General features: G+C 64.3%; 226 protein-coding genes, 2 tRNA genes and 10 pseudogenes (2 of these 238 running past the window's edge). 87 read left to right on the forward strand and 151 right to left on the reverse strand.

Annotation, left to right across the window (positions count from 1 at the left end; translation table 11 throughout):
• Positions 1 to 230 carry the start of a TetR/AcrR family transcriptional regulator gene (locus IVA80_RS24270; protein WP_247436325.1) on the reverse strand. Its footprint begins 376 nt before the window's first position, so the window shows 230 of its 606 coding nt (coding positions 1–230); its start codon is at positions 228 to 230; the stop codon falls past the left edge of the window.
• A 201-nt stretch (positions 231 to 431) separates the two neighbouring features.
• Here IVA80_RS24270 and IVA80_RS24275 point away from each other — a divergent pair, with 201 nt between their 5' ends.
• Together IVA80_RS24275 and IVA80_RS24280 are read left to right on the forward strand one after the other, a co-directional pair.
• Positions 432 to 1,688 (forward strand): efflux RND transporter periplasmic adaptor subunit, encoded by a 1,257-nt coding sequence (locus IVA80_RS24275; RefSeq protein WP_247436327.1) that lies wholly within the window; start codon positions 432 to 434, stop codon positions 1,686 to 1,688.
• 155 nt (positions 1,689 to 1,843) lie between these two features.
• Positions 1,844 to 5,032: a multidrug efflux RND transporter permease subunit gene (locus IVA80_RS24280; RefSeq protein WP_247436329.1), complete on the forward strand. Its 3,189-nt coding sequence runs from the start codon at positions 1,844 to 1,846 to the stop codon at positions 5,030 to 5,032.
• Positions 5,033 to 5,186: 154 nt separating this feature from the next.
• Here IVA80_RS24280 and IVA80_RS24285 read toward each other — a convergent pair.
• The 6 genes and pseudogenes from IVA80_RS24285 to IVA80_RS24310 form a co-directional block, all read right to left on the reverse strand.
• Positions 5,187 to 5,447 (reverse strand): annotated as a pseudogene (locus IVA80_RS24285) (hypothetical protein); the annotation flags it as partial.
• A 62-nt stretch (positions 5,448 to 5,509) separates the two neighbouring features.
• Positions 5,510 to 5,956, reverse strand: a complete 447-nt coding sequence (locus IVA80_RS24290; protein ID WP_247437071.1) for a MaoC family dehydratase — start codon at positions 5,954 to 5,956, stop codon at positions 5,510 to 5,512.
• A 657-nt stretch (positions 5,957 to 6,613) separates the two neighbouring features.
• A complete protein-coding gene (locus IVA80_RS24295; RefSeq protein WP_247436333.1) occupies positions 6,614 to 7,036 on the reverse strand; it encodes a hypothetical protein in 423 nt (140 codons plus the stop codon).
• Positions 7,037 to 7,048: 12 nt separating this feature from the next.
• On the reverse strand, positions 7,049 to 7,270 hold the full coding sequence (locus IVA80_RS24300) for a hypothetical protein (RefSeq protein WP_247436335.1): 222 nt from the start codon (positions 7,268 to 7,270) through the stop codon (positions 7,049 to 7,051).
• A 105-nt stretch (positions 7,271 to 7,375) separates the two neighbouring features.
• Positions 7,376 to 8,194, reverse strand: a complete 819-nt coding sequence (locus IVA80_RS24305) for a lytic murein transglycosylase (RefSeq protein ID WP_247436338.1) — start codon at positions 8,192 to 8,194, stop codon at positions 7,376 to 7,378.
• Positions 8,195 to 8,232: 38 nt separating this feature from the next.
• Positions 8,233 to 10,086 (reverse strand): NAD(P)/FAD-dependent oxidoreductase, encoded by a 1,854-nt coding sequence (locus tag IVA80_RS24310; RefSeq protein WP_247436340.1) that lies wholly within the window; start codon positions 10,084 to 10,086, stop codon positions 8,233 to 8,235.
• Positions 10,087 to 10,263: 177 nt separating this feature from the next.
• Between IVA80_RS24310 and IVA80_RS24315 the strand changes: the two genes are divergently transcribed.
• Both IVA80_RS24315 and IVA80_RS24320 read left to right on the forward strand, forming a co-directional pair.
• Complete coding sequence (locus IVA80_RS24315; protein WP_247436342.1) at positions 10,264 to 11,889, forward strand: long-chain fatty acid--CoA ligase; 1,626 nt, start codon at positions 10,264 to 10,266, stop codon at positions 11,887 to 11,889.
• Between the two features lie 97 nt (positions 11,890 to 11,986).
• Positions 11,987 to 12,085 carry a DUF2961 domain-containing protein gene (locus IVA80_RS24320; protein WP_247436344.1) on the forward strand — a complete coding sequence of 33 codons (99 nt, stop codon included), beginning with the start codon at positions 11,987 to 11,989 and terminating at the stop codon, positions 12,083 to 12,085.
• A gap of 91 nt (positions 12,086 to 12,176) precedes the next feature.
• On the opposite strand, the gene IVA80_RS38410 is transcribed toward IVA80_RS24320, so the two are convergent.
• The 4 genes from IVA80_RS38410 to IVA80_RS24340 are packed head-to-tail and all read right to left on the reverse strand — an operon-like array spanning position 12,177 to position 14,858.
• Entirely contained in the window at positions 12,177 to 12,698 is a 522-nt protein-coding gene (locus IVA80_RS38410) for a porin (protein ID WP_256467521.1), read from the reverse strand.
• 43 nt (positions 12,699 to 12,741) lie between these two features.
• Complete coding sequence (locus IVA80_RS24330; protein WP_247436346.1) at positions 12,742 to 13,497, reverse strand: outer membrane protein; 756 nt, start codon at positions 13,495 to 13,497, stop codon at positions 12,742 to 12,744.
• A gap of 53 nt (positions 13,498 to 13,550) precedes the next feature.
• Positions 13,551 to 14,078 (reverse strand): porin, encoded by a 528-nt coding sequence (locus IVA80_RS24335; RefSeq protein WP_247436348.1) that lies wholly within the window; start codon positions 14,076 to 14,078, stop codon positions 13,551 to 13,553.
• Positions 14,079 to 14,129: 51 nt separating this feature from the next.
• Positions 14,130 to 14,858, reverse strand: coding sequence for an outer membrane beta-barrel protein (locus IVA80_RS24340; RefSeq protein WP_247436351.1), 729 nt, complete (start codon positions 14,856 to 14,858; stop codon positions 14,130 to 14,132).
• A 577-nt stretch (positions 14,859 to 15,435) separates the two neighbouring features.
• Here IVA80_RS24340 and IVA80_RS24345 point away from each other — a divergent pair.
• Positions 15,436 to 16,647, forward strand: coding sequence for an acyl-CoA dehydrogenase family protein (locus IVA80_RS24345; protein ID WP_247437072.1), 1,212 nt, complete (start codon positions 15,436 to 15,438; stop codon positions 16,645 to 16,647).
• A 21-nt stretch (positions 16,648 to 16,668) separates the two neighbouring features.
• Here IVA80_RS24345 and IVA80_RS24350 read toward each other — a convergent pair whose 3' ends face one another.
• The 6 genes from IVA80_RS24350 to IVA80_RS24375 form a co-directional block, all read right to left on the reverse strand.
• Complete coding sequence (locus tag IVA80_RS24350) at positions 16,669 to 17,535, reverse strand: HlyD family secretion protein (protein WP_247436353.1); 867 nt, start codon at positions 17,533 to 17,535, stop codon at positions 16,669 to 16,671.
• On the reverse strand, positions 17,532 to 17,738 hold the full coding sequence (locus IVA80_RS24355; protein WP_247436355.1) for a DUF1656 domain-containing protein: 207 nt from the start codon (positions 17,736 to 17,738) through the stop codon (positions 17,532 to 17,534). The genes IVA80_RS24350 and IVA80_RS24355 overlap by 4 nt, the downstream gene beginning before the upstream one ends.
• Positions 17,735 to 19,786: an FUSC family protein gene (locus tag IVA80_RS24360; RefSeq protein WP_247436358.1), complete on the reverse strand. Its 2,052-nt coding sequence runs from the start codon at positions 19,784 to 19,786 to the stop codon at positions 17,735 to 17,737. Before IVA80_RS24360 ends, IVA80_RS24355 begins: the two co-directional genes overlap by 4 nt.
• A 1-nt stretch (position 19,787) precedes the next feature.
• Positions 19,788 to 20,261 carry a MarR family transcriptional regulator gene (locus IVA80_RS24365; protein ID WP_247436360.1) on the reverse strand — a complete coding sequence of 158 codons (474 nt, stop codon included), beginning with the start codon at positions 20,259 to 20,261 and terminating at the stop codon, positions 19,788 to 19,790.
• A 158-nt stretch (positions 20,262 to 20,419) separates the two neighbouring features.
• Positions 20,420 to 21,328: an amino acid ABC transporter substrate-binding protein gene (locus tag IVA80_RS24370; protein ID WP_247436362.1), complete on the reverse strand. Its 909-nt coding sequence runs from the start codon at positions 21,326 to 21,328 to the stop codon at positions 20,420 to 20,422.
• Between the two features lie 187 nt (positions 21,329 to 21,515).
• Positions 21,516 to 21,935, reverse strand: coding sequence for a nuclear transport factor 2 family protein (locus tag IVA80_RS24375; protein ID WP_247436374.1), 420 nt, complete (start codon positions 21,933 to 21,935; stop codon positions 21,516 to 21,518).
• Positions 21,936 to 22,080: 145 nt separating this feature from the next.
• On the opposite strand from IVA80_RS24375, the gene IVA80_RS24380 reads away from it, so the two are divergent.
• The 3 genes from IVA80_RS24380 (at position 22,081) to IVA80_RS24390 (ending at position 25,027) form a co-directional block, all read left to right on the forward strand.
• Positions 22,081 to 23,322 carry an amidohydrolase family protein gene (locus tag IVA80_RS24380; protein WP_247436376.1) on the forward strand — a complete coding sequence of 414 codons (1,242 nt, stop codon included), beginning with the start codon at positions 22,081 to 22,083 and terminating at the stop codon, positions 23,320 to 23,322.
• A gap of 30 nt (positions 23,323 to 23,352) precedes the next feature.
• Positions 23,353 to 24,558 (forward strand): amidohydrolase family protein, encoded by a 1,206-nt coding sequence (locus tag IVA80_RS24385; protein WP_247436378.1) that lies wholly within the window; start codon positions 23,353 to 23,355, stop codon positions 24,556 to 24,558.
• A gap of 154 nt (positions 24,559 to 24,712) precedes the next feature.
• Positions 24,713 to 25,027: a hypothetical protein gene (locus IVA80_RS24390; protein ID WP_247436380.1), complete on the forward strand. Its 315-nt coding sequence runs from the start codon at positions 24,713 to 24,715 to the stop codon at positions 25,025 to 25,027.
• Positions 25,028 to 25,036: 9 nt separating this feature from the next.
• Here IVA80_RS24390 and IVA80_RS24395 read toward each other — a convergent pair.
• The 6 genes and pseudogenes from IVA80_RS24395 to IVA80_RS24420 all read right to left on the reverse strand — a co-directional run bounded on the left by IVA80_RS24395 (position 25,037) and on the right by IVA80_RS24420 (position 29,921).
• A pseudogene (locus tag IVA80_RS24395) lies at positions 25,037 to 25,959 on the reverse strand (DUF1932 domain-containing protein).
• Entirely contained in the window at positions 25,956 to 26,825 is an 870-nt protein-coding gene (locus IVA80_RS24400) for a hypothetical protein (protein WP_247436382.1), read from the reverse strand. Before IVA80_RS24400 ends, IVA80_RS24395 begins: the two are co-directional and overlap by 4 nt.
• Positions 26,826 to 26,851: 26 nt before the next feature.
• A complete protein-coding gene (locus IVA80_RS24405) occupies positions 26,852 to 27,535 on the reverse strand; it encodes a 4-carboxy-4-hydroxy-2-oxoadipate aldolase/oxaloacetate decarboxylase (protein ID WP_247436384.1) in 684 nt (227 codons plus the stop codon).
• The gene (locus tag IVA80_RS24410; protein WP_247436397.1) at positions 27,532 to 28,245 is read right to left on the reverse strand and encodes a PIG-L deacetylase family protein; all 714 of its coding nucleotides are present in this window, start codon (positions 28,243 to 28,245) and stop codon (positions 27,532 to 27,534) included. The genes IVA80_RS24405 and IVA80_RS24410 overlap by 4 nt, the downstream gene beginning before the upstream one ends.
• A gap of 51 nt (positions 28,246 to 28,296) precedes the next feature.
• On the reverse strand, positions 28,297 to 29,181 hold the full coding sequence (locus IVA80_RS24415; RefSeq protein ID WP_247436402.1) for an amidohydrolase family protein: 885 nt from the start codon (positions 29,179 to 29,181) through the stop codon (positions 28,297 to 28,299).
• A 29-nt stretch (positions 29,182 to 29,210) separates the two neighbouring features.
• Positions 29,211 to 29,921: a TetR family transcriptional regulator gene (locus IVA80_RS24420; RefSeq protein WP_247436404.1), complete on the reverse strand. Its 711-nt coding sequence runs from the start codon at positions 29,919 to 29,921 to the stop codon at positions 29,211 to 29,213.
• Positions 29,922 to 30,037: 116 nt separating this feature from the next.
• Here IVA80_RS24420 and IVA80_RS24425 point away from each other — a divergent pair, with 116 nt between their 5' ends.
• On the forward strand, positions 30,038 to 31,018 hold the full coding sequence (locus tag IVA80_RS24425) for a tripartite tricarboxylate transporter substrate binding protein (RefSeq protein ID WP_247436407.1): 981 nt from the start codon (positions 30,038 to 30,040) through the stop codon (positions 31,016 to 31,018).
• Between the two features lie 191 nt (positions 31,019 to 31,209).
• Here the strand turns inward: IVA80_RS24425 and IVA80_RS24430 are convergent, their stop codons facing one another.
• Positions 31,210 to 32,352: a mechanosensitive ion channel domain-containing protein gene (locus tag IVA80_RS24430; protein WP_247436410.1), complete on the reverse strand. Its 1,143-nt coding sequence runs from the start codon at positions 32,350 to 32,352 to the stop codon at positions 31,210 to 31,212.
• Positions 32,353 to 32,477: 125 nt separating this feature from the next.
• On the opposite strand from IVA80_RS24430, the gene IVA80_RS24435 reads away from it, so the two are divergent.
• Complete coding sequence (locus IVA80_RS24435) at positions 32,478 to 33,782, forward strand: DUF763 domain-containing protein (RefSeq protein ID WP_247436413.1); 1,305 nt, start codon at positions 32,478 to 32,480, stop codon at positions 33,780 to 33,782.
• 54 nt (positions 33,783 to 33,836) lie between these two features.
• On the opposite strand, the gene IVA80_RS24440 is transcribed toward IVA80_RS24435, so the two are convergent.
• The 10 genes from IVA80_RS24440 to IVA80_RS24485 all read right to left on the reverse strand — a co-directional run bounded on the left by IVA80_RS24440 (position 33,837) and on the right by IVA80_RS24485 (position 38,755).
• Positions 33,837 to 34,082, reverse strand: coding sequence for a hypothetical protein (locus IVA80_RS24440; RefSeq protein ID WP_247436416.1), 246 nt, complete (start codon positions 34,080 to 34,082; stop codon positions 33,837 to 33,839).
• A 49-nt stretch (positions 34,083 to 34,131) separates the two neighbouring features.
• Positions 34,132 to 34,389 carry a hypothetical protein gene (locus tag IVA80_RS24445; RefSeq protein WP_247436418.1) on the reverse strand — a complete coding sequence of 86 codons (258 nt, stop codon included), beginning with the start codon at positions 34,387 to 34,389 and terminating at the stop codon, positions 34,132 to 34,134.
• 16 nt (positions 34,390 to 34,405) lie between these two features.
• Positions 34,406 to 34,633, reverse strand: a complete 228-nt coding sequence (locus IVA80_RS24450) for a hypothetical protein (RefSeq protein ID WP_247436468.1) — start codon at positions 34,631 to 34,633, stop codon at positions 34,406 to 34,408.
• Positions 34,634 to 34,635: 2 nt separating this feature from the next.
• The gene (locus IVA80_RS24455) at positions 34,636 to 34,836 is read right to left on the reverse strand and encodes a hypothetical protein (protein ID WP_247436473.1); all 201 of its coding nucleotides are present in this window, start codon (positions 34,834 to 34,836) and stop codon (positions 34,636 to 34,638) included.
• Positions 34,837 to 34,851: 15 nt separating this feature from the next.
• Entirely contained in the window at positions 34,852 to 35,037 is a 186-nt protein-coding gene (locus tag IVA80_RS24460) for a hypothetical protein (RefSeq protein ID WP_247436476.1), read from the reverse strand.
• A 49-nt stretch (positions 35,038 to 35,086) separates the two neighbouring features.
• Positions 35,087 to 35,515 carry a CBS domain-containing protein gene (locus IVA80_RS24465; RefSeq protein WP_247436479.1) on the reverse strand — a complete coding sequence of 143 codons (429 nt, stop codon included), beginning with the start codon at positions 35,513 to 35,515 and terminating at the stop codon, positions 35,087 to 35,089.
• A gap of 73 nt (positions 35,516 to 35,588) precedes the next feature.
• Positions 35,589 to 36,083, reverse strand: a complete 495-nt coding sequence (locus IVA80_RS24470; protein WP_247436482.1) for a DUF2267 domain-containing protein — start codon at positions 36,081 to 36,083, stop codon at positions 35,589 to 35,591.
• Positions 36,084 to 36,217: 134 nt separating this feature from the next.
• Positions 36,218 to 37,456: a cytochrome P450 gene (locus IVA80_RS24475; RefSeq protein WP_247436485.1), complete on the reverse strand. Its 1,239-nt coding sequence runs from the start codon at positions 37,454 to 37,456 to the stop codon at positions 36,218 to 36,220.
• Between the two features lie 95 nt (positions 37,457 to 37,551).
• Positions 37,552 to 37,875 (reverse strand): hypothetical protein, encoded by a 324-nt coding sequence (locus IVA80_RS24480; protein WP_247436488.1) that lies wholly within the window; start codon positions 37,873 to 37,875, stop codon positions 37,552 to 37,554.
• Between the two features lie 106 nt (positions 37,876 to 37,981).
• Positions 37,982 to 38,755, reverse strand: a complete 774-nt coding sequence (locus IVA80_RS24485; RefSeq protein ID WP_247436490.1) for a ferredoxin--NADP reductase — start codon at positions 38,753 to 38,755, stop codon at positions 37,982 to 37,984.
• A gap of 156 nt (positions 38,756 to 38,911) precedes the next feature.
• Between IVA80_RS24485 and IVA80_RS24490 the strand changes: the two genes are divergently transcribed.
• On the forward strand, positions 38,912 to 40,111 hold the full coding sequence (locus tag IVA80_RS24490; RefSeq protein ID WP_247436492.1) for an amidohydrolase family protein: 1,200 nt from the start codon (positions 38,912 to 38,914) through the stop codon (positions 40,109 to 40,111).
• Positions 40,112 to 40,229: 118 nt separating this feature from the next.
• Here the strand turns inward: IVA80_RS24490 and IVA80_RS24495 are convergent, their stop codons facing one another.
• From IVA80_RS24495 to IVA80_RS24530, 8 genes are all read right to left on the reverse strand, one after another.
• Entirely contained in the window at positions 40,230 to 40,685 is a 456-nt protein-coding gene (locus IVA80_RS24495) for a MarR family transcriptional regulator (RefSeq protein ID WP_247436495.1), read from the reverse strand.
• A 14-nt stretch (positions 40,686 to 40,699) separates the two neighbouring features.
• Complete coding sequence (locus IVA80_RS24500) at positions 40,700 to 41,404, reverse strand: ABC transporter ATP-binding protein (RefSeq protein WP_247436497.1); 705 nt, start codon at positions 41,402 to 41,404, stop codon at positions 40,700 to 40,702.
• Positions 41,401 to 42,192, reverse strand: coding sequence for an ABC transporter ATP-binding protein (locus IVA80_RS24505; protein WP_247436499.1), 792 nt, complete (start codon positions 42,190 to 42,192; stop codon positions 41,401 to 41,403). Before IVA80_RS24505 ends, IVA80_RS24500 begins: the two co-directional genes overlap by 4 nt.
• Positions 42,189 to 44,078 carry an ABC transporter permease gene (locus IVA80_RS24510; protein ID WP_247436501.1) on the reverse strand — a complete coding sequence of 630 codons (1,890 nt, stop codon included), beginning with the start codon at positions 44,076 to 44,078 and terminating at the stop codon, positions 42,189 to 42,191. Before IVA80_RS24510 ends, IVA80_RS24505 begins: the two co-directional genes overlap by 4 nt.
• A 179-nt stretch (positions 44,079 to 44,257) precedes the next feature.
• On the reverse strand, positions 44,258 to 45,460 hold the full coding sequence (locus IVA80_RS24515) for an ABC transporter substrate-binding protein (protein WP_247436503.1): 1,203 nt from the start codon (positions 45,458 to 45,460) through the stop codon (positions 44,258 to 44,260).
• A gap of 20 nt (positions 45,461 to 45,480) precedes the next feature.
• On the reverse strand, positions 45,481 to 46,065 hold the full coding sequence (locus IVA80_RS24520) for an amino acid synthesis family protein (RefSeq protein WP_247436505.1): 585 nt from the start codon (positions 46,063 to 46,065) through the stop codon (positions 45,481 to 45,483).
• 27 nt (positions 46,066 to 46,092) lie between these two features.
• Complete coding sequence (locus tag IVA80_RS24525) at positions 46,093 to 46,992, reverse strand: UPF0280 family protein (protein ID WP_247436507.1); 900 nt, start codon at positions 46,990 to 46,992, stop codon at positions 46,093 to 46,095.
• On the reverse strand, positions 46,989 to 48,446 hold the full coding sequence (locus tag IVA80_RS24530) for a 6-hydroxynicotinate reductase (RefSeq protein WP_247437074.1): 1,458 nt from the start codon (positions 48,444 to 48,446) through the stop codon (positions 46,989 to 46,991). The genes IVA80_RS24525 and IVA80_RS24530 overlap by 4 nt, the downstream gene beginning before the upstream one ends.
• A 250-nt stretch (positions 48,447 to 48,696) precedes the next feature.
• Between IVA80_RS24530 and IVA80_RS24535 the strand changes: the two genes are divergently transcribed.
• Together IVA80_RS24535 and IVA80_RS24540 are read left to right on the forward strand one after the other, a co-directional pair.
• On the forward strand, positions 48,697 to 49,179 hold the full coding sequence (locus IVA80_RS24535) for a (2Fe-2S)-binding protein (RefSeq protein ID WP_247436510.1): 483 nt from the start codon (positions 48,697 to 48,699) through the stop codon (positions 49,177 to 49,179).
• Positions 49,179 to 52,703, forward strand: coding sequence for a molybdopterin cofactor-binding domain-containing protein (locus IVA80_RS24540; RefSeq protein ID WP_247436512.1), 3,525 nt, complete (start codon positions 49,179 to 49,181; stop codon positions 52,701 to 52,703). Before IVA80_RS24535 ends, IVA80_RS24540 begins: the two co-directional genes overlap by 1 nt.
• Here the strand turns inward: IVA80_RS24540 and IVA80_RS24545 are convergent.
• Complete coding sequence (locus IVA80_RS24545) at positions 52,700 to 53,668, reverse strand: catechol 2,3-dioxygenase (RefSeq protein ID WP_247436514.1); 969 nt, start codon at positions 53,666 to 53,668, stop codon at positions 52,700 to 52,702. The two genes, IVA80_RS24540 and IVA80_RS24545, sit on opposite strands and share 4 nt — an antisense overlap.
• A gap of 499 nt (positions 53,669 to 54,167) precedes the next feature.
• Between IVA80_RS24545 and IVA80_RS24550 the strand changes: the two genes are divergently transcribed.
• The 4 genes from IVA80_RS24550 (at position 54,168) to IVA80_RS24565 (ending at position 59,019) form a co-directional block, all read left to right on the forward strand.
• Positions 54,168 to 55,847 carry a DUF87 domain-containing protein gene (locus IVA80_RS24550; RefSeq protein ID WP_247436516.1) on the forward strand — a complete coding sequence of 560 codons (1,680 nt, stop codon included), beginning with the start codon at positions 54,168 to 54,170 and terminating at the stop codon, positions 55,845 to 55,847.
• 217 nt (positions 55,848 to 56,064) lie between these two features.
• Positions 56,065 to 56,646 (forward strand): peroxidase-related enzyme, encoded by a 582-nt coding sequence (locus IVA80_RS24555; RefSeq protein ID WP_247436518.1) that lies wholly within the window; start codon positions 56,065 to 56,067, stop codon positions 56,644 to 56,646.
• Between the two features lie 24 nt (positions 56,647 to 56,670).
• A complete protein-coding gene (locus IVA80_RS24560) occupies positions 56,671 to 57,159 on the forward strand; it encodes an MgtC/SapB family protein (protein ID WP_247436520.1) in 489 nt (162 codons plus the stop codon).
• A gap of 603 nt (positions 57,160 to 57,762) precedes the next feature.
• Positions 57,763 to 59,019: a peptidoglycan-binding protein gene (locus tag IVA80_RS24565; protein ID WP_247436522.1), complete on the forward strand. Its 1,257-nt coding sequence runs from the start codon at positions 57,763 to 57,765 to the stop codon at positions 59,017 to 59,019.
• 106 nt (positions 59,020 to 59,125) lie between these two features.
• On the opposite strand, the gene IVA80_RS24570 is transcribed toward IVA80_RS24565, so the two are convergent.
• Positions 59,126 to 59,269, reverse strand: coding sequence for a hypothetical protein (locus IVA80_RS24570; protein ID WP_247436524.1), 144 nt, complete (start codon positions 59,267 to 59,269; stop codon positions 59,126 to 59,128).
• A gap of 151 nt (positions 59,270 to 59,420) precedes the next feature.
• Positions 59,421 to 60,047, reverse strand: coding sequence for a ParB-like protein (locus tag IVA80_RS24575; RefSeq protein ID WP_247436526.1), 627 nt, complete (start codon positions 60,045 to 60,047; stop codon positions 59,421 to 59,423).
• Between the two features lie 338 nt (positions 60,048 to 60,385).
• Here IVA80_RS24575 and IVA80_RS24580 point away from each other — a divergent pair, with 338 nt between their 5' ends.
• The 6 genes from IVA80_RS24580 (at position 60,386) to IVA80_RS24605 (ending at position 65,225) form a co-directional block, all read left to right on the forward strand.
• Positions 60,386 to 60,727: a hypothetical protein gene (locus IVA80_RS24580; protein WP_247437076.1), complete on the forward strand. Its 342-nt coding sequence runs from the start codon at positions 60,386 to 60,388 to the stop codon at positions 60,725 to 60,727.
• Between the two features lie 207 nt (positions 60,728 to 60,934).
• Positions 60,935 to 61,222, forward strand: coding sequence for an acyl carrier protein (locus IVA80_RS24585; RefSeq protein ID WP_007592476.1), 288 nt, complete (start codon positions 60,935 to 60,937; stop codon positions 61,220 to 61,222).
• A 10-nt stretch (positions 61,223 to 61,232) separates the two neighbouring features.
• Positions 61,233 to 61,706, forward strand: a complete 474-nt coding sequence (locus IVA80_RS24590; RefSeq protein WP_247436528.1) for a 3-hydroxyacyl-ACP dehydratase FabZ family protein — start codon at positions 61,233 to 61,235, stop codon at positions 61,704 to 61,706.
• Entirely contained in the window at positions 61,699 to 62,904 is a 1,206-nt protein-coding gene (locus IVA80_RS24595; RefSeq protein WP_247436530.1) for a beta-ketoacyl-ACP synthase, read from the forward strand. The genes IVA80_RS24590 and IVA80_RS24595 overlap by 8 nt, the downstream gene beginning before the upstream one ends.
• Before the next feature lie 102 nt (positions 62,905 to 63,006).
• Positions 63,007 to 64,284: a beta-ketoacyl-ACP synthase gene (locus tag IVA80_RS24600; protein WP_247436532.1), complete on the forward strand. Its 1,278-nt coding sequence runs from the start codon at positions 63,007 to 63,009 to the stop codon at positions 64,282 to 64,284.
• A gap of 8 nt (positions 64,285 to 64,292) precedes the next feature.
• Positions 64,293 to 65,225, forward strand: coding sequence for a lipid A biosynthesis lauroyl acyltransferase (locus IVA80_RS24605; RefSeq protein ID WP_247436534.1), 933 nt, complete (start codon positions 64,293 to 64,295; stop codon positions 65,223 to 65,225).
• 283 nt (positions 65,226 to 65,508) lie between these two features.
• On the opposite strand, the gene IVA80_RS24610 is transcribed toward IVA80_RS24605, so the two are convergent.
• Both IVA80_RS24610 and IVA80_RS38660 read right to left on the reverse strand, forming a co-directional pair.
• Positions 65,509 to 65,817, reverse strand: a complete 309-nt coding sequence (locus IVA80_RS24610; RefSeq protein WP_247436536.1) for a GIY-YIG nuclease family protein — start codon at positions 65,815 to 65,817, stop codon at positions 65,509 to 65,511.
• 308 nt (positions 65,818 to 66,125) lie between these two features.
• A pseudogene (locus tag IVA80_RS38660) lies at positions 66,126 to 66,280 on the reverse strand (MFS transporter); the annotation flags it as partial.
• A 133-nt stretch (positions 66,281 to 66,413) separates the two neighbouring features.
• Between IVA80_RS38660 and IVA80_RS24615 the strand changes: the two are divergent.
• The gene (locus IVA80_RS24615) at positions 66,414 to 67,685 is read left to right on the forward strand and encodes an SDR family oxidoreductase (RefSeq protein WP_247436538.1); all 1,272 of its coding nucleotides are present in this window, start codon (positions 66,414 to 66,416) and stop codon (positions 67,683 to 67,685) included.
• Positions 67,685 to 68,164, forward strand: a complete 480-nt coding sequence (locus tag IVA80_RS24620) for a DUF2269 domain-containing protein (RefSeq protein ID WP_247436540.1) — start codon at positions 67,685 to 67,687, stop codon at positions 68,162 to 68,164. The genes IVA80_RS24615 and IVA80_RS24620 overlap by 1 nt, the downstream gene beginning before the upstream one ends.
• Positions 68,165 to 68,207: 43 nt before the next feature.
• Here the strand turns inward: IVA80_RS24620 and IVA80_RS24625 are convergent, their stop codons facing one another.
• Positions 68,208 to 69,440, reverse strand: a complete 1,233-nt coding sequence (locus tag IVA80_RS24625) for an MFS transporter (protein WP_247436543.1) — start codon at positions 69,438 to 69,440, stop codon at positions 68,208 to 68,210.
• 133 nt (positions 69,441 to 69,573) lie between these two features.
• Here IVA80_RS24625 and IVA80_RS24630 point away from each other — a divergent pair, with 133 nt between their 5' ends.
• Positions 69,574 to 70,179 (forward strand): TetR/AcrR family transcriptional regulator, encoded by a 606-nt coding sequence (locus tag IVA80_RS24630; RefSeq protein WP_247436546.1) that lies wholly within the window; start codon positions 69,574 to 69,576, stop codon positions 70,177 to 70,179.
• 321 nt (positions 70,180 to 70,500) lie between these two features.
• Here IVA80_RS24630 and IVA80_RS24635 read toward each other — a convergent pair whose 3' ends face one another.
• The gene (locus IVA80_RS24635; RefSeq protein ID WP_247436549.1) at positions 70,501 to 71,874 is read right to left on the reverse strand and encodes a PleD family two-component system response regulator; all 1,374 of its coding nucleotides are present in this window, start codon (positions 71,872 to 71,874) and stop codon (positions 70,501 to 70,503) included.
• Between the two features lie 14 nt (positions 71,875 to 71,888).
• Positions 71,889 to 72,254 carry a response regulator gene (locus tag IVA80_RS24640; protein ID WP_247436552.1) on the reverse strand — a complete coding sequence of 122 codons (366 nt, stop codon included), beginning with the start codon at positions 72,252 to 72,254 and terminating at the stop codon, positions 71,889 to 71,891.
• A 241-nt stretch (positions 72,255 to 72,495) separates the two neighbouring features.
• On the opposite strand from IVA80_RS24640, the gene IVA80_RS24645 reads away from it, so the two are divergent.
• Both IVA80_RS24645 and IVA80_RS24650 read left to right on the forward strand, forming a co-directional pair.
• Entirely contained in the window at positions 72,496 to 72,807 is a 312-nt protein-coding gene (locus tag IVA80_RS24645) for a DUF3572 domain-containing protein (protein WP_247436556.1), read from the forward strand.
• Positions 72,804 to 74,093, forward strand: coding sequence for a DNA polymerase IV (locus IVA80_RS24650; RefSeq protein WP_247436559.1), 1,290 nt, complete (start codon positions 72,804 to 72,806; stop codon positions 74,091 to 74,093). The genes IVA80_RS24645 and IVA80_RS24650 overlap by 4 nt, the downstream gene beginning before the upstream one ends.
• A 166-nt stretch (positions 74,094 to 74,259) precedes the next feature.
• Here IVA80_RS24650 and IVA80_RS24655 read toward each other — a convergent pair whose 3' ends face one another.
• A complete protein-coding gene (locus IVA80_RS24655) occupies positions 74,260 to 74,661 on the reverse strand; it encodes a RidA family protein (protein ID WP_247436561.1) in 402 nt (133 codons plus the stop codon).
• An 80-nt stretch (positions 74,662 to 74,741) separates the two neighbouring features.
• Entirely contained in the window at positions 74,742 to 75,587 is an 846-nt protein-coding gene (locus tag IVA80_RS24660; RefSeq protein ID WP_247436564.1) for a cell envelope integrity EipB family protein, read from the reverse strand.
• A gap of 234 nt (positions 75,588 to 75,821) precedes the next feature.
• Here IVA80_RS24660 and IVA80_RS24665 point away from each other — a divergent pair, with 234 nt between their 5' ends.
• Genes IVA80_RS24665 through IVA80_RS24680 form a run of 4 tightly spaced genes read left to right on the forward strand, consistent with a single transcriptional unit; the run spans position 75,822 to position 78,814 of the window.
• Positions 75,822 to 76,289, forward strand: a complete 468-nt coding sequence (locus tag IVA80_RS24665) for a RidA family protein (RefSeq protein ID WP_247436567.1) — start codon at positions 75,822 to 75,824, stop codon at positions 76,287 to 76,289.
• Positions 76,290 to 76,294: 5 nt separating this feature from the next.
• A complete protein-coding gene (locus IVA80_RS24670) occupies positions 76,295 to 77,041 on the forward strand; it encodes a glycerophosphodiester phosphodiesterase (protein ID WP_247436571.1) in 747 nt (248 codons plus the stop codon).
• 53 nt (positions 77,042 to 77,094) lie between these two features.
• Positions 77,095 to 78,336 (forward strand): GNAT family N-acetyltransferase, encoded by a 1,242-nt coding sequence (locus IVA80_RS24675; RefSeq protein ID WP_247436574.1) that lies wholly within the window; start codon positions 77,095 to 77,097, stop codon positions 78,334 to 78,336.
• Between the two features lie 49 nt (positions 78,337 to 78,385).
• Entirely contained in the window at positions 78,386 to 78,814 is a 429-nt protein-coding gene (locus tag IVA80_RS24680; RefSeq protein WP_247436576.1) for an HIT family protein, read from the forward strand.
• Between the two features lie 78 nt (positions 78,815 to 78,892).
• Here IVA80_RS24680 and tsaA read toward each other — a convergent pair whose 3' ends face one another.
• From tsaA to IVA80_RS24700, 4 genes are all read right to left on the reverse strand, one after another.
• A complete protein-coding gene (gene tsaA, locus IVA80_RS24685; RefSeq protein ID WP_247436578.1) occupies positions 78,893 to 79,384 on the reverse strand; it encodes a tRNA (N6-threonylcarbamoyladenosine(37)-N6)-methyltransferase TrmO in 492 nt (163 codons plus the stop codon).
• A 31-nt stretch (positions 79,385 to 79,415) separates the two neighbouring features.
• On the reverse strand, positions 79,416 to 79,766 hold the full coding sequence (locus tag IVA80_RS24690) for an AzlD domain-containing protein (protein ID WP_247436580.1): 351 nt from the start codon (positions 79,764 to 79,766) through the stop codon (positions 79,416 to 79,418).
• Complete coding sequence (locus tag IVA80_RS24695; protein ID WP_247436582.1) at positions 79,763 to 80,503, reverse strand: AzlC family ABC transporter permease; 741 nt, start codon at positions 80,501 to 80,503, stop codon at positions 79,763 to 79,765. Before IVA80_RS24695 ends, IVA80_RS24690 begins: the two co-directional genes overlap by 4 nt.
• A 258-nt stretch (positions 80,504 to 80,761) precedes the next feature.
• On the reverse strand, positions 80,762 to 81,721 hold the full coding sequence (locus tag IVA80_RS24700) for a lytic transglycosylase domain-containing protein (RefSeq protein ID WP_247436584.1): 960 nt from the start codon (positions 81,719 to 81,721) through the stop codon (positions 80,762 to 80,764).
• Positions 81,722 to 81,821: 100 nt separating this feature from the next.
• On the opposite strand from IVA80_RS24700, the gene IVA80_RS24705 reads away from it, so the two are divergent.
• Positions 81,822 to 82,898 (forward strand): TRAP transporter substrate-binding protein, encoded by a 1,077-nt coding sequence (locus IVA80_RS24705; protein ID WP_247436586.1) that lies wholly within the window; start codon positions 81,822 to 81,824, stop codon positions 82,896 to 82,898.
• Between the two features lie 69 nt (positions 82,899 to 82,967).
• On the forward strand, positions 82,968 to 83,606 hold the full coding sequence (locus IVA80_RS24710) for an HAD family hydrolase (RefSeq protein WP_247436588.1): 639 nt from the start codon (positions 82,968 to 82,970) through the stop codon (positions 83,604 to 83,606).
• A 1-nt stretch (position 83,607) separates the two neighbouring features.
• Here the strand turns inward: IVA80_RS24710 and IVA80_RS24715 are convergent, their stop codons facing one another.
• Both IVA80_RS24715 and IVA80_RS24720 read right to left on the reverse strand, forming a co-directional pair.
• Entirely contained in the window at positions 83,608 to 84,651 is a 1,044-nt protein-coding gene (locus IVA80_RS24715; RefSeq protein ID WP_247437078.1) for a phenylacetaldoxime dehydratase family protein, read from the reverse strand.
• A gap of 28 nt (positions 84,652 to 84,679) precedes the next feature.
• The gene (locus tag IVA80_RS24720; RefSeq protein WP_247436590.1) at positions 84,680 to 85,696 is read right to left on the reverse strand and encodes a carbon-nitrogen hydrolase family protein; all 1,017 of its coding nucleotides are present in this window, start codon (positions 85,694 to 85,696) and stop codon (positions 84,680 to 84,682) included.
• A 194-nt stretch (positions 85,697 to 85,890) separates the two neighbouring features.
• Here IVA80_RS24720 and IVA80_RS24725 point away from each other — a divergent pair, with 194 nt between their 5' ends.
• From IVA80_RS24725 to IVA80_RS24740, 4 genes and pseudogenes are all read left to right on the forward strand, one after another.
• Positions 85,891 to 86,847, forward strand: a complete 957-nt coding sequence (locus tag IVA80_RS24725) for a helix-turn-helix domain-containing protein (RefSeq protein ID WP_247436592.1) — start codon at positions 85,891 to 85,893, stop codon at positions 86,845 to 86,847.
• A 50-nt stretch (positions 86,848 to 86,897) separates the two neighbouring features.
• Positions 86,898 to 87,188, forward strand: coding sequence for a hypothetical protein (locus IVA80_RS24730; RefSeq protein WP_247436594.1), 291 nt, complete (start codon positions 86,898 to 86,900; stop codon positions 87,186 to 87,188).
• 112 nt (positions 87,189 to 87,300) lie between these two features.
• A pseudogene (locus IVA80_RS24735) lies at positions 87,301 to 88,325 on the forward strand (aldo/keto reductase).
• 178 nt (positions 88,326 to 88,503) lie between these two features.
• Positions 88,504 to 89,910: an MFS transporter gene (locus IVA80_RS24740; protein ID WP_247437080.1), complete on the forward strand. Its 1,407-nt coding sequence runs from the start codon at positions 88,504 to 88,506 to the stop codon at positions 89,908 to 89,910.
• Positions 89,911 to 89,984: 74 nt separating this feature from the next.
• On the opposite strand, the gene clpA is transcribed toward IVA80_RS24740, so the two are convergent.
• On the reverse strand, positions 89,985 to 92,396 hold the full coding sequence (clpA, locus tag IVA80_RS24745) for an ATP-dependent Clp protease ATP-binding subunit ClpA (RefSeq protein ID WP_247436597.1): 2,412 nt from the start codon (positions 92,394 to 92,396) through the stop codon (positions 89,985 to 89,987).
• A gap of 287 nt (positions 92,397 to 92,683) precedes the next feature.
• Positions 92,684 to 93,016 (reverse strand): ATP-dependent Clp protease adapter ClpS, encoded by a 333-nt coding sequence (clpS, locus tag IVA80_RS24750; protein WP_014494655.1) that lies wholly within the window; start codon positions 93,014 to 93,016, stop codon positions 92,684 to 92,686.
• 474 nt (positions 93,017 to 93,490) lie between these two features.
• Between clpS and IVA80_RS24755 the strand changes: the two genes are divergently transcribed.
• Positions 93,491 to 95,164: a TadE/TadG family type IV pilus assembly protein gene (locus IVA80_RS24755; protein WP_247436600.1), complete on the forward strand. Its 1,674-nt coding sequence runs from the start codon at positions 93,491 to 93,493 to the stop codon at positions 95,162 to 95,164.
• 75 nt (positions 95,165 to 95,239) lie between these two features.
• Here IVA80_RS24755 and IVA80_RS24760 read toward each other — a convergent pair whose 3' ends face one another.
• A complete protein-coding gene (locus tag IVA80_RS24760) occupies positions 95,240 to 95,578 on the reverse strand; it encodes a phasin family protein (RefSeq protein ID WP_247436603.1) in 339 nt (112 codons plus the stop codon).
• A gap of 387 nt (positions 95,579 to 95,965) precedes the next feature.
• Here IVA80_RS24760 and IVA80_RS24765 point away from each other — a divergent pair, with 387 nt between their 5' ends.
• The gene (locus IVA80_RS24765) at positions 95,966 to 97,804 is read left to right on the forward strand and encodes a D-alanyl-D-alanine carboxypeptidase (protein ID WP_247436605.1); all 1,839 of its coding nucleotides are present in this window, start codon (positions 95,966 to 95,968) and stop codon (positions 97,802 to 97,804) included.
• A gap of 217 nt (positions 97,805 to 98,021) precedes the next feature.
• Here IVA80_RS24765 and IVA80_RS24770 read toward each other — a convergent pair whose 3' ends face one another.
• The 4 genes from IVA80_RS24770 to IVA80_RS24785 form a co-directional block, all read right to left on the reverse strand.
• Positions 98,022 to 98,747 carry a DnaJ domain-containing protein gene (locus IVA80_RS24770; RefSeq protein WP_247436607.1) on the reverse strand — a complete coding sequence of 242 codons (726 nt, stop codon included), beginning with the start codon at positions 98,745 to 98,747 and terminating at the stop codon, positions 98,022 to 98,024.
• Positions 98,748 to 98,815: 68 nt separating this feature from the next.
• Positions 98,816 to 99,559 (reverse strand): VWA domain-containing protein, encoded by a 744-nt coding sequence (locus IVA80_RS24775; protein WP_247436609.1) that lies wholly within the window; start codon positions 99,557 to 99,559, stop codon positions 98,816 to 98,818.
• A gap of 129 nt (positions 99,560 to 99,688) precedes the next feature.
• Positions 99,689 to 100,549: an alpha/beta fold hydrolase gene (locus IVA80_RS24780; protein ID WP_247436611.1), complete on the reverse strand. Its 861-nt coding sequence runs from the start codon at positions 100,547 to 100,549 to the stop codon at positions 99,689 to 99,691.
• Positions 100,550 to 100,891: 342 nt separating this feature from the next.
• On the reverse strand, positions 100,892 to 101,812 hold the full coding sequence (locus IVA80_RS24785) for a division plane positioning ATPase MipZ (RefSeq protein ID WP_247436614.1): 921 nt from the start codon (positions 101,810 to 101,812) through the stop codon (positions 100,892 to 100,894).
• A 283-nt stretch (positions 101,813 to 102,095) separates the two neighbouring features.
• On the opposite strand from IVA80_RS24785, the gene panC reads away from it, so the two are divergent.
• Complete coding sequence (gene panC / locus IVA80_RS24790) at positions 102,096 to 102,947, forward strand: pantoate--beta-alanine ligase (RefSeq protein ID WP_247436616.1); 852 nt, start codon at positions 102,096 to 102,098, stop codon at positions 102,945 to 102,947.
• 2 nt (positions 102,948 to 102,949) lie between these two features.
• Here the strand turns inward: panC and IVA80_RS24795 are convergent, their stop codons facing one another.
• The 5 genes and pseudogenes from IVA80_RS24795 to IVA80_RS24815 form a co-directional block, all read right to left on the reverse strand.
• Positions 102,950 to 103,390, reverse strand: a complete 441-nt coding sequence (locus IVA80_RS24795; protein ID WP_247436618.1) for a DUF1489 domain-containing protein — start codon at positions 103,388 to 103,390, stop codon at positions 102,950 to 102,952.
• Between the two features lie 42 nt (positions 103,391 to 103,432).
• Positions 103,433 to 104,410 carry a hypothetical protein gene (locus IVA80_RS24800; RefSeq protein WP_247436621.1) on the reverse strand — a complete coding sequence of 326 codons (978 nt, stop codon included), beginning with the start codon at positions 104,408 to 104,410 and terminating at the stop codon, positions 103,433 to 103,435.
• 155 nt (positions 104,411 to 104,565) lie between these two features.
• Complete coding sequence (locus tag IVA80_RS24805) at positions 104,566 to 104,769, reverse strand: hypothetical protein (RefSeq protein WP_084292202.1); 204 nt, start codon at positions 104,767 to 104,769, stop codon at positions 104,566 to 104,568.
• A 190-nt stretch (positions 104,770 to 104,959) separates the two neighbouring features.
• Positions 104,960 to 105,233, reverse strand: a pseudogene (locus tag IVA80_RS24810) (YidB family protein).
• Positions 105,205 to 105,867 carry a glutathione S-transferase family protein gene (locus IVA80_RS24815; protein WP_247436625.1) on the reverse strand — a complete coding sequence of 221 codons (663 nt, stop codon included), beginning with the start codon at positions 105,865 to 105,867 and terminating at the stop codon, positions 105,205 to 105,207. Before IVA80_RS24815 ends, IVA80_RS24810 begins: the two are co-directional and overlap by 29 nt.
• Before the next feature lie 123 nt (positions 105,868 to 105,990).
• On the opposite strand from IVA80_RS24815, the gene IVA80_RS24820 reads away from it, so the two are divergent.
• Positions 105,991 to 106,710: a DUF599 domain-containing protein gene (locus IVA80_RS24820; protein WP_247436628.1), complete on the forward strand. Its 720-nt coding sequence runs from the start codon at positions 105,991 to 105,993 to the stop codon at positions 106,708 to 106,710.
• Between the two features lie 866 nt (positions 106,711 to 107,576).
• On the opposite strand, the gene IVA80_RS24825 is transcribed toward IVA80_RS24820, so the two are convergent.
• From IVA80_RS24825 to mgtE, 4 genes are all read right to left on the reverse strand, one after another.
• Positions 107,577 to 108,578, reverse strand: a complete 1,002-nt coding sequence (locus tag IVA80_RS24825) for a hypothetical protein (protein WP_247436631.1) — start codon at positions 108,576 to 108,578, stop codon at positions 107,577 to 107,579.
• Positions 108,579 to 108,627: 49 nt separating this feature from the next.
• On the reverse strand, positions 108,628 to 109,446 hold the full coding sequence (locus IVA80_RS24830) for an aldo/keto reductase (RefSeq protein WP_247436634.1): 819 nt from the start codon (positions 109,444 to 109,446) through the stop codon (positions 108,628 to 108,630).
• Positions 109,447 to 109,593: 147 nt separating this feature from the next.
• A complete protein-coding gene (locus IVA80_RS24835) occupies positions 109,594 to 109,896 on the reverse strand; it encodes a helix-turn-helix domain-containing protein (protein WP_247436636.1) in 303 nt (100 codons plus the stop codon).
• 180 nt (positions 109,897 to 110,076) lie between these two features.
• Positions 110,077 to 111,498 (reverse strand): magnesium transporter, encoded by a 1,422-nt coding sequence (mgtE, locus tag IVA80_RS24840; protein WP_247436639.1) that lies wholly within the window; start codon positions 111,496 to 111,498, stop codon positions 110,077 to 110,079.
• Between the two features lie 82 nt (positions 111,499 to 111,580).
• On the opposite strand from mgtE, the gene IVA80_RS24845 reads away from it, so the two are divergent.
• Complete coding sequence (locus IVA80_RS24845; protein ID WP_247436642.1) at positions 111,581 to 112,387, forward strand: polysaccharide deacetylase family protein; 807 nt, start codon at positions 111,581 to 111,583, stop codon at positions 112,385 to 112,387.
• A gap of 160 nt (positions 112,388 to 112,547) precedes the next feature.
• The gene (locus IVA80_RS24850) at positions 112,548 to 113,846 is read left to right on the forward strand and encodes a polysaccharide deacetylase family protein (protein ID WP_247436644.1); all 1,299 of its coding nucleotides are present in this window, start codon (positions 112,548 to 112,550) and stop codon (positions 113,844 to 113,846) included.
• 3 nt (positions 113,847 to 113,849) lie between these two features.
• Here the strand turns inward: IVA80_RS24850 and IVA80_RS24855 are convergent, their stop codons facing one another.
• Entirely contained in the window at positions 113,850 to 114,224 is a 375-nt protein-coding gene (locus IVA80_RS24855) for a hypothetical protein (RefSeq protein ID WP_247436647.1), read from the reverse strand.
• 280 nt (positions 114,225 to 114,504) lie between these two features.
• On the opposite strand from IVA80_RS24855, the gene IVA80_RS24860 reads away from it, so the two are divergent.
• Positions 114,505 to 114,762, forward strand: coding sequence for a hypothetical protein (locus tag IVA80_RS24860; protein ID WP_247436650.1), 258 nt, complete (start codon positions 114,505 to 114,507; stop codon positions 114,760 to 114,762).
• Positions 114,763 to 114,846: 84 nt separating this feature from the next.
• Here the strand turns inward: IVA80_RS24860 and IVA80_RS24865 are convergent, their stop codons facing one another.
• The 7 genes and pseudogenes from IVA80_RS24865 to IVA80_RS24895 form a co-directional block, all read right to left on the reverse strand.
• Positions 114,847 to 115,050, reverse strand: a complete 204-nt coding sequence (locus IVA80_RS24865) for a hypothetical protein (RefSeq protein ID WP_247436652.1) — start codon at positions 115,048 to 115,050, stop codon at positions 114,847 to 114,849.
• A 61-nt stretch (positions 115,051 to 115,111) separates the two neighbouring features.
• A pseudogene (locus IVA80_RS38665) lies at positions 115,112 to 115,390 on the reverse strand (hypothetical protein); the annotation flags it as partial.
• 28 nt (positions 115,391 to 115,418) lie between these two features.
• Positions 115,419 to 115,772 carry a hypothetical protein gene (locus tag IVA80_RS24875; protein ID WP_247436655.1) on the reverse strand — a complete coding sequence of 118 codons (354 nt, stop codon included), beginning with the start codon at positions 115,770 to 115,772 and terminating at the stop codon, positions 115,419 to 115,421.
• 248 nt (positions 115,773 to 116,020) lie between these two features.
• Positions 116,021 to 116,314 (reverse strand): hypothetical protein, encoded by a 294-nt coding sequence (locus tag IVA80_RS24880; RefSeq protein ID WP_247436658.1) that lies wholly within the window; start codon positions 116,312 to 116,314, stop codon positions 116,021 to 116,023.
• A gap of 363 nt (positions 116,315 to 116,677) precedes the next feature.
• A complete protein-coding gene (locus IVA80_RS24885) occupies positions 116,678 to 117,844 on the reverse strand; it encodes a TAXI family TRAP transporter solute-binding subunit (protein ID WP_247436661.1) in 1,167 nt (388 codons plus the stop codon).
• Between the two features lie 364 nt (positions 117,845 to 118,208).
• Positions 118,209 to 118,293 (reverse strand) — tRNA-Leu (locus IVA80_RS24890).
• Positions 118,294 to 118,454: 161 nt separating this feature from the next.
• Positions 118,455 to 118,697, reverse strand: a complete 243-nt coding sequence (locus IVA80_RS24895; RefSeq protein ID WP_035714832.1) for a FliM/FliN family flagellar motor switch protein — start codon at positions 118,695 to 118,697, stop codon at positions 118,455 to 118,457.
• Positions 118,698 to 118,778: 81 nt separating this feature from the next.
• Between IVA80_RS24895 and lipB the strand changes: the two genes are divergently transcribed.
• Both lipB and IVA80_RS24905 read left to right on the forward strand, forming a co-directional pair.
• Positions 118,779 to 119,516: a lipoyl(octanoyl) transferase LipB gene (gene lipB / locus IVA80_RS24900; protein ID WP_247436664.1), complete on the forward strand. Its 738-nt coding sequence runs from the start codon at positions 118,779 to 118,781 to the stop codon at positions 119,514 to 119,516.
• 191 nt (positions 119,517 to 119,707) lie between these two features.
• Positions 119,708 to 120,421: a DNA helicase gene (locus IVA80_RS24905; protein WP_247436667.1), complete on the forward strand. Its 714-nt coding sequence runs from the start codon at positions 119,708 to 119,710 to the stop codon at positions 120,419 to 120,421.
• 58 nt (positions 120,422 to 120,479) lie between these two features.
• Here IVA80_RS24905 and IVA80_RS24910 read toward each other — a convergent pair whose 3' ends face one another.
• A complete protein-coding gene (locus IVA80_RS24910) occupies positions 120,480 to 120,902 on the reverse strand; it encodes a 4-oxalocrotonate tautomerase family protein (protein ID WP_247436670.1) in 423 nt (140 codons plus the stop codon).
• Positions 120,903 to 121,015: 113 nt separating this feature from the next.
• Between IVA80_RS24910 and IVA80_RS24915 the strand changes: the two genes are divergently transcribed.
• On the forward strand, positions 121,016 to 121,867 hold the full coding sequence (locus tag IVA80_RS24915) for a LysR substrate-binding domain-containing protein (RefSeq protein ID WP_247436673.1): 852 nt from the start codon (positions 121,016 to 121,018) through the stop codon (positions 121,865 to 121,867).
• Positions 121,868 to 121,882: 15 nt separating this feature from the next.
• Here the strand turns inward: IVA80_RS24915 and IVA80_RS24920 are convergent.
• A pseudogene (locus tag IVA80_RS24920) lies at positions 121,883 to 122,218 on the reverse strand (MarR family transcriptional regulator); the annotation flags it as partial.
• A 125-nt stretch (positions 122,219 to 122,343) separates the two neighbouring features.
• On the opposite strand from IVA80_RS24920, the gene IVA80_RS24925 reads away from it, so the two are divergent.
• The gene (locus IVA80_RS24925) at positions 122,344 to 123,864 is read left to right on the forward strand and encodes a PAS domain-containing sensor histidine kinase (RefSeq protein WP_247436675.1); all 1,521 of its coding nucleotides are present in this window, start codon (positions 122,344 to 122,346) and stop codon (positions 123,862 to 123,864) included.
• A gap of 50 nt (positions 123,865 to 123,914) precedes the next feature.
• On the opposite strand, the gene IVA80_RS24930 is transcribed toward IVA80_RS24925, so the two are convergent.
• The 4 genes from IVA80_RS24930 to IVA80_RS24945 all read right to left on the reverse strand — a co-directional run bounded on the left by IVA80_RS24930 (position 123,915) and on the right by IVA80_RS24945 (position 128,513).
• A complete protein-coding gene (locus tag IVA80_RS24930; RefSeq protein ID WP_247436678.1) occupies positions 123,915 to 124,214 on the reverse strand; it encodes an acylphosphatase in 300 nt (99 codons plus the stop codon).
• Positions 124,211 to 125,077: an isocitrate lyase/PEP mutase family protein gene (locus IVA80_RS24935; RefSeq protein WP_247436681.1), complete on the reverse strand. Its 867-nt coding sequence runs from the start codon at positions 125,075 to 125,077 to the stop codon at positions 124,211 to 124,213. The genes IVA80_RS24930 and IVA80_RS24935 overlap by 4 nt, the downstream gene beginning before the upstream one ends.
• A 162-nt stretch (positions 125,078 to 125,239) precedes the next feature.
• Positions 125,240 to 127,255 (reverse strand): acetyl/propionyl/methylcrotonyl-CoA carboxylase subunit alpha, encoded by a 2,016-nt coding sequence (locus tag IVA80_RS24940; RefSeq protein WP_247436685.1) that lies wholly within the window; start codon positions 127,253 to 127,255, stop codon positions 125,240 to 125,242.
• Between the two features lie 175 nt (positions 127,256 to 127,430).
• Positions 127,431 to 128,513: a putative zinc-binding peptidase gene (locus tag IVA80_RS24945; RefSeq protein WP_247436688.1), complete on the reverse strand. Its 1,083-nt coding sequence runs from the start codon at positions 128,511 to 128,513 to the stop codon at positions 127,431 to 127,433.
• A 214-nt stretch (positions 128,514 to 128,727) separates the two neighbouring features.
• On the opposite strand from IVA80_RS24945, the gene IVA80_RS24950 reads away from it, so the two are divergent.
• A complete protein-coding gene (locus tag IVA80_RS24950) occupies positions 128,728 to 131,205 on the forward strand; it encodes a PAS domain S-box protein (protein ID WP_247436691.1) in 2,478 nt (825 codons plus the stop codon).
• 104 nt (positions 131,206 to 131,309) lie between these two features.
• Positions 131,310 to 132,560, forward strand: a complete 1,251-nt coding sequence (locus tag IVA80_RS24955) for an arsenic transporter (protein WP_247437082.1) — start codon at positions 131,310 to 131,312, stop codon at positions 132,558 to 132,560.
• A gap of 197 nt (positions 132,561 to 132,757) precedes the next feature.
• Here IVA80_RS24955 and IVA80_RS24960 read toward each other — a convergent pair whose 3' ends face one another.
• Both IVA80_RS24960 and IVA80_RS24965 read right to left on the reverse strand, forming a co-directional pair.
• Entirely contained in the window at positions 132,758 to 134,122 is a 1,365-nt protein-coding gene (locus IVA80_RS24960) for an MFS transporter (RefSeq protein WP_247436694.1), read from the reverse strand.
• 21 nt (positions 134,123 to 134,143) lie between these two features.
• Positions 134,144 to 134,758, reverse strand: a complete 615-nt coding sequence (locus tag IVA80_RS24965) for a GntR family transcriptional regulator (protein WP_247436698.1) — start codon at positions 134,756 to 134,758, stop codon at positions 134,144 to 134,146.
• 24 nt (positions 134,759 to 134,782) lie between these two features.
• On the opposite strand from IVA80_RS24965, the gene IVA80_RS38670 reads away from it, so the two are divergent.
• From IVA80_RS38670 to IVA80_RS24985, 4 genes are all read left to right on the forward strand, one after another.
• On the forward strand, positions 134,783 to 134,968 hold the full coding sequence (locus IVA80_RS38670) for a hypothetical protein (RefSeq protein ID WP_247436702.1): 186 nt from the start codon (positions 134,783 to 134,785) through the stop codon (positions 134,966 to 134,968).
• 115 nt (positions 134,969 to 135,083) lie between these two features.
• Complete coding sequence (locus IVA80_RS24975; protein WP_247436706.1) at positions 135,084 to 136,283, forward strand: mandelate racemase/muconate lactonizing enzyme family protein; 1,200 nt, start codon at positions 135,084 to 135,086, stop codon at positions 136,281 to 136,283.
• A gap of 12 nt (positions 136,284 to 136,295) precedes the next feature.
• Positions 136,296 to 136,937 carry an SDR family oxidoreductase gene (locus IVA80_RS24980; protein WP_247436709.1) on the forward strand — a complete coding sequence of 214 codons (642 nt, stop codon included), beginning with the start codon at positions 136,296 to 136,298 and terminating at the stop codon, positions 136,935 to 136,937.
• A gap of 26 nt (positions 136,938 to 136,963) precedes the next feature.
• On the forward strand, positions 136,964 to 137,995 hold the full coding sequence (locus IVA80_RS24985) for an L-idonate 5-dehydrogenase (protein ID WP_247436712.1): 1,032 nt from the start codon (positions 136,964 to 136,966) through the stop codon (positions 137,993 to 137,995).
• A gap of 14 nt (positions 137,996 to 138,009) precedes the next feature.
• Here IVA80_RS24985 and IVA80_RS24990 read toward each other — a convergent pair whose 3' ends face one another.
• Complete coding sequence (locus IVA80_RS24990) at positions 138,010 to 138,885, reverse strand: DUF3280 domain-containing protein (protein WP_247436714.1); 876 nt, start codon at positions 138,883 to 138,885, stop codon at positions 138,010 to 138,012.
• 189 nt (positions 138,886 to 139,074) lie between these two features.
• Here IVA80_RS24990 and IVA80_RS24995 point away from each other — a divergent pair, with 189 nt between their 5' ends.
• Both IVA80_RS24995 and IVA80_RS25000 read left to right on the forward strand, forming a co-directional pair.
• A complete protein-coding gene (locus tag IVA80_RS24995; RefSeq protein WP_247436716.1) occupies positions 139,075 to 140,460 on the forward strand; it encodes a HAMP domain-containing sensor histidine kinase in 1,386 nt (461 codons plus the stop codon).
• Positions 140,457 to 141,119: a response regulator transcription factor gene (locus tag IVA80_RS25000; protein WP_247436719.1), complete on the forward strand. Its 663-nt coding sequence runs from the start codon at positions 140,457 to 140,459 to the stop codon at positions 141,117 to 141,119. The genes IVA80_RS24995 and IVA80_RS25000 overlap by 4 nt, the downstream gene beginning before the upstream one ends.
• Before the next feature lie 12 nt (positions 141,120 to 141,131).
• On the opposite strand, the gene IVA80_RS25005 is transcribed toward IVA80_RS25000, so the two are convergent.
• The gene (locus tag IVA80_RS25005) at positions 141,132 to 142,094 is read right to left on the reverse strand and encodes an MBL fold metallo-hydrolase (protein WP_247436721.1); all 963 of its coding nucleotides are present in this window, start codon (positions 142,092 to 142,094) and stop codon (positions 141,132 to 141,134) included.
• A 44-nt stretch (positions 142,095 to 142,138) separates the two neighbouring features.
• A complete protein-coding gene (locus IVA80_RS25010) occupies positions 142,139 to 143,122 on the reverse strand; it encodes a VOC family protein (RefSeq protein ID WP_247436723.1) in 984 nt (327 codons plus the stop codon).
• 146 nt (positions 143,123 to 143,268) lie between these two features.
• Here IVA80_RS25010 and IVA80_RS25015 point away from each other — a divergent pair, with 146 nt between their 5' ends.
• From IVA80_RS25015 to IVA80_RS25030, 4 genes are all read left to right on the forward strand, one after another.
• Entirely contained in the window at positions 143,269 to 144,060 is a 792-nt protein-coding gene (locus IVA80_RS25015; protein WP_247436725.1) for a DNA-binding transcriptional regulator, read from the forward strand.
• A gap of 155 nt (positions 144,061 to 144,215) precedes the next feature.
• Positions 144,216 to 145,724, forward strand: coding sequence for a bifunctional 3-(3-hydroxy-phenyl)propionate/3-hydroxycinnamic acid hydroxylase (locus IVA80_RS25020; protein WP_247436727.1), 1,509 nt, complete (start codon positions 144,216 to 144,218; stop codon positions 145,722 to 145,724).
• A gap of 19 nt (positions 145,725 to 145,743) precedes the next feature.
• Positions 145,744 to 146,601 carry a fumarylacetoacetate hydrolase family protein gene (locus IVA80_RS25025; RefSeq protein ID WP_247436729.1) on the forward strand — a complete coding sequence of 286 codons (858 nt, stop codon included), beginning with the start codon at positions 145,744 to 145,746 and terminating at the stop codon, positions 146,599 to 146,601.
• A gap of 44 nt (positions 146,602 to 146,645) precedes the next feature.
• Positions 146,646 to 147,857, forward strand: coding sequence for an ABC transporter substrate-binding protein (locus IVA80_RS25030; protein WP_247436732.1), 1,212 nt, complete (start codon positions 146,646 to 146,648; stop codon positions 147,855 to 147,857).
• 3 nt (positions 147,858 to 147,860) lie between these two features.
• Here IVA80_RS25030 and IVA80_RS25035 read toward each other — a convergent pair whose 3' ends face one another.
• Positions 147,861 to 148,703, reverse strand: a complete 843-nt coding sequence (locus tag IVA80_RS25035; RefSeq protein WP_247436734.1) for a hypothetical protein — start codon at positions 148,701 to 148,703, stop codon at positions 147,861 to 147,863.
• Between the two features lie 212 nt (positions 148,704 to 148,915).
• Here IVA80_RS25035 and IVA80_RS25040 point away from each other — a divergent pair, with 212 nt between their 5' ends.
• The 3 genes from IVA80_RS25040 to IVA80_RS25050 are packed head-to-tail and all read left to right on the forward strand — an operon-like array spanning position 148,916 to position 152,048.
• Positions 148,916 to 149,797 (forward strand): IclR family transcriptional regulator, encoded by an 882-nt coding sequence (locus tag IVA80_RS25040; protein WP_247436736.1) that lies wholly within the window; start codon positions 148,916 to 148,918, stop codon positions 149,795 to 149,797.
• Between the two features lie 36 nt (positions 149,798 to 149,833).
• Positions 149,834 to 150,808 (forward strand): tripartite tricarboxylate transporter substrate binding protein, encoded by a 975-nt coding sequence (locus IVA80_RS25045; RefSeq protein WP_247436738.1) that lies wholly within the window; start codon positions 149,834 to 149,836, stop codon positions 150,806 to 150,808.
• Between the two features lie 19 nt (positions 150,809 to 150,827).
• Positions 150,828 to 152,048, forward strand: a complete 1,221-nt coding sequence (locus tag IVA80_RS25050) for an ABC transporter substrate-binding protein (protein ID WP_247436741.1) — start codon at positions 150,828 to 150,830, stop codon at positions 152,046 to 152,048.
• A 127-nt stretch (positions 152,049 to 152,175) separates the two neighbouring features.
• Here the strand turns inward: IVA80_RS25050 and IVA80_RS25055 are convergent, their stop codons facing one another.
• From IVA80_RS25055 to IVA80_RS25065, 3 genes are all read right to left on the reverse strand, one after another.
• A complete protein-coding gene (locus tag IVA80_RS25055) occupies positions 152,176 to 152,667 on the reverse strand; it encodes an SRPBCC family protein (protein WP_247436743.1) in 492 nt (163 codons plus the stop codon).
• The gene (locus tag IVA80_RS25060; RefSeq protein ID WP_247436745.1) at positions 152,667 to 153,056 is read right to left on the reverse strand and encodes a metalloregulator ArsR/SmtB family transcription factor; all 390 of its coding nucleotides are present in this window, start codon (positions 153,054 to 153,056) and stop codon (positions 152,667 to 152,669) included. Before IVA80_RS25060 ends, IVA80_RS25055 begins: the two co-directional genes overlap by 1 nt.
• A gap of 163 nt (positions 153,057 to 153,219) precedes the next feature.
• Entirely contained in the window at positions 153,220 to 153,420 is a 201-nt protein-coding gene (locus IVA80_RS25065) for a hypothetical protein (RefSeq protein ID WP_247436747.1), read from the reverse strand.
• Positions 153,421 to 153,751: 331 nt separating this feature from the next.
• On the opposite strand from IVA80_RS25065, the gene IVA80_RS25070 reads away from it, so the two are divergent.
• On the forward strand, positions 153,752 to 154,807 hold the full coding sequence (locus IVA80_RS25070) for a serine hydrolase (RefSeq protein WP_247437084.1): 1,056 nt from the start codon (positions 153,752 to 153,754) through the stop codon (positions 154,805 to 154,807).
• A gap of 81 nt (positions 154,808 to 154,888) precedes the next feature.
• Here IVA80_RS25070 and IVA80_RS38675 read toward each other — a convergent pair.
• Both IVA80_RS38675 and IVA80_RS25080 read right to left on the reverse strand, forming a co-directional pair.
• Positions 154,889 to 155,206 (reverse strand): annotated as a pseudogene (locus IVA80_RS38675) (outer membrane beta-barrel protein); the annotation flags it as partial.
• Positions 155,207 to 155,217: 11 nt separating this feature from the next.
• Complete coding sequence (locus tag IVA80_RS25080; protein ID WP_247436749.1) at positions 155,218 to 155,922, reverse strand: SDR family oxidoreductase; 705 nt, start codon at positions 155,920 to 155,922, stop codon at positions 155,218 to 155,220.
• A gap of 100 nt (positions 155,923 to 156,022) precedes the next feature.
• Between IVA80_RS25080 and IVA80_RS25085 the strand changes: the two genes are divergently transcribed.
• Positions 156,023 to 156,862 carry a GNAT family N-acetyltransferase gene (locus IVA80_RS25085; RefSeq protein WP_247437086.1) on the forward strand — a complete coding sequence of 280 codons (840 nt, stop codon included), beginning with the start codon at positions 156,023 to 156,025 and terminating at the stop codon, positions 156,860 to 156,862.
• An 18-nt stretch (positions 156,863 to 156,880) separates the two neighbouring features.
• Here the strand turns inward: IVA80_RS25085 and IVA80_RS25090 are convergent, their stop codons facing one another.
• The gene (locus IVA80_RS25090) at positions 156,881 to 157,351 is read right to left on the reverse strand and encodes a hypothetical protein (RefSeq protein WP_247436751.1); all 471 of its coding nucleotides are present in this window, start codon (positions 157,349 to 157,351) and stop codon (positions 156,881 to 156,883) included.
• 284 nt (positions 157,352 to 157,635) lie between these two features.
• Between IVA80_RS25090 and IVA80_RS25095 the strand changes: the two genes are divergently transcribed.
• Both IVA80_RS25095 and IVA80_RS25100 read left to right on the forward strand, forming a co-directional pair.
• Positions 157,636 to 157,917, forward strand: coding sequence for a hypothetical protein (locus IVA80_RS25095; RefSeq protein WP_247436754.1), 282 nt, complete (start codon positions 157,636 to 157,638; stop codon positions 157,915 to 157,917).
• A gap of 302 nt (positions 157,918 to 158,219) precedes the next feature.
• Complete coding sequence (locus tag IVA80_RS25100; protein ID WP_247436756.1) at positions 158,220 to 160,073, forward strand: nucleotide pyrophosphatase/phosphodiesterase family protein; 1,854 nt, start codon at positions 158,220 to 158,222, stop codon at positions 160,071 to 160,073.
• A 104-nt stretch (positions 160,074 to 160,177) separates the two neighbouring features.
• Here the strand turns inward: IVA80_RS25100 and IVA80_RS25105 are convergent, their stop codons facing one another.
• Positions 160,178 to 160,750, reverse strand: a complete 573-nt coding sequence (locus tag IVA80_RS25105) for a hypothetical protein (protein ID WP_247436759.1) — start codon at positions 160,748 to 160,750, stop codon at positions 160,178 to 160,180.
• Positions 160,751 to 161,131: 381 nt separating this feature from the next.
• Between IVA80_RS25105 and IVA80_RS25110 the strand changes: the two genes are divergently transcribed.
• The gene (locus IVA80_RS25110; protein ID WP_247436761.1) at positions 161,132 to 161,791 is read left to right on the forward strand and encodes a peroxiredoxin; all 660 of its coding nucleotides are present in this window, start codon (positions 161,132 to 161,134) and stop codon (positions 161,789 to 161,791) included.
• Positions 161,792 to 162,159: 368 nt separating this feature from the next.
• Positions 162,160 to 162,450, forward strand: a complete 291-nt coding sequence (locus tag IVA80_RS25115; RefSeq protein ID WP_247436763.1) for a histone — start codon at positions 162,160 to 162,162, stop codon at positions 162,448 to 162,450.
• A 76-nt stretch (positions 162,451 to 162,526) separates the two neighbouring features.
• On the opposite strand, the gene IVA80_RS25120 is transcribed toward IVA80_RS25115, so the two are convergent.
• From IVA80_RS25120 to IVA80_RS25130, 3 genes are all read right to left on the reverse strand, one after another.
• Complete coding sequence (locus IVA80_RS25120; protein ID WP_247436765.1) at positions 162,527 to 163,270, reverse strand: hypothetical protein; 744 nt, start codon at positions 163,268 to 163,270, stop codon at positions 162,527 to 162,529.
• A 97-nt stretch (positions 163,271 to 163,367) separates the two neighbouring features.
• Positions 163,368 to 164,240 (reverse strand): DMT family transporter, encoded by an 873-nt coding sequence (locus IVA80_RS25125; protein WP_247436768.1) that lies wholly within the window; start codon positions 164,238 to 164,240, stop codon positions 163,368 to 163,370.
• Positions 164,241 to 164,347: 107 nt separating this feature from the next.
• On the reverse strand, positions 164,348 to 164,794 hold the full coding sequence (locus tag IVA80_RS25130) for a hypothetical protein (RefSeq protein ID WP_247436771.1): 447 nt from the start codon (positions 164,792 to 164,794) through the stop codon (positions 164,348 to 164,350).
• A gap of 302 nt (positions 164,795 to 165,096) precedes the next feature.
• Between IVA80_RS25130 and IVA80_RS25135 the strand changes: the two genes are divergently transcribed.
• A complete protein-coding gene (locus IVA80_RS25135; protein WP_247436775.1) occupies positions 165,097 to 165,360 on the forward strand; it encodes a hypothetical protein in 264 nt (87 codons plus the stop codon).
• A gap of 31 nt (positions 165,361 to 165,391) precedes the next feature.
• On the opposite strand, the pseudogene IVA80_RS25140 reads toward IVA80_RS25135, so the two are convergent.
• Positions 165,392 to 165,704: pseudogene (locus IVA80_RS25140) on the reverse strand (host attachment protein).
• A gap of 198 nt (positions 165,705 to 165,902) precedes the next feature.
• Positions 165,903 to 166,103, reverse strand: a complete 201-nt coding sequence (locus tag IVA80_RS25145) for a hypothetical protein (protein ID WP_247437104.1) — start codon at positions 166,101 to 166,103, stop codon at positions 165,903 to 165,905.
• Here IVA80_RS25145 and IVA80_RS25150 point away from each other — a divergent pair.
• On the forward strand, positions 166,018 to 166,311 hold the full coding sequence (locus tag IVA80_RS25150; RefSeq protein WP_247436778.1) for a hypothetical protein: 294 nt from the start codon (positions 166,018 to 166,020) through the stop codon (positions 166,309 to 166,311). The two genes, IVA80_RS25145 and IVA80_RS25150, sit on opposite strands and share 86 nt — an antisense overlap.
• 456 nt (positions 166,312 to 166,767) lie before the next feature.
• Complete coding sequence (locus tag IVA80_RS25155; RefSeq protein ID WP_247436781.1) at positions 166,768 to 167,712, forward strand: helix-turn-helix domain-containing protein; 945 nt, start codon at positions 166,768 to 166,770, stop codon at positions 167,710 to 167,712.
• Between the two features lie 308 nt (positions 167,713 to 168,020).
• On the opposite strand, the gene IVA80_RS25160 is transcribed toward IVA80_RS25155, so the two are convergent.
• The 3 genes from IVA80_RS25160 to IVA80_RS25170 all read right to left on the reverse strand — a co-directional run bounded on the left by IVA80_RS25160 (position 168,021) and on the right by IVA80_RS25170 (position 169,530).
• A tRNA-Arg gene (locus IVA80_RS25160) sits at positions 168,021 to 168,097 on the reverse strand.
• 150 nt (positions 168,098 to 168,247) lie between these two features.
• Complete coding sequence (locus tag IVA80_RS25165) at positions 168,248 to 168,781, reverse strand: hypothetical protein (protein ID WP_247436784.1); 534 nt, start codon at positions 168,779 to 168,781, stop codon at positions 168,248 to 168,250.
• Between the two features lie 161 nt (positions 168,782 to 168,942).
• The gene (locus IVA80_RS25170) at positions 168,943 to 169,530 is read right to left on the reverse strand and encodes a hypothetical protein (RefSeq protein ID WP_247436786.1); all 588 of its coding nucleotides are present in this window, start codon (positions 169,528 to 169,530) and stop codon (positions 168,943 to 168,945) included.
• Positions 169,531 to 169,710: 180 nt separating this feature from the next.
• Here IVA80_RS25170 and IVA80_RS25175 point away from each other — a divergent pair, with 180 nt between their 5' ends.
• Positions 169,711 to 170,097, forward strand: a complete 387-nt coding sequence (locus IVA80_RS25175; protein WP_247436791.1) for a VOC family protein — start codon at positions 169,711 to 169,713, stop codon at positions 170,095 to 170,097.
• 50 nt (positions 170,098 to 170,147) lie between these two features.
• On the opposite strand, the gene IVA80_RS25180 is transcribed toward IVA80_RS25175, so the two are convergent.
• The gene (locus IVA80_RS25180) at positions 170,148 to 170,639 is read right to left on the reverse strand and encodes a hypothetical protein (RefSeq protein WP_247436794.1); all 492 of its coding nucleotides are present in this window, start codon (positions 170,637 to 170,639) and stop codon (positions 170,148 to 170,150) included.
• 256 nt (positions 170,640 to 170,895) lie between these two features.
• Here IVA80_RS25180 and IVA80_RS25185 point away from each other — a divergent pair, with 256 nt between their 5' ends.
• Positions 170,896 to 171,249 (forward strand): GrlR family regulatory protein, encoded by a 354-nt coding sequence (locus tag IVA80_RS25185; RefSeq protein WP_346348017.1) that lies wholly within the window; start codon positions 170,896 to 170,898, stop codon positions 171,247 to 171,249.
• Here IVA80_RS25185 and IVA80_RS25190 read toward each other — a convergent pair whose 3' ends face one another.
• The 9 genes from IVA80_RS25190 to IVA80_RS25230 all read right to left on the reverse strand — a co-directional run bounded on the left by IVA80_RS25190 (position 171,250) and on the right by IVA80_RS25230 (position 184,475).
• Positions 171,250 to 173,937 (reverse strand): PAS domain S-box protein, encoded by a 2,688-nt coding sequence (locus tag IVA80_RS25190; protein ID WP_247436800.1) that lies wholly within the window; start codon positions 173,935 to 173,937, stop codon positions 171,250 to 171,252. It abuts the gene before it with no gap.
• A 123-nt stretch (positions 173,938 to 174,060) separates the two neighbouring features.
• Entirely contained in the window at positions 174,061 to 174,975 is a 915-nt protein-coding gene (locus IVA80_RS25195) for a DMT family transporter (protein ID WP_247436803.1), read from the reverse strand.
• A gap of 77 nt (positions 174,976 to 175,052) precedes the next feature.
• Positions 175,053 to 175,847 (reverse strand): NUDIX domain-containing protein, encoded by a 795-nt coding sequence (locus IVA80_RS25200; RefSeq protein WP_247436806.1) that lies wholly within the window; start codon positions 175,845 to 175,847, stop codon positions 175,053 to 175,055.
• A gap of 4 nt (positions 175,848 to 175,851) precedes the next feature.
• On the reverse strand, positions 175,852 to 176,805 hold the full coding sequence (locus IVA80_RS25205) for a dihydrodipicolinate synthase family protein (RefSeq protein ID WP_247436809.1): 954 nt from the start codon (positions 176,803 to 176,805) through the stop codon (positions 175,852 to 175,854).
• 145 nt (positions 176,806 to 176,950) lie between these two features.
• Entirely contained in the window at positions 176,951 to 177,829 is an 879-nt protein-coding gene (locus IVA80_RS25210; RefSeq protein ID WP_247436812.1) for an SDR family oxidoreductase, read from the reverse strand.
• Between the two features lie 183 nt (positions 177,830 to 178,012).
• Positions 178,013 to 178,873: a MaoC family dehydratase gene (locus tag IVA80_RS25215; protein ID WP_247436814.1), complete on the reverse strand. Its 861-nt coding sequence runs from the start codon at positions 178,871 to 178,873 to the stop codon at positions 178,013 to 178,015.
• A gap of 203 nt (positions 178,874 to 179,076) precedes the next feature.
• On the reverse strand, positions 179,077 to 179,466 hold the full coding sequence (locus IVA80_RS25220) for an OB-fold domain-containing protein (RefSeq protein ID WP_247436817.1): 390 nt from the start codon (positions 179,464 to 179,466) through the stop codon (positions 179,077 to 179,079).
• A complete protein-coding gene (locus tag IVA80_RS25225; RefSeq protein ID WP_247436820.1) occupies positions 179,466 to 180,623 on the reverse strand; it encodes a thiolase domain-containing protein in 1,158 nt (385 codons plus the stop codon). Before IVA80_RS25225 ends, IVA80_RS25220 begins: the two co-directional genes overlap by 1 nt.
• Before the next feature lie 360 nt (positions 180,624 to 180,983).
• Positions 180,984 to 184,475, reverse strand: a complete 3,492-nt coding sequence (locus IVA80_RS25230) for an indolepyruvate ferredoxin oxidoreductase family protein (RefSeq protein ID WP_247436823.1) — start codon at positions 184,473 to 184,475, stop codon at positions 180,984 to 180,986.
• A 271-nt stretch (positions 184,476 to 184,746) separates the two neighbouring features.
• Here IVA80_RS25230 and IVA80_RS25235 point away from each other — a divergent pair, with 271 nt between their 5' ends.
• Complete coding sequence (locus IVA80_RS25235; protein WP_247436827.1) at positions 184,747 to 185,958, forward strand: cytochrome c; 1,212 nt, start codon at positions 184,747 to 184,749, stop codon at positions 185,956 to 185,958.
• Between the two features lie 184 nt (positions 185,959 to 186,142).
• Here IVA80_RS25235 and IVA80_RS25240 read toward each other — a convergent pair whose 3' ends face one another.
• Entirely contained in the window at positions 186,143 to 186,784 is a 642-nt protein-coding gene (locus IVA80_RS25240; protein ID WP_247436831.1) for a trimeric intracellular cation channel family protein, read from the reverse strand.
• 165 nt (positions 186,785 to 186,949) lie between these two features.
• On the opposite strand from IVA80_RS25240, the gene IVA80_RS25245 reads away from it, so the two are divergent.
• Complete coding sequence (locus tag IVA80_RS25245; RefSeq protein WP_247436834.1) at positions 186,950 to 187,342, forward strand: hypothetical protein; 393 nt, start codon at positions 186,950 to 186,952, stop codon at positions 187,340 to 187,342.
• A gap of 168 nt (positions 187,343 to 187,510) precedes the next feature.
• On the opposite strand, the gene IVA80_RS25250 is transcribed toward IVA80_RS25245, so the two are convergent.
• Genes IVA80_RS25250 through IVA80_RS25260 form a run of 3 tightly spaced genes read right to left on the reverse strand, consistent with a single transcriptional unit; the run spans position 187,511 to position 189,056 of the window.
• A complete protein-coding gene (locus IVA80_RS25250; RefSeq protein ID WP_247436837.1) occupies positions 187,511 to 188,320 on the reverse strand; it encodes an isocitrate lyase/phosphoenolpyruvate mutase family protein in 810 nt (269 codons plus the stop codon).
• 52 nt (positions 188,321 to 188,372) lie between these two features.
• On the reverse strand, positions 188,373 to 188,723 hold the full coding sequence (locus IVA80_RS25255) for an antibiotic biosynthesis monooxygenase (protein WP_247436840.1): 351 nt from the start codon (positions 188,721 to 188,723) through the stop codon (positions 188,373 to 188,375).
• 24 nt (positions 188,724 to 188,747) lie between these two features.
• Complete coding sequence (locus IVA80_RS25260; protein ID WP_247436843.1) at positions 188,748 to 189,056, reverse strand: NIPSNAP family protein; 309 nt, start codon at positions 189,054 to 189,056, stop codon at positions 188,748 to 188,750.
• A gap of 222 nt (positions 189,057 to 189,278) precedes the next feature.
• Here IVA80_RS25260 and IVA80_RS25265 point away from each other — a divergent pair, with 222 nt between their 5' ends.
• The 3 genes from IVA80_RS25265 to IVA80_RS25275 all read left to right on the forward strand — a co-directional run bounded on the left by IVA80_RS25265 (position 189,279) and on the right by IVA80_RS25275 (position 191,583).
• Entirely contained in the window at positions 189,279 to 189,977 is a 699-nt protein-coding gene (locus tag IVA80_RS25265; protein ID WP_247436845.1) for a winged helix-turn-helix domain-containing protein, read from the forward strand.
• Positions 189,978 to 190,095: 118 nt separating this feature from the next.
• On the forward strand, positions 190,096 to 191,106 hold the full coding sequence (locus tag IVA80_RS25270) for an alpha/beta hydrolase (protein ID WP_247436847.1): 1,011 nt from the start codon (positions 190,096 to 190,098) through the stop codon (positions 191,104 to 191,106).
• A 225-nt stretch (positions 191,107 to 191,331) separates the two neighbouring features.
• Complete coding sequence (locus IVA80_RS25275; protein WP_247436849.1) at positions 191,332 to 191,583, forward strand: hypothetical protein; 252 nt, start codon at positions 191,332 to 191,334, stop codon at positions 191,581 to 191,583.
• A 150-nt stretch (positions 191,584 to 191,733) separates the two neighbouring features.
• On the opposite strand, the gene IVA80_RS25280 is transcribed toward IVA80_RS25275, so the two are convergent.
• Both IVA80_RS25280 and IVA80_RS25285 read right to left on the reverse strand, forming a co-directional pair.
• Positions 191,734 to 192,009, reverse strand: a complete 276-nt coding sequence (locus IVA80_RS25280) for a twin-arginine translocation signal domain-containing protein (protein ID WP_247436851.1) — start codon at positions 192,007 to 192,009, stop codon at positions 191,734 to 191,736.
• A 234-nt stretch (positions 192,010 to 192,243) separates the two neighbouring features.
• Complete coding sequence (locus tag IVA80_RS25285) at positions 192,244 to 192,558, reverse strand: hypothetical protein (protein WP_247436853.1); 315 nt, start codon at positions 192,556 to 192,558, stop codon at positions 192,244 to 192,246.
• On the opposite strand from IVA80_RS25285, the gene IVA80_RS25290 reads away from it, so the two are divergent.
• From IVA80_RS25290 to IVA80_RS25300, 3 genes are all read left to right on the forward strand, one after another.
• The gene (locus tag IVA80_RS25290) at positions 192,552 to 192,782 is read left to right on the forward strand and encodes a hypothetical protein (protein WP_247436855.1); all 231 of its coding nucleotides are present in this window, start codon (positions 192,552 to 192,554) and stop codon (positions 192,780 to 192,782) included. The two genes, IVA80_RS25285 and IVA80_RS25290, sit on opposite strands and share 7 nt — an antisense overlap.
• A gap of 19 nt (positions 192,783 to 192,801) precedes the next feature.
• The gene (locus IVA80_RS25295; protein WP_247436857.1) at positions 192,802 to 193,455 is read left to right on the forward strand and encodes a glutathione S-transferase family protein; all 654 of its coding nucleotides are present in this window, start codon (positions 192,802 to 192,804) and stop codon (positions 193,453 to 193,455) included.
• Between the two features lie 93 nt (positions 193,456 to 193,548).
• Positions 193,549 to 193,698, forward strand: a complete 150-nt coding sequence (locus tag IVA80_RS25300) for a hypothetical protein (RefSeq protein WP_247436859.1) — start codon at positions 193,549 to 193,551, stop codon at positions 193,696 to 193,698.
• A gap of 27 nt (positions 193,699 to 193,725) precedes the next feature.
• On the opposite strand, the gene IVA80_RS25305 is transcribed toward IVA80_RS25300, so the two are convergent.
• Together IVA80_RS25305 and IVA80_RS25310 are read right to left on the reverse strand one after the other, a co-directional pair.
• Positions 193,726 to 194,073, reverse strand: a complete 348-nt coding sequence (locus tag IVA80_RS25305; RefSeq protein ID WP_247436861.1) for a hypothetical protein — start codon at positions 194,071 to 194,073, stop codon at positions 193,726 to 193,728.
• Positions 194,074 to 194,115: 42 nt separating this feature from the next.
• Positions 194,116 to 195,648 carry an acyl-CoA carboxylase subunit beta gene (locus IVA80_RS25310; protein WP_247436863.1) on the reverse strand — a complete coding sequence of 511 codons (1,533 nt, stop codon included), beginning with the start codon at positions 195,646 to 195,648 and terminating at the stop codon, positions 194,116 to 194,118.
• 149 nt (positions 195,649 to 195,797) lie between these two features.
• On the opposite strand from IVA80_RS25310, the gene IVA80_RS25315 reads away from it, so the two are divergent.
• Together IVA80_RS25315 and IVA80_RS25320 are read left to right on the forward strand one after the other, a co-directional pair.
• Positions 195,798 to 196,202: a DUF4260 domain-containing protein gene (locus IVA80_RS25315; RefSeq protein ID WP_247436867.1), complete on the forward strand. Its 405-nt coding sequence runs from the start codon at positions 195,798 to 195,800 to the stop codon at positions 196,200 to 196,202.
• Between the two features lie 163 nt (positions 196,203 to 196,365).
• Positions 196,366 to 196,599, forward strand: a pseudogene (locus tag IVA80_RS25320) (hypothetical protein); the annotation flags it as partial.
• A 127-nt stretch (positions 196,600 to 196,726) separates the two neighbouring features.
• Here the strand turns inward: IVA80_RS25320 and IVA80_RS25325 are convergent.
• The 9 genes from IVA80_RS25325 to IVA80_RS25365 form a co-directional block, all read right to left on the reverse strand.
• The gene (locus IVA80_RS25325) at positions 196,727 to 197,383 is read right to left on the reverse strand and encodes a carboxymuconolactone decarboxylase family protein (protein WP_247436870.1); all 657 of its coding nucleotides are present in this window, start codon (positions 197,381 to 197,383) and stop codon (positions 196,727 to 196,729) included.
• Positions 197,384 to 197,462: 79 nt separating this feature from the next.
• Positions 197,463 to 198,281, reverse strand: coding sequence for a penicillin-binding transpeptidase domain-containing protein (locus IVA80_RS25330; RefSeq protein ID WP_247436873.1), 819 nt, complete (start codon positions 198,279 to 198,281; stop codon positions 197,463 to 197,465).
• Positions 198,282 to 198,352: 71 nt separating this feature from the next.
• Positions 198,353 to 198,616 carry an EscU/YscU/HrcU family type III secretion system export apparatus switch protein gene (locus IVA80_RS25335; RefSeq protein WP_247436876.1) on the reverse strand — a complete coding sequence of 88 codons (264 nt, stop codon included), beginning with the start codon at positions 198,614 to 198,616 and terminating at the stop codon, positions 198,353 to 198,355.
• Positions 198,613 to 200,223 carry a flagellar hook-length control protein FliK gene (locus IVA80_RS25340; protein ID WP_247436879.1) on the reverse strand — a complete coding sequence of 537 codons (1,611 nt, stop codon included), beginning with the start codon at positions 200,221 to 200,223 and terminating at the stop codon, positions 198,613 to 198,615. The genes IVA80_RS25335 and IVA80_RS25340 overlap by 4 nt, the downstream gene beginning before the upstream one ends.
• Positions 200,224 to 200,279: 56 nt before the next feature.
• Positions 200,280 to 201,074, reverse strand: a complete 795-nt coding sequence (locus IVA80_RS25345) for an ATP12 family protein (protein ID WP_247436882.1) — start codon at positions 201,072 to 201,074, stop codon at positions 200,280 to 200,282.
• A gap of 231 nt (positions 201,075 to 201,305) precedes the next feature.
• Entirely contained in the window at positions 201,306 to 202,535 is a 1,230-nt protein-coding gene (locus tag IVA80_RS25350; protein ID WP_247436884.1) for an RluA family pseudouridine synthase, read from the reverse strand.
• Positions 202,532 to 202,849, reverse strand: coding sequence for a HigA family addiction module antitoxin (locus IVA80_RS25355; RefSeq protein WP_247436887.1), 318 nt, complete (start codon positions 202,847 to 202,849; stop codon positions 202,532 to 202,534). Before IVA80_RS25355 ends, IVA80_RS25350 begins: the two co-directional genes overlap by 4 nt.
• Before the next feature lie 80 nt (positions 202,850 to 202,929).
• Positions 202,930 to 204,261, reverse strand: coding sequence for a replication-associated recombination protein A (locus IVA80_RS25360; RefSeq protein WP_247436890.1), 1,332 nt, complete (start codon positions 204,259 to 204,261; stop codon positions 202,930 to 202,932).
• Entirely contained in the window at positions 204,258 to 205,664 is a 1,407-nt protein-coding gene (locus IVA80_RS25365; protein ID WP_247436893.1) for a DegQ family serine endoprotease, read from the reverse strand. Before IVA80_RS25365 ends, IVA80_RS25360 begins: the two co-directional genes overlap by 4 nt.
• Positions 205,665 to 205,994: 330 nt before the next feature.
• Here IVA80_RS25365 and IVA80_RS25370 point away from each other — a divergent pair, with 330 nt between their 5' ends.
• Positions 205,995 to 207,590, forward strand: coding sequence for an OprO/OprP family phosphate-selective porin (locus IVA80_RS25370; protein WP_247437087.1), 1,596 nt, complete (start codon positions 205,995 to 205,997; stop codon positions 207,588 to 207,590).
• Between the two features lie 208 nt (positions 207,591 to 207,798).
• A complete protein-coding gene (locus IVA80_RS25375) occupies positions 207,799 to 208,812 on the forward strand; it encodes a zinc-binding alcohol dehydrogenase family protein (RefSeq protein ID WP_247436896.1) in 1,014 nt (337 codons plus the stop codon).
• A 146-nt stretch (positions 208,813 to 208,958) separates the two neighbouring features.
• Here IVA80_RS25375 and IVA80_RS25380 read toward each other — a convergent pair whose 3' ends face one another.
• The 15 genes from IVA80_RS25380 to rplE form a co-directional block, all read right to left on the reverse strand.
• Positions 208,959 to 209,747: an SDR family oxidoreductase gene (locus IVA80_RS25380; RefSeq protein WP_247436899.1), complete on the reverse strand. Its 789-nt coding sequence runs from the start codon at positions 209,745 to 209,747 to the stop codon at positions 208,959 to 208,961.
• A 237-nt stretch (positions 209,748 to 209,984) separates the two neighbouring features.
• The gene (rplQ, locus tag IVA80_RS25385; protein ID WP_247436901.1) at positions 209,985 to 210,401 is read right to left on the reverse strand and encodes a 50S ribosomal protein L17; all 417 of its coding nucleotides are present in this window, start codon (positions 210,399 to 210,401) and stop codon (positions 209,985 to 209,987) included.
• A gap of 121 nt (positions 210,402 to 210,522) precedes the next feature.
• The gene (locus tag IVA80_RS25390; protein WP_247436904.1) at positions 210,523 to 211,554 is read right to left on the reverse strand and encodes a DNA-directed RNA polymerase subunit alpha; all 1,032 of its coding nucleotides are present in this window, start codon (positions 211,552 to 211,554) and stop codon (positions 210,523 to 210,525) included.
• Positions 211,555 to 211,666: 112 nt separating this feature from the next.
• Positions 211,667 to 212,056, reverse strand: coding sequence for a 30S ribosomal protein S11 (gene rpsK, locus IVA80_RS25395; RefSeq protein WP_007603045.1), 390 nt, complete (start codon positions 212,054 to 212,056; stop codon positions 211,667 to 211,669).
• 122 nt (positions 212,057 to 212,178) lie between these two features.
• Positions 212,179 to 212,547: a 30S ribosomal protein S13 gene (rpsM, locus tag IVA80_RS25400; RefSeq protein ID WP_014494511.1), complete on the reverse strand. Its 369-nt coding sequence runs from the start codon at positions 212,545 to 212,547 to the stop codon at positions 212,179 to 212,181.
• Positions 212,548 to 212,734: 187 nt separating this feature from the next.
• Entirely contained in the window at positions 212,735 to 213,571 is an 837-nt protein-coding gene (locus IVA80_RS25405; RefSeq protein WP_247436908.1) for an adenylate kinase, read from the reverse strand.
• 290 nt (positions 213,572 to 213,861) lie between these two features.
• Entirely contained in the window at positions 213,862 to 215,193 is a 1,332-nt protein-coding gene (gene secY / locus IVA80_RS25410; RefSeq protein WP_247436910.1) for a preprotein translocase subunit SecY, read from the reverse strand.
• 149 nt (positions 215,194 to 215,342) lie between these two features.
• On the reverse strand, positions 215,343 to 215,828 hold the full coding sequence (rplO, locus tag IVA80_RS25415; RefSeq protein ID WP_247436913.1) for a 50S ribosomal protein L15: 486 nt from the start codon (positions 215,826 to 215,828) through the stop codon (positions 215,343 to 215,345).
• Between the two features lie 75 nt (positions 215,829 to 215,903).
• A complete protein-coding gene (rpmD, locus tag IVA80_RS25420; protein WP_247436915.1) occupies positions 215,904 to 216,098 on the reverse strand; it encodes a 50S ribosomal protein L30 in 195 nt (64 codons plus the stop codon).
• Positions 216,099 to 216,123: 25 nt separating this feature from the next.
• A complete protein-coding gene (gene rpsE / locus IVA80_RS25425; protein WP_211399433.1) occupies positions 216,124 to 216,711 on the reverse strand; it encodes a 30S ribosomal protein S5 in 588 nt (195 codons plus the stop codon).
• Between the two features lie 47 nt (positions 216,712 to 216,758).
• Entirely contained in the window at positions 216,759 to 217,121 is a 363-nt protein-coding gene (rplR, locus tag IVA80_RS25430; protein ID WP_247436917.1) for a 50S ribosomal protein L18, read from the reverse strand.
• Positions 217,122 to 217,132: 11 nt separating this feature from the next.
• Positions 217,133 to 217,666, reverse strand: a complete 534-nt coding sequence (rplF, locus tag IVA80_RS25435) for a 50S ribosomal protein L6 (protein WP_247436920.1) — start codon at positions 217,664 to 217,666, stop codon at positions 217,133 to 217,135.
• A 16-nt stretch (positions 217,667 to 217,682) separates the two neighbouring features.
• Positions 217,683 to 218,081, reverse strand: coding sequence for a 30S ribosomal protein S8 (rpsH, locus tag IVA80_RS25440; RefSeq protein ID WP_045008205.1), 399 nt, complete (start codon positions 218,079 to 218,081; stop codon positions 217,683 to 217,685).
• Between the two features lie 14 nt (positions 218,082 to 218,095).
• On the reverse strand, positions 218,096 to 218,401 hold the full coding sequence (rpsN, locus tag IVA80_RS25445) for a 30S ribosomal protein S14 (protein WP_247436922.1): 306 nt from the start codon (positions 218,399 to 218,401) through the stop codon (positions 218,096 to 218,098).
• 46 nt (positions 218,402 to 218,447) lie between these two features.
• Positions 218,448 to 218,616: the final stretch of a 50S ribosomal protein L5 gene (gene rplE, locus IVA80_RS25450; protein WP_247436924.1), read on the reverse strand. It continues 389 nt past the right edge of the window; only the last 169 of its 558 coding nucleotides appear in the window; the start codon falls outside the window, past its right edge; it ends in the stop codon at positions 218,448 to 218,450.

Consider the following 218,616-nt stretch of genomic DNA (forward strand, 5'->3'; position numbering starts at 1 on the left):
GTGACCACTTCGTCCATCCAGACGCCGCGCAGCTTGGTGTAGCGATCGAGCGCGGCCTTCAGCAGACCTTCCTTGTTACCGAAGCAGGCGTACAGGCTCGGGGGATTGATGCCCATGGCCTCGGTGAGCTGGGCGATCGTGGCGCCCTCATAACCATGGCGCCAAAACACTTCCATCGCCTGGTCCAACGCCGTTTCGGCGTCGAATTCGCGGGGGCGTCCCATGCCCATGTGCCTGTTCTCCTCGGAATCGGCGTCGTCCCTCTATTTAACGCCTGACCCTATCTATTTGTTCTCGCTTTATTTTCTCTTCCGCCTTCCAATTCTTGCGGTAGGCGGCTACAATTTTCTTAGTGAATGGTACATAAGTATCTTGCACTGCGGCATCCAGCTCCACATCTGTAGTGAACACTACATATCTGGAGCGCGCAAATGCATCCCTCCCAAAATTCTGCCCAACATATTCGCCGCACCGGCCGTTTCCGCCGCCTTCTCGGCGGCGTCGCCATCGTGGGCGCCCTCGCGGTGGCCGGCTTGATCGCAACCGGCCACTACTTCCGTGCAGCGCAGGCCACCGCAACGGCCGCCGCTGCTGAGCAGGCCGTCTCCGTCACCGTCGCGATGATCGAGCCGCGGCAGACCGTGCTGTGGGACGATTTCTCCGGCCGGCTGGAGGCCATCAATCGTGTCGAGCTTCGCCCGCGCGTCGCAGGCGCGATCATGTCGACCAACTTCACCGAAGGCGCGCTGGTGAAGGCCGGCGATGTACTTTTCAAGATCGACCCGGCGCCTTACGCGGCGGAAGTCGACAAGGCGAACGCGCAGCTCGAAGCGGCGAAAGCGCGCGTCGTGTTCACCCAGAGCGAGCTGGAGCGCGGCGCGCAACTCGTCGGCAATGCCGTGGTCACGCGGCGGGACTACGACCAGCGCGACAACGCCAACCGCGAGGCCATTGCCAACGTGAAGGCGGCCGAGGCGACGCTCCAGACCGCAAAGCTCAATCTCGACTACACCGAGGTGCGTGCGCCGGTCGACGGTCGCGTCGGCAAGATCGAAATCACTGTCGGCAATCTCGTCGCCGCCGGCACCGCTTCTCCGGTGCTGACCTCACTGGTCTCGGTCAATCCGATCTACGCCTCCTTCGATGCGGACGAAGAGGTGGTGCTGCGCGCTCTGAACTCGATCGCGGATGCCTCCGGCAAGCGAGGCAATCTCGACCAGATCCCGGTGGAAATGACGACCTCCGGCGGGCTCTCGGCGAAGGGCCACATCCAGCTCATCGACAACCAGGTCAACGGCCAGAGCGGCACCATCCGCGTCCGCGCGGTGTTCCAGAACGAAGACGGGCGTCTCATCCCCGGCCAGTTCGCCCGCGTGCGCATGGGCCAGCCGAAGCAGCAGAGCCTGGTCATGATCGACGAGCGCGCGATCGGCACCGATCAGGACAAGAAGTTCGTGATGGGGGTCGGCGACGACAGCCGCGCGGTCTACCGGCCGATTTCGCTCGGCGGCGCCGTCGATGGCTTGCGCATCGTCACCGCGGGGCTGAAGCCCGGCGACCGCATCATCGTCAACGGTCTCCAGCGCGTGCGTCCCGGCGCCCTCCTCAAGACCGAGGTCGCCGCGATGGGTGCGCGCGGGCCGCAACAGGCCTCCAACCACAGCAACCAGGACGTCGTGCAGCGCTAGCGTTCTCCGTCATTCCGGGGCGCGCGGGCAGCGCGCCGCGGACTCTCGAAGTTCGAAAACTCCGATCACTTCACCTCCGAATTCCGGGTTCGCACGCGCCCCGGAATGACGGCGGAGTCGCCGAAGACTCGCAAGAAATTGCGCAGGGGCAAGCCATGAATCTTTCAAAATTCTTTATCGACCGTCCGATTTTCGCCGGCGTACTGTCCGTCCTGATCTTTCTCGCGGGCCTGATCTCGCTGTTTGCGATGCCGATCTCCGAATATCCCGACGTCGTGCCGCCATCGGTGCTGGTGCGCGCGACCTATCCCGGCGCCAATCCCAAAGTGATCGCCGAGACGGTGGCGACACCGATCGAGGAGCAGATCAACGGCGTCGAGAACATGCTGTACATGTCGAGCCAGGCGACCACCGATGGCGCAATGACGCTGACGGTGACGTTCCGGCTCGGCACCGACCCGGACAAGGCGACGCAGCTGGTGCAAAACCGCGTGCAGCAGGCCGAGCCGCGCCTGCCGGCCGTGGTGCGCCAGCTCGGTATCACCACCAAGAAGTCCTCGCCCGACCTCACCATGGTCGTGCACCTGTTGTCGCCGAACAACCGCTACGGCATGACGTATTTGCGCAATTATGCCGTGCTCAACGTCAAGGACAGGCTTGCGCGCATCGACGGCGTCGGAGACGTCCAGCTCTACGGCGCCGGCGACTATTCGATGCGGGTCTGGGTCGATCCGCAAAAGGCCGCCGAGCATGGCCTGACCGCAAGCGACATCGTCAAGTCGATCCAGGCGCAGAACGTCGAAGCCGCCGCCGGCGTCGTCGGCTCCTCACCGAACGTCAGGGGCATCGACCTGCAAATGTCCGTCAATGCGGAAGGGCGGCTTGCGAACGAGGAGCAGTTCGGCGACATCGTCGTCAAGACCGGCACGCGTGGCGAGGTGGTGCGGCTGCGCGACGTCGCGCGCATCGAACTCGGGGCGTCCGAATACGGCCTGCGCTCGCTGCTCGACAACAAGCAGGCGGTGGCGATCCCGATCTTCCAGGCGCCGGGCTCCAACGCGCTGGAGATCTCCGACCACGTTCGCGCCACCATGGCCGAGATCAAGAAGAACATGCCGGAGGGCGTGTCCTACCAGATCGTCTACGATCCCACCCAGTTCGTGCGCTCCTCGATCGAGGCTGTGATCCATACGCTGCTGGAAGCGATCGCGCTGGTGGTGCTGGTCGTGATCCTGTTCCTCCAGACCTGGCGCGCCTCGATCATTCCGCTGCTGGCCGTGCCGGTCTCGATCGTCGGCACGTTTGCGGTGATGCACCTGTTCGGCTTCTCCATCAACGCGCTCAGCCTGTTCGGCCTGGTGCTCGCGATCGGCATCGTCGTCGACGACGCCATCGTCGTGGTCGAGAACGTCGAGCGCAACATCGAGGGCGGCCTGTCGCCGCGCGATGCCACCTATCAGGCCATGCGCGAGGTGTCGGGGCCGATCATCGCGATCGCGATGGTGCTGATCGCGGTGTTCGTGCCGCTCGCCTTCATCTCCGGCCTCACCGGGCAGTTCTACAAGCAGTTCGCGCTGACGATCGCGATCTCGACCGTGATCTCGGCCGTCAACTCGCTGACGCTGTCGCCGGCGCTGTCGGCCTTGCTGCTCAAGGGACATAACGAGCCGAAGGACCGGCTGACGCTCATCATGGAAAGGAGCCTTGGCTGGTTCTTTCGCGGATTCAACAAGGCCTTCACACGCTCCTCGGATAACTACAGCGGCACCGTCACCAAGGTGATATCAGGCAAAGCCGCGGTGATGGGGCTCTATGTAGTCCTGGTCGGCCTTACCGGCTTCCTGTTCCAGCAGGTGCCGAGCGGCTTCGTGCCGGGCCAGGACAAGCAGTACCTGGTCGGCTTCTCGCGGCTGCCCGATGGTGCCGCGCTTGATCGCACGGAAGAGGTGATCCGCAAGATGAGCGATATCGCGCTGACCCAACCCGGTGTCGAGAGTTCGGTCGCTTTTCCAGGTCTGTCGATCGCCGGCTTCACCAATTCATCCAATGCCGGCATCGTGTTCTCGACGTTGAAGCCATTCGACGAGCGCAAGGGTCCGGCACTGAGCGGAAACGCCATCGCGGCCGACCTCAACAAGAAATACTCGGGGATCCAGGAAGCCTTCATCGCCATGTTCCCGCCGCCGCCGGTCAACGGCCTCGGCACCATCGGCGGCTTCAAGCTGCAGATCGAGGATCGTGCCGGCCTCGGTTATGAAGCACTGAACGAGGCGACCAAGGCGTTCATGGCGGCGATGCAGAAGGCGCCGGAGATCGCCGGCGTGTTTTCGAGCTTCCAGGTCAACGTGCCGCAGCTCTTCGCCGACATCGACCGCACCAAGGCGCTCCAGCTCGGGGTGCCCGTGACGGAGGTGTTCAACACGCTCCAGATCTATCTCGGCTCGTACTACGTCAACGATTTCAACAAGTTTGGCCGCACCTACTCCGTCTATGTCCAGGCCGACGCACCGTTCCGCGCACGGGCCGACGACATCCGGCAGTTGAAGGTGCGCTCATCCTCCGGCGACATGGTGCCGCTATCGGCGCTGCTCACGATCCGCCAGAGCGCGGGTCCGGAGCGTGCGATCCGCTACAACGGCTTCCTGTCTTCCGACATCAATGCGGCCGCCGCGCCCGGATTCTCTTCCGGCCAGGCGCAGGAAGTCGCGACGCGAATCGCGGCGGAAGTGCTGCCGCCCGGCTTTGCCTTTGAATGGACCGACCTGACCTATCAGGAGTTCATCGCCGGCAATTCCGGCCTCTGGGTGTTCCCGCTGGCGATCCTGCTGGTGTTCCTGGTGCTGGCCGCGCTCTATGAGAGCCTGACGCTGCCGCTCTCGATCATCATGATCGTGCCGATGGGTCTGTTGGCTGCAATGTTCGGCGTCTGGATCTCGAAGGGCGACAACAACGTCTTCACCCAGATCGGACTTATCGTTCTCGTCGGACTCTCCGCCAAGAACGCGATCCTGATCGTCGAATTCGCGCGCGAGCTCGAATTCGCGGGGCGTACGCCGATCCGGGCCGCGATCGAGGCGAGCCGGCTGCGGCTGCGTCCGATCCTGATGACGTCGATGGCGTTCATCATGGGCGTCCTGCCGCTGGTGCTCTCGACCGGCGCCGGCTCCGAGATGCGGCGCGCCATGGGTGTCGCCGTATTCTCCGGCATGATCGGCGTCACGGTGTTCGGCCTGTTCCTGACGCCGGTGTTCTACGTGCTGCTGCGGACCGTCACCGGCATGAAGCCGCTGACGCATCACGGCAGCGATACCAGCGCGGCGCCGGCCCAGACTGTCGGTCACTAGATCAGGGAAATCCCCGAGAGCAGCAACAGAACGAGCACGGCATGAGGCATGATATCGGTCACGCCGATGGTCTGCTCGGCCGCGAACAGCGCGCGGACTGTATGCTTTGTGTCACGCGCTCGCGCGCTGCTGCCAGACAGCGGTCATCGGCAATTTACTTCCGGTTCTCCTCGCAGAACTTCAGCGCGGCGAGCGCTTCGCCGGCGCGCGGGATCTGCATCTCGATGCTGTCGTCGTCATCGTCCTCGAAATCAAGCGAGAGGCGCTTGGCCTTGGACAGCCGGTCCGACTGGTCGAACTCGAAGATGCCGCGCACCGAGGTCTTGTCCATGACCTCCCATTTCGCCTTCTTCATGATGTCGGCGTCATCGGTGCCGACATCAGCCCGGAGGATCTCGCCGACCTTGCCCCACTCTCGCCCGGCCGCCCGCAAGGGCTTGAGGAGGTTGACCAAGACCGATGGTGACGGCGCCGGCCTTACACCCGCCTGGGGACAATGGCGATCGGGGTGAAGGTGTAAACCTCCTCGCCGTTCTGGTTGAACATCGTCCATTTCACCAGCGCGATGCCCTGCGGCTTCGACTTCGACGGCGTCAGGCTCATGACCTGCCCGACCAGATGCAGCCTGTCATCGGGCCGCACCGGGATGGTCCAGCGCAGGCCGTCGACGCCCGCGCCGATCAACGGATGCGGGCCAAACGGGCGGGTCTGGATCGCGAGGTTCATGGCGATCGCGGCGGTGTGCCATCCCGACGCCGCCAGGCCGTTGAACAGGGTCTGCTTGGCGGCCTCATGGTCGAGATGCATCGGCTGCGGATCGAACTCGGCGGCGAAGCGCTTGATATCGGCCTCGGTGACTTGCAGCTCGGGCGATTTGAACCGCATTCCGACGGTGAGATCGTCGAACCACTCGATCTGCGCCATGATTTTGCCTCGCAACATGATTTGCCGCCCGCCCGAAAGCCGCGGCTGAAGGGACTGAGCAGGAGCAGGGTTTAGCGGCTCTGCGGTGCACAAGGCCAGCCCCGGGGTTCCCCGCGAAACCCGTTTCCCAAAACGACGAAACACGCCTGAAACAGATGGCCGGTTATCTAGTTGTCAAAATCATACAGGGACGGTCACCATGCAATTCTTCCTCGACATCATCCTGGACTATGCCTGCTGCCAAAATCTCGTCTCCCAGCCACTGCGGGAGGATGAGCTATGATCGAGCTGATCTCAGGCCTCCTCGCCCTTTGCAGCATCGGTGTCTTTGCGGCGCATGCGCTGGACGCCTATCGGACAACGCACTAACGGGAAGTCGTCGCGGGGCTTCGCCTCACCTCTCCCGAGGCAGGGTTATCGCATTTGGCAGCTGAGAGCTTGCCGGCGTGCTCGGCCTGCATGGTTCGAGACGCCCGCTTTGGCGGGCTCCTCACCACGAGCGTCTGACATCTCGCCGCAAAAAGCGATCTCATCCTGAGGGCCCGCCGTAGGCGGGCGTCTCGAAGGATGGCTGCAGGCGAGATTGCCGCCCATTATGCGATTGCCTGCCTCCCGAACGGAGAGGTGAATAGTGAGGCCCGTCCGGATCCTCCGGCGCTAGAACGGGCGCCGGTAGAAGTGATCTGAATGCGTTGCCGGCGGAAACCGGTTGGCGAGCGCGAGCGCTGCCTTCTCGTCAGTCTCGATCGCGATCTTCTGCGCCAGCATCACGTCGCCGGGCACGAGAAAGCCTGACGGGACGAAGCACCAGCCCATCGTCGCACGCCCTTCGCCGTCGATTTCATGGACATTGGCGGCGGTGCCATAGTGGATGCGATAGGTCTTGCCGGTATCACAGCCGATGACATCGAAATGCCGATACTGCTCGAATTGCGCGCGCTGCGCCGACGACAGCCATTCGGCCAAGAGCCGGCGGCCGCGGGCATCCGGCGTGTTCTCGCCGAAGAAGCGCCGATAGAGTTCGCGCAGCGCATGCAGACGCGCACGCGCCGGCGCGCGGAGCCAAACTGCCGCGATCATGAGCAGCTCAGATCAACCGCCGACCAGGCGAGGATAAAACAGCGTTTCCTGCGCGGTCGGATCGAATGACTTGATACGGGTGACTTCACCGGGTCCGGTTCGATAGGCGGCGGTGAAGCCGGCACCGGTCAGCTCACGAAAGCGCTGTTCGGCCTGCGCCAGCGCTACGGCATTGTCAGGATCAAATTCGTGGCGGGTGTCGCCAGTCTGGTCCATCACGATCTGGGTAGCCATGTTGCGTCTCCTCATGCCCAGCCCTGCCCCCGGTCAAAGCAATCCTCGTGCCGTCAGTTCCTCAATTCCAAAACTTTCTCCTGTGCGGCCGAGCCTCACGCGGCCTCAACGCGATGCAGCCGCCCCGCCTCCCTCGTCGATCTGCCGTCCCATCAGGGCAATCGCCTTCTGATAGACGCCAGCGGCATTCCAGCCTTCGATCGCGGCAAAATTCGGTTCGCCCGGCTGGTAACCGGCTCCTGCGCGCCAGCCATGAGCTTTCAGGAAATTCGCCGTCGAGTTCAGCGCATTGGCGGCAACCTCGAGATTGCCGGTGCCATAGGCCAGGATATTCTTGGGCATGAACTGGGTCTGGCCGACCTCGCCATGCATGGAGCCGCGGGTTGATCCCGACAGCGTGCCGCGGTCGATCAGCTTCAGGGCCGCATAAAGCTGGTCGGTGAAGAATTCGGGACGGCGGCAGTCATAGGCGAGGGTCGCGATCGACGACAGCATGTTCTGGTTGCCGCGCTGGCTGCCGAAACCGGTCTCCATGCCCCAGATCGCGATCAGCGGGCCAGGCGGGACGCCATAGCGCTGCTGGATCGACGCGAACAGGGCAGCCTGCGACTGCTTGAGCTGCCGCCCCTTGGCGACGATGGTGGTGGCGCCGCGCTTGGCGAGGAATTGGTCGAGCGTCAGCGAAAAACTGCGCTGGCCGCGGTCGGCTGCGATCGTGGCACTGGCGTAATTGGTCTGCATCAGCGCCGAGAGCGCGGCCTGGCCGACGCCCTTGCCCTGCGCCTCCGCGCTGAACTCGCGCTTCCAGGCTTCAAAACCCGCCGGCGAGCTGCCGCATTGCGCGGCGTGGGCGGCAGGCGCCAGACACCCGAGCAGCGCCACCGCGCCAAAAAGCGCTCCCGCAACACCCTTGCCCCTGATCATCTCTTCCTCCCGTTTCGCGGCAATTCGATGCCCCGAGCTTACCCGGGAGAAGGCGCCGACTCCATGGCAGGATCATATGACAATTCCAGGCCATCCAGATTGCCCTCCTTGCGCCATTTGTCGAGCAGCCGCAGAAACGCCACCGGTCCGCGCCAGTACTGGCTGTTTCTTGCCGCGATCGGATCGAACACGCCTTCATTGTTGTAGTAGCCCGGCGTGCATTCGGCCAGATAGGTCTGACGGCCGAGCGCGGCCTTGACGACCTCGTCGACCCAGGCGTTCTCGGCGGCGAGCGTCGGCTCCAGCGACCGTGCTTTACGCTTGCGCGCCTCGGCGATCACATGGGCGATGTGCTGCGACTGCTCGTCGATGATGTGCGGAAAATTGGCGCTCTGGCCGGCCTGCACCGTGACAATCAGGAAGCAATTCGGGAAGCCGCGGCTATAGAAGCCATGCAGCGTCTTGACGCCATCGCGCCATCGCTCCGACAGGCTCACGCCATCGCGACCGTAGACCTCGAAGCCCATGCGGCGGGCGTAATCGGTGCCGACCTCGAAGCCGCTGGCATGGATCAGGCAGTCGAGCTCATAGGCCTTGCCGTCGACCACGACGGCGTTCTCGGTAATGCGCTCGACGCCCTGCCCCCTGGTATCGACGAGATGCACGTTGGGACGATTGAAAGTGTCGAGATATTCGTCGTGGAAGCACGGTCGCTTGCAGAACGCCTTGTACCAGGGTTTGAGCGCCGCCGCGGCTGCTTCGTCCTTCACGACGGCGTCCACGCGCGCGCGGATCTCTTCCATCTTGCGGTAGTCGGCCTGCTCGATGACCTTCAGCGCCTCCTCCATCGAGGTCACCGGCTGGGGTTGGCGGCGCGGCGCCAGCAGGATCTCGCCAAGCAGGCCGGTCCAGCCGTCCTGCACCAGATCCTGTTCGAATGGCTCGCCGGAGATCACTGCGGTGAAATTGTCCATGCGCTCGCGCTGCCAACCGCGCTTGAGGCTCTGCGCCCAGCTTGCGTCCGTCGGACGATCGTCGCGCACGCCGATCGCCGATGGCGTGCGCTGGAAGACGTAGAGCTCTTTCGCCGAGCGGCCGAGATGCGGCACGCATTGCACGGCAGTTGCGCCCGTGCCGATAATGCCGACGCGCTTGTCGGCAAGACGCGTGAGACCGCCTTCAGATGTGCCGCCGGTATAGCCATAATCCCAGCGGCTGGTGTGGAAGCTGTGGCCTTTGAAGCTCTCGATGCCGGGAATGCCCGGCAGCTTCGGACGGCTCAGCGGGCCACCGGCCAGGATGACGAAGCGCGCGCGAATGCGATCGCCGCGATCAGTCTCGACCAGCCAGCGCGCCTCCTGCTCCTGCCACTCCATGCGCGAGATGACGGTCTGAAACAGCGCGCGCTCATAGAGGCCGAAGTGCCGGCCGATCCGGCGGGAATGTTCGTAGATCTCCGGCGCCCGCGCATACTTCCGCACCGGCATGTAGCCGGTCTCTTCCAGCAGCGGCAGATAGATGTAGCTCTCAGTATCGCAGGCGGCACCAGGGTATCGATTCCAGTACCAGGTGCCGCCGAAATCGGCGGCCTTTTCCACGATGCGAAAATCATCGATGCCAGCTTCGCGCAATCGCGCGCCGCAGAGCAGACCGCCGAAGCCGCCGCCGACGATGAGCACTTCGGCCTGTTCGCCGACAGGGGCGCGTGCAAATCCGGGATCGGCCCAGGGATCGTCGAGGTAGCGGCCGAAATCGCCGGCCACCTCGACATATTGCGCCTTGCCTTCGGTGCGCAGGCGGCGGTCGCGCTCGTCGCGATAGCGCGCACGGAGTGCATCAATGTCGACCTTAGCTTCGCCGGCTGCACCGGTCTTGTGTCTTTCCGCTGACATCCATGTCCTCCACGGCGAACGCTGCTTCGCCGGCAGCTCGCGTCAGTTAGCCCCGAAAAAGTGACGCATGCAATCGTGCCTGCCGTTTTTTGCGTGAACGCCGCGTGACGTTCCGCTAACCTCGCGCGCAAATCACAAGCGTACGCCATGCAATAACGTGGCGATCTGGAGGAGACCATGCAGGGATTGATGATGGACATGCCGCTCCTGATCAGCGGCCTGATCCAGTATGCCGCCGACTATCACGGCGAAGCCGAGATCGTCGCGCGCGAGATCGAGGGCGACATCCACCGCTACACCTATGCGGATGCCCATCCGCGCATCAAGCGCATGGCACTGGCCTTGAAGCGGCTCGGCATGATGCCGGGCGACCGCGTCGGCACGCTGGCCTGGAATACGCATCGTCATTTCGAGATGTTCTATGCCGCGCCGGGCATGGGCTACGTGCTGCACACCATCAATCCGCGATTGTTTCCCGAGCAGCTCGCCTACATCATCAACCATGCCGAAGACCGGCTGCTGTTCATCGACCGCGCCACGCTGCCGCTCGTCGAGGCGATCGCGCCGCAGCTCAAGGCCATCGAGGCCTACGTCGTGATGTCCTCGCGCGAGCGGATGCCCGAGACGAAGCTTGCGAAAGTCTATTGCTACGAGGAGCTGCTGGAGACGGAGAACGATGCCGGCTTCGCCTGGCCGGAGTTCGACGAGAAATCCGCCTCCACCATCTGCTATACCTCCGGCACGACGGGCAATCCGAAGGGCGTGATCTATTCGCACCGCGCAGCGATCTTGCAGACCATGACGTGCTCCAGCTTCGACTTCCTGCCGGGACATGTCGAAGGCGTACGCGAGGTCATGATGCCGATGGCGCCCCTCTTTCACGGCAATGGCTGGAACATGCCGTTCACGGCGCCCTACACTGGTTCGAAGCTGGTGCTGCCCGGCCGCAACTACGAGCCCGACAAGCTCTATGAGCTGCTCGAAGGCGAGAAGGTGACGCTGTCGGCAGGCGTGCCGAGCTTCTGGCTGATCCTGCTCGACTGGCTGGGGCGCACCGGCAACACATTCTCGACCCTGCGCGCGACGTTGTCGTCGGGCTCGGCGCCGCCGCGCGCGATGGTCGAGAAGCTCAAGCGCGAGTATGACATCGACTATATCCAGGCCTGGGGCATGACCGAGGCGCTGGGCTGCTCGATGCCGGGCCTGCGGCCGGGCTCCGAGCATCTCTGCGACAAGGAGAAATTCGATCGGCGCCAGGTGTCCGGCCGCGCTTGCTTCGGCACATCTTTGCGCATCGTCGACGATGGCGGCAACGAGCTGCCGCGCGACGGCAAGACCGTCGGTCATTTGCGCGCGCGTGGCCCGTGGGTCGCCTCCGGCTACATGAAGCTCGACGAAGGCCTCGACCGTGACGGCTGGCTCATCACCGGCGACATGGCCGTGATCGACCCGCAAGGCCACGTCACGCTCACCGACCGCTCCAAGGACGTGATCAAGTCCGGCGGCGAGTGGATCTCCTCGATCCAGCTCGAGGACGTCGCCTTGTCCCACCCCGATGTGCTTCAGGCCGCGGTGGTCGCGATCAATCACGAGAAATGGCAGGAGCGCCCCCTGCTCCTCGTCGTCCGCAAGAAGGGCGCGACCGTCGACGGCAAGACCTTGCTCGACCACATGCGCCCGAAGATCGCGAGCTGGTGGATGCCGGATGCCGTCGAATTTTTGGAGGAATTCCCGATGACCGGCACCGGCAAGGTGCTCAAATCGGCGCTGCGCGAAAAATTCAGGGAATACCGCGTCGCATGACCTGACGCGCGATCGCGCGGACCCTTTCCGTGCGTCATCGTCTTCATCTTTGGCGCTGGGCTGGCTGCCCGGCATCAAGGAGGCAAAGTATCTTCCGTTGCAGGACGACATTGCCTCGGTCGCGTTCTGGTATCAGACGCTTCCGACCGCGCCGTTCCCGGAGCTGCCCGATCCGGACTATCTCGAAATCGGCTAGCCGCCCTTCCCTGCGCTCGCAGGAGCAGCGCCACCCGGACGTCATCTCAATCGTCCGGGTGGCGTTCGCGTTACGGCTCTTCAGCGCCGGCCTACCAGGAATACTGGAGACCGACTCGCCCAAGTGTCCGCACGTCGCTCCACGACTGCGCCGGGAGCGCCACGCCACTCTCCGTCGCTGTCCGGTTAGACGTCGACGTCAAGCTGCCGCGATCGAGACCGAACGCGATGCCCATGGTCAGTGACAGGTTTCCCTGGATCCTGATCATTCCAACGACACCGGCGGCATGCTGGCCGTCGAACACCGCCCAGTGCGTCGAGATCGCGTAGTTGGTCCCGGCGGGCAAGAACGGATTGACAAGCGAAGTTGCCATCGCCGTTCCGGTCGCTGCACGGGTTACCTGGCGTGCAAGATCGAACTGGCTCTGCACGGCCTGCTGCGCGTTCGTACAGGTGTCGGTCCCCGGTATGTAGAAAAAGCCGGCACCGTAGATTGAGCAGACCTTTTCGTACTCGACCGCAGCATGGCCCGGCGTCGGGATCGCCAGAACCAGGGCCGCGGCCGCGAGAATCGCGCGCAGGTGACGTCCGAAAGCGCATCGTGCCGCCTTCATTTGCTTCCACATGGTTGTCTCCCATCAATGACGGTGGCGCTGCTCAGTACCGAGCAACGATGGCATCGCCGTTGAAGCGGTAGTTCACGCCGAGCTTCAAAAGGTGCAGGTCGTGATCGACGTTCTGGGTGCTGATCCGTGTCGTCAGTGCGATCGCAGCCGGACCGAAATACAGGTAGTTGTATTCCGCGCGCGCCGAGAGATTGTTCGTCAGCGCGTATTCAAGACCCACGCCGCCGATCAAACCGGTTCGCTGGTGATTTATGTCGACCGGGAAAGGCGTGCCGGTAAAGGCCTGGTAGTCGACATTGGCCCACGCAACGCCGCCCTTGACGTAAGCCAGCAAGCCGTCGAATGCGTAACCGACGCGGCCGGTGCCCGTCGCCAGCGCGTGATACGCCACGGCCAGGCCTGACAAGATGTTCGCGGGGTCACTGGCTCTGCTGCCCTTGATCGACGCCCAGGAGAGATCGAGCTCGGCGCCGACCACGAGGTTGTCGAACTGCCAGTTGCCGCCGACCTGCGCACCTGCGATCGCGCCGCGCGTATCCATCGTGAAGCGATCCTGCGCGAAAGCGAAGCTCGGGTCGACGATCCGACTGCTTCCGACGCCATAGCCGCCGTGAACACCGATGTAGAAGCCGTTCCAGAGCGGCACCGGAGCGACGACCGGAGCCTTCACAGTCATATCGGCTGCAATCGCAGAGGTGGCGGTGAGCGAGATGGTCGCGAGAAGCGGCGTGGCAGCAGCAGCGCAGGAGAGGAAACGGCGCGCCGATCGCAGGATGGAGAATGTCATGGGATGATCTTTCAAAATGTCAGAATGAATTTTCGGAGCGAGGATCGCGTGCTTCACCAGGCGTACATGAAGCCGGCGCGGCCGAGGCCACGGACGTCACTCCACGATTGCGCCGGGATCGCCGTGCCGAATTCCGTCTGCGTCCGGTTCGAGTTGGACGTGAGGCTTCCCTTGTCCAGACCGAGCGAGAAGCCGCCCGAAAACACGAAATTGCCCGAGATCCGCACCAGGCCGGAGAAGCCTGCTGCGTGCTGGCCGTCATAGGTCGCCCAGTGGGTCGAGACCGCGTAGTTCGTGCCGGTCGGAAGCCACGGCGCGACGAGCGACGCAGCCATCGCCGTGCCAGTCGAAGCGCGGGTCTGCGCACGCGCGAGGTCGAACTGGTTCGTCACGGCCTGGTTGGCGTTCGTGCAGGTGTCGGTGCCTGGAATGTAGTAGAAGCCGGCGCCGTACAACGAGCAGACCTTGACGTACTCGACCGGAGCGGCATGGCCCCGTGCGGCGATCATGGCAGTGAGGCCGGCGGTGACGGCTGCGGCGATCGTCCGTGCGGCGCGGCGATTCATGGATGTGGTGGACATGATGTTATCTCCGAAAATTGCTGTTGAATGCTGTTTCGATGTGACGGGAAATTAGCGCGGGAGGCCGCCGTCGCCGTTGAAGCGCACGTTGATGCCGGCCTTCACCACCTGGACGAAATGCTTGATTTCAGACGTCGTGTCCGGGCTCACCCAGTGGAGCGTTTCGGTCGGGAAAAAGATCGCGTTGTATTCGATCTTGGCGGAGACGTTGCGCAAGAAGGCCACTTCCAGGCCGACGCCGCCGACCGCACCGAACAGTTCCCGGTTGTAGTTGGTGAGCTCAGCCGTGAACCTCGACGAGAGCTCCATGCGGGCATAGGCGGCGCCGCCCTTCGCGTAGGCGAGCCATTGGCCCGATGCGTAGCCGACGCGCCCCGTCGCGGTCGCGAGCCCGGTGTAGCCGACGCCGTTGTTGGTGCTCGCCGTGATGAGGGGCGAGGTGCTGGTGTTGCCCTTCACGAAAGACCAGGAGCCGTCGATCTCGGCGCCGAGGACGTAGTTGCCCTGCTGCCAGTTGTAGCCGAGCTGTCCGCCGGCGAGCGGCCCGTTGTAATAGGCAAGGAACGGATTGTTGGCGGGGCTGTTGTTGGGGTCGCGAAACTCCGACCGGCCCCATCCCCAGCCGCCGTGGACGCCGGCGTAGAAGCCGGTCCAGGAGACAATTGGTGCAGGCAGCGGACCGCCGGCAAGAGCAGGTGAAGTGAATGCCGCGCTCGCCGCTGCAATTGCGGCTGCGAGTCCACGGCGGCGAGTTACGAAACGTCCTGAATGTGTGGGCATGTCGATGTCCATTTCCTTATCTAGGGTTCAAGTTGATTTATTTCTGCATAGCTATTTTAAGTTGCGTTCCAAGTCGCAGCTTTGGGATTAAGCTCCTGCTCGTTTTTGAACGCACGGGACCGGCGATCACGCTCGCTGCGGATCGACGGACAGACGTTCCTGGTTGCTGGAAGAGCCCGGGCGCAATCTAGGACAATGCGCTCCGCGGCCTGTCGATTGGCGAACTAGGGGCGAGCGATCCGCAAGGATGCGCTTCCGAAGTCCCCTTGTATTGTCATGATTTCAGCCCCCGTTTTAATTGAGGCCGATCTTAGGCACACCGCTTTGAATTGCCAGTATCGTGTGAGCAACAGTTGCGGTTTGTTGCTTGTTATTGTCCTGCTCGCTTCTCAATCGCTGCATGACGCAAGACAGCGCGTGAATGACCGTTCACATCGTAGCGCACCATGTCGGCCCTGACCCAAGTTACGGCTGGTCAGCTGATGAGGATGCAGCGCCGTGCCGCGCGATCGTCGGCGCGATTCGAATCCAGCCTGCTCCCCGAACGCAGGCGCTGATCGATCCACAGGAGGCCCACATGCTCTACCCGATGTCGCCCAAAGTCGTCGCGCTCAAGCGCAAGCTCGAAAGCTTCATGGACCGGCACATCTACCCGAACGAGGAGCGGTTCTACCGCGAAGCGGAGGAGCTCGGGCCGTGGAAGGTCTATCCCGTCGTCGAGGAGCTGAAGCCGCTGGCGCGCGCCGAAGGTCTCTGGAATCTGTTCCTGCCGGAGTCGAGCCACGGCGCCGGTCTCACCAATCTCGAATATGCCCCGCTCTGCGAAGTCATGGGCCACTCGCATCTGGCGCCCGAAGTGTTCAACTGCTCGGCGCCCGACACCGGCAACATGGAGGTGCTGGAGCGCTACGGCACGGAGAAGGACAAGGAGCGCTGGCTGAAGCCGCTGCTCGCAGGCGAAATCCGCTCCTGCTTCGCCATGACCGAGCCGGCCGTCGCGTCATCTGACGCGACCAACATCGAAAGCTCGATCGTGCGCGACGGCGACCATTACGTCATCAATGGGCGCAAATGGTACACGACCAACGCGACCGACCCGCGCTGCAAGATCTGCATCTTCATGGGCAAGACCGATCCTGATAATCCCGACCGGCACAAGCAGCAATCCATGATCCTGGTGCCGATGGACAGCCCCGGCATTGAGGTCAAACGTGCCCTGCCCGTGTTCGGCTTCTACGGCGTGCCCGACCGCGCCTCGGAAGTCGTCTTCGCCAACGTGCGAGTGCCCAAGGAAAACATGCTGCTCGGCGAAGGCCGTGGCTTCGAGATCGCGCAGGGCCGCCTCGGGCCCGGCCGAATCCACCATTGCATGCGGCTGATCGGCCTTGCCGAACGCACGCTGGAAAAGATATGCCGCCGGGTGCGCAGCCGCGTCGCCTTCGGCAAGCCGGTCTCGGAGCAGACGGTGACGCAGGAGCGCATCGCGGAAGCCCGCATCATGATCGAGCAGGCCCGGCTGCTGACGCTCAACGCCGCCTACGCGATGGACACGGTCGGCAACAAGGTCGCGAAAGCCGAGATCGCGATGATCAAGGTCGCCGTGCCCAACATGGCCTGCCAGATCATCGACTGGGCCATCCAGGCCCATGGCGGCGGCGGCACATCGAACGACTTTGGATTGACGCAGGCTTATGCGACCGCACGGCTGCTACGGCTCGCAGATGGACCTGACGAGGTTCACAGGAACCAGATCGCAAGGTTCGAGCTGAAGAAGTATTCGAACACTTGAGCCGCGCGTCGACGACAGGGGCTAATTCAACACCTCCACCGTCGCTGAACGTCCCGCAATCAGCGACATGTTCTCAGGCACGGGATCCAGCGCGATGCGCACGGGCACGCGCTGGGCGAGGCGCACCCAGCTGAAGGTCGGGTTGACGTTGGCGAGCAGGCTCGCGCCCTCGGCGCGGTCGCGGTCCTCGATGCCGGCGGCGAAGCTCTCGACACGGCCCGATAGCGTGACCTTCTCGCCCATCAGGCGAACCTGCACCTTGTCGCCGATGCGGATGCGCGCGAGTTTTGTTTCCTCGAAATAGCCCTCCACATGCAGCGTGTCGGTATCCACCAGCGCCATCACGCCCTTGCCGGCCGTGACGTAGGCACCGGGACGCAGATCCATGTTGGTGATCACGCCGTTCACGGAGGCATGGACCTCGCTGCGATCGAGGTTGAGCTGGGCGACCGCGCGGTCGGCGACGGCCTGGTCGAAGGCCGCCTTGGCCTGAAGCTGGGTGGCCAGAACCTGCTCCTGCTTCTGCTGCGATACCGCATCCGTGGTCAGCGCGCTGTAGCGCTTCAAATCGGCATTGGCCTGATCGAGCGTGGCCTGATGACCGGCCACCGACGCGTCGGCCTGCCGCAGCGCCAGCGCAAAACGTTCGCGGTCGATTTTGAACAGCAGGTCGCCGCGGCGGACCTTCTGGTTGTCCTTGACCAGCACCTCGGTCACGAAGCCCGACACATCGGGCGCGACCTGCACCACGTCGGCGCGGACGCGGCCATCGCGGGTCCAGGGTTGCTCCATGTAGTAGACCCAAAGTTCGCGTCCGACGGCGAGCGCGGCAACGACGGCGAGCACGGTCAGCGCAAGGCGGCCAAGCCAGGCGAAATTCCCTTTCATGAGAGATACTCCGAGAGATAGACGACTCCGCCGAGAAGACAGACGAAAATCGCGAAATCGAACAGCGCGCGGTGCCAGACCAAACGATAGAGGTCGAAGCGTTGCATGAGGCGCCGCAGCACAGCGCTGAGGGCATAAGCGACGATGATCCACAGCAGCAGCGCCGGCACGAGCACGCCGTAGATGTCGATGACATATCTCATGCCGCAACACTCTCGCCTGCACGCGGTCGATAGGCCGGTGCGTCCGGAAACACGCCGCGCCTTATGCCCACGAGGCCGATCAGGGCGTCCTCGCGTGCCTTTTCGTCGGGATCCTTCACCGCCCGGGCCAATGCCCGATCGACGCTTGTCAGAAGTTCGGACGGCATTCCATCGCCCGCATATTTGCGGCAAGCGACGGCCAGCTGGTCGAGCATGTCGTCGATCACGGCAATGGTCGGTGCCGCCAGGCTATAGCGGGCGCGCCGCAGATCGATGATGTTCAAGCCGATGCGGAGCTGGACAAGGCTGTCGGTGTCGCGGCGGTCGCTCTCGGACAGAAAGGCGATGCGCTGCACTAGAAGACCCAGCCGGTGCAGCATGAGGCCCGCAAACTCCGCCCGATCGCGCTTGCCGCGGCGCTCGGCAGCGACCGCAAGCGTCTTCCAGCTCGACAGCACCAGGCGATTGGCGATCCACTCCGCGCCCACGCCGCGCGCGATCCGCGTCACGAGCTCGGCGATTGCGACGCCGACAAAGAAGGCGACCGCGGAATTGGCGTAGGATGCGAAATCCGCGCTGTAGGTCGATTGCAGCGCCAGCAGCGTTGCGGTGTTGGCAGCGAGCGCCATGCCGGTGCCGGCCGTTGGCGGCCGCGCGATCAGGAAGCCGTAGAGCAGGAAGGTCGGCGCCAGCGCGGCGACCAAAACCTCGAGATGGGAGATCGCAGGCACCAACGCGAACAGATAGATCGCCACGACCACGATGGCGACCAGCGACCACAGGCCGAAACTGCGGATGAAACGTGCGGGCTCATCCTGCGCGGCGAAGAATGAGCACGCGACCGCCGCCATCATCGGCGCCGAGGCGCCGTCCGGCCAGCCGGTCCCGATCCAGAACGCGCAGCAGATCAGGATGGCCGCGGCCGCGCCGGCCGCCGACCACAAGGCAAGGCCGCGGTCGCGGTGGCGCACCGGCGCGGCGCCGGCCTCGGAATGGAACGCCAGATCGAGCGTTGAAACATTGCGGCTCTCGGCGATGGCCTCGCTCAGCGCGCGGCAGTCGCGCGACAGGTCGACGAGCTCGCGCAGCCGCGACAGCAGGCTCGTGGTGATGATCCGCTCCCATGAGGCGCTGTCATCGAGCACCGCCTGTCGCTCTGCGATCACAGCACGGATCCGCTCGGCCGGTTGCCGTGCGCCGACGTCGCTCGCAATCCATTGCGCAAGATCCTCCAGCAGCCGCATCAGCTCGGGCTGCCGGCGCAGCGCCTCCTCCCCCAGCGCAGCCAGCCGATCCTCCAGCGAGGCGATCACCGGCAAGAGCATCAGCATGCGCAGCCGGATCTCGCCGAGGCCAGTTATCGCATTGCGGCCAGTCAGTCGGTCATACGCAAGATGGGTGGAAAGCGTGTCGATCTCGACGATGTCGGTCGCAAGCTTGAGTCGCCTGCCGCGGCGCGTATCACTCGTTCCCTGACGAAGCAGCACCGCCTGGCTCAGGCGCTGCGCATCCGTCAGCCAGGTGTCGACGCGATTGGCAACAGCTGGCGCGACGCTGCGAGGAAAGACGACGGTGGAGACGATGCTCGCGCAGATGATGCCGAGGGAAATCTCCTCCACCCGCGCAACGGCGGTATCGAAGATGGCGCCGGGCTCGGAGACCGCGGGAAAGCCGATCAGGGCAACCGTGTATCCCGCCAGCATGAAGACGTAGCTGCGCGGCGTGCCATCCAGCAGCGACAAATAGAGGCAGAGCCCGACCCAGAGCGCGATGGCAAGGCACAGGAGCTCGGGTGCATCGATCAGGTTCGGCACCAGCACCACCGTCATGATCGCGCCGACCAGCGTGCCCATCACGCGGAAGAACGCCTTCGAGCTGGTCGCGCCCGCCAGCGGCTGCGAGGTGATGTAGACGGTCGCCATCGCCCAATAAGGCCGCGGCAAGTCCATGGCGAGTGCGATGACGAGCGCCAGGATCGACGCGGCAAACGTCTTCAAAGCAAAAATGAGGTCCGCGTGGCGGACCAGGAACGGCTCTTGCGCACGCATGCTATTTCGTCTCTGGACCGGTCTTGGTGCCCTGCAGGCGACTGGCCCGCTGCTCGATGCGCTGAAGAGTCGCGAAGGCTATCGTAAGTTCCTCGGGCCCGACATCCTTGAGCAGGCTTGCCCGAACGCGCCGCAAAATCCGGTTGGTCTCCTCGACCTTGGCCTCGCCCGCTTTGGTCAGATGTAGCGTTTTGGCCCGGCGGTCGGTCGGGTCTTCGCGGCGCTCCACCAGGCCTTCGGTCTGGAGTAGATCGACGAGCCGAACCAGCGACGGCCCCTCGATGCCGAGCTCGTCGGCGAGCACGCCCTGCCGCACGTTGTCGCCCTGCCGCGACAGCACCAGCAGCGGGATCGCGGTCGCATAGGACAGGCCGTGATCGGACAGCGCCTGATCGGACTCGCGGCGCCAGATGCGGGCCAGGCGCGCGATGAGCCGTCCGATTTCGGCATGGATATGAACCTGCGAGGGAGCCACGCAGATTAGATAGGAGCCAAACTATTAGCGTGCAATCATAATGGCGAGTCGATCACGAAAAAGCGAACGAAGGGCGGCGCAGGTTCCCGACGGACTATTCTTGGCATTTCGGCGGGCCGCTTGCGCGCGCCACGCCTCAGGTAGCGACCGCCCGCGCCTCAATTCACCACGTAGACATCAGGATCGGCGCTCGAGCTCGGCTTCTTGAAGGCGTTGCGCAAGGCCGCCGACATCGGGACGTTGTAGTTGAGGCCGTTCGGCGGCGTCGGGGATTCCAGCCACCTCTTGTAGAGCACCTCGATCTCCGGGCTCGCGTAAAGCTCTGCCGTGGCGCGATCGGCCAGCACCTTGAAGGGCGCGTCCTCCCTTCGCAGCATGATCCCGTAGGGCTCCGGCTTCGAGAACGTCTCTTCGCTGATCATGAACAGCTGCGGCTCCTTCGAGCGCGCGATCGCCACCGCAAGCTGCACGTCGTCCAGCGCGTAGGCCTGGGCGCGGTCCGTCTCGAGCAACAGGAAGGCTTCGGCCTGGTCCTTGGCCGGCATCAAATTGATGCCGAGATTGCGCTCGGTGTTGACCTTGGCGAGCTGCGTCAGGTTGACCGATCCCGCCACCGCCGTCACGGCCTTGCCCTTGAGATCGTCGATGGTGTTGATCTTCGCGGCTTTCTTGGCTGCAAACCGGGTCGCGCTGAGGAAATGCGTATTGGTGAAAGCGACCTGCTTCTGGCGGTCGGCGTTGTTTGTCGTCGCCGAGCAGTGCAGATCAAGAGTGCCGTTGACCATCAACGGAATCCGGTTCGACGACGTCACGGCGAGAGTGTCGACGGCAATGTCGGGCATGTCGAGCTGCCTCTTCACGGCATCGACGATCCTGAGGCAGATATCCATGGCGAAGCCGACCGGCTTCTGGTTGCCGTCGAGATAGCTGAAGGGAACGGACGCTTCCTGATAGCCCAGCGTGATCTTCTTGGTCTCCTTGACCTTCTGGAGCGTGCCCGACAGGTCTTCGGCTGAAGCTGCGCCGGCAAGACATGTGACGGCCAGGATAACGGTGGGAAGACGCATCGGCTGCTCCTCAGGGGTCATCGACTGTGCCGCAATGTCGAGGCGCAGCCGAGCAAGGTGATAGCCCAGGGCGGGAACAATCGCCAGACCAGCTTAGGTCTATCAGCTATCGCGGTGTTGTATATGCGTGCGGCTCTCACTGCCGAAGCCAGATATTGCGCTGCCCGAGACGAACGGCCCGATGGATTTACGCTTCAATGCCTCGCTGCACCAGAATGCGCTCGGCACTGTCATTCCACACGTCCATCTTGGTGATCTTGCCGTTTCTCACCACGAAACGATCGACGTAGCGGTTGCCCTCAAACGCAGTCCCGTCGTTCCACTCCCCGAACAGCGTGCCGACGCTGTACACGATGGTCTCGCCGTTGCCCGGGCAGACGTCGAACCGATCCATCCTCTTCTTGACCCAGCGGTAGCGGCCCGCGTTGAAGGCGGTCGGCCCGCATGGATGGTCGAACTCGCGCCCGCCCGTAAACGTGATGATCGTGCCCGGCGCCATAGAGGCCGCTGCGGCGTCAGGATCGGGAATCATCGATGCTGTAAGATAGGCCTCCACGATCTCTGCGTCCGACAAGGTTGCGCTCTCGCCTTTGACGGCTGCGGGCATGGCTGCATCTCTCCGATAATTTCTGCATACTATCGCCGACCTCCGGGAATGCATTGCATATATTTTGATCACATCCCCCGCTACATTGCCGCTAAACAGGATCTGCCGAGCGCTATCAACTGCTCTCCCCGCGAGCCGCGATGCCATGATCGCCCAAACCGCCTTCGACCTGATCTTCCGCAACACGCTGTTGCGATCATCCGCCGCATCCGTCGATATCGGCGTGAAGGGCGGCCGCATCGCCGCGATCGAGCCGCAGCTTGCCTGCGAGGCCATCGAGGTCGATGTCGGCGGGCGCCTCGCTTTGCCGGGGTTCGTCGACACCCATATCCATCTCGACAAGGCCTGCCTGCTCGGCCGCTGCGGGCACAATCACGGCAGCGTCTCGGAAGCGATCCGCGCCGTGGCCGGGATGAAGAAGGATTTCACGGTCGAGGACGTCTACGCGCGCGGCGCCCGGGTGCTCGAACGCGCCATCGTGCACGGAACGACGCGCATGCGCAGCCATGTCGAGATCGACCCGCGCATCGGCCTGCGCGGCTTCGAGGCGGTCAAGGCACTGAAGCGCGATTATGCCTGGGCGATCGACCTGTCGCTCTGCGTCTTCCCGCAGGAAGGCCTGACCAACGACCCCGGCAGCGAGCAGCTGCTGGTTCAGGCGCTGCGCGACGGCGGCGAGGCGATCGGCGGCTGTCCCTATATGGACACCGACCCGAACGCCCATCTCGAACGCATCTTCGATCTCGCGCAGGAATTCAATCTCGACGTCGATCTCCATCTCGATTTCGATCTAGACCCCTCCTGGTGGCATCTCGACGAGGTCTGCCAGCAGACCGAGCGGCGCAGCTACCAGGGGCGCGTCGCGATCGGCCATGCCACAAAGCTCTCGGCTTTGCCGCCTGAGCGGCTGAAGGCGGCGACCGCGCAACTGGCAAAAGCCGGCGTTGCCGTCACCGTGCTACCCGCAACCGACCTCTATCTGATGGGCCGCGAAGCCACCCACAACGTGCCGCGCGGGATGACACTCGCGCACAGGCTCGCCGGCGACCGCGTGCTGTGCTCGGTCGCAACCAACAACGTGCTCAACCCCTTCACGCCCTTTGGCGACGCCTCGCTGCTCCGGATGGCAAACTTTTATGCCAATGTCGCGCACGCCTCCGTCAGCGATTTCGACACCTGCCTCGATCTCGTGACCGAACTGCCCGCACGGCTGATGAACCTTGGCGATTACGGCATCAAGGTCGGCAACCCCGCCGATCTCGTCGTGCTCGATACGAAGGACAGCCGCTTCGCCATCGCCGAGTTGCCGGATATCGTGATGGGTTTCAAGACCGGCCGGCAGACGTTTGAGCGGCAACGGCCCACGCTGTTCCCACCACGGAGCTAGAGGCCCGCAATCGATCAACGGAGGAACCGGATGGCATTCGACACGATCTTCCTGAACGCGCGCTTCGACGGCGGGGCCCGGCATCACATCGTGGTTGCGGACGGCCGTATTGCCGCGATCACGCCCGTCGATGAGCGTCCCGCTGCGAACGAGACCATCGACCTCGACAACGCCCTCGTGGTTCCCGGCTTCGTTGAAGGCCACGTCCATCTCGACACTAGCTTCTATGGCGACGCCTGGCGTCCGCACAAGCCGTGCACCAACGGGTTCAATGTGCATGAGCGCGTGGCCTTCCAGGCGCAGAACATGGCCGAGGCCGCGCCGATGGATGTGCGCGCACGCAATCAGCTCGATCTCTGTATCGCCCACGGCACCACGCAGATGCGCAGCCACGTCATGGTCGACGGTTCCGTCGGCCTGAAATCGCTCGAGACGATCTTGCGCGTGCGCGAGGAATACAGCGGCCTGATCGACATCCAACTCGTCGCCTTCCCCCAGAGCGGCATCTTGGCGAGCCCGGGCACGCCGCAATTGCTGGACGAAGCCATCGGGATCGGCGCCGACCTCGTCGGCGGGCTCGATCCGGCAAGCTTCGATCGCGACGTCGAGAAGCATCTCGACGTCGTGTTCGGTGTGGCCGGCAAACACGGCGTCGATGTCGACATCCATCTGCACGACATGGGCACGCTCGGCGCGTTCGAAATCGAGCAGATCGCAGCGCGCACACGCGCGCTCGGCATGGAGGGACACGTTGCCGTCAGTCATGCTTACGGGCTCGGCGATATCCCCATGGATCAGCTCAAGAGGATCGGCGACATCCTCACCGATTCCGGCGTCGCGATCATGACGAATGCGCCGGGCGCCCGGCCCTTTCCGCCAATCCTCACCTTGCGCAACGCCGGCGTCACCGTCTTCAGCGGCAATGACAACATCCGCGATTCCTGGTGGCCCTATGGCGACGGCGACATGCTGCGCCGGGCGACGATGCTCGGCTATCGCTCGGGCTTCAATATCGACGAAGAACTGCGTGTCGCTTTCGACATCGTCACCGAAGCCGGCGCAAAGGCGCTTCGCCTCGAAGGCTACGGCCTGCGCGTCGGCGCCAAGGCCGATTTCGTGACGCTGCAGGCGGAACATGTTCCCGAGGCCGTCGTCGCGGTCCCGCAGGCGCGCTCGGTCTACAAGGAAGGCAAGCCTGTCGCTTCCAGCGGTAAGATTGTCGGGAGGCGCGCCTAGCTATCCGGCCACTTCCGTTCGATTTTACCGCTGATCTCGCTCCCCATCCGAATCCGGTAAAATCCCGGACCGTAGCTGAACGCGTTGCGAGTCGCCCCCTGCTGACCATAACTACGGCCTGCACTGACGTCTGCGTTTGATGGGGAGTATGGACATGTTCAGCGCATTCAACAGCATCGACTATCATTCCATTCACACCCAGACGCCCGCCGACGCCGCCGCCAAGCGGCTCGACGGCATCGGCCACGTTCTGTCAGATCTGGATATATCGGCGATCCAGACGCAGGGCGACATGACCCGTGCGCTCTGGATCCTCGACGCCGCCGCCAAATGCATCCATGCGGTGCTGTCCGAATTTCGCGTGCAACCGGCCACGGAACAACTCGTCCGCAAATCCAGGACTCTGATCGACCTGATCGAACAGGCCCGCGACGAAGTCTTGAATTATCGCGGCACGATCTTGACCTGACGCCGCGCGCTAGGTCTCGCGATTGATTTTTGCCAGGATGCGGTCCGCCTCGGTACGCCAATCGGCGCTGCGCGCGAACTCTTTCGTGCCCTTCGTTCCGAATAGCCCTTGCTCGGCGAGATCGGCGACCCAGGCCTGCCGCTCAGCGGTGCCCTGCGCCGACCACGGCGTCAGTCCAGCCTCGCGCACAGTCTCCGCGACCTCGCGCACTTCCTCGGCACGGCGGCGGCCGTGCTCGATCACGCGCTGGAAAAAATAGGCGCCTTGCTTCTCCCAGTCGATTGCGGGAAACGTCTCCGCGAGCGAGGCCAGCACGGCATCCTCGACGCCATAGGCGCGCGCGGTGGTGAAGCTTTCGATGACCATGGCCTCCAGGCCCTTGATCATGATGCTGCGGCACATCTTCACAGCTGACGACACGCCGAGCTTGTCGCTCGCAACCTTGGCCGCAAAGCCGATCGCGTTTAGCAGCGGCTCCAATTCTTTGCGCCGGGGCCGCCGAGCAGCAACGGCACCTTGATGCGGTAAGGCGGCACCGAGGTCATCACCGCGCCCTCGACATAGCGCCCGCCGGCGCCGTCGATCAGCGTCGCGGCGCGCTGCTTGGCGCCGAGCGAAGCGGAATTGAAATCGAGGAACCAGGTGCCTTGATCGATCCCGGCCGCGCAGGCTTCTGCCACCGGCACGGCCTGACTCGCCGTGACCGCGGAGATGATGAAGTCGGATTTCGCGGTCAGCTCGGCATGAGAGGCCGCCAGTCCGACACCGAATTTCACCGCATGCTCCTTCAGAGGAGCGCCCTGCTCGCCGCCGAGCTTGATGTCATAGGCCGCGACCCTGATGTCCTGCTGGCGCAAATCCTCGGCCAGGATCCTGCCGACCTCGCCATAGCCGACGAGCCCGATCCGCCATCGTGTCGGATCCGACATCAGTTCAGTCCTCGTGTCGTCTCATCGAACAGCTCCTCGACCGCATAGCGGCGCGGGATCAGCGCCTGCTGGAATGCGTAGTCGACGATCAGCTCCAACGATTTCCTGTTCGCTTCGACCCCGAACGGGACAGGGTCGGGCATTTCCGCGGGCTTCGCCTGCGCCTTGTTCCGCTTCAAGAGATCATAAATGCCCGCGACCATTTCGGGGCGCGATTTCGCGAGCTTCTCGGTCACGACCACGAGATGATTGACCGGGACGACGCCGCGATGCGCGTACCATTTGGCCGCTTCCGCAGCCGGATCGGGGAACAGCGGCTTCAGCTTGGGATTATCAGAGGTCTCGCCGAGGACGGCATCGAGCTCGCTGTCGAGCAGCATCTGAAGAATCTTCTTGTCCTTCGGCGCACGCTCGGTGGTGTCGACATATTCGGCGACATGCGGATCCTCGAAGGTGACCCAGCGGATGTTGTCGAGATTGACGCCGTAGTCATTGGCGAGAATGCCCCTGATCCACGCGCCCGTCGTCGTCGTGAAGGAACGGATGCCGACGCGCTTGCCTTCGAGATCGGACGGCCCGAGCGTTCCACGCTGGGGATTGTAGAGCGCGTAGGAATGCTGGAAGCGACCGAGCATGGTGGCAGGCAGCAGCACCAGCGGCTTGCCGTGCGCCTTCGCCATCAGATAGGTGACGATCGCCATCTCGCAGACGTCGAACGCCTGTTCGCGCACCATCGGCTTGAACGCGCTGTTAGTCGGGGTGTACTCGATGAAGTCGAGATCGAAGCGGTCGGAGCGAAGCTCGCCGCTCTTCACCGCCTGGACGTGGGGGTGACTGCCGAGCACGGCCTTCAGGTTGAGACGATCCATCCGCCCGCTCCGTTCTGTTTCGTAACTCAGACGTCCTCGGGATTGTCGACATAGACGAGTCCGGCCTTCGCCAGCGCCTCGCGCATGCTGTACATGTCGAGGCCCAGCTCGCCCGAAGCCAGCCGCTTGCGCTTGCCGCCTTCATCCGCGTTGCGCTTCTTCGCCTTCTCGGCGACCTCGGCCGCATATCGCTTCGGCACCACCACGACGCCGTCATCGTCGGCCACGACGATGTCGCCGGGATCGACATTGACGCCGGCGCAAACCACGGGGACGTTGACCGAACCGAGCGTCGCCTTGACCGTGCCCTTGGCCGAGACCGCGCGCGACCACACCGGAAACCTCATCTCGTGCAGCGCTTTGACGTCGCGGCAGCCGGCATCGATGATCAATCCCTGCACGCCGCGGGCCTGGAGCGAGGTTGCGAGCAACTCGCCGAACATGCCGTCGGTATTGTCGGTGGTACAACCGACGACGAGAATGTCGCCCTTCCTGCACTGCTCGACCGCGACATGGATCATCCAGTTGTCACCGGGCTGCGCCAGCACGGTGACCGCGGGGCCGGCGATCGCCGCGCCCGGCCAGACCGGCCGCAAATACGGCTTCATCAGCCCGATGCGGCCATAGGCCTCGTGCACGGTCGAGACGCCGTAGTCCGCCATTTCGGCGGGATCGGCTCGCTCAATGTTGCGAACGACGATCGGCTTCATGCGAGTATCTCCTCGACGGTCGGGAACAGGCGCTGATAGGCCTCGCCATAAGTCATGGGCACACCGGTGTTGCGGCTGCCCTGGATGCCGCGGTTGAGTGCGACGCGCTCGTAATAGCCCCAGAGATGCTTCTGCGCGGCGAGAATCTGGAACGCCTCGTACTTTTCGTTCCAGACCTCGTCGATCTTGAGGATCAGGTTAGGCTTGTAATTGCACTGCTCAGGCTGGTGCGGCTCGAACAGGAACACCGGCGGCGCCGAATATTTGTACTGCGCGCCGGGCTTATGGCCCATGGCCTGCGCAACGACGCGGGTCTCCTGCGCGAAATGCGCCGCGTTCGGATGGTCGAAATTATAGGGGTCTTCCAGCGCGTGCGTCAGCACGAAGCTCGGATTGAGCTCGCGGTAGATGTCGACCATGCGGTCGAAATGCGCCTCGTTCAGCTTCAACGGATAGTCGCCGCAGTCGAAGAACTCGATCTCGGCGCCGAGCAGCCTTGCCGCGCGCTCCGCCTCGTCCTTGCGGCCGGCCTTAACCGATTCCAGCGTTGCGCCCTTTTCCTTCCAGGCGAACTGGCTCTCGCCGCGCTCGCCGAAGGACATGCAGACGATCTTCATGCGGTAACCCTTTTTGGCATGCAGCGCGATCGCGCCGCCGGCGCGCCAGACGAAATCGCCCGGGTGGGCGGTGACGACAAGACCTGTCTTCATGGGACTACTCCCCTCTTTCCTTGATAAGCGACGTATCGATCACGGAGACGGTCATGCATCGAACCCGAACAGGCGCGCGGGATTGCCGACCAGGATCTTCTGCTGGAACTCCGGCTCCGGCGCGAACAGCGGGATCAGATCGACGAGATCGCCGTCATTCGGCATCGCCTTGACGTTGGGATGCGGCCAGTCGGTGCCCCAGATGACCCGGTCGACCGCCGTCTCGACGATTTTGCGCGCGAACGGCACGGCGTCGATGAAGGGCGGACCGGCCGAAGACACCCGCTCCGAACCGCAAATCTTGACCCAGCACTTCTCGTCGCGCCGCATCAGCTCGATCAGTATCTCGAACGGCAACTGGTCGAGTCTCTCGGACGCCTTCACCCGCCCCATATGATCGATGGTGTAGCTCAGCGGCAGTTTTGCCAGCATGTCGGCATATTCGGGCAGGTCGATCGCATCGAAATGCAGGTCGATATGCCAGCCGAGCGGCGCGATCATCGCGATGACGCGATCGAATACCCGCTTATCGGGAACGCCACCGAGATGGCGGACGAAGTTGAAGCGGCAACCGCGGAAGCCGCCCTCGTGCAGCTGGCGAAGCCCGCGCTCGGAAATGGTATCGTCGATATTGGCAACCGCGCGATAGGCGCCGTTGCTCTGCGCGATCGCATCAAGCGCCACCGTGTTGTCGGTGCCGTGCACGCTGGCATTGACGATGACGGCGCGCTCCACGCCCAGCTTGGCATGCAGCGCGCGAAAATCCTCGAGCGGCGCATCCGGCGGCGTGTATGACCGATCCGGCGCATAGGGATATTTCGCGCCGGGCCCGAAGATGTGGCAATGCGCATCGCAGGACAGCTTCGGCAGCTTGAATTTCGGCGTACGCGTGTCCGGATCAGGCGGCGGAATGGTCGGCGTGTACATCTTCGTCATCAGGTGAACCGCCGCACGGCGCCCTTGCTTCAAGTCTTGCTGCTGACGGCCGGGCGCCGCCGCGCGGGTGCGGCCTGATCCAGCGCCGGCGCCTGGAAAGCAGCGACGGTGGCCTGCACCAGTTGCTCGATGGCGCTCGCGGCATCGCTGCCATCGGCCTCGCCGCGCGACAGGCGCGAGACGCGATCCGGCGTCACCAGCGAATAATAGAGCGCGCCGAGCAGGAAGTGGCTGCGCCAGACGATGTCGGCGCGCGGAATGTGCGGCAGGCTTTCGTGAACCGCATCGATGAAGGCATGGCTGGTGTCGTCAAAGGTCTGCGCGATGATTTTTCGTGCGACCTCGTTGCCTTCCGCCGACATCACCGCGCGAAGCCGCGTGAAGCGCGCTCCGCCCCCGGCGAGATCGCTGCCCGAGGTGAAGGCCGGCACCACATAGGCCCGCACCACCGCTTCCAGCCGGTCCTGAAGATCGCGCACGCGCCTGGCGGCGGCGAGCAGCTCGGAGCGACGGAGATTCATCGGCCCGCAGTGGCGCCGGTAGATCTCCAGCAGCAGGCCGTCCTTGGTCTTGAAATGATAGGTGACGCTGCCGGGATTGGCGCCGGCGGCATGCGCGATGTCGCGCACCGACACAGCGTTGAAGCCGTTGGTCGCGAACAGCTCCTCGGCCGCGGCGAGGATCGCCTCGCGCATGTTCGGCTTGCGGGCCGTTTCCTTGCTGGTGGACTTGCGTACCATGCAATTTGTACTATCGTACAAAAGATCAGGTCTCGTCAACAAAAACCATGGGGCAACATCCGGGCGGCTCGGAAGACCGAGGCAGGGATGCGAACGCCCGCAAGGAGTGCTTGAAAATGCTGGATTTGAACAAGAAGATCGGCAGTTTGCTGCTCGGTGCCGGTCTGCTCCTGGCGGGCGGCGCCGCGCAGGCCGCCGACAATTATCCGAGCAAGCCGGTTCACATCCTCGTGCCCTATGCGGCCGGCGGCGCAGTCGACGTCCTCGCGCGGACGCTGGCGCAGGCACTGGCCAAGACCTGGGGCCAGCAACCCGTGATCGACAACCGTCCCGGCGCCGGCGGCATCGTGGCCTCGCAGGCGCTGACGCAGGCCGCGCCCGACGGCTACACGCTGATCCTGGTCGCGAGCGGCCATCCGCTCAACCAGTTCATCTATCCGAGCGTACCTTACGACACGTTCAGGGATTTTACCGCGATCACCGAAGTGGCCTCCTCCCCGCTCGCGATCGTCGTGGCCAAGGACAGCCCCTACAAGACGCTTGGCGATCTGTTGGCTGCGGCGAAGAAAGAGCCGGACAAGCTCTCCTACGGCATGTCCGGCAACGGCACCTCGGCGCATCTTGCCGGGGAGCTGCTGAAACACATGTCCGGCACCAAGATCGTCGCAATCCCTTACAAGGGCGGCGCGCCGGCGCTGACCGCGGTAATCGCTGGCGATATCCCGCTCAGCATCAATCCGCTTGCAGAGGCGATCGGCCAGATCGAAGGCGGCCCGGTGCGCGCGCTCGCTGTGACCTCGGCCGATCGCTCCAAGGCGCTGCCCGACGTTCCCACCGTCGCAGAGGCCGGCGTGCCCGGCTACGACGTCTCGGTCTGGTGGGGCGTGCTTGGTCCGGCAAAGATGCCGCCGGAGATCGTGGCGAAGCTCGAAACCGATTTGAAGGCGGCGCTCAAGGATTCGAACGTGCTGTCGACGCTGGGCAAGATCGGCGCGGCTCCGGTCGGCTCGTCCGCCAAGGACTTTGACGCCTACATGCACGCCGAGGCGACCAAGTGGGAGCCGGTGCTGAAGGCCGCCGACATTCGCGCGCAGTGACGATCTTCACGTGAAGACCTCTTCCTGACTTCACGTGAAGACCTCTTCCTGACACCTTGCACGCCCCGCCCTGCTCGCGCTGCAATCATCCGCCTGCTCGGCGCGCCTGCGCGCGCCGATGGCGAGGCAAAGCTCCTGGCGCCGAGCGGCACGTTGCGCGTCGGCATCTATCCGGGCTAAGAGCTGCTCCCTCAATTGTGCGCCCTCGCCCGCATTTTCTCCGGCGGCGCGGGGCGGCGCAGGAAATCGGCATCATCGTCGCCCGACGGGATCAGGATCGCGCGCTCTCGCGGCAAGGCTTCCGGCATCTCGTTGCGAATGAAGGCTATGAGCTTCTCCCTCATCTCGCAGCGCAGGTCCCAGGATTGCGGTGCATTCCTTGCGCTGACCAGTGCCCGAAGCTCGATGGTGCGGGAATCCGCATCGATCACCTGGAGATTGACCACGGCGCCGTCCCAGAGCCTGGATTCCTTGATCGCCTCCTCCAGCCAGCGCCGGATCCGCGGCACGTCTGCGCGGTAGTCGACATGGAGCGCGATCGTACCGATCAGGGAAGCGGTGTCGCGGGTCCAGTTCTGGAACGGCTTTTCGATGAAGTAGGACAGCGGCACCACCATGCGGCGCCAGTCCCACAGCCGGATCACCACATAGGTCGAGGCGATGTCCTCCACCCAGCCCCACTCATTTTCGATGATCACGGCATCCTCGATCCGGATCGGCTGGGTGATCGCGATCTGCAAGCCCGCGATCAGGTTGCTGAGCAGCGGCCGCGCGGCAAGACCGACGATGATACCGGCGACACCGGCGGATGCGAACAGGCTGACGCCATATTGCCTGACCGAGTCGAACGTCATGAGTGCGGTGGAGACCGCAATGATGACGATGATGGTGTCGGTCACGCGCTTGAACGCGCGGACCTGGGTGACATGCTTGCGCGCAACGAAATTTTCAGCGACGTCGCGGAAGTTCTGGAGATAGCGCGCCGCACTCATGTCGACGACCCGGATCGAAATCCATCCGATCAGGGCGATAAACGCGACGACGAACAGGCGCAGTAGCGGCGTACGGATTGTTTCGTCGAGGGGCGCAAGCGGCAAGACCAGGGCGACCGAGGCAAGACACAGCGCCAGCTGAGCCGGACCGGCAGTCCGGTTGATGAACACGGCCAGAAGAGGGAGGCGGGTTCCGAAGGCGCGCTTGAGGAGCCATACCGCGACCCGATAGAGCAACAATGCGAGCAGGATCGCGACGGCGATCAGGCCGAGACCGACGAACCACGAGGGTATCCAGCCGAACATCTTGTCGATGTCGGCCATAACGGACTGCAAATTCATCTATGTCCCCGCGTTGCGTTGGCGTCTGCGCTCAACGCGTTCCTGCCGGCTTCGCTCCGCCTTCCCGTGCAACGCAGCATTCCTCTGGTGCAACCGTCGCCGAACTGCGCTATTTCTGGACAATCATGACTCGACGTACCGGCAGCGCCGACCTTCCCCTGCACACTGGCCGGGTTCCGCCCTGGCTCGCGACGCGCATGGTCTCGCTCGGCGCAATCGTCACGCAGGCGATCGTGCATCACTATGGACGCGACGCGTTCCTCCAGCGGCTGTCGCATCCGTTCTGGTTCCAGTCGTTCGGCGCCTTGATGGGGATGGACTGGCACTCCTCCGGTATCACGACCTCTGTAATCGGTGCGCTGAAGCGCGGGCTCGGCCCGCTCCAGGACGAGCTCGGAATTTACGTCTGCGGCGGGCGCGGCCAGCACTCGCGCAAGACACCGGACGAACTGATGCAACTCGGCAACCGCGTCGGCTTCGACGGTGCGAAACTCACGCGCGCGAGCCGGTTGGTGGCAAAGGTCGACAGCGCCGCGGTTCAGGACGGGTTTGATCTTTATCTGCACGGCTTCTTCGTCACCGCCGACGCCAAATGGACGGTGGTGCAACAGGGCATGAACGGCGACAAGCGCCAGGCCCGCCGCTATCACTGGCACTCCGAGGCCCTGAAGAGTTTTGTCGATACGCCGCACAGCGCAATCGACGGCCCCCAGCAGGGCGAGATCGTCAACCTCACCGACCATCGCGCCGATGTCTCGCGCACCGCGCAGCTCGAGCTGTTGAGCGGTCTCGGCCCCGACCGCATCGTCACTGAATTCGAACGCCTCGTTGGGACCGCGCCCGAACCGGCACAGGGGATGCTCCCGCATCTGATCATGCCCGCGCATCACGACGTGCGACCGAAGGACGTGTTCGCGCGGCGCCTGCACGGCACGTTGGCCGCGGCCGCCGAGCGTGGCCCGGTCGATTTTCCCGATCTGCTGCTGACGCCCGGCGTCGGCGCGCGCACGGTGCGCTCACTGGCAATGGTCGCCGAAGTCGTGCACGGCGCGCCCTATCGCTTCAACGATCCCGCCCGCTTCTCGCTCGCCCATGGCGGCAAGGACCGACATCCCTACCCCGTTCCGATCAAGGTCTATGACGAGACCATCCGCGTGCTCAAGGGCGCGATCCAAAACGCAAAATTAGGGCGCGAGGAAGAGATGCAGGCGATCAAGCGCCTCGACGACCAGGCCCGTCGCCTGGAGCGCACCGCGCACGGGCCGTCGGTGGAGGCATACATCGCAGATGAACGCGCGGCATCGCCGGCGCTCGACGGCCGATCCGTATTCGGCTGGGAACGCGATCTCGCGGAAACAAAAAACGGACCGGCTGAGCACCGGTCCGAGTTGTCGGGAGGAAACGATCTTCTCCCCAAGTCTTGCTTCTGAAGCCTTGCTTTCTGAAGTCTTGCTTCTGAAGTCTTGCTCCTGAAGTCTTGCTCCTCAAGTCTCCTCGGAGTCCTGATCGTCATCCGCGAGCCGGTTGGCCGCGTGGTCCTGATATTGCTCGGTCTGGATGAACTTGCCGTCCATGCCGCGGATGTCCGAGTGCTGGGCCTTGTCGCGGTTGGACAAGACCACGTTGTCGCCGATTTTGTCCTTGGACACGTCGGCCAGAGCGCCGGTGCCGTCGCTCTTGCCGTGCATGCCCGATCTGAAATGCGTCTTGCTGCCACGTCCGCTTGGCATCGGCCTCTCCTTTTCGAATGATCGCCTTTTCGAATGATCGCCCCGGAAATCAGTGCTTCTGTTGTTGCGGCGATGGTTTCGGCGGCTTATGGCCGCTCTGGCCGGGATTGTTGTGCTTGTTGTGATCGCTCTCCTGGTTGAGGCCACCACGGCTGACCGGGAACTCACTTTGCCGCGCCTCCGCCCTCGGCCGATGAACGGCCCGGGGATTGCGACCAGAGGCCTGCTCGAGTTCTCGTGCGTCAGGCACATCCGGTTTGCGCTCGAGAATACGCACCTGCTGCTCGTGGGTCTTTCTGCCTTGCATGTCAGTCTCCCGGTATTCACCGGCCTCGTCGAGGCGAGCCGCTGCGTGCGACGTCCTTGTCAATACCCCCGCCGACATTCACGTCGTTCTCGACGTCGCCCTCGATCGTATTCTCGCCGAGAGCATCCTCGATGTCGTCGGGCGACGCGCCTGCCATGGTGGCACCCTTCGATCCACCGATCAGGGGATTGTCGCGAATATCCTTACCCGTGGGCCTGTACAGCTTTGGCTGCTTGTTGCTCATGATTACCTTTCTCCGCCCTTCCCGGCGGCATCATGCCTGTGGTGGGAATCGTGTTCGCCTCCGCCGCCGGACACCCGGCTGTGGGTCCGCTGCGGATCGTCCGCAGGCGGCTTCTTTATCTCCAATGGGTCCTTCGCATTTTCGTGCGACGCGCCGGGCCCGCCCTGACGAATGCTTTTCGGTGTCTTCGTGGATGTCGACATGAGATGTCGTCCTCCTCAGCGGTCTTGCTGGTATCCTTGATTGGTCGTGTTTTGCTTGATGTTGCCCTGTTGACCCTGCTGATCCGGGTTCTGCGCGGGTTGCTGGCCATGCGGCAGCTCGTCCGCGGAGGCTTGCTTGGGATCGCCGGTTCCCTTCGGGCTCTGGTTTGCACGTGGAACGGGTGGCATCTTGCTGGTCATGTCGTTTCCTTCCGGAAGGTGACGTCGTATGTCGTACAATGAGCGCGCGCTACCAGCGCTCCTTGTCAGATGGTGCGGAGATATCCTTCAACGCATCCTGGGCGCACTCGTCGTCTGCCCTGCTGATGTCGGCGAGGGCGACAACGCCGACCAGGCGTTTCTGCCGGTTGAGCACCGGGAGTCGCCGGACCTGATGCGTCGCCATCACTTGCGAGGCGCCTTCCACATCGTCGTCCTCGAAGCAGTAGCAGACGCCCTCGGACATCACCTCTCGCACCGAGGTGTTGCCCGGCGACCGCTCCTCGGCGACGGCGCGCATCACAATGTCTCTGTCGGTGACCACGCCGACCAGGCGATCGTTCTCACCCACCGGCAACGCACCGACATTGTCGGCACGCATCGAGCGCGCGACTTCCCGGATGGTCATGTTGGGATCGGCAATATGCACGGACGGCGTCATGATGTCGTGGACCTGCATGGCTGTGCTCCTCAGTTGATCTCAGGAGGTTTAACTGGTTAACGCCGACATCGCGCAGAAGGTTTCTTCCAGCCTAGTGCGACATACCCTTCGACCGCCCGGACGTATCCGCCGTCGCACGACCCGATATGTCCTGCGTACCGGGCTCGCTCCAAATCGTCCGCACCTCTTCTGGCAGCGCCTCTCTGACTTTGTCGATCTGGCCCGGGCTCAAATGCCGCGACAAAACCTTGAAAACCGCACGCGCCGCCTCCTTGGTATTGACCGGTCGGCCGAACGTCAGTTCCGTAGCGATCATCTGAAGGAATTCGTCGAGGGAACGCACCCGTTTTGGCAGCTCCGATGGCCGGAACTGATCGTAGTACGCGCCGCGGACCAACAGCGGCAGTTGCGATCCGAGATGCGCGGCGAGTTCGATCGGCAAGCGGTCGCGTAATGCGTGCAGCACAGCGCCCGTCACGTGCCATGATTGCTGGTCGTCGAGCCCTATCTCTTCACCGATCTCATTGAGCCAGAGGTGCGTGGTTTGTGCCGTCTTGTCGAACGTGGGAATGGCGCTGGAACTCATTTGCGAACCTCCACCTTGGATTCTTGAGCTTTGGATCACAACAGACGCGACTGCGCGCCGTTCCGAGACACGATATAAGTTGAGATCAAATCGAATATTGGAACTGGCTGGTTGCGCCCAGCGAGCCGGGATCGTCAGTCGGCTTCCTTCATCGACGCGGCCGATGCGGCATCGTCGAACACGGGAAGTCTGTCGAGCGCCCGAATGCCCGGTCGTCGGCGCCAGCGGATTTGCGCCGGCTCGACTGCGAGACCGAGCCGTGGCCAGCGCGTCAACAACGCTTCCAGCGCACATGCCGCTTCGATCCGCGCGAGCTGGTGACCGAGACAGAAATGAATTCCGGTGCCGAAGGAGATGTGGCGGTTCGGCTTGCGCTGCAAATCGAGCCGTTCGGGATGATCGTGCTCCGCCGGATCCATGTTGGCTGCGGCAAGCATGACCATGACGCGATCGCCCTTCCTAAGGCGCACGCCTTCGAGCTCGATGTCTCGTCGCACGTAGCGCGGCTTTGAAAACTGTACCGGCGAGACGAAGCGCAAGAACTCCTCGACGGCGAGAGGAAGGCGGCTCCAATCCTCCTCCAGCCAATCGCGCAGAGCGGGATTTTTGAGGACTTCATAGACCGATCCGCTAATGAGGTGCGTCGTGGTCTCCGAGCCTGCCGCGAGCAGCAGAAACACCATCGAGACCATTTCGTCCGGCGTGATCTGGCTACACTCACGCTCGACCTGCACCAGCTCTCCGATCAGGCCTTCGCCGCCCTCCATGCGCGCGATCTGCAACTGCTGTTCGAGATAGGCCCGCATCTTGCGGAACGCGAACAGCAAACGGAAGAAGCTGACGACACCCGTCAGCGAGGACATCGCGTTGGCCCAGGCGATGAATTTTGGACGATCGGCCGGCGGCAGGCCCAGCAGTTCGGAGATCACCGACAGCGGCAGGATGCGCGCGTAGCGCTGGACGAGATCGGCTGGACGTCCGTTCGCAAACAGCTCATCGGCCAGACCGTCGGCGATGACACGGATGCGCGGCTCCATCGCGACGATGGCGCGGCGGCGGAAGGCCTCGTCCACGATGCTGCGCAGCCTTGTGTGATCCGGCTCGTCCATCGTCAGCATGTTATTGGCGATGGTCCTGACGTAGTTCGGCATCCACCAGCGCAGACCCGCGACGTCGCCATCTTCCTTGCGTAGCGTGAAATTGGTGCTGTCCTTCAGGACTTGTGCCGTGGCCTCATGGGTCGTGGTGATCCAGACCTCGCCGACGAGAGGAAATCGCGTCGCGACAACAGGGCCGGACATGCGCAGCGTCGCGATCGCCTTGGGCGGATCGCGAAAGAAGGCCTCGCTGGTGAAATCGAGGCGCGGTGTCATGGGATCACCGGAGCGGTTGGTGGCGCTTCAACCAGATGGGACGCGGGGAGCGCCGGGCAAGCGCCGGAACCTTCATTCCCTCCGCCGCAGAAGAACTACCCGCGCCCCGGCGAGCGCGGGCCGGTCTTGCGCTGCTGCTGCGTGTAGGCGTCCCAATGGCTCCAGCTGCCATTGCTGAGGCTTTGCATGTCGGTGGCGAGCGGACGGCGCGTCCGCTTGTCGTGATCGGCGATCGCGCGCTCGGACTGCGCGATCTTGCGCTTGAGTTCCGCAACTGCCTTTTGGGTCCGTCCGTTCCGCTCCGAGGACGCGATCTCGCCCATCGTGAAGCGCGCGGTCTCGAGCGCCTTCAACTCGGCGCGGTTCTTCTTCAACTGAACTCGGTGCCAGGCGATGTTGCTGTCGCTGTCCGCAACCATGTGGGAACTCCGCTGATTCGCAGACATATAGTATCGTGCGCCGAATCGGCGCCGCAACGGGCGCCGCGCGGCAAAAATACGGTCTTATTGAGCAGGAATTCCGGACTTAGCGCTCGGCAAAGGCCTTTTCGACCACGAACTGGGCCGGCTCGCCATGATTGCCTTCGACGAAGCCCCGCTCGCCCAGGAGCACGCGGGTGTCCGCGACCAGCGCCGGGCTGCCGCAGATCATGACGCGGTCATGGACGGCTTCCAGCGCCGGAAGGCCGATATCGGCGAACAGCTTGCCCGACGTGACGAGGTCAGTGATGCGGCCGCGGTTGCGGAAGGGATCGCGGGTGACGGTCGGATAGTAGATCAGCTGACTACGGATGTACTCGCCGATCAGCTCGTCCTTCGGCAGCGTCTCGGTGATCATCTCGCCATAGGCGAGCTCCTTCACGTGCCGGCAACCGTGCAGCAGCACGACCTTCTCGAACCGCTCGTAGGTTTCGGGGTCCTTGATCACGCTCAGGAACGGCGCGAGGCCCGTGCCGGTACCGATCAGATAGAGGTTGCGCCCCTCCTCGAGATTGTCGATCACCAGCGTGCCGGTCGCCTTGCGGCTGACGATGATCTCGTCGCCTTCCTTCAGATGCTGGAGACGCGAGGTCAGCGGACCGTCCGGCACCTTGATCGAGAAGAACTCCAGCGTGTCCTCGTAATTGGCGCTGGCGACGCTGTAAGCACGCAGCAGCGGCTTCTCGCCGACCTTGAGCCCGATCATGGTGAATTCGCCATTGCGGAAGCGGAAGGTCGGGCTGCGAGTGGTCTTGAAGGAGAACAGCGTCTCGGTCCAGTGGTGGACACTCAAAACGGCTTCCTGATTGAAATTGCTCATCTCACCCTTCCGTAGCGCGTCGTGGCGGTTTTCAAGGCGGCAGCTATGCGTCGTTTGCACACGATCATTTGTATACTAATGAATAATCCGGCTTGATCCCGCGGTCAAGGCTGCCCAAGATCGGAAGCGTTGCAGTTAAGGACAAGGACCCCTTCCATGGCGCATGACGCACCCCAGGCCACCGGACCCTCGAAGCTCGTGATCCGCAACATCGGCCTGATCCTGTCCGGCGCGCTGGAAAAGCCGATCCTGGACGGCGACACCATCGTCGCCGAGAACGGCAAGATCACCGCGATCGGCCGCTTCAAGGACCTCAACACCGAAGGCGCGACCACCATCGTCGATGCCAGCGGCACCACGGTCGCGCCCGGCCTGATCGACAGCCATGTCCACCCTGTTGCGGGTGACTGGACACCGCGACAGAACCAGATCGGCTGGATCGACAGCAACCTGCATGGCGGCGTCACCACGATGATCTCCGCCGGCGAAGTTCACATGCCCGGCCGCCCCCGCGACGTCGTCGGCCTGAAGGCGATGGCGATCTTCGCCCAGCGCGCATTCTGGAATCTGCGCCCCGGCGGCGTGAAGGTTCACGCCGGCGCGCCCGTGATCGAATGCGAGATGGTCGAGGAGGATTTCAAGGAATTGGCTGCGGCAGGCGTCAAGCTGCTGGGCGAAGTCGGCTTGGGTGGCGTCAAGGACGGCCCGACTGCACGAAAGATGGTCGGCTGGGCGCGCAAATACGGCATCCAGAGCACGATCCATACCGGCGGCCCCTCCATCCCCGGCTCCGGCCTGATCGACAAGGATGTGGTGCTGGAGGCCGACACCGATGTGGTCGGCCATATCAATGGCGGCCACACTGCCCTGCCCGACGACCAGATCCGCTGCATCTGCGAGGGCTGCAAGCGCGGCCTCGAACTCGTTCACAACGGCAATGAGCGCTCGGCCCTGTTCACGCTGCGCATCGCGCGCGAGATGGGCGATCTGCACCGCGTGATCCTCGGCACCGACGCGCCCGCCGGCTCCGGGGTGCAGCCACTCGGCATTCTGCGCATGGTCTCGATGCTGTCTTCGCTCGGCGACCTGCCCGCCGAAATCGCGTTTTGCCTTGCCACCGGCAACACCGCGCGGATGCGCGAGCTCGATTGCGGCCTGATCGAGGTCGGCCGCTCCGCCGATTTCGTCATCATGGACAAGGCCCAGCATTCACCCGGCAAGAACATCCTGGAGAGCGTGCAGCTCGGCGATCTCCCCGGCATCGGCATGACCATCATCGACGGCATCGTGCGGACGCAGCGGAGCCGGAATACGCCACCGGCAGGGAAAGTGCCGGAGATCGTCAGCGGCCATTGATCCGGGCCGCAGTGCGCAGGGTGGGCAAAGCGGAGCGTGCCCACCACCGTTTCTACAAGGCAGTCAAAAATGGTGGGCGCGGCCAAGGGCGCCTTTGCCCACCTTACGAAGTTGCCGTTCACCGCAGCTTGTTCAACAGCGCCATCAGCATCTCGCGCTCTCTGGCATCGAGCGGCGCCAGCGTCTCCCGCGTGATCGCGAGCGCATTCGGCGCGACCTTCTCCGCAAGCTGCTGGCCCGCGCGCGTCAGGCTGACCAGGAGCCGCCGTCCGTCCTCGGGATCCTGGCTGGTCTCGGTCAATCCACGTGCGGTCAAGCGATCGATCACACCCTTGATGGTGGCGACATCCATCGCCGTCAGTCGGCCGAGCTGATTCTGCGAGCACGGCCCGGTTTCGGCGAGCTTCGACAGCGCCGCCCATTGCGTCGGCGTGATGTTGGTGCCGATCTCGCGGGCGAAGATCGAACTGTGGCGCTGCCAGACCTGGCGCAGGATGAAGCCGACCTGCTCATCGAGCACGTAAGACGGCTTTGCCGGCTTGACACTCTTCTTCGCCGCGACGCTTCTTGCCATCCGCTCCCCGTCCCTCACAACGACAGATGCGCGTCGCGGATGTCCGGACGCGCATCGAGCTCGGCCATGGTGCCGCCGAAGCAGATGCGGCCGCGCTCGATGATATAGGCGCGATCGGAGATCAGCCGCGCGAAATGCAAATTCTGCTCGGAGACGACGATGCTGACGCCCTCCTTCTTCATGGTCAGAATGGCATCGACCATCTGCTCGACGATCTTCGGCGACAGGCCTTCCGAGGGCTCGTCCAGCAGCACCAGCGACGGGTTGCCCATCAGCGTGCGCGCGATCGTCAGCATCTGCTGCTCGCCGCCGCTCATGCGGCCGCCCGGACGGTTTTTCATCTCACCCAGGTTTGGAAACAGCGTAAACAGCTTGTCGCGAGTCCATGAGGGGGCGTTCGGACGCTTCGGTTGGCGGCCCACCTCGAGATTCTCTTCCACCGTCAGATCGGTGAAGATGCGCCGCTCCTCCGGCACATAGCCGAGCCCCTCGCGAACGATCTCGTGCGTCGGACGCACCGAGACGTCCTTGCCCTCGAACATGATGCGGCCGGAGCGCTGCGCCACAAGGCCCACGATCGAGCGGAACGTCGTCGACTTGCCGGCGCCGTTGCGCCCAAGCAGCGCGACCACTTCGCCCTCGCCGACCTCGAAGCCGATGTCGAACAGGATATGCGCGGGACCATAGTGGCTGTTGAGCCCCTCGACCGTCAGCTTCATGCCGAGGCTCCCTCGCGATGGCGGGCATCGTAGACGAGGCCCTCGCCGAGATAGACCGTCTGCACCTGCGGATTGCCGCGCACTTCGGCCGGCGAGCCCTCGGCAATCAGCGTGCCGCGATTGAGCACGATGATGCGGTCGGCGTGCTCGAACACCACGTCCATGTCGTGCTCGGTGAAGAGCACGCCGATCGATTTCTCCCGCGCGATCTGTGCCGTCAGCCGCATCAAATCGACACGCTCGCGCGGGGCCATGCCGGCGGTCGGCTCGTCCATCAGCAGCAGCTTTGGGTGGTTCGCAAGCGCGACCGCGAGCTCGAGCCGCTTGAGATCACCATAGGCCAGCTCGCCGCAAGGGCGGTCGGCATAACCGCTCATCCCGACGAGTTCAAGCAGCCGGCCCGCCTCGCCGCGGTCGAAGTTCGGCGCCGAGCCGAAGAGATTGAACAGCTGCCTCTCGTGCGAGATGAGCGCGACCTGCACGTTCTCGCGCACGGTCATGGTGGCGAATGTCGCAGTGATCTGGAAAGTGCGCCCGACGCCGAGCCGCCAGATCTCTCGCGGCTTCTTGCCGGTGGTCTCCTCGCCAAGCAGGCGGACATGGCCGGTATCAGGCTTGTTCTGGCCGTTGAGCATGTCGAAACAGGTGCTCTTGCCCGCGCCGTTCGGCCCGATCAGTGCCAGGATTTCGCCGGCGCGCAGCGAGAACGACACGCCGCGCACGGCATGGATGCCGCCATAGGATTTGGTCAGGCCTTCGACCGCGAGAAGTGGGGGTGCGACGCTCATTCGGCGGACTCGATCGGCTTGACAAGCAAGGGAGATCCCGGCGGCGATGTCTTCCTGCGCCGCTGCGCCAGCGTCTCCAACATGCCGACGATGCCCTTGGGGAAACCGACGACGATCAGAACGATGAAGCCACCGAGCACAAGCTTCGACAGGTCGGTCTGGCTCACCAGCCAGATATTGAGCGCCTTGTAGACGATCGCACCGATCACCGCGCCCGACACCGTCTCGACGCCGCCGAGCAGCACCATCACCAGCGCATCGACCGAGAGCGAGATGCCGAGATTGTCGGGGAAGACGCTGCCCTTGAGGTAGGCGAACAGCGCGCCACCGATGCCGGCGGTCGTGCCTGCGATCACGAACGCTGTCCACTGGATGCGCTTGGCATTGATGCCGACCGCCTCGCTGCGCAGAAGCGAGTCGCGCGTGGCCCTGAGTGCGTAGCCGAACGGCGAGAATACCATCGCCCGTAGCGCAATCGTCACGAGCGCCGCAACGCCGAGCGCCAGCCAGTAGAAATGCGACGGGCTCGCCGCCCAGCTTGAAGGCCAGACGCCGAGTATGCCGTTGTCGCCGCCTGTGACGCTGACCCACTGGAACGCGATCGACCAGACGATTTGCGCAAACGCAAGCGTCAGCATCGCGAAATAGACGCCGGAAAGCTGCACCGCGAAGAAGCCGAACACGGCCGCGCCCATGCAGCCAAGCAGCGGACCGAGCAGCAGGCACACGATCATCGGCAGCCCCGCCATCTTGGCGAGGAAGGCGACGCCGTAAGCGCCGAGACCAAAATAGGCGGCGTGGCCGAACGACGCGAGTCCGCCGACCGCCATCAGGAAATGCAGGCTGACGGCGAAGATCACGAAGATCGCGATCTCCGAGCCGACGGTCAGAGCATAGTTGCCGGCGAACAGCGGCAGCGTCGCCGCAATGACGAGCGCCGCCAGCGCAGCCAGCCGTTCGTTCGACGTCAGCGGACGCCAGGGATTGACGGTGAGACCCGGCGTCTTGCGCGCCGGCGCCTCGGGCTTGCCGAACAGGCCCCAGGGCCTCACGATCAGCACCACGGCCATCACCAGGAAAACCAGGATGATGGAAATCTTCGGGAAGATCAGGATGCCGAAGGCGTTGAGCTCGGAGACCAGCACGGCCGCGACGAAGGCGCCGACGATGCTGCCGAGGCCGCCGATCACCACAACGACGAACACCTCGACGATGATGCGCAAATCCATCGCATGATGTACCGCATCGCGCGGGATCTGGAGCGCGCCGCCGAGCGCGGCGAGGAAGACGCCGACCGCGAACACACTCGTGAACAGCCATTTCTGATTGACGCCAAGCGCCGCGACCATGTCGCGGTCCTGCGTCGCCGCGCGCACCAGCACGCCCCAGCGCGTGCGCTGGAATAGCAGCCAGAGAATGCCGAGCACGACCGGTCCGAGCACGATCAGGAACAGATCGTAGCTCGGGATGTTCTGGCCGAAGAAATCGATCGCGCCCCTGAAGCCCGGCGCACGGCGACCGACGAGATCGTCGGGGCCCCAGACCAGCACGACGAGATCCTCGACCATCAGGGTCAGGCCGAAGGTCGCGAGTAGCTGGAACAGCTCGGGCGCGTGATAGATACGCCGCAGCAGCACCATCTCGACGAGGACGCCGATCAGCGCGACCGCGAGTGCGGCGATCACGATGGCGCCCCAGAAGCCGAACGCACCCGAAAGCCACTCCGTCAGCGTGAAGGCGATGTAGGCGCCGATCATGTAGAAGGCGCCATGCGCGAAATTCACGATCCGCGTCACGCCAAAAATGATCGACAGGCCCGAGGCCACCAGGAACAGCGACGCTGCGCTGGCGAGACCAGTCAGAAACTGTACGACATAAAAGGCCATCGGCGGTCCGGGTTGGTGTTCAGCGCGCTCCCCATGCGGGGAGCGGGAATTTCGTAGGGTGGGTTAGCCTTGCGGCTGCGCGAAGCGCAGTTCGCTGGGCGTAACCCACCATCTTTCTCACCGCGGGACCGACCGCGGTGGGTTACGCCTACGGCTAACCCACCCTACGGCAGCGGAGATCAATCCTTCGGGCGCAGCTTCTCGACTTCGGCATCACTCGGCAGATAGTCCGCGCCCTTCTTGTAGGTGGAGTCCACCATCACGCCCTTGCCGCCCTTCAACGCGGTCTTGCCGACATAGGCACCCAGCGTGGACTGGTGATCGATCTTGCGGAAGGTGATCTCGCCGAACGGCGACGGCATCGACAGGCCTTCCGCGGCAGCAATCAGCTTCTCCGGATCGGTCGAACCGGCCTTCGCCAGGATCGCCGCCGCCGACTTGATGGTCTGGTAGCCAACGATCGAGCCGAGGCGCGGATAGTCGTTGTACTTGGCCTGGTAGGCCTTCAGGAACGCATCATGCTCGGGCGTCTTGATCGAATACCAGGGGTAGCCGGTGACGATCCAGCCCTCGGGCGTCTCGTCCTTGAGCGGATCGAGATATTCGGGCTCGCCGGTCAGGAACGAGACGACCTCGCGCCCCTTGAACAGGCCGCGGGTGTTGCCTTCGCGCACCAGCTTCACGAGATCGGCGCCGAAGGTGACGTTGAGGATTGCTTCCGGGTTCGCCGCGGCAACCGCCTGAACCACCGGACCCGCGTCGATCTTGCCCTGCGGCGGCCACTGCTCGTCGACCCACTGGATATCAGGACGCTTCTCCGACATCAGCTTCTTGAACACCGCGACCGCGGACTGGCCGTATTCATAGTTCGGCGCGATGGTCGCCCAGCGCTTTGCCGGCAGCTTGCTGGCTGCTTCCACCAGCATCGCCGCCTGCATGTAGTTGGAGGGGCGCAGGCGGAAGGTGTACTTGTTGCCCTTGGACCAGGTGATGGCGTCGGTCAACGGCTCGGCCGCGAGGAAGAACACCTTCTTCTGGTTGGCGAAGTCGCTGACCGCAAGGCCGATGTTCGACAGGAACGTACCCGTCAGCATCGCCACGCCCTCGCTCGACACCAGCTCGTTGGCCGCGGTCTGCGCATCCGCCGGCTTGCCGCCGTCGTCCTTGGAAATAACGACGAGCTTCTTGCCGTTGACGCCGCCGCCCGCGTTAATCTCTTCGACAGCGAGCTGCCAGCCCTTGCGATAGGGCTCGGTGAACGCCGGCAGCAACGAATAGCTGTTGATCTCGCCGATCTTGATGTCCTGCGCCATGGCCGAATGAGCCATGCCGCCCGCCAACAGCGCGAACGCCGCGCCGACAAAATAGTTCTTTGCTCGCATCCCAACCTCCACCGTTAAAATTATCTTAGACCGTCTTCGCCCTTGATCTCCGCAACCGTCAGCCCACCGACGCGCGGCAAAGGACGGCCGCTGTCGGTGACGGCAACCGCGACCATGATCTCGTTGGCGCGCGGCGCATCGTTGATCTGCACTTCCATGCCGTCAAAGTGGCTGCGCACGAAAGCCGCGTCCTTGTGCCCGAGCGGAATATCCAGCGTCGTGCCCGGACCGCTACGCTTCTTGGACGACGGAATCAGCGCCGCGCCCTTGCTCAGCACCTTCCGCACCGGCGTGCCCATCTTCGGGTGAAGGATGGCCGCGGCATGCTCCAGCTCGCCGTTCTCGCCGACGGCCGCGGCCTTGCCGTAGCTGTGGGCCTTCGAACCATCGATACCGAGCGCAGCCACCGCGCGCTTCGACAAGAGATCGCCGAGCTCCTCGCCGATCGCGATCAGGGGCGACAGATCCTCGACATATTTTCCGGCAAAGGGATTCTCGATCACGGCGATTGCCGCCGCACGCCGGGTCGGCGGCGAGACCTGGCGGCCCATCTCCATCTGCGTCTCTTCGACGACGGTGACGATCTTGCGGATGATCGCGCTCATGATGGCTTCTCCTGCTCGCTTCCCTGCTCAGGCATGGACCGCGTTCTCCAACTCAAGTGGGCGCGATCGTCGCCGTTCAATATCTTTTGCTCCGATGACAAGCATATCACCACAAAGCTGCAACACGGCCCCCTCGATCAATCCGCGATCGAATAATTGCCGTGCACATTCTGCGCCAGATTCCTGGGCGGCCGCTATCTCGGTCTGCGACAATTCACCAACATCGCGGGTGACGAGACGCGCGCCGAGATCGCTATCGGGCTGAAGTTCGTTCGCAGGCTTTCGGATGACGGCGGGATGACCGGGCAGATCGACGGCGTTGGCGATGACCGTCGCAGCCGCATCGGCCTGCGATGCGGTCGCAGCCAGCACCGTGACCGCGTCGGCGATCCCCAGGGAAAAACTGCGGCCGTGACGCCCGCTGGTCGCGATGCCGCGCACCGGATCGTCCGAATCGACCCTCATTGTCCGCATCACGCCCGCGCGATCGGGCCGATCCATCAGACCCACGGAGAAATGCTCCCCCCTGCCAAGATGAAGCGCGATGTCGCCGCCATTGTTGACATAGGCCTGATCGAGCGCCGCAGCGTCCAGCATTGCGCAGAGAACCTCTTCCGCCACGCTGCCGGCCACGGCCGCCATCGGCGTGATGAAGCCATCTGCGGCAAAAGGCGCGACGGCGGAGTGCATGCGACGCGCCACAACGCCGTTGAGCAAAGTTCGCTCCGATTCAGCCGCCGCCCGCAACTCCGTCAGCTCCGCGCAGAGCTCATCGAGCAGCCCGGTGAACCGCCGCGCCGCAGCGTCATAGGCCGCACGAACCTCTTCCGCGTGCCCCCTCGCCTCGACGATCAGATCAATCGGTCCATCCTGCAAATGCAGTCGCCGGCCATCAGACAGCAATGCGATTTGCGGGAGCCGCCTCATGTCCGAGGTCCCGGAATCGGGTTCTGCCACGGCAACTGGCGAACGTCTTCACCGCCCTGCACCTCGGACAGCGGCTTCACATAATCCATGTGCCCGCCGAGCGCGGCGTAGTCCGACAGCTTCATCGTGAACTCGATCGGCGCGACCAGCGCCGGCGTCGGCACATAGCCGAACGCGCCTGACGGCATCTGCGTCACATCGACCATGTAGGTGATGCCGCCGCCCGGCCAGACATAAACAGGCGCGCCGCCGCTGGTGACGCGCGTCAGCGCGTCCTTCACGGAGCGCGTCAGCCGCACCGGATTATCGGTGACACCGGCGCGCAGCGAGCCGCCGGCGCCGGCCATGAACAGCACCGTACACAGCGCCGGCTCGCAGTTTTCCTGGATGCGCTCGACCGAAAACTTCAAATCAGCGGGCATCTCGATCTCGACCGGCTTCAAGGCTTCGTCGAGCACATAGTAAGACGAATGCTCGCCGGTCGTGGAGACCATCAGCATGGTCAAACCGGGTTTCGCCTCCTTGGCATCGAACGGCCCGAGAATCGCGAGCGGATCGGAGATATCTGTGCCGCCCCAGCCCGTGCCGGGATCGGCGACCTGGAAATAGCGGCCCGGCGTCGAACGGCGGCCCTTCATCTTGATGCCGGTGTCGGCGATGTCGAGCAGCTTGCCGGCCTGATGCTCCGAGAGCACGCCTGTGATGTGATCGTCGACGACGACGACCTCGTCGACCTTGCCGTGCCATTGCTTGGCGAACATGCCGATCGTCGCCGAGCCGCAGCCGACGCGCATGCGCTCTTCTTTCATGCCGTTGACGATCGGCGGCTGGCCGGCCTGCACCACCACGCTCGCGCCGCCGTCGATGGTGAGCTCGACCGCCTTGCAATTGGCGAGATCCATCAGCGTGTCGCAGGTGACGCGGCCCTCCTTCTTGGAGCCGCCGGTCAGATGATGCACGCCGCCGAGCGACAGCATCTGCGAACCGTATTCGCTGGTCGTGACATGACCGACCGCCTCACCCTGTGCGCGCACGGTCGCGGTCTCCGGCCCCAGATAGCGGTCGGTGTCGATCTTCACCTTGATTCCACAATAGGAGAAGATGCCTTCAGTAACGACTGTCACCATGTCGACGCCGTCAACCTCCGCAGAGACGATGAACGGCGCCGGCTTGTAGTCGGGATAGGTCGTGCCCGCGCCGATAGCGGTGACGAAGGTCGAGGGCTCGTGGACGATCTTGCCGTCCCAATCTTCCGTGCGGCTGAACGGGACGAGCTTGCCGCCATGCGAGACAGTGCGCTCCAGGATCACATGTGGATCGACGCGGACGAGCTTGCCGTCGTGGTTGGCATAGCGGTCGCAGGCGCCCGCAGCGCCCGGCTTGATGTAGCACATCACCGGACAGGCATCGCAGCGGATCTTGTCGGTGGCAGCGCTCGTCGTTTCAGTCACCATGTGCAAGCCGGCGGACACTGCGGTTATCATTCGTATACGAACGATGGTGCGCGCGCTCCTGATGACTGTCAAGCGGCGGTACGGGCGAAAAGGCGCCGCTGCCGAATAAACCCTCATTTGCCTCCCCGCCCTGTCCACAAAGCGAGCAATCGCGTTGCACTGCGGCATGCCGGCTTGCACGTTTGTGTACAAACGGTATCGTCGCGACGTACAATTCTGCAAAGCTCCGGCCGCGGACTTGGGAAAGAGGATGACGCACACACCGATCCGGCTCACCGTGAACGGCAAAACCCAAGAGATCACGGCCGCGCCGCAGACGCCGCTGCTCTATGTGCTGCGCAACGATCTCGCGCTCAACGGCCCTAAATACGGCTGCGGCCTCGGCGAATGCGGCACCTGCACTGTCCTGATCGACGGCGCTGCCGCACGCTCTTGCGTCATCCCGATCAGCGGTTGCGCCGGGCGCGACATCGTGACGCTCGAAGGGCTCGGCACCCGCGATAAGCCTGATGTCGTGCAGCAGGCCTTCATCGACGAGCAGGCCGCGCAATGTGGCTATTGTCTCAACGGCATGATCATGACCACCAAGGCGCTGCTGGCGATCAACTCCCGGCCGACCGAGCAGGAGGCGCTGGCGGCGCTGCGCTACAATCTCTGCCGCTGCGGCACGCATGTCGAGATCCTGCGCGCCGTGATGCGCGCATCGGGCCAGCTCACTGAGGCCGCGGATTGATGGCCTCCCCGCATCCGAACGGAGCGGAGCGGCCATCCGGTTCGCTCGTCGTCGTCCGCACGGTGGACGAGTGCACATCCGAGACCTTTGTCCGCATCACCGCCGACGGCTCGGTCAGCGCCTATAACGGCCATGTCGATCTCGGTACCGGCATTCGCACGGCGCTCGGCCAGATCGTCGCCGAGGAGCTCGACGTCTCCTTTGCGCGCGTCGTGGTCGTGCTCGGCGACACCGCAATGGTGCCGAACCAGGGCCCTACGATCGCGAGCGAGACCGTCCAGATTACGGCCGTTCCCCTGCGCAAGGCCGCAGCGCAGGCGCGTCACTTTCTGATCGCGCGCGCGGCCGAGCGGCTGGAGCTGCCGGAGGCCGACCTTGGGATCGAGGACGGCCTCGTCCGCGGGCATAACCGCAGCGTCAGCTATGGCGAGTTGATCGGCAGCGAGACCATTCGCCTCGAGCTTGCGGACGACGTCGCCCTCAAGCCCGTCGGCGAATACGCCATCGTGGGCCAATCCGTGCCGCGCGTCGATCTGCCGGCCAAGGCGACGGGCGAGCTGATCTTCGTGCACGACATCCGCGTGCCCGGCATGCTGCACGGCCGCGTCGTGCGCCCGCCCTATGCCGGCGTCGATGCGGGGTCGTTCGTCGGCACCAGCCTGATTGCGGTCGATGAGTCCTCGGTGCGTGACATTCCCGGCATCATTGCCGTCGTGCGCATCGGCGATTTCGTCGGCGTGGTCGCCGAGCGCGAGGAGAATGCGATCCGCGCGGCGGAGCAGCTCGCGGTGAGCTGGAAGTCGACGCCGGCGCTTGCCAATCTCGCCGATCTCGAGACCGCGCTGCGTGCCAATCCGTCGGCGCCGCGTACCCTGATCGACAAGGGCGACGTCACCGCGGCAATCGCCGGCGCCGCCAAGCCGATGCCGCGCACCTATGTGTGGCCGTACCAGATGCACGCCTCGATCGGCCCGTCCTGCGCGGTCGCCGATTTCCAGGACGGCAACATCCGCGTCTGGTCCGGCACGCAGAATCCGCATGTGCTGCGCGGCGATCTTGCGCTCTTGATGGAGCGGCCGGAAAGCGAGATCGAGGTGATCCGGCTGGAGGCTGCCGGCTGCTACGGCCGTAACTGCGCCGACGACGTCACCGCGGATGCGCTTCTGCTGTCGCGTGCGGTCGGCCGGCCCGTGCGCGTGCAGCTGACGCGCGAGCAGGAGCACGCTTGGGAGCCCAAGGGCGCCGCGCAGCTCATCGACGTCAATGGCGGGTTGAACGCCGACGGCAGCGTCGCTGGTTACGATCTCGCCACGCGCTATCCGTCGAACGCAGCACCGACGCTGGCGCTCCTGCTGACGGGGCGGATGTCGCCGGAACCGGCGGTGCTCCAGATGGGCGACCGCACCGCGATCCCGCCCTACGATTACGACCACATGCGCGTCGTCGCCCACGACATGGCGCCGATCGTGCGCGCCTCCTGGTTCCGGGGTGTCTCGGCCCTGCCGAACACCTTTGCGCATGAATCCTATATCGACGAGGCTGCGACCGAGGCCGGTGTCGATCCCATCGAATACCGCCTGCGCTATCTCAGAGACCAGCGCGCCGTCGATCTCGTCAACGCGGTGGCCGAACGCGCGGGCTGGAGGCCACGACCGGTTCGCGAGGAGAAAGATGGCGAGGTCGTGCACGGGCGCGGCTTTGCCTATGCGCTCTATGTCCACAGCAAGTTTCCCGGCTATGGCGCGGCGTGGTCGGCCTGGGTCGCCGACGTCGCGGTGAACAAGTCCACCGGCGACGTCAGCGTCACGCGCGTCGTCGCGGGGCAGGACTCCGGGTTGATGATCAATCCGGACGGCGTGCGCCACCAGATCCACGGCAACGTCATCCAGTCCACCAGCCGCGCGTTGATGGAAGAAGTGTCGTTCGAGCGCGGCGCAGTGGCAGCGCGCGAATGGGGCGCCTATCCGATCATCCCCTTCCCCGACGTACCCATGATCGACGTGCTGATGCTGCCGCGTCAGGACCAGCCGCCGCTCGGCGTCGGCGAGTCCGCCTCGGTCCCGAGCGCGGCGGCGATTGCGAACGCAATCTTCGATGCCACCGGCGTGCGCTTCCGCGAGCCGCCGTTCACGCCCGCGCGCATCCTGAGAGGGTTGCATGGCGATGCATCGGCGATGCCGCAGGCCCTGCCCGCGCCCGCAGCGTCGCCGCCGTCTCGCATCTGGCAAAATCCGTTCGCCAAACGCGCCGGCGTCTTCGCGACCATTGCGGCTGTCTGCACTGCTGCGATCGGAATCGGCGCAGCGCTCCTGCCCGGTCGCGCCATCGCGCCGATCGCACGACCCGATGCATCGGTCTATTCCACAGCGACCATCGCACGCGGCCAGCAACTGGCAGCGCTCGGCAATTGCGCGGAGTGCCACACCACGACCGGCGGCGCCCTCAACGCCGGCGGCCGCGCGCTTCAGACGCCGTTCGGAACGATCTACAGCACCAACATCACGCCTGACGTTGCGACCGGAATCGGCGCCTGGTCCTATCCGGCGTTCGAACGCGCGATGCGCGACGGGCTGCATCGCGATGGACGGCAGCTCTATCCCGCCTTCCCCTACACGCACTTTTCGAAGACTGATGATGCCGACATGCAGGCGCTCTACGCCTACCTGATGGCGCAGCCTTCGGTGCGCGCGCCAGCGCCGGCGAATACGCTCGCCTTCCCGTTCAATCTGCGCCCGCTGCTCGCGGGCTGGAATGCGCTGTTTCATCGGACGCGCGAGTTCAAGCCCGATCCCGCCCAATCCGAGCTGTGGAATCGCGGCGCCTATCTGATCGAGAGCGTCGGCCATTGCAGCGCGTGTCATTCGCCGCGCAACGCGCTCGGTGCGGAGCAGCGCGACGCCTATCTCGCCGGCGGCTTTGCCGAGGGCTGGGAAGCGCCGCCGCTGACCTCGCTCTCGCACGCGCCGATCCCGTGGACCGAGGACGAGCTTTTCGCATATTTGCGCACCGGCCATTCGCGCTATCATGGCGTCGCGGCCGGCCCGATGGCGCCTATCGTCAGGGACCTCAAAGCCCTGCCCGATCCCGATATTCGCGCGATGGCCGTCTATCTCAACTCGTTCAACGACACGCGCGATACGCACGGCCAAGATGCACTTGCCGCAAAGCTTGAGAGCGCGACGCAAGTCACGGTGGCGTCCTCCACCGGCGCGCGGCTCTATCAGGGCGCGTGCGCCGTCTGCCACGAGGTCGGCGGTCTGCCGCTGTTCGGCAGCCGGCCCTCGCTGGCGCTCAACAGCAATCTGCATAGTGCATTGCCGGACAATCTCGTGCAGGTCGTCCTGCACGGCATCGCCGAGCCCGTCTCCAGCGATCTCGGCTACATGCCCGCCTTCAAGAGCAGCATGAGCGATGCGCAGGTCGAGGAGCTCATCGCCTTCCTGCGCAAGCAGTTCGCACCGGACAAGCCGGCGTGGACCGGCGTGCGCGAGACGATCGCGCGCCTCCGTACCTCAGCACACTAGGCGTGCTTCTTCACTTCCACCGGCGGCGTGCCGTGCGTGTGGAAGGATTCGATCGTCTTCAGGCCCCAGGCCTGGCCCTTCTTGCGCTCCTCCTCGGTCCACACGATCGGTTTCCAGTCGGGCGCCAGGATGAGGCGCGCGCCGGCGTTGGCCACTTCGACACGGTTGCCGCCGGGCTCATAGACATAGAGGAAGAAGGTCTGCTGGATCGCGTGCTTGTGCGGGCCGGTCTCGATGTACACGCCGTTCTCCAGGAAGATGTCCGCGGCGCGAAGAATCTCCTCGCGGCTGTCGAGCGCGTAGGTGACGTGGTGGAAGCGGCCGGCTGTGCCGGAGTGGTCAAGCGAATAGGCGAAATCGTAGCTCTTGTTCGACATCGTCAGCCACATCGCAGCTTCCCGCCCGTCGTTGAGCACGATCTGCTCGGTGAGGCGGCAGCCGAGATAGTTCTCGAAGAACTCGCGGTTGGCCTTGATGTCGACGGCGAGGCAGTTGAGATGGTCGAGACGGCGAACGTTGACGCCGCGCGCCGGAAAACGCTGCGCCTGGTTCTTCAGCGCGGGCTTCAGCTCCGGCGGCGGCTGGTACCATTCGGTCTCGTAATAGAGCTCGACGATATGGCCGTCGGGATCGCGGCAGCGGAAGGTCGGGCCCTGCCCCATATCGCCGTCGATCCAGCCGATGCCGAAGCCGGAGCCCTTCAGCGCGGTAACGCGGCGCTCCAGCGCCTGCTGGCTGCGCGCGCGCAGCGCCATGTGCTCCATGCCTGACGTCTTCGACGCCGTTAGCTTGAGCGAATAGCGCTCGTAATCGTCCCAGCCGCGCAAATAAACCGACTCGCCTTGTCGCCCGCTCACGGTCATGCCCATGACGTCGACGAAGAATTTCAGGCTCTCATCGGGCTTCGGCGTCAGCATCTCCATGTGGCCGAGATGAGCGAGATCGAGGTTCGGTTCGGGCTGCATGCTTTCCTCCAGGCGTGGCTGCGATCCGCCGGACCGGATCGCGCAATCGGACGCAAGGCTGCAAACGCGCTCAGGTGTCCGGGGGCGGCAACTCAGGCCGCCGACTAATTTGTACTAATGTACAAATGATTAGGTCTCGTCAACAAATCAAAAACATCGCCGCCGGAGCGAATGACGCACCATCCAAGACCTCAACCCATCCCCGGAATGACGGACCGACTGGCCCGAATGGTAAAATCTTCCTTAAGCACTCTCGGGCCCGCCGGCCCCGAAAAGCAGCATTTCCGGCCGCTTCCGCCTGGAAGTATGCATTGGGAACAAACCTCGCGCCTGAATTATCGCGGATTTAACGTAGCACCCGCCCCCGCCGCTTAACCGTTTGTGCAGCGGCGGCCGCGCATAGTCTGGGCAAAGCCCCTCGCTCTTGTCAGGTTCATCCATCGTGACATCTTTTGGACGCGTGATTTCGGTACGCGGGTCGCTCGCCCGGGTCGGGCTAATGGCAGACAGCCGGACGTCGGTCTCGGAAGTTCGGGCCACCGTCGGCCGTTTCGTCAGCATTCGCTGCGCCAGTTCGGTCATCGTCGCCATGATCACCGAGGTGTCCTGCGAGAACCTCTCGAGCTCCGACTACATCGCCATCGCGTCGGTCGACCTGCTCGGCGAAATTCTCAATGCCGCGGACAAGGCCAAATTTCAGCGCGGCGTCACCAACTATCCCACCATCGGCGACGCGGTCGACCTGATCACAAGCCAGGAGCTGCGCACGATCTACGCGCCGACCGGCTCGGACCAGATCAACGTCGGCTTCCTCCAGCAGGACCGCTCGGTTATCGCCTATGTCGACATCGAGGAAATGCTGTCCAAGCACTTCGCGGTGCTGGGATCGACCGGCGTCGGCAAATCGACGGGCGTGTCGCTGCTGCTCAACGAGATCCTGAAGGCGCGGCCGAACCTGCGCATCTTCCTGCTCGACGTCCACAACGAATATGGCCGCTGCTTCGGCGACCGCGCGCTGGTGCTCAACCCGCGGAACCTGAAGCTGCCGTTCTGGCTGTTCAACTTCGAAGAGATCGTCGACGTGCTGTTCGGCGGCCGCGCCGGCGTGCCCGAGGAACTCGACATCCTCGCCGAGGTGATCCCGCTCGCCAAGGGCGTCTACACCCAGTACCAGAACGCCGATCGTATCGGCCTCAAGCGTATCGATCCCAAGCAGGTCGGCTACACCGTCGACACGCCGGTGCCGTACCGCCTCGTCGACCTGATGTCGCTGATCGACGAACGCATGGGCAAGCTCGAGAACCGCTCCTCGCGCATCATCTATCACAAACTGATCTCGCGCATCGAGGCCGTGCGCAACGACCCGCGCTACGCCTTCATGTTCGACAACGCCAATGTCGGCGGCGACACCATGGCCGAGGTGATCAGCCTTCTGTTCCGCCTGCCCGCCAACGGCAAGCCGATGACGGTGATGCAGCTCGCCGGCTTCCCGGCCGAGGTCATCGACTCCGTCGTCTCGGTGCTGTGCCGCATGGCCTTCGACTTCGGCCTGTGGAGCGACGGCGTCTCACCGATGCTGTTCGTCTGCGAAGAGGCCCACCGTTACGCCTCCGCCGATCGCAATGTCGGCTTCGGGCCGACCCGCAAGGCGGTGTCGCGCATCGCCAAGGAAGGCCGCAAATACGGCGTCTATCTCGGCCTCATCACGCAGCGCCCCGCAGAGCTCGACGCCACCATCATCTCCCAGTGCAACACGCTGTTCACGATGCGTCTTGCCAACGAGCGCGACCAGGCGCTGCTCCGCGCTGCGGTATCGGATGCGGCCGCGAACCTGCTGTCCTTCGTGCCATCGCTCGGCACCCGCGAAGTGCTGGCGTTCGGCGAAGGCGTCGCGCTGCCGACCCGGCTGCGCTTCAAGGAGGTGCCGCCGCATCAGCTGCCGCGCGGCGAAGCCACCATCAGCAGCGTGCCCTCGGTCACCTCCGGTCACGACATGCATTTCGTCGGCGCCGTGCTCGAGCGCTGGCGCGGCGCCACCTCGCAGCGCGACGTGCCGAACGATCCGGTGTTCTCGGCGCCGCCCGCGAAGACGCTCTCCACTGCCGAAGCGCCGATGCTGCAGCCATCGATGGGTCTCGACCCCGACCGCTTCTCGCTGCTGAAGAAGCCGCTGCGGTAAAGCCGCGCTCGCGCCTCGAGCACACTGTCATGCTCTGCGAAGACGGAGCATCCAGTACGCCGCGGCCCCTCCGTATGCGTCGCTGTCTCTGGAATACTGGATCGCCCGCCTTCGCCGGCGATGACACCGAGTGTGTGGCGTCCACGGACTATCGTGGCACGTTGAGCGGGGCGCTCGCTTCGACTATGTTTGCCGCCCCGGTCCGGAAAAACAACCCATGACAAAGCCCTCGCCAAACCGCTTCCCCGCTCCCGCCATCGACACGCTGCCCGACGACATCCGCATGCGCCTCCTCGCCGTGCAGGAAAAGAGCGGTTTCGTGCCGAACGTGTTCCTGACGCTGGCCTATCGCCCCGACGAATTCCGTGCATTCTTCGCCTATCACGACGCGCTGATGGAGAAGGACGGCGGCCTCACCAAGGCCGAACGCGAGATGATCGTGGTCGCGACCTCGGCGGCCAACCAGTGCCAGTATTGCGTGATCGCGCACGGCGCGATCCTGCGCATCCGCGCCAAGAACCCCATGATCGCCGACCAGATCGCGGTGAACTACCGCAAGGCCGACATCACGCCGCGGCAAAAGGCGATGCTCGATTTCGCGATGAAGGTCTCAGCCGATGCGCAACGCATCTCGGAAGAGGATTTCGCCGCACTTGCCCCGCACGGCTTCAGCGACGACGACATCTGGGACATCGCCGCAATCTCCGCTTTCTTCGCACTGTCGAACCGGCTGGCGAATTTCACGGGCATGCGCCCGAACGACGAGTTCTATCTGATGGGGCGACTGCCGAAGCAATGATCGAAAAGCAATGATCAACAAGCCATGACCGAGCTGGACTGGTCCGAGATCCTGCTGCGCCTCGGCGTCGCAACGCTCGCCGGCGGCGCGATCGGGCTGAACCGCGATCTCCACAGCAAGCCGATCGGGCTGAAGACGCTCGGCATCGTCGGCCTCTCCACCGCAACGGCCGTGCTGCTGGCCGTCGAATTCACCGAACCCGGCAAGATCACCGATGCGACCAGCCGGGTCATTCAGGGCATCCTCACCGGCATTGGCTTTCTGGGCGCCGGCGTTATCGTTCATGAGAGCGAGCGGTTTCGCGTCCGCGGCCTGACCAGCGCGGCCTGCACCTTCCTCGCCGCCTGTCTCGGCATTGCCTGCGGCACCGGACAGTGGAGGATCGTCGGCGTCGCGCTGGCGCTCGCCTTCGTGCTGCTCACGGTCGGCCGCCGCATCGAACGCTGGCTGCACCGCGCGCTCGGCGTCAGGCAGGATCGGCACGACCGGGAGACGCCAAGCTCCGGGGCGTAAATGCATCATGAAGAACGGAGGCCCGGGACACGCGAGGCACGTGGTGGGCGCGCGCCGATCGAGTCTTCAAGCTGGCAAGTTCATTCAAGCTGGCAAGTTCATTCGCCGCGGAACCCAAGCCATTCCGTGTCGGTGCCGCAGGCATCAAACTGGAACGAACAGCATCGGAGTCCCTTTTCCCAGCAGACCGGAAACTCGAAATGAGGAGGACTTGAGTTCCGCCATTCGAAAGTACCGTGTCGGGAAACTGTGAACCAAATGGAGGAGGTTCCGATGAAGGACATGAGAACGAGTAGGCTCCTGCTGACGACAGCAGCGCTGCTCGCCAGCGTCGGCTTGGCGGCGGCGCAAGGCATGCGCGAAGGTGGCGGCGGTGGGGGAATGGGTGCCGGCGGAATCGGCGCTGGCGGAGCAGCCGGCAGCGGTGCGGCCGAGCACGGAATGTCCGGCGAAGGTCGTTCCGGAGGCGGAATGTCCCAACGTCCCGCTGGCGCTTCTCGTGGGGGAATGACGCAAGACCGGGCAGCCGAGCCTCGAGCGGGCGGCCGAGCGGAAGGTCCATCCACACGTTCGGGCGAGCGCGCTCAGCGTAGCGAACCCGGAATGAGAGAGGGCGGCAGCGGCCAAGGACGGGGTAAGCAGCAGATCGGAAAGGATCAGACACAGCGCGGACAGAAGGACCAGACCGTCGGTCAAGGCCGGAGCGACCGTGACCAGGCGCGTCAGTCCGAGCAGCGCCATGACCGGACCGGCGAGACGACGCAGGGTCCGAATGCAAAGCCAGGTACGACGACCGGCGCCAACACGAGGCCGGGTACGACCACCGGCGCCAGCACCAGGGAACAAACCAACGCTCCTGCCCAGGGCCCGAGCACGCAGCAAGGTCAGGGGACAGCGGCCGGCACCAACACCCCCGGCACTAATACGCAAGGGCAGGCCAATGCACCGACACAAACCCAGGGTGCGGTAACTCAGAGCATGTCGGGCCGCGTGTCATTGAATGCGCAACAGCAGACAACGCTGCAGAGTTCGGTGCTTGGCTCGCGTAACGTGGCGCGGGTCGATGCCAGTTCGATCAACTTCCGGATCAACACGGGCGTAGTGGTGCCGAGGAATATTTCCGTGGTGTCCGTCTCGGCGTTCCCGGTGCTGATCGATGTGTTCCCGGCGTTCCGGGAAGACAGTTTCTTCGTGGTGGACGACGAGATCGTGGTCCTGGATCGGAGCCGCAGAGTTGTCGACGTTGTTCCGGCCGGGCCGAGGACGCGGTTCAGCCATGCTGGCGGTGGCAGCGTCGCCGCGCTTAGCCTCAATCCTGACGAGATCCGCGTGGTTCAGCAGGTGCTGATCGAACGCGGCCTGCTGACGGGGCAAGCGACCGGCACCTTCGATACGCGGACGCGCGAGGCGCTGATCACCTTCCAGCAGCAGCAGGGCTTTCAGGCCACCGGCACGATTGATACGCGCACTGTGGCGGCGCTCGGAGTATCCAACAGGATCAGCGCAACTCAGAACCAATCGACCACCACCACCGGCCAGGGACAGGCGGCTCAGCAGCCGTCGGCGCAACAGAACACGACCGGCCAGAATACTGGTCAGGCTACCGCACCGGCGCCGCAGAATCAGCCGGCGACAACCGGCCAGGCCCAGCAGAACCAGCCGGCAACAACCGGTCAGGCGGGCACGCAACAGCCTCCGGGTCAGACGACCGGACAGGCAGCTCCGCCGGCGCAAAGCGCCAATCCGCCGAGCGGCAATAACATGCCGGCCGCGCAAACCAACCAGAACCAAACCAACCAGAACAATGCCCCGGCACCTTCGACAACGGACCAGCCGGCGCAGAACCAGCCGAACAGATAATGCGCGATCCTGAGCCCCGCTTCGGCGGGGCTCTTTCTTGCGCCGCCTTGGATGCGGCGGTATCAGCACCGCGTTGCCTGCGGCTGCGAAGCACTGTGCCGCTAGACTAGCGCTGCGCCATCAACTCGAGCGCCGGGGCAAAGCGCTCGGAAAACGTCAATGTCTTGGCATGGTGAACTGCGGCAAACGATGCCGAGATCCCTGCTGAAGCGACCACGAGCAAGCCAACGGCGAAAACCAGACGGCGCATTTTCTGCCTCCTGTGTGAGCTCGACTACCCAAACAGATGGCACGGCTTTGTTTCAGCACCGCTTCGCGTGGACGGAAGATAGTTTCGCTCAAGAGGCTGTGATGAGATCCGGTTTGTGGAGCCGCATGCCGTGCAGATGTGAGCATCGCGCCTAATCGTCCGAGGCCGGTCCGCACCAGCCGGGCAGATAGATCGCATCCTTGCTCTTGACCGCGGCCAGCGCCTTCTCCAGCGCCTTGTCGAAATTGGCATCCACCGCCTTGCGCGACAGTTTTCGGCGCAGATAGTCCGCCCACAGGAATTCGGAGAACGGCGTGGTGTCCTTGGCGAAGCCGCCCATGCGGCGGAGCTCGCCGGCAAGGCTGCGGAAGGGATCGTCCTTGAGATCGACGAGCGATTTCGGCAGATCGCGGAACAGGCGCCGCTCACCCTTGGCGTCGTAAGGATAGACCCAGCGCTTGTTGTCCATCACGCCCCAGAATGCCTCGCGCTCGACCATCCTGAGATCGCCGACCACGGTCACCAGCACGTCCTTGATGCCCTCATCATGCAGCGCGCGGCCGAGATGATGATGGTCGATCACGTAGTAGCGCTGGTCAGGTCCGTACACGACCGGGATCATGTGAGTGCCGAGCAGGTCGGACTGCTTCTTTTTGTCATGGTCGCGCCAGCGCTTGCGCTTCTCCTTGACCTCGCGCATGCCGATCGTCATCTGCGTCGGCCGGAGCGACAGGATCGGCACTGGATGCACTCTCGGCTCCCGCGCATTGGTGGTCATGGTCGAAAGGCCCTCGCATGTTGCAACCCGTGGTCCAGTTCCTTTGATTATGCCATGGGCCCTGCGGCGGCAGAATGCGTTCGACCCTGATGCGGAGATCACAAACCGATGTTCACGAGAGCCGGCGATGCCGTGCTTCAGGATTGTTGTTGCAATGCAACCCGCGCGTCCTGTCACCAGCGTGACGGCCGGCGCCGCTTTCCTCGCGAACCGCTCAAGAGATATGCCATGAAAGGTAGTGCGAAAGCGCAATGCTCGTGCGCATTGAGAAGATTTTCTGCAACACATTCACCACGTATGCTATCTCAAAACCGCTGCTTCGGAGTGATCCCCGCACTATGAAAACTCAGCGGCCCATAAGCTCGGACGATGAGCACCGGGTGCTCCAGTTCAGGCCGCGCACCCCGTCTCCCCCGGCGGTCGATCGGGGCAGCGGCACCGTGCAGCAATTGCGCGTCGCGCCCGAGCCGCTCGACCTGTCGCGCTACGAGCAGCCCCGCCCGGAACCGGACGACTTCCGCCGCCGCATGCTTGCCAATATCGCGGCGCTCGCCTTTACGATCGCGCTGACCGCAATCGGGATCTGGCTCGCGGTGAGCATTGCCGACCTGCGCCGCACCCAGGACTGCGTGCTGATGGGCCGCCGCGACTGCGCCAAGATCACGACGCCCCATATCTAGGCACGCCCCCGGCTGAAGGGCCCGCCGACGGCATCCCCAGTCCTGGTGCCGGGGTCGTCCGGCTCCATTGAACTCAGGGCGGCGCTCCGATATACGGGCTTTCGACCCGGCCAGAGGGGGTTGAGGGCGTCATCAGGGGCGCGATGCCCACCCACCGTCCGCTCTGGAATATCTGAAAAATATCCGCAATATATCAAAGGCTTAGTGATGTCCTCCACATTCGATCAGGTCGCTACGATCATCGCTGAAACCTGCGACATCCCGCGCGACACGATCACGCCGGATAGCCACGCCATCGATGATCTCGGCATCGACAGCCTCGATTTCCTGGACATCGCGTTCGCGATCGACAAGCAGTTCGGTATCAAGCTGCCGCTGGAAAAGTGGACGCAGGAGGTCAACGACGGCAAGGCGACCACGGAACAGTATTTCGTGCTGAAGAATCTGTGCGCCCGTATCGACGAACTGGTTGCGGCGAAGGGCGCGAGCGCCTAAGCGCGCGGTCATGCAACTCGAATACTTCCACATGATCGATCGCGTCGTCGATCTCAACGTCGACGAGAAGACGATCGTCGTCGAAGCGCAGGTCCCGCAGGAGAGCACCATTTTCGAGGGGCACTTCCCGGGCTATCCCCTGATGCCCGGCGTGCTCCTGATCGAATCGATGGCGCAGGCTTCGGGCTGGCTTCAGCTCGGCGTCCTGAAGTTCGAGCGCATGCCGATCCTGGCCGCCGTGAAGGAGGCCAAGGTCCGCGGCTCGGTCTTTCCCGGCGATCTCATGAGAATCGAGGCGAGCCTGGCCCATCAAGGCTCGGGTTATGCCATGACCGAGGCCAAGATCCGGGTCGGCGGCAAGCTGCGCGCGAATTCGACGCTCACCTTCACGCAGATCCCCTTCCCCAACGCAGATATGCGCGGCTACATGGACGCGGTCGCCAAACGCGTCGGCTTCCCGCAACAGGCCTATCGCCATGACTGACGCTGCTTCGAAGCCCGGCCAGACGGAAGTCTGGATCACGGGCATTGGCCTTGCCACCTCGCTCGGCGAAGGCCTGGACGCCAACTGGGCCGCGCTTCAGGAGAAGCGCATCAATGTCGATGAGAAGGGCTTTGCGCCCTACATCGTGCATCCCCTGATGCCTGTTACCTTCGACAGCCAGATCCCGAAGAAGGGCGACCAGCGCCAGATGGAAGCCTGGCAGCGCATCGGCACCTATGCCGCGGGCCTTGCGCTCGATTCCGCCGGGATCAAGGGCAACAAGGACATCCTGTCGAAGATCGACATGGTGGTGGCCGCCGGCGGCGGCGAGCGCGATCTCAACGTCGATACCGGCGTGCTCACGGCCGAGGCCAAGGGCGCCAATGCGCCCGGCTTCCTCAACGAACGGCTGATGAGCGATCTGAGGCCGACGCTGTTCCTGGCGCAGCTCTCCAACCTGCTCGCCGGCAACATCGCCATCGTGCACGGTCTCGGCGGCACCTCGCGCACTTTCATGGGCGAAGAGGTCGCGGGCGCCGATGCCGCTCGCATCGCGCTGTCGCGCATCGCCTCGGGCGAGAGCGACATTGCGCTGATCGGCGGCTCGCACAATGGCGAGCGCAAGGACCTGATGGTCCTCTACGAATTCGGCGACTTCAATTTGAAGGACGAGTTCGCTCCGGTCTGGGCGCGCAAGGACCACGCCGGCTTCGCGCTCGGCTCGGCAGGCGCCTTCCTGGTGCTGGAATCGAAGGCACATGCGCAAGCGCGCGGCGCAAAGCCGTTCGCAAAGTTGTCGAGCGTCGTTGCCGACCTCGCCCGGCGCAAGCAGCCCGGTGACATGGCCGCGACGCTGGAGAAGCTTTGGACGAAGCTGCCGAAGCGCGAGGGCAAGGGCGCGATCATATCAGGTGCGACCGGCGCAGAGCCCGCGACGTCAGAGGAGCGCGGCTTCCTGAAGGGCCATGCCGACGTTCCGGTGCGCTCCACCGGCACGATGTTCGGCCACACCATGGAAACGCAATTCCCGCTCGGCATTGCGCTCGCCGCGCTGTCGATCTCGCGCGGTGCGCTGTTCCCGCCGAACGATTCGACGGGGACCGAGATTGAAATGCAGGGGGCGCCCACCCAGATTGTGGTGGTGGGAGCCGGACACTGGCGCGGCGAAGGCATGGCGCTGGTTGAGGCCGTAAGCTGAAGCGCGTCGCGCTTTAGTGGGTTATTGTTTGAGCATGATCCTCTCGGAAAACCGCGTCACATTTTTTCCGGGATCATGCTCCAGCTCTATCGGGGGATCGACATGACTGCACCACGCGACAAACTCGGGCGTCCCGTCGTCGTCGTCACCGGCATGGGCATCATGACCTCGCTCGGCGCCGGCAAGGCCGACAATTGGGCGAAGCTCGTCGCCGGCGAATCTGGCATCCGCACCATCACGCGCTTTCCGGTCGACGGCCTGAAGACGACGATGGCGGGCACGGTTGATTTCGTCAGCGTCGATCCGTTCTCCTCCACCGGCCTGTCCGAGCGGATGGCCGAGTTGGTCACGCTGGAAGCGCTCGAGCAGGCCGGCATCGGCGCCAAGGCCGATTTCCCCGGTCCCCTCTTCCTTGCGGTTGCACCGGTCGAAGTCGAGTGGCCGCAGCGCCGTGAGCTCGGCCGCGCCGTCGGCTCGCAGGATTTCACCTATGACGATCTGCTGCGCATCTCCGGCGGCGGCAAGTACAGCGCCTATCACCACCGCTTCATGTTCGGCTCGGTGGCCGCACACCTCGCCGAGACCTTTGGCACCAAGGGTTCGCCGATCTCGCTATCGACGGCCTGCGCCTCGGGCGCGACCTCGATCCAGCTCGGCGTCGAGGCGATCCGCCGCGGCGAGACCGATGCCGCGCTGTGCGTGGCGACCGACGGCACCGTAAACCCCGAAGCTCTCGTGCGCTTCTCGTTGCTCTCGGCGCTGTCGACCCAGAACGATCCGCCGCAGGCGGCCTCCCGCCCCTTCTCCAAGAACCGCGACGGTTTCGTCATGGCCGAGGGCGCCGGTGCGCTCGTGCTCGAAAGCTACGAGGCCGCCACCGCGCGCGGCGCGAAGATTCTCGGCGTGATCGCCGGCTGCGGCGAGCTCACCGATTCCTTCCACCGCACCCGCTCTTCGCCCGACGGCAAGCCGATCATCGGCTGCATGAACAAAACGCTGGCCGACGCCGGCATGACGCCGGACCAGATCGACCACATCAACGCCCACGGCACGGCGACGCCCGAAAACGACAAGATGGAATTCAACACGACGTCAGCCGTGTTCGGCGAGTTCGCGCAGAAGATCCCGGTTACCTCCAACAAATCGATGGTCGGCCACACCATCTCGGCCGCCGGCGCGGTGGAAGCCATCTTCTCGCTGCTCACCCTCGAGCATCAGCGCATCCCGCCGACGATCAACTACGACAATCCGGATCCCACGATCCTGTTCGACGTCGTCGGCAACAAGGCGCGCGACGCCCGCGTCACCGCGGTGATGTCGAACTCGTTCGGTTTCGGCGGCCAGAACGCCTCGCTGATCCTGACCCGCGAACCGGCCTGACCGGACGCATGGCGCTGCTTCCTGCGAGCACGAAAGCCCGCGCGCGGGAGGTCGCCAAATCGATCGGCGGCAGCCTGATCGGCGCCGCCACCGTCGGCATGCTGCGCACCACGCGCTATTTCGACCCGGCCAAGACCTCGGATTTCTTCGCGCGCGTCACCAAGCTGATCGGCCCGCGCCTGCGCGAGCATCGCATCGGCCACGCCAACCTCACCGCGGCGTTTCCGGAAAAGTCGCCGGAAGAAATCGAATCCATCCTGATGGGCGTGTGGGACAATCTCGGCCGCGTCGGCGCCGAGTTCGCCCATATGGACCAGGTCTGGGACTATGACCGCGACCATCCGGAGAACGGCCGGATCGAATTGCCTCAGCGCGGCATCGAGCTGTTCGACCAGATCCGGGACGACGGCAAGCCGGCGCTGATCTTCGCCGCGCATCTGGCCAATTGGGAATTGCCGGCGCTTGCAGCGGTGGCGCATGGGCTGGACACCGCGATCCTCTACCGCCGGCCGAACATCGCCTCAGCCGACCGCATCATCCAGGAGATGCGCCAGGTCAACATGGGCACGCTGATCCCTGCGGGGCGCGACGCGCCGTTGCGGCTCGCGCAGGCGCTGAAGGACGGCAAGCACGTCGCCATGTTGATCGACCAGTATCTGACCGGCGGCGTCGAGGTCACCTTCTTCGGCCGCAAGACCCGCGCCAATCCGATGCTGGCGCGCCTCTTGCGACAGGTCGAATGCCCCATCCACGGCGTTCGCATCATCCGCCTCCCCGGCAACCGCTTCGCCGCCGAACTGACGGAAGAGATCCCACCGGTCCGCGATGCCGACGGCAAAATCGACATCCAGGGCACGACGCAGGCGATCACGAGCGTCGTGGAAGGCTGGGTGCGTGAACATCCCGAGCAATGGCTGTGGCTGCACCGGCGCTGGCGGTAGCGCTTAGCGGTTATTTTCCTAGCGGCCGCATTCGAACCCGTCCAGGCTCGATGACTGAGAAATGGCCCACCCAATAAATCAGCAATGCTCGGCCAATACGCTGGGGTGCCGGCATCGGGACGCGCAAAAGGACGACGCGGCAAGACTGCGGCAATGACGAGCCCGTCGCCAGTTCGCGGAAGTCATTTGATCCGTCATCCCGAGGTGCGAGCCACGCGGCGCAGCGCGCCGTCGTGTGGAGAGCCTCGAAGGATGAACGGCCGAGATGCAGCCGCATTGACCCTTACTTCTTCGGTCTAGGCGCTCCCGCGCGCCGTCGCGCAAACTGGCTCACCGATTTCCAATCCAAGCGAACAAGAGCTTCCTTCTTTGCCCGGCTCCAGCCCTTGAGTTGCCGCTCGGCAGCGATGCCATCGGTTATCCGATCGAAATATTCGGACCACACCAGGACGACCGGACGCCGCGAAAAAGTGTATCCTGGATAAGCGCCGGCATTGTGCTCATCGACTCGCCTGGACACGTCCTCGCCAGTGGCACTTCCGATATAGAAGGAGCCGTCTGTGCATTTCAGCATGTAGACATAGATGCCCACAACATCATCCTTCGAGGCTCCCCCCGCGGTGCTGCGCACCACGCGGCTCGCACCTCAGGATGACGGCAGTGGACCTGTTGTCAATCTCAGCCTCGGCAACTTTTGGACGTGCCGCGAATTCGTGACTTCCTCGAGCTCTCGCTCTGCTTCTCACCCCGTCATCCTGAGGTGCGAGGCTTGCGATGCGAAGCATCGCAAGATGAGCCTCGAAGGATGAACGGCCACGATGCAGCTGGCCGTCGCCCTTCGAAGGCCGCTGAAGAGGCGGCCACCTCAGGGTGAGGTGAGGCAGGTTGCCTTCGAGTCATCCGCAACACCGGCGGCTGCGACGGCCGGATCAGCGCGAACGCGACCTGGATGATGCCGCCGGCAAGCCCAACGCCACGCCGATACGCCAGGCCATGGTGCAGGAGCCAAGTGAGTCGTAGATCACCCCGCCTCCGTAGGCGCCGAGGAAGCTGCCTGCCAACGATAAGGCGCTTTGCCGCGAACTTACCAGTCCCGCCGCGAGGAACGATTACATCAGCCCCGCTTTGTTCGTCCGCACCTTTTAATCAGCGGTTTGCGAACCCGGGCCGCGATCGAAGTACCGGTCAATGCGCATTCTTCTCGTGGGTGGTACGGGGCTTGTTGGATCGGCAATCCACGCCAGGTTGTCCGCCGAAGGACATGAATGCGTATTGGTGTCGCGTCATCCGACGGCGGCACCTGATACGCACCACATCACCCTCGATATTGCTCGGACGATCCCTTCGAAATGGAAGGGCATTCTTGCAGGAGTGGATGCCGTTATCAACGCGGCGGGTGCCCTGCAGGGACAGGACATGCAAGGCGTTCATGCCGTCGGCAGCGCGGCGCTTTATACGGCCTGCGAAAGCGCAGGCGTCCGCCGTGTCATCCTGTTCTCCGCGATCGGCAGCAATCGCGATGCGCCTACCGCTTTTTCTCGGACCAAGCGGGAAGGCGAAGCCGCTTTGATGGCGCGCGACCTCGATTGGGTCATACTGCGGCCTTCCGTCGTCGTGGGCCGCTCCGCCTATGGCGGCAGCGCGCTATTGCGAGGGCTGGCGTCCCTGCCGGTTCTACCGGTCATGCCCGACACGGCAGCCATTCAACCGGTACATCTCGACGACCTCGTCGAAACGGTTCTGTTCTTCCTGCAACCGGAGGCGCCTTCGCGCATCGCACTTGATCTCGCCGGTCCGCGGCAGATGGCCTTCAGCGACGCCGTCGCGCTGTTTCGCCACTGGCTGCGTTGGCGACCCGCTTACCGTTTGCGGCTACCCGCGTGGGCGGCTTCAGGCGCTTACCGCGCGGGAGACGTCGCGCAGCTGCTGGGTTGGCGAGCGCCCGTCAACTCGACGGCGCAGGTGGAAATGCGGCGCGGCGCGACCGGCGATGCCGAGCCCTGGCGTCAGGTTACTGGCATGCGGCCGCGCGATCTTGCAGCCGCGCTCGCAAGCGAGCCTGCCTCGGTGCAGGAGCGCTGGTTTGCACGGCTGTACGCGCTGAAGCCGCTGATATTCGGCGTCTTCGGCCTGTTCTGGATCGGCACCGGCATCATCTCCCTGGGGCCGGGCTGGGACATCGGTATGTCGTATGTCCGGGAAGGCGAGTTGGGAGAAAATTTCGCTTCGCTCACAGTCATCGCGGGAGCCCTCGCCGACACCGTCATCGGCCTCGCCATCCTTTGGCGGCCAGCGAGCCGCTATGGCCTCTGGGCAGCACTGATCGTCTCGCTCATCTATGTCGTGATCGGCACGGCGATGGTGCCGCGGCTGTGGGCCGATCCGCTTGGGCCAATGCTGAAGATCTGGCCGGTGCTGATGCTCAATCTCGTTGCGATGGCGATCCGGGAGGATCGTTGATGCTCTATTTCCTTGTCAAGATGGTGCACATCATCGGTGCAGCAGTCCTGCTCGGCACGGGTGCCGGCATCGCTTTTTTCCTGCTGGTGGCCCATCTGCGCGGTGACCCGCGCGAGATCGCCGGGGTTGCGCGGACGGTCGTGTTGGCCGATTTCCTGTTTACGGCGAGTGCCGTGATCCTGCAGCCGATCACCGGCACATGGCTCGCTTGGTCGAGCGGGTATTCCCTTCGCGATGGGTGGATTGCGGCGTCCATCGCATTGTACGTAGTAATTGGCGCCTTCTGGCTACCGGTGGTGTGGATGCAGATGCAAATGCGCGATCTTGCCGTCCGTGCGGTCGAGACCAACGCCAAGTTGCCTGCCGGGTATTACCGTCTCTTCCGATGGTGGTTCGCCTTTGGATTTCCGGCGTTTGCAGCCGTGCTGGCAATCTTCTGGCTGATGATCGCCCGCCCACCTATTCCATACTGGGATTAATTGACGTGCCTCTTCCTGAAATCATATCGCTCCCCACCCCCGGCTACGCCACCTTCAACACCGGCGGCTGCGACGGCCGGATCAGCGCGAACGCCACCTGGACGATGCCGCCGGCCAAGCCCAGCGCCACGCCGATGCGCCACGCCATGGTGTAGGAGCCAAGCGAGTCGTAGATCACCCCGCCTCCGTAGGCGCCGAGGAAGCTGCCGACCTGGTGGCTCATGAAGGCGAGGCCCTGGATCATCGCCTGCCAGCGCAGGCCGAACATTTCGGCCACCGCGCCTGCGACCAGCGGGCCGACACCCATCCATAGGAAGCCCATGATCGCGCCGAACAGCAGCGTCGAGGCCGGCGTCGCCGGCAGCATGAAGTACCAGGCGAGCGCGAGCGAGCGCAGGATGTAGATCCCGCCAAGCAGCGCGAGCTTGTTCCAGCGCTGGCCGGCCCAGCCGAAGAACAGCGATCCCAGCACGTTGAAGCCGCCGATCATGCCGAGCGTCTGCGCACTCAGCATCGGATCGAGGCCGCAGATCGCCAGATAGGACGGCAAATGCGTGGTGAGGAACACCAGCTGCATGCCGCAAACGAGATAGGCGCAGGTCATCACCACAAAGGATGCGTTGCCGAACGCGGTCTTCGCAGCCGTTACGGCGGTGGCATCGCCGATGTCATCGGCTGACGGCTTCGGCAGCGGGACTTGATCGACGCGGCCGGCATACCAGGCCGCGGGGATCATCAGCACCGACATCACCACGAAGCCGGCGAGCCCGATGCGCCAGCCGAATCCCTCGTTGAGCATCTGCCCGATCGGCGCCGACAGCAGCGCGCCGAGCGAGCCCGCGCCGGAGACGATGCCGAGCACGGTCGAGCGGACGGTCTCGGGCACCGCGCGCGCCGCCACCGACATCGCGATCGCCGCGGCGGTGCAAGCGAGCGATGTGCCGATCAGCACGCCGGCGCCGATCATGATGCTGACGAGTCCGTTCGCGGTCGTCATCAGCACCAGGCCGACGATGTACATCAGCGATCCCGCGATCATGATCGGACGGAAGCCGTAGCGCGTGGTCATCGCGCCGGCGAGCGGCTGGAGAAAGCCCCAGGCCAGGTTCTGCACCGCCAGCGCCAGCGTGAAGTCCGAGATCGAAATGTGGATGTCATGCGTCAGCGGTTGCATGAAGATGCCGAGGCTCTGCCGCAGCCCCATGCTCAGCGTCAGCATGATCGAGGCACCGATCAGGATGGGCAATGTCGGACGCAGGACCTGCAACAGGGGCATTGTTATTATTCTCCCTCATCGGCGCGGCACGATAGCCGTTGTCTGCGACTTCCGTTTATTTTGGTTACACAGACCTGTGTAACTAGGCTATAGAAGGGATGCACTGTCAAGCGAAGAGGACATTCACCGCCGCATGGCTCCCCCGCCCGCCAAACAGACGATGAAAGAGCGGATTCTCGAGACCGCCGATAAGCTGTTCTATCTGCAAGGCATTCGCGCTATCGGCGTCGACACCATCGCGGCCGAAATCGGCATCTCCAAACGCACGCTCTACAACCACTTCCCCTCCAAGGACGCGCTGATCGCGGCCTATCTGGAGCGCCGCTTCGTGCACGCGCGTCCCTCCGACAAGCCGCCGGCCGAGCAGATCCTCGCCACCTTCGATTCGCTGGAGCGGCGTTTTGCAGCAAAGGACTTTCGCGGCTGCCCGTTCGTGAACGCCGTGGCTGAGCTTGGGCCCGCGGACCGCAAAGTGAAGAAGATCGCGGTCGCCTTCAAGGAGAGCCGCCGCGTCTGGTTTCGCGACCGGCTGAACGAGCTCGGCGTTGCGGAAGCGGATGCGCTCGCAACCCAGCTCGTGCTGCTCGTCGACGGCTCCATCGCGCAGGACCTCGTCCGCGACGATCCCGCGATGGCGCGTGCGGCGAAGGAGGCTGCGAAGGTGCTGTTGCGGAATGCCGGGGTGGATGTAGGCTGCGCGGAGCCGACGGTGATGCGAGACAAGCGCACGCCACACTGACCGCCGTCGCCGCATCGTTCGTGTCATGCCCCGCGAAGGCGGGGTATTCCAGAGACAGCGAGGTTGGAATCGAGAGGCCGCGGCGTACTGGACTCCCCGCCTTCGCGGGGAATGACAGTTGAGTCTGTGGGGAAAGCGGCGACACCTAACTACATGTCAGGACCAACTCGCGATCCTATCAACATGCTCCTGTTTTGCCCGACGAGTCAAACAGGCTTGCTATCCGCGTAAGCGATTTTTGCTACCCGCGTAAGCCGTTGATTCCGCTATCTTCGCCTACTGTGCATGGGGTTGTTTTCGCATTTTTTTGTGCAGGCAGCCTCACGCCGCCTGCGACACTACGCGATTGCGGCCGTCGTGCTTGGCACGATACAGCGCGGTGTCTGCGCGTTTCAGCACGTCGGCGACCGCCTCGCCCTTCTGCTCCAGCGTGGTCAGGCCGATCGAGATCGTGACCTCGATGCGCTTGGTGCCCTTGTGAACGGCAAAGGGCTCGCCCGCGATCGAGCGGCGCAGGCGCTCGGCGACCATGCCGGCGACGTGGAGATCGGTCTCCGGCATCACGATGACGAACTCCTCGCCGCCGTAGCGGCAAGCCAGATCGATGCCGCGGATCGACTTGCGCACGCGCACCGCGAATTCGCGCAGCACGTCGTCGCCGGCGTCGTGGCCGTAATTGTCGTTGATGGACTTGAAGTAGTCGATGTCGAGGATCATCAGCGCCAGCGGCTTGCCCCGGGTCGAGGCCTGCTCGGCGAGCGTCGCCAGATGGCTCTCCATGTAGCGGCGATTGTGCAGGCCGGTGAGCGCGTCCGTGATCGCCATCTCGATCGAGTTCTGCACGTTGTCGCGCAGATGATCGGTGTAGCGGCGGCGGCGGATCTGCGTGCGGGCGCGCGCCAGCAGCTCGGTCTTGTCGATCGGACGCAGCAGATAGTCGTTGACGCCGATCTCGAGGCCGCGGAGCAGCCGCGTCGAGTTCTCGGGGTCCGCGATCGCCAGGATCGGCACATGGCGCGTGCGTTCCAGCGAGCGCGCTTGGCTACATAGCCTGAGGCCGTCGAAATTGTTGAGGTCGAGCGAGACGATCAGCAGGTCGTAATTGCCCTCGGCCGCATGGAACAGCGCTTCCGTCGGGTTCGGCTCGACGTCGATGGTGTGCTCTGCGGCGAGGATCGCCGCCAGCCGCTCATAGGAGGACTGACGGTCATCGACCAGCAGAATGCGTCCGCCCCTGCCGGTGTCGGCCACGGCGCTGCGCTCGGGCGCCTGCATGCCGATCTCGAGCGAGGTGATGGCGCGCATGCGCAGCTCATCGGTCATCATCTTCAGCCGGGTCAGCGAGCGCACGCGCGCGATCAGCACGACGTCGGAGACGGGTTTGGTCAGGAAATCGTCGGCGCCGGCTTCCAGCCCGCGGTTGCGGTCGGACGGGCTGTCGAGCGCCGTCACCATCACGACCGGAATGTGGTGCGTGGCCGGATCGGTCTTCAGGCGGCGGCAGACTTCGAAACCGTCCATGTCGGGCATCATCACGTCGAGCAGGATGATGTCGCATTCGGCGCGGGCGCAGATCGCCAGCGCCTCGGTGCCGTTCGAGGCGGTCATCACGTCGAAATATTCGGCGGACAGACGGGCCTCTAACAGCTTGACGTTGGCAGGGACGTCATCGACGACAAGGATACGCGCGGACACTTTGAACTCACTTCCTATCCGATAAAACGCCGGACCGTCTCAATGAATTTGCCGACCGAGATCGGCTTGGACAAATAGGCTTCGCAGCCGCCCTCGCGAATGCGCTCTTCGTCGCCCTTCATCGCAAAGGCCGTGACCGCGACGACGGGAATGCTACGCAGCTCCGGATCGTCCTTGATCCAGCGCGTCACCTCCAGCCCTGAGACCTGCGGCAATTGGATATCCATCAGCACAAGGTCAGGCCGCATATTGCGAACCAGATCGAGCGCCTCGTAGCCGTTGCTGGTGCCCGAGGTCTGGTAGCCGTGCGCCTCCAACAGGTCGCGGAAGAGCTTCATATTGAGCTCGTTGTCTTCCACGATCAGGACGGTCTTAGCCATCCGCCCTCCTGATTGGTCCGATGGACCGATACATGTGACGCCTCAGGCGCCGCTCGCCGGCGCTTCGAAAACTGGATTCAAACTAGCCCCAGATTCGCTCCAGTTTCGTTAAACCCGAGGGCCCACTTTCTACGATGTGGTTTCCGGTTGCTTGTCCGGGGTCGCAAGACTCAAGGCGAAGACTCGGGCATGATGACTCCAAAGTAGACACTGAAAGTTAACGGAAAGGCAAACCGGCCACGTGAAAAAGCCTGTTCACAACCCGTGCGAAGTCGCTGAAATCGTTGCGATTCAGGCGCTGTCTTTCGTCGCGAGCGAGCCCGAGCGGCTGGGCCTGTTCCTGGCTGAGACAGGCGTCGGTCCCGAGACCCTGCGCAATGCCGCCTCGGACCCCAATTTCCTTCTCAGCGTGCTCGATTTCGTGATGCGCGATGACGCCACCGTGAAGGCCTTTGCCGGCGCCGCGGAACTGCATCCGACCAATGTTGCCGCAGCGCGGCAGGTGCTGGGCGACGCGCTCGGCGACCGGATCTGGGAGCGCGACGTGCCGTGAGCGCCCCCGATCCGGCCGGGCCCCGCTGCTTCTGCCGGGATTGTCTGGCCGATCTGGACATGGGGGTACGGCGCTGTTCCAGCTGCGGTTCCCCTCGCCTCGTCCGCCACCGCGCATTGGCGAGCCTGACCATTGCCCATATCGATTGCGACGCCTTCTACGCGACCGTCGAGAAGCGCGACAATCCTGATATCGCCGACAAGCCCGTCATCATCGGCGGGGGCAAGCGCGGCGTGGTGTCGGCCGCCTGCTATATCGCGCGCACCTACGGCGTGCGCTCGGCCATGCCGATGTATAAGGCGCTGGAAGCCTGCCCGCATGCGACCGTAATCCCGCCTGACATGGCGAAGTACGTCCGCGTCGGCCGCGAAGTGCGCCAGGCCATGCAGGCGCTGACGCCGCTGGTCGAGCCGCTCTCGATCGACGAGGCCTTTCTCGATCTCTCCGGCACCGAACGGGTGCACGGCATGGCTCCGGCCAAAGTGCTGGCGCGCTTTGCCCGCAACATCGAGCGCGACATCGGCATCAGCGTCTCGGTCGGCCTGTCCTGCAACAAGTTCCTGGCCAAGATCGCCTCCGACCTCGACAAGCCGCGCGGCTTTGCCGCGCTCGACCAGGAGGAAGCGCATTTGATGCTGGCGGAGAAGCCGGTCGGCTTCATCTTCGGCGTCGGCCCGGCCACCCAGGAGCGCCTCGTGCAACGCGGTTTCCGCATCATCGCCGACTTGCAGAAGGCCGACGAGATCGAGATGATACGGCAGTTTCCGAGCGAGGGCCGCAGGCTGTGGCGGCTCGCGCGCGGCATCGACGACCGCCGTGTCGAGGCCGACCGCGGCGCCAAGACGATTTCCAGCGAAACCACCTTCGAGACCGACATTCGCGATTTCGCGACGCTGGAGAGGATTTTGTGGCGGCTGTGCGAGAAGACGTCATCGCGGTTGAAGAGCAGCGAGCTTGCCGGCTCGACCGTCACGCTGAAGCTGAAGACCGCCGACTTCCGCCAGCGCACCCGCTCGCAATCGATCGCAGCCCCGACGCAGCTCGCCGCAAAGATCTTCTCGATCTGCCGCGAAATGCTGGCGAAGGAGATCGACGGCACCGCCTTCCGCCTGATGGGCGCCGGCGTCAGCGCGCTGCGCGAAGGCTCGCCTGCCGACGACACCGACATGCTCGACCGCCGCGCCGCTCACGCCGAGCGAGCGGTGGACAGTTTGCGGAAGAAGTTCGGCAGTGGTGCCGTCATTCGCGGAATTGCATATGACGGGCCGGAGAAGACGCAGGAGTGATGGAGCGTTCTTTACGATGTCGGAGAGACATTGCGCGCAACCATTCAATATCGTCATTGCGAAGCACTCGTAGCCCGGATGGAGCGCAGCGCAATCCGGGAAACCGGTCGCTGCAGATATACTGCCCCGGATTTCGCTTCGCTCCATCCGGGCTGCGGGAAACACCTCAATCCGCGACCGCGATCGCCTCGATCTCGATCAGCCATTCCGGCGCGGCGAGCGCGGAGACGCCGACGAGCGTGCTTGCGGGCGGCTCCATCCCTTCGAAGAAGACCGAGCGGGCCTTGCCGATGATCGGGCGCAGCTCCGGCTTGTAGCCGACGACGAAGGTCGTGATCTTGACGATATTGGCGTAGCTCGCGCCGGCCGCCTTCAGCGCGTGGCCGAGATTCTGCATCACCTGCGTGGTCTGCGCGGCAATGTCGCCTTCGCCGACGATCCGTCCTTCCTCGTCCACCGACACCTGGCCCGAGATGTAGATGGTGCGCGCACCGGTGGCGGCGACGACGTGGGAGTAGGCGGGATTGTGATGCAGGCCGCTGGGGCGGAGATGGTCGAGCTTGGGCATGAGGCTGACTCCCGGAGGTTTGTGGTTGCGAGGGAGCGTAGCGGGAGACGAAGCTGAGGGCTAGATGCGAGAACACGCCCTCAATTACAGGGCTTGCTGTCCTTCACGTCGAACTTGCCCATCGCGCCGGAGATCACAAAATCGTTGTAATCGAGCACGAGCTGGCGCGAGACGCCGTTTTCGTAGAGCTCGAAGGCCATCGCATACACCGGCGTCTGCTCGCCTTCCTTCTGCTGGGCATCGCGGTCGAAATAGCTGACGGTGACCGGCCAGCGCTTCAGCGGCCTCATGTGCTCGTCCGTGGTCGATGGGTCGGACGAGGTGGCGCGCTCGGCGGGAATCGGCTGACCGATCACGGTCAGCGTATTGTAGACCTTCTGGCCGTCGTCGGAGCCGTCATAGACCGATAGCTCTAGCAGCGATTTGCCGTCCTTGGCGGCGGCAATGATGCGCTGGATCTGCTCGGTCGGAAACACGATCTTGCCGTCGAGGGTGAAGCTCTTCGGCGCCGGCAGCTTCAGCTTGACATTGATGTGGTCGCCGTCCCGCTCCGCCGAACCGTCGACCCGGCCGGCGTCGGCCTCGTTCATCCGCGTCTCGATTTTGAAGCGGTAGCTTTTGCCGCCGGCGTCCTCCCAGGAATTGGAGCGGAGGTCGCTGAGCGTGACCTTGCCCTCGCCGCTGTCGAGCTCGGAGACCTGGCGGAATTCAGAGGTGTAGCCCTCGCACGAGCTTCCGGTGAAGTTGTAGAGGATGCGGCCACGCGCGGCGTTGACCGAATTGGAGCGCGATTTGACCAGGCTCAAATCATAGAGCGCCTGATGCGCGAGGAACGGAGCATTGGCGGCCCGCGCTCCACCGCAAAAGCCGCAAGCGGCCGCCGCGAGCGCCACCACACCGAGCGAAGTCCGGAAAAGGTGCACCATGTCTGGTCCCTGGGGAAAGCGCAGATTCGTCATTTTAATGACCGTTCCATTGCGTCGCAACTGAGGCCGTTTCACGTAAAGTTGCGGCCCTCGCGTTGAACCTCCTGCCTAGCCTCAACAAAATACAGCCCCCTCCGGTTGCTTGCATGTGGCGGCACGATGGGCGAAACAGGGCGCGCCCGGCCTCCAAACGGACGCGCCAGGGCGGATGAATTTTGCACAACGAGGTCGAACATGGCGGGCACGGTCGAGCAGAAGCTGACGGAACAGGGCATCAAGCTGCACGAGGCTCCCACCCCCGTCGCCAATTACGTGCCGTTCGTGCGCACCGGTAACCTGCTGTTCGTCTCCGGCCAGGTCTGCTTCGATCCCGCCGGCAAGCTGATCGCCAAGGGTAAGCTCGGTGCCGGCGTTTCGATCGAAGAAGGTGCCGCGGCGGCGCGCGGCTGCGCCGTCAACCTGCTGGCCCAGGTCAAGGCGGCGCTCGGCGACCTCGACAAGGTCGTGCGCGTGGTGCGCCTCGGCGGCTTCATCAACTCGGCGCCGGACTTCCTGGACGGGCCGAAGGTCCTCAACGGCGCCTCCGACCTGATGGTTGCCGCCTTCGGCGACAAGGGCCGCCATGCCCGCACCACCGTCGGTGTCGCCTCGCTGCCCGCGGATGCGGCGGTCGAGGTCGAAGGCGTGTTCGAGGTCGCCTGACGCGAATGCGTGCACCTGATTGGCTGACAGCCCGGCCGGTCGCCCATCGCGGCCTGCACGACATTTCCCGCGGCATCGTCGAGAACATGCCGGGCGCGGTGCAGGCTGCGATCGCGGGCAATTTCTCGATCGAGGTCGACATCCAGCTTTCCGCCGACGGCGAGGCCATGGTGCATCACGACCATGCGCTCGGCCGCCTCACCGAGGCCGCCGGCGACGTAATCTCGAAGACCGCAGCCGAGCTGAAGGCAGTCAAGTTCAGGGATACGGACGAGCGGATGATGTCGCTGTCCGACCTCTGCGCCATGGTCGCCGGCCGCGTGCCGCTGGTGATCGAGGTGAAGAGCCATTTTCGCGGCGACCGCCAGCTGGTGAAGCGGATGGCCGAGGTGCTGGCGTCCTATGACGGGCCTGCCGTCGGCATGTCCTTCGATCCCGACCAGGTGCTGGCGCTGCGCGAACTGTTGCCCTCCCGCCCGCGCGGCATCGTTGCGCAGCGGACCTATGAGGACGAGTACTGGGCGAAACTGACCGAGGGGCAGCGCGACAGCATGCTGTACTTGCGCCACGGTTTTCAGACCCGGCCGCATTTCGTCGCCTTCAGGGTCGACGACCTGCCGGCCCCCGCCCCCTGGATCGCCCGCAATGTGTTCGGCTGCGCTCTGCTCGGCTGGACCGTGCGCACGCCGGAGCAGCGGACGCGGGTTCGGCAATATGCTGATCAGATGATTTTTGAGGGATTCGCACCGTAGGCTGATGTTCCGCACTCTTGAAGTCGCTGCTGCAATGCACGATCTTGGGCACGATGGCATCATCTGAAATCACGCTCGAGGCCGTACCTTCCGTTCGCGAGGTGCCTGCTGAGGATTGGGACGCCTGCGCCAATCCCGACAAGGCCTGCAACGGACATGGCAGGGGAACCTCATCCGGGCTTCCAGGCGATTCCCTGGGCTTCTCAAAACCCGCCTATAACCCTTTCGTCTCGCACGCATTTCTTTCCGCCGTTGAGAAATCGGGTTCAGCCACATTGCGCACCGGCTGGGGACCCCGGCATCTCGTGGCCAAGCTCGATGGCCGCGTCGTCGGGGTCGTGCCCTGCTATCTGAAATCGCACTCGCAAGGCGAATACGTTTTCGACCGCGGCTGGGCGGACGCCTATGAGCGCGCCGGCGGACGCTATTATCCGAAACTCCAGGTCTCGGTTCCCTTCACGCCCGCGACGGGACCGCGGCTTCTGGTTCGCGACGGCGTCGACCGGGAGCGCGTCACGGAGGCGCTGGCGAGCGGCCTGGTGGCGCTGTGCGGCGTTAGCAAGGCCTCCTCGGTGCACGTCACTTTCGCGCGCGAGGCGGAGTGGAAACTGCTTGCCGGGCATGGCTTCCTCCAGCGCACCGACCAACAGTTCCACTGGCAGAACGACGGCTTTGCGAGTTTCGATGATTTCCTGGCGACGCTCAATTCGCGCCACCGCAAGTCGATCAAGCGCGAGCGGCGCGACGCGCTCGCCCCTGGCATCACCATCCACTGGCTCACGGGCAAAGACATCACCGAGGATGCCTGGGATGCCTTCTTCGCATTCTACACTGAGACGGGCTCGCGCAAATGGGGCCGTCCCTATCTTACGCGCGAATTCTTCTCGCTGATCGGCGAGACCATGAGCCACGACGTGCTGCTGGTGATGGCCCGGCGCAACGGCCGCTGGATTGCGGGCGCAATCAACTTCATCGGCTCGGACACGCTGTTCGGCCGCAACTGGGGCGCGGTCGAGCATCATCCGTTCCTGCATTTCGAGGTCTGCTATTACCAGGCGATCGACTTCGCGATCAAACACGGCCTCAATAATGTCGAGGCCGGCGCGCAGGGCGAGCACAAGATCGCGCGCGGCTACCTGCCGCGGACGACCCATTCCGCCCACTTCATCGCCGATCCGGGCCTGCGCCGCGCCATCGACGATTACCTCAAGCGCGAGCGCGCCTATGTCGCCGAGGCCGGACGGGAGCTCGCCGAGCTCGGCCCGTTCCGGAAAGGCGTCGACGAGGCGCCTTGACGGCCTGCTGCGGCTGGTGACAGTAAGCGAAAAAATTCGAGGAGCCGCCATGACCGCCTACGACCCCAACAACATCTTCGCAAAGATCCTGCGCGGCGAGTTTCCCTGCCACAAGGTCTATGAGGACGAACACGTGTTCGCCTTCCTCGATATCATGCCGCGGGTATCGGGCCACACGCTGGTGATCCCGAAGGCCCCTGCCCGCAACATCCTCGACATCAAGCCCGACGACTACGCCCATGTCGCCCGCGGCGCGCACAAGATCGCGGCCGCGGCGATGAAAGCGTTCGAGGCCGATGGCATCACCGTGCAACAGTTCAACGAACCCGCCGGCGGACAGGTGGTGTTTCATCTCCACATGCACGTGATGCCGCGCCACGACGGCGTGGCCATGCTGCCGCCCGCCAGCCGCAAGGAAGACGTCAAGATGCTGGAAGAGAACGCGGCCAAGCTGATCGCGGCGCTGAAGGCGGGCTAGCTCTCTCCGCTCGTCACTGCGAGCAACAGTCTGGATTGCTTGGTCGCAAAGGCTCCTCGCAATGACGGAGGAGAGGCTTCACTCCGCCTGAAAATCACCCGCCTGCGGCGCGGCCAGCGGCGTGAATTCGCAACGATCCGGCTTGATGTCGATCAGCGGCGTGTTGTCGATGCAGTCGAGCCCGCGCACGAGAATGGCATTGCCCTCGATGCCGACGAGCTTGACGATCGAGGTGCCGATCGGGTTGGGCCGGACCGGTGAGCGCAGCGAGAACGTGCCGCGGGTCTTCTCGTTGTTCTTCGGGCTTTGCAGGACGATGTCGCGGCGCGACTTGTCGAGCCAGTAGAGCACTTCGAGATTGCTGTAGAAATCGACGCCCTTGATGGCCGCCACGAACGGCTCGAAGATCTCGAGGCGGCATATCGGGCCGTCGGCGCGGCCCTGGCGCGGCGTCTCCATCCGCGAGGTCCAGGGCGTGCGGATGCGGCCGATGAAGACGAGGCCAGCATCCTCCGTCGACGGCAGCTCGATGGCGACCTCGCCCTCGCGGAGCTCGTTTTCGCGAACCATATTTCCAGTTCCTTGCTGTTCGCCGATGGTTTTAGCCCAACCACCACTTGCCGGCCAGCATGAAGACTTCGCCGGTCACCACGCCTGCAAAGATCGAGCGGCCGGTCAGCAGGAAGACGACGAGGCCTGCGCCGACCGCGCCGTAGCGCAGGACATCAGGCACGCTGGCAAGCGCCCCCGGCGGCTCGACCACGATCTGGGCGATGACGCCGGCCAGGATGGCGGTGGCGACCGCCCTCACCCAGACCAGGAGCTCTGAGCCCTCATCGATGCCACCGCCGAACCACAGGCCCAGCATGCGCCATATCTGGTTCGGAACGACGCCTGCGACGAACAGCACCGCCAGCGCATGCCAGTCGCCGATGAGCTGCGCAAAGCTCATGCGCGCACCTCCCGCCACCAATGCACGCCATACGCGATCGTACCCGCCACGAGGCCGCTGACGAGGATGTCGAGGCCGGAGTTCATCTTCGCGGCCAGCGGATAAAGCAAAATCCCGAGCGTCAGCGCGACGACGTCGGCGACCTCGCGGCTGTTGCGCGCGGTCGAGAACAGAAAGGACAGCGGCGTCAGCAGCAGGATCGCGGCACCCAGCGTCTGCGTGAGATTGGCGGCGAGGAAATAGCCAACCGTGTTGGCGGTGAGGCACACCGAGACGAGGCCGCAGCCGAGCCCATGGACGAAGGCGATGCGCCGCTCGCGCGGCACCTGCGGCAGGAAGCGATGGCATTCGACCCAGAGCGTCACGGCTGTGAGATGGGCAGCAAAGATCATCTCGCGCCGTTTCGTCGTCGGCGTGCGCATCAGCGGCAAGACCGACACCACCATCGGAAACAGGCGGATGGCGCTGACGGTTACCGCGACCGCCGACTGAATGATGGTGGCGCCGGAGCCGAGCGTGGTGATCAGAATGATCTGCGCTGGACCGGCCCAGACGAACAACGTCGAGGCGAGCGCCCAGGCCAGGCTGAAATGGCTGTCGTGGGCGAGCGCGCCGATGCCGAGATAGGTCACGAACAGCACGACGGTGAGGATCGTCTGCGTGATCGAGCGCAGCCCCCACGCAAAGGCGCGCCAGGGACTTTGCCATTGAGGTGAATCGAGTGGAGGAAGCGCCACGGGAGGTTCGGCTAGAGTTACGAAATCGTGGCCGCATAACGGGCAATGTGGCCGCTGGCGTCAAGGAAGCGCGAGGCGGGGCTGGCATGCGCGCGCCAACACTATCCCCGTCATTCCGGGCGCGACGAAGTCGCGAGCTATGATGCGCAATTGCGCATCTGAGAATCCATCATGCAGCCGTCCCCGCGGTCCAATGGATTCCGGGCTCGCGCCCAAGGAGGCGCGCCCCGGAATGACAAGAGGAGACACAGACGCCCCCTACCCGCTCACACCCCTGTTCTTCAGCACGAAGCAGGCACCGCCCGCCTTGCGGATGCGGTTGCAGAGATCATCTGCCTCGCTGCGCGTATCGGCACCTATGCGCACCTGATAAAATGCGCGCGTACCGCGGCTGCGCATCACCGAGCTTAGCAGGCTCGGATCGCGATCGCCGATCACGGTGTTCAGCCGCGTGACGGCGCGCGAATACATTGCCAGCGCCCTGTTGCGGTCGAATCCGGCGGCGAGCTGCACGCCCCAGACCTTTGCGGCAGCCAGCTCCACATGCTGTTCGAGCTCGGCGACGAAGGCATTCGGCGCGCGCTTCAGAAGCGCCATGAGGTCGCGGCAGCTCGTCGGCGGGGCGCTTGACGGCCCCTTGCCCGTGCTGCCTGCCTTGGCCCACGCCTCGACGGTTGCGCCGGTGATGGCGAGAACATAGTTGCGCGTCTGCTCCGGCATGCCGCCGGTGCCGGCAAGCCATTCCTGCACCCGTCGCGGCCCGGCATTATAGGCCGCGGCAGCAAGTCCGAGATTGCCGAACTGGTTGCGCAGCTCGTTCAGAAACTCCGCCGACTTCGGCAGCGCCTGCACCGGATTGAAGGGGTTGAGCAGCCCGCGCTCGTTCGCAGTGCCCGGCATGAACTGTGCGATCCCCTGCGCGCGTTCGCCGCTGCGCGTCACCGGGCCCACCGCATCAGTCTGAAAGCGGCTCTCCTGCCAGATCACGCGGGCAAAGAATTCCAGCGGCAGATTGGCATCCCGCGCGGCGGCCTCGATGATCAGGCAGATCGACTCCCGCGTGTCGCTCTCGCGCGCATCGGCAGGCTTCGCCGGCGACGTCGCGAGCTGTTCGACGCTCGGCACGGCGACGTCAGTCTTTGCAGGCGAGCTGTCCCACGCCGCCGCCTGTGTCACCGAGACAAGCAGCGCGGTGATGATGCGCGATGCAATCTGCATCCATCGCGTGCAGGCATGACGATGGCGCCCGCCGGTGCGGCATGCAACAAGATGATCTGCCAGATTGTGGCATCGTGCCATGATTATGCGAGTTGCCAATATGCTGCCTGACCTGCCTCACCCAATGCGTCACCCCGCCAAACGGATCCACGCCTTCCTTGCCGTTGTCGCTCTTCTCCTGAGCGTCGCGCCGGCCGCCGCGCAAGTGAACCCGCAAGTCACGTCTCAAGTCACGTCTCAAGTCACGTCTCAAGTCGTGTCTCAAGTCACTTGGCGGATGACCACGGAATACCCAGAGAATAACATCTCCGGGATCGGGCTCACCACCTTCGCCGATCGCGTCGCGGCGCGCACAAACGGTTTCGTGAGCGTGGCCAACGCGTTCGACAACGACCTCAAGATCAGCTCGGGCGAGATGCCGCGCGCCGCGCTGGATGGCCGGATCGCTGGCGGCGATGCCTTCGCGGGCGCGCTTTCGGGCCTCGACCCGGTACTCGGACTGTCCACCCTGCCCTTCCTGGTGCAATCGGCCGACCTCGCCCGCGCCACCAATCTGCGGGCGCGCCCGCTCTACGAAAAGGCGCTCGCGGCGCGCGGCCTCAAGCTGCTCTATGTCACGATCTGGCCGGCCACGGGCCTCTGGTCGGACCATGCGCTCGAAGGCGCCGACGACCTGCCGAAACTGAACTTGCGAGCCTATGACGCCAATTCCAGCGAGGTCATGCGTGCGGCCGGCGCGAATGCACAGTTCCTGCCGATGGACGCGGCGCTCGCCGGACTCAGGGAGCACCGGCTGAATGCGTTCCTCACCTCCGGCGACGGCGGCGCGGGACGCAAACTCTGGGACTTCCTGCCCTACTTTACAGCCATCAACTACGCGATGCCGGTCTCGATCGCCTTCGTCCGCAGCGACGCACTTGCCGAACTGTCCGAGCCGATGCAGCGCGAGGTGCTGGCCGCGGCGGCCGAGACCGAGCAAAGCCAATTCGCGCTATTGACCCATCGCACCTCCGAAAATCATGCGCGCATGCGCGACAATAGCGTCCGCATCGCCGAACCTGCGCCGCCATCCCTCGTCGCCGCGCTCCGAAAGGCGGCAACGCCTGCAATCACCGATTGGGAGGCACGGGCCGGCACGGACGCCGCTGCGCTCGTCGAATGGGCCCGGCAGCAATGACGCATCGGGTCTTGACTTGAAAGCCGATCCAACTAGCAACGGGGCGGGATCAACCGCGGACCGAGGCGCATGGCGACAATCTTCTTTGATCTCGACGGCACGCTCACCAACCCCAAGCCCGGTATCACGCGCTCGATCCAGTACGCGCTGGAGCGGCTGGGCGTCGCAGTCCCGAGCGAGGACGAGCTTACCTGGTGCATCGGCCCGCCGTTGCATGCCAGCCTGAAGAAGCTCACGGGCAGCGAGGAACTCGCCGACCGGGCGCTGCTGCTCTATCGCGAGCGCTTCAGCGATGTCGGCCTGTTCGAGAACGAGGCCTATGCCGGCATCATGGACACGCTGGCAACGCTTGCCGCGACGACGCCGCGCATGTTCGTGGCGACCAGCAAGCCCGCGGTCTACGCCATCCGCATCGTCGATCATTTCGGCCTGAAGCCGTATTTCGAGCGCGTGTTCGGCTCCGAACTCGACGGCACGCGTGTCGACAAGCGCGACCTGCTGCGCTACGCGCTCGACGAGGCGAAGGTCGATCCCGGCAGCGCGATCATGATCGGCGACCGCAGCCACGACGTGATCGGTGCCCGCACCAACGGCATGACCGCAATCGGCGTGCTCTATGGCTACGGCAGCGAGGCCGAGCTCAAGGAAGCCGGCGCACATCACATCTGCGCCGCGCATCCCGAGCTGCTCGGGCATTGCGCAGCTTGATTTATGAGGCGCCGACGGTCTCGACCGCCGCCAGCATGCCGGTCTTCGAATGGCAGTTCAGATATTCGAAGAACTGCTCATCCGCAGTCGCCACCGTCACCTCGTGATAGAGCCGTAGCTTTGCCGATGGGCCGAGCGTCGACAGGTACTTCATCGCCGCGCCGAAGATCTTGACATGGGTCGGATGCGACTCCGCCCAGCGTTCCAGTGCAGCGAGGCTCTTCCACCAGCTCTGGCCGTAAGATTTTTCGCTCACTTTGCCGTCAGCCGAGAGCACCTGCATGTAACGATTGGCGTAGCATCCGATGGCAAGCCCGTCGTCGCGCAGAAAATCCATGCCCTCGCGCAGCAGCGGTTCGACGTCGTCAAGGTAGAGCTTTCGCTCCGAGGCCTCGGTATCGCTCCAATCCTGCCCGGAGCGGATCAGGCAGAGATTGTCGTGCGCCTTGACCCGAAGCCGCGCGCCGTCGCGGATCAGCTCGGGATCGTCGCCCGGCGTCATCGGATCGGTCTGAGACAGCGGGATACGGTCGCGCATGCCGCCCCAATAGGCGTGCTCCTGCACCTCGCCGCTCAATCCATCGGCGATTGCGGCGACGCCCTCGGGCCGTTCGAGCGAGGAAAACAGCGTCTCGTGCCGCGCGAGCGCAGGACGCAGCACCTCGACGAAGGTGGCGATGTCCTCTCGCCCCTTGCCGGTCCAGGCCTCGCGCACCGGTGCAAACCAGGTGCCGAAGCGCGCAACGTCGTCCCAATAGGCAACCGAGACGACGTTCTCGTAGCCGGCTTGGTCGATGTAGCGGGCGCGGTCCCAATGCGAAGGCCCGCGCTCGGCAGCGAACCGCGCCGCGATTTCCGCAAGTGCCGCCGTCGCAGCCGTCGGCGCGGCGCCGCGATACTGCACACCGAAATAGCCCATCACGACCCGGCTCACGGCGGGCTTGTAGCGCGCCACGAACGACGGGTATGGCGGCTGGTAGTCGTCCGGCACGCGCTTGTGGCGCGTGCGCTGGGTCTCGAGATGCAGAGGAATTGCGGATTCCATCATCGTACCCTCCCCTCGATCCCGGCGATCAGCTCGCCGCCGCTGCGATATCCGTCGGCTCGACGGTGTCGGCCGGCAACGCGAACTGCTCGACACGCTGGTACCGCTTCTTGTTGAGCAGCAGCCGCGTCACGTCGGGACGCGAATAGTGCCCGGCGGGATCGGCCGCATTCTTGGCGACGCCGATGGCGCCGAGATCGATCTCGGCAATCAGCAGCCCCTCCTGGTCCGGCGCCAGCCTGTCGCCGATCTGGCTGCCGTCAGGGCCGTAGATCGCGGCGAACCCGCCACCGACATGCAGCAACGCATTCTTGTCCGGCCGGTCGCAGAGTTCGTCAATCATGGCCTGCGACACCGTCGCGCAAGGCGCGAGCACGAAGCAGGAGCCTTCCACGGCATAGACGCGCGAGGCGGCATTGTTGACCTCGGCGCCGAGCGCCGGTGCAAAGGGATCGTAGAGCGAGAAGCTCGGCCAGGCCGCGACATGCACCTGCTCGTTCTGGGCGTACATGGCGTATTTCGACAGCGGCTGGAGATGTTCCCAGCAGCACAGCGCGCCGATACGGCCGATGTCGGGCCGGGCGTGGACAGCGAGATCGCTGCCGTCACCCTCACCATAGACCGTGCGCTCGGCATGCGTCGGCCGCAGCTTGCGGCGTTTTGCGATGGTCTCGCCATCCGGCCCGATCAGCCATTGCGCCAGATAAAGACTGCCGCCGTCGCGCTCGGACAGGCCGATCACGGCGGTCAGCTTCGCTTTCCGCACGGCATCGCGCAGCTTCTCGGCCTGCGGACTGTCATAGGACAACGAATTGTCGAAATAGCGCTGCACGAAGCCGCGGCCGATCGCCCAGGCCGGCGAATCCATCCAGATATGCCAGGGGTAGCCGGGGATGAAGGCCTCGGGAAAGGCGATCAGCTTGGCGCCCTTCTCGGCGGCGTCCCTGATCAGCGCGACCGACTTGTCGATCGACGCGTCGAGATCGAGCCAGGCAGGCGCCGCCTGCACCACCGCGACCTTGTATTTCGGATGTTCGATGCCCATTGCCGCCTCCATTGCCGGTTGATCGGAAGCCACGTCCGATGCACTCTATTTGGCCAAGCCGCGCGGCCGGGCGCTCGACCGCAGTGGAACAAAAACTCGACTGCGCGGAATTGCGACCGGTACAGGACTTGCCTTCGGTCAGGCTGATCTGCGCCGATATGCGGTTTGCAGGATGTGAAAGGGAGGCTGTTCAGATGCCAATCCAGTTCACGACGGACGGCAGCCCCGGCTACCGGCGGCTGGCTCTGTGGCAGGAGATCGTCTGCGACGTCTTCGTCGGGCTCGACTGCAAGTCCGACCTCGGCAGCGCCTTTCGCGGCTCGGTCACACAGGCGCCACTCGGCAAGGCCGTGTGCTCCGAGGTCTGCTCCGACCGCCAGCACGTGTTTCGGACGCCTTCCCGCATCGCGCGTTCGGATCAGGATTTTGTCCTGGTCGCGCTCGGCAATCGCGGCGACGGAGGCGTGGTGCAGGACGGCCGCGAGACCGTGGTCCATCCCGGCGAGTTCGCGCTCTATGACACCACGCGTCCCTACGAGCTGAAGTTCAACGACACCTTCACGCAGACGATCTTCAAAGTACCGCGCGAAATGTTACGGCGGCGTCTGGACGGCACCGAGGCGCTGACCGCGATATCGTTCGGCGCCGATGTTCCGCTCGAACGGCTCACCTGCGAATTCATCTTCAAGCTTTGCCAGAGCGCGGACCGGCTCACGCCGAACAACGCCGCCGCGCTGTCGGAGCAGGCAGTCGATCTCCTGGCATTGGCGCTCAGCGAACGGCTCGGCACGACATCGCTGCCGTCCTCGACCCATCGCTCCGCCCTGCTCTACCGGCTGAAGGCGCATATCCGCGGCCACCTCGCCGATCCCGACCTGTCGCTGTCGGAGACCGCCGCCGCGCTCGGTATCTCGCCGCGCTACGTGAACGATCTCCTCGCCGACGAGGATACCTCGTTCCAGCGCTACGTGCTGGCCGAGCGCCTCGCTCAGTGCAAGCGCGATCTCGCCTCGCCCGTGCTCGTCCACCGCCACATCAGCGAGATCGCCTTCGCCTGGGGTTTCAACGATCTCTCGCATTTCGGCCGCGTCTTTCGCGAGCATTTCGGGATGTCGCCGCGCGACTTCAGACAGAGCCAGTTGCGGCATTGACATCCATTCCAGTCAGCCATCACCTGGAGCCTTCGCTCCGGGCGAAGGCAATGCTCGGCAATTCCAGATTGCCAGATCCGGCAGCCTGCACCAGTCTGGCGCGCATGAGGACTCACGCGACGATAAGCGGATCGGAGCTGTTGCTGGGCGTGATCGCGATCCGACTCGCGGTGCTGGTCCTGACCGGCTGGGGCCTGACGCTCCTGCCGCGGCAGGTGCGCGACAGCGATCCCGCCTGTTTTCCCTCATCCGCAACACGGATCGAAACGCAGCCTTCCGCAGGAACGATCGGCCCGCACGTTGCCGACACGGCATTCGACGACATGCTCCTGCACGACTAGCTCCGAAGCAAGGCCGGTATGTGAGCGCGTAATAGGACGCGGCGCCTGCTTGAATTACCATTCGGCACTAAGGTCGCAGAGATCAATCCGCGGCCAGCCGAGGAGCCTATCGATGGAATACCGACGCTTGGGCCGGTCAGGCCTCATGGTGCCCGCTTGAGCCTGGGTACCGGCACCTTCGGCGGCGTCGGTCGCCTCGCGGCATGGGGGACGACTGACGCGACCGAAGCGCGCCGCCTTCTGGACATCTGCCTCGATGCCGGCGTATCGATGTTCGACACCGCCGATGTCTATTCGCTCGGCGAGTCCGAGCGCGTTCTTGGCGAGGCCATCAAAGGCCGCCGCGACAAGGTTCTGGTCTCGACCAAGGCAACGTTCCGCTTCGGCGACGGGCCCAACGACATCGGCTCCTCACGGCAGCATCTGCTCGCCGCCGTCGATGCTTCGCTGAACCGGCTCGGCACCGACTATATCGACCTGTTTCAGCTCCATGGCTTCGACGCGTTCACCCCGCCTGAAGAGGTGCTTGCGACCCTCGATGTGCTCGTGCGCGCCGGCAAGATCCGCTATGTCGGCGTCTCGAACTTTTCGGGCTGGCACCTGATGAAGGCGCTCTCCGTTGCCGACAAGCACGGCTTCCCGCGCTATGTCGCCAATCAAACGTACTATTCATTGATCGGGCGCGACTACGAATGGGAGCTGATGCCGCTCGGCCTGGACCAGGGGCTCGGCGCGGTGATCTGGTCGCCCCTCGGGTGGGGACGTCTCACCGGAAAGATCCGCCGGGGCCAGCCAAAGCCCGAAGTGAGCCGCCTGCCCAAGACGGCCGATTTCGGACCGCCCGTGCCGGACGAGCACGTCTATCGGGTCGTGGACGCGATCGACGAGGTCGCGAAGGAAACGGGCAAGAGCGTCTCGCAAATTGCGCTGAACTGGCTGCTGCAGCGTCCGACGGTCTCGACGCTGATCATCGGCGCGCGCAACGAGGCACAGTTGCGCGAAAATCTCGGCGCGGTCGGCTGGTCGCTGACCAAGGACCAGATTGGAAAGCTCGATGCGGCCAGCAAAGTGACGCTGCCCTATCCGTACTGGCACCAGCGCACGACCTTCACCGATCGCAATCCGCCGGCGGTGTAGAGACGGTCAATTGCCCGGCCGCTGGGCGCCTCAGCCCCCTCGAAAGCGGTCCCGGCCCATTTTCCTGTGCCGGAAGGACAGCTTCCCGCACAGGAACTGTCCGTGTCCTGCCGGGTTGCGATCCATCCTGCAATTTCTAATCCGGAGATGAATCACGGCCCTAACCAAGCTCGCCCCGATCGAGCATGCCGACGGCCTGCCGCAGCCCCAGCGCAGCCGGGCGGTGCTGACGATTGCGCTCGGCATCATCATGGCGGTGGTCGATAGCGCCATCGCCAATGTGGCTTTGCCCACGATCGCGGCCGACCTCGATGCAAGCCCGGCCTTCTCGATCTGGATCGTCAACGGTTATCAGCTCGCGATCACGATCTCGCTCTTGCCGCTCGCTTCCCTCGGCGAGATCGTCGGCTATCGCCGCGTTTATCTGGCCGGGCTCGTACTGTTTACGCTGGCATCCGCCTTCTGCGCGTTGGCACATACGCTGCCGATGCTGACGATCGCCCGCATCATCCAGGGCTTCGGCGCAGCCGGCATCATGAGCGTCAACGCGGCGCTGGTGCGCTTCACCTATCCGCGCAGCCAGCTCGGCCGCGGCATCGGGATCAACGCGCTCGTCGTCGCCTTCTCGGCCGCGGTCGGGCCGACGCTTGCCGCGGGCATCCTGGCGGTCGGAAGCTGGCCCTGGCTGTTCGCCATCAACGTCCCGCTCGGCGCGGTGACGCTGGTGCTCGGCTTGCGCAGCCTGCCGCACACCAGCCTCGCCAGCCATTCCTTCGACTGGCAGAGCGCCGGGCTGTCCGCGATCACCTTCGGCGTCGGCATCGCGGCCGTCGATAGCGTCGGTCATGGCGAGGCCGCTATCACCTGTCTCGTTCAATTCGCAATCGCCATCATCGCAGGCGCGCTGCTGATCTATCGCGAAACTCACGTGACTTCGCCGCTCTTGCCGGTCGACCTGTTGCGCATCCCGGTGTTCGCGCTGTCGATTGCGACCTCGATCGCCTCGTTCTGCGGACAGATGCTGGCCTTCGTCGCGATCCCCTTCTACCTCCAGAGCCGCTTCGGCTATTCGGCCGTGCATATGGGCCTCTTGATCACGCCATGGCCGATCGCGGTGGCGTTTGCGGCCCCGCTCGCCGGCCGCCTGGTCGAGCATTATCCGGCCGGCCTGCTCGGCGGCATCGGGCTCACGTTATTCGCCTGCGGCCTCGGCGCGCTCGCCTTCCTGCCCGCAAGCCCGACGCCGTTCGACGTGATCTGGCGCATGGCGCTGGCCGGCGCCGGGTTCGGCCTGTTCCAGACGCCCAACAACCGCACCATGATCGCCGCCGCCCCGCGCGAGCGTGCCGGCGGCGCCAGCGGCATGCTGGGCACGGCACGGCTGCTCGGCCAGACCACGGGCGCGGCGCTGGTGGCGCTGTTCCTCGGCCGCTATCCACTGGAGGGAACCAGGATCGCGCTGCTCACCGGCGTTGGTTTCGCGCTCTGCGGCGCTGTGTTGAGCATGCTGCGGCTGTCGCCCACCGGCGCGCGCGGCGCCGAGCACGTGCGCGTGCAAGATGACCAGCGCCTGCGCGGCGATTAGCGGGACACCGCACAGGTTTTCCGAACAAAAAGGCCGGCTTTTCAGCCGGCCCTTTCAATTCAAGACTCTCGCGATCAAGCCTTGACCAGCGGCCCCTTCGAGGTCGGCCCCTTCGAGCCGCCGGAACCGCCGCCCGGCTTGGACTTGCCCGGCGGACGCTTGCGGGTGCCGGGCAGCTTCTCCTGCTTCGGCGTGACCGGGCCGTCGAGGAACTCGAAGCCGATCTTGTCCTTGCTCTCGTCGGCCTCCTCTTTGACCAGGACGACGCGGACGTGGCCGCCGCCCTTCAGCTTGCCGAACAGCACCTCGTCGGCCAGCGGCTTCTTGATGTGCTCCTGGATCACGCGGGCCATGGGACGTGCACCCATCTGCTCGTCGTAACCATGCTGGACCAGCCAGGTCTTGGCGGGTTCGGACAGTTCGATGGTGACGTCGCGGTCGCCGAGCTGTGCCTCGAGCTGGAGTACGAACTTCTCCACGACGGTGCCGATCACCTCGACGCTGAGATGGCCGAACGAGACGACGGCGTCGAGACGGTTGCGGAATTCCGGCGCGAACTGCCGGTTGATCGCCTCATGGTCGTCGCCTTCCCGCTTCGAGCGGGTGAAGCCGAACGCCTGCTTGGCGAGATCCGCCGCGCCCGCATTCGTGGTCATGATCAGGATCACGTTGCGGAAGTTGACCTGCTTGCCGTTATGGTCGGTGAGCCGGCCGTGATCCATGATCTGGAGCAGCACGTTGTAGAGGTCGGGATGCGCCTTCTCGATTTCGTCGAGCAGCACCACGCAATGCGGATGCTGGTCGACGCCGTCGGTGAGCAGGCCGCCCTGGTCGAAGCCGACATAGCCGGGAGGCGCGCCGATCAGGCGCGACACGGTGTGCCGCTCCATGTATTCGGACATGTCGAAGCGCAACAACTCGACGCCGAGCGAGGCCGCGAGCTGCTTTGCCACTTCGGTCTTGCCGACGCCGGTCGGACCCGAGAACAGGTAGCAGCCGATCGGCTTCTCCGGCTCGCGCAAGCCGGCACGCGCCAGCTTGATCGATGCGGCGAGCGACTCGATCGCCTTGTCCTGGCCGAACACGGTGCGTTTCAGCGTCTGCTCGAGATGCTTCAGCACCTCGGCATCGTCCTTCGACACGCTCTTCGGCGGGATCCGCGCCATCGACGCGATCGTGGTCTCGATCTCCTTGATGCCGATGGTCTTCTTGCGCTTGTTCTCGGCCACCAGCATCTGCGCCGCGCCGGATTCGTCGATCACGTCGATCGCCTTGTCGGGCAGCTTGCGGTCGTGGATGTAGCGCGAGGAGAGCTGCACCGCGGCCTCGATCGCCTCATTGGTGTACTTCAGCCGGTGGTAGTCCTCGAAGTAAGGCTTGAGCCCCTTGAGGATCGCGATCGCGTCCTCGACCGTCGGCTCGTTGATGTCGATCTTCTGGAAGCGCCGCACCAGCGCGCGGTCCTTCTCGAAGTGCTGGCGGTATTCCTTGTAGGTGGTCGAGCCCATGCAGCGGATCGTGCCCGAGGCAAGCGCCGGCTTGAGCAGGTTCGACGCATCCATCGCCCCGCCCGACGTCGCGCCCGCACCGATCACGGTGTGGATCTCGTCGATGAACAGAATGGCGTTGGGATGCGCTTCGAGCTCCTTCAGCACCTGCTTCAGGCGCTCCTCGAAGTCGCCGCGATAGCGCGTGCCCGCGAGCAGCGTGCCCATGTCGAGCGAAAACACGGTCGCAGCCGCAAGAACCTCCGGCACCTCGCTGTCGACGATGCGCTTGGCAAGGCCCTCCGCGATCGCAGTCTTGCCGACGCCGGCCTCGCCCACGAACAGCGGATTGTTCTTCTGCCGGCGGCACAGCACCTGGATCGCGCGGTTGATCTCGGAATTGCGTCCGATCACCGGATCGATCTTGCCGTCGCGCGCCTTCTTGTTGAGGTTGACGCAATAGGTATCGAGCGCTTCGCCCTTCTTCTTGGCGTCCTCGTTGCCCTTGGCCTCGGTCTCCTCGTCGACGCCGCGCACCGGCCGCGCCTCGGAGACGCCCGGCCGCTTGGCGATACCATGGCTGATGTAGTTGACGGCGTCATAGCGCGTCATGTCCTGCTCTTGCAGGAAATACGCGGCATGGCTCTCGCGTTCGGCGAAGATCGCGATCAGCACGTTGGCGCCGGTCACCTCTTCGCGACCGGACGACTGCACGTGGATCACCGCGCGCTGGATCACGCGCTGGAAACCGGCGGTCGGCTTGGCATCGTCGGCGCCATCCGTCACCAGATTTTCGAATTCGGTCTCAAGATAATTGACGAGGCTCGTGCGGAGCTTGTCGAGATCGACGCTACAGGCGCGCATGACGGCGGCTGCATCGGAGTCGTCGATCAAGGAGAGCAAAAGATGCTCGAGCGTCGCGTATTGGTGATGACGCTCGTTTGCGATCGCCAGTGCACGATGCAGGGATTGTTCAAGGCTTTGGGAAAAAGTCGGCATTCGCGTCCTCTATGGCCCCCACCATCATGATCGCCATCACCCGGTCAGGCAACAACAACCTTTGTCACATATAGTTATACAAGATCGCGGCGAAAGACCGGTTCCGCGACTCGGCGGCGACATGCCTGGGGTATTTTCGATGCAAAACCCGTTCCGATTTGGGCGGGATCGGCGCGTGGACAGATTTTCGCACGCTGGTCGGTCGAAACGGACATCGCGCAGGCATCACGCGACGATCACACCGCGACATACGCAAAGATCGTCTGCGAAACGCGCCGCGAGGCGTATTATTTCTTCTCCATCACGCATTGCAGCGGATGCTGGTGCTTGCGGGCGAAGTCCATCACCTGGGTCACCTTGGTCTCGGCGATCTCGTAGGTGAACACGCCGCACTCGCCGATGCCGTGATGATGGACGTGCAGCATGATCTTGGTCGCGGCCTCGATGTCCTTCTGGAAGAACTTCTCCAGCACATGGACAACGAATTCCATCGGCGTGTAGTCGTCGTTCAGGATCAGCACACGATACAGGTTCGGCCGTTTGGTCTTCGGTTTGACCTTGGTGATGACAGAGGTATTCGGACCCGTCGGTCCGCCCGAACGGTTCTCGTCATTGCTCATGCGAGGAGCGTGGGCGGCGGCTGGCGCGGACAGGTCTGGTCTGGAAGTCAGGTGCGGCATGGCTCAGGCGTTCAAATTCCCCACGGAAGCGAGTGACGGTCAGCCGAGCTGCCCCGTCTTCGGAGCTTTGCACGGGCGCGCCGCCTTGTTGGATCGCCGCTTCCAACCGGTCCGGTCAGGCCCGGATCGATTATGGGGAATATGGGCCTGCCCCCGGCTCGCCGCAAGCGTACAACGGTCTGGCCGATATGGCCGAGGCAGTCCCGATTCCCGGTCCGGACGATCCTGACCAAGGTTAATCAATCCAGACCGATTTGACAAAAATTTCCGCCTCGACCGTTTAGAACATCTTGACCAGGAACCCGGCCGTTGAGGCGGTTTCGCGGGATATCTCCGGTTTTCTACGGTCCCATTTACCTGCCGTTCAATCGCGTAGCGTCAAATCGGGCAAAATCACAGATCTTGGGGATCGCCATGTTTCGCCTGCCCGTTGTCAGCCGTATCGGTCGACAGCTCGCCCGTTTTGCCGGCGCCGAGCAAGGCAACATCGCCGTGATCTTCGCCATCGCGCTTATCCCGGTCCTAGGCTTCGTCGGTGCCGCGCTGGATTATAGCCGCGCCGTCCATGCGCGCAGCTCGCTGCAGGCCGCGCTCGATTCGGCAACGCTGATGGTCTCCAAGGATCTGACCAACGGCACCATCTCGGAATCCGAGATCGAGGCCAAGGCAAAGTCCTATTTCGTCGGCCTTTACACGGGTCCCAGCGGCACGGTGTCGAGCGCCCAAATCCACGCGACTTACACACCTAAGGACTCCAACGGCATATCAAACATCGCGGTCACGGGGTCGGGCACCATGCCCACCGATTTCATGCAGATCGCGGGCTATCCCACACTTCCGGTCAATGCGACTTCGACTGCGGCATGGGGAAACACCCGCATGCGCGTGGCGATGATCCTGGATAACACGGGATCGATGGCTTCGAACGGCAAAATGGGCGCCATGCAAACCGCGGCCAAGGACATGATCGACACGCTGTCGGGCTACAACAAGCAGACCGGCGACGTTTACATCTCGATCATCCCGTTCGCGAAGGACGTCAACGTCGGTACCACGAATGGCACCAGCAATCTCAGTGCGTCGTGGCTGAATTGGACCGAGTGGGAAGGCGAGCCGCCGATCCTCGTCAACAACAAATCCAACAGCTTCAACTCGGCCATCGGCGGATCGGATTGCCCGTTCACGAACAACAGTCAGGGCTTCACCTGCATGGACCGGCCGGCGACGTTGCCCGGTGCGCAGGCTGCGCCATACGGTAAAATTCCTTGGACCGGTACTTATGCCGGGTACATTTGTCCCAGCATCGACAGTGGCAACAAGCGCGCGGGCAAGAGCGGCATCTACTACAACGGGTGTTACACGACGGTCACCGGGTCAACCGCAAGCTGCGGATCGAACACGGCCTGTACCTGCACGGGCAGCGGCTCAAGCAAGATCTGTCACCTTTGGCGCGGTGACGGCACCGCTGCAACGGCAGCGGCGGCCCCTCCGCGCAGCACCTGGACCGGCTGCGTCAACGATCGCGATCAGGACTACGACACCAAGAACACCGCACCGGGCTCAAGCTCGGCAAGCCCCTCCTCGCAATTCTATGCAGAACAGTGGTCCGGCTGCCTTCCGGCCACCGTGTTTCCGATGAGCAATCAGTGGCAGTCGCTCAAGGACCAGATCACGGCGATGTCTCCGAGCGGCAATACCAACCAGGCCGTGGGCCTCGCGTGGGGATGGCAATCACTCAGCACGACCAACGGGCCGATCGCGGCACCGGCCAAGGCCAGCAACTACGTCTACAAGGACTACATCGTGCTGCTATCCGACGGTTTGAACACCCAGAACCGCTGGAGCACGAGCCAGTCGAGCATTGACGGCCGCCAGGAGATCCTCTGTCAGAACATCAAGGCTGACACGACAAACCCGGTCACGATCTTCACGATCCAGGTCAACATCAGCAACAAGGACGCAAAATCCCAGGTGCTGCAGGACTGCGCGACCAACGGCAATTTCCAGATGATCACGAAGTCGTCCGAGACATCCGACGCCTTCAAGAACATCCTCACGCAGATCTCCAAGCTCCGCGTCGCCAAGTAATCCGAACGTTCTCGAAAATAAAAAAAGCCCGGCTGAACCAGCCGGGCTTTTCGATTCCGGGAATTCCAGAAGGCGTTAGTGGGCGGCCGGGGTGAACTTCGACACGATGGTCTCGACCGGCTTGAACGCCTGCTTGGCGAGGTCGCTGTAGAGGCCGGCGATCTTCTGCGATTCCGCAACGAAGGTCTCGTAGGCGGAACGGGCGAAGTCAGTCTGCGCTTCCATGGCCTTGTCCAGCGACTTTACGCCGGAAAGCTTCTCGACGAAGGACTTGGTGTCTTCGAAAGACTTCTTGGTGTAGTCGCCATAGGCGCTTGCGATCGCCTGGAGGCCGTGCTGCACCGTGGTCGCGGAGGCGACGTACTGCTCGAAATGTTCTTTCCCGTAGTTCTGGAAGTCTTCAACCTTGAACATCTTGGAATCCTTTTCCCTAGCTCATGTCGGGAAGCCCCGGCTCCCTGACTCTGTCCACAAATAGTGCAACGCACAAAAAAGTCAAGAATCTTGTGCGCCGCACAAAATTGGATGCAAGTCGCGGAGATTCCCGGGGTTTCCCGCAAGGGTTCCTTAAGCTTTTGGAAACCGCGGAGCTCTACCCTGATTCCCTGGACGTGTTCATCTTCCGCGAACGGTCAAAGCCGTTTGAGAACATCACCTTAGCCAGAACAGCGGTTCAGGTCCAACGTCCCCCGCGGCGAACACCAGCGGAGGGACAGCCTGAGCAGGTAATGATCCCGGGTCCAGTGGGCACAATTTCGCCTCACGAGCCGGTGATCAAGTCAGAAACGGGGACGGGGTTTCATGCTTCGTAAAAACTTGTCTTCCTCGCGCTGGACGCGGGTTGGCGTTTTCGGGCTTCTTACGGTCACCGCCGTAGTCGTCTTCACCACTGATGCGGCCGAGGCGCGGCGCCACCGGCGCCATTACACGCATCACCGGGTGCAGCGCGACGTGACCGAGAGTTCCAGCCCGAAATTCGCGTCGATCATCGTCGACGGCAATTCGGGCTCCGTGCTTCAGGCAACGAGCCCCGACGGAATCCGCCATCCGGCCTCGCTGACCAAGATCATGACGCTCTATCTGCTGTTCGAGCGTTTGGAGTCCGGCAAGATGAAGCTCGACACCGAGATGCCGGTGTCGCAGCACGCCGCCGATCAGGATCCGACCAAACTGAACCTGCGTGCCGGCCAGACCATTCGCGTCGAGGACGCGATCAAGGGTCTCGTCACCCGCTCGGCCAACGACGCAGCCGTGGTGATCGCGGAAGCGATCGCCGGCGACGAGGACGACTTCGCCCAGATGATGACGCGCAAGGCGCGTTCGCTCGGCATGTCCAAGACGGTCTACCGCAACGCCAACGGCCTTCCCAACGACGAGCAGGTCACGACCGCGCGCGACCAGGCCACGCTCGGCCGCACCATCCAGGAGCGCTTCCCGCGCTACTATCGCTATTTCGCGACCTCGACGTTCAATTGGCGCGGACAGTCGATCCGGAACCACAACCACCTGCTCGGCAGCGTCGAGGGCGTGGACGGCATCAAGACCGGCTACACCCGCGCCTCCGGCTTCAACCTCGTGACCTCGATGCGCCGCGGCAACCGCCACCTGATCGGCGTGGTGCTCGGCGGCCGCAGCGGCGGCTCGCGCGACGCCATCATGCGTAACCTGCTCGCGGAGAACCTCGACAAGGGCGCGACCACCCACACCGTCGTCGCTGTCACCGAGCGCAACGGCGCTGACGCCAATCCCAACGTCGCCGATGCTTCGGAGACGCCGGCCCGCCCCGCTACTCAGGTTCAGCAGCCCCCCGAAGCGGCCCCGCAGCGGCTCGCCTCGCGCCTGTCGGCGTTGGCAGCAGCGACCGCCGCGATGCCGCCGGCTCAGCCGAGGCCTGAAACCAACAAGCCTGAGGTTCGGCCGACCGAGTCCAGGATCGAACCCGCACCGCTCACCAATGGCGTGATCTCGAGCCAGCCGCTCTCCATCATTCCCGGGTCATCCGAGCCGATGAAGCCGGTCCGGGTGAAGACCGTTCAGGTCAAGGCCGGCACCGTGAAGGTCGCCTCCGCCGCCCCGGCTCAGGTCGCACCGCAGGTCACGAGCACGATTGCGTCCCGCTCCGACGTCGCGGAAACCTCCGGTGCCGTCGTCGCCCGGGCCGATCTCATCAACAAACCCGAGATCATGAGTCAACCGGAAGCGCCGAAGGCCGAGATCGCCCGCGCCGAGCTGCCGCGGCAGCCGGCGGGCTTCGGCACCGGCAACGGCATTCTGGGCGTGCTGCCGGCCGCAACGACGGCTGCGCCCGCTCCAGCTGCTGCGAGGCTCGCTTCGGCTGATCCTGCGCCGCAGCCGATCCAGATGAGCGCCACCACTAAGCCAGTCGTCACCCATAGCGGCTGGATCGTCCAGGTCGGCGCGCTCGACAGCGAGAACGAAGCCCAGCAGCGCATCGATGCGGCGCGCAGCTCGGCCCGCGGCCTGCTCAGCAGGGCCGACCCGTTCACCGAACCGGTCGTCGCCAAGGACAATCGCAAGCTTTACCGGGCCCGCTTCGCCGGGCTCGAGCGGGACCAGGCCGAAGCCGTCTGCCGCGCCCTGAAGCGCGCCGACATCTCCTGTATCACCGTCCGCAACTGATCTGTCGTACCGCTCCCATCAAAATGCCCGCGCCTTGCGCGGGCATTTTTGTTTGGACGAGCGGCGATGCCAGTTCCGCGACAACCTCTCGTCAAGAATTTACGGTTAAAACTTTGCTCAAGGGATCGACCACGCCGACAATGGCGGGCATCGGGGCGACGGCAAACAGAGCAAGCGGAATTCACGCGGTACGGGCGTTTGTAGCGTGGTGCCGGAGTTAGCCGTTATGCGTACGAAGCAGAGTATCCTTGGCCTCGTTTACACGGGCGGCGAGATACGTCGAGCCCCCCTGGTCGGGATGGAGTTTCTTCATCAGGGACTTGTGAGCCCTGCTGATGTCGTCACGTCCCGCGCCCGGCTGCAAGCCAAGGATCTGATAGGCCTCCTCCGCCGTCATTTTGCCGCTCGGCGCCGTGCGGCGCTGCCGCCCTGCCGCATCGCCCTGCGCGTTCTGACGCCAAGCGGGAAACCGGCGGTCCAGATAGCTTTCAAGTAAGGCCACGCTCTCGGCGTCGAACGCCGGGACCATCGCCAGCAGGCCAGCGAGATCGAACTCCTCGAGACCGCGCCCGGCAAGGGGCCCGGCGACGATCTGGCCTGTGAGCTGGCCCGAATCATGGTCGAGCCGCATGTCCAGGAATTGCGAGCGCACACGCGAGGCCTGTCCGGATGGGCGCGTCGCGCCACCGCCGAACAGCCCGCCGATATTGCCGAAGCCTGCGTTCGCCAATGGCGTCCAGCCCAGGAGCCCGGCGCCGAAGATCCCGAGCGGGATTGCCACCACCAGCTCGCCCCGCAGGCCCGTGAACGCTGCGACCGCGAGGGCCGCCACGCCGCCACCGAACTTGATGGTGCGCGCCAGCACCGCCGGATTGGCGGAGCGGAACATCTGGAGCAGCAAATAAAGCGTCATAACGGCGACGGCGCCGGCGATCAGGGTCATGGCCGGAATATAGTCGCCCGGTTGTCAAAAAGCATGATGTCCTTGTCCCGCCACAGACCGCGCCAGCGCTACTTCATCTGGCCGAGCAGTTTTGCCGCGCCGCTCGCGCTTTGTGCCAATTTTAGCAACGCCTCGCGACCGCCGGCGGCATAGGCCGCGGCTGCCCGCAACAGCTCACGGAGCTGCGCCGCCGCGCCGGGATCGAACCGGCACCAGGCCCCGCCGGTCAGCCGCGCGATTTCGCGGAAGGCCTGCTCGGCCACGGCGTCGTCGCCTTCCTGAAACACGAACACGGGCACCTTGAGCATACCGAGTTCGCCGGCCTTGGCGCAGAGCTCGTCGACCCTCTCCTCCATGGCATCGCCGACGAAGACGACAGCACGCACCCCCGAAGCGACAGCTTCGCGGCGCACGTCGCTCAGCACTTTGCCGATCTGGGTGTCGCCGCCGCGACAGTCGATTCTGCTCATCAGCGTCGCGAGCCTGGCGCTATCCGAGATCCAGCCCGTGGCGCGACACTCGTTGAAGCCGCGATAGTAGACGAGCCGGATGTCGAGACTGCCAATGGCTGCAGCCTCGCGGAACATGTCCGCCTGGAGCGCACAGGCCATGTCCCAGGTCGGCTGCCGGCTCATCGTCGCATCCAGCGCAAAAATCAGCCGCCCCTTCGCGCCGGGGGCATGCGGCGAAAGTGCACGCGCCTTGGCGACGAACGCAGCAATGTCCTCCGAGGTGCTGGCTTGAGGCAGCGCGCCGCCGGCTTGGCTCGAGGCGGCATCACGGCCGCGCGGTTTGACGGGTTCGCCGGGCATCCCTGCTCGCTTCTTGTCTGAACTGCTAATGTGGATAGCGCATGCTGCCTGGTCAATGTGCAAAGCCTCCGCGGGCGGATGCCGGCGGAGGCTTTGCAAGTCGTGCTGACGATCGCAGCTGTGTCGGTGTCAGCTCTTGGCGGGCGCCATCAGAGCAACCGGACCGGGCTCCAGGATATTGGGTGGGGCCGAACGCGTATCGACGGGTGCCACGGCGCTGTCGGTATCGGTCAGGAACTTGTCGAGCATGCCCTGGATCGAGTTCTTGGCCGCATCCGGACCGGTGTCGCGCATGTCATTGTGCTGGAAATCGGTCTTCACGACCTGGATGCCGGCCTTCTCGCACTCCTCGTCGGTCGGGATCACGCCGGCGTCGGTCTTGAACTGCGGATCCTGCGAACGGAACGACAGGATCTTGAATTTGCCGGCAGTGACGAAAGGCACGCGCAGATTGTCGAGCGTGACGACCTTCTTGACCTCATCCGGATACTGCTTGGCGAAATACATCGTGATGTCGCCGCCCATGGAGTGGCCGACCATCGTCACCCGCTCGTAGTCGGCATTGGGCTGAGCCTTCTTCATCTCCTGCATGGCGAGATGGATATTGGCAACGCCGCGCAGGATCTGCGGCAGCCGGCCGACATAGAGTTCGCCGGGCTTGGTCACCATGGGCGGATCGGTCGGCAAATCATGCTGCGGGCTTACGACCATATAGCCGCGCGCCGCGAAGATGTTGGCGAGGAAGCCGTACTCGGTATTCTTGACAGTGTTGCCGTGATTGATCACGGCAACCGGCAGCGTGATCATGCCGGCATTGGCCTGCATTTCCTTGTCGCGGCGGACTGCGATATCGACAGGCACGGGACGGTTGTCGCGCGAGGCGTCGTAGAAGGTGATGGTCTCGTGCTTGATCGCCCACTTGCTCACCGTGAAATAGGCGACGCCGCAGAGGGCACTGACCGAAACCAGAACGGCAATTCCACGCTTCATTTTCGTCCTCAGCCTCAGGCTCTCGCGGCCTGAATCCCTGTTGAAAATCGTGTTCTTCCGGAGCTCTTCGGCCCCTGGTCGCCTATCGCTAATATATGTCACAGCCGCGTGACAGGAAGGCCAAATATTGTGAACTGGCAGCCCTTTCATTGTGCGTCGCACACATTTGTTGGGCATCCCGTTCTCAGGCGGCTACGTCAAGGTGCAGCTCACCATCCGGCGCAACGGTCTCGATTGGGTTCAATTTCGCGGTAAACGCGGGGTGAAAACGGACAGGCGCCCGCTCAGTTCCCGCGGGAACCGGCAGCTTCAATCGACTGGAAGTAGCGACATACCGCCGCCTCAGGCGAGGATATCGTGAACCTCGAGCGGCTTGTCGACCTGGCTGAACCACTCGGCGCGGTTGGCGGCGCGGCGGCGGCCGCGCTCGTCGAGCGGCAGCTTGAGCTGGCGGAGCAGGCCCGTCACCTCTTCCCGTGCGGTGAGATGGCCGAGATTGGGTCGCATGCCGAGTGTCGCCTCGTCGATCTCGTCGAGCGCGGTCAGGCCGCGCGGAAAAAATTCACGATAGACGACGCGCTCGGCGAAGCCGTCGACGTAGCGGAAGCCGAGCCGCAGCGACAGATCCTTCAGGCTATCGGCGACGAGCTGCTTGTTGCGGGAGCCGAGCATCGACAGACGGTTGCGCACGACGATCCAGTCGGTGCTGGAGCCGTCGAGCTGGCGCCGCTTGCGGCGGGTATCCCGCACCATCTCCGCATAGTGGCTCTCGCCCGTCACTGCGTAGTTGGCGGGATCGACGGTGCCGAGCACGTCGAAATCGAGGAAGCTGTCGTTGATCGGCGTGACCAGCGTGTCGGCCATCGAGTGCGCAAGGCGCATCAAGTAGCTGTCGGTGCCGGGCGTATCGATGACGATGAAATCGAAACTGCTCTCGACCGCCGAGACCGCCTCCATGAACTGAAGGAACTCGGAATTCTCGTTCTCGGCGACCTGCATGGTCTCGCCGAGCTTGATGCAGCGATGCAGCGGCAGCTCGAGGCCGAGGCCGGTGCGTCGCGCCCAGGCGGAACGGTTGTTGATGTAGCGGGTAAAGCTCTGCTGACGGCAGTCGAGGTCGATGGTGGCGACGCGCTGGCCGGCCTTCAGCAGCGCGACCGCGATGTGCAGAGCGGTGGTCGACTTGCCGGAGCCGCCTTTCTCGTTGCCGAGCACGACCACATGCGCCGAGCCGGATTGGCCTTGGCTAGCCTGCACAAGCATAGCGATCCTCAACACTCCTAACGAATATCTTCGAGTTGGCCGCCTCTGCGGTCAAGTGAAATGCGTGACAGCCAATGCTATCCCAGTGCGCCGTTCTTCATGATGAATCGCGGCGCCTCCTCTCGTCTGTGATCCAGCCCACGCTGTCGCGACATCGTGCGCGGCCTCGCGCGGGATGCTGTGCCGCATCCGGATGCGTGGCGTCGATGCGCGGCGCTTGTTAAGGTTAGCCGGCCGGGCGCCGGGACGCGCCCGGCTCCCATTCCCAACCTGTCGAGTCCTGATGTCACGAAGCCCTTTGATCGCCCGCACGGTCCCCGCCCTGCGACGCGCCGTCGACAATCTTCGCAAGCGAAAGGCCAACATCGCGCTGGTCCCGACCATGGGGGCACTCCATGACGGACATGTGTCGCTGGTGCGCCTCGCGAAGCGGCGCGCGAGTCGCGTCGTGGTGTCGATCTTCATCAACCCGACCCAGTTCGCCCCGACCGAGGACTTTGGTGCCTATCCACGGACCTGGAAGGCCGATATCGCCAAGCTCGAAGCCGAGAACGTCGATATCGTCTGGCATCCCGGCGTCGAGGCCATGTATCCGGAGGGCTTTGCCACCCGCATCGTGCCGGAGGGACCGGCGCTTGCAGGCCTGGAGGACCGCTTCAGGCCGCACTTCTTCGGCGGCGTCGCCACTGTTGTCGGCAAGCTGTTCACGCAGTGCCGGCCGGATGTCGCGATCTTCGGCGAGAAGGACTTTCAGCAGCTGCGGGTGGTGACGCAGATGGCGCGCGACCTCGACCTCGGCGTCAAGGTGACCGGCTCCCGCACCGTGCGCGAGCGCGACGGGCTCGCGATGTCTTCGCGCAACGTTTATCTCTCGCCCGAGGAGCGGCAGACCGCAACCACGCTTTACCGCGCCATGAAGGACAGCGCCGGGCGCATCCGCGCCGGCGAAGCGATCGCACCCGCGATGGCGCGCGGCGCCGGGATGATCACAGCGGCCGGCTTTGCGCTCGACTATTTCGAGGCGCGCCATGCCGAGACGCTGGCGCCGGTCACCTCGCGCAAGGACGGCCCCTTGCGGATCCTGGTGGCGGCCAAGCTCGGCAGCACCCGGCTGATCGACAATATCGCGGTCTAGATCTAGAGCAGTCCGAGATCGCGCAGCTCGCGCCGCATCGGCTCCGGCATCGCCGCGATCGAGCCGGCGGCCGACTTGCCGAGATCGGACGGCACGGAGTCGTCGGCGAGATACCGCCAGCCCTGAAACGGGCGCATCGGCCGTGGCAATACCGAGATCACCTTCGGCTGCATCACGATCCGGCAACGACCGATGCCGTCCTTGTCGCGAAACGGCTCGATGCCGATGATCTTTTCACGCGCGGCGATCTCGCCCTTGATCACCCAGTAGAGCGATCCGCCCGACAGGATCTCGGCGTCGCGCTTGGGCACCATGCGGGTGATGTGGATGTGATGTTGCGGCAGACCCTTCTTCTTGGCGGTCTGCATCCGTTCGGCGATCCACCCCTTCAATTCCTTGACGGAGTCGCAGCCGACGGCGAGCTTGATCAGATGTAGCGGCATGCCCCAGCATTAGCCGGGCAGCCGCGCATTTGGAATGCCGAACTATTCGTTATCCGCAGCCGCGGGAGCCGGGGCCGGCGGGGCGAGCGGAACCGGTGCTGCGGCCGGCGCACGCGCCGCGGCCTTCGGCGCAGGCGGCTTCTTCGCAGCCGGTGCCGCTGGAGCAGCGGCCTGCGCCGAGGTCGCAGCGGGCGCGCGCGGCGCCGACCCTGCAGCTGCGGCAGGCGCCGCCTGGCGCGTCGCCGCCGTGGGCGGCTCCGGATTCATGATGCTCACCGGCGGCGTCGATGACGCGCTCGGGAACTCCGCACTGGTCGGTTTGCCCGTCGGCATCGACGGCTGCATCCCGGCAATCGCCGCAGTGGCCGGCATCGCCGGCGTGTTCCAGCTCGGCGCATAGCGCGCGACCAGCGTGTCGTAGAGGTGGGAGTCCATGTTGGTAGCGATCCGCTGCTGATCGGTCAGCGAGCGGAAGGCGGGGCAGTCGAACTGCGTGCAGCCGTCGCGCGCAACCAGCACCTGCGCCACGAGGCCGTAGCGATCGTGCTCCAGGGCCTTGCGCAGCACCTTCATGTCCAGCGTCAGACTCTTCTCGGCGGATGCGGCGTCGCCGAGCGCAGTCAGCCGGTCGATCCGGGCCGCGGTGTAGGCCACGGCTGCAGCCGCCGCGTCAGGCGCGCCGAACAGCGCCTTCTCGCAGCCAATCCCCACGGCATTGCCGGCGAGATCGTCGAGACAGGACAGCGCCGGCAGGCTGGCGATGACCGCCGCCTGCGCACGCGCTTCGACCGGGGCGGCCTGCTCCGCCGGTCCATAGACGCGCACGGTGGCAGCCACCGCGATGGCAATGGCAAGCAGCGTGATGACGGTCAGCGCGCCGTTGGCGACCGATTTCTCGGCGCGCAGGAGCGTGATCATGAGAATCAGTCCGAAGAAGCCGGCAGCTGCCAGCGTCATCCACATTGGGAGGGCCGGCGAGCGCCAGATTTGGTCGAGCGAAGTGGCCCATGCCCAGTTCATGCGCGACGTCCCCTCACGCGAGCAAAGAGCGAATGGTCAAGCGAGCACCGCGAGTCGGCAGCTGCCCCCGGTTCACCTTGTCGAGGCGAAGGGGGCGTTTTGACGGCGAGCGAAGCAAATTCGCCCGCGACGTCAACGCACGGCGCCGTCATTCGTCAGGATTGGGCGAGCTGGCTTTCCTTGGCGACACGCTCGAACGCTTCAGTCGAACTCTTGATGCGGTACTGGCAGTCGTCGCCATCCGTCGGCAGCAGGCGGATGATCTCGTACGAGCCACTGGCAGCCGGGCGCGCGACGTTGCTGGCAGTGAACAATACGCGCGTTCCAATCGGGAATTTGTGCTTCAACACCCTCTCCATTCACTCAAACAGCGCCTGCCTCGCCCATGGTCCCACTGCGACGGCCGGCCGGAAACCCGGGCGGCTGTATAGCACGCATGCGGCGTTTTTGGCCAGTCTCATGCGTGCATGGCAAACACCCGAATTTTGAAGTCTTTTCAGGGCGATAACGGGAACAATAGCGTGTCGGCAAGACCGCTGGAATCGGCCGTCAGGCGGCGTAGGGCAGATGGCCCTCCAGGCTTGCCTGGTCCACGACCTTTGGCAGTTCCCGGGCCAGAATCTGGCCGAGCTGGTCGGCCGAGATCGGCAGGTTCTGGCCGTTGCCGAGCCAGGATTTGATCCTGGTCACCGAAGCCGGCCTGCTGGAGCTTGGCGACGACCGCGCTGAGGCAACCCTGATCGTTGCTGCCGAGCACCTCGCTCAGCACCGCCGGCAAGACCACGTTCCGCGGGTCAGACGTTCTCGAACCTCTCGATGACAAGCGTTTCGGCGATGCCGTCGCGGGTCCATTCCTGGAACGCCTGCAGCGCCATCATCGTATCCATGTAGGCCCTGGTCTCAGGCGTGACCTCGATCGCATAGGTACGGAATCGGTGCACGACCGGGGCGTACATCGCATCCGCCGCACCGAAGCGGCCGAACAGGAACGGTCCCTTGGCACCGTAGCGCGCCCGGCACTCGCGCCAGATCTCCTGCACGCGCGCGATGTTGGCCAACGCGTCCGCCGACAGCGTCACGGCGCGCACGGGGCGGTGCAGGTTCATGCCGCATTCGTTGCGCAAGGCCATGAAGCCGGAATGCATCTCGGCGCACACCGAACGGGCATGCGCGCGGGCGACGACATCGTCGGGCCACAGCTTCACTTCCGGGTAGCGCTCGGCGACGTACTCGATGATGCTGAGCGAATCCCACACCGTGATATCGCCATCGACCAGCACCGGCACCTTGCCGGCGCGGCTGAAGGACAGGATCTGATCCTTGTCCGCGGGATTATCTGTGTAGAGCGGAATGACGGTCTCGACGAACGGGATGTCATTGGCGCGCAATGCGAGCCATGGCCGCATCGACCATGACGAGTAGTTCTTGTTTCCGATCGCGAGCTTGAGCGCTGCCATGTCGCTGGTCCTCCCCGAGTCCTCTGGATGCGGCTGCTTTTAGCGCCATCACCTGCCGCCAATCAATCGTTGCCGCTCCTCGCCATGCGTGGCAATCGTTGCGATCCTCGCGAGGAGAGAGACATGAGCAGGCATTGGGTCGACATCACGGCGGTCGGCTTCTTCATCATCGAATGGCTGGTCTATGCCCTGACGCTGGAACACTCGGCCTATGGCCGCGACAGTCTGTCCGCGCGCATGAACGGCTATCGCGAGGTCTGGGTGCGCCGCCTGCTCGACCGCGACACGCGCATGGTCGACATGCAGATCATGGCCTCGCTCCAGAACGGCACCGCCTTCTTCGCTTCCACCAGCCTGTTCGCGCTTGGCGGCGCGCTGGCACTGCTGCATGCCACCAATGACGCCATCACCATCCTCGCCAAGCTGCCGATCGATCTCAGCCTCTCGCCCGCGCTGTGGGAGCTGAAATGCGTCGGCCTGGTGCTGATCTGCGTCTACGCCTTCTTCAAATTCGCCTGGGCCTATCGCCTGTTCAACTATGTCGCGATCCTGTTCGGCGGCATGCCGCCGGCCTCCCAGCGCGATACGCCGCAGGCCGAGGCGCACGTCATCCGTACCTCGCGCCTGTTCGAATCCGCCGGCCGCCATTTCAACCGCGGCCAGCGCGCCTTCTTCTTCGCGCTCGGCTATCTCGGCTGGTTCGTCAGCCCCTGGGTGCTGTTCGTGACCACGGCGGCGGTGGTGATCGTGACCTGGCGAAGGCAGTTTGCGTCCAGTGCATGGGCTGCGATGGCGCCGGAGTTAGCGGCTGATGGTGATCAGATCCAGAAGCGCGGTCATTGATGCATCTGCGTGACGAGAGCGAAGTGAGGCGCAGGCTTTCTCCCCATCGTCATTGCGAGCGGGGCAAGGGGCCTCGTCACCAACGCGCATCTCACCCGTAGGATGGGTAGAGCGAAGCGAAACCCATCAGGTCTCATCCACGCAGAAGCATGATGGGTTTCGCTTCGCTCTACCCATCCGACGTCTTGCAGACACAGCTTCGCGCCCTCGCGGCGCAATTCGCCCGAGCTTTGCTTGGTCGCTCCACCCTCTTGAGCCAAGAGAGCGCAGGGAAGGCCGGGTGCCGGCTGGCACCCGCGGTCCGCTGCGCGAAAAGGACACGCAGAAAAACCGCACAACGGCATACAGGTGTAGCCAATCACTCGGCCTTCCCTGCGCGATGGTTGACGGCTTATGCCGTGCTCTCCCGGGAGCCGAGTTCCTTCTGGCCTCCCTCACCCCAGCGAAAGTCGCCGACACCGCGCCGGTTGACGCAAATGCCGCATCCGCAAGAGCTTGACCGTAGCAACGACGGTCAGGACCACACGGTTTTGCCGTACGCACGGTTCGCTTGCTCGCCACATTATCTCCCGACGTTGTCGACGTTGCCGGAAGAATGCTGGCGAGACAAACCTGACAGCGCCGTCCGTCCGCGCGAAGCCTCGGGCTCACGGAGAGCAATCCGCCCTGCCCTTGACCTCTCGCGCCCGACGCTGCCGCGTCCACCGCAAGCCCGGCTCGCGAAACGTGACGACACAAGATCGCCCCTCAAGATGAGCCGGGATGCGCGATACATACGCCATTTCCGAATTTCGGTAAAGTGGAATATTTTTGCACGCGGTGCTTGACACCGTGCCGGGTGTTTTGCCCGACGGATATGCCACTTGTTAGCCGCCGAAATCCCGCGGGCTGAACGGCAGGTCCATCACTTTCCATTCCCCGTATTTGTCGGCCGGCAGCATCTTGTAGGGCTGGCAGGCTTGCAGCGCGCTCATGGCGGATTTCACGAGGGCCACGCCCTTTGCGGATGGCGGGGCTTCGATCAGGATCGGCTCGCGCGCCAACGTGCCGTCGGTGGCGAGCACCGTGCGCAGCCTGATGTGGACGTTGTCAGTCGGCGCGAGCCCGGCCGGCAGCTTGGCGCAGTTCCTCAAGTGTCGGCGAAGCTCGGCGATCACTTCGGCCGGCAGCTTGGCCGCGATTGAATCCTTGGCATCGCCGCCGTCATCCTTGGGGGCGTCTTTCGGTTCGGGCGGCAATTCAGGCGGCAGGCCCAGCATGACGCCGTATTTGACCGTGACGTCGGGCTCTGGGGCCTGATAGGCCGGCGGCGGCGACATCGGTTGTGGCGGCTGCTGCATCGGAAGCTGCTGCGTCGCCGGTGGCTGCGGCATTGCCTGAGGCGGCGGTTGCGGCATCGGCTGAGGTGGAGGTTGCTGCGGCGGCTGTTGCGGCTGTGCGTTGGCCTCGCGCGGCTCCGGCGGCGACGAAGGCTGCTGCTGCGGTTGTTGCTGCTGCGCAGGCCGTTGCAGTTCGGGCGAAGCCTGCTGCTGCGATGACGGTGCCGCGGCCTGCTGCTTGGCCGCAGGCTTCGGCGCCGCGGCGGCCTTGTCCTTGTCGGTGAAATCCAGCTTCGGAAGTTTCAGGTCGAGGGGCGGCTCCGGCGGTTTCTCCTTCGCTTCTTGCTTCACCTCTTCCTTGGCCTTCTCCTCGGCCTTTGCCTCCTCCTGCTTCACCTGCTCCGGCGTGACGATGTCGACAGAGACCGTCTCGGGCGGCGTGGCGTGGAACGGATGGACTTCGCTGATCACGATGATCAGCGCCACCAGCGTCACATGCGCGATCGCCGACGCTGCAATATCCGTCCGTATGATCTTCCGCAGTTCCATCGCCTGACTTTGGGTTGCCGCCCTGCTCCTAGCATACCGCGGTCCCCCCTCAATCCCATTTTGGCGCGAAGCCGAAATCGGTCAGGCGGCCCTTCGGACTGGCAAGCGCCGCGACCCGGGCCATCTCGTCGTCCGAGAGCTCGAAATCGAAGATCTCGATGTTTTCCGACAGACGTTCGACGCGGGACGTGCGCGGAATCGCAGCGACATTCTGTTGCACCAGCCAGCGCAGGCAGACCTGTGCCGGTGTCTTGTGATGCGCGCGGCCGATGCCTGCGAGCGTCTGGTCGGTCTTGATGCGGCCCCTGGCGATCGGGCTGTAGGCGACAAGCGCCATCCCATGCCGGTCGCAGGCCGCCCTCACCTTCGCCTGGTCCAGATAAGGATGATATTCGACCTGGTTGCAGACGAGCGGCTCCGGCGAGAGCGCCACCGCCTGCTCGATCAGCGCCACCGTGAAATTGGAGACGCCGATATGGCGGGTCAGGCCCATGCGCTTGGCATGCGACAACGCACCCAGCGTCTCCTCCAGCGGCACGTGCGAATTGGGCCAGTGCAGCAGCAGGAGATCGACGGATGGGAGCCGCATCCGGGCGAGGCTCTCCTTCACCGAGCGCTCGAGATCGTGGGGGACGAAATGGTTGGTCCAGACCTTGGTGGTGAGGAAGACATCGTCGCGGCGCACGCCGGAGGCGCGCAAGCCGTCGCCGACCTCGCGCTCATTGTCGTAGACCTGCGCGGTATCGATGTGGCGATAGCCGAGCCGCAGCGCCTGTTCGACCACGCGCGCGCAAGGCCGTCCGTCCAATTCCCAGGTCCCGAGTCCGATCGCCGGAATCCTTGCGCCATTGGCCTCGACGAACAGCATGAGGAATCCTCTCTGGTGCGGTCGCCCCAACCATCATTATGAACCTCGCCCGTCACGGTGCCAACGGAGGCCGCCGGCTGCGAGGCCGGATATTCACGGCAATGCTGACGCCAGGTTCGCGCCAGGCTTTGACGTCAAGCCTTGACGTCAGGCTTTGGCGAGCGCCTGGAACACCGTCTCCGGCGCATGCGCAATCACGGCGAGCAGCGCGCGGGCCGGTCCCCGGGGGGCGCGCTTGCCCTGCTCCCAGTTGCGGATGGTTTCGACGGGAACGCCGAGTTTTGCGGCGAACTCCATCTGGGTGAGACAGGCGCGGCGGCGCAGATCCCGCACGGCGAGCGAGCTGGTCTCGCCCGGCGCCGCATGGGCCGTCGGCTGGACCGGAAACTCCTGCCCATCCCGCAACTCGACGATTCGTCCGTCCGCCTTCAGCCGCAACCGCATGTTCATTCCCCCAAGCGCGGGCGATGTTGCGGCAGGTCGCTTAAGTTCGGATTAAAGATGATGCAGCCGTCATTCCGTGGCGCGCGGAGCGCGAGCCCGGAATCCATCGTGCACCGGGGCACGCCGAAAATGGATTCCGGGCTCGCGCCAAGCGGCGCGCCCGGAATGACGGAACGGAGGCGAGACCTACCTCAACCCGAACCACAGCGTCGCGATGCCGAGGAAGGAGAAGAAGCCGACGACGTCGGTCACCGTCGTGACGAACGTGCCGGAGGCCACGGCCGGGTCAGCCCTGACACGTTCGAGCGCCATCGGGATCAGGATGCCGCCGAGCGCACCGGCGATGAGGTTGCAGATCATCGCAAGGCCGATGACGATGCCGAGGCCCGGGATCTTGAACCACGCCACGGCCGCGATGCCCGTGATCACGGCAAAGGCGAGGCCGTTGACGAGGCCGACCATGCCTTCGCGTACCACCACGCGCCAGGCGTTGGAGGAACCGAGCTCGCGCGTCGCAAGCGCGCGCACCGCGACCGTCATGGTCTGGGTTGCGGCATTGCCGCCCTGGCTTGCGACGATCGGCGCCAGTACGGCGAGCGCGACCATCTTCTCGAGCTGGCCCTCGAACAGGCCGAGCACGGAGGATGCAAGAAAGGCGGTGGCGAGATTGACCAGCAGCCAGTTGAACCGCGCGCGCGCAATGGTGAACACGGTGTCGGAGAGTTCTTCGTCGCTGTTGACGCCGCCGAGCGCCTTGAGGTCTTCGTCCGCCTCCTCCTCGATCACGTCCACGACGTCGTCGACGGTGATGACGCCGACCAGACGATCCTGGGTGTCGAGCACGGGGGCTGCAACGAGATTGTACTTGCCGAACATGCGCGCAACCTCCTCCTGGTCCTCCAGGACGGAGACGCGGCGGCGGTCCTCGTCGGTCAGCTCGGCAAGCGCCACCGGGCGGCGGGCGCGGAGCAGGACGTCGAGCGAGACCGCACCCTGCCAATGCTGGTCCTTGTCGACGACATAGATCTCGTAGAAGCGCTCGGGCAGATCCGGCGTCTCGCGCATGTAGTCGATCGCCTGCCCGACGGTGAAACCCTGCGGCACCGCGATGAACTCGGTCTGCATCCGCCGGCCAGCGGAATTTTCGGGATAAAGCAGGCTGCGCTCGAGCGCGACGCGCTCCTGCAAGGGCAGCTTCTCGAGGATCTCCTCCTGCTCTTCCTGATCGAGCGTTTCCAGCAGCTCGACCGCGTCGTCGGATTCGAGCACGCGGACGCCTTCCGCAACCGTCTCCGGCGGCAGCTCCTCGAGGATCTCCTCGCGCATGCCCTCGTCGAGCTCGTTCAGCGCGGAGAAGTCGAAATCCCGCCCGGTCAGCTCGACCAGCCGGACGCGGTCGTCGGGCTCCAGCGCTCCGATCAGATCGCCGAGATCGGCCTCGTGCAGTTCGGCAACGCAGGCGCGCAGCGCGGCGCTGTCGCCAGCCTCGATCGCATGGGCGATCTCCTCGACGAATTCGTGGCGAATTTCGCCGTCTTCGTTGCGCATCGGAACGTGGTCGAGTACCGAGGCCTCGGCGGATGGGGCACGGTCCATATGTTCATCCATGGCGCGCCTCGCCGTTTGACAGGTTGGAACGAGTGGTCTGAGCTGACGGTCAGGCAATACCCACAAGCGAACTGCGAGCGCAATGGCAAAGATGCTTCGGCTGAAATGGACGTCGATCTCGGTGGGCGCGATGTTCGCGGCCCTCACCGGCATCGCCTCGGCTGAAGCCGCGGACTGCCCGCGCAAGGACGCGCTCGGCACCTCGCGCGTTCTGAGCGTCGATGCCAAGACCACGCCGCGCGTGGGCCTGAAGAGCTTTGCGCAGACGCTGCCGCTCGCCGATCACGAGGTCGTGCTGACCTTCGACGATGGCCCGCACCCGCCGACGACGTCGAAGGTGCTGGCGGCGCTGGCGCAGGAGTGCGTGCGCGCGACCTTCTTCCTGATCGGCCTGCACGCCTCCGAACATCCCGACATGGTCAAGCGCATCGCGCGTGAGGGACACACCATCGGCCATCACACCTGGTCGCATCCGTTCATGGCGCGGATCGCGTTCGAGAAGGCGAAGAGCGAGATCAACCGCGGCATCACAGCCAACGAGATTGCGCTACACGGGGTCTCGACCACAACGCCCTCGACGCCGTTCTTCCGCTTCCCCTATTTCGAACAGACGCAGGCCGAGCTCGACCTGCTCCAGTCGCGCGGCATCGTCGTGTTCGGGGCCGACCTCTGGGCCAGCGACTGGAACGAGATGACGCCGGAACAGGAATTGAAGCTCGTCACCGAGCGCCTCGCCGCCGCCGGCAAGGGCATCATCCTCTTCCACGACCCCAAGGCACGCACGGCCGCGATCATGCCGGCCTTCCTGCGATACCTCCGGGACAACGGCTACCGCGTGGTTCACCTGGTGCCGGCAGGCGCATCACAGAAGAACGCCGACGCGCATTGATGCCGGAATGTCACGCCGGCGCAAAATGGGGTGATTTGGGCCCTATTAACAGTCTGTTCATGCTACGCCGTGCAAACATGCAGGGGTATTGCGCCTGAACCGTTTCCGGGCGCCTCCGACCTACCAAGGCGGCAATCGCGTAAGGGGGCAGACGGCGTTCATGATCGGAAGCAGCGTTGTTTTTCGGACGCGATCGTGGATCGTCCTCTGTCTGGGCCTGTTGGTGGTCGGTTCATCGGCGGCCCTTGCTGCGGACTGTCCCGGTCATCCGGACGCGCTCGGAACGTCCCGCACCCTCGTGGTCGATCCGCGCGAGCATCCGCGCATCGGCACCATGCAGTACCGCGAAACGCTGCCGCTGAAAGACCATGAAGTCGTCCTGACCTTCGACGATGGTCCTCTGCCGAAATATTCCAACCAAATCCTCCAGATGCTCGCCGACGAGTGCATCAAGGCGACCTTCTTCATCATCGGCGAACAGGCCAAGGCGAACCCGGAAGGGGTGCGCAAGCTGGTGGCGGCGGGCCACACCGTCGGCACGCACAGCATGAACCATCCGCTGACCTTCGACCGGATGCCGATCGAGAAGGCGGAGGCGCAGATCAACGGCGGCATCGAGTGGACCTCGGCCGCGATGATCGATTCATCCAAGCTCGCGCCGTTCTTCCGCATTCCCGGCCTGATGCGCGCCGAGGGTGTCGAGAACTATTTGATCTCGCGCGGCATCCAGGTCTGGAGCGCCGACTTCCCCGCCGACGACTGGCGCCATGTATCGTCCGGCCGCGTCTACCAGCTCGCGATCCAGCGGCTGGAGGCCAAGGGCAAGGGCATTTTGCTGCTGCACGATATCCAGGCGCGGACGGTTGCGGCGCTGCCGAAGATCCTCCGCGACCTCAAGGCGCGCGGCTATCGCATCGTGCATGTGGTGCCCGCGACCGCCGATCGGCCGGCGACGCCGACCACGCCGCTGGAATGGCTGCTGCATCCGCCGACCGAGACCGTGCCGATCGCGCGCTGGCCGGCCGTGCCGAACTTCGTGTTCACGCAGACCAAAACGCTGCCGGCGCCCTCGCTTGCCGATCTCGACGGGCAGACCGAGCATCAGCCGCTGCTGCCGCGCAAGACCCTGGCGCTGGCGAATGTCGCGGCCGCCCTGCCCGTGCCTGGCCGCGATCTGTTTGCGATTCCCGAGGGCTCGGTCGAGGTCCTGTTGTCGACGACGTTGTCGCGCCGCGCCGCGACACGGCTGGCGATGGCGGCCGAGACGCCTCATGCGGCCAAGGGCAAGGCCGGCAAGTCGCGCGGACATCGGACCGCACATGCGGCGCCGGCCGGAGCGAAGCATGCCGCGCAAGCCACGAGCACTGCCCCCAGGAGCGCTGCCACCAAGAGTGCTACACCAAAGAGTGCCGCGACACATCCGACCCGCGTCGCGAGCCTGAAGAAGCGCACGCAGTAAACTCTACTGCCGCATGATGTTGGCGATGCAGAGCAGCACGATCAGCGCCAGGAAAAACAGGTCCATATAGGACTTGAGCTCGCCGTCGCGGCGCAGCCGGGCAACGTCGGCCAGGACCTGCTTGCGTGCGTTCGTTCCGCCCGAACCGTCATTGATCGGAGCCTGCAGGCGCTTGGTCTCCGCCTCAAGCTTCTCGATCTTCTGGAAGAAATAGAACGCACGCAGCGTCGAGGCCGCGCGCATGCCGGCATAGACCAGCACCAGGATCGCGATGATCGCCCGGTTCTGGTATTTCTCCATGAAGTTGAGGCTGAAATAGACCATCGCCATGAATGCGAAGTTGGTCACGAAGCGGTAGACGAAGCTAAGAAAGACCATGCTGGCTCCAGCCGAGAGAAGGCGCAACCGGACAGTTGTTGCGATTTCTGGGTGTCGGCCTGACAGGCCGGACCGGCCAGCCTGAATGCCGTGCAGCCCATCTACGCCAACTTCGTTGCGGCAAGGATAAGATCACCCCGCGTGCCGGACGCCTTTTAGCCACACTTGGCCATACTGCAAGCAACCATGGCGGGCCACTGCTTGCAGACGCGCGCGCTCGATGGAGATTCGGGCAAAGCCGCTATAGACTGTCGCCGCCACTCGCATGCGAGGTCTGCCGATGCCGAAGAATGGAATCACCGGCCACGACGATTGGGTTATGACCGAGGCGCTTGCGACCGCGCTGGTCGCCCTGGAGCAGCTCGAGCCGAAGCACCAGCCGAGCGCGCATATGGACGATATCCGCAAGATGCTGGCGAACGGCAAGGAGCCGTCGGCGGTGAGCCTGCACCTCGCCCAAGCCAAATGTCGCCTATTTCCGGACACGGATCCGCTTGTGATCTACCGGGAATACGGAATCGGCGAGGAATATGGCTGAAGAGGCCGCGGGAGCCTGGCTTGCGTCGGAATTGAAGAGACGTCTCCGCCGCTTCCCCGTCCGCCTCGCCCGCTTCGGCCGACGCTAGTTTCCGGAGACCTTGAGCAACGGACACTCGCTTTGGCTTAGGGGGAGAAAGGCGTCTTCGGCAGGTATCTTCTCGACGACCTTGTAGTAATCCCACGGTGTCTTGACGTCCGAGGGCTGCTTGACCTCGACCAGATAGAAATCGTGCACGAGCTTGTTGTCGGCGCGCAGCCGTGCCCCTCGCGCATAGAAATCGTCCACCGGCTTGAACGCCGATATCCGGCTTGTTCTGATGGTCGGCGACGACGACGTCGACCTTCAGGCCCGGCCTCGCCCGTTGGAAATCCTCGACGGCCATCTTCGCCGCGACGACGGAGCCTGGTCCGGCAAGGTCCGACAATGGTCCGGACTGATCATTGATGATGCCGATCCTGACCATCCCGCCGGAGAAGTCGGCCGCCGCGCTCCGCTCAGTGAGCGCGACCGGGCCCAGCATCAGGATCACGCAGAAAGTCAAACGGCAAAGCCGGCTGTGCCACGAGTGCAACTTTTCAACACGACAAGTCGCCATGGCCCCCTCCGCTCCAGCATTGCGCCCCATGTCGGCGATGAGTGACCCAACCGCAGCGCTATCTTCTCCGGCCGACGGCCTTCCTGACAAACGCCAGCCGCCGCGCCTGCGCCAGCGCGACCCGTTCCTTCATCGCTGCAACGATCGCAGGCGACGCCGTATCCGGCGAGCCGGCCGCGAATGGCGGCGCGGGATTGTATTCCATGCGCAGCTGGATCATCTCGGCTGCTACACGGCTTCTCAACATCGAGACCAGGGTGAGCGCGAAATCGATCCCGGCGGTGATGCCGCCGCCTGTGATGCAATTGCGATCGATGCAGACCCTCACGGAGAAGACCTGCGCGGGGGCTGTGAGATCGAGCTGGGTGACGCGGGGAAAAACCAGAAGACCGATCTGCAACGGACCCGACATGACCAACCTCGACATCGCGCGTGGCGGTTGCAGCCTGCCATGTTGGCCTTGAGGCCGGAAACGGCGTAATTCCCTCATTTTTGGACGCGTCAAAACGGCGAAGTGCATTTCCGGCCTACCGGTACCTTTCAGGCTCAATCGCACCCTCGAAAGGCGGAGGTCGCCGCGGCGCTCAGGCAGGGCGGGTTCAACGTCGCGGATTGAAGCGGCGGCGCCGAAAATGCCGAACCGGTTCGCCGAGGACCGCGTCAGTTCGCGACGCGCTCCTCCTCCTTCTTGGTCACGTGCCAGATCACGAAGTGGTAGTGCGGGACGTCGACCCCGGGATGTCCCGGGTTAAAGTAGATGTTGACGTGGTCGGTCGCGCCGGCGAACGCCGGCACCTCGAACGCCTTGTGATCGTCGATGTCCTTGATTGAAACCATGTATACGGTCGCCATCAGGCGGTCCTTGCGGTCGAAGCACAGGAACGGTCCGAGCGGCAAGGTTTCGGGCTTCACGAACAGGATGCCGAGACTCGGAAAGAACTTCGGGAAGTTCACCAGATCGCTTATCCGCCGGTATCCCTCTCCTTCGGCAATCTTCCGTTGATTCTGCGTCGGACGAACGACGTGGTGCTTCCTGTGCGCGGGACGGGCTCGGCGAACAGTCCTTCGAGGAGCCTCGGTCCTTCGAGGAGGCTCGGTCCTCGCCGCCGGCCGCGATACGGCTGGGGCGAAGGGATCCGGCATCGTCCTCTGCGGCGCGGGCTGTTGGAACGGATCCGGCATGGTCCCCTGCAGCGCTGGCCCCCACCCTTGCAGGGTCGGCTGCGCGCCGGGCGACACGGGCACGACGGTCAAGGCGAGCAATGCAGCCAATCCCGAGGCGGCCAACCGATGGCGCATCTCGCAATCTCCCTTCGTTCACTTCTCCTTGTTGCGGTCCCGCCACCGCAGGAAGTCCCGGAACAGCGCTTTGCGGTCCGACTGATCGTTCGTTGGATGCTGCTCGAGAAAGCGGTCGAACGCTCCCTGCAACGCCTGACGCTGGATCCAGCGATCCGCAGGACGAAAGCGCTGCCATCCGGGGAGCGGTTCCGCCAGGTTCACCTCGCGCCATCTCGGGTGATGGCCGTCCCCGAGAAATTCGGAGAAGCGCGAGAAGAATGTCTGCACGAATGACTCGAGCAGCTGGTAGCGCTGGTTGCGGCTCGGCCAATTGTAGGCGAACAGGGCCGACTTGATCGCGATCGTGTCGACGCTTTCGTCGACCCCGAGGACCGACGGATAGTCCTCGTGATGCAGGGACGAAGGCAGGTAGTCGCGCCGCAGCGCCGAGGAATAAGGAATCGGCAGGAAGCGAACCGCATTGAACTGGGCGTAGCTCACCAGCGAGGCGACCGGCTTCGCCGAAACCAGCAGGGTGGCCGAGAGCCGCCCCTTGCGCATCTCGTCGAGCGCCGTTTCGAGGCTCAGGTTCGCTTCGTCGAATTTCACGCCCAGACTGTTGAGCACCTCGCGACCCAAGACCGCGCCGGCACTGCCTTCTTCGCCCAGATTGATCCTCTTTCCCGCAAGGTCGGCCAGCGTTTTGATTTCGGGCCGCGCGATCAGATGGAATTCTTCGCCAAACAGGACGGTGATGTAGACTAGCTTATCGCGGATGTCGCCAAGGGGCTTGGCGTCCCGGAGGCGATCGACCAGAACGACAGGCGCGATCGCCATGTCGGCGCCCGCCAAGGTAAGGACGTCGACGACGTTGCGAACGCCGCCGTTTCCAACTATTGGCAGCACCCGCAACGCCATTTCGCCGTGCGGTCCGGTCTCCTGACCGGTGGCCAGGGTGGTCGCGATTTCCTGGGCTATGGCGAATTCGGTGCTTTGCGGCGTGCCGGTAACCAATCCGGCCGTGTAGCGGCTCTCCGATATCGTCACCCCCTTATCGCCGCTGGCGCTCTGCTTGCGCGGAGGCGCCTTCGCCGGCTCGGCCAGGGACGTCTGCGCCGCGCATCGATCGACCAGTTCGCCGATCCAAGCCGTTGCGATCAATGCGGTAAACAGGCCGATCCGAAACGCGCTGCAGACGCTCATTGCTGTAAAACCTGTTCGGTCCGGATCAGCCCCCCTCCTCCGCCGGGTCGGCGCCGTGCCGTCACCTTGATCAACAGGCAATTCCGCCAGAGCATGACGGACGGAATGGATTCGTCTTGTCCCTCCAACGCATCCAAACCAGGGCAGTTCCTGCACTCCCAAGCGGCGTGCGCAAGGCGTGGCCGAGGCCTACGCGACTGCCCCGAGAGTCAGATGATGGTGATGTTCGGTTGGACCGATCCGAGATGCCGGCGCATCACATCGCGCAGGCAACCGGGAAAAGCTCGGCACGAAACAAGATCGTGTTTTCTGTCTACGGGCGACGCGGAAAAAGTCGCAACGATGGCCGAGAATGGAAGATCTTTGGTGCGCTCGGAGGGACTCGAACCCCCACGATTTTACTCACTGCCACCTCAAGGCAGCGCGTCTACCAATTCCGCCACGAGCGCTTTGGGGATGCCGGCTTATGGCCTGGCGGCCGACCGGATCAACGGCGCCGATCTAACAAATCCATCAGAGGGGTACAAGCCTGCAAAGGCCCTGAATTCCACAAGCTTGGCAGGAAAGTTGGCAATCCCTGCCCGGATCGGTCCTATCGAGTGCCCGGGTCCTATCGGGTGCCCGCCGTGCGCGGCAGCATCTGCTTGACCTCGACCGCGATCCGGTTGCGGTCGACCAGCACGACGCCGGAGGCCACTGGCAGATTGTTGGCCAGAACCTTGACCTCGTCGGCCTCGGTTGCGTCCAGCTCGATGATGGCGCCGCGGGAAAGACGTAATACTTGATGGATCGGCATGGTGGTCGTCCCGAGGACGACCATGAGATCCACGGTGACTTTGTCGAGAGTAGGCACTTCAGCACCACCGGAACTTGGGACTTAGGACTAAGGACTTGGCATTTGCGCCTGTGATCATCACCCGGTTATGGTTAGCCAATGGTTAATTCGCCTCAAAACCCCCGCCAAGAGCTCGATTTGACGTCGTTTTCCGCCGCAGGCGGCGAGCCCGTCGCGTGGCGAATCTCGGACGCTCCGGTGCCCTATCCGGAGGCGGTTGCCGCCATGGAGGCGCGAGTGGCTGAGATCGCGGCGGGCGGGGCTCCAGAGCTGGTCTGGCTGCTCGAACACCCCCCGCTCTACACCGCCGGCACCTCAGGCAAGGCCTCCGACCTGCTCGATCCGCGATTCCCGACCTTTGCCACCGGGCGCGGCGGACAGCTCACCTATCACGGGCCCGGCCAGCGGGTGGCCTATGTCATGCTCGACCTCAAGCGGCGCCGGCCGGATGTCCGGGCCTATGTCGCGAGCCTGGAGGAATTGATCCTACGCACGCTGGCCGCCTTCAACGTCCGCGGCGAGCGGCGCGAGGACCGGGTCGGCGTCTGGGTCCAACGGCCCGACAAGGGGGTGGGGCACGAGGACAAGATCGCGGCGATCGGCGTCCGGCTGAAGCGCTGGGTGTCGTTCCACGGCATCGCCATCAATGTCGAGCCGGAGCTAGAGCATTTCACCGGCATTGTGCCCTGCGGCGTCGCCGATCCCCGCTACGGCGTCACCTCGCTGGTCGATCTCGGACAGCTCGTGACCCTCGCCGACGTCGATGTCGCGCTCCGGCAGGCGTTCGAAGAATTGTTCGGGCCGACCCGCGCGCTGGCGCCGGAAGCTATTGCCTAGGCTGCCAGGAGCCGAACCGCGCATTCTTCGCCGACGCGGAATCGGCTATGCTTGATTCCGGTGCCGCCCACGCCTCCCCCCTCCGCCGGGAAAGTACAGATCATGCCGGGCGAATTGATCGTCGGACCGACTGTTCGAGCGCCAGGCATAAGGAGGGATTGCGATCATGCTCGCAATGGGAGGTTTTCACGATGAGATTGTCTGCGCCGATCTATCATCTGAAGCGCAAGGCGAAGCGCCTGTCGCGCGAGAAAGGCATTCCGCTCCACGATGCGCTTGACCGCATCGCTGCGACGGAAGGGTTTTCCGCCTGGAGCATGCTCGCGGCAAAGGCCGCCGCACTGACGCCAGCCAATCGCCTGTTTCCGCAATTCCGGCCGGGTGATTTGGTGCTGGTGGGTGCGCGCCCCGGTCAGGGCAAGACGCTGATGAGCCTCGAGCTTGCCGTAGAGGCCATGCGGTCAGGCCATCGCGCTGCGTTCTTCTCGCTCGAATATACCGAGAAAGATGTCCTGGACCGCTTCCGGGCCATCGGCGTGGACCCGGCGCAATTCGAAAAATTGTTCGAGGTCGATTGCTCCGATGCCATCAGCGCCGATTACGTCGTCAAGCAAATGGCCGCGGCCTCTCACGGTACGGTCGTGGTGATCGACTATCTGCAACTGCTCGATCAGAGGCGGGAAAACCCGGACCTGACCGTTCAGGTGCGCGCGCTGAAATCGTTCGCGCGCGACAAGGGGCTGATCGTCGTCTTCATCTCGCAGATCAACCGATCCTATGACCCGGCGGTCAAGCCCTGCCCGGGTCTCAGCGATGTCAGGCTGCCGAACCCGCTGGATTTGAAGCTGTTCGACAAGACCTGCTTCCTGAACAATTCCGAAGTTCAGTTCCGGGCGGCGAACTGACGATCCCTGCTGCGACGGGTTCAGGCCGCGGGTGATTGTTCACCCGCGGCCTGCGACCTCACGGCTTCTCTGGCGCAACCTCGAGCTTGCCGGCGATGTAGCGCCGCTCCTGGGTCAGCCCGCCAAAACCATAGGCATCGCCCTTGACCTCATCGACATGCAGATACGTCTCGGGATGCAGCGGGCCCAGGATCCCGCCCATGCGCCTGAACATCGCCGCGAGATAGGCGGCCTTCTCGTCCTTGGTGTTGGTGCCCTCGCTGACGTGGATGTCGATCCAGTAGCTTGCGAGCTTCTGCTCGGCGAGCGACTTGCCGCCGGCGAACCAGTCGCCCGCCTCGATCGGCTTCACTATGATGGCGGTGACTTTGGGATCCTTGCGCAGGATTTTTGCGGTGAGCTCGGACACGGCGCTCGCGATGTCGGCCTTCAGCGACGGCGACTGGCGGGAGCTTGTATAAGACACAGTGATCAGGGGCATGGTGGTTCTCCTCAAGATGCCGCGCGAGGCTTGGGCGGCGTTGATGAAAACGTAGACCTTGAAGCGTCATTTTGGTATCTTATCTCTGTTGATACCAATGATAAGCACTCATAATGAAAGCCATGCTCGACATCGCCACCGTCCAGGCCTTCCTGCTGGTCGCCGACTTCCAGAGCTTTACCCGCGCCGCCGAAGCGCTCGGCACGACCCAGGCCGCCGTCAGCCTGAAGCTACAACGACTGGAGACGCTGCTCGGCAAGCGGCTCGTCGAGCGCTCGCCCCGCGCGGTCCGGCTCACCGCCGACGGCGCAGCGTTCCTCGATCGCGCCCGCGCACTGATCGCGGCGCATGACCGCGCGCTGTCGGACGAGGCGCCGGCGGCGCAGTCGCTCTCGCTCGGAATCTCCGACCACGCGGCGGGCCCCGAACTGGTGCCGCTGCTCGAACGGCTGCAGACGATGTCCTCGCAGCTTACGCTCGCCGTCACCATCGGCTTCTCGCGGGAGATGCAGGATGCTTATGACGCAGGCCAGCTCGATGCGGTGATCGTTCGCCAGGAAGGCAGCCGGCGCGGCGGCGAGAAGCTGACCGAGGACGAGTTCGGCTGGTTCGCGTCGAGGCGTTTCAGCCTGCCGCACGGCGAGGCGCTGCCGCTTGCGACGCTCGCCCCACCCTGCGGCGTCCGCGCCATCGCCGTCCGCGCGCTCGACAAGGCCGGCTTCGCCTGGCGCGAACGCTTTGTCGGCGGCGGCGTCACGGCGGTCGTCGCAGCCGCGCTTGCCGGACTTGCCATCGCGCCGCTGGCGCGGCGGATCGCACCGGCCGGACTGGTCGACATCGGGCCAGTACACAAGCTGCCGAAGCTCGGCCGCTCCAAGGTGATGCTGCATTCGAAAGTGAGCGATCCCGCCAAGCTCGCGGCGCTGCGCGCGGTGGCGGCGACGTTCCGGAGCGTGGCGGCTTGATGCGGCGAACGCCTACAAGATCGACTCGAGCCGTTTGCTCGCGACCGGATTGATGGTCGGATCGTCAGCGGCATCGGACACGCAGGCCCTGAGCGCAGTGATCGCCGGATCGAGCTCCCGTTCCTTGCGCCGTGCTGCGATTCTCGCCGCGACCTCCCAGATGTCGGTCTCGGCTTCATAATGATCGCGGCGGTCGCCGAGGATCGGCACCCGCCGGATCAGGTTCCAGGCGAGCAGCTCCTTCAGCGAGTTGGAGACGTTGGAGCGCGCCATGCCGAGCGTATCGGCGATGTCCTCGGCGGTCATCGGTGCCTCGGCGAGATAGAGCAGCCCGTGGATCCGGCATTCGATTGACTGTCAAGCGCGCGGCCGGCTTGCGCCTGCATACCGTCCGCCGTATTTGCCTAAGAACGTCCCAGAGAACCGGGAACCAAACGCCCTCCTCAGCGTTTGCCTCCGTTGCAGGCGGGTTGAGAATGGCGACGAAGTCCAGTCAACAGAGAGACTTGTTCGAAAGCGAGCGCTGTTTTCGGCTGTTGGTGGAGGGAGTCGCGGACTACGCGCTCTACATGCTCGATCCCACCGGGATCATCACGAGCTGGAATATCGGCGGCGAGCGGATCAAGGGCTATGCGCCCGAAGAGATCCTCGGCCAGCATTTCTCGCGCTTCTATACCGAGACCGACCGCGCCAACGGCAAGCCCGCGCGTGCCCTCGGCATCGCGCGGGAGCACGGCCGCTACGAGGAGGAAGGCTGGCGCGTCCGCAAGGATGGCACCTTCTTCTGGGCGAGCGTCATCATCGATCCGATCTACGAGAACGGCGCCCTGGTCGGCTTCGCCAAGATCACCCGCGATGTCACCGAGCGACGCAATGCGCAGCTCAAGCTCGAAGCGATGCAGCGACAGCTTGCCGAGTCTCAGAAGTTCGATGCACTCGGACAGCTCACCGGCGGCGTCGCGCACGACTTCAACAACCTCCTGATGATCATCAGCGGCAGCCTTCACATCCTGAAGAAGGGCGAAGTCGACGACACCAAGCTTCAGCGCGCGATCTCCGCGATCGAGACCGCAACCAAGCGCGGCGCCGCACTGACCGGCCAGCTCCTGACCTTCGCGCGGCGGCAGAGCGTCAATCCCCAGGCGATCCGCTTCGGCGACCGCATCGAGGCGATCCGCGAAGTGCTTCACGCCGGCGTCGGCAGCGCCGTTCGTCTCGCCTTCGACATCGACCGCGAGGTCTGGCCGGTCAAGGCTGATGTCTCCGAGCTCGAGACGGGGCTGCTCAATCTCGTCATCAACGCTCGCGATGCCATGCCCGACGGCGGAACGGTGACGGTCGGCGCACGCAACGTCATCCTGAACGATCCGCTCCACAGCGGCGAATTCGTCGCCGTCACCGTCGCCGATACCGGGCTCGGCATCCCCTCCGACGTGGTCGACAAGATCTTCGATCCGTTCTTCACGACAAAACCCGTCGGAAAAGGCACCGGCCTCGGCCTGTCGCAGGTGCACGGCTTCGCGCATCAGGCAGGCGGCACGGTCAGAGTCGCAAGCGAGCTCGGCAAGGGCACGACCTTCACCATCCTGCTGCCGCGCGAAATCGCGACCGCACCAGCCGGGATCCCTGAAGCGGCGCCGGTTCCCGGCAACGGCACGGTTCTGCTGGTCGAAGACAATCCCGACGTCGCGGTCATCAGCATCGGCTTGCTGGAGCAGCTCGGCTACCGCGTGCGCCGGGTTTCCGACGCCGAGTCCGCATTGCGCGAGCTCGAGAAGAACGGCGTCGACTTCGTGTTCACCGACATCGTGATGCCCGGCAAGATGGACGGACTTGGTCTTGCCCACCATCTGCGCCAGATCCGCCCTGGCTTGCCGATCCTGCTCGCCACCGGCTACAGCGAAGCCGCCGCCGACGTCAGCGGCGTTTTCCCGATCCTGCGCAAGCCCTACGAGATCCACGAACTAAGCGAGGCGATTTCGAAGCTGCCGCGCTGAAGCGTGCGCTGCTGTTCGCCTCTCCCCGCAAGCGGTGCGAGGGAGCGCACCTACACCGTCGGCAACACCGAAAACGCTTCCCCCGCCTTGCGCAGGTTCAATTCATCCGCACCGGCGGTCTCGCTTGTGACGCTGTCCACGCGCGAGGACGGCGGGCCGTGGCGGCACAGCGCGACCATGTCGGCGACATGCTTGGGTGTGCCTGCGAACAGAGCTTCGACGCTGCCGTCGCGGCGGTTGCGAACCCAGCCTTCGAGGCCGCTCGATGTCGCCTGGTACTCGACCCAGGCCCGATAGCCGACGCCCTGCACGCGGCCGCGGATCATGACTTGGAGAATCACCCGGCTCATTTTTTCAGCCCGAGAAAGTCGGCGCTGCGCGCCTTGACGTCGGCCTCGCGCATGACGCGGTTGATCAAGTCCGACGATGGGAGTCCTTTGAGATTCTTCGGCGCAGTGCCGTCGCGCAGCGCCTTCTGCGTCTCGTAGACGGCCTGCGTTGCGGCCGCGATCGGCGCGTGGCCCTGAAGCGCGATGCGCGCGCGCCGGCCAGCGAGATAGTCGGTCGCGTTCAATTCGTCCGCCGCGCCGCCGAGCACGATCGGCAGATGCGTAGCTGATACGATGGCATCGAGCTCCGCGCGCGACTTGATGCCGGTGAAGAACAGCGCATCGACACCGGCCGCCTCATAGGCCCTGGCGCGGCGGATCGCATCCTCGATGGAGGTGATCGCGGCAGCTCCGGTGCGGCCCATGATGACGAGCGAGCGATCGCTGCGACCATCGAGCGCCGCCTTCATCTTGCCGACGCCCTCTTCCAGCGAGATCAGCTGTGTCTTTGCCTCGCCAAAGGCGGCCGGCAGCAGCGTGTCCTCGATGGTGAGGCCGGCGGCGCCCGCGGTCTCCAGTTCCTGCACCGTGCGCCGCACGTTGAGCGCATTGCCATAGCCGTGATCGGCATCGACCAGCACGGGGAGCACTGCGGCGCGCGACATCCGCCGCATCTGCTCGGCAAGCTCCGTGAGCGTGATCAGCGTGATATCGGGGTCGCCGAGCACCGCGAGCGAGGCCACCGAGCCGCCGAACATGCCGAGTGGAAAGCCGAGATCCTCGGCGATGCGGATGGAGATGGCGTCGTAGACCGAGCCAGGATGGACGCAGGTTTGGCCTGCAAGGATCGAGCGCAGTTTTTCGCGGCGGGAACGGAAGGCCATGGTGCTCTCTCTCTGGGGCACGCGGCCGCCCCAACCTCCGTCATTGCGAGCGAAGCGAAACAATCCAGAAATGCATCCGCGGAGACAGACTGGATTGCTTCGTCGCTAGGAGCTCCTCGCAATGACGGTGCTTGCGGACAGATCGCTCGCCCCGCTCAGACCTTACACGAACTCCAAAATCAGCGCGTCCACCGCGAGCGTCGCGCCCGCGCTGGCGTGGATCTTCTTCACCGTGCCGTCCTGCTCGGCGCGCAGCACGTTCTGCATCTTCATGGCTTCGACCACCGCGAGCGTCTCGCCGGCCTTGACCTCCTGCCCTTCAGTCACCGCGATCGAGACCACGAGGCCAGGCATTGGACAGAGCAGCTTCTTGCCGCTGTCGGAGGCCGTGGTCACCGGCATCAGCCGCGCCGAGGCCGCTTCGGCCTCGGTCCAGACGTAGACCGGCACCTCGACGCCCTGATGCGCAAGGCGGATGCCATTGGCGATCGGGCGCGTCTGCACCGCGACGAGCTGACCGTCTATCGTGCCTTGCCAGACAGGGTCGCCCGGCTTCCACGGCGACTGCAACAGATGGGCATTGCCGATCTTGCCCTCGGCATCGACGAAACGCACAGCGATGGCGTCGTTCTCACGCGCCACCTCAAGGAGAACTTCCTGGTGATCGAGCCACACCGCGCGGCGCCGCTCGCGCTGCACGACGCGGCCGCCCATCTGGCCAGATATCTGCCGCTTGCGCTCGCCGAGCACGTGATCGATGGCGGCACTGACCGCGGCGATCCGCCGCGCGACCTCGCCTTCGGGCAAGCGCACCGCAAACCCCTTGGGGAATTCCTCGGCGATAAAGCCGGTCGAGAGCCGTCCCTCGCGCCAGCGCGGGTGGTGCATCAATGCCGACAGGAACGGGATGTTGTGCCTGATGCCGTCGACATAAAATGAATCCAGCGCTGTCGCCTGCGCTTCGATCGCGGCCGCACGCGACGGCGCGTGCGTGACCAGCTTGGCGATCATCGGATCGTAGTGGATCGAGATCTCGCCGCCCTCCTGCACGCCGGTGTCGTTGCGCACCGTGATGCCGTCCTGGCTCGCTTCCGCCGGCGGCCGGTATTTTACCAGACGCCCGATCGACGGCAGGAAGTTGCGGAACGGATCTTCGGCGTAGAGGCGTGACTCCACCGCCCAGCCGGTCAGCGTCACGTCCTTCTGCGTGATACCGAGCTTCTCGCCGGCGGCGACGCGCAGCATCTGCTCGACGAGATCGACACCGGTGACGAGTTCGGTCACGGGATGCTCGACCTGGAGGCGCGTGTTCATCTCCAGGAAGAAAAAGCTTTTGTCTTGGCCTGCGACGAATTCGACGGTGCCGGCGGAGTCGTAATTCACGGCCTTGGCGAGTGCGACGGCCTGCTCGCCCATCTTGCGGCGGGTGGTTTCATCGAGCAGCGGCGACGGCGCCTCCTCGATGACCTTCTGGTTGCGGCGCTGGATCGAGCATTCGCGCTCGCCGAGATGGATCACGTTGCCGTGCTTGTCGCCCAGCACCTGGATCTCGATATGGCGGGGATCGACAATGAATTTCTCGACGAAGACGCGGTCGTCGCCGAACGAGGCCTTGGCCTCGGCCTTGGCGAGATTGAAGCCTTCGGCGACCTCGGCAGTCGAATGCGCGATGCGCATGCCCTTGCCGCCGCCGCCGGCGGAGGCCTTGATCATCACGGGATAGCCGATCTCGTCGGCGATCTTGACCGCGTGCCTGCCGTCCTCGATGACGCCGAGATAGCCGGGCACCGTGGAGACCTTCGCCTTGGCGGCGGCCTTCTTGGATTCGATCTTGTCGCCCATCGCGGCGATCGCGCCAGGATTCGGGCCGATGAAGACGATACCGGCCGCTTCCAGCGCACGCGGAAATGCCTCGCGCTCGGAGAGAAAACCGTAGCCGGGATGCACGGCCTCGGCGCCGGCCTTGCGGCAGGCCTCCACGATCTTCTCGATTACCAGATAGCTCTCGGCCGCGGCCGGCGGGCCGATCAGCACGGCCTCGTCGGCCATCTCGACATGGAGGGCATCGCGGTCGGCTTCGGAATAGACCGCAACCGTCTGAATCCCCATCCGGCGCGCAGTCTTGATGACCCGGCAGGCGATTTCGCCGCGATTGGCGATCAGAATGCGTTTGAACATGCTTTTCTTGAGTCTCGACCTTGGGCGGGACCCTTCCCTGGCCATTGGGGCCTGTGGGGACGGGCCGTGTGGCCCCCGTGGTACATCAAAATGGGCCGGAGGCAACGGTCTAAATCCGCGCCCTCTGGCGTGCCAGCGCAAGACCGAAATGGGCCTGGTGAGCCCATGCGAGGAGCTACGGCTTCGCGGCCCTGGCCTTGGTCTTGGCCACGTCCCGCACGAGGGTATGAACAAAGCCCAGTTTGGCGACCACCGCGGGCGACAGGATGAACGGATAGAGGTCGCGCAGCCCCATGGCGCGGTTGACGCTGTTTATGGCGAACGTGAAGGGCAGCCATGCGTTGACGATCGCCTCGACGTCCCTGGTCTCATAAGGGTTGAAACGGATGCGCGCCGTCAACTCCCCGTCGCGGTCGACCTTGGGGCGCACCTCCATGCCGAACTCGGCGGCCATCTCTAGGGTATCGACGATGTGGAGGTAGTGCGCCCAGGTTTCGGCGAAGTCTTCCCAGGGATGCGTGGTCGCGTAGGCCGAAACATAGTTCTGCTGCCAGTCCGGCGGCGCGCCTTCGGCATAATGGCGCTGCAAGGCCTGGCCGTAATCGGCGGAATCGTCGCCGAATACTGCACGGCATTGCTCCAGCCTATCGCCGTCGCGCACTAGCACGTCCCAGAAGTAGTGGCCGACCTCGTGGCGAAAATGCCCGAGCAGCGTGCGGTAGGGCTCGCCCATCTCGAGCCTGCGCCGCTCGCGTTCAATCTCATCAGTCTCGGTCAGGGCGATCGTGATCAGGCCGTAGTCGTGGCCGGTCATGATCTTCTGCCCGCTGTTCGGATCGTCGGCGAGGAAATTGAAGATCAACCCATGTTCAGGATCTTCCTGCCGGGTCTGGAGCGGCAGCTTCCAGCGGATCAGAGAATAGAACAGCCGGTGCTTCGCACCCTCGAGCTCGCGCCACCCGGCAAGCTGCGCGGGATCAGACAGGTCCGGGACCATGCCGTTATGGCGGCAGGCGCGGCAATAGCCGGTGCCGCCGTCCGGATCGGTCAGCCAATTGCAGGCGTCGTACTCGGCGTTGCGGCACAGCATCCGCCCCTTGCCCTTGTCAGCGAGCGTGGCCCAGGCCTCACCGTCGGGTTCGAGCGCCGACATCGTCTCCTTCTCCGGCAGGAACGCGACCCGATGGCCGCAACGTTCGCAAGTGCGATTCTCGAAATAGAGGACGTTGCCGCACACCTGACAGACAAAGAGCTTCAAGATTTAGCCTCTTCGGAAACGGAGTTTTGTGAATAGAGTAGTGGCGCCTCGCAGATACGCGCGCGGAGGGCTCATCGTTCCAATATTCGGAACAAATAGCCAGACCCGGCGTTCGTTCATGCCCGCCACACCGCGATCGGCGGCGCCTTTCCTTCCATATTCCCTTTTGAACAATGGCCATCACGCTCCGTCTGTGTGAATATCGGTCCGGCACGTGCGAACCCGCATGACAACGGCCGACACCTTGAACGATCCTATGCCCGAGACCGCCGCCGCCGAAAGGCTGCGCCAGCACCTCCAAGAAATCGCGCGCGAGCGCGACAACGCCTATCGCGCGCTCCAGGAGCGCGAAGCGGAGCTGGCGCGCATCCAGCGCATCGGCAAGGTCGGCGGCTTCGAGGTCGACTTCCGCGGCGGCTTCAAGAACCGCCGCTCGCCGGAATATCTGATGCTCCACGGGCTGCCGGCGGATGCCGCCGACGAGTCGCATGAGGATTGGGTCAGCCGCATCCATCCCGAGGATCGCGACACCGCGGTCAAGCATTTCTTCGATGCGCTGGCCGGCACGAGCGAAGACTACACCGCCGAATACCGCATCATCCGCCCCAGCGACGGCGAAACCCGCTGGATCCGCGTCGTCGCCAAGATCGAGCGTGACGGCGACGGCCGCGCCATCCGCCTCGTCGGCGCCCACATCGACATCACCGACCAGGTGCTGGTGCGCGAGACGCTGCGCGAAAGCGAGGAGCGCTTCCGGCTGATCGCCGACAGCGCGCCGGTGCCGATCTGGGTCACAAAACTCGACCGCACACGCTCCTTCGCCAACCAGGCCTATGTCGACTTCGTCGGCCTGCCCTACGACCAGGCCATCGCCTTCGACTGGCGCAAGGTGCTGCATCCGGACGACCTGCCGCATGTGCTCCAGCAATCGGTGCAGGGCGAGGCGTCACTGAAGCCGTTCGTGCTGGAGGCGCGCTACAAGAACGCATCCGGCGAATGGCGGTGGCTGCGCTCGGAGTCGCAGCCGCGCTGGGATCCGACCGGCAAGCATATCGGCTTCATCGGCGTCGCCCACGACATCACCGTCGCGAAGCAGGCCGAGATCGAGCTTCGGCAACTCAACGAGACGCTGGAAGAGCGTATCATGGAGCGCACCGCCGAGCTCGAATCCAACGAAGCGCGGCTGCGCGCAATCCTGGAGACCAGCAACCAGTATCAGGGCCTCGTCAATCTCAAGGGCGAATTGCTCTATGCCAACAAGACCGCGCTCGACGGCGTCAAGGCGAGGTCTGCGGACGTGATCGGCAAGCCGCTGTGGGAGACGCCCTGGTTCACCGGCACTCACGGCATGAGCGCAACCGTGCGCGAGGCCTTCGACACCGTGCTCAGAGGCGAAGCGGTGCGGCTGGAGATGCATCTGCGCCTGCCCATCGGGGAGCGCGATTTCGACTTCGGCATGCGTCCCGTGCTCGACCGCCACGGTAATATCACCGGCGCGGTGCCCGAGGTCGTCGACATTACCGAGCGCCGTCGCGGCGAGGAAGCGCTGCGACAGTCGCAGAAGATGGAGGCGATCGGCCAGCTCACCGGCGGCGTCGCACACGACTTCAACAACCTCCTCACCATCATTCGCTCCGCGACCGACTTCCTGCGCCGGCGCGAGCTGCCGGAAGAACGCCGCCGCCGCTATGTCGACGCCATCTCCGACACCGTGGAGCGCGCCTCCAAGCTGACGGCACAGCTGCTCGCCTTCGCGCGCCGGCAACCCTTGAAGCCGCAGATCTTCAACGTCGGCAGCCAGGTCGAGGGCGTGGCGCAACTGGTCCGGCCGTTGGTCGGCGGCCGCATCGAGATCGGCGTCGAGGTGAACGATGCCGACTGCTTCACGGTGGCCGACATCGCGCAGTTCGAGACCGCGCTGATCAACCTTGCCATCAACGCCCGCGACGCCATGAACGGCGAGGGCCGCCTCACCATCGCCGTGCGCAAGGTCGCGGGGATCCCTAGCCTGCGTGCGCAGTCGGCGCGCGGCGGCGACTATGTCGCGATCTCGGTCGCGGACACCGGCAGCGGCATCGCACCGGAGCATCTTGAATCGATCTTCGAGCCGTTCTTCACCACCAAGGAGGTCGGCAAGGGCACCGGCCTCGGCCTCAGCCAGGCGTTCGGCTTCGCAAAACAGTCCGAGGGCGACATCGCGGTGACGAGCACGCACGGCAAAGGCGCGACCTTCACCATCTACCTGCCGCAGGCGCACAGTCCTGCCGCGGACAAAGACGCTGCGGTACTGATCAGCGAAGCCGCCACCACCGGGCGCGGCTATCGCGTGCTCGTGGTCGAGGACAATGACGATGTCGGCCAGTTCTCGACCGAGCTTCTGGAAGACCTCGGCTACGTCGTCCGCCGCGTCGCCAACGCCAATGCGGCGCTCGCCATCCTCGGCGAGAACGAATTCGCCGTCGACCTCGTCTTCTCCGACGTCATCATGCCCGGCATGAACGGCGTCGAGCTCGCCGGCATCATCCGCGAGCGGTATCCAGGCCTGCCCGTCGTGCTCACCAGCGGCTACAGCAACGTTCTCGCCGAGAACGCGCATCGCGGGTTCGAGCTGATCCAGAAACCGTACTCGGTGGAGTTGCTGTCGCGCATCCTGCGCAAGGCGATCACGGAGAAGTTGGCGGCGGCGCGGTGAATAGCTTTGCACCGGCAGCGATGCTGGCGGCGAAGTTTTGAGGCTGGCGGATCTGTCCGAGGCGCGATAGTCAGGGACGGATTTTGGAGATCGACTTGCCAACCGTGCCGACTGACGCCATCTGGGCCTGGAGCATCATCGTAGCCGCGATCGCAGGCGTCATTATCCGGCCCTTTCGCCTGCCCGAGGCGATCTGGGCCGCGATCGGCGCTGGCGCCCTGGTGCTGCTCGGCCTGCTGCCGTGGCAGGATGCGCTCACAGGTATCGAGAGAGGCATCGACGTCTATCTCTTCCTGATCGGCATGATGTTGATCGCCGAGCTCGCCCGGCTCGAAGGACTGTTCGACTATTTGGCCGCGTTCGCGGTTGAACATGCACGCGGCTCGCCGCAGCGGCTGTTCTTGCTGATCTATCTCGTCGGCACGTTCGTGACGGTGCTCCTGTCGAACGACGCCACCGCGATCGTCCTGACACCCGCCGTTTACGCCGCGACGCGCGCGGCGGGCGCCAAGCCGCTACCCTATCTCTTCGTCTGCGCCTTCATTGCCAATGCCGCGAGCTTCGTGCTGCCAATCTCCAATCCGGCCAACCTCGTGGTCTTCGGCAAGCACATGCCGCATCTCGGGACTTGGCTGCGCCAGTTTGCCCTGCCGTCGCTTGCGTCGATCGGTCTCACCTATGTCGCACTGCGCCTTGCGCTGCATCGCGAGCTCAAAAATGAATCGATCGAAATGCGGGTCCCTCACCCGAAGCTCGGCCGCGGCGGCCGATTGACCGCCTACGGCATCGGCGCCATCGGCATCGTGCTGATCTGGGCCTCTGCACTCGATCTGCAACTGGGCCTGCCAACATTCCTCTGCGGGAGCGCGACGGCGGCCGCCGTGCTGCTCATCAACCGCCAGTCGCCTCTCCCCGTGCTGAAGGGGGTTTCCTGGAGCGTGCTGCCGCTGGTCGGCGGCCTCTTCGTGATGGTCGAGGCGCTGGTGAAGACGGGCGTGATCGGGCAGCTCAGCGCGCTGCTGCATGAAGCGGTGGCGCAATCCGTGCCAAAGGCGGCCTGGAGCGTGGGCATTGCAACTGCGCTCGTCGACAATATCGCCAACAACCTTCCGGTGGGGCTCGTCGCCGGCTCGGTCGCGGCAAGCGATCATCTGCCCGCCCCAATCGTCAGCGCCATCCTGATCGGAGTCGATCTCGGGCCCAATCTGTCGGTGACCGGCTCGCTCGCCACCATCCTCTGGCTGGTGGCGCTGCGGCGGGAGAAGATCGAGGTCGGCGCCTGGCCGTTCCTCAAGCTGGGCCTGCTGGTGACGCCACCCGCCTTGATCGCAGCACTCGCGGCTGCGATCTGGTAATCGCGCGCAATTTGCGGCGCATCAATGTCGCCGGCAAGGCCCGACCTACACTCGCCTTGTCGCGCGGCCTCATACGGCGCGGCAAGGAGGTCCATCATGCATGGTTCAGTCGAATTCCTGAGTCTCTAGCCGCTCGTGCCGCATATTCCGAGGACGGCCCGATCGCGGCCACGAGGGCCGCGACCGGCAACGCATTGTCAGTCGTTCTCGTAGCCGTAGACTTCCGGCAGGATGAAGATTGCGGCCAGCAACCCGATCAGCGGGAAGATCGCGACGAACAGCGTCGCGTTGGCCTGCCCGATCGCCGCGAACAGCGACGGGAACAGGAAGATCGCCAGGAACGATGGCAGCTTCACGAACATGTAGGCGAAGCCGCTGGCGGTGCCGCGGTACTTCGGCTTCGCAACCATGGTCGGGATCGTCATGCAGTTCGAGGCGTCCCAATAGTGGCCCCACAACATGGCAGCCGCAGCGAACGGCAGCAGGATCGTGTTGTCGGTGTAGAGCGCGAATGCCGCGACCAGCAGCGAGGCCAGCACGATCGAGAAGCCCGCGATCGCGATGCCGCGATGGCCGATCTTGGGCGTCAATAGCGGCCCGACCCAGCCCGACACGGCGGCGAAGCAGAACAGCCCCATCGTCACGAGATTGTTGCCGAGCACGCTCGACACGCCGACCATGACGAACAGGACCGGCAGGTAGAAGGCGAAGGTCGAGAACTCGCTGCCTTGCGCGAAGCAGGCGATCCAGCCGTAGATCGTCGCGCGCCAGCGGATCGGGTCCTTCTTGAGATCGGCGATGAAGGCGCGGGTGCTGACCTTCGGCACGACCGCGTCCTGGTCCGGAAGCATCGCGAGATCGTCGTTGAACATCTCGCGCGCCACCTTCTTGGCCTCGCGGAAGCGTCCCTTCTGCACCAGCCACACCGCCGTCTCCGGCACATCGTGGCGCATGATCAGGATGATCAGCGCCGGCAGCGCACCGAGGCCGAGCGTCACGCGCCACAGCGTCTCGTGATGAATGTCGAGCAGCAGGAAGATCACGATGACGCCGATCGTCAGCACCTCGCCGACGGCAAACATGAACTGCCAGCGGTTGCCCATGACCTCGCGCTCACCCTTGGCCATGGATTCCATAATGTAGGTGTAGCCGGTCGAGATATCAGAGCCGAGCGGAATGCCGAGCAGGAAGCGGATCACCACGAGCCAGAAGACATTGGGCACGAAGGCCTGCGCCAACGCCAGCACGATGAACATCACCATCGTGATCAGGAACATCACGCGGCGGCCGATCTTGTCGGAGAGCCAGCCGCCGAGCAGCGCACCTATCAGGGCGCCGCCCTGCGTGCCGGCCGCGGCAAGGCCCAGCATCAGCGGATCGGGATTGTATTGCTCCTTGATGAAGATCAGCACGAAGGCAATCGAATAGAGGTCCCAGGCCTCGACCAGGATCGAGGCCATCATCAGCCAGCCGACCTTGTTACCCTTGGGACTGTAGTTCGTAATGAGATAGCGGACCGCAGCTTCGCTCGCGGTCGGTTGTGGCATCGCTATGGTTGACATGAATGGTCCTCCTGAAACCTTTTACGTGCCGAGCAGCGGCTCGATGCTGCAATCGAGCAGGCGCGGGTCGATCCCGGCCTCCATGCCCGTGAACATCTCACCCATGTAGTCGATCAGTGCATCGCTAGCCTTCACCGCGTCTTCGACGCGGCGATTGGCGACCGCATTGAGAATGGCCAGATGATGATCGATTGTTCCTGACAGCTCCGCCTGCCCCGGCATGAAGCGATGATGGATGTAGCCGATGCGGCGATACAGCGTGTGTAGCGGTCGCAGCGTATGTACCAGAAAGGGCTCGCCCGCCGCGTCCAGCACCAGCGCGTCGATGCGGCGGTCGATGCTGTTGAATTCGTCGAGAGTGAGGTTCGCACGGCGCTCACGCAGGACCCGGTCGATATGCAGCGCCTGATTGCGATGCGAGAGGCTGGCGCGATCGGCGGCGAGCCGGATCACAAACCGCTCCATGTCGCGGCGCAGACCCAGCAGCATGCGCTCGCGCGCCAGATCGATCGGCGCGATGTGCAGGCCGTGGCGCGGGCGGATGACGATGAGCGTGTCGGCAGAGAGACGATTCACGGCGTGATGCACCGGTGTGCGCCCGAAGCCGGTGATATGCTGCAATTCCAGCATCGTCATGAATTGTCCCGGCTTGAGTTCGCAGTGAACGAGGAGCTCCTCGATCTTCTGATAGGCCAGCTCGAAGAAGTTGAGCCGGTTGCGCCGAGAGGGCTTGCCCTCGCCGTCGTGCTCGTTTCTCACCACCTCGAGCGCGCGCTTGCGCCGTGCCATGTTGTTCTCTCCCGTCAGCCCGCGCTCTCGTTGCAGGGCGCGTTATTTGCGGCTTAAAACATGTTGTGATATATTACAAGCAGGCGTAAAACTCGCGCTTGCCCGCACCGTGCTGCGGTGCGGAATAACAACAAGACGGGCGCAGAGCGCTTGTGACGGGAGGACAATTGCAGTGAAGATCACGTCGATCGAGACCCTGCGCACCGAGGAATTCTCCAACGTCATTTGGGTGCGCGTTCACACCGACACAGGCATGATCGGTCTCGGCGAGACGTTCTATGGTGCGGGCGCGGTCGAAGCGCAGATCCACGAGACCTTTGCCGGCCGCCTGCTCGGCCGCAATCCCCTGCACATCGAAGCCATCCATCGCGACATGCTGAACCTGCCGATGGCGCAGTCCTCGACCGGCGTCGAATATCGCGCGGCATCCGCGATCGACATCGCGCTGTGGGATTTGTTCGGCAAGGTCTGCAATCAGCCGGTACACCAGATGCTCGGTGGCCTCTGCCGCGACAAGCAGCGCATCTATAACACCTGCGCCGGCACCAAATATGTCCGCTCCACGAACATCAGCCCGGTCTCAAACTGGAATCTCGGCGCTTCCGAAGGCCCCTACGAGGATCTCGACGGCTTCATGCACCGCGCCGGTGCGCTCGCAGAAAGCCTGCTGGAGAGCGGCATCTCCGCGATGAAGATCTGGCCGTTCGATCCGGCGGCCCAGGAGAACAAGGGTCTCTACATTACCGCCGCGCAGATGAAGCAGGCGATCGAACCGTTCGAGAAAATCCGCAAAGCCGTCGGCGACAAGATGGAGATCATGGTCGAGCTTCATTCGCTCTGGAACCTGCCGACCGCCAAGCAGATTGCGCGCGCGCTCGAGCCTTACAAGCCGACCTGGTACGAAGACCCGATCCGCATGAACTCGCCGCAGGCGCTGGCCGAATATGCGCGATCGACCGACGTCTGGGTCTGCGCCAGCGAGACGCTTGGCTCGCGCTTCCCCTACAAGGACATGCTCGACCGCGACGCCATGCATGTGGTGATGGCGGACCTGTGCTGGACCGGCGGCCTGACCGAGGGCCGCAAGATCGCGGCGATGGCCGAGACCTATCACCGTCCCTTCGCGCCGCACGACTGCATCGGCCCGATCGGCTTCATCGCCGCCATCCACATGTCGTTCAGCCAGCCCAACACGCTGATCCAGGAATCGGTGCGCGCCTTCTACAAGGGCTGGTACAATGAGCTTGTCACCACCATGCCCACGATCAAGGACGGCTTTGTTTATCCGATGGAAGGACCAGGCCTCGGCGTCGACCTTCTGTCCGCCGTATTCGACCGCTCCGATCTGACCGTGCGCCGCTCCAACGTCTGAGGATTTCTTGAGATGAGCACCGCCCTCTTCGATCTTTCCGGCCGCACTGCGCTCGTGACCGGCTCCTCCCGCGGCCTTGGCCGCGCCATTGCCGAGGGCATGGCGAAAGCCGGCGCCAAGATCATCGTCAACGGCGTCGATCCCAAGCGCGTCGAGCAGGCGGTAACCGAGTTTCGCGCCGCCGGGCATCAGGCCGAAGGCGCCGCTTTCAACGTCACCGACGAGCCAGCGATCGTCGCGGCGTTCGACGACTTCGACAAGAAGGGCATTGCGGTCGACATTGTCGTCAACAATGCCGGCATCCAGCACCGCAAGCCGCTGGTGGAATTCACCACCGACGAGTGGCGCAAGGTGATCGAGACCAACCTCACGAGCGCCTTCGTGATCGGCCGGGAGGCAGCCAAGCGCATGATCGCGCGCAAGCACGGCATCCAGGCCAACGCGATCGGCCCCGGCTACATGCTGACCGACATGAACGAGGCGCTGGTCAACAACACCGACTTCAACAACTGGCTGATGGGCCGCATTCCGTCAAAGCGCTGGGGCAGGCCGGACGAACTGGTGGGCGCCGCGATTTTCCTGGCGTCCGATGCCTCGACCTATGTCAACGGCCAGATCATCTATGTCGATGGCGGCATGATCGCCGCGATGTGATCTGATAAACGCTGAGGGAACAAGTCATGCGTGCCGTCGTCATCCACGCCCCGAAAGACCTGCGGATCGACAGCTATCCCGATCCAGCGCCCCGCCCGGGCGAGGTCCGCATCAAGATCGCAAACGGCGGCATCTGCGGCTCCGACCTGCACTATTACCATCACGGCGGTTTCGGCGTCGTGCGGATCCAGCAGCCGATGGCGCTGGGGCATGAGATCGCCGGCGTGGTCGCGGCCGTCGGTGACGGCGTCACCGGCGACAAGCCAGGCACGCGCGTTGCGGTCAATCCGAGCAAGCCGTGCGGCCAGTGCCTGCATTGCCAGGAAGGCATGCGCAACCAGTGCCTCGACATGCGCTTCCTCGGCAGCGCGATGCGCTTTCCCCATGTGCAGGGCGGTTTTCGCGAATTCATCACGGTCGATGCTACGCAGGCCGTGCCGATCGTGGACGAGCTCTCGCTGGCGGAAGCTGCAGTCGCCGAGCCGCTTGCAGTATGCCTGCATGCGGGCAAGCAGGCCGGCCCCCTCCTCGGCAAGCGCGTGCTGATCACGGGTTGCGGCCCGATCGGTGCGCTGATGATCCTGGTCTCGCGCTTCGGCGGCGCGTCCGAGATCGTGGTGACCGATGTCGCCGATGCGCCGCTCGCGACCGCAAAGAAGCTCGGCGCCACGCACGCCATCAATGTCGCGACCGCTGCCACAGCGCTCGATCCCTGGCGCGCCGGCAAGGGCGTGTTCGACACTCTTTTCGAAGCCTCGGGTAACCAGGCCGCGCTCCGCACCGCGCTCGACGTGTTGCGGCCCGGCGCCACGCTGGTGCAGCTCGGCCTCGGCGGCGAGATGACCCTGCCGATCAATTCCATCGTCGCCAAGGAATTGCAGATCCGCGGCACCTTCCGCTTCGATCCCGAGTTCGAGCTCGCGGTGCGGCTGATGGGTGAAGGCCTGATCGACGTCAAGCCGCTGATCACGGCCACCATGCCGTTCGAGGACGCGGCCGCGGCCTTCGAGCTTGCCAGCGACCGCTCGCAGTCGCTGAAGGTGCAGTTGACGTTCTAGAGCGCGTATCGGCGTTACTGGGTCCCGATCAACCGATCGCTGACCAGCCGGACGGCCCCGCGCTTCCACGAATAGTCCGCGCCCATGCGCAGGCCGCTATCCCCGCGTGCCAGCACCGCACCGGTCGTGGCATCGCGGACCTGAAAACCGAGCGTGTATTCGGTGCGGCTGACCCGCCGCACCACGCCGATCAGCGATTGGTCTGCGCCGAGCTTTTGCGCAATCGCGGCCTCGCAGCCGTCGCAGTCGCGCAAGGCCCGTGCCTTCACGGCTTCGCCGCCCGCGCTGCCGACGTCGACGATCCGGTAGCGGCCGGATTGGCCGAGAGCATCGCGGACGCTGCCGGTCACTTCGGCCAGATAGGATGCATCTGCGGCCGCGAGGCCGGCGGCCGGTGCCGCAGTGTTGTCGTCGAGCTCGAATTCAAACACCGCAAGCGCGACCGGCGCGGGTGTGCCGAGCGCTGCCATGACCTCGCGGGACACGAAGATCTCGGCGCGCTCCCACGATTCATCATTGTCGCCGCGGAAGGTGTAGAGCTTGTCCATCACGACCTTTTTGGCGCCGACGTCGATCACGGCGACTTTGGCCCATTGCACCAGCGTGCTCGTCTTCTGGATGCCGCCGATGACCTTGAACGCCGCACCGTCGGGCGCCGACTGCACGAGCCGGTACCGCCGGTCCGCGCCGATATCCCGTCTGAGCGCGGTCATGAACGCCGACAGCCGCCGCTCGTGGGCGGCGGTCTGGTTGGCAGGCTCGGCCGAGGTATCGGTGTAGCTGAAGTCGTCCATGGCAATGCCAACGGCGTCTTCGGCGTCAGCCGGCGAATAAGGCGCCGGGAGGACGAAGAGGAGGAAAGCAGAGAGGATCAACCAAGGGCGGCGCATGCGGGCCTCGTGTGGCGGTGCGGCCCGTAAATCTGGACGGCAGAACCAGGCCATGCAGCGGCGCCGGTCCCGACGAGTGCCGGGAAAATTTCACGACAGTGCACCGCAGTAACGCCTGGCGGCTTTCCGCCGCCTGCGTTCTGCCGTTTAATGGAAGACGACAAACCCGTTCGCGCCAGGTGCCCGCCGATGTGGAACCGCCCGAGATTCGATCTCAAGGTCCGTCTGACGTTGCGCGTGGCCGCCATATCGGCCGCCTGCTTCGCCGCGATCTCCGCCTATTTCCTTGTTACGGCCGACCGCGCGGCACATGCGCGCATCGACGATATCGCCGCCATCGCGGCGAAGACGCTGGAGCTGCAACAAGGCAAAGTCCAGTGGGTGGCCAGCCCGCGCTCGGACTTTCCCAACCTTGACCCTGTTGCGGCCTACGTGATGACGCCCGGCCTGTGCCTGGGATTCCGTGGTGCGAGCGGCGATGTGCTCCAGCGGTTCTGTAGTGGGGCGCCAAACCCGGCGAACCCGCCGCCGCAGGCGTTCGGAGCCTTCTATCGCAGCCTGTTCGATCCCGGCCGCGAGGCGACCCGGCCTGTGATCGTGCGCGGGGCGAAGCTCGGCGAAGCCGTGGTCTGGGTCGATCCGGCCGTGCAGACCGCGGAGGCGTGGCACGAGGCCGGCCGCCTGATGATCGCATTTGCGGTCGCGCTGCCCCTGTTATGCGCGCTGGTTTATGCGGCCCTCGCCCGCGCGCTGCGTCCGACGCGCATGATCCGCACCGGCCTCGAGCGGATTGCCGCCAACGACCTTACGACGCGATTGCCGCCGTTCGATCTCGCCGAGCTCTCGGCGATCCGCGACGTCTTCAACCACCTCGCCGAGAGCCTCGATACCGCACTTGCCGAACGTAGCGAGCTGACGCGAAAACTGATCGCACTCCAGGACGAGGAGCGCCGCCATCTCGCGCGCGAGCTACATGACGAGTTCGGCCAGTCGCTGGCCGCCATCCGCGCGCTCGCTTCCTCCGCCCGCCAGACCGCCGTGCAGGACTGCCCTTCCCTGCTTGGGGAGTGCGACGGCATCGCGCGCACCGCAACAGGCATGATGGAGACGCTGCGTGGCACGCTGTTCCGGCTGCGCCCCCCCGACGTCGAGGAGCTCGGGCTCGTCGCCAGCCTCGAAGGTCTCGTCGCGGGCTGGAATGGGCGCAGCCGCGGCCAGACGCGGTTTTCGATCCGGTTCGATGGTGCGTTCGCGCCCCTGCCCGCCACGATCAGCGCCAGTCTCTACCGCATCGTGCAGGAGGCGCTCACCAACGCCGCCAAGCATGCCGACGCCACCCGAGTCAGCCTGGAATTGACCATGCGTGCCGACGAGATCGCCCTTGCGATCGACGATGACGGACGGTCGAACGATCCCGCCGCAAAATCGGGAATGGGCCTGCTCGGCATGCGCGAGCGCGTTGCGGCCTTGCGCGGCCAGTTGAGCTTCGAGCCCGCGCCGAACGGCGGCTCCGCGCTGCGCGTGGTCATTCCGCTCGCAGCGACCGATCGGCAGCCACTGGAGCACGCGGCATGAGCGCAACCGACGCGACCATTCTGCTGGTCGACGACCATTCCGTCGTCCGCGAGGGCTATCGCTCCGTGCTCCAGAAGCAGCCGGGGCTTCGCGTCGTCGCCGAAGCCGCCGACGGCGCCGAGGCCTACCGTCTCTTCAAATCGGAGGCGCCCGACCTCGTCATCATGGACCTGAGCATGCCCGGCATCGGCGGCATCGAGGCCGTCAGGCGCATCAGGCAATGGGACAAGGCCGCAAGAATCCTCGTCTTCACCATGCACGAGAACGCCGGTTTCGCCGTGCAGGCGATCCGCGCCGGCGCGAGAGGCTATGTCACCAAGACCAGCCCGCCCGAGACGCTGGTGCGCGCCGTGATGGACGTGCTCGCCGGCAAGATCGCCATCAGTCCCGACATCGACCACGAGCTCGCGCTCAGCCGTATCAGCGGCGAAAGCTCGGCCGCCGATGTCCTCACACCGCGCGAGTTCGAGGTGCTGCGGTTGCTGCTCGCCGAGAACACGACGGAGGAGATCGCCGAGACGCTCCATGTCAGCCCGAAGACGGTGGCGAACCTGCACTCGCTGATCAAGGACAAGCTCGGCGTCGGCTCGGACATCGAGCTGGTCCGGCTGGCGCTGCGGCAGGGACTCTTGACGCAAATCGATCTCGACGAAGCCTGATCGCCGGCCGCGTCACGGCTTGAGCTTCGCTCCGTCAGGCGCAAACGCCTCGACCGTATCTCCGATCCTGAACGACATCATGTCGCGGCCGACGAGCAGAGGCCCCTTGTATTCCGTCCGCGTGCGCAGGATCAGCGGCTCCTCTGGAATGTCGGGCGCAGGCTTCATCGTGCCGAACACGATGTGGGAATATACCGCGAGCTTCGGCTTGGCCGATGCGAAGACGCGGCCGCCCTCCTCTGGCGAGGTGTGGTGGGCCTGGATGTCCTTATAGACAGGATTCTTGACCAGCAGCTCCGGCTCGATCACCGCGACCTCGTGGATCAGCAGATCAGCGCCCACGGCTGCCTTCGCGATCCGCTCGTCATACTTCGTGTCGCCCGACAGCACGACCTTGTGGCCGTCATATTCGACGACATAGCCGAACGACGGCTTGATCTTGTCGCCGTGATTGACCTCGATTGCGGTCACCCTCACGCCGTTGCTCTCATAGACCAGCCCGGGCGCGATCTCCTTCGCGGCAAAGGCGATTGCTGCGGGATCGAGATGCTCGTCGTCGATGCGGATACGGATGTCATCGGCGAAGGCTTTCGTCAGGTTCTCCGTCATCGCCACGGTGCCCTTCGGGCCATAGAGCTTCATCGGCCCCTTGCGCGAAGCCCAGGGCGTGGCGAGCCAGCCGGTCAGCCACATGTCGGGAAGACCGACGATGTGGTCGGAATGCAGATGCGTGACGAAATTCGCGGTGATCGCGCCGAGCGGGATCTTCAGCTTGTAGAGCTGCATGGTCGAGCCCCGGCCGAGATCGAACAGCAGCTTTTCGCTGCCCGCCTCCACCAGCGTCGAGGCGCTGAAGCTGGTCGGTCGCGGCGTCGGCACGCCGGTGCCGAGCAGCGTCACCTTGATCGGCTCGGCCGGGGCAGAAGTGGTGAACGCGAGCAGCACGAGGCCTGCCCGCAAGAGGGTTTTCAACATCTCGTCCTTTCCTGGATGTCAGATCGTTGCCGCGTGGCGGCGGATCATTCGCGGGTGACCACCGAATCCAGCCACGCGCAGTTCAACGGCGGCACGCGCGGGTCGGCCACGCGTACGCCGCGCGCCGCCGCATCGAGCCGCATGTCGCGCAGGCGCTTGCGCTGGTCGTCCGGCATGTAGAGCCGCTCATGGCCCCACAGCGACGGCCCGTCGAAGGTCTCGTGCGGCTGCCAGGTCGCAGGCTCGATGACGCGCGCGCCCCAGCCATATTCGATGAAGAAGCCGGACGGCGTGTTCACGTAGAACGACGTCATATGATCGTTGGTGTGCCGGCCCAGCGTATAGGCGATGCGGCCGTCGTCCATCTGCGCGAGGTCGTAGCCCTGCCCGACATCGTCGAGGCTGCCGAGCTCGACCATGAAATGATGCAGGGCCTTTCGCCCGGAGCCGACCATCGCAAAGCTGTGGTGGCGGCCGTTAACGTGGAAGAAATAGAGCCCATAGGGCTTGAGGCCGAAGTCGGATACATGGAAGCCGAGCACGTCGCGGTAGAACGGCAATAGCGGCTCGACGTCTTCCACGTTCATCACGAGGTGCCCCATGCCGAGCGCCCCGGTGCGAAAGCCCGAGATCGGCCGGCCCGGTTTGAACGGCTCGGTCGCAAGCTCGGGCTTGCAGAAGGCCTCGAGCCGGTTGGAGGCCGGGTCCGCGAACGTGATCAACTCGGCCACATGCCGCTCATCGGCGAGCGCGCGCGATCCGCGGACTACCTTGACGCCATGACTTTCGAGCCGGCCGGCAAGCTGATCAAGCTCGGCAGTCGACGCAACCTCCCAGCCCATCACCGCAAGGCCCGCATCGCTGCTGCCGTCGACGATCAGCCGCTGCTTGCGATCGTCCATGCGGAAGGCCCGCATCTTGCCGCCGCGATCGACCTGCTGCATCCCAAGCAGCCCCGTCGCCATCCGGCCCCATTGGTCGAGCTGCGACGTGTTGATCCCGATATAGCCGAGCGCGGTGATTTCCATCGAATTCCTCCAAAGGGCATCGCATCCGCTGCACTGCGGCGAACTTGATACCGGCCGCGCACGATCCTACGGTGGCGCCCGCAATCGCTCCGCGTTTGCAAAGACGATAATCGTGGCGCGATCCGCCACAAGGGAGGAAATGCGAAGTGTCCAAGGAGCGGACGCGCACCGGAGCGCCGCGGCAGTTGGAGGGCGTCCGCGCCTTCAAGCGCGGGCTGGACGTGCTGCACGAGGTCAACCGCTCCGGCGGCATCCGCGCGGGCGACGTCGCCCGCGCGCTCGACCTGCCTCGCCCAACCGTCTACCGCCTGCTCGAGACGCTGGAGGAGCTCGGCTATGTCGCCCGCAGCGCCAGCGACGACCGTTTTCGCGTCACCAGGCGCGCGCTCAGCCTTGGCGACGGCTACGATCCCGGCGTGGTGATCTGCCAGGCGGCCGCGCCTTATCTCGCCGAGCTCAGCAGGACCCTGGTCTGGCCGGTCGATCTCTCGACTTACGAGAATGCGGCGATGGTGGTGCAGGAGACCACCCATTCCCGCAGTCCGCTCTCGATCGATCGCGGCATGATCGGCAAGCGCCTGCCGATGCTGCGGACCTCAGCGGGGCGCGCCTATCTCGCCGCCTGCCCGGCCCGCGAGCGCGATCTGATCGTGAGCCATTTGCGCCGGATCGACGAGGCTGACGACCGCCCCTTCCTCGAGGAAGGCCGCTTCGACCGCATGATCGCCGAGACGCAAGCGCGTGGCTACGCGATCCGCAGCGAAGGCGAATACAACGCGAAGACCGCCTCGATTGCCGTCCCCATCGTTCGCAACGGGGCCGTATTCGGCTGCATCTCCATCATCTGGATCCGCTCGGCGCTGGGGATTGACGAGGCCGCGGCGCAGTTTGCGACGCAACTTCAGGAGACGGCGGCGACTATCCCGGTCGAGGTCTAGCACTTCGCTAGCTGCAATTTTGACGTCGATGCCTCCACATCGTCATGCCCGGGCCTGCACCGGCCACGACGACCGAGCAAGAGCCGCGTCCGCTGGGCGGACACTTGGCGCAGCGGCGTTGAAGCGAAGGCATCGCTTGGGGAAGAGATAGCCCCATGCAAGATAAATCCGTCCCCGAAGAGTTTGACATCGTGATCGTCGGCCGCGGCCCGGTCGGTGCCACGCTCGCCAACCTGCTCGGCCTCTGCGGCGTGCGGACGCTCGTGCTGGAGCGCGAGGCGCGGACCTATCATTTGCCGCGCGCGGTACATTTCGACGACGAATGCATGCGCGTGTTCCAGACCATCGGCCTGGCCGACGCGATCCTGCCGCACGTCATCCTCAGCCCCGGCATGCTCTTCCTCGACGCGGACGGCCGGATGCTGCTGGACTGGTCGCGGCCGCAGACGCTCACTCCGATGGGCTGGAATCTGAGCTACCGCTTCCATCAGCCTGATCTCCAGAATGTGCTGATCAGCGGTCTGGCGCGCTGGCCGCACGTCACCCTGCGCAACCGCTGCGATGTCTTCGCGCTGGATCGCGATGAACATGGCGTGCACGTGCGTTACGAGGACCTCTCCAACGGGAAGCTCAGCGAGGTTCGCGCCGGCTATGTCGTCGGTTGCGACGGTGCCCGCTCTCTTGTGCGCCGATTGATCGGCTCCGGCATGGACGATCTCGGCTTTCACGAACGCTGGCTCGTCATCGACGTGCTGCTCAAGCGCGACCGCGACGACCTCGGCGACTACAGCATCCAACACTGCGATCCACGCCGGCCGGCGACCTATGTCCGTGGCACCGGCACGCGACGGCGCTGGGAGATCACGGTTCTTCCCGACGAAGACTCCCAGGGGATCGCGCAGCCGGCAAAAGTCTGGGAACTGCTGTCGCGCTGGATCACGCCCGATGATGCCGAGATCGAGCGCGCGGCGGTCTACACTTTTCATTCCGTTATCGCGCAGCAATGGCGCAATGGTCGGCTGCTGCTCGCGGGCGATTCCGCGCACCAGACCCCGCCCTTCCTCGGCCAGGGCATGTGCGCCGGCATCCGCGATGCCGCCAACCTCGCCTGGAAGCTCGGCGCGATCATCCGCAATGGCGCAGCGCCTGATACGCTCGACACCTATCAGAGCGAACGCCAGCCGCACGTACGCGAGTTCATCGAGCTCGCCATTCGCCTCGGCGGCGTGATCAACACCAAGGCCATCGGAGCCGGCCTTGGCGCCGGCGAGGCCCGCGAGAATGCGCCGGTCAAGCTCGAGGTGAAAAAGCCCCTGCTCGGCCCCGGGCTCGCGCTCGACGAGCTGCCCTTGGCCGGCCATCTCGCGCCGCAGTTCACGTTCAGCGACGGCAGCCGTAGCGACGACCACGCCGGCTACAGCCATGTGCTCCTCGTCGAGAGCGTGGCCGCACTCCCGTCGCCCCTCACTCTTTCACAGGCGGGAATCAAAATCCTGACCGGCGACGACGCCGAAGACATCGGACGCTGGCTGCGCGAGCACGGCATCACCGCCGCGCTCGTTCGCCCCGACCGCTATGTGCGCGGCACCGCCCGCAACCATACCGAACTCGAGCGGCTCATCGCCGCCGTCATCCCCTCAACCCACGTGCCGTCCGCGGCCTGACCGAACACCAGGACATCTCATGAAGCTGCTCTCATTCATCACCGACGGACACGCCTCATTCGGGGCCGTCAAAGACAACGGCGTCGTCGATCTCGGTGCGCGCATGGCCGGCGATGGCTGCACGACACTGCGCCGACTGCTCGAAGCCGGCCGGCTCACCGACGCTGCAAAGCTCGCCGGCTCGGTCGCGCCCGATCATGCACTCGACAGGATCACCTTCGCACCTGTCATCCCCGATCCCGGCAAGATCATCTGTGTTGGCTTGAACTATCGCGACCACGTCGCTGAAACCGGCCGCACCGTCACCGAGAAGCCGGCACTGTTCGTCCGTTTCCCTTGCAGCCAGGTTGGCCATCTCCAACCCATCGTGAAACCTGACGTCAGCGACGATTTCGACTACGAGGGCGAGCTCGCGCTCGTCATCGGCAAGGAAGGCCGCCATATCCCCGCGAGCCGCGCGCTCGACTACATCGCCGGCTATTCCTGCTACAACGAAGGCAGCATCCGCGACTGGCAGCGCCACACCAGCCAGTTCCTCTCCGGCAAGACCTTTGCCGAGAGCGGCAGCTTTGGCCCGTGGCTGGTGACGACGGACGAGATCCCTGATCCGTCCAAGCTCACCTTGCAGACCCGGCTCAACGGCGCCGTCGTGCAGCACACCACCACCGATCTCCTGATCACAGGGATACCCGAGCTGATCGTCTACATCTCGACGATCTGCCCGCTCGTCCCCGGCGATGTCATCGTAACGGGCACACCGGGCGGCGTTGGCGCCAAGCGCACGCCGCCGCTGTGGATGCGCCCCGGCGACACGGTCGAGGTCGAGATCTCCGGCATCGGAACTTTACGCAACAAGGTCATTGCCGAACCGGCCTGACCGCCGGCCCCAATCAATCGAACGACAAAAATCAGGGAAACGCCATGAGCACGCTTCGCACCACATCCACCGCCATCCTGCTGATCACGCTGGCGCTCGCGAGCTCCGCTGCGCGCGCCGAGATCAAGGGCGACGCCGTTCGCATCGGTGTTCTCACCGACATGAACGGCATCTTCGCGACCGCCATGGGCCCGGGCTCGGTCGAGGCGGCGCGGATGGCGGCGGAGGAATTCGGCGGCAGGATCAATGGCAAACCTATCGAGATCCTGCAGGCCGACCACCAGAACAAGCCGGACCTCGCGGCCTCGCTGGCGCGAAAGTGGTTCAACGACGGCGTCCAGGCGATCGCCGACGGCGGCAGCTCCGGCGCGGCACTTGCGGTACAGGAGCTGGTGCGCGGCAACGGCAAGATCTTTCTGGTCTCCGGCGCGGGCGCCAATCAGCTCACCGATGAGGCCTGCGCGCCGACCAGCGTGCAATGGACCCAGGACGCTTATTCCACCGCGACCGCTGTGGTCTCCGGCATCATGCAGACCAGCAAGGAGCCGTGGTTCTTCATCACCGGCGACTATGCTTTCGGCCATTCGATCGAGGTGACCGCGCGCGACCGCATTGCTGCGCTTGGCGGCAAGGTCGCCGGCAGCGTGAAAGCGCAGCTCGGCACGCCCGACTACAGCTCGTTCCTGCTCCAGGCGCAGTCGTCGGGCGCAAAGATCCTCGCGATCAATGTCGCTGGCGACAACGCCACCGCCATCAAGCAGGCAGAGGAATTTGGCCTTGCCGCCCAAGGCATGAAGATCGTGCCGATGTCGTTCCAGAATGTCGACATCGCGTCCGTCGGGCTGAAGGCGACGCGCGGGGATCTCATTGTCACCTCGTTCTTCGAGGATGTCTCGCCGGCGGCCAGGAAATTCTCCGACGCGTTCTATGTGCGCCGCAAAGCGATGCCGTCGCAGATCCAGGCCGGCGTCTATTCCGCCGTACGTCACTATCTGCAAGCGGTGAAGGACACCGACTCGGACGACAGCACGACCGTGATGGCCAGGATGAAGGCAACGCCGGTGTCGGATGCCTACACCACCAATGGCCGCATCCGCGAGGACCAGCGCATGGTGCACGATCTCTATCTGGTGCAGGTGAAGACGCCGGAAGAGTCCAAAGGTCCCTGGGACTTCGTCAAGCTGGTCGCGACGATCCCGCCCGACGAGGCGTTCCGCCCGCTCGACCGCAGCAAATGCAGCCTGGTCGGTAAATAGCCGTCAGGCCAGATAGCGTGTCAGATAGCCTTCCATGGCGTAGAGCGCGCAGAGCGCAAGGCTCGACCACACCGCGGCGGTGAAATACAGGAACATCCAGGTCAGCTCGCCCTTCCAGTGCGCGATGTCGTGGGTCACGACCCATCGCGTCGAGACGTCATGCAAGCCTTCGAGCAAGCCGAGCAATTTGTTGTCCTCGGCATGCCCGGCCCGCCAGCGGCTGAGATACATCGGCACGTCGACCGTGACGAGGAAGGCGAGGAAGCAGGCGATGCCGACGATGCCGGCGATCAGCGCCCAGCGCATCGGTCCCTGGAACTCCGGCATCAGCCGGCAAAGCGCGATGCCGGCAAGAAAGAAGGTCACCGCCCACAGCGAGTTCTCGATCGCGTTGTAGAGGAAGTTCGTGGTCACCACCGCGTACCAGGAGAAACACTCCGCGATGATGATGATGGGCACGATCACCCACGCGATGTTCACGACGGTCTCGGCGCCTGTCATGGTGCCGAGCTGGTGCAGGATGATCGCCCATTGCGCGACGAAGCACAGTTCGGCCACGGTCGCGACGGAGCGGCCGACAAAGACGCTGGAGAGCCAGGTGTCGAACAGGCAGATGCGCTGCACGTCAGCGCGCGGCAGGAACGAGCGGAAGGCGCAGCCGAACACATAGCCGGCGCAGAGCAGGAACATCAGGCCGATGTCCGATCCGCCGCCGGGAGTGCCCGCAGGCGTCGGGTAGAACTCGCGGTACAGCATGAACCAGACGAGGATATTGGCGCTGCTCACAAGCGTCAGGGACCCCCACCACCACGCGAGGGGATTTGACCGCGCCTGCCACTGCAACATGAATCGCTCCGCCGTAATCGATGTGACATGTCTTCGTAATAATCCTGTCACAAGACGCCATGGAATCACGACAAAAATCGGTGGGCGGCGATGCTTTCCGCGCAGCTTTTGCCCTCGCCCGAGCGACCGCTCCGCGTCCGTATAGTGGACGAGGACGGCAGAAATTCTGAATCTATTGGACAATAGGCGGCGCCGGGTTCATCAAGACCCGCATGGCTCGAACCGCACCCAAACCGACCCGCGCCTCCTCGTCCGCCGCCGCGGTGCTGGCTTCGAGCGCCGATGACGCCGCGTTCGCAACGACGCTGGCAAAGGGCCTCGTGGTGCTCGAAGCCTTCAAGGCCGGGGCGACGCTGCTCGGCAACATGGAGCTGTCGACGCTGACGGGAATTCCGCGGCCGACGGTGGCACGGCTGACGCATACGCTCGCCGAGCTCGGCTATCTCCGCTACGACGCCGGGCGCGCCAAATATCGCGTCGGCGCACGCGCCTTGCGGATGGCGCATCCGCTGCTCGCGGACATGCAATTTCGTCAGCTCGCGCGCCCCATGATGCAGGAACTGGCGCAGAGCGTGCGCGGCACGGTCTCGATCGGCCTGCTCGATGCGACCTCGATGATCTATGTCGAGACCGCGCGCTCCGGCGATGTCGGCCCGCACGTCCCTGACATCGGCATGCCCATTCCCGTGGTGATGACGGCGATGGGCCGCGCCGCGGCAGCGACCTTGCTGCAGGCCGAGGCGGCACTCCTCGCAGAGCGCATCGCAAGCGAGGACCCCGAGCTGTGGTCAGCCTTCCGCGACAGATACCGCGCTGGCCTCGCACAATGCGCCAGCCGCGGCTTCTGCACCTGCTGGGGCGAGTACATGGCCTCGATCCACGCCGTCGCTGCGCCGCTGTTTCACGCAAGCGAGACCAAGCAGACATTCTCGATCAATTGCGGCATTCCCGCGTTCCGGCTCCAGCCGGGCCAGTTGGAGGGCGAGATCGGTCCGCGCATCGCGGCGCTCGCCGACAGCATCCGCGCCATCATTGGCGCGGCGGGACCGGCGGCCGAGACACAAAAGCAAAACAAGAAGAGAGCCAGGAGATGAACAAGAACACTGGCGCTCCACCATCGGGAGGCCACCATGACCGTCACACGCCGAACATTGCTGGGCACCCTCGCCCTTTTGCCATCCGGACTTCCATTCTCCGCGCGCGCTGAGGAGGCCTTGCCGTCGCGCCTGGTCCGGTTGATCTCGCCTTACGGGCCCGGCGGCTCCAACGACATCTCGCTGCGTTTGCTGGCCGAAGAGTTCGGCCGCAGCCTGCACCAGCAGTTCATCGTCGAGAATAAGCCGGGCGCCGGCACGCGCATTGCCAACGACACGGTCGCGCATGCGCCGGGCGACGGCTACACCATTCTCTATGTGGCTGCCCCCTACGCCACCGCCGAAGCGCTGTTCGGCAAGCTGACCTACGAGCGCAAGGACCTTCAGCCGGTCGCCATGGCGGTGATCGCGCCGCTGTTCCTGATCATCAGCGCGGACGCACCCTTCAAGACGCTGCCTGACTTGATCGCCTACGGCAAATCGAGGCCAGATGGATTGACCTTCGCCTCGCCCGGCGCCGGCTCGCAGCCGCATCTTGCGGGCGAGTTCCTGTTCCGGGATGCCGGCGTCAAGGGTCTCAACATTCCCTTCCGCGGCGATGCGGCGTCTTACACCGAGCTGCTCGCCCGCCGTGTCGACGCTACGCTGACGGCGTTGCCGACCGCGCTGCCCTACATCCAAAGCGGCAAATTCATCGTGCTCGGCGTCGCCTCGGCTGAGCGCAGCGCGCTCTACCCGCAGGCGCCGACCCTGCGCGAACAGGGCTTTCCCAACGTGGCCGCCACCGGCTGGTACGGCTTCATGGCGCCATCAACGACGCCGCGCGACATCGTCGACAAGCTGCAAGCGGAGGTCCTGCGCACGCTCGCCGACCCCGCGATCAAGGACAAGCTGACCGCCCAAGGCCTTGAGGTGCGTGCCGGCACCGCGGCCCAGTTCGGCCAGTTCATCGACAACGAGACGCAGAAATGGACCGTCCTGATCCGCGAGGCGGGCCTCAAGGGCGAATGACGATCACAGGGAGATGGAAATGACGAACGCTCTTCTCAAGCTAGCCGCAGCCTCAGCGCTGATTGTCGCGCTGTCGATCCCGGCCGTGCAGGCGCAAAAGAAATCCGATCCCGGCGCCTCCGACACCGAGATCAAGGTCGGTCAGACCGTGCCGCTGAGTGGACCGGCCTCGGCCTATGCCGTGATCGGCAAGACCCAGGCCGCCTACATGAAGATGATCAACGACCAGGACGGTGTGAACGGCCGCAAGATCGAGCTGATCCAGTATGACGATGCCTACTCGCCGCCAAAGACGGTGGAGCAGACCCGTAGGCTGGTCGAAAGCGACGAGGTGCTGCTGACCTTCCAGATCATCGGCACCGCGCCGAATGTTGCCGTGCAGAAATATCTCAACGCCAAGAAGGTCCCGCAGCTCTTTGCCGCGACTGGCGCAGCGCGCTTTACCGACCCCAAGAACTTTCCCTGGACCATGGGCTTCAACCCGTCCTATCTCGTCGAGGGCCGGATCTACGCGCAATATATTCTGAAGAACCATCCGAACGCCAAGATCGGGGTGCTCTACCAGAACGACGATCTCGGCAAGGACTATCTCGCCGGCCTCAAGGCCGGTCTCGGCGACAAGGCGAAGATGGTCGTGGCCGAGACCTCCTACGAGATCACCGAGCCAACCATCGACTCACAGATCCTGCGGCTGAAAGATGCCGGCGCCGATGTGTTGTTCAGCGCCACCACACCGAAACAGGCGGCGCAGGCGATCAAGAAGGTCGCCGAGATCGGCTGGAAGCCGTTGCACATCATCGACATCAACGCCTCCTCGGTCAGCGCGGTGCTGAAGCCAGCCGGCCTCGACAACGCCAAGGGCGTCGTCAGCGTCGGCTATGTCAAGGATTCCGCTGATCCCGAATGGAAGGATGATCCCGGTATGAAGCGCTATCTCGCCTTCATGGCGAAGTATTATCCGGACGGCGACAGGGATTCCAACCTGAATGTCTACGGTTACATCACCGCACAGCTCCTGGTGCAGGTGCTGAAGCAGTGCGGCGACGATCTCACCCGCGAGAACGTGATGCGTCAGGCCGCCAGCCTGAAGTACATCGAACTCGACCTGACGCTGCCGGGCATTTCGGTGACGACGACGCCGACTGACTACCGAGTCAACAAGCAGTTCCAGATGGTGCAGTTCGACGGTCAGCGCTGGCAGAAACTCGGCGGCATCGTCACAGACGAAGCGATGGAGTGAGGTGACCCTCTTCCTGAGGAGCGCGGAACGCGCGTCTCGAAGGATGAAGGCGCGGCCGGTGCCCTCGTGCTCCGAGGCGGCCGCTTCGCGGCCTCCTCGTCATGAAGAACGGAGATGGCTGCTCGTCCTAGCTCTTCATCCCACCCACATACGCCGCGAGCTTGTCCAGTGTCTGGTAGCCGTATTCAACGGCACCGAAGCCGATCATCCCGTCACGCTGCGCGGTGCTCGAGGCCAGTTGCCGCATCATCAGCACGGTCTTGCCGTTGCTTTGCTCCGCGAACGTGATGGTAAAGCGAAACAGGCCGGGATCGTCGTCCTGATCGGCGCCGTGATCCATCTCCATCAGGGATGGCCGCTCGATGCGGCGAAAGCGCATGCGGTTCGGATAGACCGTGCCGTCAGGCCCGATCATGTTGAAGCGCCAGACGCCGCCGACCCGCACGTCGATCTCGAAGGTCTCGACCTTGAATCCTTTCGGCCCGAACCATTGCGGCAGATGCTTCGGGTCGGACCACGCCTCGAACACCAGATCGCGCGGCGCGTCGATCACGCGCGACATCACGATCTCGCGGTCGAGCGACCATTGCGACAGGGCGGGATTGGCAGAATTCGTCATCACTCAGCACCTTTCCGTTTGGTTGTGCGGGACGGCCGCTTGGCGGCCGCCCTCTCCTTCTCTTTCTTGAGCTTCATCACGTAGGCCTCGAACCGGTCGAGCCGCGCCTCCCAGACCGCGCGCTGCTGCTGGAACCAGTCCTCCGCGCCGAGCAGCGCGTCCGGACTGAGGCGGCAGGTGCGCACGCGGCCGGATTTCTCCGACTGAACGAGCCCGCTCGTCTCCAGCGCACGGATGTGTTTCATGAAGCTCGGCAGCGCCATCGCGAACGGATTGGCGAGCTCGCCGACCGACGCCTCGCCGGCGCAGAGCCGCATCACGATCGCCCGCCGGGTGGGATCGGCAAGGGCGGAAAAGATCTGGTCGAGCCGGGATAATTGGTTAGCCATGAAGATAACTATAAATGGACCACGCGAAGCTGTCAATGATTGTTAGCCAATGAGCTAAGTTATGAATCATTTCCCTGCAAGCACCCGGGCTGCCGTGGCGAGGCTACGAATATCTGGGACTATGGCGGCCGCCGGGGTACAGCCAGCCCTTCCTCGACTGTGGTCAGATGCGGTCGATCGATTTTTCTCGATTTGACGTGCCGTTGGGCTGCGCGGCATCTTTACGGCGAGCTTCGATTACACCTCCAGCTTCAAACAGACCAGGGGCGGCTGGGTCGCCGGCGGCGGCATCGAAGCCTGGTTGTTCGGCAACTGGACTGGAAAGATCGAGTATCTCCACCTCGACCTCGGCACGATCAGCCACAGCTTCCCGATCCGGGGAGGCGTTCTTTACGTCTCTGGGAAGTCAGTCCCACATCCGCAACGACATCGTCCGCCTCGGTTTGAACTACAAGCTCTTCGGCGGCTAGAAGGTCCGGGCGCGGAACTTCCAACGCGCGATTGTGAATTGAGGCGGGACGCCTTTTGCAGGTACGACTGGCACTGGAGGCGTCAGCGATCTGTTCGTCAAGCCCGTGTCCATTCTTGTCACCTCACAATCCCTTTCGATCAGCCGGCGGGCCTTCGCCAAGGCGGCCATGCTTCCGCTCGCAGCCAGCCTCGCGCGACCGCGCAAGGCCAAAGCTGATTCCGACATGATCGCGCAGATGCGCGACATCGTCGCCAACGAGCTGGCACCGACCGCGACCCGGGACCAGCCGGGCGGCCTCGCCGCCGCGCTCTGTGCCGGCCGCCATGTCGAGTTCTTCACTTTCGGCTTTGCCGACGACGCCACGCGAAGGCCGGTCACATCGGATACGCTGTTCAACCTTGGTTCCCTGCGCAAACCATTCGAGGCGACGTTGGTGGCGCTGGGCTCGCTCCGGGGTGAATTGCGGCTCGACGACCGCCTGCCGAAATATCTGCCCGAGCTCACCGGAGACTATGTCCGCCGCGTCACCGTCGGCCAGCTCGCCACGCACACGTCGGGCATTCTGCTTTCGACCGACCATCCGCCCTGGCCGAACGACTCCTTCACGCAGGCACAGCTCATCGACATGTTCAACGCCTGGAAGCCCCAGGCCGGCGAAGCGCCCGGCAGGCAGCGCGTCTACAGCCATGCCTGTTACGTGCTGCTTCAGCTCGCGCTCGAGCGCTGCTACGGCGCGCCCATCGCAACCCTGATCGAGCAGCGCATCCTTGGGCCGATCGGCATGAGTGCGACCTCTCTGCCCGAGCGCAGCGAGGACAACCGCGCCGTCATGGACGAGGCCTGGATGCAGCGCGTGGTCCAGGGTTATTCGGATCAGGGCATGGCGATCGGCCCACCCGGCAACCAGCAGAGCTACTTTGATTTTCCCGGCACCGGCCAGATGTTTTCTTCCGCACGGGATCTTTCGGCTTTCGTATCGGCCTGCGTCGATGGGCGGTCGATCGACCCACATTTGCGCGAAGCCCTGCGGATGACGCAGCACGAGGCCTTCCGCGTCGATGACAAGTTCGGACAAGGCATGTCCTGGGAGACAGTGCATCTCCCCGGCGTCAGCGTCGTCGACAAGCCGGGCGGTCTCAACAACGCTTCCGGCTATGTTGGCCTCATGCCGGCACGGCGGATCGGCATCGTGCTGCTCGCCAATCGCGGCGAATATCCGCACGAGATCGCCCGTTACAGAATCCTGCCGACCCTGGCGAAACTCGTGGCCTCGCACTGAGGCGTCCCTTCGAAACAGAAAGCCATGGCTGAGCCGGGGCTTTCCATGCAGGACCGGAACGGGATATTCAGTGCACCATCCGTGCGTGGCGACGACCGGTCCGCCGAACTTGTAGTTCACGCCGACGCGCACGATGTTCAACTTGATATCGACGGAGTGCGTGTAGACGTTGCTCGGATATTGCGTTGCGCCGCTGACCAGATCGGTGCTGGTCGCGGTGCTGCGGCCGAGATCGACATAGAGATATTCGGCCTTGAGCGACCAGCCACCGCCGAAGGCATATACGGCGCCGACACCTGCGGCCCAGCCGAGGCGCGTATCGCGGATCGCAGCCGACTCCGTCGCCGCGAAGAACGTGTCGGTGAAGTTGAAATTGCCTCTGACCTCGGCGATCGCCGACTCTGCGCGCCTCACACCGAGCGCGTTAGTCCGCCATCGACGCGGATGTTCTGGCCGGTGATGTAGGCCGCGCCATCGGACGCCAGGAATGCGACCGTCGCCGCGATTTCGTCGACCTTGCCGTAGCGCTTCATCGGCACACTGTCGCGCCGCGCATCGGTCTGCGGCAGGCTGTCGATCCAGCCGGGCAGCACGTTGTTCATGCGGATGTTGTCGGCGGCATGGGTGTCGGTGAAGATTTTCGTGAAGGCGGCAAGGCCCGCGCGGAACACCGCAGAGGTCGGAAACGTCGCGCTCGGCTCGAACGCCCAGGCAGTCGAGATGTTGATGATGGCGCCGGTCTTCTGCGCCTGCATCACCGGCGTCACCAGCCGTGTCGGACGGATCACGTTGAGCAGATAAGTGTCGAGGCCGGTGTGCCATTGCTCGTCGGTGATCTCCGTGATCGGCGCGCGGGGCCCATGACCCGCGCTGTTGACGAGCACGTCGATGCGTCCCCATTTGGCCATTGCCCCGTCGACGAGCCGCTTCAGATCGTCGTTCGACTTGTTGGAGCCGGTGACCCCTAACCCGCCGAGTTCGGCTGCCAGCGCCTCGCCCTTGCCGGAGGACGACAGGATCGCGACGCGAAAGCCGTCCGCCGCAAGCCGCCGCGCAGCCCCTGCCCCCATGCCGCTGCCGCCGGCGGTGACAAGTGCGACCTTCTCTGCTGCCATGGCCGATCATCCCTGTGTTGAGGCGGGCCGCTGGCCCGGCCTATCATGAGGCCTTCTACCGCCGGACCTGCCGGCAGGTCCACCGCCGAAGGCATCCATGATGAGCGATTTGCATATCCGCAACTTGAGCCCCGAGGAGATTACCATCGCCGGCGACTGGGCCGCGGCCGAGGGCTGGAATCCGGGCCGCGGCGATGCCGCCTGTTTCGCGATCCCGGACGCAAGAGGCTTCTTCGTCGGCGAGATCGACGGCGAGCCGGTCGCAACCGTCTCCTGCGTCAATTACGATGATCGCTTCGCCTTTCTCGGCTTCTACATCGTGCGCTCAGGCTTTCGCGGCGCGGGCCACGGCCTGCGCATCTGGAACGCCGCGATCGCACATGCGGGCGCCCGCGTGATCGGGCTCGACGGCGTCGTGGCGCAACAGGACAATTACAGGAAATCGGGCTTCAAACTTGCCTACGCCAATATCCGCTACGGCGGCAACGTCGCCGCGCCGCCGAAACCCGCCGACGTCGTCGCGCTCGACACGATCCCGTTCGCGCCCGTTGAAGCCGACGACGCTACCGTCTTCCCAGCCGCGCGCGGCGCCTTCCTGCGCGCCTGGATCAACACGCCCGGCCATCTCGGCCGCGCGCTGCTGCGCGACGGCAAGCTCGCCGCTTGGGGCGTGATCCGGCCCTGCCGGACCGGCCACAAGATCGGCCCGCTTGTCGCCGACGACCGCGGGGCGGCGGAAGCGATCGCGCAGGCCCTGCTGGCAAGCGCAGGTGCCGGCGAAATCTTCCTCGACGTCCCCGCCGTCAATCGCGAGGCGATCGCGCTCGCGGAATCGCTCGGGCTCAGGCCCGTGTTCGAGACAGCGCGGATGTATACAGGCCCGATCCCGCCGCTGCGGATCGACCGCGTCTTCGGCGTGACCAGCTTTGAGCTGGGCTAGCTAAGCGGAATACGCCGCTCAGTAGCAGCGCATGATGTTGACGGTGTGCTCGCCGCCGCCGCGGCCGGGCACCGTCACCTGCTCCGTCGGGCAACTCGGCACATAGGGCCGGTCCGACGGCACCACGTTCGGCGGGAAGCGATGGGTCCAGTCCCAGGGAACGTCATACGTATAGGTGTAACGCACGTCGCTGGAGAGCGGCTGCCCGACATCGATAAAAGGCTGGCTGTAGCCTGCGTTGTCGTAGAAGAACCCGCCGCCGCCCGGCCAGTAGACCCACGGCGTGTTACGGCCGCGGAACCGGGCACCCGGCGCGATCGGCGGACGCGCCACCGCGCCGGAAGGCGCGGCGGCCAGCCCATGCGCGGCGGTGCCGCCGGGCCGTCCAAAACTCTCGCTGGGGGCAAGAAGCAGCGCGGCTGCGCTGAGCGAGGCGAACAAGGCCCCAAATGATCTGCCAAGTGATCTGCCATGTGATCTGGACATCATGATACGCACCAACTCGTTTCGCTTCACGATTGCGGCTCCCCGCGGCACGCTAGGCCGGGCTGTCAGCCCCCTGCAAACCTATAATTAATTGTTGGTTAAGGCACGGGACTAATCGAGAACATGGTGTGGCAAGACGCGCGATGTCCCCCGCCCGTCCGAGGCATTCGTTCCGTGGAACGTAGGCTCATAACCAGTTGATCGGAGTTGATCGCGCCCAGGCGAGTGCGTCCGGAACGCTTCCCCATTGCAGTCGTTGGCCCCGACACAAGCAAGGAGCATCCCATATGCAAAACAAGTCAAAACTCCTCTGCCTGATCACGGCATCACTCGTCGCAGGCACCGCAGCGGCCTCAGCCCAGGGCTATGACTGGAACGGACCGCGCGTGGGATGGGACCGCACCGCCCCTGCTTACGAACCGGTTCAGCCGCGCGCCTACTATCCTGATGTCGCCGGACCTTACGGTGCGCTGAACGGCTCCAACCATCCGACACCGAGTTCGACGCAGGGCGATGTCGGCCCTGACGGCAACAACAACGGCACGCTGACCGGCAGCTATCGCTGGTAGCGCCCTCAGTTTCGCTACAAGACCCGCCGGTCCGTCGACCGGCGGGTCTTTTCTTTTGCGGCGGCGCATTGCAAGCTGAAGCAGCGCCACTGTCCCCCACCCTCCGCCACATGCACTTGAGTGCGATAGCCAAGATCGTCCCCGGACGCACATCGAGCAAGACGAATCCGTGGACGCCTGGCCATCTCCCCGTCCCTTCTGCATGCTCCTTGAGTCTTGTAACAAGACTGTCATACAGCAAAACTAAACGATGGACGGGGCCGCGGTCGCGGCCATTGCCGCCTCACCGCAGGGAGATTTTGATGCGCCGTTCACTGGTGTTGCTGTCCGCCGGACTGACAGTCCTGTCCACCGGACTTGCCTGCGCCCAGAACAACACGCCGCGTAACCTGATCCTCTTCATTCCCGACGGCCTGCGCGCGCTGAAGGTGACGCCCGAGACGGCGCCGGCGATGGCCGAGATCCGTGACAAGGGCGTCAATTTCAAGAACCCGCACTCGCTCTTCCCGACCTTCACCATGGCCAACGGCTCGGCAATGTCGACCGGCCATTATCTCGGCGACACCGGCGTGTTCTCCAACACGATCTGGACCAATTACACCTCCGTCCCAGCCGGCAACACCGTGGTCCCCTTCATTGAGAACGACGCCGTGCTCGGCGACATCGACGAGCATTTCAAGGGCGACTATCTCAATGAGGAAACCATCCTCAAGTTGGCCCGAGACAAGGGATTCAGCACCGCCGCGCTGGGTAAACATGGCCCGACCTATCAGTTCGACCACACTGACAAGCCCGAAAAGGCCGGCCTGCATTCGGTCGTGTTCGACGATGCCACCGGCGGCAAGAACGGCGTGGCGCTGTCGGACGAGGTGAAGGCGACGCTGACCAAGGCCGGCCTGCCCCTCGCCACGCCGCCGCGCGGCGACAATTCCAAGGCGGGTGACGCCAAGACGCCGGGCACGGTGGTCGCCAACGTCGCCCAGCAGGCCTATTTCGCCGACGTCGCGGCCAAGGTCGTGCTGCCGATGTTCAAGGCGCGCAACAAGCCCTTCGTGCTGGTGTTCTGGTCGCGCGATCCCGATGGCAGCCAGCACAACACCGGCGACAGCCTCAATCAGATCAAGCCCGGCATCAACGGGCCGACCTCGATGGCCGGCATCAAGAATGCCGATGACAACCTCGCCCAGCTCCGCAAGGCGCTCGACGAGCTCGGGCTCGCTGCCAGCACCAACATCATGGTCCAGGCCGACCACGGCTTCTCGACGATCTCCAAGGAAAGCAAGACCAGCCCCTCGGCGAAAGTCAGCTATGACGACACACCGAAGGACTTTTTGCCGATGGGCTTTCTGGCGCTCGATCTCGCCAAGGCGCTCGACCTGCCGCTGTTCGATCCCAACGACAAGAATGCAAAGATCGAAGGCCATAAGCATCCCAAGGCCGGCAACGGAGTGCTCGGCAAGGATCCGGAGAAGCCCGATCTCGTCGTTGCCACCAATGGTGGCTCGGACCTGATCTATCTGCCGAACAAGGACAAGAAGCTGGCGGCAAAAACCATCAAGGTCCTGCTCGAGCAGGACTACGTCTCCGGCCTGTTCGTCGAGGACTCGCTCGGCCGCTTCCCGGGCACGCTGCCGCTGTCGAGCATCAATTTGCGCGGCAAGGCAGCGACGCCGACGCCGGCGATCGTCGTCAACTTCCGCTCCTATGCCAGTGATTGCGGCGAGGCACCGACCAACTGCTCGGTGCAGGTCGCCGACACCGTGCTGCGCCAGGGCCAGGGCATGCATGGCAGCTTCAGCCGCGGCGACACCATGAACTTCATGGCCGCGATCGGTCCGGACTTCAAAGCCGGCTTCGTCAACGAGCTGCCGGTTAGCAATGCCGACGTCGGCATGACGGCGGCCCAATTGCTCGGGCTGCGCGGCGCGCAGAACGGCAGCCTCGTCGGCCGCGTGATGTCGGAGGCGCTGCCCAATGGCATCGTGCCGAAGGCGTACAAGGCGGTCGAGAAGTCCAAGAAGTCCGAGAACGGCCTTCAGACCGTGCTCAACGTCCAGCGCGTCGGCAACCAGCGCTATTTCGACGCCGCGGGCTTCCCCGGCCGCACGCTCGGGCTGGATCCGGACGCCGGCAAACAAAAAACGGCGGTGAAATAACCCGCCGCTTTCTATCGCGCCTCGCAAGGGGCGCGATAATCTCGAGTACCCAAATCTTACATGCCCAAAATCTTACATGCCCAGAATCTTACATGCCCAGAATCTTACATGCCGATGTCGAACACGTTCGGCAATTGGCCTGCCAGAGGCATTGCGGTGGCGCCCAGGAAGGTCGCCACCATCGCCATCAGGCGACGGTTGTTCTGGCGCTTGCCGCGCATCTGGCCGGCAATCCACTCCAGCATCTCGCTATTGACCTTGGAGGCGTACGACGGCGCCCAGCTCTCGATGTCGGACTCTGCCGACAGCGCGACGCTGCGCGGCGGCACCTTCAGGCCCGAGGCGCTCGCGGCATAATGGGCAACCGCCTTGGCCAGCAGATCGTCGAACCGGCCGCCATCGGTACGCTCGGTCGCGGCCTCGTTGATCTCGAACAGCGCTTCGGCTTCGGCCCGGCTGACCGGCTGGTCGTTGACGGCCGTGGCGGTCAGGATGCGCGTGCACCAGGCGGTGTCATCGGTATCGAGCGAACGGGAAAAGTGGACCCGGCCCTTAGTGGTCGGGCCTTCGCCCGTGATCACGCCGTCGCGCACCACAGTGAGTGCATGGGCCGCGGTATCGCGGCAGGACGGTTCGAGCGACGGCGACTCAGCAGACTTATGCGCAGCGGCAGACATAGTTCACTTCCAGATTTCTTCTGATCGACCAGCATTTTCATGCGGGCGTAAAGGGGTGGTTAATGATTCGATACGGGGTTCGCGACTTTTCTTGATGGTTGCCAATTGGTCGCTATCAGAACCGTTTTGGTTCCATCAAGCGTCGGGCCAGTGTGATGTGGGTCATAAACGGCTTTATCGGGGCGATCGAGACCGTGTGGCTCCGGTGGAGATGTTTCGCTGCAGGCGCGGCTGTAACAGAAAGGTGCTAAGATATTGGGCCTTCAGAGAAGGAATTCACATTTTACTTGAGCCGGTTCACTTAGGATCGGGGAAACCCTATACTAACGGCGACGGCCAGAGATGAATTCCCGAGTAAATTCAATGTGATGAGGTAGAACCATGACACTTCCGATCGGCGTTACCGCCCCCGACTTCGAAGCCGAGACCACCGAAGGGAAGATCAAGTTCCACGACTGGATCGACAATAGCTGGGCGCTCCTTTTCTCGCACCCCAAGGACTTCACGCCGGTTTGTACGACCGAGCTCGGCGCGCTCGCGAAGCTGAAGCCGGAATTCGACAAGCGCGGCGTCAAGCTGATGGGCCTCTCGGTCGATCCGGTCGACCGCCATTCCAAATGGTCGGAGGACATCAAGGAGACGCAAGGCGCGGCTCCGAACTATCCGATGATCGGCGACACCGACTTCAACGTCTCGAAGCTCTACGGCATGCTGCCGGCCTCGACCTCGGGCGATCCCCTCACCCGCACGCCGGCCGACAACCAGACCGTCCGCAACGTCTTCATCATCGGGCCGGACAAGAAGATCAAGCTGGTGCTGGTCTATCCGATGACCACGGGTCGGAATTTTCAGGAGATCCTGCGCGTCATCGACTCGCTCCAGCTCACCGCCAAGCATCGCGTCGCGACGCCGGCCGACTGGTCGCAGGGCGACGACGTCATCATCGCCGGCTCGGTGTCCAACGACGAGGCGAAGACGATCTATCCGCAGGGCTGGAAGGAACCGAAGCCCTACATCCGGATCGTGCCGCAACCCAAATAATCAAACCGTTGTTTCGGGCGAGGCAGCATCGACTCGGAAAATCGAGATTCCCTGGTGCGCAATTGCGTACCAGGGAATGGTGCTTCGCGGCGCCCAGGAATGACTATATTGGAGCCCTCAGGCCGCGTGCACGCGGTCCAGGAAGCCGTCGACCTCGGACTTCGGATGCAGGCTCTCGCCTGACAGCGCCTGGGCAGAGGCAAACATCCGGCTCGAGGTCTCACCCGTCTCGCTCGCACTCCTTGGCGGGCGCGGCCGCCATTCTCCTTCCTCGCCGCCCACGCAAAGATCGCAAAGGTTGAGCGTTGCTTTGACACAATTTTGAAACCGGCTATCGTTGTCGCTCCATACAAACCGTGGGGGACGATATGGACGACGAGAAGCCGATCATCGAACAGGCGATGGACACGATCACCACCGCCGTGGAAGCGACCAAGGAAGCCGCGGTCACCGCCGTCAAGAAGGTGAGGAAAGCCGCCAAGAAGGTCACGAAGAAAGCAGCGCCGAAGAAGGCTTCCAAGAAGAAAGCCAAGAAGACTTCGAAAAAGGCGGCCAAGAAGTCGTCGAAGAAGGCGGCCAAGAAGACCGCCAAAAAAGCTCCAAAGAAAGCTCCGAAGAAAGCCGCGAAAAAGAAAAAGGCCAAGAAGGCCAAGCGCTGATCTCAGCCGAAGGATAGGCCAGAGCAAGCCTCCGGGCGTCGGCGTGCCCGGAGGTATGCGGCAAGACTCCTTATCCTCATCCTCGCCGCCTGGATGCGCGCCGGCCCGGATGGTGCTCGCCCTGCGGATCGCGAAATTCGCTGCGATGGCCGCGCCGGTCCTCAGCATTGAAGCGCCGTCGCTTCTCGGGCGAGCCGAAGGCCTTGATCACCTTCCTGCCATTGACCTTCTTGATGACGTAGCCGCCCTCGGTCATCGAGAACGGTGCCTTCAGCGTCCCCTTGTGGTCGAACTTGGTGCCCTGGGGATGCTCGAACGGTTCGAACCAGGATGGATAGACGAAGTTCGACATCTCAAAGCGGGCGACGACGAAGGAATCCTCCTCCACGGCATCGCACATCTCATAGGCATATTGAGTGTTGGGATTCTTGTCGGCCCAGAGATTGGCCATGGGGTCGAGCACCATCTCGAACAACTCGTGCGAGGCCGCTACGCTGACCGGCTCCTCGCCGAGCGCCTTGACGAAGATCTTCGAGATCGGCTGGCCGCGATGGGTCAGCTCGTGGCGACCAAGCATGTTCTTGTGCGAGGCATCGTCGAAATAGACCAGCTGCCAGTCGGTGGCCTTCGGCTTCCTGGTGACATAGAGATCGACCGGATAGCCCCACACCGGCAGGAAATGCTTGTCGTAGCATTTCTGCAGCGCCGCGGTGAGCTTGCTCATCATGCGGCCGCTGATCGTCTCCTCCGTGTAGTTGATGCAGGCAATCCGGACCGGCTTTAGGGACCTGCCGAGCAGCGCACGTCTCGCCTTCTTCATGGAAATCACCGTGCAAAAGGGAAGCTGAAATGCGTTCAGCCTAACACGAATGCGCCGCACACGGCAGGGATGTATTCCAACGCCCCGCGCTGTACGTCTAGACACGCCGGTTGACGACGAATACCGCCGCCGCGCACATCGCCATGCCGGCGATCGCCAGCGCATCGAGCTTCTCCCCGAACAGCAGATAGGCCATCAGCGCGGTGACAGCGGGCACCAGATAGAACAGGGTCGCAACCGAGGTCGCCGCAGCGTGGCGGATCAGCCAATACAGCAGTCCGATCGATCCGATCGAGAGCGCTACGGCGAGCCAGCCAAGCGCGAGCACGAACTCCCGCGTCCAGTGCACGACGCGGTCCTCGAACAGGAAGGCGCCGGCCGCGAAGAAGGCGGTGACGGCCACATATTGCACGAGATTGCCGGCGCGCCAGTCAATGTGGTTGCAGTAGCGGCGCTGGTAGAGCGTGCCGAGCGTGATGCTGATCAGCGCGACCACCGAGGCCAGCCAGCCGAGCCCGGCTTCGCCGGTCATCGGACGGCCGTGCAGGATCAGCACCACGCCGCCGAGCCCAAGCACGAGCCCCGCCCATTGCACCGGCGTCACCTTCTCGCCAAGCCAGCGGTTGGCGATAGTCGAGGTCAGGATCGGCTGAAGGCCCGGAATCAGAGCGGAGAGCCCGGCAGGGATCGAATGCGCGATCGCAATCGCAGTGCCGCCGAGATAGAAGCCATGGACGAGGATGCCGGCAACAGCGCTGTGCGCGATGTCAATGCGGTCCGGCCATTTCGGTTGCGCAATGCCTGCGATGATCGCCATCAGGCCGACCACGATCGCCATGCGAATGGCAAGATAGGTCAAGGGATCCGCGTTGTTGATGACGTATTTGGTGCCGATGAATCCGGTGCTCCAGAGCACGACGAACAGGATCGGCGCGGCGCGGGCGGTCAGGGCTTCTTGATTATGGCTCATTGCCGCCCTCATTGCCCCACCGGGGCCTATGCGGCAATGCGAATTTCGGCGAGTTTCGCCTTGGCGATGCTGCGCTGCGACAGACGGCGGCGGTTCAGCTCAGCCGCTCACCATTCGTCCGGGCAGGGGTCGATGATCTTCCAGAGCTCGACCCCGTTCTTGATCTTCTTCATGTCGGTGGTCAGCCCGCCATTGCGGCGAATCCAGTCCTTCACCTTGTCGGGATAATAGGACATCAGATCGGACGTCCCCTCCGCGCTGGTGACCTTGATGCCGAAGGTGAAGGCCTTGTCGTAATAGGCTTGGTGAAAGCCGAGGCTGGCGCGCGGCGTTACGCAGATCTTGTTCATCGGCACCATGCCAAGCACCAGGGTGCAGGCCGAGTTGCAGATACCGTCGATGATGACGCGCTCACCCTTCTCGCGGACGCGCTTGTATTTGGTCTTGTACTCCTCGACGTAGCCGCCGTGGTCGCGGGTGATGTGCAGCTCGGCGCGCGCCGGCGCGGCGGCGGCGACGGAGAGCAACAGCAGGCTCAAAGGCGTGATGCGCATGGCGGCGTGATGGCGAAAGCCTTCAGGAATGGACCGGCCTCGAGGGACCCGCAGGGTTGATCCTTGGGGCCGGCGACAGGATTCTTTAGCGAATTCTCTTTGGCCATACTTGTGTGGGGAATTCGTTAAGCATCCCGAAAAGGCCAAAAATGGGCAGCCTTCGACCCACCTCCGGCAATTCTGTCACACCCACCCGGGAATCTGCGGGATTGGCCCCAATTTCCGGGCCCCGGACGGGTGTCCCGGCGGCCCGAAATGGCTATAAAGACCTGACCTATTCGCGCGGGTTCCGGAGAATCGAAATGAGCACGTTGAAGCTTGTAGCCGCGGTTGTTGCCCTGTCGGCCGCAATCCTCGCCCCCAGCCTTGCGGAGGCGCGGGGACATCACCGGTACCACCGCTCCTACGCCAACCCGCTGCCCTACCCGATCAGCTATGTGCACAATTACGGCCCCGGCATCGCCCCCGGGACCTTCGCCTTTTACGATGGCCCGTCGACCAACCACTGCTATCAGAGCGCAGCGGCCTATGTCGGCCAGGACCGCCGCCGGCACCCCTGCTACTGAGGGGGGCCCCGCGCCCTCTTGCGGGGTGCAGCTATTTGGCGGCGCCCGACAGCAGGAATTGCTTCTCGATCTCGTAGACCGGCAGCTTGACGAGGTCCTTGCCGACCTCGCCTTGGAGCGCCTTGCGTACCACGTCCGAATAATCGGCGCGGATGATGCGGAGCGCGCGCGGTGAGGCCACCATCGTCAGCGCCGAGGTCTTGCCCGCGCTGATGGCCGCGTCGAGCCGGCCGGCGGGTGTGGAGGTTCGGAAACATCTCGTTGCCGAGATTTTCCAGAATAAGCGCCTTGCGCCCGTCGCACACGACCAGCCAGTCACCCTTGTCTATTCTCATCTTGTCCATTGCACAGTTCCAAGCAACCTCGCTGGCCTGCTCTTCGAATTCCTCGAAAGGCTGGCCGCAGCGGCAAGACCAGGGACGAAACCGTGCCGGCGAATTGCGCAGGATCAAGCATGGCGACGATGTCCTGCGGGGCCCCGCCAACGCAAGCGCAGCATTGGTCACGCGCGCGAACCTGGGACGGTCTGACGGAGCTAAAGGTCAGGCCTGCGGCGAACTGGCCGAAGATTCGTTCATCAGCAGTACATTTCCGCTCCGCCACAATTTGATCAGAACAACTTCGGTATCCTGTATTGCGTAAGCGGAGGACGACATCATGAATCCCAAGATTGGCCTCGCCGCCGCATCCTTGTGCGGTGCCTTGTTCGGTGCCTTGGCGGCATCGCCGGCGGCGTCCGCCATGCCCATCGCGCCCGCGCCTGCGGCGCCGCAGGTCTCCGACGTCGAGCAGGTCCGCATGGTCTGCGACGCCTGGGGACGCTGTTTCTGGCGCCCGAACTACTATGGGTATTACGGGCCGCGGCCGTACTACGGCCCCCGATATTATGGCCCGCGCGTTTACGGACCACGCGTTTACGGACCACGCAATTACGGCTATCGCCGCTGGTGATTTCTGGAGGGGCCCTCGGGGCCCCTTCGCTTTTGCGGGATCATGTACTGCGATGCGCGGTCGCGGTTGGCCTGGAGCCATTCCAAAATTGATCTGGATCAAGAATGAAATCCGCACTGCCCGTCATTCTGCGTTGATGGCGGATTTCTTCGTTTTCCAATACCCCCAGACGGGCATGAATGTGCAGACGCACCTTGAGAAGCAGCCAGGCTTGAACGGCGGAGCCTTGAGCCCTTTGCCTGTCCGGCCTGCACGCGGCTCCATTTCATCGACCTCACCACCGGCCAACCGATGAGCCGAGACCGTTGACGGTGACATCGATCTAGCCCGCCTCTTGGCATGATGTCCGCAATACTACTGCCCGGAATCCGGTTTACTGAATCGTGATGTTTCGCCATTGATGGCGATGTTAACGACGTTCATTTAATTGTCACATTGCAGCATCCGGCAGACGCCATGTTCTTTGACGCTCTCGCCCCCTCCTCCGCTCTCCAGTTGATCCGGTTTGCCGATGTCGACGCGTTTCGGCCGGCCGAGTCGATGGAAGATGCCCGCAGCATTCCGCTCGACGTTGCCAATTTCGCCGCGGCGCGCGCGGTCGTGAATCTGCCGGGGTGCCGGATCATCGTGGCGCGGTCGTTTGCGCGGATTCTCGATACCGCCTATCGCGCACCGGGCGGCATGGTGATCCTGCCGATGAATGACGATCTGCGGGCCAGTTCGAGCGGGATAGATCTCGACTCGCGCCTTTTCATCGCCTTGCGCGGCAATCATCATTGCCATTTCGTCGAGCATCAGACCAATTACCACGCGCTGATCGCGTTCTCCCCCGCGCTCAGGGATCGCGGCTGGTTCGATCGCGCCGATGCATTGCGGGTTTGCATCGCAGATCCCGTGGCGCAGCTCTACGCGCGTCAACTTGTTCTCGACATCCTGCGGACCGCGTCCGTAGAGCCGCACATGTTCGAAACCACAGAGGTCGCCGCGCACCTCCAGGAGGGCCTGCTGCTCGCCTTGGACGACCTGTTTCAAATTGACCCGTCATCTGATCGTAGCGCCCCGAATGCGGGCGTGCGATCGGCCAGGCTGGTGCAGCAGATCGACGATTACGTCGCAGCCTATCCGACCGCTCCGATCTATACGGCCGATCTGGCCGGCGAATTCGGCGTCTCGGTCCGGACGCTCGGCGGCGCGGTGAGCAAGGTGCGCGGCATGAGCCCGCATCAATACATCCGCCTGAAGCGGCTGTGGGCCACACGCTCGCGGCTCCTCAAGGGCGGCGGCGCGACAGTTGCCACATGCGCACGCGCCCAGGGATTTCATCACCTCGGCGAGTTTGCCGCTGCCTACCGCGCAACCTTCCACGAAGCGCCCTCCGACACGCTGGCACGGGCAAGCTGACATCAAAGGCGTAGCGCCGATTGCCCGACCTTGGGCTCGCGCGTCGGGCCGCGGTGGAACAAGTTCCTTCGAACCACGCTACCAAGTCCGAACAGGAAGCACCCCGCGCATCCCACACGCGGGGTTTTTCTCGCCGTCAATGAAGTGGTTCAGGGAAAAGATTGTCCACAGCCGCACAATCTCTATCAGGCGAAAAAAAGCAGCCCGACGGCCTCCAGATCAACCTCGGTCCGAATGCACTGAAGATCCAGGATAAATAGAGGGGACTCGCGGATTGCGTCGGCCGGACCTCGGCTCTGGACACAGTTTGGCGCGCTCGGAAGGATTCGAACCTCCGGCCCTCGGAATCGAAATCCGATGCTCTATCCAGCTGAGCTACGAGCGCCCCGGCCCGGGTATTGGGCCGCAACCGAGAAGCGCCGGACCGCTACTGGCAAGCCAGCACACCCGGCGACGTTCGGATCGGTTCGAATTAGCAGAGAGACTGACCAATAAAAAGCCCTCCCTGCCATCATCGAGGCGGTCAGAAGCGCTTTCACCAGGTCGTGTTGAAGAGACCGAAATGAGGCTGCTGCGCCACCAGCATCATCGGCCGGGCCTGCTGCGGCGCCGGATGGGTCCTCGCCACCTTGCGCTTGGGCTGATTCTGGATCTGGGGAGTCTGGGCCTGAGGAAGTGGAGCCTGCGCTTGGACTTGCAGCTTGGTCTCGGTCTTCCTGGCCGCAGCGGCATCGGCCTTTGGGGCCGGCGTAAACTGGGCGAAGGTCTCGCGCACCCGCGTCTTGGCCGACAGCTCGGCCAAAGCCGGCGACATGCTCGCCTGCACCGGCGGCTGAGGCGCAACGACCGCGGCGGTCGTCACAGCGGGTGCGGCAATCGTCGGCTGGCTGGTGTCGAGCACGACACGCTCAGGCAAATGGCGATCGGACCGGATCCGGATCAGGGGCTGATCGTTGCTTGCGGTGGCAATGGCCTGTGCGACCGGTTGCGATGGCAGAACGTAATCCGCCGCGAACAGCAGTGCGAGCAAGGCTCCACCGACAAAAACGAAGTACCGAAAAATGGGCATTGGCCGCGCTCCGCCCCACGCATCCCCGCGTGGACTCTTCGCCTTAAACAGGCGACTTTCTAATTGGTTCCTGCACCCGGCCCTTGGTTCAAATGGCAACCCAAGTTTTTGGGCCAAGACCCCAGGGCAGTAACTTTTCCGCTACCGGAAAATGCCGTCCATTATGTGCGCTGCGCAGCGACCAGCGAACACTTCGCCTGATCGCCGTTAACGTTGATGAAGCCGACGGGGATACGCGCAAAGGTCTTGCGGCTTTTCATCGTTACCGTGTCGGCAAGCACGCGGCTGCGGTCAGTGAGATGACTGCCATCACGCCGCGTGAACGCGCAGACGATCTCCAGATCCTTTACGGCATAGTCATTGTCGTTTCGCAGCGTGAACGTCACCAGCGCCTTCGAGCCGAGCCCGCCGCGGCGCCAGGTCTGCGATGAGATTTTGAGGCGATCGAGTTCTGCCGCAGCTGGAGCCTGGGCTTCGGCAATCGGCGAAACCGCCGCCGCGGCATTGCCCGGTGGTGCGGGTTCGATCGCGGCCACATCAGACTTCACCGGGCCAGACTTCACCGGCTCGGCGCTGTTGCCTTTGGAGAGCGGCAGCAGCATCCAGACTCCGCAGCCGACGATGATCGCCGCCAGCAGCCAGAGCAGGCTTCGGCCAAACGAGACGCTGGCGATCGTCACGGCCCGCGCCAGGCGCTCGCCGCTCCCGGCGAAACGTCCCAATCCGATCCGGTCAAACCTGGCGTTCATGATTGCATCACCGATCGCGGCCGAAGCTCGTTCGACGACAGCCTCGGCCACTGCTTACCTTAATCCGGGAGACGAACTAAGGTTCCCGTGCTGCTGCGAATCGACGGGGACGGTGGCGATCAGCGGCCGGGGCCGCTAACATGCGTTGCAACATCTAAGACCCCGTTGGGAGAAAATGAAATGCCAGTCGTCGTCACTTGGGATCACGTCCATCTGCGCAGCCCCGATCCGGAGGCCACGGCGGCCTGGCTGCGGGACGTCCTCGGTGGCGAGATCGCGCGCGCACCGGGACGAATCGACGTGAATCTCGGCGGCGCAAAAATTTTCATCGCGCCGCTCGAGGGCGACAACGCCGTCAACCCGCCGCCGCCGCACCCGCATCAGGGCCTCGATCATTTCGGTCTCACCGTGAAGGACATCGACGCCGTCGCGGCCGAGATCAAGGCAAAGGGCGTCACCTTCACGCGCGAGCCGACCACGATCCGGCCCGGCGTGCGCATCTGCTTCATCCGCGGTCCCGAAGGCATCTCCATCGAGCTGCTCGAGCGCGACAGGAAATATACCTGACGCGACGCCGCATCTGACGTCGACGACAAGCCGGGCGTGCTGTCGCCCGGCTAAGTCATGCTGCCGGGCATAAAGCAGCGGATCGCGACGCCCGCGTAGCCGTAGATCGGCCAGACCATGGTGCGCCCGACCCGGTTCGGCTCCGCGATGACGGCTTCCTCGGGCACGTCGACCCAGACGAGCTCCTGCTGCTTGCCGTCGATCGCATAGTCATAGCGCGGGACGCGGACACGATAGTGTCCGTCTTTGCTCTCCCAGTCGGTGTCCGAGAGCGCCGAGCCGTCGGCATCGGAGCAGCAAGGCCCCTTGCCGCTGCGCAGGCCGTCGAACCACGCCTTCAAATCGGCATTGGTGTTGACGAATTGGCCGCGGTCGCGCGCGTGCCCGAAGGGGGCTGCGAGTGCGATCAAGGCCAAGGCGCAAGCAAGGCTCGCCGCGCTTCGCCAGCGTGTCGCGCCAGTCTGCCGTTGTGTTTCGCAAATCGTGGGACGCACACTGTACAGATGCGGCTCATCGCCGCCGGAATCGATCCAGTTGCTCACGTTTGTCTTGCTCCAGCACCCCGCAGCCAGTGCAACAATGGCTATGCATTTCGCGGGCCAACTTGATTCGCACCGATGGCCTCGCGTCATGATCAGGCCGCCATCGTGGTGTCATGGACAAGCCGGGACAACTACGGCGCGGCGGCAGGCTCGCACGGCCGTCCGGCAAACTGCCGCGTTGCGCGCGGGAACGCGCTTTGGCATAAAGTTCGACCGGCTACGCCATTGGGCGATGGCGGCCGGCCTGTGGGACGTTATGAAGAACGGCCTCTATTCGATTCACGTAAACCTGCTCGACGGTCGAATCGGCAAGGGCAGCGGCGTGATTCTTTTTCGCGACGGCAAGATTCTTGGCGGCGATGCTTACCTCTATTACACCGGCAGCTACGTGGTGAAGGACAACAACACCTTCAAAGGCGAGGTGCTGGTGCAACGGCACACCTCGCCTCGGGGCGACGACAATCCGCTGTTCGGCGGTCCAGCGCCCGTCGGCGTCGGTGTCAGCGGCACCTACACGGATACCCGCGCGGAGATGACGGGAACAGCGCTCGTCGGCAAGGCCAGCCTGATTTTCAACGCCACCCTGCAGAAGCTCGCAGAAGTCGACTAACTATTCCGCAGCCTGCTCGAGCGGCGCCGTGCGCGGCAGGATGATCTGGATGCGGGTGCCGCTGCCCGGCCCGGAATCGAGATCGAGCCGCCCGCCGAGGCGGTTGGTGACGATGCTGTAGACGATGTGCAGGCCGAGACCGGTGCCGCCCTGATCGCGCCGCGTCGTGAAGAACGGATCGAAGGCGCGGCGGCGGACGTCGAGCGACATGCCGCAGCCATTGTCGGAGAAGATGATCTCGACGCTGTCCTTGCCGGACTCGCGCACCTGGATGTCGATGATCCCCGGCCGTCCGTCCGGGAAGGCGTGCGCCACCGAATTGAGAAACAGATTGGTCAGCACCTGGCCATAGGGGCCGGGATAGCTGTTCATGGTCAGGCTCGGCTGGCACTCGACGTTGAGGGTCAGATTGTGTTTGCGCAGGCCAGGCCGCAGGCTCATCACCACCTGCTCCGTGAGGTCGCCGAGATCGAAGCTGCGCTGGTCCGAATAGTTGCGGTCGGCCGCGACCTGCTTGAACGACTGGATCAGCTCGGCGGCGCGGTTCAGATTGGAGACGAGCTGCGAGGACGCATCGCGGCTGGTGTTGAGAAAGTCGTTCAGCGTGGAGCGACGGAGCTCGCCGCGATCGACTTCGGCGGTGAACATCGCGGTCTTGCGCTCCAGCGCCGATGCGACCGTGAGACTGATACCGACGGGATTGTTGACCTCGTGCGCGACACCGGCGACGAGCCGTCCAAGGGCAGCGAGCTTCTCTGCCTCGATTAGCGAGGCCTGGGTCTCGCGCAGGTTTCGCAGCGCGGTCTCGGCGGATTCCTTGGCTTTGCGCATCTCCTGCTCGCCGCGCTTGCGCTCGCCGATGTCGAGCGCCACCGTGACGATCCGCTCGATCTCGCCCTCGGCATCGAGCAGCGGCAGCTTGTTGACCAGCCATTGCCGCATGTTGCCGGAGGAGTCCTTGTACTCCTCTTCGTAGAAGCCGAGTCCTTTTCGAAGCTTGAGCACCCGCTTGTCGTTCTCGTCGGTCTTGGCCGCGCCGTAGCGCGACATGAGATCCGCCGTGGTGCGGCCGAGCGCATCGCCGGGCTCGATGCCGAAGATGCCGGCCATGTAGCGATTCATCAGAACGTAGCGCAGCTCGGGGTCCTTGACGTTGATGACCGCCGGCACGGTGTCGATGACCTGCTGGAGCAGGCGCCGGCCTTCGGCGATGGCGTCTTCCGCTCTCTTCTGGTCGGTGATGTCGCGCAGCGTGCCCTCGTAGCGGACGATGTTGCCCGCCTCGTCCCGCACGCCGGTGGCGCTGTCGGAGAGCCAGAGGATGTTGCCGCTGCGCTGGCGCACCTGGTACTCGAATTCGCGCACCATGCCGTCGCGCGTCATCAGCCGCTGATATTCGACGCGCGCCTCGGGGTGGACGTAGATGGTGTGGGCGATGTCGTTGATGCTGTCGATGAGCTGCTGCGGGCTGTCATAGCCCATCATCCGCGCCAGCGCCGGATTGGCGTTGAGGAGATCACCGGCCGGCGTCGTCACGTAGATGCCGTCGACCGAGCCTTCGAACAGTTTCCGGTAGCTCTCTTCGGCGAGGCGCTGCTCGGTCAGCGCCCGCACTGCAGCCTCGCGCGCCGTGTCGGCCTCCTCCAGAGCGCGGCGAAACACTTCGGCCGCGCGCGCGATGTCGCCGATTTCGTTGTCGAGGTCGGCCGACGGGATCGAGGTGTTCTTCTCGCCCGCCGCGAGCGCGCGGATCGATCTTGCGATCTGGGCGAGCGGCCGGACCGTCCGCCGCACCACGAAGCCCGCCGCGAGAATGCCGATCAGCACGCCGGTGGAGCCGAGCACGATGCTTTGCCACCGCGCCTCTGTCAGCGTGCGGGCGAAATCGCGCGACAGCACGTGACCGCGCCTGGCGCTGACCTCGCGCAGCAATTCCGTGACGCGGCCGATCAGGCGGCCCTCGGTGCCCAGCACCTCACGGTCGATATCGGCGATCTGCCGCTCCCGGACTGCGACCGCGATGATGGCCTCGGCATAGTCGTTCACGGCCGTCTTCAGCCTGGCGTCCGCGATGTCGATCGTCCGCATCCCCGCCGCAGCCTGCTCGGCCGCGGACGGGTTGCGCGCGAGCAGCCCGAGCGCGATCCGGCTCTGCGCCTCCGACAGGCGGGAGGCGAGCTCGCGGTCCGCCGTGGCTCCGACGGCCACGTCGAACCGGTCGCGCAGCGGCGGCAGGCCGGCGAGCAGCTGGGCGCGGCGGTCGATCAGCGTCGAGATCCGCTCGAGACCATTGCGATAGGTCGCAAGGCGCTCGGTGACCCCGTCGATCATGTCCTGCTGCTCGGGCGCAAGCTCGATGCGGGTCTTCTTCAGGATATCGCTGAGCGTCGAAGCCGCCTCGCCCACCTGCTTGAACTGGATGCCGGCGCCGGGATCGGTGACGAAGTCGCGCGCCGCAAGGCGCAGCTCATTCATGCGGCGGTCGATGTCCTCGGCGAGGTCACCGACGCTCTGGAGCCGCTGCAACTCGGCGAAGGTCGTGTCGATGTGCCGGATCGCGATCACGCTCGCGGTCGAGGTGACGATGATCACCGCCAGCACCAACAGGAAGCTGCCGAAGGTGAGCTGGCCGATGGAGAGCGAGAATGTTCGCTTTTTCTCAGGGGTCGGCGTCAATTCGGCGGACATTGGGGCTTTGAGGACCGGGGCTATTGGAGGCCCAATATACGACGTATTGCGGCCCCGGGGGAACATGCCTTGGCCCGCGGAAAATCCTTAATATTGGGGGCCCGCCGCCCTTCTCCCCTCCGATTATGACGTTTTGACGCTGGCCCGCCACCGGGCCGGGATCGTCATGGCGGCAACGCCGAGGACGACGCAGGCCAGCCCGATCCAGGCGGTCCGGCTCAGGGTCTCGCCGAGCAAGGCGACGCTGATGGCAACCCCGATGGGCACGCGCAGATACGCCTGCGCGGTGGTGCCGACCGAGCCCAAGGTCTGGATCAGGCGGAAGTAGATCGCGAACGCCGCCGCAGTCGAAAACACGGCGAGCGCGAGCAGCGCCAGCACGGAGGCCAGCGAGGGCGACAGCGTCCATGGCTGCTCGACCACCAGCGAAGCCGGGATCAGCACGGCCGCGCCTGCAAGCAGAGAACCGGCCGCCGGCGCCATGGGATCGAGCCCCTTGAAGCCGCGGCCGAAGATCGCGGCGCAGGCGTAGCAGATGGTGGCGGCGACGATGGCGGCCTCCGCGAGGAGGCCGCTGCCGATGCCATGGAAGGCGTCGATGCCGATGATCAGACAAATGCCCGCCATTCCAGCGATCACGCCGACCAGCTTTCGCGGTGTGGTGGCCTCGTGGCGGGTGAGGACTGCCGTGAGCAGGAAGGTGAAGATCGGGCCGGCCGAGTTGAGAATGGTGGCGAGCGCGGCATCGACATGGCGCTCGCCCCAGGCGATCAGCGTCCAGGGGATGACGCTGTTGAGCACGGCCTGGAACGCAAAACGCTGCCATGTCGCCCTGTCCATCGGCATCCTGATGCCGCGCACCCACATGACGACGAGCAGCAGCAGGCCCGCAATCGTGGTCCGTGCCGCGATCAGCGTGATCGGCGGAATGGTTGCGACGCCGAGCTTGATAAAGGTGTAGGAGCCGCCCCAGAGCGTCGCGAGTGCGACCAGCAGCCCCAGCTCGACGGCGATGTTGGTGTCCTGCCGGTTGTCCATAGTGCGTTCCGTCCCTTGTCGGGGACGGAACCTAGCGCGGCCGCGCTCGCCGATACTTCGTTGAGTGTCGAAGTGTCTTAACCGACTGCCCCGACCTCGAACACCTCGCCGTCATAGCCGGCTTCGCGAGGGATGCGGAGTTGGCGGCCGCTCTCAGTCTTCGTCATGACCGGCATCACCGTGACGACCGACAGGCCGCGGGCGTGCTCCAGCGCGGCGCTCACGCTGCCCTGCTTGGCGAGCCGGATCAGGTTGCGTGTGGTCGGGAACGGCAGCTTGAAACGACCGCTCTCTCCGCCCTCCACCGCCTCGCGCGGCGACAGCCAGATCGAATCGGTCGACTCCCGCCCGTCATGGGCGCCGAGCTGGTCGGGCGGTGCGGCGGCGAGAAAGAACCAGGTGTCGAAACGCTTCGGCATGCCCTCCGGTGTGATCCAGTGCGCGTAGGGCACCAGCGTATCGAGCGCGAGTTGGAGGCCGTTGTCGGCCAGGACGCTCAGGAAGCTGATCTTGTGCTCGTTGAGCGCAACGCGGTGCTTGTCCGCGATCTCGCCAGCGCGCTTGGCGTCGATCGGTGCGCCCGAGTCCTTCGCCCGCGCCAGCAGGATGCCGCTCTCCTCAAAGGTCTCGCGGATCGCGGCGATTCGAAAACCGCGGTCCGCTTCGCTTAAGCCCTCGCCGCCCGAATAGAGGTCGGAGCGGGCGACGATCTCCTTGTCGCCGGCATCGACGCTGCCGCCCGGAAACACCAATGCGCCCGAGTTGAACTCGATCTGATGATGGCGGACCATCATAAACACCTCGACTTCCTTTGCGCCATCGCGCAGCAGGAGGATCGTCGAGGCTGGGCGTGATGCGGCGGTCTCGGCCATTCGACTAACCTGCGGCGCTCGATTGCGGGCCAAGATTGGCGCGCTTGTCGACACGGGCGACGCGCGACAGGAGATAGTCGACCTCCGTCTTCGCCGCCGGCGTAATGGTCGCGCCCGGCTTGCGCTGAGCGCTGGAGGCGATGATGCCGCGCTTCTGCAGCACGTATTTGCGCACGGCAAGGCCCGCGCCGGGCTGCTGCTCGTAGCGGATCAGCGGCAGATGGGCGTCGAACAAATCGTGCGCGGCGTCGCGCTTGCCGTCCTTCGACAGCCGCACGACGTCGATGAGAAGCTCCGGGAAGGCATAGCCGGTCATGGCACCGTCGGCGCCGCGCTCCATCTCGAAATCGAGGAACAGCCCGCCATTGCCACAGAGGATCGAAAGCGGCCGCAGCGAGCCGTCTTTCTGAGAACTGCGCAGCGTCGAAATCTTTTCCAGCCCTGGCCAGTCCTCGTGCTTGAGCATCACGCAGTTCGGATTGTCGGTGACTATCTTGCGGATCACCGCAGGCGTGAACACCACAGACAAGGTCAGCGGATAATCCTGAAGCACCCAGGGCACGTCGGGGCCGATGGCCTCGGCCGCCTGCTTGAAATAGCCGATGATCTGATCGTCGGTGCGAAGCGACGGCGGCGGCGCGATCATGACGCCGGCCGCGCCCGCGTCCATCGAGGCCTTCGCCAGCGAGCGCATGGTGGCAAAGCCGGGCGCGGAGACGCCGACGATCACCTGCATCTTTTTGGCGCGCTTGACGAAGCGCACCGCCACCTGCTCGGCCTCGGCCGCATCGAGCTTCGGCGCCTCACCGAGGATGCCCAGCACCGTGACGCCGTCGCAGCCGACCTCCTCGTAGAAATCCGTCAGGCGGTCGATCGAGCGCTCGTCGATCCGGCCGTCGTCGTGGAACGGCGTCGGCGCGATTGCGAAAGTGCCTTTGGCGTCGGCGGTAAGTTTCATCGTCTTTCCTTGTCTCTCTCTTGTCATTCCGGGGCGCGACGAAGTCGCGAGCCCGGAATCCATAACCACGATCCGGAGTATGAATCCTCAGATGCGCAATTGCGCATCATAGCTCACGCTTCGCGTGCCCCGGAAGGACGGCCGCCTAAAACCGCCGTGCTCCCATCTTGATCTGCTCCTCGGAGAAGAAGATCTCGTTGGCGTGATCCGCGATGTCCTGGGCCTTCCAGCCCGTGTGCGGCGGTTTCCAGCCTTCCGTTTCCATCATCCGCATTTCGCGCACGCCGCGGGGCCCGGACACGCCCAGCACCTTGCCGGTCTGGTCGCCCGACAAGTCGCTGACCATGTATAGCACGGCCGGCGCTATGCCGTCCGGCCCCAGCGCCGCACCGGGGTTCTCCTTATAGCGGGGCAGGTCTGCCGTCATGCGGGTCAGCGCGCCCGGGGCGAGCGTCCAGATCCGGATGTTGTATTTGCGCCCCTCGATCGCCAGCACGTTGGACAGGCCCCAGATGCCGCCCTTCGCCGCGCCATAGTTGGTCTGGCCGAAATTGCCGATCAGGCCCGAGGTCGACGAGGTGTTGACGATGACGCCGCCGCCGTTTTCCCGCATCCAGCGAAATACCGGCATGGTGCAACAAAAGGTGCCCTTGAGATGCACCTTGATCACCTTATCCCAGTCGGACTCGGTTGCCTTGGAAAAGGTCTGGTCGCGCAGGATGCCGGCATTGTTCACCAGGATGTCCGCGCGGCCAAAGTGCTTGATGGCGTCGTCGAACACCGACTGGCCGCCTTCCATGGTGGAGATATCGGCGCCGTTGGCCACCGCCTTGCCGCCCGCGGCCGTGATTGCGTCGACCACGAGTTGCGCCATCGACTTGTCGGCGCCGGAGCCGTCGCGGGGCCCACCGAGGTCGTTGACGACGACGGACGCCCCTTCCCGCGCGAACAGCTTTGCATAGGCCTCACCGAGCCCCCCGCCCGCGCCGGTGATCAGCGCGACCTTACCGTCGAGTAGTCCCATGGTGGCTTCTCCCTGGTTTTTGTTCTTTCTTGTCTCGCCCCGCTTGCGGGGAGAGGTCGATCGCGCAGCGATCGGATGAGGGGGACTCTCCGCGAACTCAACTGTCACCGTCCTCGTGGAGACTCGCCCTCACCCCACCCTCTCCCCGCAAGCGGGGCGAGGGAGTGAAACGTCGGTGCCTTCCTAACCCAGCACCGTCTTGCCGTTCTTGATCACGGTGACGCCGCGCGATTTCACCTTGGCTTCGAACGAGATCGTGTTGCCGTCCTTCCAAAGGTCCATGGTCACGGTCTCGCCGGGATAGACCGGCGAGGAGAACCGCGCTACGTGCTGGCGGAAGGCGGAGGCGTCGTAGTCGGCATAGGTCTGGAGCACGCCGCGGCAGGTGATGCCGTAAGTGCACATGCCGTGCAGGATCGGGCGCGGGAAGCCGGCCTTCTTCGCGAATTCCGGATCGGAATGCAGCGGGTTGCGGTCGCCGCAAAGACGATAGACCAGCGCCTGGTCGGGGCGCGTGACGATGTCGATGGTCTTGTCGGGCGCGCGCGAGGGAATCTTGTGCGGATCGGGCTGGGTCAGGTTCGGCCCGCCAAAGCCACCGTCGCCGCGGGCGAAGCGCGAGGCGACCAGCGTTGCCAGCTTCTCGCCCTTCTCGTTCTTGAGCACGGTCTGGTGGCTGATCACGACGCCCTTGTCCTTGCCCTTGTCGTAGACCTCGACCACGGAGGAGTCGGCGGTGATGTGCGCGGCCACCGGCAGCGGCTGGTGGAAGGTGATATCGCGCTCGCCGTCGACCACCATCACACGGTTGAGATTCATCTCGCCCGGCCCCGCACCCCACGCCGCGACGGAGGCAAAGGTCGGCACCACCTTCAGCGGCCGCGGCGTCAGCGTGCCTTCGTTGACGAAGGCGAGCTCGTTCTCGTCCATCGGATCGGCGCCGAGCCCGATGCCGTAGGCGTAGAGCATGACTTCGCGGTCGCTGTAGGCGTATTTCTGGCCGATGTTTTTCAGGCCTTTGAGTTCTTCGTATCTGGCGGACATGTTCTTGGTTTCCTCCCGAAACTTTTCTGCGCGCGACGCCGCTCGTTAATGTGCCCTCTCCCCTTGTGGGAGAGGGCTGCGAAGTGCTCGCAACAAACTCACTTGGGTGAGGGGTTGCTTCCACATCAAAAGCTCTCTCTGCGGAGCGATACCCCTCATCCGGCGCTTCGCGCCACCTTCTCCCAAGGGGAGAAGGGAAGAAGTCAGACCGGCGTGAAGAACGGCAGCGGCGCGCCGTCGGTCGGCTTGAACACCACCTTCACCTTCTGGCCGATCTTCAGCTTCTCGAGATCGCAATCGACGAAATTGGTCTGGAGCGAAGGCCCCTCCTTCAGCGTGACGTAGCCGATCGCATAGGGACCGGCCGGCGATTTCCGCATCAGGCTGTACGTGTAGATCGTGGCCTCGCCGGAAGACTCCTCCCACACCGTCTTGTCCGAATAGCAGAACGGGCAGATCGCGCGCGGGAAGTAGTGCGCCTCGCCGCAGGCGGTGCAGCGCTTGATCATGAACTTGCCCTGCTTGGCCGCATTCCAGAACGCGGCGGTCTCCGGATTCGTCACGGGGGCCGGATACTTCTTTGCTTCGCTCATCACACGCGCTCCAGAATGGCGGTCGAGGCGGCGTGGCGAACGCCGAGCAGGCCGCCGGTGCCGTGGGCGATGGCGAGATCGCAGTTCTTGACCTGCACCTTCGGATGCGCCTCGCCGCGCAGCTGCCTGACGGCTTCGATGATTTTTGTCATGCCGCCGCGGTTGACGGGATGATTGCTGCACAGGCCGCCGCCATCGGTGTTGAACGGCAGCTTGCCGACGCCCGAGATCAGATTGCCGTCGGCGACGAACTTGCCGCCCTCGCCCTTCTTGCAGAAGCCGAGGTCCTCGAGCTGCATCAGCACCGTGATGGTGAAGCTGTCATAGATCGAGGCGTACTTGATGTCCTTCGGCGTGATGCCCGCTTCCTCGAACGCGCGCGGGCCGGACCAAATTCCGGCGGAGTAAGTGAGGTCGATATCCTTGCCGCCGCGCGGGCCCTTCATCGCCTCGCCATGGCCGATCAGCTTGACCAGCGGCTTCTTCAGGCTCCTGGCGATCTCGGGCGTCGTCACGATCAACGCGCCGCCGCCGTCGGAGACGACGCAGCAATCCATGCGATGCAAGGGATCGGAGATCATCGGCGAGTTCAGGACGTCCTCGACAGTGACGACGTCCTTGAGCATCGCATGCGGATTGTATTGCGCGTGATGGGAGGCTGCGACCTTGATCCAGGCGAGCTGCTCGGAGGTGGTGCCATAGTCGTGCATGTGGCGCATGGCACACATGCCATAGGCATTGTGCGTGGTCGCGCCGTACGCCATCTCGAAATCGGCCTCCGCGCCGGCCGCACGCGGCGGCATCGCCCCGGTGCGCGGCTTGCCCGCCAGCGTGATCAGCGCGATCGAGCACTTTCCCGCGGCAATGGCTTCGGCGGCATGGCCGAGATGGATGATGTAGGAACAGCCGCCGGTTTCGGTGGAATCGACGTGGCGGAGCTTTTTGGTGTTGAGGCCGAGATAATCGACCATCGGCCAGGCCCCGCCGGGAGCATCGCCCGCGCAGAAATAGCCGTCGACGTCGTCCTTGCTGAGCCCGGCATCCTCGATCGCGCCCTTGGCGACCTCGGCATGAAGCTGGGCGGTGGATTTGTCCGGCGCATGCCGGGTCGGGTGTTCGTAGATCCCGGCAATGTAGGCCTTGCCCTTGATGGTCAAAACTTCAGGTCTCCGCGCTCGCGTTTCTTCTTGCTCCGTTTTTCTGAACCGCGAGGGCCTGATTGGCAAGCGCGGAAATATTCCGTCGGGCGAGAGGGCAGCGGCTTGGCGCAATGCCACCCGTCATTGCGAGCGCAGCGAATGACGGCGTATGGCGCAGGCAGAGTCCTAAAGGTGTTTTGCCCGACGGCACAACGATTTTCTTTTTTTCGAAAACAACCCCATGCAAAGTAGAACGGCGTTGATTTGAAAGAAGAAATCGTAGGGTGGGCAAGCGAAGCGTGCCCACCTCTTCTGATGCGGTCGTGTTGAGATGGTGGGCACGGCGCTTTGCGCCTTTGCCCACCCTACGGGAGCGCCCTACTCCGCCGCGATCTGGCGCGGCGCGGGCGGTGGGCTCGCGAGATCGGCGGCGAGCTGGGCGTAGCGGGCCTTGGCGTCCGCGACCGCCTTCTCCTTCACCGGGCCGAAGCCGCGGATGCGGTCGGGCAGCGACAGCAGTTCGACGGCGGTCTCGATCGTGAGCGGCGACAACAGGCCGAGCACGGTGGCGACGTCCTTCTCGTAGCCGGCGATCAGGTCGCGCTCGAGCTTGCGGTCGGCGCTGCGGCCGAAAATGTCGAGCGGCGTGCCGCGCAGGAACTTGAATTTCGCCAGCACGCGGAACACGCCCAGCATCCACGGGCCGAAGGCGCGCTTCTTCGGGCGTCCCAGCGCATCGACGCCGCGGCTGAGGATCGGCGGGGCGAGGTTGAAGTTGAACTTGAAGTCGCCCTCGAACTGGTCGCGGAGCTGCTGCTCGAAGGCGCCGTCGGTGTAGAGGCGCGCAACTTCGTATTCGTCCTTGTAGGCCAGGAGCTTGGCGTAGTTCACCGCGACCGCGCGCGGCAGCGCATCGTCATAACCGCCCTGCTTGGCGGCATCGCGGACCTGATCGACCAGCTTGCGATAGCGTTTCGCGAGGCGGCCGTTCTGATAGGCGGTCAGGTGCTTGGCGCGATGCTCGATGACCTCGTCCAGCGTCATAGCATCCAGCGTCTTCGGCGCGACGCCCTCGTCGGTCCCCTTCAGCATGTCGGCAAGGCGCTGTGGATCGGCCACCGCGAGGCGGCCGAGGCGGAAGGCCTCCTTGTTCATCTTGACGGAGACGCCGTTGACCTCGATCGCCTGCTCGATCGCTTCCGCCGACAGCGGCAACAGACCCTTCTGATAGGCATAGCCCATCATCATCATGTTGGTGGCGATGCTGTCGCCGAGCAGCTGCTCGGCCGGCTTGGTGAAGTCGAAGAAGACCGAGTCCTTGTGCAGCGCCGTTTCCAAGAGCCCGTTCAACTTGCGGGTCTGGAAATTGAAGTCTCGGTTGAGGACGAAGTCGGCGGTCGGAATGATGTGGCTGTTGATGATGCCGCGGGTGCGGCTGGTGTCGCAGAGCGAGATCGTGTCCTTGGCAACCGCAACCACCTCGTCGGCGGCAAGCACGACATCGGCCGTGCCGGTGACGATGCGCGAGCATGTCACCTCGGCGGGGTGGTCGGACAGACGGACGTGGCTGAGCACCGCTCCGCCCTTCTGCGCGAGACCGGACATGTCGAGGATCATCGAGGCCTTGCCCTCGATATGCGCGGCCATGCCGAGCAGCGCGCCGATCGTCAGCACGCCGGTGCCACCGACGCCGCCGACCGCGATGTTGTAGGGCCGCTCCAGTGTCGGCCGCGACGCCGGCTCCGGCAGATCGCCGATGTCGCCAACGCCCGCCGGCGCGCGCTTGCGCATCTTGCCGCCATCGACGGTGACGAAGGATGGGCAAAAGCCCTTTACGCAGGAATAGTCCTTGTTGCAGGTCGACTGGTTGATGGCGCGCTTGCGCCCCATCTCCGTCTCCAGCGGCTCGACCGAAATGCAGTTCGATTGCACCGAACAATCACCGCAGCCTTCGCAGACCGCGGGATTGATGAGCACACGGCGCGCCGGATCCTCCAGTGTGCCGCGCTTGCGGCGGCGGCGTTTTTCAGCGGCACAGGTCTGCACGAACACAATAGCGGACGCGCCCTTGACCTTGCGCAGCGTCTTCTGGACCGTGTCGAGTTCATCGCGATGCGCGGTCTTGACGCCGGGCGCGATCTCGTTCGCCGGATAGGCATCTGGATTTTCCGAAACGAGATAGATGTTGCGGATGCCTTCGCTGTGAAGCTGGAAGGTGATCTGCTGCGGCGACAATTCGCCGTCGACATGCTGACCGCCGGTCATCGCGGTCGCGTCATTGTAGAGGATCTTGTAGGTGATGTTGGCGCCAGAGGCGACCGCCTGGCGGATCGCGAGACTGCCGGAGTGGAAATACGTGCCGTCGCCGAGATTGGCGAACACGTGCTCTTCCTTGGTAAAGGGGGCAACACCGACCCACGGCACGCCCTCGCCGCCCATATGCGTAAAGGTCTCGGTCGAACGGTCCATCCACAGCGCCATGAAGTGGCAGCCGATGCCGGCAAAGGCGCGGCTGCCTTCGGGCACCTTGGTCGATGTGTTGTGCGGGCAGCCGGAGCAGAAATACGGGGTGCGGGCGACAGGCGCGGTCGCCTGCATTTGCGAAGCCTGGCGGCCGTTGAACCAGTCGGCCTTGGCACGCAGCATGGTTGCAATTTCGGGATTAAGATCAAGTCGAAGCAGACGCTCGGTCAGCGAACTGGCCAGTGAGGCGACGCTGAGTTCTTCGGCAAAGGGAAGGAAGCGCTTGTCGTGATCGTCCATCTTGCCGATGATGCGGGGACGGACGTCGTCGCGCCAATTGAACAGCTCTTGCTTGACCTGGTTCTCGACGATCTCGCGGCGCTCTTCGATGATGAATATCTCTTCGAGCCCGACCGCGAATTGGCGCACGCCTTCCGGCTCAAGCGGCCAGGGCATGCCGATCTTGTAGAGGCGAAGCCCGATCTTGGCAGCGACCTGCTCCGTGATCCCCAACTCGCGTAGCGCCTGCCGCACGTCCTCATAGCTCTTGCCCGACGCCATGATGCCGTAACGGGCGTTCGGCGAATCCATGGTGATGCGGTTGACCTTGTTGGCGCGCGCGAAGGCGATCGCGGCAAAGCCCTTGTAGTCCTGGAGGCGGCGATCCTGGGCAAAACGGTCATCGGGCCAGCGCAGATTGAGGCCACCCTCGGGCATCTCGAAATCGGTGGGGATCACGAACGGCGTCATCTCGTCGGTGAGGTCGATCTCGGCTGTGGTCTCCACCGTCTCGGTAATCACCTTCATGCCGACCCAGCAGCCGGAGTAACGCGACATCGCAATGCCGAGCAGGCCCATCTCGATCATCTCGTGGATGCTGGACGGGTAGAGATAGGGCATCAGCGCCGACATGAAGGCGTGGTCGGACTGATGCGGGACGGTGGAGGATTTGGCGCCGTGGTCGTCGCCGGCGAGACACAAGACTCCGCCGTTCCTGGCGGAGCCCGCAGCATTGCCGTGGCGGAAAACGTCGCCGCAGCGGTCCACGCCGGGACCTTTGCCGTACCAGATGCCGACCACGCCGTCATATTTCGCGCCAGGCGAGAGGTTGAGCTGCTGCGAGCCCCAGACCGCGGTGGCGGCCAGATCTTCGTTCACGCCGGGCTGGAACTTGATGTTGTACTGCTCGAGATGCTTTCGCGCGGCGAAGAGCTGCTGGTCGTAGCCGCCGAGGGGCGAACCGCGATAGCCGGAAATGAAACCCGCGGTGTTGAGGCCGTTGGCGCGGTCGCGCCGGATCTGGGCCATGGGCAGGCGAACCAGCGCCTGGATGCCCGTGGTGAAGACGTGTCCGGTGTCCTGGGTGTATTTCTGATCGAGACTGATCGGACCCTGGTTGATGCCCATGTTGTCCTCTTCCGCCCTTTTTTTGGCGTTTGGCACTTAAGCCGTTGCCTGCCCGCTGTTTTTAGCTAGGGCGCGCCGACCATCTCCGCCACTCTATGTCGGATATTTCACGCTCCGCATCACAAATCTGCCCCTTGGGAGGCGCCGGGTAAAAATCGCAACTTCATGCCTGGAAGGTGCCGGCGATTTTCAGTTTGTGTCACCATACCCCCGCCGTCGCGAAACGACGTGAGGCTCCTATCCGGGCGATTGGTCGCAGGAGAGGCTTTCGATGCGGATGATTCTGGCTGTTGTCGCGTTGTGCAGTGCAGTTGCGAGCGCGGCTCTCGCCGCCGAGCCGTCGCCGGAGCTGATCGCCTATGGCAAGGCGCTGGTGCAGTCCGGCGATTGCGCGGGCTGTCACACTGCCGATCCGGCAAAACCATTCGCGGGCGGAAAGCGCATCGATACCCCCTTCGGCGCGATCTATGCGCCAAACCTGACGCCGGATCGCGACACCGGGATCGGCGCCTGGACCGACGCCGATTTCACCCGCGCGGTGCGCACCGGCATCGCGCCTGACGGCTCGAACTACTATCCGGCCTTCCCCTACCCTTACTTCACGCGGATGACGAAGGACGACACGCTGGCGATCCGGGCCTATCTCGGAACACTGGCGCCCGTGGCGAGCCGCAACAAGCCGCCGGAGTTGCGCTGGCCGTTCGGCTATCGTGGCCTGATGCGGGTCTGGAACACCATGTATTTCAGGCCCGGACTGTTCGAGCCGGACCAGAGCCAGAGCGCGGCGTGGAACAGAGGCGGCTATCTCGTCACCGGGCTCGCACATTGCGGCGCCTGCCATACGCCGAAGAATTATTTTGGCGCGGACAAGCAGGCGCAGGCGCTCTCGGGCAGCGAGGTCGGCGGCTGGTTCGCGCCGCGGCTCGACGGCGCCGCGCGAACGGGGCTGAAGTCATGGAGCGCCGAAGACCTCACCGAGTATCTGCAAAGCGGGCGCAACGCCAAAAGCCATGCCGGCGGGTTGATGGCGGAAGTGGTCGTCAACTCGACCTCGAAGATGAGCGATGCCGATGTGCGTGCGATCGCGGTTTACTTGAAGAGCCTGCCGTCCTCGCGGCGCGAGACGATCGTGACGCCGCCCGACGATGCCGAGATGAAGGTCGGCCAGGCCGTCTACGCAAAACTCTGCATCGCCTGCCATGAAGCCGACGGCTCCGGCGCACCGCGCATCTATCCGCCGCTGCCCGGCAACGCGCTGCTGCAATCGGTCAACCCGTCCTCGACCTTGCGCATCATCATCGAGGGCGTCCACACCGTGACAACGCCACGCGCGCCCAACCCCGGCGAGATGCCGGGCTATGCCAAGCAATTGTCCGACGAAGAGATCGCCGCGGTGACGAACTACATCCGCAATTCCTGGGGCAACGCCGCGCCGCTGGTGACGCCGGCGCAAGTGGCGAAGGCGCGGCGGCAAGAGCCGTAGTTCCTGCACCGCCACGAGGACGCTGCGCTCCCTCGCCCCGTTCTTACGGGGAGTGCGTTGGGGTGAGGGGCTGCTTCCGCGAAGAAGGCGCCAGTTTGACTCGCGGAGACTCCCCCTCACCCGGAATTTGCTTTCGCAAATTCCGGCCTCTCCCCGCACGCGGGGAGAGGCGAAGAAAGAGCAGCTACCGCTCATCTTCCGTGAACACGAATTTCGGCATCTCCCATTTGTAGTGGACCGCGAGCAGGCGGAAGCTGATGCCGAGGACAAATGTCAGGATGGTCCAGAGCTCCGCGTTGAGTTTCAAGCCGAACGCGGTGGCGTAGAACAGGCCGGTGACGACCGAGACGCTGGCGTAGAGCTCGGAGCGGAACAGCAGCGGCACGTCGTTGCAGAGCACATCGCGCAACACGCCGCCGGCGCAGCCTGTAACCATGCCGGAGACGATGACGATCGGTAGCGTGGCATCCATCTGCCAGGCGACGTCGCAGCCAGCCATGGTGAAGACGACGAGGCCGATGGCATCGAGCACGATGAAGGCGACCTTCAGCCGGTGCACGAGCCGCGCGATCAGGATGGTGAGGAAGGCAGCGCCGCCGGCCAGCGCGAGGTAGATGGGATTAGCGACCCAGGCCAGCGGATAGTGCCCGAGGAAGAGATCGCGCAAGGTGCCGCCGCCGAGCGCGGTGATGCAGCCGAGGAAGCAGACGCCGAGCCAGTCCATGCTGCGGCGCCCCGCTGCAAGCGCAGCCGTCATGCCTTGCGCGGTCAACGCGAGCAGCGACAACAAATGCAGCACGCTATCGCTCGGTGGCAAGCTCCACATCGCTTTGTTCCCTTCCCCTCAAATGGAACCGACGCCCAGGGTTCCAGATGAACAGGTTCCCGATTCCTCGCGTGGGGGCAACAAGCGACGAAAGCACCAAGGAGGGCGGAACAGAATCTCGCATCCACGGGTTGTCCGGCTGCAATCAACGAGGAGACCCAATCGATGGCTGACGACCGTTTTCCCAACGATCCGTACCGCCCGAACCTCGCCGACGATGAGTATCTTCGCGCGGCGCGCCGGGATGCCGATCTTCAGGTCGACCCCGAGCTGGGCGAAGGCCCCGCCTCCAGCGGCAAGGTCGCGCTGTTTGCCGTGGCCATCGCCCTGGTGCTGGGTGCCGTGTTCTACGGCCTGAACAATACGAGCACGGGCGACCAGGCGAGCAACACGCCGGCAACGCAGACCGCCCAGCAGGCTCCGTCTGCGAATCCGGCCACCCCTCCCGGCATGCGCGACGTGACGCCGCGCAACAACACCCAACCCGGCACGACCACGGGTGCTGCCCCGAGCAAGGCGGCCCCGGATACGCAGGCGCCGTCTGACGGCGCGAAGTAACAGCAGCACGACGACTGTCATCGCCCGGCTTGACCGGGCGACCCAGTGCTCCGAGACGGTCGTGATCAATCGAGAAGCCGCGGCGTACTAGGTGCTCCGCCTTCGCGGGGCATGACACCGAGAGGAAGATGGAGCGACGGGACAAAAGTCCCGCCGCTTTTCGCTTGCTTAGCTGAACATCTTGTTGAGCTCGCCGCCGGGATAGCCGCTGCCGAGTTCCGTAAACGTCCCCTTCTCCGCCATCTCCTTCGCGGCGCGCATGAAGCCGCCCCAGGCGGCGCGGGCGAGCGAACCGCCGACGCTGATCCGGCGCACACCGAGATCTTCGGCCTCCTGCAACGACAGGCCGGACGCGCCGATCAGCAGGTTGAAAGGTTTGGGATGCACCGCCTTCACCACAGCGGCGATGTCCTCGCGACTCTTCAGGCCCGGCGCGTAGAGGCAATCGGCGCCGGCGTCCGCGTAGGCGCTGAGGCGGTCGATGACGAGCTTGAGGTCTGTTACGCCCCACAGATACGCCTCGCAGCGGCCAACCAGCAGGGTGCCGCTGTCGCCGATCGCCTTGCGCGAGGCCTTGATGCGCTCGACCGCGAGCGCGCGCTCGTAGATCGGCTTGTCCTTGTCACCGGTGGAATCCTCGATCGAAAGGCCGGCGACGCCGGTGCGCACACCGCGCTCGACATTGTCCGCAACCTTGTCCGGCTCGACCGCGAAGCCGCCCTCGAAATCCGCGTTGACGGGGATGTCCACGGCCGAGCTCAATGCTGCCAGATGCTGACAGACGTCCTCGACGGTGACTTGGTTGTCGGCCTTGCCAACGGTCCAGGCGAAGCCCGCGCTGGACGAGGCAAGCGCCTTGAATCCGAGATGCTGCAACGCCTTGGCGCTGCCGACATCGACCGGATTGGGCAGGATGAAGCAGCCGCTCTCGTGCATCTTCTTGAACGTCGCGCGCTTGTCGGCGGTCGTCACGTGCATGTTTTTCTCCCTTTGTTGGCCGCGCAGAGATGGGGATGCGCCGCGCGAGGCGCTAGTGCGCGTCGTGCACAGCGCGGCTGTCCTTCGGCGCCTCGTCCCGATCATTCATGCCATAATCGCGGATGACGCTGGCGATGCGCAGATGATAGTCGGCAAAGATCTTCGCCCTGCCCTTCGCCTGCGTGCGCCGGTGCTCGATCGTGTTGCGCCAGGCCGCAACCGCCGCCTCGTCGCGCCAAAACGACACCGACAAAATTTTGCCCTTCTCGGTCAGGCTTTCGAAGCGCTCGACCGAGATGAAGCCGTCGATGGTCTGCAGGATCGGCTTCAAATCGGCCGCGAGGTCGAAATAAGTTTGGCGGTGTTCGGGCTTGGGCCAGACCTCGAAGATCACGGCGATCATGGGCGTCTCCTATCGTTGATAGGCCTACAATACCACCTTGCGCAGGAAGGTGCGCTCTTCCGCGAGGATGAATTTGTGCTCCTCGGCAAAATCGAAGTTGGCCATGCCCTCCGCGTCCTGCCGCAGCCGGGCGCGATAGGCCTCGTAGGCGGCCAGACTCTCGAAGGTGATCAGCGCAAGCGCTATGTTGTTGGTGCCCTCGTGCGGCATGAAATAGCCGATCAGGTCGCCGCCGCATTTCGGGATGATGGTGAGCCAGCGCTTCGAATATTCCTCGAACTGCGCGCGTTTGAACGGATCGAGCTGGTAGCGGATGAAGACGGTGACGGACATGATGGGCTCCTGTGTTTGTGCCCCTCATCCTGAGGAGCGCGGAACGCGCGTCTCGAAGGATGAAGGCCCGGCACTCGGCCTCGCCCTTCGAGACGCGCGCAAGAGCGCGCTCCTCAGGGTGAGGATCGGGCTTCCGGTTTCGCTTCGCCGTTCGTTCGCAACGACGATGTAGAGCCACGCTACGCCCTTGCCCGACCGCGATGCTTCGGTTATCATCGAAGCATGAAATCCGGACCCGACATCGCCATGGTCGCCTCGCTGGTCGGCGATCCCGCCCGCGCCAACATGCTGACTGCGCTGATGAACGGACGCGCGCTCACGGCCAGCGAGCTTGCACAGGAAGCCGGCATCACGCCGCAGACCGCGAGCTCACACCTTTCGAAGCTCGAGGCCGGCGGGCTGGTCGAGCCGGAGAAGCAGGGCCGCCACCGCTACTACCGCCTCACCGACGATGACGTCGCCGGCGTGCTCGAAGGGCTTGCGGGGCTTGCCGCACGCACCGGCCACATGCGCGTGCGCACCGGGCCGAAAGATCCGGCGCTGCGGCGCGCGCGGATCTGTTACGACCATCTCGCCGGCGATCTCGGCGTGCAGATGCTCGACACCATGCGCACGCGAAACCTGGTCAGGCAGAAGAAACAGGACATCGAGCTGACGGCTGAAGGCGAGCGCTTCCTCGCAAAGCACTTGCAGATCTCGTCCGACATGCTGACCCATCCTCGCCGCCCGGTGTGCAAGGCCTGCCTCGACTGGAGCGAGCGGCGCCACCATCTCGCCGGCACATTGGGCGCCGCCATGATGCAGCGCTTCGCCGAACTCAAGTGGGCCGCGCGCGACGCCACGCCCGGCAGCCGCGTGGTGAACTTCACGCGCACCGGCGAGAAGCAGTTTGCCGCGCTGTTCGGCGACGGGAAGGACTGATCACGCGGAGCCGCGTGAGATTGCACATTTGCGTGTGAGCGCCTGCCGCCGTCGTGGCCGGGCTTGACCCGGCCATCCACGGGTTTATCGCCATCGGTGCCACACATCAGAGACCTCCATGAACCGCATCCTCCCGGCCGCGCTCGCCGCCGCCCTCCTCGCTTCCCCGCTCACATCCATCCACGCCGCCGATACCGCCCCGCGCGAGCCCTATGGTATCGCGCTCGAAGGCTTTGCCTATCCCTATCCCGTGCACCTGCTGCCGGTCGTCAATGACGGCGAGCAGCTCGGCATGGCCTATATGGACGTGGCCCCTCAGCAGCCGAACGGCCGCACCGTGGTGCTGCTGCACGGGCGCAATTTTCCGTCGAGCTACTGGGCGCCCGTCATCAAAATGCTGAGCGAGGCTGGTTTTCGCGTCGTGGTGCCGGACCAGATCGGCTTCGGCAAATCCTCCAAGCCGACGGGCGAATTGCACTTCGACACGCTGGCGCGCAACACCATCGCGCTGCTCGATCATCTCAAGATCGACAAAGCCGAGATCGTCGCGCATTCGCTCGGCGGCATGCTGGGGGTGCGCATCGCTCGTGCCTATCCGGACCGCGTCGCCCATTTGGTGCTGACCGCGCCGATCGGGCTGGAAGACTACCGCCTCTACGTGCCGCCGGCGTCGACCGAGAAGATGCTCGAAACCGAGGACAAGCTCACCGCCGACGGTTATCGCAGGCAGCTGCAGACCAATTATTCGATCAAGCTGCCGGCGGATGCGATCACGCCGTTCATCGATGCGCGCTTCAACGTCAAGGGCAGCCCCGACTATCCGCGCTGGCTGCGCGCCTTCGTCAGCTCCGGGCAGATGATCTATCGCGAGCCGGTCGCGCACGAGATCGCGCTGATCACCGAGCCGACGCTGTTCATCATGGGCGCCGACGACCACAACGCGCCGGGCCGGCCGAACGCACCGGAGGCGCTGCGCGCGAAAATGGGAGAGAATGCCGAATTGGCAAAAGCGCTTGCCGCGAAGATGCCGAACGCGCGGGCCGAAGTGATCCCGGACGCCGGCCATCTAGTCTTCCTGGAAGCACCGGAGAAGTACAAAGAGCTGCTGCTGGGCTTTCTCGGCCGCTAGCGCCATCGCTGTCACCTGAAGCCAGATGCGCAGAACGTTCATGCCGCATTCAGGTCATGATAGCCAGGGTTTGAATCGCGACGTGTCGGCACCCCCTGAGATTTAACGTGTCGAATCGTGTCTCTTGATTCATTGTGCGCCGCAAGCGCCAAGCCCCCCCAAAGACTTGCCGCCCGAAGACTTGCCCCCGAAAGACTTGCCCCCAAGCACGAGAAGGAAGATCAAATGAAATATCTGTTCGCCGCCATCATGCTCGCCAGCGCGGTCGTTGGTTTCAGCGAGGCGGCCAGTGCCGCCGGCGGCTGCGGCCCCGGTTGGTATCGCGGCGCCTATGGCGGCTGCCGCCCGATGCGCGGTGGGGTCGTCGTACGCCCGGCTCCGATCGTGGTTGCGCCGGCCCCTGTCGTCGTCGTGCCGCGCGCGCGCGTCTGCCCCTATCGCTTCCGCTGGTACGCCGGCCGCTGCCGCCCGTTCTGAACCCCCTTTTTCGCATTCATAAAGCGGCCGCGCGGGATCAGCCTGCGCGGCCATTTTTTGAACGCCTGAGCTCTCATCGTGGCGGGACCGCGCCGAATCAAAACGGGAACCGCAATTGCGGTTCCCGTCCAGAGCTCGACGAATGCGAGCTTACCAGCGGCGACGGTGCCAGCGCCGGCGACGCCAGCCCCAATGACGGCGACCCCAGCCCCGGTGGCGGCCATGCCAGTGCACCTGTTCGGGCGTCAGCCTGGCAGCTTCCTCACTGGTGGTGACGGCGGAATGAGCGTCTGGATTGCCTTGCGGCGTGCGCGCGGGATCACCGAGCGGCTGCGGCGATAATGGCGCGGCTTGTGCGGTCGCAGTCAACGTCGCGGCTCCAGCCGCGACGCCGAATGCAAGTTTCAAAAAGTTCCGGCGCTCCATGACATGTCCTCCAGGCTATCGAGCAAGTGATGCAAAGGGAGTGTCGCGGTCACGACATGAACCAAAGCTGAATCGCACCTTCAGATTCATCAAGAGGGACGCTAGCCCGGATGGAGCGCAGCGTAGTCCGTGTTTCGTGCCACGCGGGCAGTCGTGCGATGCGCTGGTCTGTTCCCGGATTACGCTATCGCTCCATCCGGGCTACGGGACTTGGTCGGTGCTACGCGAGCGCAGCTACTTCGCAAACTCCTGCGCCAGCACCAGCGTCTCGCGCGTGCGTTTGACGTCGGGCCAGTCGCGGTTGAAATCGGCGACGAGCTGCCTCAAGGCATCGCCCTTGAGCATCGTATCGAGCGCGACCTCGTCATCGAACTGATACATCGCCTGATGCAGCGAGGGATCATCCAGGCTCCAGAACCGCCAGGCTTTGCTGACGCCGAACGCCTTCACCGCGGCTGGCACATGTTCCGTCTCGTACCATTGGTCGAAGGCGGCACGTTTGCCGGGGTCGGTGACGGTGGCGCGGACGACGAAGAACGCTGATGGCATCGGGTTTCCTCCTGTTGTTTGGCGGCAGCATAGAAGGTTATCGTCGCGGCAACAAAAAGCCCGCGCGACGGAACGTCACGATAAGCAAGATCATCATGGGCCTCGTTGCGATCACCTGCCTGTGGCCGGCCGCCTCGCCCGCCGAAATCGCCCGCTCTCTGCCTGCGGAGAAAAAATCTCTCACGATGTCGGAACGCGAGCTTGTCGCCCGTCCTATGTTCTGAGCAGCACTGGAGACACCGCATGACCGACCTCACCCTCACCACCTTCGACTGGGTCCCCGAGATGCCGCGCGGTTTCGTGCGCGACCTCCGTGTGCGCTGGGCGCTGGAAGAGGCCGCCTTGCCCTATCGCGTCGCGAGCGTGCCATTCGGCGACCGCAGTGCCGCGCATTTCGCGCATCAGCCCTTCGGCCAGGTGCCGTGGCTGACCGACGGCGACATCTCGATCTTCGAGAGTGGCGCGATCCTGCTCCATCTCGGCGAGCGCAGCGCAGCGCTGATGCCCACCGATCCGCGCGGTCGCAACGAGGCGATCAAGTGGATGTTCGCGGCGCTCAATTCGGTGGAGATGGCCAGCCTGCCCTGGTCGCTCCTGAAGTTCATGGGCGAAGCCGGCGACACGCCGGCATGGAAATTTCTGGACGGGTTCCTCAAGCTTCGTCTCAAGCACATGGAGCCGGTGCTGGCCGGCCGCGAATGGCTCGCGGGGCCCTTCTCCGTCGCCGACATCCTGATGTCGGACGTGCTGCGCCTGGTCGATCATTTCGATGGACTGACGGAGCATCCGGCCTGCCGCGCGTACGTCGCGCGCGCCACGGGCCGCCCGGCTTTCGCCAAGGCCCGCGCCGACCAGATGGCACATTTCGCTGCGGCGGACGCCGCACGATCTGCGTGACGTGCCGCACATAACCAACCCGGCATTGGCCATACGCTCGCAACCGTCGCAACAAAGCAATTGGCTTCAATTCATCAGGGCGAAAGGTGACACATGGCCCGCATCGCATATCTCAAAGACCAGCTTGCCCGCGCCGAGAGGCTGGCAAAAGCGATCCTCGACCAGCAAACCGCGGAACGCCTCCAGGCGTTCGCAGCCGAATGCCGCACAGAGTTGCAGATCCTGTCGCGCAGGGCTGCGTGAGGCATTGACGGTCCGCAGCGCGCCGCGTCAGACCAGCTTCATCGGCGCATCGGCGACCACGCGCAGGTCAATCCTGCTGATCAGTTGAGACCGAAGCGCCTCCGCATCACCGATCGCGCTCTCCGTCTGCCGCAACGTGCTGACATTCGAGCCGAGCGACACGATCCCGCCCAGCACCAGAGCGATCGATCCGAGCGCGGCGGTCTGGCCTGTCCCGAACAGGCCGAGGATCGTGATCAACAGCAGCGCCGCACCGCCGCCGATGGCAATCTTGGACGCCAAGATATACTTCCGGCATCGCTCGGCGATCGCGGCCAGCGCCTCGATCCGCGCTTCGATGTCTGAAATCTCGTCGGTCGGATCGTCTTCGGTCATTGAATCGAGAATGCCAATTCAGAAGAAACCGGTAGCACGCTCTCACAACGGCAAATTGTCGTGCTTCTTCGCCGGCGTTTCCACCTTCTTGTCCTTCAGCATCGCCAGCGCCCGCGCGATCCGCTTCCTTGTCGAGTGCGGCATGATGACGTCGTCGATGTAGCCGCGTTCTGCCGCGATGAACGGTGACAGGAAGCGGTCTTCGTATTCCTTGGTGCGGGCGGCAATCTTGTCGGGGTCGCCGATGTCGCTGCGGAAGATGATCTCGACCGCGCCCTTTGCGCCCATCACGGCGATCTGCGCGGTCGGCCAGGCGTAGTTCATGTCGGCGCCGATTTCCTTGGAGGCCATGACGTCGAAGGCGCCGCCATAGGCCTTGCGGGTGATGATGGTGACCAGCGGCACGGTGCATTGCGAGTAGGCGAACAGCAGTTTCGCGCCGTGCTTGATCAGGCCGCCATATTCCTGCGCGGTGCCGGGCAGGAAGCCGGGCACGTCCACGAAGGTGACGATCGGGATGTTGAAGGCATCGCAAAAACGAACAAAGCGCGCAGCCTTGCGCGAGGCGTCGCTGTCGAGCACGCCGGCCAGCACCATCGGCTGGTTGGCGACGAAGCCGACGGTGCGGCCGGCGATGCGGCCGAAGCCGGTGACGATGTTCTTGGCGAAGGCATCAGCGATTTCGAAGAAGTCGCCCTCGTCCACGACCTTCAGGATCAGCTCCTTCATGTCGTAGGGCTTGTTCGGATTGTCGGGGATCAGCGTATCCAAGGACATGTCGATGCGGCCGATATCGTCGAAGCTCGGCCATTCCGGCACGCCGTCGGTGTTGTTGGACGGCAGGAAATCGATCAGGCGCCGCATCTGCAGCAGCGTCTCGACGTCGTTCTCGAAGGCGCCGTCCGCAATCGAGGAGCGCGTCGCGTGCACGGAAGCGCCGCCGAGCTCTTCGGCGGTGACGACCTCGTTGGTCACGGTCTTCACCACGTCGGGGCCGGTGACGAACATGTAGCTGGTGTTCTTCACCATGAAGATGAAGTCGGTCATGGCAGGCGAATAGACGTCGCCGCCGGCGCAGGGGCCCATGATGACCGAGATCTGCGGGATCACGCCCGAGGCAAGCACGTTGCGGCGAAACACGTAGGAATAGCCGGCGAGCGCGGCGACGCCTTCCTGGATGCGGGCGCCGCCCGCATCATAGAGGCCGATGATGGGCGCCCTCGCCTTCATCGCCATGTCCTGGAGCTTTGTGATCTTCAGCGCGTGGGTCTCCGACAGCGAGCCGCCGAACACGGTGAAGTCCTTGGCGAAGACGAACGTCTTGCGGCCGTTGACGGTGCCCCAGCCGGTGACGACGCCGTCGCCGGGTACCTTGTTCTTCTCCATGCCGAATTCGATCGAGCGGTGCTCGACGAACATGTCGAACTCCTCGAACGATCCCTTGTCGAGCAGCAGCTCGATGCGCTCGCGCGCGGTCAGCTTGCCGCGGGCGTGCTGCGCCTCGATGCGCTTCTCCCCGCCGCCGAGCTTTGCGCCGGCACGACGATCTTCAAGGGCGTCCAGGATGTGTTTCATTTGCTCCCGCCAGTTCTTAACTAGGACCTGCTTGCCGGGGTTCTAACACGGCATTTTGTGAGCCGGAAAGCGGCTTTCGGCCTCGCAGGGCAGCCCTGCCGCGGGCTGAAAGCGTGAGGGATTACAAAGTTTTGCCTGGGAGGGCGACCATGGACCAAGAAACGGCCGAGACCGGCGCGGCGACCGGCGGCGTCAACATCCTGCTGCGGCTGGAGGGCCTCACCCTGTTCTTGGGGATGGTGATGCTCTACGCGGCCTGGGACGGCTCGTGGCTGGTGTTCGCCTTGCTCTTCTTCGTCCCCGATCTGAGCTTCCTAGCGTACCTTGCCGACGCCCGGTTCGGCGCGATGGTCTACAATGCCGCCCACAGCTACATGGCGCCCGTGACGCTGCTGACGCTGGGTTTCGGCCTCGCCTCGCCCCTCACTCTGTCCATGGCCTTGATTTGGCTCGCCCATATCGGCATCGACCGGGCGCTCGGCTATGGCCTGAAATATTCGGCCGGGTTCGGCTTCACCCATCTCGGGCGGATCGGCCGGCAAAAAGGCGCCTGACCCCGCGCGCGTTGGCGGCGGGACTACCGCCATTTTGTCGGCTCTCGCCGATTGACCGGCCTGCCGATTCAGGCTTGCTCCAAGCTTACGATCAGGCGCCGAATGTTGCGTGAGCCCAGTCGGTACGGCGGCGGTCATCACGTCCGGCTGCAAGCATCACCCCATGTCCGTCACAGTCGTCCCCCTGCCGCCGAACTCATCGTCCGAAACCACCGACTTCCTGCGGCGCATGGCCAGCATGGTGTCGGGGCGGAATGGCGAGATGCTGCTGCGCGCCGCCGCCCTGATCGAGTCGCTGAGCCAGCGGGCGATGACGGCGGAACGCCTCTATCACCACGAGCACGAAGAGAACACACGCAACACCGAACTGCGCGAGGCCGGTGAGATGGCCTCCGATGAGGAGCACGTGAGAGCGACGTCGGCGCCACATCCTCCGTCATTGCGAGCGCAGCGAAGCAATCCAGAATCTTTCCGCGGCGGCAATCTGGATGGCTTGGTCGCAAGACTTCTCGCAATGACGAGTCCTACGGCTCGCCCGGCTTGAACGGCTCCTGCTTGTCCGACGGCACCGTCTCCTCGGCCATCGCCAGCAGCATCGCGACCATCACGTAATTGCCGGCGACCGCGGTGAGGTCGACGATCTGTTGATCGCTAAACATCTTCTTCGCCCGCGCATAGGTCTCGTCGGCGACCTTCCTGGTCGTGGTGAGCTCGGTGACGAAGTCGTAGACGACAGCTTCGGCCTCGACCATCTTCGACGGCCGCTTGTTGGCCTTCAGCTCCGCAATGATGTCCGGTGACAAGCCCGCCTTGGCCGCAAGCGGCGCGTGCGCGAACCATTCCACCTGCGAGCGCCACTGCCGCCCGATGATCAGGATCGCGAACTCGTTGAGCTTGACCGGGACCGAAGTTTCCCAGCGCAGATAATGGAACAGGTCGAACAGGCGCTGGCCGAGCACGGGGCTGCGGATCATCGGATTGTAGGGCCCGCCGATGCCGACGCTCGACACCTTCATGATCTGCTCCCCGAGCGGCTTCTGCTTGGCGTCGAGCTGGTCCATGGTGAGCTGCGGAAAGCGCGGCTCCTTGCCGGTTGCGGGTGCTCCAAACATCGTGGCGGCGAGCCAGCCGCCGGCAGCGGCGAGCGTGAGCGACGACAGCCAGAACGGCGTTGAAGTCATTGTTGTCCTCCCGACCTTTTTTCTTGCCTGGTCGACGGGATGCTAGTCGAGCGGCGGGGCGCGCGCCAGCAAAGTGGTGCTAGATCGCGCCGATCTCGGCAAGGCAGGCTTGCGTCAACGGCATGCGCTCGCCGACGAGACGCGGCTCTTTGCAGTCCATGTTGAGCGCAAACACCGTGTGCGCCTCGCCCTTCTCGGCCCAGCCAACCATCCAGCCCAGCGACGGCTCGCCGCGCTCGGCGCCCAAGAGCCCCGACTTGGCGCGAATGACGCTATCACCGACCCTGGTCACCGGCAGGATGTCGGCGACGAGATCCTGGCTGCGTTTGGAGATCGGGAGCGCGCGGCGGCGCAGCCGGTCGACGAAATCGATCTGCTCGACCGGGTCGATGCGCAAGGCGCCGGTGAGCCAGAACTGGTCGATGCCGCCGCCGATGTCGCGATTGCCGTAGTCGAACAGATCGACATATTTCTGCATGCGCTCCTGGCCGATTCGGCGCGCGATCTCCTGATAGACCGGCACCGCACTCACCGCGATCGCACTGCGCAGCGTGTGATCCTTGTTCCAGGCTTCGATCGGCCGCTTCATACCGTCCCAGGGAAACACGTCCTTGTCAGGGTCGGCGACGACGCCGGTCTCGAGCGCAATCAGCGAATTGGGAATTTTGAAGGTCGAGGCCGGCAGCTTCGCTTCACCCGAGCGCTCCCTGTCGCTGGCGACGATCAGATAGTCCTCGACCTTGTAGCCGATGAAGGTGCCGGCGGTGCCGAGATCGGTAAAGCGCTTTGCGAGGCTCTCGCTGATTTCGTTCCGCGGCGGCGCGACATGGGCGAACGCACGCGACGGTATGGCGGCAGCTGCGGCAAGAAGGCCAAGGGTGGAACGGCGGGTGAGCAAAAGCGGTGTCCGTTGAAAGATGAAAGTGGCCGCGACCATGCAGCCGCTACGTGGTGAAACGATGACAGCTTTCAGCGCCCCCGCCCCGACAGCCGCAGCACGAACACCAGCACTTCGGCGACGGCCTTGTAGAGATCGGGCGGGATCTCCTCGCCGAGCTCGACCTTGGAGAGCGCGCCGGCCAGAACCTCGTTCTCCTCGATCGGGATGTCGTTGGCCTTGGCGATCTCGACGATCTTTTCGCCGATGGTGCCCTTGCCCTTGGCGACGACGACCGGCGCGTTGCTGCCCTTTTCGTAATGCAGCGCAATCGCGAGCTTGGTCCCGTCGCTCATGTGGCGCGATCCAGGAAATGCCCGGCGCGGGCCGGCGCGGGCTGCGGCGGGGTGCCGTCGCGAACCAGGATGTCGCCCGGCTTGAGCTCGGCTCTCGTCAGCGCCTGATTGAGCTCACCGACTCCGGCGCGGAGCTGCTGTGCGGTCGCCGGCCGCTCCGCCCACATGCGTACAAACGTCTTGTCGCCGCTCAGCGTGATCAGTGCGTGCACGGGGCCGGCCGGCTCGACATTGAGCGAGAAGCGCGCGCGCCAGGCGCGCTTGGCGGGATCGGCGGACTCATTGCCGCCGTCGCGCGAGATCTCGAACTGCGCCATTGCGGTGCCCTGCGGCGTTGCGAAGGGAATCTCGAAATTCCACTGCGGCGCGGTCGGGTCGATGCGGTGACCGCTGGCGTCGGTGCGATCGGGGAGCGAAGCGACCTGAAGCAAGGTCTGGCGCGCGATCGCGGCATCGGTGTCGTCGAGTAGCCGATGCACGGTCGCAGTCAGCGGCGTATCCGGCGCGAGCGATGGCGAGGCGATGGACTGAGGCGCCGGCAATGCGCCGCGGAACGGCGGCGGGGTCGCGCGCGCGGCCGCCGCGAAGATATGTCCGTCGGGCACGGCCTTGTTCGAGCCGGGCACATTGCCCGTCATGCGCGGCAGCTCTTGCGTGACCTCCAGAAGCAGATTCGCGGCAAGGCTGGCGGTAAGGCTCGCAGTGAGGCCGGTGGACATGATTCGCGGCATCGCGGCCTGCGGCGCGCCGCCAGCGATGTCGGCGAGCACGGCCGCCGCGAGATTGGCGGTGCGCGGCATTTGCGGCTGGTGGGCGATCCCGGGTCCGGCTGACGAGGAAGCGGCCGGCGCGGCGGCGCCTTGCGATGTCCCTGTGGCGCTCGCAGGAATCGCCGCCCCCTGTGGCGCGGCGGTCTCGATCGTGGCCAGCGCCTGGCGCAGCACCAGCAGCGCTGCCTTCAGGTCCGGCATCGTGCCGGAGGACGGTGTCGTGCCTGCGGCCAGCGAGGCCTCGAGGAACAGGCCGGACTTCTGGAAGGCGGACTCGATATCGCCGCCATCAAGCCCGGTATTGAGCGGCATCTGCTGCGCCAGTACGTCCAGCATGGCCTGCTTCAATCCTGGCGGCAGATCGCTGCCGGTCACGACGGAGGCCAGATTGGCGAACAGCGGCGCTTGGCTGCCCTGTCTGGTCACGGCCTCGGCCGAGGCGGCGGTGACCGCAACTTGTTCGGACGGCGTCAGGATGTTGCGTGCCGCAGCAGCGGACGGCGCAAGCGACGGGCTCTCCACCAGTGAGGCGGCAGCCGGCGTCAGCGCGACCTGATCGGCGGTCGCCTCGCCTGCCCCGCCCACGACGGCGAGCCGGATAGTGCCGTCGTTCTGCGACACCGCGAGCTGGAGGTTCTGTCCCGGCGACAACGCCACTTCCGACATCACGTCCAGGGAGAGGTTTGCGATTGCGATCCGCACCAGATTGTCGGCGAGCACGCTCACGACTCTTGCGTCGACCACGCTGCCGGCCTGAAGCAGGAGATCTGGCGTCGCCGCATCAGCAACAGAACTGGCAGCACTGACGGGAAGGATCGAGCTTATCGGCGTCGGCATCTGAAGGGGCCCAGGGAACGCTAGCCCCATCCTAAGGCCGCCTCGTAAACCTCTCGTTAAGGACCTTTGGCTGCTTGCGGCTTTACGGCGGCCAAAACCGCTCCGGCGGCCTCGAAATCCCGCCCGCGTGCAGCCCGGCGTACCACCGCCTCCTCGTCCACGCCCCATGTCTCAGCGTTCCAGTCCTCATCGACATGAGCGGCTGCCCAGACCTGGTCAGCGTCACGCACGCCATGGGCCAGCGCCAGCGCCAGCAGCGCCGAACCGGTCAGGGTCGTGACCACGTGGAGCGCCGCGATCGACCAGGCATCCCCGGGCAACGCGGCGCGCGCAGCCTGAACCGCCTCCTCCGGCTGCTTCACATGCATGATGCCCTCGGACAGGATGAAATGCGCGCCCAGCGTCTGCGCAGCCCAGAATAGCACGGGATCCCAATGCGCGGCCTCGCGGGCGACCAGCCCTTCGGGGTGGCCGGCGCGATAGAACAGCAAGTCGGCCTCGAAGTATTTTGCAAGATCGTCGCTGACGAGGTCGACGCGGTCGATGACACCCTCGACCACGCTGTTGGCGATCCGCGTCAGCGGCATGGTCACGGGATCGATCGTTTCGCCCTGAGCCGCCCATTCCGCGGCGACTGCATCGGCCAGCGCGCGCGATGGGATCACCACCTGGCGGCTGGAGGGCGTACGGATCGGCTTGCCATCCAGCATGATGGCGAAGCCGCTCTCGGCCTCGGCCACGCCCGCTTCCTTGTAGAAGCGCTTGCGCCGGGGCGTGCGCACGGACCGGCGCACCGCCTCCTGCGGATCGAGCGGGGACCGCCCCGCAACCTCATCGAACAATTCGCGCATGTCGTTTCGGCCCCGGTCTATGAATGCTAGGCTTGTAAGATAAGATCAGCGGCCGATAAAGCGAGCGGCAAGGCATGAGGGAACTTGCGGGCATTGTGGCCCTGCTCTCCGGGTCACGCTGAATTTCATCCTGGTCAACGGCCCGGAGGGCTGGCTGATCACGGATGTCGAGAGCCCGCACGACAGCTTGCGGATGTTTCTGGAGCAGTTTCGGAATTGAGGGGGCCCAAACTACTCTTCAGGCGCGTTCTCGATCGGATCAAACCGGCTCGCATCCAGCCCGAGCAGATTCCACGACTGCTGCATGTGCTGCGGCAATGGCGCAGTAGCATCGATGAAGCCGCCGCGCGGATGCGGAATGACGATGCGGCGCGCGAGCAGATGCAGCCGGTTTTGCAAGCCGCCCGGCAGCTGCCAGTTCTCGATATTGAAATATTTGGAATCGCCGACGATGGGGTGGCCGATATGTTCCATGTGGGCGCGCAGCTGGTGGGTGCGGCCCGTCACGGGCTTGAGCGACACCCAGGTCAGCTTGTTGCCGGCGGTCTCGACGACCGCATAGTACGTCACCGCGTGGCTGGCGCCCTCGTCGCCATGCTGGGCGATGCGCATGATGGTGTCGTCCTCGCTCTCCTCTTTTGCAAGGAAGGTCGAGATGCGGCCCTGCTTCGGCTTCGGCAGGCCCGGCACCAGCGCCCAATAGGTTTTTCGCGCCGACCGCGAGCGGAATGCGCCGGTCAGGTGCGAGGCGGCAAAGCGTGTCTTCGCGATCAAGAGACAGCCCGACGTCTCCCTGTCGATACGGTGCACCAGGCGCGGCTTTTGGCCCTTGGCATCGCGCATCACCTCCAGCATCTGGTCGATGTGCCGCGTCATGCCCGAGCCGCCCTGCACCGCGAGGCCAGCCGGCTTGTTGAGGACGAGAACGTCGTCGTCCTCGTAGATCGTCATCTCCTTCAGCGCGGCAAGCGTCTTTTGCGCGGCCTCCGATAGCGGGCTTGCTGCCTTCAGCGTGTCGAGCTTCAGCGGCGGAATGCGGACGCCCTGCCCCTCCTCCAGCCGATCCTTGCTGTCGACGCGCTTGCCGTCGACGCGCAGCTCGCCTTTGCGCACGACACGCTGGATGTGAGAGAACGACAGGCCGGGAAAGCGCGCTTCGAGAAAGCGGTCGACGCGCATGTTGTTCTCGTCGGCCGTCACGATCACGGTCTGCACCTTGGTCGGCAGCAGCGCCTCGACGGGCTTTGCAGGCGCAGGCTTTTCCAGCGCGGGCTTCTCCAACGCTGATTTGGGCGCGCGCCGCTCGGTGCGCTCGGCGGCAAAGCGCGGCGGCTTCGCGCCGGGCTTACCGCCCGGCCGCGGCCCGGCGCTCTTCGCGCTACGCGCCTTGAACGGACGCGAATCGTCGCGCTCGTCACGCGAACGGGGCTTTGGATTCATTCTCTTGATGCGGCGGCTCATGCGGTCTTTCCAAGCTTTCGTGTCGTCTGCACCGTCGCGCGGCGCGGCAGCGACGCAACCTGCGCCCCCACCTCTTTCTCCGCGAGCCGCAACTCATATTGCTGTTGCAGATTCATCCAGAATTGCGGGCTCGTACCGAACCAATGGCCAAGGCGCAGTGCCGTGTCGGCGGTGATGCCGCGCTGCCCGTTGATGATGCCGGTGATCCGGTTCACGGGTACATCGATCTGGCGTGACAGTTCGGCTGCTGTGATGCCGAGCTCTCGCAATTCTTCGGCAAGATGCTCGCCGGGATGAATGGTCGTGCGGGGCATAGAATTTCCTTGCGGAGTAGCAGGACTTACGCGTTACGTAAACCGTAAATCCATGCCGGGGGCAAGCTCGACGCGGTCTATTATCCGCCCCGCTCCTTGCGCAGTTTGGCCCAGTAATCCAGCCGCTTCCGGATCTCGCGCTCGAACCCGCGCTCGGGCGGGTCGTAGAAGGTCTGGCGGCCTAGCGCTTCCGGAAAGTAGTCCTGGCCGGAGTAGGCGTCGGGGGCGTCGTGGTCGTATTCGTAAGCTGCGCCGTAGCCTTCCGACTTCATCAGCTTGGTTGGCGAATTGAGGATGTGCTTCGGCGGCAGCAGCGAGCCGGCCTGCTTTGCGACCTGCATCGCCGTGCCGAAAGCAGTGTAGACGGCGTTCGATTTCGGCGCCGTGGCGAGATAGACGACGGCTTGCGCGATCGCGAGCTCACCCTCGGGATGACCGAGAAAGTCGAAGGCGTCCTTGGCAGCGTTGGCGATGACGAGCGCCTGCGGGTCGGCGAGCCCGATGTCCTCGACCGCCATGCGTACGACGCGGCGGGCCAGGAACAGCGGGTCCTCGCCGGCGTCGAGCATGCGCGCGAGGTAATAGAGCGCGGCATCGGGATCGGAGCCGCGCACGGACTTATGCAGCGCCGAGATCAAATTGTAATGGCCGTCGGCCGACTTGTCGTAGATCGGAGCGCGGCGCTGCAAAATCTCCTGCAATTGCGCGGCATCGAACATCTCGTCCTTGCGCGCGGCGCGCCAGACCTCCTCAGCGAGTGTCAGCGACGCGCGGCCGTCCCCGTCGGCCATGCGCACCAGCACGGCGCGCGCCTCCGCATCGAGCGGCAGCTTGCGGCCCTCGACCGCCTCGGCATGCGCGAACAGCTTTTCGATCGCGGCCGCATCGAGCGAGCGAAACACCAGCACGCGCGCGCGGGACAGAAGCGCCGCATTGAGCTCGAAGGACGGGTTCTCGGTGGTGGCGCCGACCATCACCACCGTGCCGTCTTCCATCACCGGCAGAAACGAATCCTGCTGGGCGCGGTTGAAGCGATGCACCTCGTCGACGAACAGCAGCGTGCCCTTGCCCATCTCGCGGCGGGCACGTGCGGCCTCAAAGGCCTTCTTGAGATCGGCGACGCCGGAGAACACCGCGGAGATCTGCTCGAAATGCAAATCCGTCGCATCCGCCAGCAGCCGCGCCACCGTGGTCTTGCCGGTGCCGGGCGGGCCCCAGAACACCAGCGAGCCGAGCGTACGCGTTTCCAGCATGCGCGTCAGCGCGCCGTCGGGACCGAGGATATGGTCCTGCCCGACGACTTCCGACAGCGCGCGCGGGCGCAGCCGGTCCGGCAGCGGATGCGGGGCCTCGTGGTCAAGCCCCGCCGCGGCGAAGAGCGTTGGCGTCTCCTGTGGTCGCTTCGGGCTCATCCGCCCAGCGTGACGTTGATCTGCTGGCCGCCACGCACCAGCGTGATGCGCCAGATCCGCGGCCGTTCACCGGCTGCCTTCTCGATATCGCCGGTCTTGCTGATCTTCTGGTTGTTGACGGCAAGGATGATGTCGCCCTTTTGGAAGCCGACATTCGCCGCTGCGGTATCGCCACCGAGATCGGTGATCACGACGCCTTCGGTGTCGGCATCGAGGTGCAACTCGTCGGCGACTGCCGGCGTGATGGTCGAGACCTTCGCGCCCTGGAACGGCGAGCGCGCGGTGACGACGAGCTCGTTGCGGCCGGTGTCGGGCGCCGTCTCCAGCGCCACCGTCAGCCTGACCGGCTTGCCGCCGCGCTGCACGTCGATCTGCGCGGTGCCGCCGAGCGGACGCGTCGCAAAGCGATAGTCGAAAGCGTTGGGATCATCCACGGTCTGGCCGTCGATCCCCGTGATGAGATCGGATGATTTCAGACCGGCCTTGGCCGCGGGGCCGTTCTGCACCACGCTCGCGACCAGTGCCCCCGTCGGCGAGCGCAGGCCGAGGCTCTCGGCGATCTCGGGCGTCACCGCCTGCAATCTCGCGCCGAGCCAGGGACGCTTCACCGCCTTGCCGCCGCTCTTGGCGGAGGCGACGACGACGCGCACCATGTTGGCCGGTATCGCAAAGCCGATGCCTTGCGAGCCGCCGGAGCGCGAATAGATCGCGGTGTTGATGCCGGCGAGCTTGCCGCTCATGTCGACCAGCGCGCCGCCGGAATTGCCCGGATTGATCGCCGCGTCGGTCTGGATGAAGAACTGGTAGTCGGTGATGCCGACCTGCGTGCGCGCGAGCGCCGAGATGATGCCGTGGGTCACCGTCTGGCCGACGCCGAACGGATTGCCGATCGCGAGCACGACGTCGCCGACCAGCAGCTCATCGGAATTGGTGAAGTCGAGGGTCGGGAATTTCTCCTTGGTGTCCTTCAGCCGCAGCACGGCGAGATCAGTGCGCGGATCCTTCAGAAGAATCTCGGCCTCGAATTCGCGCTTGTCCGATAGCGATACCTTGACCTGGTCGGCCCCCTCGATGACGTGGACATTGGTGACGACGAGGCCCGACGCATCGACGATGACGCCGGAGCCGAGCGAGCGCTGCATCTGCTCGGGCTGCTGGCCCGGAACGCCGAAGAAGCGGCGGAAGATCGGGTCGTCCAGCAACGGGTTGCGGTTCTGCACCATCTTGGCGGCATAGACGTTGACGACCGCTGGCTGCACCCGCTGCACGATCGGCGCATAGGACAGCCGCAGCTCGGCCGGCGACGACGGGACGCGGCGATCCTGCGCGGCGGCCGGATTGAAGTGGGCCGAAAAGGCTATGCACGAGGCGGTGATGACGGCGGCACGGATCGATCGAAACATTCCTACCTCTCGGAAAAGACGCCGGAATATAGGCGCGTTCGCCAGCCAATAGAAGGGCGCCGGACGGCAATATTCAGCCCCTCTCGCCCTGCCCCGGCATGCAAGCCCTGCGTGCGGAATCGCAATTTGCCTGGCTTCGTGGATTGGCATGACGCGCATCAAATTGCATTCTGGCCCCCGGTGAATTCGGTTGCAGCGATGCATCAGTGGGAACCACGCAACCGGAGCGCGCCGTCGCGGGGCAGTCACCGATCGTTCTTAGGCTCTCCGTTTGCGACTTGAGGAAGTTGGTCCAACCAATGGAGTGATGACGTGAGCAACACGATATCCATGGCCACGGCGATTGGCCTTGTCGGCGCGCTGGCGGCCTCGCAGGCCCAGGCCCAATCGGCAAGCAGCAGCGATCAGGAGATCGCACTTCTGAAACAGCAATTGAAGATGCTGGAGCAGAAGCTCGACAAGCTCCAGAGCCAGACCGCCGCAAACACGGCAGCCACCGCGAAGGCCAAGGCCGAAGCCAAGGCGGAAGCGAAGGCCGAAGCGCGCTCGGAGGCGAAGGCGGTCGTGGCCAATGCGAACGCGGGGTTTCCCGTCAAGGGCACGGCGCCGGCATCCGGCGTTATCGTGACGATGCCGAACAACCGGCCGACCATCTGCACCGCCGACGGCGCGAACTGCGTCGCCATTACTGGCCGCGTGCATTGGGACGTCGGCGGCTACGATTATCGCCCCAACACCGCGGCCACCGTGCCGCAGAAGCTCGACAGCGGCGAGAACGTCCGGCGCGCACGCATCGGCGTCGCCGGCAAATTCTTCAACGACTGGAATTTTGCGCTGGTCTACGACTTCGGCGGCTCCTCCGACGGATTTGGCGGCGCAGCCCCGGGTTCGCTGCCGGGCGGCGGCGTCTCCGGCGTCGAGAACGCCTATCTCAGCTATACCGGCCTGAAACCGTTCGGCGGCAAGATGGCGATCGAGGCCGGCATCATGGACCTGCCTTACACCCTGGACGAGGCCACGAGCTCCAACGACACCATGTTCATGGAGCGCGCTTCGGCGGGCGTGATCGCTACCGGCATCGCCGCCGGCGACTTCCGCTCCGCCGCCGGCGCGCGCTGGTACAACGATCAGCTCTGGATCGGCGGCTATGTCACGGGACCATCGACGGGCGCGATCCATTCCGCCTCGAGCGCGGCGCCGGCCGGCACGAGCGAACAATACGGCGCTGTGGCGCGCGTTGCGGGCAATCCCATCAGCGGCAACGACTACTCGGTGCATATCGGCGCCGACGCGGAATGGCTGATCCAGCCGCCACGCAATCTGATCGCGAACACGCAGACGGTCGCGCTCAGCGATCGCCCCGAACTGCGCATCGACCCGACGGCCCTGATCTCGACCACCGCGATCGCCAACGCCTCAGGCGCACAGGTCTACAGCGTCGAAGCTGCCGCGACCTATGGGCCGCTGATCCTCCAGGGCGAGTATTTCTGGTACAACGTCGATCGCACTGCGAATACCGGCGTGCCGCTGGTCGGCGCACCGAGCCTCAAATTCCAGGGCGGGTATGCGCAGGCCGGTTACGTGCTGACGGGCGAGAACCGGACCTACAATGCGGCCAACGCGGCCTATAACGGCGTCAAGCCGGCGCACCCGTTCTCGCTCGACGGCGGTGGCTGGGGCGCCTGGGAGATCGCGGGGCGCTTCTCCACGATCGACCTCAACGATCAACTCGGGACCGCAACCGGCATCGCGGGGGGCCGGCAGACCGTCTACACGCTCGCGCTGAACTGGTACGTCAACGGCAACGTCCGCTTCATGCTGGACTACCTGCATGGCACCGTCTCGAAGCAGGCCTCGCCGGTCTCGACCGCCGATGTCGGCTCGAAGTTCGACGCGGTCGCGATGCGCACGCAGTTTGCGTTCTGATGCGATTGGTTCCGGGAGCGGCGTGGTCCGCTCCCGGATATTCACGCCGCGCGCTTCGGCTTCTTGATCGGCTCCACCTCGGGCGCCGGCGTACAGGACAGCCGCGGCAGTATCCAAACAGGGACGCCGCATCTACAGTACTTGCAAAATCGGAGCCAGCGGGACAGTTACAGCGGCAGGCGAGCACGCCATCTGATGGAGACAAGCCATGAAGGCCGTCGGCTACAAAAAATCGCTTCCGATCGAGGATCAGGACGCGCTGATCGATTTCGAGACCGCAAAGCCAGAGCCCAAGGGCCGCGATATCCGGGTCGCCGTGAAGGCGATCTCGGCCAATCCGGTCGACTACAAGGTGCGCAAGCGTGCCGCCCCGCCCGAGGGCGAGACGAAGATTCTGGGCTATGACGCTGCCGGAATCGTCGATGCCGTGGGTCCCGACGTCACGCTGTTCAAGCCAGGCGACGCGGTGTTTTACGCCGGCTCGATCCTGCGCCAGGGCACCAACTCCGAATTCCATCTGGTCGACGAGCGCATCGTCGGCAACAAACCGAAGAGCCTGTCGTTTGCGCAGGCCGCGGCCCTTCCCCTCACCTCGATCACCGCCTGGGAATTGCTGTTCGACCGGCTCGGCGCGGCGCCCGGCAAGAGCATCGATCCGCGCACGCTCCTGATCACCGGCGGCGCCGGCGGCGTCGGCTCGATCCTGATCCAGCTTGCGCGCCGCCTCACGGGCCTCACGGTGCTCGCGACCGCGACGCGGCCGGAGTCGCAAAAGTGGTGTCTCGATCTCGGCGCGCATGCCGTGATCGACCACGGCAAGCCGATGAAGGAGCAGATCGAAAAGCTCAAGCTGCCGCCGGTTGCGCTGGTGGCGAGCCTCACCTTCACGGACCAGCACTACAAGGCGATCGCCGAGTTCATGGCACCGCAGGGCAAGTTCGGCCTGATCGACGATCCCTCGGAGTTCACCATGAGCGCATTCAAGGGCAAGGCGATCTCGGTGCACTGGGAATCGATGTTCACGCGCTCCTCGTTCCAGACGCCTGACATGATCGCGCAGCATCATTTGCTGGACGATGTCGCCGACCTCATCGACAAGGGCGTGCTGCGCACCACGCTCGACCAGACCTTTGGTACGATCAACGCCGCCAACCTCAAGCGCGCGCACGCGCTGCTCGAGAGCGGCAAGTCGCGCGGGAAGATCGTGCTGGAGGGGTGGTAGCTACGAACTGTGCGTAGCTGCTTAGGGTGGGCAAAGGCGCACTTGCGCCGTGCCCACCATCCCTCAACGAACGCGGCAAGAACGGTGGGCACGCTTCACTTTGCCCACCTACAGCACCACGATTCCGGTGCCACGCCTTCGCAGCCTCATGCAATGGTATTGACGATGCCGCCCTCGGCCCGCAGCGCCGCGCCGTTGGTCGCGGACGCCTCCTTTGACGCAACGTAGACCACCATGTTGGCGATCTCGTCGACGCTGGCGAAGCGCTGGAGCAGCGAGCTTGGGCGATGCCGTTTGACGAAATTGGCCGCGGCCTCATCGATTGACTGGCCGTTCTGCCTGGCGAGATCCTTCACAAACGTCTCGACGCCCTCCGACATTGTCGGACCCGGCAGCACGGAATTGACGGTGACGGCGGTACCGCGGGTGAGCTGCGCGAGGCCCCGCGCGACCGAGAGCTGGGCCGTCTTGCTCATGCCGTAGTGGATCATCTCGACCGGAATGTTGAGCCCGGACTCCGAGGAGATGAAGACGACGCGGCCCCAATTGCGCTTGAGCATGCCCTTCATATACGCGCGCGCGAGACGCACGCCGCTCATCACGTTGACCTCGAAGAAGCGGCTCCAGTCCTCGTCCGGAATGTCGAAAAAGTCTTTCGGCTCGAAGATGCCGGCATTGTTGATGAGGATGTCGACGTCTGGCAGCGCCGCGGCCAGCGCCTTGCAGCCCGCAGCGGTCGAGACATCGGCGGCGATGCCGCGGACCTTCCCGCCCACAGCTTCCAGCTTGCGCACGGCCGCATCGACCTTGTCCTGGTTGCGACCGTTGATCACCACGCTCGCGCCCGAGCCGGCAAGGCCCTTGGCAATGGCGTGGCCGATGCCGGCGGTCGAACCGGTCACGAGTGCGGTCTTTCCGGAAAGGTCGATGTTCATGCAATATCTCCATTGATGCTGGTGGAGATATCGGGCGCTGCCGCGTACGCCGCAATCGGCGCTCACCGATGCGTGACGAACCCGCGGCCTGTAGCTGGGCAAAGCGCAGCGTGCCCACCACTTCGACGCGACCTGCGGACCGAATGGCAAGGCGCGCGAAGCACCGCCTTTGCCCACCCCACGAAAAAAAGCGGCGCCCGAAGGCGCCGCTTTCTCGAAATATCCATACCGGTCGGCTTACGCCGCCTCGGCTTCCTTTTCCTGTACCGGACCGGAGTCCTGGCCCTTGGCATCGACGTCGCGATCGACGAACTCGATCACGGCCATCGCGGCGTTGTCGCCGTAGCGGAAGCCGGCCTTGATGATGCGGGTATAGCCGCCCTGGCGGTCCTTGTAGCGGGTCGCCAATACGTCGAACAGCTTCCTGACCTGATCCTTGTCGCGCATCTCGGAGATCGCCTGACGGCGCAGGGCCAGCCCGCCCTTCTTGCCGAGGGTGACGAGCTTCTCGACGATCGGACGCAGTTCCTTTGCCTTCGGCAGCGTGGTGACGATCTGCTCGTGCTTGATCAGCGCGGCCGCCATGTTGGCGAACATCGCGCGGCGATGCTCGGCCGTCCGATTGAGCTTCCGATGAACCTTGCCGTGACGCATGTGACTATTCCTTAGTTCGAAAACTGCCGCGACGGTTCGCCGGACATGTTGCTCAGGTGGGCTGCCTGCGTTCGCCCGCCAAAGCGCGATGAACTCGCGCCTTAGCCTGTCGTAGCTCGGATCAGTAGTGATCCTCGAAGCGCTTGGCGAGCTCGTCGATGTTCTCCGGCGGCCAGCCCGGCACTTCCATGCCGAGGTGCAGACCCATCTGGGCCAGCACTTCCTTGATCTCGTTCAGCGACTTGCGGCCGAAGTTCGGAGTGCGGAGCATTTCCGCTTCGCTCTTCTGCACGAGGTCGCCGATGTAGACGATGTTGTCGTTCTTCAAGCAGTTGGCCGAACGCACCGACAGCTCGAGCTCGTCCACCTTCTTGAGGAAGGCCGGGTTGAAGGCGAGGTCCGGGATGATCTCCTGGGCGACTTCCTTGCGCGGCTCTTCGAAGTTGACGAACACGTTGAGCTGATCCTGCAGGATGCGCGCGGCGTAAGCCACGGAGTCATCCGGCGTCAGCGCGCCGTTGGTCTCGATCGTCATGGTCAGCTTGTCGTAGTCGAGGATCTGGCCCTCGCGGGTGTTCTCGACCTTGTAGGAGACCTTGCGGACCGGCGAGTACAGGCTGTCGACCGGGATCAGGCCGATCGGCGCGTCCTCGGGACGGTTGCGCTCGGCGGGTACGTAGCCCTTGCCGGTGGCGACCGTGAACTCCATGCGGATCTCGGCGCCCTCGTCGAGCGTGCAGATCTGCAGGTCGGGGTTGAGCACGACGACGTCGCCCACGGTCTGGATGTCGCCGGCGGTGACGACGCCCGGGCCGGACTTCTTCACGACCATGCGCTTGGGGCCTTCGCCCTGCATCTTGATCGCGATGTCCTTGATGTTGAGCACGATGTCGGTGACGTCCTCACGGACGCCCGCGATCGAGGAGAACTCGTGCAGCACGCCGTCGATGTGCACCGATTGCACCGCCGAGCCCTGGAGCGAGGAGAGCAGGATACGGCGCAGCGCGTTGCCGAGCGTCTGGCCGAAGCCGCGCTCGAGCGGCTCGGCGACGAGGGTCGCGAAACGGTTCGAATCGCTGCCGGGCTGTACCTGGAGCTTGTTCGGTCGAATCAGTTCTTGCCAATTTTTCTGGATCGTCACTGTTTCACCCATACAGGCCAGTCAAACTGCCGTTGCAGATACTGGCGTTGGAGAAAGGCCACAGGTCGCACCTGCGGCTTCTTAAAAAAGTCATCGCGGACGACCATGCGTCCGCGACCTCGTATCAAACGCGCCGACGCTTGCGGGGACGGCAACCGTTGTGCGGAATCGTGGTCACGTCGCGAATCGAGGTGACGGTGAAGCCCGCGGCCTGGAGCGCGCGGAGCGCCGACTCACGGCCCGAACCGGGACCGGCGACTTCGACCTCCAGCGTGCGCATGCCGTGCTCCTGCGCCTTCTTGGACACGTCTTCGGCGGCAACCTGCGCGGCATACGGGGTCGACTTGCGCGAGCCCTTGAAGCCCATCGTGCCGGCGGAGGACCAGGCAATCGTGTTGCCCTGCGCGTCGGTGATGGTGATGGTCGTGTTGTTGAACGACGAGTTCACGTGCGCGACGCCGGAGGCGATGTTCTTGCGCTCACGACGACGAACGCGGGTGGCTTCCTTGCCCATAGACTACCTTTCCTGGAGATCTCAAACACCGCCGTAATGCCAGCGGCTACACCTGTGGAACGAAAGGCGCGTGGCGAACGGGTCATCCCCTTTCGCCACACGCCGCGATTGGATTCGAAAACTTACTTCTTCTTGCCGGCGATGGCCTTGGCCGGGCCCTTGCGCGTGCGCGCATTGGTGTGGGTACGCTGGCCGCGCACCGGCAGACCGCGACGATGACGCAGGCCGCGATAGCAGCCGAGGTCCATCAGACGCTTGATGTTGATGCCGACCTCGCGACGCAGGTCGCCCTCGACGAGATAGTCGCGGTCGATCACTTCGCGGATCTGGAGCACCTCGGCATCGCTGAGCTGATTGACGCGGCGATCCTCGGGGATCTTGACCTTTTCCAGGATCTCACCGGCGATCTTCTGACCGATGCCATGGATGTACTGGAGCGCGATCAGCACGCGCTTGTTGGTGGGAATGTTCACGCCGGCAATACGGGCCACGGCCTTCTCTCCTGTTGCCGATCCCTCGTCAGGAATCAGGCTTTAAGTGCTTGTGTTCTCGGGCAGGTGTTCACAAACGCGAACACGACGCCCACCCCCGGTCTTCCTGGGGCCCGGCATCGTCTGAAACTATCCGACTTGGATGCGGGGCTTATTAGGGGATTCAGGGGGCTTTCGTCAACCGCCACTAGCGCTTGGCTCGCTTTTTCGTGAGCTTTTTTGCAGCCTTTTTGGCACTCTTTTTTACAGTCTTCTTGGCTGCCTTCTTCACGGTCTTCTTGGTTGCCTTCTTGGCCGCCTTTTTTGTGGTTTTGGCTGCCTTTTTGATCGTTTTCATCGGCTTTTTGGCTGTTTTGGCCTTCTTTGCCCCGGTTTTGACCGATGCCGCCTTGGCCGCGCTCTTGGCCGAAGTCTTGCCATGCGTCTTGGGCTCGACTGCCCCGAGCGCCAGGAGCTGGCGGTGGATAGCGCGGGTGACCTCGTTGATGGCCATCATGCCGTCGATGGTGGAGAGCTTCCGCCGCTCGGAATAGTAGTGAACCAGCGGTTCTGTCTGGCTGCGGTAGCTGGCGAGTCGCTTGGTCAGGACCTCCGGGGTGTCATCGACACGGACCTCTTCACCGCGCTCCCGCATCTGGGCGACGCGGGTTTCGACGCGGTTCAGCAGCGCGCTCTCGTTGACGCGGAGCTCGATCACGCCGTCGAGCTTGAGGTGCTTGTGCTTGAGCAGATCGTCCAACGCCTCGGCCTGCGGCACGGTGCGCGGGAAGCCGTCGAGAATGAAACCGTTCTTGGCGTCCGGCTGGTCGATGCGGTCGGAGATGATTCCCACCACGACCTCGTCGGGCACGAGACCGCCGCTGGCCATGATCTCCTTGGCCTTCAGCCCGACCGGCGTTCCCGCCGCAACAGCCGCGCGCAGCATTTCACCGGTCGAAAGCTGGACGATGCCATAGCGCTGCACCAGCAGCTGCGCCTGGGTCCCCTTGCCCGACCCCGGCGGTCCCAGAAGTATAATTCTCATCGGCGTACGCCCCCCGGATTGGTGAGCGATACGTCGCGCACCTGTGTTTTGAAGTCCAAGATTTGAAGTCCAAGAACAGTGCAAATCATAATCGGCGCCGCACCGCTACCCATATCATAGGGGAGCAAATGCCCGGACGCCAAGAAGGCCTTTGAAATCAGGGATTGCGTCGCAGTGCGAGCAGTTCTGCCGATACAACCAAACGGTCGGTACTGCGCCTCGCGAAAGCCGCGCGCCTTTGCGCGCGGCGAATCGGCGGTGGGGTCGCGCCCGGCGAAGGGAGCCCGCGCTTAGCGGCGGCGGCCGCGCAGCTTCGACTTCCGGATTAGGCCTTCATACTGATGCGCCAATAGATAGCCCTGCACCTGCGCCACCGTGTCCATGGTGACGCTGACGACGATCAGCAGCGAGGTGCCGCCGAAATAGAACGGCACCGAGGCGTAGGAGATCAGGATTTCCGGGATCAAGCAGACGATCGCCAGATAAACTGCGCCGAGCACGGTGATACGTGACAGCACGTAGTCGATATATTCCGCCGTGCGCTCGCCCGGACGGATGCCCGGAATGAAGCCGCCATGCTTCTTCAGATTGTCGGCGGTTTCGGTCGGGTTGAACACGATCGCGGTGTAGAAGAAGGCGAAGAACACGATCAGCGCGAGATACATGATCAGGAACAGCGGACGGCCGTGGCCGAGCTGGGTGGTGATCCACTGGAACCATTCCGGCCCGCTGCCCGCGTTGAAGTTGGCAACCGTGGTCGGCAGCAGCAGCAGCGAGGATGCGAAGATCGGCGGGATCACGCCCGAGGTGTTGAGCTTGAGCGGCAGATGCGAGGACTGGCCCTCGAACATCTTGTTGCCGACCTGGCGCTTCGGATACTGGATCAGCAGCCGGCGCTGCGCGCGCTCCACGAACACGATGAAGGCGATCACGGCGACCGCCATGATGATGACGACCAGAATCAGGCCGGTCGACATCGCGCCCTGACGGCCGAGCTCGAGCATGTTGGCGAGCGCCGATGGCAGCTCGGCGACGATGCCGGCGAGGATGATCAGTGAGATGCCGTTGCCGATGCCGCGCGAGGTGATCTGCTCACCCAGCCACATCAGAAACATGGTGCCGCCGGTGAGCGTGATCGCCGTCGACAGGCGGAAGAACATGCCGGGGTCACTGACGACGTTGCCGGCGCCTTCGAGACCCACTGCGATGCCGTAGGACTGGAACGCGGCCAGGATCACGGTGAGATAGCGGGTGTACTGGTTCAGCAGCTTGCGGCCGGACTCACCTTCCTTCTTCAGCGCTTCGAGCTGCGGCGAAACGGTGGTGAGGAGCTGAATGATGATCGAAGCCGAGATGTACGGCATGATGTTCAGCGCGAAAATCGCCATGCGGTGGATGCCGCCGCCGGCGAACATGTTGAACATGCCGAGGATGCCGCCCGCCTGGGAGCGGAACACCTGCTCCCAGATGTTGGGATCGATGCCGGGCAGCGGGATGTAGGTCCCGAGCCGATAAACCAGTAGCGCACCCAGGGTGAACCAGATGCGCTTCTTCAGTTCGTCAGCCTTGGCAAACGCACCGAAGTTGAGATTGGCTGCCAGTTGTTCCGCTGCAGAGGCCATCTTGGACTTTCTCCCGCCGCCTTTTGCGCCGTTATGCCCGCGGCCGGGCTACTTTAGCGGACGCCGGACATTATCTGGGGCTCGGCTTCGATAAGTCCAACGTCCCGCATGCGTAAAGGCCCGCGAGCCGCGGGCCAATGACGCAGTTGTTACGCCGCCTCGCCTTCTTCCTTGGCAGGGGCGAGGATCTTCACCGAGCCGCCGGCTTTCTCGACCGCTTCAATCGCGGTCTTGGTGGCGCCGTGCACTTCGATGTTGAGCTTGGACTTGAGCTCGCCGCGGCCGAGCAGCCGCAGGCCGCCCTTGGCGCGGCGCAGCACGCCGCCCTTCACCAGGGCCTCGACGTTCACGACGCTGCCGGCGTCGATCTTCTTGGCATCGACCGCTTCCTGGAGCCGGTCGAGATTGATCTCGGCGAACTCGACGCGGAAGATGTTGGTGAAGCCGCGCTTCGGGAGACGGCGATGCATCGGCATCTGGCCGCCTTCGAAACCCTTGATGCGCACGCCCGAACGCGCGGTCTGGCCCTTGCCGCCGCGGCCGGACTGCTTGCCTTTACCCGAACCGATGCCGCGGCCGACGCGCATGCGCTTCTTGCGCGAGCCGGCGTTGTCGGCGATATCGCTGAGCTTCATCGCCCATCTCCTTGTATCTTGCGCACGATCTTCACCGAAAACCGGTGATCACTTTTCGGGATCGTGCGCCGTTTCTTACTTCTCGTCGACGATGCGGACGAGATGATGAACCTTCTCGATCATGCCGCGGACCGCCGGGGTGTCCGGCAGTTCGCTGGTGCGGCCGATCTTGTTGAGCTTGAGCCCGATCAGCGTCGAACGCTGCGAGTGATGGCGGCGGATCGCGCTGCCGGTCTGCTCGAGCTTGATCGTTTTTGCGGCATTGGCCATGAAAATCTACTCCGAAAAGCGTCCGTTACTCGGCAGCCGCCTCGGCGTCACCGCCGATACGGCGGGACTGGAGGGTGGACACCTTGATGTTGCGGCGGGCTGCGACCGAGCGCGGCGAATCCTGATGCTTCAGCGCATCGAACGTCGCGCGAACCATGTTGTACGGGTTCGACGAGCCGATCGATTTCGCCACCACGTCCTGGACGCCGAGCGTCTCGAACACGGCGCGCATCGGGCCGCCGGCGATGATGCCGGTACCGGCCGGGGCTGCACGCAGGTAGACACGGCCCGCGCCATGGCGGCCGGCGATGTCGTGATGGAGCGTGCGGCCCTCGCGCAGCGAGACGCGGGTCAAATTGCGCTTGGCGGACTCGGTTGCCTTGCGGATCGCCTCAGGCACTTCGCGCGCCTTGCCGTGACCGAAGCCGGCGCGGCCCTTCTGATCGCCGATCACGACCAGCGCTGCGAAACCGAAGCGCTTGCCGCCCTTGACGACCTTGGCCACGCGATTGATGTGGACGAGCTTGTCGACGAACTCGCTGTCGCGCTCCTCCCTGCGTTCACGTCCGCCGCCGCGTTGATCGCGTCCACCACGTTGTTCGCGTTCTGCCATGGTTTTTCCAGTCCTTCAGAGGCTTACGCCTCAATCCTCAAATTCTGTTAGAAGCTCAGCCCGCTCTCACGCGCCGCGTCGGCAAGAGCCTTGACGCGCCCGTGATAGAGATAGCTGCCGCGATCGAACACGACTTCCTTGACGCCCTTCTCGGCAGCGCGCTCGGCCAGCAGCTTGCCGACCGCCCTCGCCGCATCGATGTCGGCGCCGGTCTTGCTGCCGTCGCGCATCGACTTCTCGAGCGAAGAGGCAGAGGCCAGCGTCTCGCCCTTCAGGTCGTCAATGACCTGGGCGTAGATGTGCTTGGACGAGCGGAACACCGACAGACGCGGACGGCCGCCACCGGAGCGGCGCAGCTTCAACCGCACACTCCGCTTGCGCCGGGCATTCGTAACCTTGGCTTTCGACATGACCGGCTCCGTTACTTCTTCTTGCCTTCCTTGCGGAAGATGAATTCGCCAACATACTTCACGCCCTTGCCCTTGTAGGGCTCCGGCGGACGATAGGAGCGAATCTCGGCGGCGACCTGGCCGACGCGTTGGATGTCGCTGCCGGTCACCGTGATCTCGGTCGGCTTCGGCACGGTGATCGTGATCCCTTCCGGGATCGCGTAGACCACGTCGTGGCTGTAGCCGAGTGCGAGCTGCAGGTTCTTGCCCTGCATCGCGGCGCGGTAACCGACGCCGGTGATTTCAAGCTTCTTCTCGAAGCCCTTGGTGACGCCTTCGACCAGATTCGCGACCTGGGCGCGAGCGGTGCCGTACAGCGCCCGCGCGCGGTTGGTCTCGACCCGAGGGTTCACCTTGACTTGGCCGTTCTCGAGCTTCACCTCGACGTCGCCATGGACGACGAACTGAAGCTGTCCTTTCGGCCCCTTCATCTTGACGGTCTGCCCGTCGACGGTCGCGGTCACACCCGACGGCACCGCAACCGGCCTTTTGCCAACACGTGACATGGATCAAAAATCCTTCTCAGAACACGGTGAAGAGAACTTCACCGCCCACATTCGCTTCACGCGCACTGTGGTCGGCCATGATTCCCTTCGGCGTCGACAACACCGAAATGCCAAGCCCGTTATTGACCCGCGGCAGGTTCTTCACCGAGGCGTAAACTCTGCGCCCGGGCTTGGAGACCCGCTCGATCTCGCGGATGACGGGCTCGCCGTCGAAATACTTCAGCTCGATCTCGATCTCGCTGCGGCCCGAGGAGTGCTCGAGCGTGGCGTAACCGCGGATGTAGCCCTCGCTCTTCAGCACCTCGAGGACGTTCTCGCGCATCTTCGAGCCAGGCGTGGAGACCTTGTTCTTGGCGCGCATCTGCGCGTTGCGGATACGGGTGATCAAATCGCTGATTGGATCGTGCGTAGACATCTAAACGACCCTCCTTACCAGCTGGACTTCACGAGGCCCGGGACCATGCCCCTGGAGCCAAGATCGCGCAGCGCGATACGGGACAGTTTGTTCTTGCGATAGTTCGAGCGCGGACGGCCCGACAGCTCGCAGCGCAGACGGATGCGGGTCGCCGACGAATTGCGCGGCATTTCCGCCAGCTTCAGGGTCGCGGCGAACCGCTCCTCCATCGGCAGCGTCTTGTCGGCGATGATCGCCTTCAACCGCGCGCGCTTCGGGGCGGCGTTCTTCGTCATCCGCTTGCGCCGGTTGTTCTTCTCGACTGAACTCTTCTTTGCCATGCTTGGCTCCTGGGTATCCGCGTTTGAGAGGCTTTAGGTCAGCGTCTCACTGCCGGAACGGGAAATTGAAAGCGGTCAACAAGGCCCTCGCCTCGTCGTCGGTCTTGGCCGTGGTACAGACGGTGATGTCCATACCGCGGGCTTCCGTAACCTTGTCGAAGTCGATCTCGGGGAAAATGATGTGTTCCTTGATGCCGAGCGAGTAGTTGCCGCGG

This window comes from Bradyrhizobium sp. 139, assembly GCF_023074175.1.
Taxonomy (GTDB): domain Bacteria; phylum Pseudomonadota; class Alphaproteobacteria; order Rhizobiales; family Xanthobacteraceae; genus Bradyrhizobium.

What these genes read in the sequence shown, in the direction of transcription:
- IVA80_RS24275 (WP_247436327.1), top strand. Translation starts at nt 432, where the DNA reads ATGCATCCCTCCCAAAATTCTGCCCAACATATTCGCCGCACCGGCCGT.
- IVA80_RS24280 (WP_247436329.1), top strand. Translation starts at nt 1,844, where the DNA reads ATGAATCTTTCAAAATTCTTTATCGACCGTCCGATTTTCGCCGGCGTA.
- IVA80_RS24290 (WP_247437071.1), bottom strand. Translation starts at nt 5,956, where the DNA reads ATGGCGCAGATCGAGTGGTTCGACGATCTCACCGTCGGAATGCGGTTC.
- IVA80_RS24295 (WP_247436333.1), bottom strand. Translation starts at nt 7,036, where the DNA reads ATGATCGCGGCAGTTTGGCTCCGCGCGCCGGCGCGTGCGCGTCTGCAT.
- IVA80_RS24300 (WP_247436335.1), bottom strand. Translation starts at nt 7,270, where the DNA reads ATGGCTACCCAGATCGTGATGGACCAGACTGGCGACACCCGCCACGAA.
- IVA80_RS24305 (WP_247436338.1), bottom strand. Translation starts at nt 8,194, where the DNA reads ATGATCAGGGGCAAGGGTGTTGCGGGAGCGCTTTTTGGCGCGGTGGCG.
- IVA80_RS24310 (WP_247436340.1), bottom strand. Translation starts at nt 10,086, where the DNA reads ATGTCAGCGGAAAGACACAAGACCGGTGCAGCCGGCGAAGCTAAGGTC.
- IVA80_RS24315 (WP_247436342.1), top strand. Translation starts at nt 10,264, where the DNA reads ATGCAGGGATTGATGATGGACATGCCGCTCCTGATCAGCGGCCTGATC.
- IVA80_RS38410 (WP_256467521.1), bottom strand. Translation starts at nt 12,698, where the DNA reads ATGAAGGCGGCACGATGCGCTTTCGGACGTCACCTGCGCGCGATTCTC.
- IVA80_RS24330 (WP_247436346.1), bottom strand. Translation starts at nt 13,497, where the DNA reads ATGACATTCTCCATCCTGCGATCGGCGCGCCGTTTCCTCTCCTGCGCT.
- IVA80_RS24335 (WP_247436348.1), bottom strand. Translation starts at nt 14,078, where the DNA reads ATGTCCACCACATCCATGAATCGCCGCGCCGCACGGACGATCGCCGCA.
- IVA80_RS24340 (WP_247436351.1), bottom strand. Translation starts at nt 14,858, where the DNA reads ATGCCCACACATTCAGGACGTTTCGTAACTCGCCGCCGTGGACTCGCA.
- IVA80_RS24345 (WP_247437072.1), top strand. Translation starts at nt 15,436, where the DNA reads ATGCTCTACCCGATGTCGCCCAAAGTCGTCGCGCTCAAGCGCAAGCTC.
- IVA80_RS24350 (WP_247436353.1), bottom strand. Translation starts at nt 17,535, where the DNA reads ATGAAAGGGAATTTCGCCTGGCTTGGCCGCCTTGCGCTGACCGTGCTC.
- IVA80_RS24355 (WP_247436355.1), bottom strand. Translation starts at nt 17,738, where the DNA reads ATGAGATATGTCATCGACATCTACGGCGTGCTCGTGCCGGCGCTGCTG.
- IVA80_RS24360 (WP_247436358.1), bottom strand. Translation starts at nt 19,786, where the DNA reads ATGCGTGCGCAAGAGCCGTTCCTGGTCCGCCACGCGGACCTCATTTTT.
- IVA80_RS24370 (WP_247436362.1), bottom strand. Translation starts at nt 21,328, where the DNA reads ATGCGTCTTCCCACCGTTATCCTGGCCGTCACATGTCTTGCCGGCGCA.
- IVA80_RS24375 (WP_247436374.1), bottom strand. Translation starts at nt 21,935, where the DNA reads ATGCCCGCAGCCGTCAAAGGCGAGAGCGCAACCTTGTCGGACGCAGAG.
- IVA80_RS24380 (WP_247436376.1), top strand. Translation starts at nt 22,081, where the DNA reads ATGATCGCCCAAACCGCCTTCGACCTGATCTTCCGCAACACGCTGTTG.
- IVA80_RS24385 (WP_247436378.1), top strand. Translation starts at nt 23,353, where the DNA reads ATGGCATTCGACACGATCTTCCTGAACGCGCGCTTCGACGGCGGGGCC.
- IVA80_RS24390 (WP_247436380.1), top strand. Translation starts at nt 24,713, where the DNA reads ATGTTCAGCGCATTCAACAGCATCGACTATCATTCCATTCACACCCAG.
- IVA80_RS24400 (WP_247436382.1), bottom strand. Translation starts at nt 26,825, where the DNA reads ATGGATCGTCTCAACCTGAAGGCCGTGCTCGGCAGTCACCCCCACGTC.
- IVA80_RS24405 (WP_247436384.1), bottom strand. Translation starts at nt 27,535, where the DNA reads ATGAAGCCGATCGTCGTTCGCAACATTGAGCGAGCCGATCCCGCCGAA.
- IVA80_RS24410 (WP_247436397.1), bottom strand. Translation starts at nt 28,245, where the DNA reads ATGAAGACAGGTCTTGTCGTCACCGCCCACCCGGGCGATTTCGTCTGG.
- IVA80_RS24415 (WP_247436402.1), bottom strand. Translation starts at nt 29,181, where the DNA reads ATGACGAAGATGTACACGCCGACCATTCCGCCGCCTGATCCGGACACG.
- IVA80_RS24420 (WP_247436404.1), bottom strand. Translation starts at nt 29,921, where the DNA reads ATGGTACGCAAGTCCACCAGCAAGGAAACGGCCCGCAAGCCGAACATG.
- IVA80_RS24425 (WP_247436407.1), top strand. Translation starts at nt 30,038, where the DNA reads ATGCTGGATTTGAACAAGAAGATCGGCAGTTTGCTGCTCGGTGCCGGT.
- IVA80_RS24430 (WP_247436410.1), bottom strand. Translation starts at nt 32,352, where the DNA reads ATGAATTTGCAGTCCGTTATGGCCGACATCGACAAGATGTTCGGCTGG.
- IVA80_RS24435 (WP_247436413.1), top strand. Translation starts at nt 32,478, where the DNA reads ATGACTCGACGTACCGGCAGCGCCGACCTTCCCCTGCACACTGGCCGG.
- IVA80_RS24440 (WP_247436416.1), bottom strand. Translation starts at nt 34,082, where the DNA reads ATGCCAAGCGGACGTGGCAGCAAGACGCATTTCAGATCGGGCATGCAC.
- IVA80_RS24445 (WP_247436418.1), bottom strand. Translation starts at nt 34,389, where the DNA reads ATGCAAGGCAGAAAGACCCACGAGCAGCAGGTGCGTATTCTCGAGCGC.
- IVA80_RS24450 (WP_247436468.1), bottom strand. Translation starts at nt 34,633, where the DNA reads ATGAGCAACAAGCAGCCAAAGCTGTACAGGCCCACGGGTAAGGATATT.
- IVA80_RS24455 (WP_247436473.1), bottom strand. Translation starts at nt 34,836, where the DNA reads ATGTCGACATCCACGAAGACACCGAAAAGCATTCGTCAGGGCGGGCCC.
- IVA80_RS24460 (WP_247436476.1), bottom strand. Translation starts at nt 35,037, where the DNA reads ATGACCAGCAAGATGCCACCCGTTCCACGTGCAAACCAGAGCCCGAAG.
- IVA80_RS24465 (WP_247436479.1), bottom strand. Translation starts at nt 35,515, where the DNA reads ATGCAGGTCCACGACATCATGACGCCGTCCGTGCATATTGCCGATCCC.
- IVA80_RS24470 (WP_247436482.1), bottom strand. Translation starts at nt 36,083, where the DNA reads ATGAGTTCCAGCGCCATTCCCACGTTCGACAAGACGGCACAAACCACG.
- IVA80_RS24475 (WP_247436485.1), bottom strand. Translation starts at nt 37,456, where the DNA reads ATGACACCGCGCCTCGATTTCACCAGCGAGGCCTTCTTTCGCGATCCG.
- IVA80_RS24480 (WP_247436488.1), bottom strand. Translation starts at nt 37,875, where the DNA reads ATGGTTGCGGACAGCGACAGCAACATCGCCTGGCACCGAGTTCAGTTG.
- IVA80_RS24485 (WP_247436490.1), bottom strand. Translation starts at nt 38,755, where the DNA reads ATGAGCAATTTCAATCAGGAAGCCGTTTTGAGTGTCCACCACTGGACC.
- IVA80_RS24490 (WP_247436492.1), top strand. Translation starts at nt 38,912, where the DNA reads ATGGCGCATGACGCACCCCAGGCCACCGGACCCTCGAAGCTCGTGATC.
- IVA80_RS24495 (WP_247436495.1), bottom strand. Translation starts at nt 40,685, where the DNA reads ATGGCAAGAAGCGTCGCGGCGAAGAAGAGTGTCAAGCCGGCAAAGCCG.
- IVA80_RS24500 (WP_247436497.1), bottom strand. Translation starts at nt 41,404, where the DNA reads ATGAAGCTGACGGTCGAGGGGCTCAACAGCCACTATGGTCCCGCGCAT.
- IVA80_RS24505 (WP_247436499.1), bottom strand. Translation starts at nt 42,192, where the DNA reads ATGAGCGTCGCACCCCCACTTCTCGCGGTCGAAGGCCTGACCAAATCC.
- IVA80_RS24510 (WP_247436501.1), bottom strand. Translation starts at nt 44,078, where the DNA reads ATGGCCTTTTATGTCGTACAGTTTCTGACTGGTCTCGCCAGCGCAGCG.
- IVA80_RS24515 (WP_247436503.1), bottom strand. Translation starts at nt 45,460, where the DNA reads ATGCGAGCAAAGAACTATTTTGTCGGCGCGGCGTTCGCGCTGTTGGCG.
- IVA80_RS24520 (WP_247436505.1), bottom strand. Translation starts at nt 46,065, where the DNA reads ATGAGCGCGATCATCCGCAAGATCGTCACCGTCGTCGAAGAGACGCAG.
- IVA80_RS24525 (WP_247436507.1), bottom strand. Translation starts at nt 46,992, where the DNA reads ATGAGGCGGCTCCCGCAAATCGCATTGCTGTCTGATGGCCGGCGACTG.
- IVA80_RS24530 (WP_247437074.1), bottom strand. Translation starts at nt 48,446, where the DNA reads ATGGTGACTGAAACGACGAGCGCTGCCACCGACAAGATCCGCTGCGAT.
- IVA80_RS24535 (WP_247436510.1), top strand. Translation starts at nt 48,697, where the DNA reads ATGACGCACACACCGATCCGGCTCACCGTGAACGGCAAAACCCAAGAG.
- IVA80_RS24540 (WP_247436512.1), top strand. Translation starts at nt 49,179, where the DNA reads ATGGCCTCCCCGCATCCGAACGGAGCGGAGCGGCCATCCGGTTCGCTC.
- IVA80_RS24545 (WP_247436514.1), bottom strand. Translation starts at nt 53,668, where the DNA reads ATGCAGCCCGAACCGAACCTCGATCTCGCTCATCTCGGCCACATGGAG.
- IVA80_RS24550 (WP_247436516.1), top strand. Translation starts at nt 54,168, where the DNA reads ATGGCAGACAGCCGGACGTCGGTCTCGGAAGTTCGGGCCACCGTCGGC.
- IVA80_RS24555 (WP_247436518.1), top strand. Translation starts at nt 56,065, where the DNA reads ATGACAAAGCCCTCGCCAAACCGCTTCCCCGCTCCCGCCATCGACACG.
- IVA80_RS24560 (WP_247436520.1), top strand. Translation starts at nt 56,671, where the DNA reads ATGACCGAGCTGGACTGGTCCGAGATCCTGCTGCGCCTCGGCGTCGCA.
- IVA80_RS24565 (WP_247436522.1), top strand. Translation starts at nt 57,763, where the DNA reads ATGAGAGAGGGCGGCAGCGGCCAAGGACGGGGTAAGCAGCAGATCGGA.
- IVA80_RS24570 (WP_247436524.1), bottom strand. Translation starts at nt 59,269, where the DNA reads ATGCGCCGTCTGGTTTTCGCCGTTGGCTTGCTCGTGGTCGCTTCAGCA.
- IVA80_RS24575 (WP_247436526.1), bottom strand. Translation starts at nt 60,047, where the DNA reads ATGACCACCAATGCGCGGGAGCCGAGAGTGCATCCAGTGCCGATCCTG.
- IVA80_RS24580 (WP_247437076.1), top strand. Translation starts at nt 60,386, where the DNA reads ATGAAAACTCAGCGGCCCATAAGCTCGGACGATGAGCACCGGGTGCTC.
- IVA80_RS24585 (WP_007592476.1), top strand. Translation starts at nt 60,935, where the DNA reads ATGTCCTCCACATTCGATCAGGTCGCTACGATCATCGCTGAAACCTGC.
- IVA80_RS24590 (WP_247436528.1), top strand. Translation starts at nt 61,233, where the DNA reads ATGCAACTCGAATACTTCCACATGATCGATCGCGTCGTCGATCTCAAC.
- IVA80_RS24595 (WP_247436530.1), top strand. Translation starts at nt 61,699, where the DNA reads ATGACTGACGCTGCTTCGAAGCCCGGCCAGACGGAAGTCTGGATCACG.
- IVA80_RS24600 (WP_247436532.1), top strand. Translation starts at nt 63,007, where the DNA reads ATGACTGCACCACGCGACAAACTCGGGCGTCCCGTCGTCGTCGTCACC.
- IVA80_RS24605 (WP_247436534.1), top strand. Translation starts at nt 64,293, where the DNA reads ATGGCGCTGCTTCCTGCGAGCACGAAAGCCCGCGCGCGGGAGGTCGCC.
- IVA80_RS24615 (WP_247436538.1), top strand. Translation starts at nt 66,414, where the DNA reads ATGCGCATTCTTCTCGTGGGTGGTACGGGGCTTGTTGGATCGGCAATC.
- IVA80_RS24620 (WP_247436540.1), top strand. Translation starts at nt 67,685, where the DNA reads ATGCTCTATTTCCTTGTCAAGATGGTGCACATCATCGGTGCAGCAGTC.
- IVA80_RS24625 (WP_247436543.1), bottom strand. Translation starts at nt 69,440, where the DNA reads ATGCCCCTGTTGCAGGTCCTGCGTCCGACATTGCCCATCCTGATCGGT.
- IVA80_RS24630 (WP_247436546.1), top strand. Translation starts at nt 69,574, where the DNA reads ATGGCTCCCCCGCCCGCCAAACAGACGATGAAAGAGCGGATTCTCGAG.
- IVA80_RS24640 (WP_247436552.1), bottom strand. Translation starts at nt 72,254, where the DNA reads ATGGCTAAGACCGTCCTGATCGTGGAAGACAACGAGCTCAATATGAAG.
- IVA80_RS24655 (WP_247436561.1), bottom strand. Translation starts at nt 74,661, where the DNA reads ATGCCCAAGCTCGACCATCTCCGCCCCAGCGGCCTGCATCACAATCCC.
- IVA80_RS24660 (WP_247436564.1), bottom strand. Translation starts at nt 75,587, where the DNA reads ATGGTGCACCTTTTCCGGACTTCGCTCGGTGTGGTGGCGCTCGCGGCG.
- IVA80_RS24665 (WP_247436567.1), top strand. Translation starts at nt 75,822, where the DNA reads ATGGCGGGCACGGTCGAGCAGAAGCTGACGGAACAGGGCATCAAGCTG.
- IVA80_RS24670 (WP_247436571.1), top strand. Translation starts at nt 76,295, where the DNA reads ATGCGTGCACCTGATTGGCTGACAGCCCGGCCGGTCGCCCATCGCGGC.
- IVA80_RS24675 (WP_247436574.1), top strand. Translation starts at nt 77,095, where the DNA reads ATGGCATCATCTGAAATCACGCTCGAGGCCGTACCTTCCGTTCGCGAG.
- IVA80_RS24680 (WP_247436576.1), top strand. Translation starts at nt 78,386, where the DNA reads ATGACCGCCTACGACCCCAACAACATCTTCGCAAAGATCCTGCGCGGC.
- tsaA (WP_247436578.1), bottom strand. Translation starts at nt 79,384, where the DNA reads ATGGTTCGCGAAAACGAGCTCCGCGAGGGCGAGGTCGCCATCGAGCTG.
- IVA80_RS24690 (WP_247436580.1), bottom strand. Translation starts at nt 79,766, where the DNA reads ATGAGCTTTGCGCAGCTCATCGGCGACTGGCATGCGCTGGCGGTGCTG.
- IVA80_RS24700 (WP_247436584.1), bottom strand. Translation starts at nt 81,721, where the DNA reads ATGCAGATTGCATCGCGCATCATCACCGCGCTGCTTGTCTCGGTGACA.
- IVA80_RS24705 (WP_247436586.1), top strand. Translation starts at nt 81,822, where the DNA reads ATGCTGCCTGACCTGCCTCACCCAATGCGTCACCCCGCCAAACGGATC.
- IVA80_RS24710 (WP_247436588.1), top strand. Translation starts at nt 82,968, where the DNA reads ATGGCGACAATCTTCTTTGATCTCGACGGCACGCTCACCAACCCCAAG.
- IVA80_RS24715 (WP_247437078.1), bottom strand. Translation starts at nt 84,651, where the DNA reads ATGGAATCCGCAATTCCTCTGCATCTCGAGACCCAGCGCACGCGCCAC.
- IVA80_RS24720 (WP_247436590.1), bottom strand. Translation starts at nt 85,696, where the DNA reads ATGGGCATCGAACATCCGAAATACAAGGTCGCGGTGGTGCAGGCGGCG.
- IVA80_RS24725 (WP_247436592.1), top strand. Translation starts at nt 85,891, where the DNA reads ATGCCAATCCAGTTCACGACGGACGGCAGCCCCGGCTACCGGCGGCTG.
- IVA80_RS24730 (WP_247436594.1), top strand. Translation starts at nt 86,898, where the DNA reads ATGCTCGGCAATTCCAGATTGCCAGATCCGGCAGCCTGCACCAGTCTG.
- clpA (WP_247436597.1), bottom strand. Translation starts at nt 92,396, where the DNA reads ATGCCGACTTTTTCCCAAAGCCTTGAACAATCCCTGCATCGTGCACTG.
- clpS (WP_014494655.1), bottom strand. Translation starts at nt 93,016, where the DNA reads ATGAGCAATGACGAGAACCGTTCGGGCGGACCGACGGGTCCGAATACC.
- IVA80_RS24755 (WP_247436600.1), top strand. Translation starts at nt 93,491, where the DNA reads ATGTTTCGCCTGCCCGTTGTCAGCCGTATCGGTCGACAGCTCGCCCGT.
- IVA80_RS24760 (WP_247436603.1), bottom strand. Translation starts at nt 95,578, where the DNA reads ATGTTCAAGGTTGAAGACTTCCAGAACTACGGGAAAGAACATTTCGAG.
- IVA80_RS24765 (WP_247436605.1), top strand. Translation starts at nt 95,966, where the DNA reads ATGCTTCGTAAAAACTTGTCTTCCTCGCGCTGGACGCGGGTTGGCGTT.
- IVA80_RS24770 (WP_247436607.1), bottom strand. Translation starts at nt 98,747, where the DNA reads ATGACCCTGATCGCCGGCGCCGTCGCCGTTATGACGCTTTATTTGCTG.
- IVA80_RS24775 (WP_247436609.1), bottom strand. Translation starts at nt 99,559, where the DNA reads ATGCCCGGCGAACCCGTCAAACCGCGCGGCCGTGATGCCGCCTCGAGC.
- IVA80_RS24780 (WP_247436611.1), bottom strand. Translation starts at nt 100,549, where the DNA reads ATGAAGCGTGGAATTGCCGTTCTGGTTTCGGTCAGTGCCCTCTGCGGC.
- IVA80_RS24785 (WP_247436614.1), bottom strand. Translation starts at nt 101,812, where the DNA reads ATGCTTGTGCAGGCTAGCCAAGGCCAATCCGGCTCGGCGCATGTGGTC.
- panC (WP_247436616.1), top strand. Translation starts at nt 102,096, where the DNA reads ATGTCACGAAGCCCTTTGATCGCCCGCACGGTCCCCGCCCTGCGACGC.
- IVA80_RS24795 (WP_247436618.1), bottom strand. Translation starts at nt 103,390, where the DNA reads ATGCCGCTACATCTGATCAAGCTCGCCGTCGGCTGCGACTCCGTCAAG.
- IVA80_RS24800 (WP_247436621.1), bottom strand. Translation starts at nt 104,410, where the DNA reads ATGAACTGGGCATGGGCCACTTCGCTCGACCAAATCTGGCGCTCGCCG.
- IVA80_RS24805 (WP_084292202.1), bottom strand. Translation starts at nt 104,769, where the DNA reads ATGGAGAGGGTGTTGAAGCACAAATTCCCGATTGGAACGCGCGTATTG.
- IVA80_RS24815 (WP_247436625.1), bottom strand. Translation starts at nt 105,867, where the DNA reads ATGGCAGCGCTCAAGCTCGCGATCGGAAACAAGAACTACTCGTCATGG.
- IVA80_RS24820 (WP_247436628.1), top strand. Translation starts at nt 105,991, where the DNA reads ATGAGCAGGCATTGGGTCGACATCACGGCGGTCGGCTTCTTCATCATC.
- IVA80_RS24825 (WP_247436631.1), bottom strand. Translation starts at nt 108,578, where the DNA reads ATGGAACTGCGGAAGATCATACGGACGGATATTGCAGCGTCGGCGATC.
- IVA80_RS24830 (WP_247436634.1), bottom strand. Translation starts at nt 109,446, where the DNA reads ATGCTGTTCGTCGAGGCCAATGGCGCAAGGATTCCGGCGATCGGACTC.
- IVA80_RS24835 (WP_247436636.1), bottom strand. Translation starts at nt 109,896, where the DNA reads ATGAACATGCGGTTGCGGCTGAAGGCGGACGGACGAATCGTCGAGTTG.
- mgtE (WP_247436639.1), bottom strand. Translation starts at nt 111,498, where the DNA reads ATGGATGAACATATGGACCGTGCCCCATCCGCCGAGGCCTCGGTACTC.
- IVA80_RS24845 (WP_247436642.1), top strand. Translation starts at nt 111,581, where the DNA reads ATGGCAAAGATGCTTCGGCTGAAATGGACGTCGATCTCGGTGGGCGCG.
- IVA80_RS24850 (WP_247436644.1), top strand. Translation starts at nt 112,548, where the DNA reads ATGATCGGAAGCAGCGTTGTTTTTCGGACGCGATCGTGGATCGTCCTC.
- IVA80_RS24855 (WP_247436647.1), bottom strand. Translation starts at nt 114,224, where the DNA reads ATGGTCTTTCTTAGCTTCGTCTACCGCTTCGTGACCAACTTCGCATTC.
- IVA80_RS24860 (WP_247436650.1), top strand. Translation starts at nt 114,505, where the DNA reads ATGCCGAAGAATGGAATCACCGGCCACGACGATTGGGTTATGACCGAG.
- IVA80_RS24875 (WP_247436655.1), bottom strand. Translation starts at nt 115,772, where the DNA reads ATGTCGGGTCCGTTGCAGATCGGTCTTCTGGTTTTTCCCCGCGTCACC.
- IVA80_RS24885 (WP_247436661.1), bottom strand. Translation starts at nt 117,844, where the DNA reads ATGAGCGTCTGCAGCGCGTTTCGGATCGGCCTGTTTACCGCATTGATC.
- lipB (WP_247436664.1), top strand. Translation starts at nt 118,779, where the DNA reads ATGGTTAATTCGCCTCAAAACCCCCGCCAAGAGCTCGATTTGACGTCG.
- IVA80_RS24905 (WP_247436667.1), top strand. Translation starts at nt 119,708, where the DNA reads ATGAGATTGTCTGCGCCGATCTATCATCTGAAGCGCAAGGCGAAGCGC.
- IVA80_RS24910 (WP_247436670.1), bottom strand. Translation starts at nt 120,902, where the DNA reads ATGCCCCTGATCACTGTGTCTTATACAAGCTCCCGCCAGTCGCCGTCG.
- IVA80_RS24915 (WP_247436673.1), top strand. Translation starts at nt 121,016, where the DNA reads ATGAAAGCCATGCTCGACATCGCCACCGTCCAGGCCTTCCTGCTGGTC.
- IVA80_RS24925 (WP_247436675.1), top strand. Translation starts at nt 122,344, where the DNA reads ATGGCGACGAAGTCCAGTCAACAGAGAGACTTGTTCGAAAGCGAGCGC.
- IVA80_RS24930 (WP_247436678.1), bottom strand. Translation starts at nt 124,214, where the DNA reads ATGAGCCGGGTGATTCTCCAAGTCATGATCCGCGGCCGCGTGCAGGGC.
- IVA80_RS24935 (WP_247436681.1), bottom strand. Translation starts at nt 125,077, where the DNA reads ATGGCCTTCCGTTCCCGCCGCGAAAAACTGCGCTCGATCCTTGCAGGC.
- IVA80_RS24940 (WP_247436685.1), bottom strand. Translation starts at nt 127,255, where the DNA reads ATGTTCAAACGCATTCTGATCGCCAATCGCGGCGAAATCGCCTGCCGG.
- IVA80_RS24960 (WP_247436694.1), bottom strand. Translation starts at nt 134,122, where the DNA reads ATGTCAACCATAGCGATGCCACAACCGACCGCGAGCGAAGCTGCGGTC.
- IVA80_RS24965 (WP_247436698.1), bottom strand. Translation starts at nt 134,758, where the DNA reads ATGACGATGCTGGAATTGCAGCATATCACCGGCTTCGGGCGCACACCG.
- IVA80_RS24980 (WP_247436709.1), top strand. Translation starts at nt 136,296, where the DNA reads ATGAGCACCGCCCTCTTCGATCTTTCCGGCCGCACTGCGCTCGTGACC.
- IVA80_RS24985 (WP_247436712.1), top strand. Translation starts at nt 136,964, where the DNA reads ATGCGTGCCGTCGTCATCCACGCCCCGAAAGACCTGCGGATCGACAGC.
- IVA80_RS24990 (WP_247436714.1), bottom strand. Translation starts at nt 138,885, where the DNA reads ATGCGCCGCCCTTGGTTGATCCTCTCTGCTTTCCTCCTCTTCGTCCTC.
- IVA80_RS24995 (WP_247436716.1), top strand. Translation starts at nt 139,075, where the DNA reads ATGTGGAACCGCCCGAGATTCGATCTCAAGGTCCGTCTGACGTTGCGC.
- IVA80_RS25000 (WP_247436719.1), top strand. Translation starts at nt 140,457, where the DNA reads ATGAGCGCAACCGACGCGACCATTCTGCTGGTCGACGACCATTCCGTC.
- IVA80_RS25005 (WP_247436721.1), bottom strand. Translation starts at nt 142,094, where the DNA reads ATGTTGAAAACCCTCTTGCGGGCAGGCCTCGTGCTGCTCGCGTTCACC.
- IVA80_RS25010 (WP_247436723.1), bottom strand. Translation starts at nt 143,122, where the DNA reads ATGGAAATCACCGCGCTCGGCTATATCGGGATCAACACGTCGCAGCTC.
- IVA80_RS25020 (WP_247436727.1), top strand. Translation starts at nt 144,216, where the DNA reads ATGCAAGATAAATCCGTCCCCGAAGAGTTTGACATCGTGATCGTCGGC.
- IVA80_RS25025 (WP_247436729.1), top strand. Translation starts at nt 145,744, where the DNA reads ATGAAGCTGCTCTCATTCATCACCGACGGACACGCCTCATTCGGGGCC.
- IVA80_RS25030 (WP_247436732.1), top strand. Translation starts at nt 146,646, where the DNA reads ATGAGCACGCTTCGCACCACATCCACCGCCATCCTGCTGATCACGCTG.
- IVA80_RS25035 (WP_247436734.1), bottom strand. Translation starts at nt 148,703, where the DNA reads ATGTTGCAGTGGCAGGCGCGGTCAAATCCCCTCGCGTGGTGGTGGGGG.
- IVA80_RS25040 (WP_247436736.1), top strand. Translation starts at nt 148,916, where the DNA reads ATGGCTCGAACCGCACCCAAACCGACCCGCGCCTCCTCGTCCGCCGCC.
- IVA80_RS25045 (WP_247436738.1), top strand. Translation starts at nt 149,834, where the DNA reads ATGACCGTCACACGCCGAACATTGCTGGGCACCCTCGCCCTTTTGCCA.
- IVA80_RS25050 (WP_247436741.1), top strand. Translation starts at nt 150,828, where the DNA reads ATGACGAACGCTCTTCTCAAGCTAGCCGCAGCCTCAGCGCTGATTGTC.
- IVA80_RS25055 (WP_247436743.1), bottom strand. Translation starts at nt 152,667, where the DNA reads ATGACGAATTCTGCCAATCCCGCCCTGTCGCAATGGTCGCTCGACCGC.
- IVA80_RS25060 (WP_247436745.1), bottom strand. Translation starts at nt 153,056, where the DNA reads ATGGCTAACCAATTATCCCGGCTCGACCAGATCTTTTCCGCCCTTGCC.
- IVA80_RS25070 (WP_247437084.1), top strand. Translation starts at nt 153,752, where the DNA reads ATGATCGCGCAGATGCGCGACATCGTCGCCAACGAGCTGGCACCGACC.
- IVA80_RS25080 (WP_247436749.1), bottom strand. Translation starts at nt 155,922, where the DNA reads ATGGCAGCAGAGAAGGTCGCACTTGTCACCGCCGGCGGCAGCGGCATG.
- IVA80_RS25085 (WP_247437086.1), top strand. Translation starts at nt 156,023, where the DNA reads ATGAGCGATTTGCATATCCGCAACTTGAGCCCCGAGGAGATTACCATC.
- IVA80_RS25090 (WP_247436751.1), bottom strand. Translation starts at nt 157,351, where the DNA reads ATGATGTCCAGATCACATGGCAGATCACTTGGCAGATCATTTGGGGCC.
- IVA80_RS25095 (WP_247436754.1), top strand. Translation starts at nt 157,636, where the DNA reads ATGCAAAACAAGTCAAAACTCCTCTGCCTGATCACGGCATCACTCGTC.
- IVA80_RS25100 (WP_247436756.1), top strand. Translation starts at nt 158,220, where the DNA reads ATGCGCCGTTCACTGGTGTTGCTGTCCGCCGGACTGACAGTCCTGTCC.
- IVA80_RS25105 (WP_247436759.1), bottom strand. Translation starts at nt 160,750, where the DNA reads ATGTCTGCCGCTGCGCATAAGTCTGCTGAGTCGCCGTCGCTCGAACCG.
- IVA80_RS25110 (WP_247436761.1), top strand. Translation starts at nt 161,132, where the DNA reads ATGACACTTCCGATCGGCGTTACCGCCCCCGACTTCGAAGCCGAGACC.
- IVA80_RS25115 (WP_247436763.1), top strand. Translation starts at nt 162,160, where the DNA reads ATGGACGACGAGAAGCCGATCATCGAACAGGCGATGGACACGATCACC.
- IVA80_RS25120 (WP_247436765.1), bottom strand. Translation starts at nt 163,270, where the DNA reads ATGAAGAAGGCGAGACGTGCGCTGCTCGGCAGGTCCCTAAAGCCGGTC.
- IVA80_RS25125 (WP_247436768.1), bottom strand. Translation starts at nt 164,240, where the DNA reads ATGAGCCATAATCAAGAAGCCCTGACCGCCCGCGCCGCGCCGATCCTG.
- IVA80_RS25130 (WP_247436771.1), bottom strand. Translation starts at nt 164,794, where the DNA reads ATGCGCATCACGCCTTTGAGCCTGCTGTTGCTCTCCGTCGCCGCCGCC.
- IVA80_RS25135 (WP_247436775.1), top strand. Translation starts at nt 165,097, where the DNA reads ATGAGCACGTTGAAGCTTGTAGCCGCGGTTGTTGCCCTGTCGGCCGCA.
- IVA80_RS25150 (WP_247436778.1), top strand. Translation starts at nt 166,018, where the DNA reads ATGAATCCCAAGATTGGCCTCGCCGCCGCATCCTTGTGCGGTGCCTTG.
- IVA80_RS25145 (WP_247437104.1), bottom strand. Translation starts at nt 166,103, where the DNA reads ATGGCGGACGCCGCCGGCGATGCCGCCAAGGCACCGAACAAGGCACCG.
- IVA80_RS25155 (WP_247436781.1), top strand. Translation starts at nt 166,768, where the DNA reads ATGTTCTTTGACGCTCTCGCCCCCTCCTCCGCTCTCCAGTTGATCCGG.
- IVA80_RS25165 (WP_247436784.1), bottom strand. Translation starts at nt 168,781, where the DNA reads ATGCCCATTTTTCGGTACTTCGTTTTTGTCGGTGGAGCCTTGCTCGCA.
- IVA80_RS25170 (WP_247436786.1), bottom strand. Translation starts at nt 169,530, where the DNA reads ATGAACGCCAGGTTTGACCGGATCGGATTGGGACGTTTCGCCGGGAGC.
- IVA80_RS25175 (WP_247436791.1), top strand. Translation starts at nt 169,711, where the DNA reads ATGCCAGTCGTCGTCACTTGGGATCACGTCCATCTGCGCAGCCCCGAT.
- IVA80_RS25185 (WP_346348017.1), top strand. Translation starts at nt 170,896, where the DNA reads ATGAAGAACGGCCTCTATTCGATTCACGTAAACCTGCTCGACGGTCGA.
- IVA80_RS25190 (WP_247436800.1), bottom strand. Translation starts at nt 173,937, where the DNA reads ATGTCCGCCGAATTGACGCCGACCCCTGAGAAAAAGCGAACATTCTCG.
- IVA80_RS25195 (WP_247436803.1), bottom strand. Translation starts at nt 174,975, where the DNA reads ATGGACAACCGGCAGGACACCAACATCGCCGTCGAGCTGGGGCTGCTG.
- IVA80_RS25200 (WP_247436806.1), bottom strand. Translation starts at nt 175,847, where the DNA reads ATGGCCGAGACCGCCGCATCACGCCCAGCCTCGACGATCCTCCTGCTG.
- IVA80_RS25205 (WP_247436809.1), bottom strand. Translation starts at nt 176,805, where the DNA reads ATGAAACTTACCGCCGACGCCAAAGGCACTTTCGCAATCGCGCCGACG.
- IVA80_RS25210 (WP_247436812.1), bottom strand. Translation starts at nt 177,829, where the DNA reads ATGGGACTACTCGACGGTAAGGTCGCGCTGATCACCGGCGCGGGCGGG.
- IVA80_RS25215 (WP_247436814.1), bottom strand. Translation starts at nt 178,873, where the DNA reads ATGTCCGCCAGATACGAAGAACTCAAAGGCCTGAAAAACATCGGCCAG.
- IVA80_RS25220 (WP_247436817.1), bottom strand. Translation starts at nt 179,466, where the DNA reads ATGAGCGAAGCAAAGAAGTATCCGGCCCCCGTGACGAATCCGGAGACC.
- IVA80_RS25230 (WP_247436823.1), bottom strand. Translation starts at nt 184,475, where the DNA reads ATGGGCATCAACCAGGGTCCGATCAGTCTCGATCAGAAATACACCCAG.
- IVA80_RS25235 (WP_247436827.1), top strand. Translation starts at nt 184,747, where the DNA reads ATGCGGATGATTCTGGCTGTTGTCGCGTTGTGCAGTGCAGTTGCGAGC.
- IVA80_RS25240 (WP_247436831.1), bottom strand. Translation starts at nt 186,784, where the DNA reads ATGTGGAGCTTGCCACCGAGCGATAGCGTGCTGCATTTGTTGTCGCTG.
- IVA80_RS25245 (WP_247436834.1), top strand. Translation starts at nt 186,950, where the DNA reads ATGGCTGACGACCGTTTTCCCAACGATCCGTACCGCCCGAACCTCGCC.
- IVA80_RS25250 (WP_247436837.1), bottom strand. Translation starts at nt 188,320, where the DNA reads ATGCACGTGACGACCGCCGACAAGCGCGCGACGTTCAAGAAGATGCAC.
- IVA80_RS25255 (WP_247436840.1), bottom strand. Translation starts at nt 188,723, where the DNA reads ATGATCGCCGTGATCTTCGAGGTCTGGCCCAAGCCCGAACACCGCCAA.
- IVA80_RS25260 (WP_247436843.1), bottom strand. Translation starts at nt 189,056, where the DNA reads ATGTCCGTCACCGTCTTCATCCGCTACCAGCTCGATCCGTTCAAACGC.
- IVA80_RS25265 (WP_247436845.1), top strand. Translation starts at nt 189,279, where the DNA reads ATGAAATCCGGACCCGACATCGCCATGGTCGCCTCGCTGGTCGGCGAT.
- IVA80_RS25270 (WP_247436847.1), top strand. Translation starts at nt 190,096, where the DNA reads ATGAACCGCATCCTCCCGGCCGCGCTCGCCGCCGCCCTCCTCGCTTCC.
- IVA80_RS25275 (WP_247436849.1), top strand. Translation starts at nt 191,332, where the DNA reads ATGAAATATCTGTTCGCCGCCATCATGCTCGCCAGCGCGGTCGTTGGT.
- IVA80_RS25280 (WP_247436851.1), bottom strand. Translation starts at nt 192,009, where the DNA reads ATGGAGCGCCGGAACTTTTTGAAACTTGCATTCGGCGTCGCGGCTGGA.
- IVA80_RS25290 (WP_247436855.1), top strand. Translation starts at nt 192,552, where the DNA reads ATGGCATCGGGTTTCCTCCTGTTGTTTGGCGGCAGCATAGAAGGTTAT.
- IVA80_RS25285 (WP_247436853.1), bottom strand. Translation starts at nt 192,558, where the DNA reads ATGCCATCAGCGTTCTTCGTCGTCCGCGCCACCGTCACCGACCCCGGC.
- IVA80_RS25295 (WP_247436857.1), top strand. Translation starts at nt 192,802, where the DNA reads ATGACCGACCTCACCCTCACCACCTTCGACTGGGTCCCCGAGATGCCG.
- IVA80_RS25300 (WP_247436859.1), top strand. Translation starts at nt 193,549, where the DNA reads ATGGCCCGCATCGCATATCTCAAAGACCAGCTTGCCCGCGCCGAGAGG.
- IVA80_RS25305 (WP_247436861.1), bottom strand. Translation starts at nt 194,073, where the DNA reads ATGACCGAAGACGATCCGACCGACGAGATTTCAGACATCGAAGCGCGG.
- IVA80_RS25310 (WP_247436863.1), bottom strand. Translation starts at nt 195,648, where the DNA reads ATGAAACACATCCTGGACGCCCTTGAAGATCGTCGTGCCGGCGCAAAG.
- IVA80_RS25315 (WP_247436867.1), top strand. Translation starts at nt 195,798, where the DNA reads ATGGACCAAGAAACGGCCGAGACCGGCGCGGCGACCGGCGGCGTCAAC.
- IVA80_RS25325 (WP_247436870.1), bottom strand. Translation starts at nt 197,383, where the DNA reads ATGACTTCAACGCCGTTCTGGCTGTCGTCGCTCACGCTCGCCGCTGCC.
- IVA80_RS25335 (WP_247436876.1), bottom strand. Translation starts at nt 198,616, where the DNA reads ATGAGCGACGGGACCAAGCTCGCGATTGCGCTGCATTACGAAAAGGGC.
- IVA80_RS25340 (WP_247436879.1), bottom strand. Translation starts at nt 200,223, where the DNA reads ATGCCGACGCCGATAAGCTCGATCCTTCCCGTCAGTGCTGCCAGTTCT.
- IVA80_RS25345 (WP_247436882.1), bottom strand. Translation starts at nt 201,074, where the DNA reads ATGCGCGAATTGTTCGATGAGGTTGCGGGGCGGTCCCCGCTCGATCCG.
- IVA80_RS25350 (WP_247436884.1), bottom strand. Translation starts at nt 202,535, where the DNA reads ATGAGCCGCCGCATCAAGAGAATGAATCCAAAGCCCCGTTCGCGTGAC.
- IVA80_RS25355 (WP_247436887.1), bottom strand. Translation starts at nt 202,849, where the DNA reads ATGCCCCGCACGACCATTCATCCCGGCGAGCATCTTGCCGAAGAATTG.
- IVA80_RS25360 (WP_247436890.1), bottom strand. Translation starts at nt 204,261, where the DNA reads ATGAGCCCGAAGCGACCACAGGAGACGCCAACGCTCTTCGCCGCGGCG.
- IVA80_RS25365 (WP_247436893.1), bottom strand. Translation starts at nt 205,664, where the DNA reads ATGTTTCGATCGATCCGTGCCGCCGTCATCACCGCCTCGTGCATAGCC.
- IVA80_RS25370 (WP_247437087.1), top strand. Translation starts at nt 205,995, where the DNA reads ATGGCCACGGCGATTGGCCTTGTCGGCGCGCTGGCGGCCTCGCAGGCC.
- IVA80_RS25375 (WP_247436896.1), top strand. Translation starts at nt 207,799, where the DNA reads ATGAAGGCCGTCGGCTACAAAAAATCGCTTCCGATCGAGGATCAGGAC.
- IVA80_RS25380 (WP_247436899.1), bottom strand. Translation starts at nt 209,747, where the DNA reads ATGAACATCGACCTTTCCGGAAAGACCGCACTCGTGACCGGTTCGACC.
- rplQ (WP_247436901.1), bottom strand. Translation starts at nt 210,401, where the DNA reads ATGCGTCACGGCAAGGTTCATCGGAAGCTCAATCGGACGGCCGAGCAT.
- IVA80_RS25390 (WP_247436904.1), bottom strand. Translation starts at nt 211,554, where the DNA reads ATGGGTGAAACAGTGACGATCCAGAAAAATTGGCAAGAACTGATTCGA.
- rpsK (WP_007603045.1), bottom strand. Translation starts at nt 212,056, where the DNA reads ATGGGCAAGGAAGCCACCCGCGTTCGTCGTCGTGAGCGCAAGAACATC.
- IVA80_RS25405 (WP_247436908.1), bottom strand. Translation starts at nt 213,571, where the DNA reads ATGAGAATTATACTTCTGGGACCGCCGGGGTCGGGCAAGGGGACCCAG.
- secY (WP_247436910.1), bottom strand. Translation starts at nt 215,193, where the DNA reads ATGGCCTCTGCAGCGGAACAACTGGCAGCCAATCTCAACTTCGGTGCG.
- rplO (WP_247436913.1), bottom strand. Translation starts at nt 215,828, where the DNA reads ATGAAGCTCAGCGATATCGCCGACAACGCCGGCTCGCGCAAGAAGCGC.
- rpmD (WP_247436915.1), bottom strand. Translation starts at nt 216,098, where the DNA reads ATGGCCAATGCCGCAAAAACGATCAAGCTCGAGCAGACCGGCAGCGCG.
- rpsE (WP_211399433.1), bottom strand. Translation starts at nt 216,711, where the DNA reads ATGGCAGAACGCGAACAACGTGGTGGACGCGATCAACGCGGCGGCGGA.
- rplR (WP_247436917.1), bottom strand. Translation starts at nt 217,121, where the DNA reads ATGTCGAAAGCCAAGGTTACGAATGCCCGGCGCAAGCGGAGTGTGCGG.
- rplF (WP_247436920.1), bottom strand. Translation starts at nt 217,666, where the DNA reads ATGTCACGTGTTGGCAAAAGGCCGGTTGCGGTGCCGTCGGGTGTGACC.
- rpsH (WP_045008205.1), bottom strand. Translation starts at nt 218,081, where the DNA reads ATGTCTACGCACGATCCAATCAGCGATTTGATCACCCGTATCCGCAAC.
- rpsN (WP_247436922.1), bottom strand. Translation starts at nt 218,401, where the DNA reads ATGGCAAAGAAGAGTTCAGTCGAGAAGAACAACCGGCGCAAGCGGATG.